The organism is Paenibacillus ferrarius, from assembly GCF_002027705.1.
GTDB classification, from domain to species: domain Bacteria; phylum Bacillota; class Bacilli; order Paenibacillales; family NBRC-103111; genus Paenibacillus_E; species Paenibacillus_E ferrarius.
In genome coordinates, this window is record NZ_MBTG01000011.1 from 1 (window position 1) to 206,558 (window position 206,558).

A 206,558-nucleotide genomic window follows, 5' to 3' on the forward strand; every position below is an offset into this window, starting at 1 on the left:
CACCTCCGGGCGGAGGCCAGGCGCCGTAGAAGCGGCGCAGCAACACAATTTCGCCCAGATGATATGAGTTGTGGGACGCGATATTGCGCAGCAGTCCTGCTCGGGTTTCAACTGGGAAATGTGGAAGTGGTTCGTCCAGTTGTGCCGTTTCTGCAATGGTGACAGCCCGGTCGACCCCATCCAGAAACATCTTGATATCAGTTTGCCAAGACATCTCATCTTGAGGGCTTGTCTCTTCCGGCCAACTTCCCATGACGTTAGCTGGGAGCTGCGGTTTACGTCCTTCCAAATGCTCCAGCATGAATTGCTGCCAGTAATGCATGTGTCTCAACAGTTGATAGATACTATACGGCATGGCTTCATGTACGCGCCCAGCCAGTTCGGCATCAATGTCCGGTAAAGCGCGGGCAATACGAATATGTCCGCGTTCCCCGACCAGCGATTTTACTAGGGCTTGTCCAAATAATTGATTTGCATCCGTCATGCGGAATCATCCTCTCCTATAGGCTTGTTTGAGTTATTCTGTCTCTCAATTACTAATAACGCTGCTGTCCAATCTACAACGTTACTAATACTTTAACAACTAAAGGGTAGGAGTCTCTAGAGGCTCCCCCTTGTACGACTTGATTATCAATGGAGCAGCAAGAAATTCCCGTGCTCGGCTCGCGAAAGTTTTGAGATGATCGGTCTTATTGTGTGAGGCAACTGCGTCGAGGTTTTCCCATATTTCCACCATTGTGTAAGTGCATTCCTTTTCAATGTCCAAATACAGGTTGTAAGCAATATTACCGTTCTCGACTCTGGAAGCGGCAATCAACGCTTTGACTTCCCGTATAAAATCGTCATTTCTGGCCGGATTTACTTGTAAATTGGCATGTAGAATAATCACAGTTGACACATCTCCTCTGAAATTGGCGTGAATTTAATGTTACTTCCAAGTTATAACCTGATCGATAGGCAAACGAACCGATGGGTAACCGTTGTCTACAGCTTTGCCGATCGATATTAGCATGACTGGAACGTAGCGCTCTGGGTCTAGTCCGAAGGCTTCAGCAATCTTGTCCTTTTCATATCCGCCGATTGCGTTGGTGTCATATCCATGGGCACGGGCAACTAACATTAGTTGCATGGATACTAGCCCGCTATCAATTAGCACGGTTTCCCTGTTTACTTCTGGGGTCATTTGTTCATAATACTTGGATATAGCCGCCAATTGCTTTTCTTTTACTTCCTTAGGCATAAACCCGAGTTCCACGGCCTTGCCATAAATCTCTTCTGCATAGTTGATGCTGTTCAAATCACCGAAGATGGCGATAACCGCGGAGGAGGTTTCGACTTGTCTTTGGTTGAAGCGTGAAAGGGGGGCAAGGATAGTTTTGGCTTTGGGGCTTTCAATTATCAGGAAACGCCAAGGTTGCATATTGACGGAAGAAGGAGCCAAGGTAGCCTTTCTAAGAATTTCCGTCATTTCGTCCCGGCTGATTTTAACAGTTGGATCGTATGTTTTAATGGAACGGCGCCCGGCAACAATTTGATTAAAATCGTTTGTGGTTAATGTTGTATTCATTCTTCATTTCTCCCCTTAGTAATATTATTTCGCATGCGTTCAATCATGTGTGAGAAAAGTTTCTGTTCTTCCTCACTAAAACCTTGCAGCAGCTGTGCCATAAAAAGGATCTTTTCTTCTTGGTAAGCAACGATTTCCTGTCGGCCAAGTTCGGTAAGTCTCACCAAGGTGAAGCGATTATCATCTGGATTATTGCGTCGTGTGACAATACCATCCCCCTCAAGCTGTTTCAAATGCCTGGTAATTGCGGCACTATCGATTTGCAATTCTTTTTGTAAAGAGGTCTGATTGATTTCATCAACATGGTAAAGTTTTTGCAATAGCCGAAATCTCGATGGGCTTACACCGGTACAGTGTCCGAATTGAGAGATAAGCTGGATATAGAAGTTTTGAAGTTTATCAATAATGGAATTATCCATTGAATCTTTCAAGCTATCCCTCCTACCTTTAATATTAATTGATATATCAACGATTGATGGGTCAATTATATAAATTGGTTGAACACTTGTCAAGAAGAGTGTTACTGAAACAGATGGAGGGAATGATATCGCATGAAGCAACAGAGAATGTAGGAGGATTTGTTACATTAACATAGGGAAATTTCTACAAGTGGGGAGCGATCAGTTATTAATTTAAAAGGAGAGATTATTCATGGAAGCACTCTATACAGCGATTGTAACAGCCGAGGGCGGTCGCAACGGAAAGGTCACTTCGGTCGACGGAATATTAGAGCTTAATGTGCGCATGCCTAAAGCGCTAGGCGGCACCGGGGAGGAGGGTACGAATCCCGAGCAGCTGTTCGCGGCCGGGTACGCCGCTTGTTTTGACAGCGCGCTGAATTTGGTAGCACGGATGAAAAAAGTCCAGCATTCCGGGACGGACGTGACCGCGCATGTCAGCATCAGCAAAGCTGTCGACGGCGGATTCGAATTAGCCGCCCAGCTGCACGTGAATGTGGACGGAGTCGAGCGGGACCAGGCGGAAGAGCTCGTGAGAGCCGCGCATGGCGTATGTCCGTATTCCAGGGCAACTCGCGGCAATATCGATGTGAAGTTGGTCGTAAACGGACAGCCTATCTAAAAAGCACGCTCTCTTGGGGGCTTGTGTTACGCCCCCGACAAATTCACATCCCAGTTCAATCAGCTTGTATTCGAGCAGGAACGGCATGCGCTTGTCCAGCCCCATTTTTTATTTCCCAACACCAAGGCACATTTTAAAGAAAAATTGAGTCGGATATCACGCTAACGAGGAACGAGAGCATATAGGGCAGGCCGATGATAATTCGACTGTCCTCACTGCTGTTGAATGGCTAAATAAGATATTTGATTTAGTGGCATGACAAACTATACTTTGTCGGGTAACTGCGAACTTTTTTAAATCCTTGAACCAGAACCATTTTTTGTATAATACACTTGAAACGATCATATCGCTTATCAAGTTGAATATGAAAGCAGAAGCCATTACAACAGCGAAATATATTGGCGACTTCAGCGTAGTATCATAAAATTGGATAATCCCCTTTTTATTGGGACATACTTAGGCTGTGAAATGAGCTGAGTTATGGAAAGTAGGAGCGAGTATGCGCTTATTCAACAAAGGGTGGAAGAGGTACTTAAAGACATCTGATGCTACCTCTGTATCTGAAGTTGGAATCCAAATACAACATTCCTCCCTACTGGACGATAATCTTCTTTACTTGACTTCGCTGTATGAAGAGTGCGGCGATATTGTATTCCATTCTTTCGTGCTAGCGAATGGAATCAAGGCGGCTGTTGTGTATGCTCAGGGATTAGCGGACGAAGACTTGTTCCAGCATCAGATCCTCGAGCCTTTGCAGCACATCGAGCTGGGGAAAACGGAATTTCTGTCCCAGCTTGTTGAACAACTCACTGCCAAGGCAGAGCAGTTGACGGAGTGGTCGACCGTTATTGAGAGAATCGGTAGCGGACACCCAATTCTGTGGATAGATGGATCTAGTGCTGCATTTGCCTTCGGGATGACCAAAATCACACAACGAACTGTAGAAGAACCGGTGGCCGAATCAACGATTCGAGGGCCGCGTGAAGGGTTTACTGAATCAATCGGGGTGAACATCCCGCTGATTCGCAGAAGAATTAAAAGCCCAGAGCTTAAAATGATCAACATGACGATAGGGACTTATACGAAAACACAAATAACATTGGCTTACATGAAGAACCTGGCGGATCCCCATCTGGTGGCAGAAATGAAATTGCGAATTGAACGAATTCGCATCCATGGGGTTCTTGAGAGCGAAATGATCGAGGAATGGATTTCCGATAATCCGTACTCACCGTTTCCTCAGGTGTTACCAACCGAGCGTCCGGATGTCGTTTGTGCCAATGTACTAGAAGGACGGCTTGCTGTCTTGATCGATGGGACTCCCTTTGTTTTGATAGCTCCAGTGGGGTTGTTCTCGCTGCTGCAATCAGCAGAGGATTACTACCAGAACGTAATTATGAGTACGTTTATCCGTTTGCTAAGATACGTCTTTTTCATCATATCGGTGCTACTTCCCTCCGCTTACGTTGCTATCACTACCTTCCACCAAGAGATGATACCGAGCGTTCTTTTGCTTAATATATCAAAATCAAGAGAAGAGATCCCGTTCCCTGCCCTTGTTGAGGCATTGATCATGGAAACTACATTTGAAGCACTGAGAGAAGCTGGGGTTCGCCTTCCGAAACAGGTGGGTGCTGCTGTCAGTATCGTTGGCGCCCTCGTAATTGGACAGGCGGCTACTTCTGCGGGTATCGTATCGGCCCCGATGGTTATTGTAGTGGCGATCACTGGGATTGCTTCTTTCATGATCCCTCGGTATACCTTGGGTATTCCTCTTCGATTAATCCGATTTCCTATTATGCTGATGGCAGGAACCCTTGGATTAGTAGGTGTGATCCTCGGTTTTATCGGTATTATTCTGCATCTTTGCAGACTTAGCTCCTTAGGTGTCCCTTATTTAACACCTATTTCACCGACCCGCTTCAAGGAATTTAAAGACTTGCTGTTCCGCGCACCTGTCTGGAAGCAGGAGCATCATCCTCAATTGAGCGGCTACCAAGAGCAGCAGAATGAAACTATAGGTCTGCATGATAAAGGAGAGGATACAACTTGATCCCTCAGAAGATTTCCTCGAAGCAGATGGCTGTGTTTATGTATCCGGCTATTCTGGCCACATCCATTCTCGGTGTACCCAGCATCACGATGAAATTTGCGGGTCATGATATGTGGTTATCCCCAATTTACGCTTCCATTTTTGGTTTTTTGGCAATCCTGATAGCTTTCCGCCTTAATGTGAAATTTCCAGGCCAGTCCCTCATACAATGCAGCACAATTGTATTGGGCAAGGTCGGCGGCAAGATCTTCGGGCTGATTTATATGTTCTATTTGCCCCATTTGTGCGGAATCGTATTAAGAGAATATGGTGAATTTATCTTAAGTACAATTCTTCATCACACGCCCTTATTTGTTGTTATGGGCTCGCTGATGTTGTTCTGTGCCATGAATGTAAAGAGCGGAATTCAGGTTATCGCGCGTAGTAGTCAAATTTTGATCGTTATGGCATGGCTTCTTCTATTTTTTATATTGGTTTTACTCATCCCGGAGATGGATCCGAGCGAGCTGCTGCCTTTTGCTGAGAAGGGCTTAAAACCTTCTATTATTGGAGCGATTGCACCGGCAGCCTGGTTTTCGGAATATATATTTGTTTCTTTTTTTCTTCCCAGCATATCTGATTGTTCGAAGGCGTTCAAAGTTACGCTGTTGTCATTAGTTGTTGTATCAATTACGATGGTTGCCATTAATCTGTCTTGTCTTATGCTCCTCGGGGACTTAACAGATACGTTTGTGTACCCGGTAATGATTGCCGCACGCTATATCAGCTATGCGGATTTTTTCCAGCACATTGAATCCCTAATTGTAGCCATCTGGATTTTCGGTATTTTTGTGAAAGTTTCGTTGTTTTTATATATTCATGCGGTCGCCACGGCACAATGGCTGAACATCAATGATTATCGTCCTCTAGTGTTCCCATTATCTTTTCTCACCGTTGCATACAGCTACTGGGTCGTGTCCAATCAGAGCGAGATGGGCACATTGTTAGGCGCAGGTGGGAACATTTACACACTTACCCTACTGATCGTTCTACCGGGATTGTTATGGGCTGTTGCTGTCATTCGAAAGCAGGGAATAAAGGGGAAGGAAAGTTCCCTATGAGTACAGGGAAAAGGCTCCTCAGTCTTCTGATGCTTCTAGTCTTTGCTGTAGCTGCGGCAGGGTGTTGGGATCGCAGAGAGATCAATGACTTGGCTATCGTTCTAGCTGTTGGTGTAGATCGCAACCCGAATAATAACATATTGCTTTCGGTACAACTCTTTTTCCCAAAGGTGGCCGGGGGTGGTCCTCAAGGCAATACAGGAGGCAGCGGCGGCAATGCTGCAGGACAGACGATCATGATGAGTGCCGAGGGAGTGACCATCGCTGACGCCTTGACCCAACTGCAGCTTAAGCTGTCGCGCTCCTTATTTTGGGGACAAAGCGAGGTGATTATTATCGGGAAAGAAGCTGCAGCGAAGGGAATTCATTCCTATATCGATCTCTTCCTGAGATATATTCAATTTCGTGAGCATGCTTATACCTACATAAGCAAAGATAAAGCTGTCGATCTGATCAAGCTGCAGCCCCCGTTGGAGAGAAGCTCTGCGGAAGTGCTTCGAGAGATGGGTAATTTGAAACTAGGTGCCCAGATTACCCTCAAAGAGCTTGCACAAAAAATAAATGGAGCCTCTCAAGCAGCTATGCTGACCCGTATTCAGATTACTCCATTTGCCACTGCAGTTGATGCTACTCACAATAATATTAAAGTCGCCGGCATTGACATATTTAATAAAGATAAATTTGTAGGAAGCCTGGATGAGCAGGAAAGCTTAGGCATCCTTACGATCTGCAATGAGCTGGAGACGAAAATTTTCTCGTTTCCCCTTACTAAATCTGCAGATTATGTTTCGGTGAATCTGGTTCACTCGAAAACAAAGATTGTTCCTCACATTGATAAAAAAGGAATTTGGAGTATCGAGATGTTTGTTGAGATGAACGGAGAATTAGTGTTAAATACAACCGATCAGCTGAACTTTGACCCCAAATTTGTTCAACAAATCAAACAAGCATGGTCCCACGCGATAAGCAGGGACATCGAAGCCAGTCTATTGCGTGTTCAGAAGCAACTCAAAACGGATGCCTTCGGATTTGCCAACGAATTTTATCGGCATTATCCCAAGCAATTTAACCAAGTCAAGGAACGATGGAATGATCAAGTATTTCCCGAAATACAAGTCAATGCTCACATCAGCACACAAATTAATCGAATTGGCAAATCGACTGTCCCCCAAGGGGGCCCCGAGAGCTATATTCGTAAAAAATAGGAGGCGAGTATGCTTGAATGCATTCCCTGCTCTTGGAATGATTGTATTAGCTTTGGTGATCTACATGATGGAGGCGAGACATGAAAAAAGTGCCAAAGTGAAAGCAGCTATCGGAGGTATCTCCGTTATAGCCATGACCATTGGGATTCTACTTCTGTATTTCCCGGAATTGCCTGGGCCGACCGATTGGGTTTTACCTTTATTCAATCCGTTGAATCGTATGATTGGAACAGAATAGATCAAATGAATAGAAATCGCAAGGACGGGAGCTAAGGTCAGTGGAAGTATTTATACAGAGCCGGTGATTCTAAGGGGAAAACCATTGATTTCATGTTATCTGAAAATCGGGATATGCCGGCAGCTAAGCGCTTCTTTACAAAGGCTTTGACCTCTCCACATACTCAAATCCCACGTGTAATCACCTTGGATAAAAATCCAGCATATCCACCAGCCATACAAGAATTAATAACTGAGAAAGCCTTACCAAAAGAAACCTTGATTAGACAGACAAAGTATCTAAACAACATTGTGGAGCAAGATCACCGGTTCGACTGTCCTCACTGCTGTTGAATGGCTAAATAAGATATTTAATTTAGTGGCATAGACAAACTATACTTTGTCGGGTAACTGCGAACTTTTTTTAAATCCTTGCACCAGAACCCTGAAACTTAATATTTTTGAATATGGGTTGTACGATGAGGAATATGGCTTTGAGCTATATGAGAATAGATCAATAATCAATGAGAATAGGTCATTGTTTTGAAAAAAATGATATCTTATAATTGCTTTAACGAAACGAAATGAAAACGCTATCAACGTAAGGTGCGTCCTCTAATTCATCGATGACCTTTTGCGCTGCAGTAGAGGAGACTGCCATTTCGGCATTCCATATATTTTTATAGATATCGTTATGTGTCAATAAATATGTTGAATATACCATAAAAAAGGGAGCGTTACATGGTGCAAATACAAAAAAACAGCATGACAAGCAGTTCAATTAGAAAATTTCTCTTTATACTTCCTTTTATGATTTTACTTGTTATCTTTGCATATTACCCGCTATATGGTTGGGTTTATGCATTCTTTGACTATACGCCGCCAATTCCGCTGTCCCAATCGCCGTTTGTTGGTCTGAAGTGGTTTCATACCTTGCTCGAAAACCAAGTAAAGATCGATCAAACCCTTCAAATACTTAAGAACACGTTTGGGATGAGTGGCTTGAATCTGCTGTTCTCCTGGCTTCCAATGATTTTTGCCATATTCCTAACTGAGATCAAATCCGTACGTTTCCGGAGGTTTATACAGACGGTAACAACCTTGCCGAACTTCATCAGTTGGGTATTGGTCTATTCACTGGCATTTTCAATGTTCTCTAGTGAAGGTATAGTCAACGGCCTTTTGAAACTACTTGGATTTATCGATTCCCCGATATTACTTCTTCAAAACTCCGACCATGTTTGGATTATGATGTGGATGTGGACGACTTGGAAAACATTGGGCTGGTCAGCCATATTGTATATAGCGGCGATTATGGGGATAGATGATTCTCTATATGAAGCGGCTTATGTAGATGGCGCGACAAGAATGCGCGTGATCTGGCATGTCGTATTGCCGAGTATGGTGCCGACCTATTTTGTTTTGTTGATGCTGCAAATTGCGAGTTTTCTGAATAATGGCTTGGAGCAATATTTCGTATTTCAAAATGCATTTAACAAGGATTCCATACAGGTTTTAGACTTATATGTTTACAACCTTGCAATGGGGGGCGGCAGCTATTCCGTGTCCGTCGCGATCAGTATGCTAAAAAGCTTGATTAGTGTTGTGCTTCTCTTTTCTGTGAACGGACTATCAAAAAGATTAAGGGGAGAGAGTATTGTATGAGTGATACAGCAGCAGGGCTGGCGCCGAATGATAAAGTGCCCGGCAGCCATCTCACCAGAAAAATTAAAGTCCAAGTTAGCCCAACAGACAAAATGATTACTGTTTTAATATATTTCCTGTTTTCCCTGTATGCGCTTATATGTGTCTATCCCTTTTATTCCATCGTTATTAATACGATAAGCGCAAACGATATCAGTGCCAAAGGTGATGTTATCTTTTACCCGATAAATATCCAATTTCATAACTACGTGGATGCGTTTAAAATACCGGGGTTGTGGGATGCAGCCGTTGTATCTGTAGGAAGGACCGTGATTGGAACCACTTTGACGGTAGGGGCTTCCGCCTTCCTGGGATTCATGTTTACCCAGGAGGATATGTGGAGGCGAAAATTATGGTATCGCTATACGGTTTTAACCATGTTTTTTAATGCCGGGGTTATTCCGTGGTATTTGACAATGAGGTCTTTGCATCTGACAAACAATTTTTTGGCCTATATTCTCCCGACAATCGTAGCTCCGTTCTTCATCATTCTTGTAAAGACTTTCGTGGAATCAACGCCGAAGGAATTGCAGCATGCGGCAAGTATCGACGGGGCCGGGACCATGACCCTTTTTTTCAAAATCATGTTGCCCATCTGTAAGCCCATATTGGCTACAGTTGCCATATTCGCTGCAGTGGATCAGTGGAACTCCTTCCAGGACACATTGTTGTTGGTCACGGAGAGCAAGCTTTATAGCTTACAGTTTATTCTATATAACTATATTAATCAGGCAAGTTCCATATCCAGCATGGTAAACCTGCAGAATGCCGGTTCGACAGCTATCGCAAGTCTGGCAACAAAGCAAACCACTACGTCAATTCGAATGACGGTGACCATTATTGTTGTAGCGCCCATTTTGCTGGTTTATCCGATTTTCCAAAGGTTTTTTGTAAAGGGGATTATGATCGGTGCAGTGAAAGGATAACTTGCACTGGTTTAATAAATTGAAAGAATAGGGGGCTTAAGTATGAGTAAATCAAGTAAAGCAGTAAAAAAACCGATGTTGTTATTGTTTGCTAGCCTCTTCATGGTTTCGGTAGCATTGACCGGGTGTGGAGACGAATCTAACAATAAGGCTGCATCAACGGAACCAAGTAAGTCACCAGACTCCGGTACTGAAGCTACATCCAAGGCTAGTACAGCACTAGATCACAGTAAACCGTTGACCATTACCGTTTTTGACAATGCAGCAAATTATCAAGGCGAGCAGAAAGGGTGGTATGGAAAGCTTATTAAGGATAAGTTCAATATCACATTGAACATTCTTGCTCCTCAGGTTGCCGGCGATCAGCTATACAAGACAAGATCGGCAGCAGGAAATTTGGGCGATCTCTTGATCGTCAATAATAATCAGTTGGAAGAATTAATTCCAGCCGGTCTAATTATGGACCTCACGGGTAAGCTCAAAAATACCCAGAACCTGTCCAAATATATGGACAATCATTTCAAACCTTTCAATGCAGCATTCCAAAAAGTAAATCCGGATGGCAAGATTTATGCTTTGCCGACTTTTGAGGCAGATACTTCACCAACGACATACTCGGAGCAGATCCCTTACTCAAGCCCTATAATGCCTTGGGATTATTACAAGGGAGTTGGGGCTCCCAAGCTGAACAATCTGGATGATCTTTTGAATGTGCTGAAACTTATGCATGAGAAATATCCGAAGACGCCGGACGGTAAACCGATAGCTCCGATCACCTTGTGGAAGGACTGGGACAGCAGAGGCACTATGGAAAATGCACGCTGGTTGAGCAATTGGTACGGTTATGAGCAGCCAGAAGGAACCACGACCATCCAGTTGAATGCAAAAGGCGAGATCGTTCCACTCATCGATGACAACAGTATGTACAAGAAAATTCTGCAATTTTATTATAAAGCAAATCAGATGGGTTTGGTTGACCCTGACTCGCCAACCCAGGATTGGAACAAAGTATCGGAAAAGCTGACCAACAAGCAGGTACTCCTTTTGTGGTACTCATGGGAAACAGGGTTCTACAATTCAATTGAAAGAGGTAAAAAGGGTGACGGGAATGTTGCGATCCCGATCGCTGACACGCACATCTTTCAGGCAAGCGATGCCTATTACGGCAATGGAAGAGTATTTGCTATCGGTTCCAAAGCCAATGATCCCGATCGGATCATGGAATTCATGGATTGGCTGGCTTCTCCTGAAGGCCTGCGCTACTATGTGAATGGATTTGAAGGCTTCAACTACGAAAAGACGGCAGACGGTAAATTTAAGCTGACCGAGGTGGGTCAAACCGCATTCCAGAAAAATACACCTGTTCCAGATGAGTACGGAGGCGGCGGATATCAGGACGGACAAAGCAAACTGAACACGATGATCATAAGCGATTTTGCCAAAGATCCAAAGACAGGGGAGTTCTATAACAGCAATTACTGGGCCGCAACAATTGAAGCGAACAAGACAGCGCTAACGACGGATTGGCAGAACACCTATAATGCAGAAAACGCAACAGATTACTACCTGAAACATAAGATGATCGATATCGTCCCCAATATCAATACAAGTTTAGGAAGCGATTCATCAGATATTAAAAACAAACGCAGCCAGATTTCTGACTATGTAAAGAACACATCCTGGAAAATGGTATTCGCAAAGAATCAAGCAGAGTTCGACAAGCTGTGGGAAATGATGAAGAAAGATGTGATAGGCCTCGGTTGGAATGATGTCTTTGCCTCGGATACGGAAAAAGCGCAAAAGATTGTTAAAATGCGTGCCGATGCATTAGCTAAAAAGTAAAATTATAATTTTAATGAATGAGGGATATGTATGATCTTATATATCCCTTATTCATTTTCTAATTCTAGACGAATACACCGTCCTTCGATGATTTTCCGCAGCTTCTGGCAAAGGCACTTTCGTGGAAATAGTTCACCTGATGAAAGGAGGAATCAAGCATGCTTAGAGTCGTTAACGTTGAAAACGGATTGGTACAAGGGCAATCAGCAGCCGATCCCCGCATCACGAGCTTCAAAGGGATTCCATTTGCAGCTCCACCGGTAGGAGAGAACCGCTGGCGTGCTCCCCAGCCGGTCAATGATTGGGAGGGCGTGCTCAAAGCATACGAATTCGCGCCGGTCTCGATGCAGGTCAGACAAGAAATCGACGACAACAATATTTATACCCGGGAATGGGCCGTGGAACCAGACATCGCCATGGACGAGGACTGTCTCTACCTTAACGTTTGGACCCCAGCTAACCGTACCGATGAAAATCTGCCGGTGTACGTATGGTATTTCGGAGGAGGCCTGCAGGTCGGTCATACGGCCGAGATGGAGTTCGACGGGGAACGCATCGCTCGAAGAGGCATCGTCGTGGTTACAATTAACTATCGTCTGAACGTGTTCGGATTTCTATGCCACCCTGAAATCACGGCGGAATCGCCAGAAGCTCCCGCGAACTTCGGCCATCTCGACCAACAAGCTGCTACAAGATGGGTCAAACGCAATATCGCTGCTTTCGGTGGCGATCCGGACAACATCACCATCGGGGGACAATCTGCCGGCGGCGGAAGCGTCATGTGCCAGCTTACTTCACCGCAGAACAACGGCCTCTTTCAGAGAGTGATCGTGCAGAGTGGGGTATTCACGGAGCTCTACCCGGGAGTCCACACGCCCAGGTTTCTGCGCGATATAGCTGAAGCCGAACAGGAAGGTGTTCAATTCTTCGAATTTCTCGGCGTTTCCTTGCTTGCGGAAGCCAGGAAGCTGGATGCGGTTTTTCTCCGGGACAAGATGCTGGAGTACAAGGCATCCTGGGGCACCGTCGTCGACAATAAGTTCAGTGTTGGCAACGCGTTCGAATTGTTCCTTCAAAACAAGCGTTTGCAGGTACCGGTTATGTTCGGCCATACGTCATCCGAGTTTTTCAACGCTCCGAAGGCTGATTCGCTGGATGAAGTCAAGGACTTGGCTGTAGACCTATTTGGCGACGATGCCAATGAATTTCTTGAAGTTTGCGGATTTTCATCAGGCAACTTCGATGAGGTCTTGAAAAAAGCTTCGGTAAGTGTCATCGAATACGCGATACGTATTGCCGGGCAGGCTAATGCGGATACCGGAGCCAATCTCCCGTTTTATTATTATAATTTCGATGCGGGAATCCCAGGTTGGGATAACCCTGGAACGTTTCACTCGGTGGATCTCTGGTTCTTCTTCGAGACCCTCGCCAAATGCTGGAGGCCGTTCGTTGGCAAACATTACGATCTTGCCCGCCAAATGTGCAATTACTGGGCGAACTTCATTCGTTGTGGCGATCCGAACGGCAAAGATTCTACAGGAGAGGACTTGCCACTGTGGGAGCCCTTTACGCCAAATGCACCGTACGGTATGCGATTCGTGGATCAAGCCAAGTTTTCGAGGGAACAACCCAGCGATATGATGCAACTCCTGGTGACGCATTATTTCAAGAGAAAATCCGTTGAATTCGTATGTGGAAGGTTAGATTGACAAAATGAATCAGAGTCATTCGAAACTTGAATGGCCGCGATTCATGACGCAATGACCAGTACAGTGACGAACGAGCCGTCGTTCCTTTGCTTGTTGACTGTTTTCAATCAGTAATATATGCTAATAAATAATTGATGAAATGTTATTTTTTGGATACTGGAGGATCATGATGACCAACATTTTTTATGTTGAGTATGATGCCGCGCACGCAAGCAATTTTGTGTTCGATATCCCAGAAGGCCATAACTGTTGGCTGCTCGTCGTGACCCATACACCCGCGCTGTTCTGGGTTAATGGAGAATTGAAGGAGTACCCAGCACACAATGGAGTTATATACCATCCCCATCAAAAAATTTATTACCGGGCATGCGCAGAACAATATAAGAACGACTGGATTCGTTTTGAATCCAATGAATCATATGTAATGGAAACTTCGCTTCCATTCGGAGTGCCATTTTCATTGAATGACCCTGAATACTGCCATAAAATATTCCAACTCCTCGTCAGCGAACACTCTTTTCAAAAAGATTATAAAGAATCATCCATCGACTGCTTACTGAGAACCTTGTTTAACAAGCTGCTGGAATCTTACTTTCAAGAAGTAATTACGCCCCAATACTACAATTTGTTGACGCTTCGGACCGCCATTTACAGTAATCCTAGCCAGGATTGGGCGGTTCCGAGAATGGCCGACTCTATCCGCATCAGTCCTGGGTATTTGCAGTCAATTTACAAGAAGACTTTCGGGATTTCTTGTATGGATGACGTGATTACAAGTCGCATCCGCCAAGCCAAGGAATATTTGTTGCACGGCTCACTATCCATCGCGGAGGTCTCTTTGCGCTGCGGATACAACAACGTGGAGCACTTTTGCCGTCAATTCAAGCAGATTACGGGCTTTACACCAAGAAAGTTTCACAAGCAGATGGAAGGCCGTCATCAACAGCTACCTTAACAATAGAGTCCTGCGTACTGCTCATGAAAGGAAATCTAGATCATCTGACATGGCTTCACACAATTATTTCAAATGCAAAAGCATTTATTGTAGTGATAAATAATAACTTAATCTTGATTGTATGGTTGTAAAAGAATATTATGGACTTGTAGATAGGAGTGATACCATGCCTATTATTCAAGCGCTGGACAGAGCATTGAAAATATTGGACTTATTCGACGAGCATACGACTGAGCTGAAAATTACAGAAATCAGCGCAAGAATGGAACTTCACAAGAGTACGATACACTCCTTATTGAAAACTCTTCAGTTACACGGTTACATCAATCAGGATATGGAAACGGGAAGGTACAAGTTAGGGTTAAAGCTCCTGGAAAAGGGACAGCTTATGCTGCAAAGCCTAGACATCCGTACAGTTGCCCGAAAGCACCTGGCTGCTTTGTCGGAGCAGACAGGTCAAACAACCCATCTTGTTATTCTTGATGGGAAGGAAGGCGTGTATTTGGATAAAGTGGAAGGGGAAAAGGCAGCGATCCGTTATTCCCGAATAGGCCGCAGAATTTCACTTCACAGTAGCGCGGTAGGAAAGGTGCTGGCTGCCTTTAGAACAAAGGAAGAGATCGATAAGCTCCTTCGGAATTACCATTTCTCCAAGATTACAGAAGCGACGATTACGGAGATAGAGGCATTCCTTAATGAGCTGAATCAGGTAAGGGAGCAAGGGTATTCCATTGACAATCAGGAGAACGAACCGGGCGTACGATGCGCTGCAGCACCTATTTTCGAGCATAATGGCTCGGTTGTAGCAGCGATCAGCATATCATCATTGATTTCAACGGTAGATGATTTATTGTTCAAACAGTATATTGCCTTACTTAAGAAAGAAGCAGAAACGATTTCACAGACCCTGGGGTTTCGGCAAGTTTTGTAAAGCATGTCGAGTCCAGGCATTTTTTACACCATTATTTGAGAACGCTGTTTTATAATATAAAACAAAATTAGGGGAGTGAGCAATTTATGAAAATTATCCGTTTTATAAATGAAGGGCTTTCACAGCTAGCTGCAGTTAATGACGAAGGGCAAATTTTCGTATTGCTGCAAAGCGATTTTTTAGCTTTGATTCAAGAAGCTGACGAAAAAGAGATTTCACCGCTCGAGTTGGTTTTGAAAATGATCGAAGGCCGTGAAGCGCTAACATGTCAAGTAGATCAGCTGGAGCTACTCGTTCCAATTGAAGCACCAGAAGTATGGGCTGCTGGGGTTACCTATGAGCGAAGCAGAGACGCACGGAATTATGAGGCGACCGAAGGCAGACTGGATGCCTTGACCTTTTATGATAAAGTTTATGACGCTGTGCGCCCGGAGATTTTTTTAAAATCGACGGCTGCTCGAACGGTAGGTCCAGGCGGCGAAGTACAACTCCGAAGCGATTCCGTGTGGCAGGTGCCAGAACCTGAGTTAGGTCTTGTTCTAAACGCTACGGGGAAAATCGTAGGATACACCATTGGCAATGATATGAGCTGCCGGGATATTGAAGGCGAGAATCCGCTCTACCTGCCTCAGGCCAAAGTATGGAAGCGTTCCTGCTCCCTGGGACCAGCGATCCGTTTAGCCGAAACGGTAGACGACCCTTACAACTTGCAGATTACAAGCCGAATATATCGCAATGGGGAAAAAGCTGTCGAGGGAACGGCTAATACCAATCAGCTAAAACGAAAGCTTGACGAATTGACCGAATTTTTAATTCGGGATAATGAATTGTTTGACGGGACCGTGCTTCTGACGGGAACGTGTATTGTGCCGCCTAACGAGTTTACACTCGCTCATGGAGACCGGATCGAAATTGAGATTAGCGGTATTGGGAAACTTGTTAATCATGTTGTAGGTGCAGGAAGCTAATCTATAATTATCCGATTGGTAGATAACATACATTTAAGGAGGAATATATATGACATCCGTATTTGTTGGAGGGCAAACTTATTTAAACTATATAAACGGTGAATGGTGTGCAGCCGGCGCTGGGCAAACTGTTCCCAGCATAAACCCAGCTAAAAGAACTGAAGTCGTGGGCTATGTCCAATTGTCGTCATTGGAGGAATTGAACCAAGCCGTTGCCTCCGCCAAAGCGGCGCAGCAAGGTTGGAGGAAGCTATCGGGATCGGCGAGAGGGGATTATCTGTTTAAAGCGGCCAATGCACTTGAGAGACGCATCGATGAAATTGCCGAGACGATGACACGGGAAATGGGCAAAACATTGCCGGAAGCAAAGGGCGAAACTGCACGAGGGATCGCAATCTTGCGCTACTATGCCGGGGAGGGGATGCGGAAAATCGGGGACGTGATTCCCTCCACGGATAGCGAAGCGCTGATGTTTACGACCCGTGTGCCCCTTGGGGTTGTCGGAGTTATTTCACCTTGGAATTTTCCAGTGGCGATTCCAATATGGAAAATGGCGCCTGCCTTAATCTATGGCAATACGGTTGTGCTGAAGCCTGCTCAGGAGACAGCCGTAACGGCTGCCAAAGTCGTGGAATGCATCGCTGAAGCGGGACTTCCTGCAGGTGTATTAAATATGGTGACAGGCAGCGGATCTGTGATCGGGCAAGGTCTTGCAGAGCATCCGGATGTAAACGGAATTACGTTTACCGGCTCCAATCAAGTTGGCAAACGGGTCGGTCAAGCGGCACTAGCCAGAGGGGCGAAATATCAGCTTGAGATGGGAGGGAAAAATCCGATCATTATCGCTGAGGATGCCGATTTGGATTTGGCTGTCGACGCGACGATCAGTGGCGGAATCCGTTCGACAGGACAGAAATGCACGGCAACAAGCCGTGTCATTGTATTGCGTGTTGTGTATGAAGCTTTCAAAGAAAAACTTCTGATCAAATTAAAAGGTATAACAGTTGGTCACGGTCTGGATGCCGGTACATGGCTGGGCCCTTGCACCAACGAAAATCAGCTGCGAACGGTGCAGTCCTACATTCAGAAAGGGATAGAGGAAGGAGCGGAGCTTATATTCGGCGGAGCATCACCGGATCACCCGGATCTCGCCGAAGGCTTCTACATTCAGCCCACCGTGTTCGATAAAGTAACTTCGGAAATGGCGATTGCTCGGGAAGAAATATTCGGCCCGGTACTCGCGCTAATTCAGGTCGAATCCATGGAAGAAGCCATTCAACTGGCTAACGATTCGGATTATGGTCTGAGCGCTTCTATTTACACGCAAAGCATAAGCAACATTCTTTTGTTTATTCAAGATATGGACGCCGGTTTAGTAAGAATTAATTCCGAGACAGCCGGGGTGGAGCTGCAGGCTCCGTTCGGCGGAATGAAGCAGTCTAGCTCTCATTCGCGCGAGCAAGGCCAGGCGGCCATTGAATTTTTCACATCGATAAAAACGGTATTTCTCAAAGCGTAAGCGTATCACTTTTGCTATGAAACCTAATTCGGAAGGGTGTGGGTTGATGACAGAGCAATTAAAATCGATTATGGCAAATGAAAATAACGATTTGTTTACAATCCGTACGCACACGCAGGGCCCAAAAGGCTCATTGCCACTAACAAAAGAAATGTTATTGCATGCTCCAAGCGGAGAATTGTTCGGACTTACCCAAAATGTTGGGATGGGGTGGAAACCGTCTCGCCTGAAGGGTAAACAGTATCTGTTGTTAAGCACGCAAGGAGGCATACGTAAGGAAGACGGGAGTCCAGTTGCTCTCGGCTATCATACCGGCCACTGGGAGGTTGGCCTGCTGACACAGGCTGCTGCAGAGGTGATCACAGAAAGCGGAGGGGTTCCTTTCGCCGGGTATGTGAGCGACCCTTGCGACGGCAGGTCCCAGGGCACGGAAGGCATGTTTGACTCTCTTCCTTACCGCAACGATGCAGCGATCGTTTTCCGGCGACTTATCCGCTCCTTGCCTACACGCAAAGGAGTGATCGGTGTGGCGACCTGCGACAAGGGACTGCCTGCCATGATGATTGCTCTCGCTGGGATGCACGAGCTCCCTTGCGTAATTGTGCCCGGCGGAGTGACATTACCTCCCACGGAGGGCGAAGATGCCGGGAAAATCCAAACCATAGGTGCAAGGTATGCTAATGGCGAAATCAGCCTAGAAGATGCTGCCGACCTCGGCTGTCGGGCTTGTGCCACACCGGGCGGAGGCTGCCAGTTTCTTGGAACGGCAGCTACTTCGCAGGTTATTGCAGAGGCTATGGGCATGACGGTGCCTCACGCTGCGCTTGCACCATCAGGACAGCCCGTATGGGAAGAGATGGCCAGGCAGTCGGCCCGCGCGATGATGACGCTAGAGGAAAAGGGAATCCGGATGAAGGATATATTGACCGAAGCGTCCATCCACAATGCGATGGTTGTTCATGCGGCCTTCGGCGGATCGACCAATTTACTGCTGCATATCCCTGCTTTCGCTCATTCGGCAGGGCTGCCCATTCCGTCTGTTCAAGATTGGATTCGTATCAATAAAGCCGTACCAAGGCTAGTCAGCGTATTGCCGAATGGTCCGGAATATCATCCGACTGTGCGCGTGTTTTTGGCCGGAGGGGTACCGGAAGTGATGCTGCATCTCCGACGTTTGGGGGTACTGAAAGAAAATGCGTTGACCGTAACCGGTGAAACGCTGGGTACTGTATTGGATTGGTGGGAAACGAGCGAGCGCCGAGGGCGGATGAGAAGTCTGCTTATGGAAATGGATGGCATCGATCCGGACTACGTAATTATGAGTCCAGAACATGCCAAAGAAAGGGGGTTGACCTCGACGGTTACGTTTCCTACTGGGAATCTGGCTCCGGAAGGTTCGGTGATTAAATCGACGGCGATTGACCCGTCAACTATTGGAGAGGATGGGGTATACCGCCATCGGGGCAATGCCAAGGTGTTTACCTCGGAGAAAGCGGCTATCTCGGCAATAAAGAAAGGCGGCATTCAAGCCGGAGATATTATGGTGTTGATTGGGCGCGGACCATTGGGTGCCGGGATGGAGGAGACCTATCAATTAACCTCAGCACTAAAGCATTTGCCGTTCGGCAAATACGTATCCTTAATTACCGACGCCCGGTTTTCGGGCGTATCCACAGGTGCCTGCATCGGTCATGTTGGACCTGAAGCGCTGGCTGGCGGTCCGATTGGTAAACTGCGGGATGGAGATACAATCGACATCGTAGTTGACCGAAATCATTTGGAAGGCAGCATCCATTTTCTAGGCGATGGTGGCAAATTGCTGTCCCCAGAAGAAGGAGCCCGTGTGCTTGCTGCCCGCGACCCTCACCCAGAGCTCGCCTCAGACGAAAAACTACCAGCAGATACTCGTTTATGGGCTGCCTTACAGTCTGTCAGCGGTGGAACCTGGGCAGGGAGTGTTTATGATGTGGATCGAATTCTCGCTGTATTGGAAGCAGGTACAAAAGCATTGGCTGTGCAGAACAATTAGGAGGGGAATGATGAGATGACCCATATTACGAACCCGATTTTGCCCGGATTCAATCCTTGTTCCTTCTATTTTTAGGGTAGATGATAATTACTATATTGCCACATCCATGTTTGAATGGTTTCCCAGTGTTCAAATTCATCATTCAAAGGATCTTATACATTGGCAGCTGCTTCGTCACCCACTATCAAGAAAGTCTCAAATAAATATGGAAGGCAGCTTGGATTCGGTGGAATCTGGGTGCAAGTGGCTCGTCAATATGCTTTGGGACGGGAATAAAGTAAGACCTGTTCAAAAATACGAGCATTTCACAAATCATATAATAAAAGGTTGATCTACCGATGCAATGTAGATCAACTTATTTTTGTATTTTTATTAATGATAATTAATTTGTTAGGGCTCTATAATGTCAGCGAGCGTATCAAATCTTTCTATCTCGGTGCTTCACGGCTAGAACTTACAAGCGAACAGGGAAAGGGCACATACGGATTGTCGATGACGAGCCACTGATTCTGAAGGGTCTTATGAAGAATGCTGGCATCTTCCACGTGATTGGACAGAGGGGAGGGTTCGAGAACAAGCATTACTTCACGAAGGTTTTCAAAAAATACATGGGCATCACTCCAGGAGCTTATCGTGAGGATGGAGTGACTGAATCTACCGATGGAGGGGATAGCTGTTGACAGATCTTAAGCTGTTATTTAAGAGTCCAGCAATGAAATGGGATGAGGCACTGCCAATCGGTAACGGCAGGCTGGGAGCGATGGTGTATGGACAGACGCAACAGGAACGACTGCAATTAAACGAGGACTCCGTTTGGTACGGCGGATCACGGGATCGTAATAATCCGGATGCAAAGTCAAATCTTCCGGAAATCCGACGTTTAATATTTGAAGGAAAGTTGAAGGAAGCTGAGAGACTCGCTGTCATGGCGTTGTCCGGTTTACCGGAATCGCAGCGGCATTATTTACCTCTCGGTCATCTTTTACTTGACTTCTCTCTTCCAGACGGCGAACCGGATAATTACGAGCGCACACTAGATTTGGAAAGCGGCACTGTTACGGTCACCTTCAGTCAGGGCGGCGTTTTATTTAAGCGCGAGCTCTTTGCTAGTTACGTTGATCAGGCAATCATCATGAGGATTACAGCAAACCGGTCTGGTGAAATCGGTTTCACCTCACGTCTGGAGCGCGGCCGTTGGCGCTACGCTGACCATGCCGGACGAGAGGGAAACAACGCGATCTGGATGAGCGGTAATTGTGGCGGTGAGGGAGGCAACCAGTATGGTGTAGTACTTAGAGCAGCAGCTGAAGGCGGCATAGTGAAAGCGGTAGGCGAGCACCTGATTGTGGAGAACGCAAATAGTGTGACACTTGTTCTGTCCGCAGCAACGACATTCCGTTTTTTTGATCCTTTGGCAGAAGCAAGGGAGAAAGCGGAGATTGCCGTCCGTCTGGGTTATCAAGCGCTATATCGGAGACACCTAGACGACTATTGCGAATTATTTGGACGAGTATCGTTGTCGATGGTTACGGAAGACGTGGGAAACGGACGCATGAGCCTATCACATCGTATGGGCAGACTTAGCGGTGGAGAGTCCGATCCGGACCTTTTTACGCTTTATTTTCAGTTTGGCCGTTACTTGCTCATCTCCTCCAGCCGGCCTGGCTCGCTGCCCGCCAATTTGCAAGGTATCTGGAACGAGCACTTCCTTCCGCCGTGGGACAGCAAATATACGATCAACATCAATGCGCAGATGAATTACTGGCCGGCGGAATCGTGCGCGCTTTCCGAATGCCACGAACCTCTCTTTGAGTTACTGGAACGGATGCGCGAACCTGGCCGGCATACGGCGTCCGTTATGTACGGCTGCAGGGGGTTTACTGCTCACCATAATACCGATATCTGGGCGGATACTGCTCCACAAGATACATGGCTGCCCTCCACGTATTGGCCGATGGGAGCTGCCTGGCTCTCGCTGCATCTATGGGAGCATTACCAATTTACAATGGACGTGGAGTTTCTCAGCAACGCTTACGACACCATGCGGGAAGCTGCGTTGTTCTTGATTGATTACGTAGTGGAAACTCCGGGAGGTGAGCTGGTTACCTGCCCATCTGTGTCACCAGAGAATACATATATCCTTCCAAATGGAGAATCTGGCGTACTATGTGCCGGACCATCGATGGACACGCAGATCATTCGTGAACTGTTCACAGCAGTACTAGAGACTGAACGGATACTCGGCATCCGGAAAAGTGAGGCGCTAGGACCGAAGTTACAACGAGTACTGATGAAGCTTCCCCAGTCCAAAATTGGACGGTACGGCCAACTTCAGGAATGGTATGAAGATTACGAAGAGGCGGAGCCGGGTCATCGCCATATCTCCCATTTATTTGCCTTGCATCCCGGTAGCCAGATTACGCCCGACGGAACGCCCGAACTGGCGGCAGCTGCACTGTGTACGCTGGAGCGGCGTTTGGTGAACGGCGGAGGCCATACTGGATGGAGTCGAGCATGGATCATTAATTTCTGGGCTAGACTTAGGAACGGCGAGGAAGCGATGAACAATCTTAACGCGCTTCTCACACATTCGACGCTGCCAAACTTTTTTGATAATCATCCGCCATTCCAGATCGATGGGAACTTTGGAGGTGCGGCTGCGATCGCTGAAATGCTTCTTCAGAGCCATGCAGGCGAAATCCATCTTTTGCCTGCTCTACCAAAGGCGTGGCATTCGGGGAAGGTGACGGGTCTTCGCGCCAGAGGCGGCTTCTCGGTCGGCATTGAGTGGGCGGAAGGAGAGCTGCAAGCCGCTCGAGTTGTTTCTGATAAAGGCGCTGGCCTATGCAAGGTGCGTAGCAGCATCCAAGTAACGGTAACGGCTAACGGAGCACCGATCGTTGTTTTGCAGGAGGATGGGGTCGTCGTCTTCGAGACCGTTGTTGGAGGAGTATATAATCTCGAGGCATCCATATCGTAAATTTTTTGGGCCGTCAGGGCGGTGAAATTTCGGAACTTGCTAACTCGAATATCAAAATCAGTGAAATTGCCGAGGGAGTCGGGAATATGTGGGCACTCCCTCTTCAAGGCGTTCAAGAAAGGCAAACACCGATTATGTTCCGTGAGGAGCAACAGCGAGTAACAAAATTAACAACACCTCTTTTGTTAGAGAATTTGTGGACAGTCCTTAATCCGTTTAAAGGAGAGAAGATGTTTGATATTTTGTAGGGCTTTGCACACAATGACGGCGCTTACATTACAACAAGATTTGGTAAGTAAAGTAAAGAGTTGTACATTGTCTGGATGTTTTGCCAACCCTATAATGAAAACATAACCACGTCACTGCAGTGATAGCTCTAAATACTCAATATAGGGGGATGTACATGAAGCTAAACCAACACAAAATGAAAGCGTTGTCTGTTTCCTTACTCGCCATAACAACGCTCATATCGGCATGCACCAGCCAAAACAATTCAACGAGTACTGGAAAGAATGAAGCAGTGAGCACTGCCGGGAATACCGATGTGAAAGGTGCAAATATAGAACCGCTTGGCAAGTATGATCCACCAATTGAGGTGTCGTTTGTCCGGAACCTCAACGATGTTGTTGAGAATAACGTACTCGGTGTGCTAAAAGGCGAAACGTTTGAAGACAACCGATGGACACGTCTATATAAGGAACAGCTCGGCATCAATATTAAAAATAATTGGGTCGTAAAGGGGAGCGATACTTCTGATCAGTATTTACAGAAACTGAATGTAACGCTGGCCTCTGGCGATCTGCCTGATGTTATTCCAGTGAACGCGACTCAGTTAAAGCAATTAGCAGATTCCGGCCAAATTGAAGATATGACAGCTTTGTATGAGAAATATGCGGCTCCCCTAACCAAAGAGATCTTATCGCAAGAAGGGAAAAGCCCATTCGATGCTGCTACGATCGATGGCAAACTGATGGCGATCCCGCAGGTCGACTCCTCGCTTGAACGCGCTATGTTTATCTGGATTCGTACGGATTGGCTTAACAAATTAGACTTACAGCCGCCAAAGACGATGGCAGATGTACAAACGATTTCAAAAGCATTTGCCGAGAAGGACCCGGATGGCAATGGGAAAAAAGATACATTTGGCCTCGGTTTAAACAAAGCTTTGTGGGGAGGAGCTATAGGGTTAGAGGGGTTCATGGCAGGGTATAAGGCTTATCCGAATATGTGGATTACCGATGCATCCGGAAAGCTGATGTTTGGCGGTATTCAGCCGGAAGTTAAGAAAGCGCTTCAAGCCCTTCAAGGCATGTTTAAGAATGGAGAAATTGATCAGGAATTCGGGATTAAAGACGGTGGCAAGGTATCTGAGCAAATAGCTGCTGGCAAGATCGGAATGGAGTATGGCGAACAGTGGAACTCGATCTGGCCGCTTCAATTGAACCGTAACAATGATCCGAATGCACAATGGCGGGCATTCCCGATCGTTTCGGAGTCCGGAGATACACCTAAAGTTCCTTTAAGGTTCAGTACAAGCAAGTTTTTTGCGGTAAAAAAAGGTTTCAAGCATCCTGAGGCGGTTATCAAGCTGTTCAATATGCATCTGGAGAAAAACTTTGGCAAAACAGCGGAGTTTGACAAATACTATGCACCGCCGGAAGCAGAAAGCGTATGGCAGCTGTCGCCGGTAACTCCAAGCCCGGTAAAGAAAAATGTAGAGGCATTCAGAGCGATCGATGCGGCACGTAAAGCGAACGACTTCTCGACCCTGAAGGGAGAAGCTAAAACGATTCAAGGCAAGATAGAGGCTTTCAATTCGGGTTCAAAAGAAGGGTTTGCCTTGTGGGGTTGGGAACGCATTTATGGTCCGGAAGGCTCTGAGGGTGTCGTTGACCAGTACGATAAAAATAGTCAATTCCTGATGGATAAATTCGTAGGCGCACCTACGCCAACGATGGTTGAGCGGAAATCGACTTTAGAGAAATTAATGAATGAGACATATACCAAAATTATTATGGGCGGCTCTGTAGATGAATTCGATAAGTTTGTGAAAGACTGGACTAAGCTAGGCGGCGAGCAAATTACGAAAGAAGTCAATGAATGGTATGCAGCAACGAAGAAGTAGATGCGGGCAGAGGACGGGTTAACCATCCTTCCTCTGCTTTTTATGCATTAAATAATGGAGGTTATTTTATGGGTATCGGGAAAATGTGGAGAGAGCTTCCGCTGCATCTAATGATGTTACCGGGATTAGTACTCATTGTGCTATTCTCATATGTCCCAATGGCGGGAATTATCATTGCATTTCAAAAATTCATCCCTGCAAAGGGATTATTTGGTGACCAGCGATGGGTGGGGTTGGATAATTTCAGATATGTCATGAACCTGCCTAGCTTTAATCAGGTCCTGTGGAATACCCTCTTTATTTCAAGTCTTAAGCTTATTCTAGGCTTAATCGTGCCGATTATTTTCGCCATTCTTCTTAACGAATTGAAGAATGAGGTCATTAAAAGAAGCGTACAAACGACCATTTATTTACCGTATTTCCTCTCTTGGGTTGTTCTAGGAGGGATACTAATCGATATTCTATCGCCTTCTACCGGTATTGTTAACCAATTATTAGGTGCTTTCGGTTTGAATAAGATATTTTTCCTTGGAGACAATCATTGGTTTCCGTTTACACTCATTTCATCGGATATATGGAAAAATTTTGGTTATGGGACTATCGTGTATTTGGCGGCTATCACGGGCATTGACCCTGGCTTATACGAATCTGCCACGATTGACGGCGCAAACCGCTGGCATAAGATATGGCATATCACGATTCCAGGCATGCGAATGGTCATTGTCTTGTTATCAGTTCTCAGTTTAGGACAGCTTTTGAACGCAGGCTTCGATCAAGTGTTCAATTTATATAGCCCTCAGGTGTATGAAAGCGGCGATATTCTGGATACTTTTGTATATCGGATCGGATTATTGGATGCTCAATACGGTGTAGCAACGGCCGTCGGACTATTCAAGTCGCTAGTTTCACTTATTTTAATTTCAAGTTCTTACTTTGTGGCCTATCGATTTGCAAAATATAGAATCTTCTAGGAGGAGGGAAAACCGTGGTACAACCAACACCCAGTTCTGTGTCTGATACTTATCTCCGGGTACCCAAAAGTCGAATCCGATTCGAGTGGTTTTCCGTTCTGAATGTATCTTTTCTTATCATCGTATCATTAATTTGTGTCCTCCCGTTAATTCATATCATTGCTATCTCGTTTAGTTCAAGTACGGCAGCCGCAGCAGGTCATGTAAAACTGTGGCCGGTTGACTTTACATTAGCCTCTTACAAGTTTACGGCTAGTCGGGGAGCATTTTGGCAGTCCATGCTTGTATCCTTAGAACGCATCGCGATCGGGACGCCGTTAAATTTGATTTTAACCATTCTCGTCGCATTTCCTTTATCCAAGGAAACGAAGGCGTTTCGCATGCGTATGGTTTATGCTTGGATTTTCTTCATCACGATGCTCTTTCATGGTGGTTTGATCCCTTGGTACTCGACACTTAAGCAATACAATATGCTGGATACGATTTGGGCGCTCGTGCTGCCCGGTGCGGTTCCCGTATTCAGCGTGGTCCTGCTGCTTAATTTCTTTCGAGAGGTGCCGAAGGAGCTGGAGGAGGCGGCGGTCATGGACGGTGCAAGCTATTGGACAACACTCTGGAAAATTTATGTGCCGATATCCATGCCTGCTCTTGCAACTCTTGCCTTATTTTCCATGGTCGAACATTGGAACAGTTGGTTTGACGGCCTCCTGCTTATGGGAGACCCTAGTCATTATCCGCTCCAGAGCTACATTCAAACGATCGTCATTCAACAAAATTTAACGAATATATCACGTGATGAAGCCTTGAATATGGCCCTTATTTCTGATCGGACGCTGAAAGCTTCACAGATCTTCTTGGGCTCCCTTCCCATTATCTTGGCGTATCCTTTCCTGCAGAAGTATTTTGTTAAAGGGATTGTCCTCGGTAGTGTTAAGGGGTAGTGCATGGATGGCTTCCTAACCAAAATGCTTAGGAAACTTACAAGCTTCAGGCTATAATGGAAGAAAAAAGTTGGGGGCTTGTACCTTGATCAACCGTCAGCCATTTACTTTACGAAACACGATTTTCCTTCGGCTGCTCAGCACTTTTTTGCTTATCATGCTGCCGATTTTATTATTTGGTGTCTACCTGTATAACTGGATCGTCCAGACGGCAAGCGAAGACATCTCCAAAACGGCGGTGTCCCAACTAACCTTCTATATCAACGATCTTGAGAAAGAGATAGAACGGATGAAGCTGCTGCAGTTTGGCGTTATCGAGGACGAAGATCTCAACGAACTGACGCTGACTTGGGACACGATGGATGTGTTTAAACGCACTGAAAAAATTAACTCACTGCGAAAACGGCTTTATGCCATTCAAAACAGCAGTCCTTATATTAAAAATGTAAGTGCTCATATTTATCCGATATTCAAAACGATTTCATCTGCCAATGGCCCAAGCGAATTTGATACCGAACGGTACAATGGCTTGCGCTCAGCTTTGAGCAGTAGAAATAACCAAATCATTGAGTGGAACGGCGGGTTGTTTTTAAGTGCTGCGAAGCAGGGAGTAACCAATGGGAATCAGCCGTTGTTCATTATTGAAATTGAACTGGATCAGGAGAGATTGCAGGAGGCGTTAGGCCAGTTTAACACCTATCCTGGAAGTGGAACGTTGATGACCAAGGAGAATACCAGTGTTATTCTCACGAGTGGATCTTTAGAGCACTTATGGCAGGATATACCGGCCACCATTGCACAAATCAAACAAAATCCAGTTCACAGTACGGGAACCTTTACCATTTCGGGCAGCCGATATTATACCGCAATTGCAAGCTCTGATTATTTAAACATGTCTATTTATCGGTTTATCCCAGAGCAAATTATTAAGAAGCCGCTAGACAAGTTTTATCTGTGGGCATGGTTATTTATTTTCGTTGCTATTGTTATCATTGCTATTTATGCATTCTCTACCTACAAATTTATTCACAAACCGTTGTTAACGCTAGTTAAGAGCTTCCGGCGTATGGAAAATGGGGATCTGGATGTGAACATCCAGCACGAGTCTAAGGACGAGCTCGGTTACTTGTATGGCCGATTTAACCAAATGGTCACCAATCTTGGCTCTTTGATCGATCAGGTGTATAAGCAGAAAATTATGACACAACGGGCGGAGCTGAAGCAGCTTCAATCGCAGATTAATCCACATTTTCTATACAACAGTTTCTTTATCCTGAGGACGATGGCGAAGATTGGAGACGTTGAACGGATCGGACAGTTCGTCACACAGCTTGGTGAATATTTCCAATTTGTTACCAGGAATGCTTCTGACGAGGTGCTGCTGAAACAAGAAATTCACCATGCCAGAATGTACACGGAGATTCAGGAATTACGCTTCTCTCGGCGTATCCGGGTACAATTCGACGCTCTCCCGCGGGAAATAGAACAGGTATCAGTACCAAGGCTAATTGTGCAGCCGATTATCGAGAATGCATTTGAACACAGTTTGGAACAAATGAAACGCAGTGGAAACATTATGATTCGCTTCGAGTTGGAAGAGAATGAGATACGAATCATTGTGGAGGATAATGGTGATAGTTTGACGGATGAGACACTGGAGCGTCTCTCGGACACGCTGGATAACGGTGATGAACATGAGGAGACGACGGGCTTGGTGAATATTCACCGCCGTGTCCAAATGACATTCGGTGAAGCATACGGTCTACGAATAAGCCGAAGCGAGCTGGGGGGATTGAAAGGTATTATTTCTATTCCTTATCAAGGTGGTGATGCTCATGATTAGAATGCTGATCGTTGATGATGAGGAAATCATTACAGACGGGCTGTTTGACGTATTTAGCCAACTGAATCTCAATCTTGATTTGTATAAAGCCTATTCCGGTGAAGAAGCGTTGGATTGGATGAATACGACAAGAGTGGACATCGTGATGTCCGATATTCGTATGCCCGGGATGGATGGTCTCGAGCTAATGAGAAACATACGCAGTAGTTGGCCACATTGCAAAATCATTTTTTTAACCGGGTACAATGACTTTGATTATGTCTACCAAGCGATTCAATCACCTGGAGTTAGTTATCTTTTGAAGAGTGAAGAATACGATAAGATCATTAAGGCCGTAACAGATGCGATTCATGAATTGGAAAACAGTTTAAAGTTCCACGATCTAGTCAAGCAATCGAGAGAAAAGCTTACTACACTCGAAACCCTTGCTCAAGGGAATTATTTCCGTTATTTGCTTCAAGGGACAAGAACAACGGAGGAGTTAGTCGTTGATTTCCGTAATCTTGGCATTGCTCTTGATCCAACTTTGCCCATCCTTGTGGCGTTAGCTGACCTGCAAAGAACGAACACACACCATACCTTTGCGGAAAGTCAGAATGCAGCACTTGCTGTCAAATTTTTGGCAGAGACATTTTTGGAAGAACGCACAAACAGTCTAGGAATCTTAGATCAATACGGCGACCTCGTCTGGCTTGTTCAACCCAAGCTTGCCCAAGTTAGGGATTCGGAAGAAGCCTATTCCCGCACGGTCAAATTTCTAGAGGGACAATTTGAGCTTATGCAGCAAGCTTGTCATGATTCTTTGGGAATTACTTTTGCTATAACGCTTTGCGCCGATACCTGCGAATGGAAGCAGCTTTCTGAGATATACGATCGAATGAGAAGTGAGCAGTACTGGCGAGCGGGAGACGGTGCCCAGATGGTTCAAACAGTCACCTTGGAAACCATTGGAACCGCGGCTAACTCAAGAACGTTGAGAGAAAAAGCGGAGTCCTTGGCGATTCATCTAGAAGGTGGAAATAGAGAGGGATTTCTCCATCTGTTCAACGAACTAATGAAAATAGCCTTTGATGAACGAGGAAATGGCGGACCTTTTGCCCTGGAATTGTATTACACAATTGCTCTCAACTTATTATCCTATATTAACCGTTGGGAGCTGCACGATAAGGTTGGAACAACCGGGCTTATGCAAAGAGATAGGCATTCGTCTTGGCAAGATAGCTATGAGTTTTTGAAACAGACCGCAGAGTCTTTGTTTAATCTTCGATTAAGTGTAGAACGCAATAGAGCAGCAGCGGTGATAGAGAAGATCCGGTTGTACATTGAGGAGCATCTGGGTGAAGACTTGTCTCTCGTACGTTTAGCTAGCGTGATACACTTCAATCCGTCCTATTTATCGCGGCTTTTTAAGCAGGAAAGTGGCGTCAATCTATCTGAATATATTGATGAAGTTAGAATGGAGAAAGCCAAAAATTTGCTCAAGAAAGATGAACTTAAAATTGCTGAAGTGGGTGTTCAGGTAGGGTATGAAACCCCACACTCTTTTACTCGATTTTTCAAAAAATCAACCAGTATGACTCCAGCGGAGTATCGTGAGATTGTAAGGAAATAAGCGTATTGGGATTAGCAATTCTTAAGTATTAGGAGAGTTAGCGATGGAGAATGTGACGATAACGAACCCAATTATCTGGGCGGATGTTCCGGACCCTTGCGTTATTAGAGTAGGAACGGCCTACTATATGGTAAGCACAAGCATGCATGCAATGCCTGGATGCCCGATTATGAAGTCTGAGAATTTGATGGATTGGAAGATCGTGAACTACGTTTACGATACCTTAGAGGATAATGACGCCAACAACTTGCTGGATGGGAAAGGCATTTACGGTAAAGGGTCATGGGCGGCAAGTTTACGGCATCATAATGGCACGTTCTATGTGTGTTTCTCAAGTAATGATATGAACCAGTTTTACATATATCGGACAGCGGATATCGAGAACGGGAAGTGGGAGCGATTTGTCATTGCAGGAATCCATCATGATCCAAGTCTGCTGTTTGACGATGGCAGGGTTTATGTCATTCATGGCAACGGTAGTATTCGCATTACGGAACTGACGGCTGATGTGATGACAGTAAAATCTGGAGGTATTGATCAGCGGCTCTTCGAGACGGAACGTGACGGCATCATGCTGCGATGCGAGGGGTGCCATGCGTATAGGCTGAACGGTTATTATTATTTGTTTTTCATAGAGTGGCCCAATACCGGAAATCGACGTCGTAGGCAGCTTTGTTACCGTTCCAGGGAGTTGCTCGGTGTTTATGAGCATAAAGTGATTCTTGACGACGACATGGGTTACCGCAATCATGGTATCGCTCAAGGAGGCATTGTGGATACACCGCAGGATGAGTGGTATGCCTTATTCTTTCAAGATCATGATGCTGTGGGGAGAATTCCCATTGTGCTTCAAGTTACTTGGATGGAGGACTGGCCGGTCATTGGGATGGAAGGTAAAGCGCAAGTTTCATTCCAGGCGCAATTCCCGAGCACGGCACCTACGGCGCCTACCCAATTGGTTATTAGCGATGAGTTCGACTATAACGAAAATAAATTGCACCTTAATTGGCAATGGAATCATAATCCGGATAACCGCCTGTGGTCTGTGATCGCGCGTCCTGGCTGGTTGCAATTAGAGACGGGGAATAGTACCGACAGTATCCTATTTGCACGCAATACATTGACGCAGCGGACAGAAGGTCCTGTATGCATCGGAATTACGGCAATGGATGTTTCCCATATGAAGCCGGGTGATCATGCTGGTATGGTTGCACTTCAAAATCATTTCGGAACAGTCGGTATTCAAGCCGCAGCGAACGGAAAGCGATATGTTGCGATGTGTGTCAATGGAGGCGACGGTAGTGAAGAAACGGTCGAGCGTTTTCCATACGAGGAAAGTATGATTTATTTGAAAATTCATTTCAATTTTGAAAACAGCATTGATCTTGCAAGCTTTTACTACTCAGCCGACTGTGAAGAATGGAAGCAAATCGGGGCTCCTTTGAAGATGAAGTATACCCTGGATCATTTTATGGGCTACCGGTTTGGGTTGTTTAATTATGCGACCAAGCATGTTGGCGGGCATGCTGATTTTGATTTTTTTCGATTTAATGTGGAGAGTAATGTATAGAGGAGAGGCAGCCCTTCAGTTAACGTGTAAGAGAAATACGTGAGTAAAATATGCCGGATCCTCGATGCCTACCTCTCTGGCAACTTCGTATTTGCTATCCATTTTATATTCTTGCACCATAACCGGAAATATTTTCGTTAAATGATAAAGCCATGCTTTCTGCATGGTTTTTTGTCATTCGAGGCAAGGAGTCTCAATCCTCTTCCAAAAAAAACGGACACTCACCCAAAAAATAAGCACATTATGTAATTAGGGGTGAACTAGCTATAATACCTTTATAGTCTTTAGGATATTTTATGAGACATACGACAAAAGATGAGGGAGGCACAATATGAATAAAAGGTTGCGGTTTCTCTTATCCAAATTTCGTTTACAACGGCTTAGAAGTCGGTTTCTAGTTGCTATGATCATCATCTCCTTACCGCCGCTCTTCATATTAGGATATTTTTCTTTCGATATTGCTAAGAACACATTGATGGAAACGAATGCCCAAACCTATGAGAATCATTTGGAAACATCCAGTGAAGTGGCGGATTTACTATTTCGCAGCATTATTAATATGAATCGTTCAATTGTGGTGAACAATGAGGTGAGGGAGGTCCTGTCCAACAGCAACGCGGCTCAGAGCAGCGGACCTAAATCTGCTGATTCAACTGAATCGACAAGTGAATGGACTTCAAATAAGCTGCAAAAAGCGATTAACAACAATCAATTTGACACCAAATTTGTAAACTCCATCTGTGTGTTTAATTTGGAATTCAAGACCTTCTGCACTGGACGCTCTGATGATGCGGGTGTATATGAGAAGCCGGATAAGATCAAGCTCATACAACAAACGGATTGGTATCAAAGTGCTTTACAGGATCAAGGCAAGGTTGTTTTCCTGGGCTATGATATACTCGATCACTCGAAGAATTCCTTTTCCACGGTAAAATTATTTCGGGATGCGTCAAGTCCGAGCGGACAGACGATTGGTCTGTTAGTCGTGAATATTTCAACGGATATTTTCACGAATATTTTCAACGAAAATAGCAATACCGGCGGTTTCATGGCGCTGGATAATTCCTCTGAAAGTAGTAAAATCGTGTTTAATAATGGTCTGACCGACAAATCCGTTCTCAAAGAGGGGGACAACCAATCCCTTATTCAGCAATTGCAGCAAAATGGTTATCTCATTAGCCAATACCAGAATCAAACGACGGATTGGACCTTTATACATTTGATTAAAGTGAATGAACTGCTCAAACAATCGAATCAAATTCGCACGCTCACAACACTCATTGCTGTATCAATGGGCATTATTGCGCTAATGTATGCCATTTTTATTTCCGGCAGTATTACCCGCCCGCTTCTACAAATCAAAAAAATGATGGTGGATTGGACGATGGGGGCTCGCGAATTCGATGAGACGTTCGAACAGGACGAGGTTGGGACGATCGGGGAAACCTTCAAACGTGTTGTCTCAGAAAATAAACAATTAAATGAACGATTGGTTCATTCTGAATTAAAGGAGCGGGAGGCTGAGCTTCGCGCGTTGCAGGCGCAAATTAAGCCGCATTTTTTATATAACACGTTAGATTCGATCTATTGGATGGCAACCTTGCAGAAGAATCACGATGTCGCTCAGATGGCGATTTCCTTATCAGAAAGCTTTAAATTGAGTTTGAATAAAGGAAAGGATACGATCTCCGTATTTAAAGAATTAAAGCATATCGAGCATTACATGACGATCCAGAATATTCGCTATCATAATCGGTTTCAATATGTGCAAGAGGTCGAGCCAGCCTTAATGGGCATGGAGATTATGAAGCTGCTGCTTCAACCTCTTGTTGAGAATGCGATCTACCATGGGTTAGAACCCAAGGTGGGAGAAGGTACAATTCGACTTACGGGCAAGAGGGACGAGGGATTTCTTGTTTTTACAGTGGAAGATGACGGTGTAGGTATAGCAGATTTAACTGTGACGGAACAAGGATATGGATTGAAAAACGTGCGTGAACGACTGACTCTGTACTATGGAACTACGAGTTCGTTAACGATTTCGAGTGTGGTCAATCAAGGCACTCAACTCCAAATTCGCTTTCAACTATTCGGTGAAAAGAGGGATGCAGATGCTTAAGGCCGCGGTTTTCGACGATGAATATATTGTGCTTCAGGGCCTTCGTGAAATGATAGACTGGTCAAGCTTTGGCATCGAGCTTGTTGGCACAGCTGACAATGGTTTGTCAGCACTAGACCTATTTCGGGCACATCGGCCCAAACTTATTTTCACTGATATTCGGATGCCTGGCATGGACGGACTTCAGCTGATTGAAGAAATTATGCGGGAAGCGCCAGAGACATTATGTATCGTGTTTAGTGGATTTAATGAGTTTGAATATGTGAAAAGAGCGATTAATCTCGGGGTTGCTGATTATTTAGAGAAGCCCATTACAATTCCAACGATCGAGCAAGCGATTCGCAAGGTGTTGGACAAAATCAGCCAGGAGCAAGAAGTGCTGGAGCTTAAGACAAAAGTAAGGAGTAGTCAAGGCGATCTTTTAGTGAAGGCAACATTCGATTTGCTATTTCTTGGAGAAGAAGCTGAAGAGAAGTGGCGAGAAATTTATGGGTCAGGTGCTGAATCCATCATTGGCGTGACCGTTCTGGCGACGGAATCAGATCAGTTGCGAATGCTTGAGCAGACGGACTTTACAGCGATTCCGCTACGTCATGGCCAAGAGAGATTATTTGTATGTGTGCATGCCCAGCAGCCAACCCCTGAGTTCTGGGAGCAACTGCAATTGGACTCCGAACAAGCTGACATCTCCGTTGGGAGCGGTCGGACTTATACGGAGCTGAAGGATGCCGCACACAGCTATAAAGAAGCGCTTCGCGCATTACGGTCCGCACATTTTTTGGGGGAGAAAGGGATCGTGCGGTTTGAGGATTTAGGTGATTTGATTACCCGGCCAGAAGGTTTAAGCGAACGTGAGGAAGCCATTATTCTGAGTTTGCGTTCCGGTAATAAGGCCGGCATGCTCGAGCAGATTGATCGCTATATTGCGTGGATCCAAATGGAAAAGCTTGATAGCGAAGTTGCTGAACATGAAATGCTTAAGCTGCTTTATTTGGCGTTCGAAGAAGCGAAAAGGTCATCTGGGGACAAAGCCAGTCGCATCGCTGAAACGTACCGACCGCATGTAGAGTTACGGGAAATGGCAGCAAGAGGGAAAGTGACGGCATGGTTTCGGAGTCAACTTGACATGCTCATAGACAGTACGATGGATGCTCGTGAGCACGCAAGGCATGCTTCCGTCACACGAGCGCGCAATTATATGGAGCTTAACTATACACGTGATGTCACACTGCAGGAGGTAGCAGAGCATGTTGGCATGAATCCCACGTATTTCAGTGTGTTATTTAAAGAGGAAGTGGGCGAATCGTATATTAAATATGTGACTCGTATTCGCATGGAGCTTGCCAAGACACTGCTTAGCCGCGGTTTGAAAGTAAATGATGTGAGTGAGAAAGTTGGGTACCATACCTATAGACACTTCTCTGAAGTATTTAAAAAATACACAGGCTGTACGCCTGGCCAATATAAAGATCAGTTAGCGAACCCTGCAGGAAACTAAAAAATACGGACATCAATCAGAAGAATGACGCACTGCCTGTGGTTAGGAAAAACGATTAAGATTAAAGCACGGGGATAACGAACTCGTGGTAAACATAGGAATCGATTCATCCTAACCAAGATGACTAAGGGGGATTTGAAGATGAATAAAAAGACATCAAAATGGGTTGCAGGGATTTCCACTTCGGTACTATTGGCAGGTGTGGTAGCAGGCTGTGGAACGACATCCACATCATCTGGCGATACGAAAGGGCAAGCGACAGACAGCGGCTCCAAGAAAGCGGATGAGAAAGTAACCATTTCACTATTAATCGATAATACACAGGATTCTGTCAATATTGCAAAAGGGATTGTTGCAGCATTCGAAAAGAAATATCCGAACATTCATGTTGAACAAGAAACACGCCCAGGCGGCGGAGAAGGCGATAACATTGTCAAAACTCGTCTAGCAACTGGAGATATGACAGATGTTTTCTTCTATAACAGCGGATCACTTATGCAAGCGCTTAATCCAGAACAAAACCTGCTTGATCTTACGAGTGAACCTTTTCAAGCGAATGTGATTGATTCCTTTAAACCGACGGTCTCTTCCAAAGGTAAAGTCTATGCAGGCCCGATTGGCTCAACGATGGCCGGCGGCTGGTTCTACAACAAGAAGATTTATGCTGATCTGGGTCTCTCCGTACCGAAGACATGGGCCGAATTGATGGCGAACAGTGAGAAAATTAAAGCAGCTGGCATCACACCTGTCATCGGTTCTTATAAAGATGATTGGACGTCACAACTCGTTGTATTAGCGGATTATTACAATGTGCAGGCCGCCAATCCGAAGTTTGCTGATGAATATACAGCGAATAAAGTGAAATATGCGACGGATGCAGGAGCACTTAAAAGCTTTGAAAAGCTGGAGGAAATTGCGAAAAAAGGATACATGAACAAAGATTTCTTAGCAACAACGTATGATGCGGGCTTGAAGATGCTTGCGGAGGGCAAAGGTGCTCAATATCCGATGCTGTCCTTTGCAACGCCAGCGCTTGGGCAGAATTTCCCAGACAAAATGAAGGATATCGGCTTCTTTGCACAGCCGGGGGACAGTGCGGCAACGAATGGGTTAACGGTGTGGATGCCAAGCGGTGCCTACATTTACAAAGCGACTAAGCATGCGGAGCAAGCGAAGAAATTTGTCGAATTCATCGCTTCCTTGGATGGTGTAGCCGCACAGTCGGCAGCGTCCATGCCATCAGGCCCTTATGCAATTAAAGGTGCCAAACTGCCGGATAATGTTGCACAAGCAGTGAAAGATATGACGCCATATTTTGACGGCAATAAGACAGCACCAGCTTTGGAATTCGTTTCCCCAATTAAAGGTTCCAGCTTACCGCAAATTACAACCGAAGTCGGAGCCGCTATCAAAACAGGTAAACAAGGCGCTGAAGTGTATGACAAAGATGTAGAGAAACAAGCCAAGCAACTTGGTCTTCAAGGATGGTAGTAATTAAAGATTAATAATAGAGGAGTCGACGATGCGAAATTCATGCAGGACCGGCTCTTTTCTTAAACTTAGGGGTGATCTCGGTGGCCAAGGTGTTCAAACGTACGTACTCATATGCTTTTCTTATTCCTGCAGCCATTATTTACTTATTGATTTTCATCTTTCCAACCATTATGTCTTTTTTCTTCAGTTTGACAAGATGGAATTTAACGAGTTGGACGTTTATCGGTTTGGATAACTTTAAAATGTTTTTCCAAGAAGCTTCACTCCTAATCGGATTTAAGAATACACTCATTTATGCTTTAGTCACTTGCGTTTTAAAAGTTGTTTTGGGCTTGTTGCTAGGCGTATTTCTAACTTCAAAAATAAGAGCCAAGGGTTATCTGCGGTCTGTCATATTTTTTCCAACCTTGCTTAGCACCATTGCAGTTGGCATTACCTTTAGCATGATGATGCATCCAACACAAGGATTAATCAATACGGCATTAGCGGCAATTGGTATTGCTGGACCTGACTGGTTAGGTGATACACGCATAGCACTGCTGTCCGTTGCCCTCGTTGATGTATGGAAAGGCGTTGGCTTCGCAACCGTCATCTATATCGCTGGAATTCTCTCTATTCCTCAAGAGTATTACGAAGCCCTAGAGATGGATGGCGGAGGAGCATTCCGTAAGTTCTGGAATATTATTCTCCCGTTAAGCCGTCCGGCAACGAATTCCGTTATCATTTTATCGTTTATCGGTGGATTGCGATCCTTCGACCTCGTTTGGGCAATGACCAAGGGGGGGCCTGGATTTACGACTGACCTTATCGCCTCCATCATCTATAAGCAGTACCAAGGTGGTTATTATGGTCTGGCTACAGCAGGAAACGTGATTTTATTTATTGTGGTAACGGCGCTTGCCCTTCCGCTGTATTCTTACCTGAACAGAAAAGAGGCGGAACTATGAGCAGAAAAATAAAAGGCTTAGGCATTGAAGTCATTGCCATTCTTCTGACCATTGTTATCTTCTGGATTCCATTCTACTTTGTTATTGTCAATGCACTCAAGGACAAGAAAGAATCTTCCTTGTTGAACTTAGCTTGGCCTTCAACGATTCATCTTTGGGACAATCTGAAGGAAGTAATTACTGCCCGGGATTACATGTTGTTGCGGGCATTTTACAACAGTACTTTGCTGACGGTCATATCAATTACTGTGTTGATTCTTGTTTGTGCGATGGCAGGCTTTGTGATGCAGCGCAGAAATGATCGTGCGACGCCATGGCTAAACTTCCTTGTCCTGTCTGGATTAATTATACCGCCAGCTATCGTACCCACGATCTGGGTCTTAAATGGTATTGGTTTGTTCAAAACGCTGCCAGGTCTCGTTCTCGTAGAGGTGGCACTCGGATTTCCTTTCGGGGTCTTGCTGTACAAAGGGTTTATGGCAGGCATTCCGCGTGAAGTAGATGAAGCTGCTGTGGTGGATGGTTCCAGCGGATTGGGATTGTTCTATAGAATCATTCTGCCACTACTACAACCTGTAACAGCAACCATTATTGTCACATCGTCCGTAGGGATCTTTAACGACTTTACTAACCCCTTGTATTTCTTCCCAGGAGCTAAGAATGCGACAGTGCAATTAACGCTTTATAATTTCCAAAGCCAGTTCGTGACGCAATGGAATTTGCTATTTATGAACATTTTATTGATCACCTTACCGCCTCTTGTATTATTCATTGTTTTTAACAAAAAAATTGTAGCAGGGATGACAGCGGGTTCGGTTAAAGGCTAATCATGGGATCGTTAATGAGGAGGATAACTATGGGGAATTTACAGGTTACAGCGTTGAAATGTGAATATAGAACGAATCCGCTTGGCATCGGAGCTCGGAATCCGCAGTTAAGCTGGCAAATTGAGTCCGATCGCCGCGGCACGCTGCAGCGAGGGTATCAGATCGTCGTAGCTAACGAAGTGGGTGATTTTACAAACCCAGTGTGGGATACAGGCTATATGGAATCCGATCAGTCTATTCAACTTGTTTACGTGGGACCTGAGCTGCTATCCAGAGCTCGTTACCACTATAAAGTGAAAGTCTGGGATAACTTTGGCCGTGAATCCGCATGGAGTGAAGTCGCTTGGTGGGAGATGGGCTTGATGGATCAAGGGGAATGGCAAGCCGAGTGGATCACACCTCATGAAAGTGAAATGGATCCGCAGTCCGAGCCTGCATTTCTGCTTCGCAAGCAGTTTGAGGTTGGAGGGGATGTCCTGTCTGCACGTATTTATGCGACGGCTGCAGGCGTCTATGAGCTGTATGTAAATGGAACTCGTGTTTCCGATGAGCTGCTGGCGCCAGGCTGGACGAGTTATCCAACTCGGTTGCAGGTTCAAACCTATGATGTAACGGATATGCTTCAACGTGATGGTAATGGGATAGGGATTCTGCTCGGGGATGGTTGGTACAGGAGCGGGATGGGATTTGAAAATAAAAACTTTAAATACGGTGAACGCCGGGCTGCCCTCGCACAGCTGCATATTCAATATAAAGATGGTACAGAAGAAGTTGTGGCCACAGATACTACCTGGAAGGCTTCTACGGGAGCGATTCAATATGCAACGATTTACCATGGTGAAACATATGATGCACGGTTAGAGCATTCAGGCTGGAGCTCGGCCAATTTCCGAGATGACAAGTGGTGTGCCACTCAGGTTTGTACAGATGTAAGCTTTGATGTTTTGGTGCCTCAAGAAAATGCATCGACTCGTGTAACTGAGATAATACGTCCGATTGCTTATTTCGTAACGCCTGCCGGCGATCATGTACTGGATATGGGACAAAATATGGTAGGCCGCATGCGCTTCACTGTATCTGCCCCTGCAGGTACGCGGATTGAGCTTAAACATGCTGAGGTCTTGGATAAGGATGGGAATATATATTTTGGTAACCTGCGTCCGGCGAAGCAGGTCGTGACCTATATCGTGAAAGGGAGTGGTCCCGAAACCTATGCACCTTATTTCAGCTTCATGGGCTTTCGCTATGTGAGGGTCGAGGGCTTTCCCGGCCAAGAGAATGGCCTGCCGCTGGATGCTTTCCTCGGTGAAGTCATGCATACCGATATGGAGCCGACAGGTAAGTTCGAATGTTCGGATACTAGAGTGAATCAATTGCAAAGCAACATTCGCTGGGGCCAACGTGGCAATTTCCTAGACGTACCGACAGATTGTCCGCAGCGTGACGAACGGTTAGGGTGGACGGGTGATGCTCAGGTTTTCATCTCCACGGCGTTATTTAATTACCAAGGCGGACCCTTCTTCACGAAGTGGCTGAATGATATGAAGGCTGAACAAAGACCGAATGGCGGCATTCCTTTTGTTGTTCCGGACGTTGTAGGCGGAGAGAACTCAGCTGCATGGGGAGATGCTGCGGTAATCTGTCCGTGGACAGTTTATCAATACTATGGGGATAAGCGTCTGCTTGCTGAACAATATGAAAGCATGAAAGGATGGATTTCCTACATCCGCTCCCAAGGCGATCAAGAATTCCTATGGAACACAGGCTTTCATTTCGGAGATTGGCTTGCGCTGGATGCGAAGGAAAACAGCTACATTGGTGCGACACCTGTCGCTTTGATTGCAACGGCGTATTATGCGTATTCGACGCGTATTGTTCGTGATGCTGCAAGAGTTCTTGGGCATGAAGAAGAAGCCCTTGCTTTCGATGAGCTTTATCAAGGCGTTATTCAAGCTTTCCGCGATGAATTTATGACGAAAAATGGGCGCGTCGCGGCCCCAACGCAAACTGCGCATATCCTTGCGCTTGTCTTCGATCTAGTCGATGACGAGGTACGTGCAAGAGTGGCGAAAGATCTCAATGAACTGATTCTGGATAATGATTATCATTTATCAACAGGCTTCGTGGGCACACCTTACTTGTGCTTCGCGCTTTCGAATAACGGCTATCACGAAACAGCGGTTAAGCTGCTGCTGCAAGAAAGCTATCCAGGATGGCTGTATTCCGTTTCCAAGGGAGCGACAACCATCTGGGAGCATTGGGACAGCATTAAATCGGACGGTTCCTTCTGGAGCGATGATATGAACTCTTTTAACCACTACGCTTATGGAGCCATCGGAGACTGGATGTACCGCAAAATAGCCGGCCTGGATATGGACGTTACAGTACCGGCCTTCAAGCGTATTCATATCGAGCCGATGTTTGGATTGAATCGTCTCTCTTATGCCAAAGCAGCGCATACCTCCCTATATGGACGAATCGAGTCCGGCTGGCAGGTGGATCAGGGACAAATTCAAGTGACGGTACGTATCCCAGCAAACACAACCGCAGATGTCATTCTTGCAGGAGCTGCAGTTGGCAGCGTGAAAGAAGGGGGAAATTCCCTCGACACCTTGATCCCTGGCATTCAAGCCATAAGTGAAGTTGCACAAGGTGTGCGCGTCCTTCTAGGATCTGGAGACTACACATTCACATATGGGAATAGTGATTTCTTCCGCGTTAAATTTAATGAGCATTCGAGAATCGATGATGTGCTGGATCATGAAGCGGCGATGGCGATTTTCAAAAAGCATATGTCAGCCTTATTCGAAGGCCCCTTTCTTAACTTCGTTCGCAAATCAACGATTAAGCAGCTGGGTGAGAATACGATGACAGGCGTTACGAAGCAACAAATCGAAGGGTTGCTTGAAGAATTGATTCTCATATAAGGCATGTGGCCATTTGAAAAAGGAGTGTGTAGTTGTAATGGGAATTCATCAATACTTCGTGGAATTAGCGGAGAAATTGACCCCTGATCTGTATGAGTCTATTGTTCTGCCAAGATCCGTCATTGAGGTCGTAGCGGATGAAGAAGCTTTCCAGGGATGGAGAACGCGACAAACGGGTAGTATCGCAGCATTACAAACGCAATCCTTCGGCAAGGATGACAGCTTTATTCTGGATTTTGGCGATCATCAGGTTGGTTATATCTCCCTATCGATCAAGTCTGTGGGTAGTCCTCAAGATGCCCCGCTGGGGCTGAAGCTAATCTTTGGGGAGATGCCTTGTGAGGTGGCTGAACCTTTCGACAGTTATGAGGGCTGGTTGAGCAAATCCTGGCTGCAGGAAGAAACGATCTTCGTAGATGTGCTTCCTACGGTTTTACGGCTGCCTCGACGATATTGCTTCCGCTATTTGAAGGTAGTAATTATCGATACATCCCGTAAGTATACGGTCTCGTTCACCGATATTCATTGTACGGCAGTTACCTCCGCTGATGTGAGGGATCTAAAACCGCTTCCCGCTAATGTTCAGGAAGATTTACAAGTGATGGATGCCATTAGCATCAAGACGCTTCAGGACTGCATGCAAACGGTGTTTGAAGACGGACCGAAGCGGGATCGTAGGCTGTGGATCGGGGATTTAAGGCTCCAAGCGCTGGCGAACTATCAGACCTTTCATCATCATGATTTGGTGAAGCGCTGCTTATATTTGTTTGGCGGCATGACGCTAGCTGATGGTGCAGTTGGAGCCTGTGTTTTTGAAAAACCCAATCCGGTCGTTGATGATACGAGGCTTTATGATTATTCACTCTTCTTCGTTGCGACGTTATTCGATTATTATGAGGCTTCCGAGGATCACGAAGCACTGGTAGACCTATGGCCTATTGCCCTTGAACAAATCCACATCGGCTTAGCGCGGTTGGATGAATACGGTGTAGTTCGTGATGATGAAACCTGGTGGTGCTTCACGGATTGGCATCCGGAGCTGAATAAACAAGCATCTGCGCACGCGATACTGTTGTATTGTCTCAAAAGGGGTCTTGGACTGGCTGAAGTGCTAGAGAGAAAACTAGAGGCAACTTTCATTTCTGATCAAATTGATCGTGTGACAAGAGCGGCACACCACCATTTATGGGATGATGAGCTAAGCTTCTTCGTGAGTGGCGCGAATAAGCAGGTTTCATGGGCGTCTCAGGTGTGGATGGCTTTGGCAGGTGTGTTGAACGAAGAGAAAAATGGTCAATTGATGGATCGGCTATTCGACTCCTCGCCGGAAATCGGGATGACAACGCCGTACATGTACCATCATTTAATTGAAGCTTTATTTGAAAGCGGCAGACCCGAGAAAGCCTTGGAGCAAATGAGAGCGTACTGGGGAGAAATGGTCAAAGACGGAGCGGATTGCTTCTGGGAAATCTACAACCCCAACGATAAGAAGCTATCTCCTTATGGCAGCAATTTAATTAATAGTTATTGTCATGCATGGAGCTGCACGCCTACATACTTTATTCGTAAGTATTTGCTGTAACGGGAGGCCATACACGAAATGAAAGAGGATCAACTTAGACAAAAACCATTTTATTTATCAGAGTCTGATGTTTCTTGGGTGAAGGAAACGCGAGATGGACTCAGCTTGGAAGAAAAAGTCGGACAGTTGTTCGTTGTGGTTCAAAAACCATTTTCACCGGAGCCGGAGGATTTATTGAGCATTAAGCCAGGAGGGATACATCTCTTTGCTTTTAGTCCTGATGCCACGAAGGTAAATCAACAGGCGAAAATTGTGGAAATGCAAAGTTGCAGCAAGCTGCCCTTATTGGTGAGTGGAGATTTAGAATCTGGCGGATTTGGCGGGGCAATTGACGGCACGAATCTCGGCATGAATATGCAAGTTGCAGCTACAGGCAGGCCAGAGCTAGCGCTAGCATTCGGTAAAGGCATTGAAGCAGAGGGCTCTGCTATTGGATTTAACTGGGTATTCGGCCCAGTGCTGGATATTAACTATAATTATCAAAATCCGATTGTAAATACACGTGCGTTTGGAGATACACCTGAGATCGTGGAATCGTACGCGATTCCCGTAATGGAGGGAGTACAGGACGGCAGGCGAATGGCAGCGTGCGTTAAGCATTGGCCAGGTGACGGGATGGATGACCGTGATCAGCATAAAGTGCTGACAGTGAACTCCATGCCGATGCAGCAATGGCGCGATACCTACGGCCGCGTTTATCGTTCAGCTTTCGATGCCGGGGTGAAAAGTGTAATGAGCGCGCATATCGCGCTTCCTGCTTACTATAAAGAGCTTGGGATTGACGATATTAGAAAACAGCATACGCCGGGATCGCTTTCCTATGAGCTGAACGTGAAGCTTCTAAGAGAAGAACTGGGCTTCAATGGGTTAATTATTTCCGATGCGTCAGCCATGATAGGCATGACCAGTTGGGGGCCGCGCAACGAAATCGTTCCTGGGTGTATCGCGTCCGGTGTAGATATGTTTCTTTTTACTGAAGATCTCAGATACGACTATGAAGCGATGCTTCAAGGTGTTAAGGCAGGCATTATTACGAAGGAGCGCCTGAATGATGCTGTTACGAGAGTGCTTGCTCTAAAAGCTTCTTTGGGGCTGCATTTGGAAAGACCAGCTCTGCAAGATTTAGCTAGTGTAGGATCAATTGAGCATGTGACATTAGCCCAAGAATTAGCACGAAATTCTGTGACGTTAGTGAAGGACACGCAAAACTTGTTACCTATTTCACCTGAGAAGCATAAAAGAGTTCTTCTCATTGCCTTAGGAAGTGAAGGCTCTTTATTCACAGAGAATGGTGCAGGAGGCAGCGGATTTGAGAAAATGCTGGTGGAGGAAGGGTTTGAAGTGGTTAGAAATTACCATCTCAAACAGGATGAGAATGACATTGATTTGGTCATTTATTTGACGCAGCGATCGCCGGGCTTTATGCAAAATCCCCTTCGTTTGTCTCCAGAAGAAGCAGGCGGGATTTTCACTTGGTATCCTACTTACGTGCCAACGATGTTCATTTCGTTAGGTAACCCTTATACCTTATATGAGATGCCAACAATGCCAACCATGATTAATGGCTATAATGCCTCGGCTATTGTTCAAAGGGAGATTCTAAACTGTTTGCTAGGTAATCAGCCCTTCTTAGGCACCTCGCCTGTGGATGCGTTTTGCGGGTCGGCGTGGGCTCAGCTTTAAAATAAAACTGCCTTAGGGTAACGCCAAATGAAAGCACCATCATTCAACCAGGCATAGTACACATGTGGAGTCGGTAATATTGATGGTTCGAGAATGAGATGTGGCAGTTTCGCTTAACTTATTTAATTCTTCAAAAGTCCAAGTTAAATACGCTACTTGGACTTTTTGTTGTTCGAATTTCTTGTATTTAGTAAGCTATTTCGGATTTCTCGTAATACTTATACCCTGCTCAACAACATCTGCATAAGAGATAATGATACTATAACTCGCTATGCGGAGAATAACGTTGGATTAAATAAGAACAGGTGAAAGAGGGAGACTTATGATTTTCAAAAAAGATCTAATGGATAAAAAGAATTTACTTAAAGAATTAGATTCACAAGGATATTCAGACAGAATAAATAAAATAGCAATACTAGGCCGTAATAATAATGGATCAACCCAGTATTCAAAATTGCTTTCTTCGTTACTGGAGGGTGGTGCCTATGAGGCACATCTTGCATTAACTGGTGCTAGTGTCACACATGATACAAATATTATTTTGTTGGCATTAAAGCATCCGATGGCCACTGTTAGAATTCAGGCAGCAGGTCTTTTGGCCAAAGTGGCTTCAGATATTGATATTGATATTGAACGTGAAATACTAAATTTATCACATGATTGTCGTCGCAAATTATTGCGCAGTATTTCGATTTTAAATCGACAAGAATGGGCGGAGCGTTTATTGCCTATTGTGTATACTAGATGGGGAGCACAGGAGGCATCCATTTTACTACCAGCATGTTATAAGGAAACTGTTAGTAAATGGATTTTGGACATTGGGTATGTCATAAAAGATTGGTACAAATTAGCTAGACGACATCTTGATGTGGTTGCGGAGTATTTTAAAACAACTTTAGAAAGCACACCACTTAGTGAAAAGGGATACGTGTGGTGGAGGTTTTCATCAGCTATCGAAATTTTTTGCAATTTAAAGGCAGATTTGGTTCTAGAATGTGCAATGAATCATGGCTCAATGGGTGTCATACATCCTGTGTTAAAAAAACAACTTGGTACTTTAGTTCGCATAAATCCTGGTGCAGTGTATATGCTGCTAACACGAAATGAGTCGCGGGGCGATCTGATTTCTCATGGTGTACCCGATGGCATTTTAAGTAGAAGAAATTGTTTATCAATAGATCAATGGATTGAAATAGCTAAATTACTTGCAGAAAATCCAATGCATATTGCGAAATTACTTCATTGTATTGCTCCTTCAAATCGTGAAGTGATTTTTGAGTCAGTATATGAAGAAGATAAACGTAAAGAGCGCATTTTTCCAGAAACATTACTGTATAAATTACCGCATAAATTACGCGATAAGGAAGCATCCCGAATGCTTGGTCTCCGTGAAATCTATGATAATCGGGAAAAAACGATTAGGATTACTGCTTGCCGTTCTATTGATAATTCAAGAGAGATGCTTGAAAAAGCAACACATGTATCCAATGCAGAAGAGCGCGCACTGGCACTTGCGCAATTGATTAAGTGTACTGCTCTATCGAGACATGGTGTTGATAAGACTTTGGCATTTTTAGGTCGTATCAAAAATGATCAGGATTCTGTGCGAGGCGCAGTGATTACAGAGCTTTCAAACAGTCCTTCGTCTATGTTTACTGATGAGAATATAAAAGAACTTACTTTACTTGTGGATAGTGTGATTGAAGCTAGAGATACTTCATATGTTACAAAGGCTGCTCTCCAAAAATTAGCATTTGTCATTATGCGTTATAATGCATTAAATCCAAAAAGCGAGATTTTTAAGTTCTCTTTAAGAACGATTATAAAACTAGCTAAGCAGAATGGTCAGCTTACACTACCATCTTTAGAGAAAAGTTTACCTTGGGGTACAGAAACGATAATTTTTGACGAGATTTATCCATTAGTTGTGGAGGCGAACAAAAGAGAAAACTACAATTTTGTAATTAGTTTGGCAAACTCATTCGGAAAAAGAGGCTTTAACATAAACAAACTTCAAAACTTATTAAAGGAAGCGACGAAGGCGAAAACAGATTCTATAGCAGTACAAGCGACCAGACATTGGCTTGCACCAAATAAAACACGTGATGAAAGAGTCAAAGAATTATTAACTTTGGATGCCTCTTTTATTACAATAAATGAAGTGTTCCTGCATCTGCATCTAAAACGTCAAGATTGGTTAGATCCGTTTATTTCTGGTGCTGCTATAAAAGGTAAGTTTTTAACGGGCAAAACCATTCATCTTGTGCCAGCTATGGATGGGTTTAATAGGTGGTTGCCACGTCAGCAAAAATCTTTTAGCTCCCTATTAGAAAAAGTTGCATTCGATACTAAGCGCAGTCTTTTTGAGCGTTCAAGAGCTATTAAGATAATGGCAAAAATGCCTGATCTTTGCCCAGATAAGATATTAGAACTTTTAAAGGATGAGGAAGTATCTGTAGTAGAAGCTGCACTTTATGCACTTTCATTATTAGAAGAGCCCGAAAAGGCACTTCCACTTCTAGTGAATAATTTAGATGGAGATAGAGCCCGTGTAGCCATGTACTCGATACCTAGATGCGTACGTCGCGTTAATCCGGTTTTGTTGACTTCAATGCTTAAAGAACTTTTAAATCGAGATATACTTAAAATCACGGTCAGAAAAGAGGCAATCAGGTTACTGGGTGCTTATAAAAGTAGCGAAAGCGTTTCGTTATTGATGAACGAGTTTGAAAAAGTAAATTCACATAAGGATGTAATCATTGCAATAGGGCATGCAGCGAGACAACTTTTAGATGATGAACGTGGATGGCATATTTTAAGTTTAATGGCTTCTTCATCACAAAGTGATATTGCAAAAAGTTTATTATTCCAACAGCCTAATGAACTTCCAGTAGACTATAGATCTCGATATTTAGAATTAATCATTAAAATTGCAAGTCATACAGATGCGACTGTCGGCAGAGATGCTTTCAATTGCATGAAACATTGGACAAATGGAAATGAAGTAATAATTGCGAATGCCACTGCAGAAGCTATTGTTAATTTAGAAGATAGCACTAGATGGAATGCTGCAATGAACACGTTGGTAGAAACATGCCGTGATGGTAAGGTCAATGAATTTGTAATTGGTGTTTTTAAGGATTTGGCTAATGTTAAAATAAGTGATGAGTGGAATGCAACAGCCAAAAGAGATTTGCCTCATCGACAACGGCTCTTGAAATTTACAGACAAACTGATATCTTTGCCAAAGAACACACGTCTAAACCTTAAGCTTTTGTATATGGGTATAAATGACTGTCTTGCGTTAAATGAGACATTAAAGCATGCTGTGATGAAATTGTATATAGCATCAATTGATTGGAATGATGTAGAGGAATCCGTTGCTTATCTAAACAGTTTTGTTAATTGCATTACACAACAGCCACATCTTTTGAAAGATGCATATAGACAGGTTGCGCAAAATTTAAAAGATAGCAAAGGGTATTGGAATCCAGATACAATATTAGAAATTGTAAACGTAATATGGTCTGAGGGCCGTAACGATTCTCAATTTATTGGACTTTCTTTACTTGAAGTTACTGGAAGTGTTTTATTGTGGAGTCCGGATTGTATCCGCCTTTTAAGATTATATAGAGATCACATAAACATTGAAATTTGCTCACTTGCGTTAGACATTTGGACAACAAAAGATTAATTATTCTTATAATACAAACTTGAATCTATGACGAACGATATATTCATATCCCACATACCATACATGTTGAGTGCTGCTCACTGTTAGTTTGGAAAGGAAACAACGAGTGAAGCAATCTGTAAGGGTTAAGAAAAGAATGATTTTATTTGAAGGGTGTAATCGTAATATGATTCTTAAAGAGTTTGATTTAGATTTACCTTACACAGGCAAGAATGGCAAACAAGATTATGATGATAATTGGAAGGCTAAGAGAATTAAATTCAGGGATGAAGTACGGTGTATAGCTTCATTTTATGAGAGAGTGTTTGAAAAAAAATCTATTGTGGATGATTACTGGAAGGTACTAATTGAATGTGTTGATACAATAACAGATAGTCGTGTGCGAAATTTACTAGGTGTATGTACTGTTCAAGTAGAACTTGATATAGAGGAATATTTCCATCTTTCTAATTGCGAAAAGAAAAGAATTGTTTTGGGATTACTTAAATCAGGTATAGAAAAGATTGTTGAAGCCAAAGGGTGGGATTATACGCCTTTTGATAAAGCTTACAACAACATTGTTATGAATAACTACACAAATACTTGGATTTGGAAAAAGCCTAAAAAGAGTCCAGATAAAAAATATAGTGCAGAGGTTTTTTGTGAGCATGAAGTAGGTTCTTTTGACATTAGTATAATTATTAAAAGTAAAAACGGTAACGAAATGAAACGGGTCAAAGTAAAGTCAGACAGACCGAATGAATGGGCGTATGCACAGAATCTTGGAGCATTAGATTGGGTTTCCTCTGACGAAGTTGTATTAGTGAATAAGGAACAAACAGAACATTGGAGTATATCCATAGCTGAAATTAAATGAAAGCACGATTTTATCTGAAAGGATTGCTAAATATGGCATTTACAAAAAAAATAGATAGTGAAATTTCACTTAATGCGATAGTGATTGACGATGCTCAAGAATTTTTCACCTTAATAGACACCAATAGAAATCACTTACGACAATGGCTTCCATGGGTTGATTTTACAACATGTGTGGAGGATACCAAGACTAACATTGGAAAGACATTGGCACTGTTAGATTCGAAGGTTCTGGTGCAAGGATTTAAAAAAGTTCGCAGTTACCCGACAAAGTATAGTTTGTCTATGCCACTAAATCAAATATCTTATTTAGCCATTCAACATCAAAGAGGACAGACGAATTATTTTCGGCCTGCCCTTTCCTTATCATATGTAAAGCCTCAATTCCCTTTAACGTCTGATCCGCTGTAAGAAACGATTTGAAACCGAGATTTGGTTTTGTGATTTTTTTTATGAACCGGTGATCTTGCTCCATCCCATTACTTCATTATCAATTACGTTATCACGAATTAGAGCTTTGCACCACAACCTGCAATATTTTGTGGAAAAGAATTCATATTTAAATGCATTTGAGGAAAGTAGATACCTCATTACTAAGAAAAAAGCAGCACTAAATTGTGCTTAATAGCGTGAACTGAGGTCACTTGTTTCAGGTTCTTCAGGCTCGACCGATTTGGATCATGAAAGGATGTCGGCAATAAGGACTCACGTGCATGCGCGAGTCCCTTTCTGTCATTTCTACTATAATTAATAATCGATTAACCATAATTGCTCTTGCGCTTAGTGATGAGAAAATAATGTTATCGAGGATTGTCTGCCACATCGACAAAAAGAGCAAGTCCAGAGAACGACTAGCCGGCGATTGTCGTCGCTCGCCCTCCAAAGCACTATCGTCGAGTAGATGGTTCCTCATAGCTTTGCAAGCCGGCGTCGCGCAAAGTTCTTCCGACATAGCCCAACTCTCGACGTGCAGCGGCATCGTTGACTGTGAACTCACGCCCGATCATGCGTATCATCGAGCGTGAGATCGGCGGATCGCCGTCTTTCCGCGTGACGGCCCAGATAGTGTCGAGCAGCCGGCCAATGGCAGAGGCAAGCCAGTAGGGCATCGAACGCAGCTTATCGATGGACAGGCCCTGCAAGTTCGCGAGCGAGGAGACGAACTCACGGAAAGTCTGCCCTTCCTGGTCTTTGATGAAGAAGGCATGACCGCCTTCTCCGCGTTCAAGAGCGCATTGTATGGCTTCGACCACATTGTCCACGTGGCAGGTTGCAAAAGCGTAGTCGCCGCGGTCGATGAAGGCGAACTGTCCAGATCTGACTGCTTCGGGAAGCGCTCGACTAAACGGATCACCAGGCCCCCAGATAGCCGGTGGGCGGAGCGCGATGGTGCGAAAGCCGGGTTTGTTGGCTGCCAGAACCAATGGCTCGGCCCGTGCCTTGCTCGCCAGGTAGGCGGAGAAGTGGTTCGGGAAAGCTGGCGCGCTTTCATCGGCGTCGCGGATGGGCGTACCGCCATTATCCATGAGGATCCCCGCCGCGCTGATGTAGACGAATGTCTTCGCACCGGCGGACTCAGCTGCCTTCAACAAGGCTACGGTGCCATCGACGTTGGTACGGAAGAAGGGTTCGCGAGGCCCTGAGAAGCGGAACAGGGCGGCCGCGTGCACAACCGCATCAATCACCGGCAATATGAGTGGCGTGTTGCTTTCGAGATCGGCATCGACTGGCGTCGCACCCATGGACTTGAGTTTGGCGTGAGATGATGTGGAGCGTGTGAGAGCGAAAATCTCGTGACCGTCCTCCACGAGCTTCGTGATCAGGCGGCCGCCGAGCAGACCGGAGCCTCCCGTGACGAGAATTTTCATTGTTTTCGTCCTTTCTATTCGGGATTTAGGATGGACCGTATGGCGCCCTCGCGGATTTGCTCCAGGACCTCAGAAGTGGGTGGCACCACCTTGCGTAGCCGAGCTGTGACGTAAAGTAGGGATGCAGCATTCGCAGACGCCCACATGAGATCGGCAGCCACCTCCACCGTTGGCCTGAGTCGGCCCTCAGCGGCGATGGCCGCGATGCGTTGGATCAGGAGCGCAAAGGCCTGCTCGGCGGCGGGAATATCAGCATCGTTGAGAACGCGGCTCATCATCACCGCGTAGAGCCGTGGGCGAGCCGCCGCGAAGCGCACGTAATCGTCCCAGCCCTCACGCAGCGCCATCACCGGATCGGATGATTGGGTGGCAGTTCTTTTGCTTTCGAGAAACTGTGCAAATGCTTCCGTAATGGCGGCGCTCAGAAGCCCGTCGGCGCTGCCGAAGTGATGGTACAGCGTCGGTGCGGTCACCTTCGCAATTGCGCAGACGGAGCGTGTCGAGAACTGTGCCTCGCCCTCTTCCTCGAGAACTTGTAAAGCCGCATTGAGCAGAGTGTCGTGTGTATTCATGTGACCAATATAGCACAGCTATATTGGTATGTCTATAGCGATGCTATATTGGTGCCGATACCCTCCTGACATCCGATAAAACCCCAGTTCCCGACGCGACTGTATCCGTTTCCCGCACGGACGCTGAAAATTCCTCTGGATTCAGATGGTTATGGCAAACATAGAGTGCTCATTTTTGCCGAGAGCTCCCGCCATCAAAGTCTTGCACAGTATGGCATGCCGAAGGTGGTTGGCCAGTAGAAGCGGCGTTCTCTATGCGGCATGCTGGTGGCTGACATCTTCCGGCAGCCGCCTATACCGGGAATGAATTCGATAATCTGATACTCTATTCTTCGTATTCCTTTAAGAAGTTCACTTCGGACCACTGCCTAAATTGATCCGGATCCCTCTTCAATAGATCGATACCATATTTGTTATCTAAATAATCTAATGCCTTTTGTGTGTTTCCTTGAAGGAAAAGGTCTTTAAGCAGCATTGCTGCAAATAGGACGAGAAGATTGAAATATTCATTAGCATGTGCTTGTTATCCCCATCCAATTTGCTGAGCAAAATGCCTCCTTCCAACAAGGAAAATGCAAATGAAGCAAGCGCATCCGAATCCAGATCTCCCTTAAACTCCCCAGCTTTAATCCCGTCACGAATAATACTTTTCATTATATCCAAGAAGGTATGCAGCCCCTGCCTTGCCCGGTCACGAAGCTCCGAATGAGTATCGTCACTTTCTACAGCTGTATTCTGCATGGGACATCCGCCAATAAACGGTGGATCGTTGACGACATCCTCATAGACACGAAAGAAAGCAATCAGCTTTCCTGACGCAGACTGCTCTTGATCGACCGCCTCAGCAAATTTTCTGCCGACCAAACTGGCAGCATAATTGTAGGCTTCAAGCGCTATCTCGTCTTTACTGGCAAAATGTCGATAGATGCCCCCTTTCTTAATTCCGCTGTCGGCAATAATATCATTTAGCGATGTACCGGCATATCCTCTCTGGTTAAAAATTTCAGCTGATTTCATAATGATATGTTCCCGTGTTCTGTCCCCTTTTTTCATGAGCTCCTCCGTATGAACCTTATTCTAATCATGTATTATAAACAAATTATACAATTTTCCGACCTTGCCATTCGCAAGAATTATGCTAATATAAAAGATACCATTCGGTACCTTTTATTATAAAACAAGACGGTCCAGAATGAAATAGCGCCGAGCTATTTTGATTTCATGAGAGGTATTCGCCTCTTTGGAATAAATAAAACTTATAGGAGGACTTGAGAATGACTGTAAAAGTAGGCATTAACGGCTTTGGACGGATCGGACGAGACTCGCTTTTCGCCGAATACAAGATGTGGAAGGCGTCGAGGTTGTAGCAATTAACGACCTTACGAATGCTAAAGTGTTGGCTCATCTGCTCAAATATGATACAACGCAAGGCACTTATCACGGTGACATTGAAGTCCATGACGGACGTACTCAACTATACGTATGTCGAGGAAAACGAAGTGCCCAATTGATCCTTTCTTGAACGAATAGGGGAGAAGATGTGACCGCGATTGAACTGCTGAAGGACAGAGATATAATCAACTCAAGTTACAAATCGCTTTGGAAGGGAGGCAGTAAGGAATGGGAATTGATACGGTACTATGGAGCAAGCTGGTGACAGGAATGACACTAGGGTTCCATATGATATTCGCGACAATTGGTGTCGGTATCCCTCTCATGATCGCGATTGCTGAGCTCATCGGCATCCGCAAGCAAGATTCTCACTACACACTGATGGCTAAGAGGTGGGCGCGGGGGTTTGTTATATCCGTCGCAGTCGGTGTCGTAACAGGCACGGCAATCTCACTGCAACTGGCATTGGTGTGGCCGAATTTTATGAAGTTGGCGGGGAACGTCATTGCGCTTCCGTTATTCATGGAGGTATTTGCATTCTTTTTTGAAGCTATCTTTCTAGGCATTTATCTGTATACGTGGGATCGGTTCAAGAACCCATATATTCATTGGCTGCTCACACTCCCCATTGTCGCAGGGGCAGGCATGTCTGCTGTTTTTATCACGACTGTGAATGGTTTTATGAACCAACCTGGGGGATTTACCATGCAAGGCGGACAATTTACAGCCGTTAACCCGGTGCAAGCGATGCTGAATACGGCGACGTTCTCCAAAGTGTTCCATGTATTAAGCTCGGCCTACTTAACAGGAGCGGCTCTGCTAGCAGGAATTGCGGCCTTTACGATGCTTAGAAAAGGGGTCACTGGATACCACAAAAAAGCGTTAAAGCTTATGATGGCCGTTGTCATGTTGTTCGGACTGCTAAACACCGTAGCTGGAGATGCGTCCGCCAAGTTCTTGGCCGAGCATCAACCGGAAAAGCTGGCTGCTGCGGAATGGCATTTTGAGACGGAGAGCGGCGCGGATTTGATTCTATTTGGATGGCTTAATGCCGAGCATAAAATTATAGGCGCACTTCACCTGCCGAAGATTCTCAGCTTCCTGGCTTTTGGAAATTTTAACGCGAAAGTAACAGGTCTGAATGAATTTCCTCCAGATGAACAACCTCCGCTCCTTGTGCATTATTTTTTTGACTTGATGGCTGGCATAGGGTTTGCGTTATTGGGCATGTCCGTTCTGTATTTCCTATTTACATTATGGAAAAAACGCAATGAGCACAACAAATGGCTACTTCGCATTATTGCTTTAGGCACGCCGCTCGCATTCCTGGGAGTCGAGCTGGGCTGGTTTTACGCCGAGTTGGGGCGGCAGCCGTGGATTTTACGAGGATATATGCGTGTAGAAGAAGCGGCGACGACATCGCCAAGCGTGAGAATTCTTTTTTTCCTCTTCCTTCTTCTCTACATCGTTTTAGGCATGGTTAGCGTTCTTGTACTTCGGCGCTTATTCAACAATAATCTGGCAGAAGCTGAGATGGAGAAGTGGGCGCAGCATGCGGGCGACAAGAGGACAGGGAAGGGAGCGCATGTCTGATGAGTTACGATTTGATTGGAATTTCGGTACTTTGGCTGTTTTTGTACGGGTATCTTATTATAGCCTCCATTGACTTTGGAGCCGGTTTCTTTGCCTTTTATGCCCACTTGACCAAGCAGGACCCCCTCATAAATCGTCTGATTTCTCGTTATTTGTCACCCGTATGGGAGATCACAAATGTATTTTTCGTCTTTTTCTACATCGGCATGATCGGATTTTTTCCGGATACAGCCTATTACTATGGCTCGGCGCTGCTTGTTCCGGGGAGTGTTGCGATCGTGCTGCTTGCTATTCGCGGTTCGTTCTATGCATTTGAAAACTATGGTTCCAAAAATAATATCGTCTATCTGTTTTTGTACGGCGCATCGGGTTTGCTGATCCCGGCTTCGTTGTCTGTGACGCTGGCCCTGTCTGAAGGCGGCTTTATCTTGAAGCAGGATCAGACGGTTTCTCTGGATTACTGGGCTTTATTTAGCAATCCATTGTCGTGGAGCATCGTTGGATTGGCGATTGTGTCTGTCTTGTTTATTAGCGCCTGTTTTCTGGCGTTTTACGCTTCACGGGCAGAGGATCACACTGCGCTAAAGCTAATGCGGACCTATGCGCTTTTCTGGAGCACGCCGGCGATTATTATCGCCCTGACAGCCTTTATCTATTTGGGCCAACACAATGAGCGACATTATCAAAATATGATGGATTTATGGTGGATGCTTGCACTTTCTGTTGCCTTTTTCATGATTGCGATGTGGCTGTTATACCGCGGTCGCCGCTATGGGCTAGCATTTGTTTGCATCATGCTGCAATTTTTCTGTGCCTTTTTCGCTTACGGGATTGGGCAGTATCCCTATATTCTTGATCCCTACATTACGATTCAGAGCAGTGTCACCTCATCCTCAATGGGCTTCGCGCTAGTTGTCGTATTTATCGGGGGCATGTGTCTATTGATTCCTTCCCTTATTTTGGTTTTCAAGCTGTTCCTGTTCGATGCGGATTACGTGAAAGGGGAAAAATAGGCCGATTACTCGCAGGTTATTACCATAAAGGAGCTGAGTTGGGTGAAGGGGAAAAGAAGCTTAATCGCTATACAGATGACTGCCCAACGCAAACGTCTCATTTACCTGGTATTCATCTCGCTCGCACTAGGCGCCGCCATTGTAAGTCAGGCTGCATTGCTGGCTGAAGCCGTCCAGCGGATCTTTGTGGAGGGAGTATCTTTTTCATCGGTTTCCCTACTGCTCGGCATCCTACTGATCGTGATGGCGATACGTACACTGTTGTCATATGGGAACGGGACAGTTGGTTTGCAAATGGCAGCAACCGCCAAAAAAAATATGCGAGCAGCCGTGCTTCAGAATTTTACGCATGCTTCCATGCCTTCCTCTCTTCGAGGGCAAACGGGGGGAAAGGTCAGTATGGCGCTGGATGCTGTGGATGAGGCGGATAGTTATTTCAGTCAATACATGCCACGTATGGTGGAAACGGTCATTATCCCCATTCTGATTTTAGTCGTTACGTTTACCCAACATGCCAATTCAGGGATCATCATGCTGGTTACGGCTCCGTTTATCCCGATTTTTATGATTTTGGTGGGGCTGAAAACGAAAAATAAATCAGAAGAAAAATATGCGCAGTTAGCCGAGTTTGCCGGTACATTTCTAGATTCCCTTCAAGGGCTCGTTACGTTAAAAATATTCGGACGGGCCCGCCGTCAGCAGCAAGAAATCGAACGCAGTAGCTTAAAATACTGTGATGCCACAATGGATATTTTGAAGATTGCGTTTACGAATACCCTCATGATGGAATCGATTGTGATGCTGAGCATCGGGATTGTTGCTCTCGAACTGGCCATTCAGCTGCTTGTCTTCAAATCGATGTCGTTTCGCACTGCCTTTTTTGTTTTGCTGCTCGTGCCCGAGTTTTACAGCTTACTAAAGAGTTCGGGCACAGCTTTTCACAATGGGCGAACCAGTATGGGGGCGATTAGCAAGGTTGAAACCATGCTCGCGGACACGAACGATAGAAACGATCTGAAGGATCAGCCGATAGGGCTCCGGACATTTCCGAAGAAGCTGTTTCCAATGCCGCCCACCATTGAATTGGACAATGTCCGGTTTCAGTATGCACCTGACTCATTTGAGCTGAATACAGGTTCGATCACAATTGGACCAGGAGATCATATTGCCCTTGTTGGTCATAGCGGATCCGGCAAAACAACCTTGCTCCATCTTATAGCGGGATTACTAAAACCGGCGTCGGGGACCATTTTAGTGAATGGAAACCCGCTTACTCAACAGAATGAGACGATATGGTTCGAACATATTAGCTACATTACGCAGCATCCTTACATTTTTGCAGGTACCTTCGCCGATAATATCGCGATCGGTGCCGGGCGGAAAGTCTCCAGGGCTGAAATTGAGGCGGCGGCTGCGGACGCGGGTCTTTCGAAGGTTGTATCCCAACTGGAGCAGGGATTTGATACCCCTGTCGGTGAAGGCGGTAGAGGACTATCCGGTGGGGAAAAGCAACGGCTTGCTGTAGCGCGGGCTTTTTTGAAGCGACCCTCCATTATTTTGTTCGATGAGCCGACCGTCGGACTCGATCTTCACACCGAGAGCATTCTGCAACATTCGATTGGAACCTTGGCAAAATCGGCGACGATGATTACGGTAGCTCACCGATTGTATACCATTCGAAATGCGGACAACATTTTGTTTATGGACCATGGCGTCCTAGTGGGCTCGGGACATCACGAAGAGCTTATGAAACGCCTGCCTGCGTATGCAGAGATGGTCGATGTCCAACGCAAAGGGGTGCCGGGATGAACGAGTTCGCTGTTTTGTTCCAAGCTATGATTCGGGAGCGCAAAGATATTATTCTTTCGATTTTAGGCGGATTTGTCGCCGGTATTGCCGGTGTGATCCTCTTTTCTGCGAGCGGATATCTGATTTCGCAAACGGTGTTTGCACCTCCGCTTTATACGCTGATCGTACTTACTTCGTTGGTCAAGCTGCTTGGTTTACTTCGAGCGGTGAGTCGTTATGGCGAGCGCTTATATTCACACCGAGCGACATTCTCTATGCTTAGCCGTTTGCGATCATCCTTTTTTGCCAAGCTCATTCCTTTAACGCCAGGCATTTTAAATAAAAACCGAAGCGGGGATCTGCTTGCACGAATCGTTGGGGATGTAGAGAGTTTGCAGCACTATTTTTTACGCGTCGCGTATCCGCCGATCATTGTTGTCATGGTGTTCTTGACGACAATGCTGGCTGCCGCCTCCTTTTCTTTCTGGATGGCTTGCTTGATGCTGCTCGGTATGCTGGGAACCGTATTGGTCGTGCCGGGAATCGTATTGCTAGGATATCGGAAAATCAATGGCCATGTTCGCAAGCAGCGAGCGCTGTTGTCTACGGAAGTAACAGAGGTGTTGTATGGTTTCCGGGACCTTAAAGTTTATGGGCAGCTTGCGCAGCGGGAACAGCAACTTCGCCAAGCTTCTGCTGCATTGGCAGCCGAGCAGCAGCGAGCGGCCGGACAACTGCTGCGTGGACAATCGATGCATGCTTTTGTCACATATCTGATTGCCTGGGGGGTGTTGGCACTTGGTGCTTATCTGATATCGGATGGGACGTTAGCTGGCGTATATCTGGCTATGCTTGTCATGGCCTCATTAACTGTATTTGAAGAAGCAGCGGCTATGGCCACGTTGCCAGCATATAAGCAAGATAGCGAACATGCAGCCAAGCGGCTGACGGAAGCAGTATTAACTCCTGCCATGCAGCCAGTGCAGCCAAGTCGTACGTTGAATACCGACCATGCCGTTTCTATTGAACTATCCAGCGTTTCCTTACAATATGAAGGGGAGTGGAGGCCAGCGTTAAAGAACTTTTCGTTGCAAATTCCACCAGGATCCAAAACGGCGATTGTCGGACCTAGCGGTTCGGGAAAGTCCACGCTGATTGAGTTGTTGCTCAAGCTGCGTACGCCAACGGCTGGGGATTTGCGACTGAGCGGCATATCGGTACAAGAGCTGGAGGAGTCGAGCATTTGGAAAACGGCTAATGTCGTGCTGCAGCAAAGCCATTTTTTCCGGGGAACGATCCGGGATAACTTGCTCATGGATGGTGAGAATCATTCTGACGGCGACCTATTGGATATTCTCGCTAAAGTGCAATTGCCGACCATTTCGTTAACGGACCCCGTGTACGAAAAGGGAGAAAATTTATCGGATGGCGAAAAACAGCGCTTGGCCCTGGCGCGGGCCATGCTTCGCAAGGGAAAGCTATGGCTGCTGGATGAGCCGACGTCTTCGCTGGACTATGTGACAGAGCAACGTGTTTTGACGCACCTATACGAGCAGGCGTCCGAAGATACGCTTCTGCTAATCTGTCACCGGCTTAACGGTTTGGAAGGAATGGACAGAATCGTCGTTATGGAGCAAGGAAGGGTGATCGAAACGGGTTCTTATTCCGAGTTGATGGAGCAAAACGGCTATTTTTATAAGATGAAACAAATTGAGTTGCAATTAATCGGCGAAACGGGGGACTAAGCATTCTCTTTTTATACGACCTTTACGGTACTGTTTTTACCCAGACCATCTACCTCGTACGGAAACGGAAGAATAACATTCCTAAGCAGTATGCTTCTTTATTGTGAAAAGGTGGAAAATCTAATGACAAAGACTAACCCTTTGCTAATTGTAATTTTGGCTTTAGGTGTATTCGGAATAATCACAACAGAAATGGGGATTATTGGTGTGCTACCTCAGGTAGCACAAAAATTTCACATAACTACCTCAGCGGCAGGAATACTTGTCAGTATTTTTGCCTTGGTCGTAGCACTGTCAGGGCCTTTTATAACCTTGCTATCTTCAGGTATAAATCGTAAATTCATTTTGTTAATATCGGTGCTAATGTTTGCGGTCTCCAACGTTGTTTATATTTTTACTATGAGCTTCAACGTAATGGTGGTATTTCGGATTATTCCCGCATTGGCGCATTCTGCTTTCTTTTCTGTAGCTCTTGTGGTGGCAGCATCATTGGTTTCTCCAGAGAAAAGCAGTCAAGCCGTGACCAAGGTGTTTACAGGTATTACAGCAGGATTTGCATTTGGGGTGCCATTGACCTCTTATCTTGCAGAGCGAATTTCAGTTGAGGTAGCATTCATGTTTGGTGCCATAATTAGTTTCATAGCCTTTTTCGGCATATTGATCTGGCTTCCTTCGATGCCTGTTAAAGAAAAAATGACTTATGGACAACAACTCAATGTTTTACGTAAACCTGATCTGTGGTTAAACATTGCGACCGTTATATTTTTATTTGCAGCTATGTTCTCTGTATATAGTTACTTTGCCGAATATCTTAGACAAGTAACACAAGTGAATGGCTCATGGATAAGCATTATGTTATTCGTATTTGGATTGGTCATGATTTTGGGGAATTTCATATTTGGAGCCTTCGTGCAGAAAAACATTGCTCTCACAACAACCTTATTTCCTTTAATCTTATTATGTATTTATATGATGCTTTATTTTTTAGGGATTCATTTTATTCCTATGTTTGTTCTAATCTTTCTATGGGGAATTGTCCATGCCGGCGGACTTATCATTGGACAAAGCTGGCTGGTCATCGAATCACAGTCAGCTCCTGAATTTGGGAACAGCTTGTTTATAACCTTTGCGAATTTAGGAATAACGATTGGAACAACTATCGGTGGCTGGTTTCTTTTGCAATGGGATGTACGTCAACTTGTATGGAGTGGAATTGGATTTACTGTACTAGCTTTTCTATTGATTATTATCAGAATAAAAGTTTATGGTAAGCCTGTAGCCCAAAAGTTGAATCTGCATCCCTAATGAGCTTTTACTTATCTGACACTGAATGGTCATATTTTTCGAGGAAAATAACTAATTCGGGCCATTCGACTAAACACATAAAACGCGATAATAGCAACAGGCATAGGGTTTAAGGTTCCATAAAGGAGTTGTGGAGGGGTGAGCCAAATCAACAGAGTGTTGCTTGCAGAACCATCGCAAGAGCATAGAGAGCGGATCAAGTACCTGCTGGAGCTGGATCCGCTCTTTGAGGTCGTAGCGGAAACTGACTGCGGAAGGGATGCGATATCACTCGCCGATTCATTAAAGCCGGAGGTTGCGCTTGTTGCGGTTGAATTACACGATATGAAGGGTACACAGACCATTCAAGAAATGAAAAAGATGAATCCCCAAATGTTAGTCGTATTGCAAGCGGAAAGCGCTGACGTTGAGTGTTTTTTTGAAGCTCTGAAAAGCGGGGCGCAAGGTTACTTGCTCAAGTCGCTGCATCCAGCTTCCTTTCACGAGTATCTGAGGTCGCTCGTGATCGAGGATGCGACTCTGCCGAGAGAGCTTGGATATCAAATTTTAAAGCAATTTGTTACCGAGAATAGCCCACATGGCGTACAGCCGAAATTAAAGAGTCGTACCTGAGCTAGTCACTTATGCGTCTGACAAAGGAATTTTTATGTCTAAGGTAAGCTCGGAAAAAAAGAAATAACTTTCGTCCGTATTGATTGATCGAAAATACTGTATTGGGTACTGTCTGCAGAAGGAGCGTTTGGATCAAATGAACTCAAATGATCAACCAGCCAATAATAAAAATTATACGATTCCTATAATTGTAACGTCCTTGATTGTAAATTTTGTTATACTTCTTTTGTTTTTTTCACCGATAGGATACAAAGGAAGTATCAAATTTGATTTAGTCATCTTCCCGAGAATAAATGGAGTTTTAAATAGCTTTACGTTTATATTTTTGATATCGAGCTTAATTGCAATATTGAGAAAAAACATTAAGGTGCACAAAGGTTTCATTCTTGCTTCCTTTACCTCGACATTATTATTTCTAGTTTCTTATTTAACATTTCACTACATGTCCTCAGAAACAGCGACATTTGGCGGCCAAGGTATTATCAGACCCTTTTATTTTATTATTTTAATTTCGCACAGCATCCTTGCCGCAATAATTGTACCGCTAGCCCTATTCACACTTGTTTGGGGATGGACGAATCAAATTCAAAAGCATCGGCGCATTGCTCGATGGACAATGCCTATTTGGCTATATGTCAGTTTTACTGGAGTAGTAGTGTTTTTAATGATGGAACCATATTACTGAACAAACTCGCTCATTGAGGGGAATACTAATTAGGAATCTTGGCAGTAGGCAAAAAAATGCGACACCTGATCTGGATTTTCCAGAGGGTGTCGCATTTTTCTGCCATTGCCCCTTGTATTTGCATGCCTAACAGACCCGATTCAACGGAACAATATCAGACAACCGGCTGTAGCTGATCGAGGAGATGGCGAACATAATCGAATAACTGGTGACCGTCAATGAAACGATGGATGAGGGCAAGTTAAAATAATGGCTTAAATCGTTTAACCCAAATTAAACATGGCTGTATTCATAGTGACCAATACAATGGTAATGCAAAGCAACGTATAATGACCCCTTCGAGGGGAAGAAGGAGCGCTTCGTTCTTCTCGACTATCGTATTGTTGAGTGCATACTTCATCGAAGTTTTCTTCTTTCCATCTATTGATTTTGGGAAGTTATTTACCTAGCTATTTTAGCGAAGTACTCCAGAGTGCGAACCAATTGGGCTGTATAAGACATTTCGTTATCGTACCAAGCTACGGTTTTCACCAGTTGCTGGTCACCGACTGTCAGAACTTTCGTCTGCGTGGCGTCGAAGAGCGAACCAAATGTGATACCTTTGATATCGGAAGATACGATCTCGTCTTCCGTGTATCCGTAAGTTTCTGGATCAGAGGCTTCTTTCATAGCGGTGTTAATTTCCTCAATCGTTACTTTGGTGTTCAATACGGCAACCAGCTCCGTTACGGAACCTGTTGCAACAGGCACACGTTGAGATGCGCCATCCAGCTTGCCCTTTAGTTCGGGAAGAACGAGGCCAATGGCTTTTGCAGCACCAGTAGAATAGGGAACAATGTTCTCTGAAGCGGCGCGTGCTGCTCTGAAGTCTCCTTTTGGATCCGGAGCGTCCAGTGTTTTCTGGTTGCCTGTAAAGGCGTGAATGGTCGTCATTAATCCGGATTGAATGCCAAACTTATCGTGCAAAGTTTTAGCCATCGGGGCTAGGCAGTTCGTTGTGCAGGAAGCACCGGAAATAACCGTTTCCGTTCCGTCCAGCGTGTCATGGTTCACGTTGTATACGATCGTTTTCATGTCGCCTGTAGCAGGGGCGGAAATGACGACTTTCTTCGCTCCCCCTTTCAGGTGAAGCTCGGCTTTTTCTTTCGTGGTGAAGAAGCCTGTACATTCGAGCACAATGTCTACGCCAAGCTCGCCCCACGGGATTTCTTCAGGGTTACGGTTAGCCAGCACCTTAACCTCTTTCCCGTTTACTTTGAAGGTTCCGTCAAGAACTTCGATGTCACCACGAAAAGTGCCTTGCGTAGTATCATATTTGAGTAGATGAGCCAACATTTTAGCATTGGTAAGGTCGTTAATTGCCACTACCTCGACGCCTTCCACATCTTGAATTCGGCGAAAAGCGAGTCGCCCGATCCGTCCAAAACCGTTAATGCCTACTTTTACAGTCATTCTCAAGTCCTCCTATAAGTTGTATTTATTCCAAACAGGCGAATGCCTGTCATGAAATCAAAAGAAATTAGCTTTTCTCAACGGGCTTGTTGCACAATATAAGATACCGATCGGTATCTTTATTATATCATGATTTGAGTGATTGGCAAGGTTTCAGTGTCGTGAAGTTTGATATAACATTAGATTAGAATAAAGTTCATTCTGCAACAAACCATCATTTTCACCTCGGAGTTCTTAAAATTCTAACGAATCTGAAACAATAAAAACGGAGCGCCGAGGTTTGCGGGCTCCGTTTTCTAATTAATTCTGGAATATCACATTTCTCATAAAATTTCAAATATTGGCCACTAATTATCGAAGGGAATTATCAATAAAAGTAATTAGTGTTACTGGTAGCAATGGTAAGACAACCACAAAAGATATGATAAATTCTGTATTACAGACAAAATAGCGAGTTCATAAAACAGTCGGGAATTTAAACAGCCCAATTGGAGTTCCCTTGACCATCCTAGAAAGATGAAAAGTTTGCGAAGGGGTTGGAAGTTTAGTTCGTGAAGAAAAGTTAATGAAAAAAGTTAACCCCCATACATTCTGAAAAAAAGCATGAGGGTTAACCTAGTTTTATGACTTATAAATTAAACGCTGCTTGGGTAAATGCAGAATAACGTTAAATTGGTCGCCATGAATCTCGACTCGGATTTCCCCGCCGTGCAGCTCAATGATGCTTTTCACAATTGCCAGTCCTAGTCCGGAACCCTCTGTCTGGCGGGATTCATCTGCTCTTTTGAAGCGTTCGAACAGCTCTTCCGCAGCAAAATCAATCTCATAAGCAGAGGTGTTTTGAATTTTGAATAATACCATATCATCAGATTCGTCCAAATAAATATAGATTCTAGTTCCTGGAAGCGAATATTTCTGCGCGTTGCCAATTAAATTTTCGAATACACGCCAAATTTTATTGCCGTCCAAATGCGCTTGGATCGGGAATTTTGCGATTCTCTCCCGAATCACGTGCGACGCTTGTCCCATATTGGTGTTGGACTCGGCAATCGCCTGTGTCAACAAGGTTGCGACATCGACGTACTCAATATCCAGCTCTACTGTGCCGCTGGTCATCTTTGAAATTTCGAACAGGTCTTCAATCAACAGCTTCAGCCGGAGTGCCTTGCGGTCCAGGGTTTCAATATAGGTTCGGGCTGTCTCCGTAGAAAGATCTTCTTTTTTTAATAAATCGACATAGTTGATAATGGAAGTAAGTGGGGTCTTCAAATCATGCGATACGTTGGTAATCAGCTCTGTTTTTAATCGTTCGCTCTTCATTTGATTCTCCAGCGCGCTTTGATACCCGGCTTTCATATTGTTAATATAGCCAGCAAGTTGGGATAGAGCGTCCTTGCCGGTATCCTGAATCGCATTCTGAATATTGCCTTCGGAAATTTCTTTACTTCCGTTGAGGATGGCGATGAAGCGTCTGAGCTTGGCAAGTATATAGGGAACAAAGAACAGCAAATACAGCAATTCATAAAGTATGAACCAGCCCAGTTCGTACCTGTATATGGCTACTTGCCAAGCAAAAATGCCAGCTATCGCAGTTAGCAGGAACATGATGATGAGGACAAACGTTATTCTCCAGTTTTGCAGACTGGTTCTAATACCGGTACTCCAAAAACGAAAGCAATCCATCAGCACACTGCCGTGCCATAAGGAACGCTCATTAAGGGGCCGATGAAAATAAAGAAACAGTCTGCCTGCCAGCAAGCCAAGGATAATAGCGGCAAGCAGTTTCTGGATGAAGCTTGAAGTTGAAAAACCTAGATTCAGCCCAGGCACGTATGAATACTCGTCAATCAGTAGAACGCCCCCTAAGATAACGGCGACAATTAAGACAAGAGGGTCGATTAGGACAATCCGATCTGCTTTACCTTTTCTCAACTTTATATCCAATTCCCCATACCACCTTTAAATATTTTGGGTCTTTGGGATTGATTTCAATTTTTTCGCGAATATTTCTCACATGTACGGCAACTGTATTCTCGGAAGCGGCGAAGATCGGTTCATTCCACACGAGCTCATAAATCTCTTCAATTGAGAAAACTCTGCCCTTGTTCTCCAGCAGTAGCTCCAAAATTTTGTATTCCTTCGGGGTCAGTCTAACGTCCTCTCCATCTACCTCAACAGTCTTCATGCTTTTGTTCAGCATGAGTCCTCTCACTTGAATGATCTCTTCCCCGTTTGACTGGAAGGAACCTAAATTCGTAAACCGACGCAACTGAGATCGGACCCTAGCGACCAACTCCAGAGGATTGAACGGCTTCGTTATATAATCATCGGCTCCAACGTTGAGACCCAAAATCTTGTCGCCATCTTCCGATTTGGCGGAAAGCATAATGATCGGTATATTTTTGCTTTCACGAATTTTAAATGTCGTCTTGATTCCATCAAGTTGCGGCATCATGATGTCCATGAGAATGAGATGTATTGTTTCCTTTTCAAGGATTTCCAGTGCCTCGAGGCCGTTAGAGGCTGTAAATACATCCACATCATCGCTTTTCAAGTAAATAACGAGCGCTTCTCGAATTTCTGGTTCATCGTCTACAACAAGAATATTATTTTTAGCCATTATTTCTCACTTTCATCACGATATTACTTATACTTGCCAATCCGGAACTGATGTATCCCGGAAAGTCAAAATGGCCGGGGGGAGCGCCTGCAAGCATCAACTCCTCCGGTGATTCTTCCTGATCCGTGTAAAATCCATGCACCCCGAAGCTGTGCAGCAACTGCATAACTGGTTTGTTGTTGACGGTGTGAACATAGCTTTTTACCCCGAGCTTATTTAGTGCAGGAACTAGATTGGGGTTGACAAACACGCGATACTCAGGCATGGCGACGGCTGTCAAATGTTTATCCCTTACAAATTCTACAATACTTTCGGCAGAGGCACCAGTTTTGTAAAGTGAATATATATTATTAGGAAAGGGGTAGATTCCCATTACTGTGTCATACATTTCTGGGCTGAAAATTTCAGGTATAACCCGATTGAGTAGTGCAGGACCATTACGGCGCGCCTCTTTGACTAGATGCGTAAACTGCTGCTGAATTTGCTCATTGCTGCCGGCCTTCGTATCCACGATTAAGTCAAAATCACGATATTGCTGCATCAGCTGCAGTATATCGGGCAGTGTAAGAGGGTGGAATTTGCCCATTATAAGCGAGTTTGCAAACTGAAGATTTGTTACGTTTGGTCCGCTATGAGCGGCCAAATCCGGCTGTAGCCTGTGCGACCAATCATGTCTGGCTACAAGCTCCCCATCCATCGTTTGCACAAGATCAACCTCGAACAAACGGTACCCTCTATTGTAATTGGTTATGAATGCCTCATAAGAATTTGTGTAGCTAGCGCCTTGGACTCCACCAAGTGCATGTGCAATAAGCCTATTTTCCTCCCAGGCGCTGGTGCCAGCTGTATAGACCGGCTGATTCTGGCCTGACCAAACAAGCCCCCAGCTACACAAGATCATTCCAGCCGTAATGACGATTAATAAGCTTAACAGAATCGTTTTCTTCATTCGTTTTGCTCCTTTCTTATCCTGATGTAAGTCATAATACAGGACTCAAATGAAGAAGGGCTGGTAAAAAAACGAATGAATTTATGAAGTTTGTATACCTTGCTGAAAGAGAGTATCCAACCTGTAAATTCCCATAAGCCTTGGTTCCGCTCCCCTTAGATGAGATGGGCTTTATGGTTGGGCGTGAAATATCGCTTGTTTACGGGCCCGCCATTTCAGTCACCTTGAAAAGCCGAGAACCCTTTCATGATTGCCAAACTCGATTGGAGTTCCAAGACCGATGTCCCAGAAACTGACTGCTCGAGCGACGTGAATTTCCTGAGCAAAGACCCAATTTTTCGTTTTACATACGGGAAACGATAGCGAAATAATAGACAGTCAAAGACTTTAATTACTAAGGTCTTTTACTGTCTTTTTCGCGCGAATTTTGGTATATCATCTTCAGATAGATATGAGAAAGTATATCTGCACTTTATAAATACAACTTTTCCATATGTGTAGTATACATTTCACAATTAATGGACAAAGTAATTAATAACATTGAATGAGGTAAACTACAGTAACGATTCAGATAAAACGTATAGCGTTAAAATTGGTGGTACAAATGTTATGAAGTTAATTTATTCATTGAATTTCTGACATGAAGCAATGAAGTATTATTGTCTACGAAACATTTCCGAGCACGCATTAAGGCCCTAGAACCCATTTTCTTTCTTTCATTAAGCGTCCTATTGTATAGGACGTTTTTGTTTTGCATTTTTTCTTTAGAAATTCCTTAGTTTTATCCCAGCAGGTTCTTTAAAATTTTAACTTAATATAAACTTATCGACATCAACTGAGGATTTGAAGGGTGGGAGATTCATGGCTTCTGATCAATATTTAATGTTTTTACAAAAATTTATTCAAAATCCTAAGCAAATCGGTAGTGTATTGCCAAGTTCTCGATTTTTGGCTAATAAAATGGTTCAGTCTGTTCCGTGGAGCGAAGTTGGTTCTGTTGCTGAACTTGGATCCGGCACTGGTGCTGTCACTCGGTTTATCAAATCGAGTGTATCTGACTCAACCAAAGTGTTCTTATTCGAGAACGATGAGGGCATGAAAGCTATTTTGCAGAAGCAATACCCTAATTTTGCTTGTCACACAAACGCATGTAATTTAACAAATGTAATAAATCACTACGGCATCCATCAGTTAGACTGCATAATTAGCGGATTACCATTTTTCAACTTTCCAAAAGAACTTCGAGAAAGGTTAATTGATCAAATTATTAAAGCCTTAAAACCGGGCGGCTACTTTGTTGCCTTTCAGTATTCTCTCCAGATGAAAAAGAACTTAGCACATGTATTCGATATCGTAAGGATAAATTATGTGCCACTTAATTTCCCGCCAGCATTTGTCTATGTATGCCGTAAAAAAGGGGGGATTGCATGAACTACGACACACTCATACATTCTATTTCACAATTTGGATATGCCGCATTGTTTTTTGCGCTTTGGCTTGGCATCGTTGGTATGCCGATACCAGACGAGGTCATCGTGATGACCGGAGGAGCTGTAAGCAAAACGGGTATTCTCCTTACGTTTCCAGCTTTTATTATCACTTATTTAGGTGTGATTTCTGGGCTATCACTTGGTTATGTTCTCGGCAGATTTCTTGGATCACCGGTGCTTGATAAACTTCGGCGTAAAAAGAATATCGATAAGCATTTAAAAACAGCAGAAAATATGTTAAACAAATACGGAAATTTTGCTTTAAGCTTTAGTTACTTCATTCCGGTCGTCAGACATATTATTCCCTATTTAGTTGGGATGAATAAAATGCCATATCGTCATTATGTGCTTTATTCTTACACGGCAGGACTTGTATGGACATTTATTTTTTTTGTATTAGGTCAATTAGTAGGATCCCATGTGCAAAGTGTTGGGACAATGGTATATCATTACGGTATATATGTAGGACTTTCATTTACAATAATTATTTTTATAGTTTTATTATTCAGACTGCGGCAAAGAATACGAAAATTACGCTGACTGCAACGCCAGTGGCTGTAAAAGCTATTTTTAAGAAAAACCTCTGGCAAAGGACACTCTTTCAGTAAATGTCAGCTACGCTTATGAGTCAGGTGAGGGCAGTCACGCCGAAGGCGCTACTGTCGCTATTCATGCAGGCAGCCGCAGCAATTATACTTTCAGCAGCAGGAGTCCAACCGAAGGTGTGATCTTTGCTAACGCAAACAGCACCTCCACCAACTTTACTATGTCTGCAAAGAATGTCACTGTCACTGCTACTTGGAGATACAGCAATAGTGGTGGAACCACTATATTTCGCTTCGTCAGACAGTACACCGCTAATCATGCGTAATATACTATTTCACTCTACAAATGTTAATTAGTAGTACCAACATACTTGCATAATAGAAAATGGACCATCACTTCATAAGTGATAGGTCCATTTTTTTGTGCAATACTAAACGGAACGAGAAAAAGAGACGGTATGGATTCAGCCCCCAATTATTGTTAAGGTCATCTGAAGGATTGTACCTTTGCTCAGAATTAGTTAGTGCCACTCAATTATTCGAAATAAAATTTCAATATGAAATATTGATTTAAAATAAAATAACAAAATTTGAAGGAATCTGTCGAATCGCGGCGAATCATTAAACCAACTAATTACGTATGTCTTTTTTTTCCACAGAGTTGGGAGGCATACCAATAGAAACTAATGGTGGGTGAGCGACTTGAAAGAATTCCTAAAGAAGTCTATTTCTTCATTCAAACAGCTTGAAAATCCGACGAAATCGGTAGGGATGAAGCTGTTCCTGATGTTTTTCGCAAGCATCTTGTTTTTCGTCATGGTTGTTGGTGCCATTTCTTACTTCGTTTCGAAAAACGTGATTAAGGACAACATGGCTGATTCCAGTCTCCAGACGGTAACGCAAGCGGGGCAAAAGCTTGATTTGCTCTATCAAAATTTTGAAGATTTGACCCTGCAAGTGATGTACAATGATGATTTGCAGAAGCTATTGGAAAAAATGGCAAAACTCGACCCCCTATCGTACAACGCTGCGGATACCAGTCGTCAACTGACGGAGAAATTGAATTTTGTCGCATTTTCCAACAAAGTCATCAAAACACTTCGCATTTACAGTTCGGATGGCAAACTCCTTGTCGGGACAGGTGGTGGAGGCTATGAATCCGATACGAGTGTTAGTGATACCGCGTGGTTCAAGCAGATTAACGAAGCAGGCGGTCAAGCGGCTTGGCTCGATAGTAAATCAACAGGATATTCGAGTGATTCCACCAGCACATTCGGGATTGGACGCATCATTAGCAACGCAACATCCGCCGTACTGGTCGTAGAGTTTAGCACGGATATTTTGAAAACCGAATTAGGTACAATGACGCTGGGTGAGAACAGTTCCGTTGTCATTACGAACAGCAGCAACACAAACATCGCGACACCTGATATGACTGAAATAGAAAAAACAGCTGACATCCAACTGACGAAAGAGCAGCTTGAAGAGGAGCGAAATTCGTTTACGACGAAAGATGATCATCTAGTTGCTTATTATAGGTCGCAGGTTTCCGGCTGGAATCTGATTGGAGACGTTCCAGTAAGCTCTATGGTCAAAAAGGCTAAAAAGATTTTCAACTATACGCTGATTGTTGCGTTTTTTGCAGCTATTGCAGCTCTTATGATTGGTCTGTTCGTTGTGCGCATGATCGGAAAACCACTGATTAATTTGCGTAATCTCATGCACCAAGGGGCTATGGGTAAGCTAACGGTACGCTCGAATTACACAATGAAGGATGAAATCGGCCAATTAGGCACTAGCTTCGATATCATGATGGAGAAAATTACGTTATTAGTTCAACAAACGAGCATTTCTGCCCAGAAAGTACTCGAAACGGCGGCCGAACTGACGAATTCCTCCAAAACAACAGCAAATGCTGCCCGAGAAATTGCACTCGCTACCGAAGAAATATCAGGTGGCGCCGCCGGCTTGGCCACAGAGTCAGAGCGCGGTAATGAGCTGACGCATCATATTAGCCTGCAAATGAAAAACGTGTCTGAGGCGAACTTTGAAATGGGCACAGCGGCAACGGATGTTCAAAGTTCTAGTGAACTAGGCACGAAGTACATGGCTGAACTTATTGATAAAACGAGTCTGACGGAAGAAATGATCCACTCCATGGTGAATAAAGTCGATAACTTAAAAGACAGCACAAGATCGATCCGCCAAATTCTTGATGTACTGAGCAATATGACGAAGCAGACGAATATCTTATCACTAAATGCTACAATTGAAGCCGCACGTGCGGGTACAGCCGGTAAAGGATTCATGGTTGTTGCTGATGAAATTCGTAAACTTGCGGATCAATCGAAACAGTCTATCTATGTCGTTGGCCAAATTACAGAAAAAATTCAAGTTGAAATCAACGAGACGGTGAATGTGCTGTCAACGGCAACACCGATCTTCAAGCAACAAATTCAAGCGGTGAAAGAAGCGGATACCATTTTCAAACAAGTCACGGCACACATGGGTGGCTTTATCGTACAACTCAGCACGGTCAGCGATTCCATTAGTACGCTGGAGCAGTCGCAAGAAGTATTATCCGATGCGATGATGAACGTCAGCGCAGTTGCCGAGGAGTCACTTGCAACCTCCCAAGAGGTAGCTTCCTTAAGTGTAGAACAGCTCAGCATTAGCAATGGCTTGGTTAAGCTGTCGGAACAGCTGGACCAACTATCCAATTCGCTTAACGAGACGTTATCTAAATTCGAAGTTTAAGTATTTCATTATGGCGAGCGGATTTATCGCGGTTACCACGTCCCTTCCTTTTGTCATCTGCAACCTGGTCAATATGGTTGCAGATGTGAAGAGGGGGGGATTTACAAATTTGGCATGGTTAATGATGCTTTTTATACCTCGACGATTGGAACCGGAGAGCCAAATTCACTCCTTATATATTTTTTTTGCGGGCATATTGAACCGAGTCAAGTTATGTTGTAAGATTGGGTTAAGCGCTTAACTTGGTTGTATTTGATAGGATCAATATCATCCAATCAGGGACAACAATATCATCCAAAAACATGGCAAATGAATTTTACTACGAAAGGTAAAGCGCTTAACTTTTTTTGGATGTCTACATTCCCTTTTCATGTGTAGGGAGATTCCTAAAGATGAGCACATTTCGTTTAACTATGGCACGGGCCACAAAGCCCAGAGTCCGCGGATCAGCAGGATGATTCGGCTTTTTTTCATTTTCTGCAACCGCTGCATCATCACAAAACTATTAGATGAGATAAGCATCATTGGAGGAGTAGTTTATGAAGCCTTTAGATACGATATATGTAGTCTTTAAAACGCACGTTGACCTCGGCTTTACCGACTTGCCGAGCAACATTGTCAAGCAGTACACGCAGGATATGGCAAAGGACGTTTTGACCATCTGTGAAGGAACGAAGCATTTTGAACCCGGACACCGCTTTGTATGGACGGTCCCTTCATGGGTACTGGACGAGACGTTGATCCATGCCGAGGAAGGCATTCGGGAGCGGATCGAGCAATTGGTCGTGGACGGGCAGTTAAGCTGGCACGGTCTTCCTTTCACGACGCATACGGAGTTTTGCGGACTGGAAGAATGGATTCGTGGTCTCTACATGTCGGCGCGCCTCGGCAAGAAGTTCGGCAAGAAGGTTATTTCCGCCAAAATGACTGACGTGCCCGGCCACACCTGGATGCTGCCGTCGCTGCTCAAAGGCGCGGGCATCGAGTTCCTGCACATCGGAGTCAACGCTTGCTCGCAGCCTGTCGAGGTGCCGCGGCTGTTCAATTGGGAAGGACCGGACGGCAAACAGGTGCTGACGTTCTACTCCAAAGGCGAGTACGGCACAAGTCTGCTGCCGCCGGACGACTGGGAGTATCCGGTCTGGATGGCGCTGCTGCAGACGCATGACAACATCGGGCCGCAAGACAGCAAGGTCGTGACCGAACTGCTTGAAACCGTGAAGGCGTCGTATCCAAATACGCGGGTGGTTATCGGCACGATGGACGACTTTGCTGCGGATTTCCTAAGCAGAGGCTACACGGATATCCCGGTCGTACGCAAGGATTTAGCGGACACGTGGATTCACGGGATCGGCTCGTATCCGCAGGAAGTGTCCGAGGTTCGAAGCTTGCGCAGCGAGACGACGACGCTGGAGGCCATGGCAGCGCTGCAACAGTGGGAGCAGGGCGAAGCGATAGGCGCATTCGGCGCGGATATCGACAAGGCGTACCGCGAATCGCTGCTGTTCGGCGAGCATACGTGGGGCCATGACGTGAAGCTCCTGCTGATTCCGGGACGGAACAGCATGCGGGCGTTTACGAAGGAAGATATTGCACGGGACCGGGAAGCGTTCCCCGAAACCTATGACAAGATAGAGCTTTCTTGGGATGAGAAGCGCGCTTACGTAAAAATGGCTCGGGCGGCTGCCGAGCGGATCACACCGTTCCAAAGCGGTGCCCAGCAGGGTGAATCCCCGATGATCGGGATTTTCAACCCGTCGTCTTGGGCAAGAACGAACGAGCTCGTTCGCCTCGACAATGTGTCCGGTGGTTGGCTGGTCGATCTGAACACCGGCGACAGCTTGCCGGTGCAAGCGTCCGGCGAAGTGCGGATTCCGCTGCTGGAGCCTTGCGGCTACCGCACGTATACCTATGAACCGCAGGCCGTGTTTGGCGCAGGTGAAGCCGCAGTGGCAATCGCCCGTACCGAGGACGGCAAGGCGGTGCTGGAAAATGCGCATTTGCGGATCGAAGTCGATGCCGCAACGGGCGAGATTCGCCGCCTGTTTGACAAGACTCGCGGCAAGGATTGGGTAGCGTCCGGCCAAGCGTTTGGCGCTTATGAATACGATGTTTACGCCAAAGACGAAATTCTTCAATTCGTGAAGGATTACGCTTATGATTTGATGGACTGGTATGTAAACGATTTTGGCAAGCCGGGCTATCCGCGCATCGGGCACCAGCAATTCGGACTGAAGCTGGACAGTCTGGAAACGGCCAATGACGCTGCCACCGGCACGATCCGCTTGACATTCAGCACGCCTGCGGCAAGCCGTACCGAGTTCGGCAATGCACAAAGCGTCGCGATCTTGCTCAAGCTGGAGCCGGATCAGGCGTTCTTCGACTACACGCTGGAGCTGAACGACAAAGCGGCCACGGCTTTCGCCGAAGCAGGTTTCGTCGGCTTCCATCTGCAAGCCAGGGAGTCGGGCTACCGATTCCAGAAGCTGGGTGCTGTCGTAGACCCGACACAAGATATCGTCCGGGGCGCCAACCATCGCCTGCATTGTGGGGACGGCTGGGTTGATGTGACGGATGGCGGGGCAGGTCTAGCCATTCTGGCGAAAGATACGCCGCTATTCTCCATCGGGGAGAAAGGTGTGTTCACCTACAGCAAGTCGTATCAGCCGGAGCGACCTTCTCTGTATTTCAACCTGTTCAACAACCAATGGGGCACGAACTTTCCGCAGTGGATGGCAGGCAGCTATACTTATAACTTCCGGATTGTCTTGCACCAAGGCGACTGGCAGCAAGGCGAAATATGGAAGCAGCTCGAGCAGTGGAGCCACCCTGTGAAAACGGTACGCGGCTTCCTAGGAAGCGCTGCGCGCTCCTCGCTGCTGACAGAGGGCACCGAAGGCATCGTGCTGCTGGCCTTCAAAGTGGCGGAAGACGGCAACGGCTATGTGCTGCGGCTGCAAAACGCCTGGAACGAGCCGCATCACGCCGAACTGGCGTTCGCTAGCGAATTGGCTTCGGCGCATGCCTGCAATTTGCTGGAAGAGCCGGAGGTGCAGTTGGATGTCCGCGCCGAGGCGGCGAGCCGTCTTGCGGTGAAACTCGGACCAAAGGAAATCGTAACGATCAAGCTGCAATTTATTGAACATATTAATAGAGGCTAGGGGGATTGACTTGAAGCAGATCGAGAAGTATTGGGAAGATTTAAATGTGCTGGAAGTGAACAGGCAGGCGCCTAGGGCTTACTATATCCCTTACCGCGATGCCGAAGCCGCTCTGGCGAAAACGAGAGGGAAATCGCCTTTCTACCAGACGCTGAACGGAAACTGGAAATTCCGATACCATACGAGCGTTAGAGAGGTAGAGGAAGGCTTTTATCTGGAGGGTGCGGATGTCAGAGCATGGGATGACTTGCTCGTCCCTTCCTGCTGGCAAGTGAACGGCTACGACCAGCCTCAGTATACGAATATCAATTATCCGTTTCCATGCGATCCGCCATTTGTGCCGAATGTCAATCCGGCAGGAGCTTATGTCAGGGAATTCAACTTGGCGCCGCAATGGGACGGCAAAGCGAAGCGGGTCGTGTTCGAAGGCGTGAACTCCTGCTTCTACGTCTGGGTGAACGGCCAATTTGTCGGCTACAGCCAAGGCAGCCGGATGTCTGCCGAGTTCGATATTACATCGTTTGTCCAGCCTGGTAAAAACCGCATGGCCGTGCTGGTGCTCAAATGGTGCGACGGCAGCTACATCGAGGATCAGGACGCTTGGAGATACTCCGGCATTTTCCGCGACGTGTACCTGCTGGCGCGGGATGAAGCGCATATCCAGGACGTATTCAACAAGCAGGAGCTGTCCGCCGATTTCAGCCGCGCCGTGCTGCGCAGCGAAATTGAGACGGTGGGCGCATGTCAGGTGCAGGCTGAGCTTCGGGATGCGGCCGGCAACCCGGTGGCGAGCGGAAGCGCGACGGTAGACGGCCAAGGCTCCATCGAGCTGGCAGTCAACGATCCGGTGTTGTGGAACGCGGAAGCTCCGTACTTGTACCGTTTGTTTTTGACTAGTGGCGAAGAAGTGATTCACTTCTCCGTCGGCTTCCGCCAAATCGACATCACGGACGGCGTATTCCGTATTAACGGCAAGGCGATTAAACTCAAGGGCGTCAACCGCCACGATTCGCATCCGGAGCTGGGGCAGACGATTCCGTACGCCCATATGATTCAGGACTTGATGCTGATGAAAAAGCATAACATCAACACGATTCGGGAGGCGCATTATCCGAACGATCCGCGCTTCCTGGACTTGTGTGATACTTTCGGATTTTATGTGGTGGACGAAGCCGATCTGGAGTGCCACGGGCTCAGCACGGGCGGGGACGGCGGCAACGGAGCGGACATTCACCAGCTCACCCAGAACCCGGCGTGGGAGCGGGCTTTTGTAGACCGTGCGCAGCGGCTCGTCGAACGGGATAAAAACCATCCGTCCGTCGTGATCTGGTCCATGGGCAACGAAGCCGGATACGATGTGAACCATATCGCGATGGCCCGGTGGACGAAAGGCCGGGACGCTTCCCGCCCCGTTCATTACGAAAGCGCAGCGCCTGTGTACAAAGGCCATCCGGACACTTCCTGTCTGGATATGGAAAGCCGCATGTACGCGTCGCCGCAGGAGATCGAAGCTTATGCCAGCGACGAAAACGCTGCGAAGCCGATGTTCCTATGCGAATATAGCCATGCGATGGGCAACAGCCCCGGAGATTTGCAGGAATATTGGGATGTCATTTACAAATATCCGAAGCTCATGGGCGGCTGTGTATGGGAATGGTGCGATCATTCCGTGATTACGCAAACGCCGGACGGAGTGCCGTTCTACGCGTACGGCGGCGACTTCGGAGACAAGCCGAACGACGGCAACTTCTGTATGGATGGCCTGGTCTACCCGGACCGCACGCCGCATACGGGCTTGCTCGAATTGAAGAAGGTCATTGCGCCGGTGCGGATCGAAGCCGACGATTTGAAGCAGGGCCGTATTCGTTTGACGAACCTGTACGATTTTATCGGCCTCTCACATCTTTCCCTGTTCTGGAAAGTTGAAAAGGACGGCGAGACGGTACAGCAGGGCGAAGTCACCGAACTTGCGGCAGGTCCTCATCAGACGCAGACGCTTACGCTGGGCTACAGCTTCCCGGAAGCGGCATGCGAACGCTACTTCTTGACGCTGCTGCTGGAGCAGAAGCAAGAAACGTTCTGGTCGGCCAAAGGGCATGAGGTGACGTTCGAGCAGTTCGAACTGCCGGTTGCGAGGCTGGAAGCGGAGATGCTGTTCCCAATCTATCCGATCCGCGTTGTTCAGGAAGATGACAGCGTGACGTTGGAAGGTTTCGACTTCGAGTATGTGTTCGATCTCATTGGCGGCGCGTTCGTCCGCATCTCCAAGCACGGCGTGCAGATGATCAGCGAGCCGACCAAGTTCGCGATCTGGAGAGCGCCGATGGACAACGACCGCAACGTGAAATCCCAGTGGCGGGAATATGGATACGAACGCGCTCAAATCCATGTCTACGAAGCAAAGGTCGTGGAGACGGCCAACACCTTTGTGAAAATTGAAGTCCGTTATTCGTTGGGCGGCTACCACAAATACCCGATTTTGCACGGAACGGCGGTTTGGACCGTCGACGGCACTGGGGAAATTGCCCTGCATAACCAAGTGAAGGTGCGGGAGGATTATCCGTTCCTGCCGCGCTACGGCTTACAGCTTACGATGCCGCAAGGCTACGAAGCGGTCGAGTATTTCGGCAACGGCCCGCACGAATCGTATATCGACAAACGCCGAAGCGTCCGCAAGGGCAAGTATGCGGCGTCGGTCGATCAATTGTTTGAAAATTATTTGATGCCGCAAGAGAACGGCTCCCGCTACGGTACGGAGTGGCTGTTGGTCACGAATGCGCTCGGCATGGGTCTGCAAATCGACTGTGATCACGAATTTTCCTTTAATGCGGCGCACTATACGCCGGAGCAACTGGAAGAAGCCGGCCACCCCCACGAATTGACTAAGCGCCAAGAGACGATCCTCCATTTGGATTACAAAATGAGCGGTTCCGGCTCCAATTCCTGCGGCCCGGATCTAATGCCGGCTTATCGTTTGGAAGAAAAAGAATTTGCATTTGCCATCCGGCTGCGGCCCGTTTTGACGGACAAGTAGCTTTTAGAACAGAGCGTTTCCCTGAAAAAGTGATCTGACCGGGATTTGTAGCCCGGCAGGCGCTGTCGCCGGGGCGCTCTCTTTTTTGTAAAAAGGGGGACCTGCCTATGACGATGAACACAATGAAGCGGTGGTTTATGGCCCCGTTTCAGATGAGCATGCGGTACAAACTGATGATATTAATGGTGATTGTCGCTATTTTACCTTTGACGACCGTGACTTTTTTTGCGGCGCAGACGACCAAGCAGTCTTTAAGCTCGGAAATCATCCGTTCCAACGAATCGAGAATGAACTGGGCTGCTCAGTATTTTGATGAGAAGTTCAGCCAACTTCATTCGGTTGCCTATTCGCTCCTGCTGGACAACAATATTTTTCCAACATCCGGCCGCGAAAACGAAGGCGACATAAAGGGTCCTAATATGGGGAATTTTGATATTGAGGAGAAATTAAGGTCGCTGTATGTGGCTAACAATAACAACATTGTGCGGATTTCTTTGTATTTGAATGAAAAACAGCGCCTGTATGTGGTAGACAAAGACGCGGTACGTTTCACGGACAATCTGGACACGTCCATCGGCAACTGGGGGGAGATCGCCAAAACCAATCAGAGCGTCAATAAGGTTGTGAATGTGCCGCCGAACACGTTTATTTTAGCCCGCAGCATGAACCGTTTTGAGAATTTGCAAGTGTTGGGCGGTGTTTTGCTGGAAGTCCGATGGAAAATGATGAACAACGTCATGGACATGATTCACTCGGAAGCGAACAGCGAGGTGCTGATCGTGGATGCCCAAGGCAACACGATGTACAATCCGTATGGCGCCAAAGCCTCGATGGACCCGGAGACGTTGAAAAAGGCGATAGGGGATTCTGCGGAACCCGGGCACGTTCAGCTCAAGCAAGGCATTTTATTTTTCCAACCTGCCGTCTCGGGTCAGATCTGGATCGTCAAGTTCGTCCCGATGAGCTACGTGACCGAGAGCGCCGCGACTACACTGAGCTTCAGCTTTTACACGGCGGTTGCTTCGATCCTGGCGGCTATACTGCTCTCTGTGCTGATCGCTTACTTCACAACGAAGCCGATTATCCGGTTGACCAAGTCGATGAAAGCGGTCGAGCATCAAAATTTCAACGTCGGGCTCGATAATATTCGAAGCGATGAGATCGGGACGTTGGAGCGGCGGTTCAACTCGATGCTGCAGCGGATCAAGGAGCTGATCCAGATTGAGTACAAAAGCAAAATCGAGACGCGCACGGCGCAAATCAAGGCGATGCAAGCGCAAATCAATCCGCATTTTCTGTACAATTCGCTGCAAGCGATCGGCGGCGTTGCCATTGACCGGAAAGTACCGGAGATTTACGATTACCTTCGAGCTATCAGCGACTTGTTCCGGTATACGATCAAAATGCAGTCCGAGCTGGTGACAATATTCGATGAAATGGAGCATGTCAGCAACTATCTGCATATCCAGAAGCTCCGTTTTCAGGACATGCTCGAATTTGAGCTCGATGTGGAAGAGGGCTGCGAAGACTATTGCATTACCAAATTCACGCTCCAGCCAATTGTGGAGAATTGCTTCGTTCATGGGCTGGAAGGGATGATGAAGAGAGGTCGTGTCCTGATCAAAATCGAGCGCGTGGTGGATGAAATTGAGATCAGCATTGAGGACAACGGTGTTGGGATCGAACCCGAGCGTCTCGAAGATATTCAGCGGCAACTTGAAACGAATGATGAGCTGCTGCTGGGCGAAAGCATGGGAATTAACAACGTGAATTCGCGAATCCGGCTTATTTTTGGGGAAGAGTTCGGATTGTTCGTCGCAAGCGTAGAAGGGGACGGGACGACGGTCAAAGTGATTATCCCGGCTATACGCAGGGGAGAGGAGCTACTTCAATGAAGGTTATTATTATCGACGACGAGTTTTGGATTCGGAACAGCATCCGGCATTTGGCGGACTGGGAGCGGTTTGGCATCGATCAGGTGATGGAAGCCGAGGACGGGCTGAGCGGGCTGGAGATGGTGGAGCGGCTGCACCCGGAAATCGTCATCACGGATATGAAAATGAGAGGCATGGACGGAACGCGTCTGCTGCAAAAATTGACAGAGGAGTTCCCGTATATCCGCAAAATAGTGATCAGCGGGTTCGATGAATTCTCCTATATGAAGCAAGCGATTTTGTCCAAAGTCGACGAATACTTGCTCAAGCCGATCAAGCCGGAAGAGCTGAATCGCGCTTTGGAGAAGGCAGTCCGCGAGCTGCGGGCGGCACAGGGCATCCACGCGGCCCAACCGCTGGACAAGCAACTGCTCAAGGTTGTTACGGAGACGAGAAGTGTGATCGTCAGGTACATTCATGAAATGAACCCGGAGGCGATCAAGAGCAGCTTCAAGCACCTGGAAGCGGCGCTGAAGGAGCACGAGCCATTGAAACCGGGTGTCAGCAACTCGCTGTACAAGCAATTCATGCAATTGCTGGAGGAACAAGCGGACCTGCTTGGCAGCGAGTTGACGCCGAACGCCCAGTCGTGGGCCGCAACCTTTTTCGTATCGGACAATACGCCGCTCTCCGCCTGGATTACCGGCTTGTCCGATGCGTTCTCCGACAGTCTGGAGGCGCTAATCTATCAGCGGAAAAATAAAGTCGGAGTCAAAATTGACGAAATCCGGCAGTTTATCGATCATTCCTACGCGGAGCCTATCGGTCTTGGCACGATCGCCAGCCAGTTCTTCATAAGCCGGGAGCATCTGTCCCGTACGTTCAAGCAGGAAGTGGGCCAGACAGTGATGGATTACCTCGTCACCAAACGGATCGAGAAAGCGTGCGAGCTGCTGCAGGACTCGTCGGTCTCGATCAAGAACGCTGCGAAAGCTGTCGGTTATTCGGATATTACGTATTTTTATCGGATTTTTAAAAAAATAACAGGTGTGACGCCCATCCAGTTTCGACAAGGCAGCTAATTATCACAATGGTGAAAGCGATATCACAAAAGTCCAATTCAAAACGCTACTTCTGTTGAATGAATGGGGCCGCTTTCTTCTATATAATCAAGGATAGTAAGCGCTATCAAAACAAGGGGAGGCTAAACACATTGAAAAAAACACTTACCATGATTATGGCCATGTTAATGGTGGGATCTACCGTCGCTTGCTCTTCCGGCGGAGGCACAAAAGACAATAACTCTGGCAGCACTTCGAATCAAAACGGTTCGAACGCGCCTGCGAAGAAAGTCGAATTGAAAGTATTCCTGGGTGGTCTAGACCGTTTCCGCGACCAATTCGATAAATACTTCGCGCAGTTCGCCGAAAAGGAAAAGAAAGAGAAGAACATCATAGTTACGATCAATACCGAGTATCCGGGTTCTGAAAATGCAACACAAATCTTGAAAACGCGCTTGGCTACAGGCGACGTGCCGGACATATTCGCGCTTCACGCGGTGAACGACGTGCCGGATTACTACAAAGCCGGCTTCCTGGAAGATATGACGAACCAACCGTTCTCCGGCAAGCTGATTGACGGCATCCGCAAGCTCGTGACGATCGACAACAAAGTCGTTGCGGTTCCGCTGGAAAGCTTGGCGTGGGGCTACCTCTACAACAAAAAAATGTTTAATGATCTGGGCCTGAAACCGCCTACGACATTAACAGAAATGAAGGCTGTCGTGCAGAAGCTGAACGACAACAAAATTACGCCATTCATGCTGGGCTACAAAGAGAGCTGGATTCCGCAATTGTTCCTGCCTCTGGCTGTCGGCGGTCTAGGCAATTCCACTCAAAAAGGGTTTGTTGACCGCATGAACAAAGATCAAGGCAGCTTCGCCGAGCTGAAAGATATGTTCGGCATCATCGACCTCGTGAACAGCAACGGAACCGGCCGCGTATTCGAAGTTGGCAACGACGACGGCGCCGCGGATTTCGCAGCTGGCAAAGCGGCCATGTGGGTACAAGGTCCTTGGGATGCTGACAGCTTGCTGAAAGCGAACAGCAGCTTCGATTTCGGGGTTGCTCCGCTTCCGCTGAACGACAATCCGGCTTCCACGCTGATCAACGTGTCCGTATCAACCTCCCTGGCGATGGCTTCGAGCGGTAAAAACAAAGAAGTTTCCGCCGACCTTCTGAACTTCATCCTGGACGACCAAGCTTCCAATGCGCTGTACCAAGGCTTGAAATTCAATCCGGTGTCCAAAGCGCACACGTTCAAACCGTATCCTTGGGTTGAAGATGCGTCCGCTTATGTCAATAAAGGACAATCCTATCAAGATCCGCAAATCCCAGCTGCTGTTAAAGATGAGTCGGGAAAAGCGCTTCAAGCCTACTTTAGCAAAAAAATGACGGCTGACGATGTGATTAAGGATCTGGATAAAACATGGAAAAATGCTAACGCTGTAGCTAACAAAAAATAAAGAATGGATAACAGCTGCCGTGCCTTGCTTGGAATGTACAAGATCAGGGCACGGCACGGATTTTCCTAAGGAGTGAGCCCCGTGCTAAGACGCCTTGTTAAGACTCATAGATCTTTGATCCTGTTCGTGCTTCCCGCTTTTGTCCTGTACGTCACGTTTCTCGTCATTCCTATGCTGCAGGGCTCGTACTATAGTTTCACAAATTGGGACGGACTGAATAAAAACTACAGTTTTGTCGGCCTGCAGAACTTTATCGAAGCGATCAGCGACGATAAAAACTTCCAGTCTTCAATTCTGTTTACAGCGAAGTACGTGGTCTTTGCCGTTATTTTCCAAAATGCCGTCGCGCTCTTGCTGGCGCTTATGATTGAATCGCGCAGCCGTGGCAAAGGCTTGCTCCGGACGATCTTTTTCATGCCTAGCATGCTCAGTATCATTATCAGTACTTTTATGTGGGCGTTTGTCTTTACTAAAGTTATGCCGGCGTTGTCCCGGTTTGCGGCTCTGAAGTTTCTCGATATTTCCTGGCTTGGCGATCCGAACATTTCCTTCTGGACGATCCTTATGGTTTCCGTCTGGGGTGGGATCGGAACGCTGATGATTATTTATATGTCCGCGATTCAAGGCATTCCGCAGCATTTGAAAGAAGCCGCCATCATCGACGGCGCCACACCTTTTCATATGCTTCGCTACATTACACTGCCGCTGATCGCGCACGCGCTGACAATCTGTATTTTCCTGACCCTGAACAACTCGTTTAAAGTGTACGACTTGATCTACGCTTTGACCGGAGGTGGTCCTGCACGGGCCACACAGGTGATTTCTATGAACATTTTGGAAGAGGCTTATCAGCAAAACTTCCGCTACGGCTATGCCAGCGCGAAAGCCATTATCCTGTTCCTCATCATACTTGTCATTACATTGATTCAAGTTACCGTCATGAAGAAAAGGGAGGTGGAAGCGTGAACAGACGGCTGTATTCCGTATCGACCCTTGTGGTGCTGATCGTTGTGGCCTGCTTCTTCCTATTCCCGATTTATATGGCGATCTTGAACTCCTTCAAGACGCAGGGAGAAATGTACGCTTCCGTACTTGGCCTGCCGACGAAATTCCATTTTGAGAACTACGTGCAAGCGTTCAAGAAAGCGAACATGCTGGAGAGCGGCTGGAACACGGTTGTTGTAACCGTGACCGGGATTTGCGGCATCGTGCTGTGCAGCTCGCTGGCCGGTTACAAGCTTTCGCGTACGCGGGGCGCATTAAGCAACGCCATCTTCATGCTGTTCGTTTCGTCAATGCTCATTCCGTTCCAAACGATTATGGTGACTTTAACGAAAATGGCTAAAAACCTCGGCTTGCAAGGTACGCCGTTCGGGCTCGGCATCGTGTGCGCCGGTCTTGGCGTCAGCATGGCGGTGTTCCTGTATCACGGCTTCGTAAAGGGGATTCCGCGCGAGCTCGACGAGTCCGCAAAAATAGATGGCTGCGGTGAAGTCAAAACGTTTTTCAGCATCATATTGCCGCTGCTGCTGCCGATTACCTTTACTATTGTCATCTTGAACCTGTTGTGGCTGTGGAACGACTTCCTGCTGCCTGTCCTGATGCTGACGGATTTCCACAAATATACACTGGTGCTGACAATCAACATGTTCTTCGGCAAATATAGCCGCGAATGGTCGCTCATTCTCGCGTCGCTGATCTTGTCTTCGATTCCGATCGTGATTATTTTCGCGATCTTCCAGCGCTGGATCATTCAAGGAATTACGGAAGGCGCGGTGAAGGGCTAATTGTTTCAAGATGTATATTTATGCATTTTTTCTAACAAATTCTGAAACAACAATAACGGAGCGCCGCGGGTTTGCGGGCTCCGTTTTCATATTTAATTGTAATTGTTTCAAAATTCGTTGTAGTTTTTTTAAACACAACAATATACAAGAAAATGAATGAATATATAAGGAAAAAGAAAGGGAGAATTCTGAAAACAAATTAAATTGCTACCCCGCGAATGATGGCTGGAAATTTATTGGGCGATTAGATTATTTTGTGTTGTAGATGAGTACTTCGTGTATAATTATATCGTAAAGATTGGTGGAAATTCTATTTGAAGGTTTTCAAGGATGGTAGAGCTGAAACGCAAGAAATCAAATGTCTATCAATATATATCTTGTACAAATAAAGGGGATATAAATGAACAAAGAGGATGTTAAGCAACGTATTAAAGATTACCAGCAGGCAGAAGGAGTGCATCCTCTAACTTGCGGAAACAACAATAAACACGAGAAATTATACCCAAAGGTGCTTGAACAAGGGTTGGTACTTCTTTGCCCTAATTGCAACTATACTCAGACATACATCCCTGATCTCTTTTTCGATGATGGTTACTATGAGTGGCTGCGGGGCATGAAAAGCTTAATTTAATTCGAAAGCGGTAAATAATTTATTTTCTGTATTCAAAAAGGAAGGATGAGATTAGAAACTAGAACGGAACGAGCTATGAGGAAATGACCCAGTTAAATAAACGAAATGAAATTACTAAAAAAGTAGATGAGATAACTCCTCATCTGCTTTTTTTTATTTTCGGAATTGTTTTCGCCTTTCTAATTTCAATGGATTGGAAGGGGAAGTCGATTTATTCTTGTTAAAGTGAACAAATAAATTTACAATGTGACAGAGATTGATACATCATTCAAACTAAAAGTGGGAACCTATGTATAATCCGCAAAGGAGTTAGTCATGGAGACGTATTGCAAGTTATTAATTGTTGATGATGAGATGCTGGTCCGTCAAGGAATCAGACATCTTCTCGATTGGGAAAGCGAAGGCTTCCAAATTGTTGGCGAGGCTTCTAACGGCAAGGATGCGCTTGAGATGGTTAAATCATTCCAACCTAACATGATTCTGACGGATATTGTTATGCCGGTTATGAGTGGGGAAGAATTGGTAAGAGTTGTGAAGGGACTATATCCGGAAATTGAAATTGTGGTTCTCAGCAGCTACGGTGAATTTGAGTATGTGCGCTCTACGTTTCAGCACGGTGTAGCCGATTATTTATTAAAGCCTAAATTGGATGCGAATTCGCTGCTTGCCGTTTTAAAAAAGACCGTACAGGGAATGCCAGCCTTCCGACATATGGACTTTACGAATGAAAAAGGACAGTCGGTCGACTATGTGTTGGACAGGCTGATTTCGGGTTATGCCATGGAGCTTGAGGGTGCGGAGATCAACACTCATTTGCCATATCCTTATTTCGTTTTATTAGTTGTAGATATGCAAGATAGCACATCCTCGATGAAAAGAAATGAGGAATGGATCGAGGCATTTCTAAAAGGTATGGTTCAGGATGTTAAGCAGCCTGTTGTCGTTCACCGTCTTTCACATCAAGATAGCCACATCCGTTTTTTGCTGAATACAGCGGATGCTGGCAGAATGGATGCCATCCATTTGGCTGAGCAATTGGTGGAATCTGGTGTGAGAGCGGGCTTATCCTTCTATGCAGCACTCAGCAAAAATTTCACGCAAATCCAAGAACTTCATGAAATTTATACGCATGATATTCTCAAAGTGTTGGATCACCGGTTCTTTTTATCGGATCAACAACTGTTCTTTGCTGATGAATTGGTGGAAGTGGTCGGCAATGGCGAAACGTTTGATTCGGAGGCGTTTACCGCGGAGCTGAATCATCAAGAATTTCATTTAGCTTTTCAACGTCTCAGCCGATATGTCGACTCCATGCCTGATAGGCTTGATACGGATATGTTTGAGTTTAAATCTTTTTTAGGACACAGCCTATTCAATATTATTGTCACGCTGCTGCATTTTCATTTTGAGGCTCGCACGCTTGATGAAGCGAAGTATGAGTATTTTCGTGCCATTCATGAGGCCAAACATATTGGGGAAGTGCGCGCTCTTTTAGCCAAGTTTCTGAATGAGGCAACTGACTGTGTAACAGGAAATAAAACAAATGCTCCGGGCATACAAAAGATTTTGATGTATTTGGATGAGCATTTTGCTGAGCCGCTTACGCTGACTGAAGTAGCCAAACAGTTTCATTTCAACCCTTCGTATCTGTCCAATTATTTTACCATTCATAATAAAGAAGGTTTCAATGAGTATTTGAATCGTATTCGGATTGAACATGCTTGTGAATTATTAAGGGATAGCGCGCATTTTACGATTTCAGAAATTAGCTCTCTTGTTGGATATTCCGATCATAGTTACTTCACGAAAGTGTTTCGTAAACTGATGGGAACTTCACCTAGCCATTATCGAAAAAAATAAAGACGAAAGGAATCAAGCATATGAGGGTATGGCTAAGAAGGATCTCTGATCAAAGTTTGTTTAGTAAATTGTTTCTAGTTATGGTTCTTAGCATAATTACGGTTACGGTGGCCACTTCCTGGGTTACCGTGCAAATGTCGGAGGATCTTTTTGTTAAGACTTTCAGTATCACGAATTCCAAAATCATTGAGCAAATTAAAAGCGGTCTTGAATCCATTCATTATTCTAATGTAAATATTATCATTAACACCTCGCAAAGTGGTGCGATTAAGCGTTTTTTGACCGAAGGAGATGTCGATTCGGAAACCAACTCCGTAGTGACATTTGACATGAGCGAGCAGATGAAGCGAATCCAGTCGGGTATTGGGGCTAAGAGCATTGGGATGATAATTTCGGGTGTAAATGGAAAAAACTACACGAGATACAATACCTACTGGTCTGGTACTTCGGCGGATCTACAGCGAAATCCGATTACACAGGAGTCGCGGAATCAGCCGGGACGCTTGTTGTATAGCTATTTGGGTGAAGGAACACCAGGTTCTGGGGATCAAGGAGTAGTTGCCGCCAAAACGATGACTGATCCCGTTAGCAAAGAGTGGTATGGGACTCTTTATATCATCATGAAAGAAAGCGTTTTAAGATCGTTTTACGCAAGTTTTACAAGTGATGGGAATGACGTGATGATCTTGGATCGTCAGGGTCTAATCGTTTCCAGCAATCGAGCCGAGTTGATCGGGACAACATCGAAAGAGCTTTTGGATAGTGCTCAGAAGATTCGGCAGCATGGTCTGGTCAAGGATGAAATGAAGATGGCCGATAAGGATGTCATTGTATTGGCTGATGATTTGGCTTTGTACGATTTTTACATTATGAATGTCATTGATAAGAAGGTGACACTCGGTCAAATGCTCAACAGGAAATCGATTTTCTTCATTGTTGCGGGAATCGTGGCTATTGCTGTGCTCGTTGTGTATGTGATCACGCGGAGGTTAATGCTCTCGTTAAGAAGGCTTGTTAAGCAAATGTCTACGGTCACGAAAACGAATTTTAACAATTATATGGCGGTTACAGGCACTTATGAGACTAGGGAGCTTAGTCGCTCCTTCAATTTTATGCTCGACGAGTTGAACGACTATATCTCCCAGCTTGTTGATACGCAGAAGGAGCAGCGCAAGGCAGAATTAGCCGCACTGCAGCAGCAGATTAACCCGCATTTTCTATATAATACGCTGGCTTCCGTTAACATCCTCGTTCAGCGAGGGAGCCAAGAGTCCGCCACGCAAACGATTCATGCACTCATTTCTCTCCTGCAGAATACCATCAGCAATGTCAATGAAACGATTCCCATTGTGCAAGAGTTGGTGAATTTAAAGCATTATGTGTTCATTAATCAGATTCGTTATGGCCAAGGGATTAAAGTGGATTACTTTGTTTCACCGGACTGTATGCCTGCGCAAGTACCTAAGTTGATGCTGCAACCTTTCATCGAGAATGCTTTTTTTCATGCTTTTAATAAGAAAGGCACTGGATATATTTACGTCATCATCACGAAAGAGAAAGATACGCTGCTTTGTGAAGTGGTTGACAATGGGGATGGCATGGAACTTACAAACGAAGCGGATGAGATACCGAATCCCACAAGTGCGAGGCAATTGTTCACAGGGATTGGGATTCGCAATGTGAATGATCGCTTGGTTCTTTTGTACGGAGAACAGTATGGGGTAACCATAACTAGCACCTTAGGACAAGGGACGAAAATATCTATATGCCTTCCATGGCGCACAGAACAGTAAACGTAGAAGAATAAAAATCTAAAAATAATGCAAAATATAAAAATATTACAAATGACAGGTAGAGGAAGGGATATCAGATACAATAAAAACGCTAATTTCAGTAAATTTCGTTCTAACAAGACGATTTGCCCAAATGATATTATCTATAAGTAAGCACTTACAAATTCAAATCATCAAGGGGGACCACATGAAGAAGACAATTTCAACGGTTTTACTTGCAAGTTTTTTGCTTTTGACGGCATGTTCAAGTAATTCGTCTGACACATCATCAACGACCACTCCTAGCGGCGGTGCGAAGAGCACGAGCAAGGAAATTACAGTTTGGGCTTGGGATAAGAACTTTAATATTGCAGCAATGAACCTAGCGAAAGATGCCTATGCCAAGGATCATCCTGATGTGAAAATCAATGTTGTTGAATATGCGCAAGATGACATTATTCAAAAGATGAATACGGGTTTGAACTCCGGTTCAAAGTCAGGTCTGCCGAATGTTGTATTGATTGAAGATTACCGTGCACAAGGTTTTTTGAAAACATATCCAGATGCATTTGCAGATATGTCCGCATCCATTAAGGCTTCGGATTTCGCTGAATACAAGTTGGGTCCAACAAGTTTGAACGGCAAACAATACGGTGTGCCATTTGATTCCGGTGTAACAGGACTATATGTGCGCAGAGATTATTTGGAACAAGCAGGATATAAGGTCGATGATCTGAAAAATATAGACTGGCAGAAATTCATTGAAGTCGGTAAAGCTGTTAAAGCAAAAACAGGTAAAGATTTGCTGACGCAGGATCCCAATGATCTTGGTTTAATTCGTATGATGATTCAATCCGCTGGCGCTTGGTATCTGAAAAGTGATGGCACCACGCCGGACCTCAAAGATAACGCAGTATTGAAAGAAGCTTTCGAGACATACAAAGAAATCATGAACGCAAATATTGTGAAAATTAACTCGGATTGGAACTCCTTCCTTGCTGGTTTCAACAGCGGTGCTGTCGCTTCTGTTCCAACAGGTAACTGGATTACGCCATCCATTAAATCACAAGCGGATCAATCCGGTAAATGGGCAGTTGTTCCTTTTCCTAAGTTGAAAAACACAGCTAGTTCTGTGAACGCATCGAACCTTGGGGGAAGCTCCTGGTATGTATTGAACAGTGATGGTAAAGATACGGCAGCTGATTTCCTTGCAAAAACGCTTGGTTCTGATGTGAATTTGTATCAAAAATTAGTTACAGACGTAGGGGTTGTTGGTACTTATAAACCTGCTGCGCAAGGTGAAGCATATACGAAAGCCGACGATTTCTTCGGAGGTCAAAAGGTGATTTCTGATTTCGCAACATGGACGGCTCAAATTCCAAAAGTCAACTATGGTCTGCATACGTATGCGATTGAAGATATTCTCAAAGTTGAGATGCAAAACTATCTGAAGGGCAAAGACATCGCCAAAGTATTCAGTGATGCACAATCCCAAGCAGAATCCCAACTTAAATAAGTTTCTCTTCCCATTAACCTTATGAACGCTGACCTCTGAATTGCGAAATATGCAAAGAAGAGGACAGCGTTTCAATTTTTAATCGCTATGAATAGGAAGGATTTGGAGCTAATGAACTACTCGATACGTAGCCGAGCAAAGCTTACGGGATGGCTGTTTATCGCTATTGCCGTATTAATGATATGTTTGTTTTACTTTTATCCTATGATTCAGGCATTGCTGCTTTCCTTTAAAACAGGTGCGGGTGCTAATCTGCATTTTAACGGGATCAGCAACTATAAGCGGCTCTTCAGCGATAAGACATTCATCACTGCTGTTAAGAATACGTTTATCTATTTGATTATTCAGGTGCCGGTCATGATCATTCTGTCCATGATGATTTCCGTCTTGTTGAATGACAGCAAGCTTCGGTTCAAAGGTTTTTTCCGTACAGCTATTTTCTTGCCTTGCGTGACTTCACTTGTTGCCTACTCCGTTGTTTTCAAATACTTGTTTGGCAACGATGGTTTGATTAATATGGCTTTAATTAAGATTCACTTGATTGGACAGCCTATTGCATGGATTTCCGATCCTTTCTGGGCGAAAATTACGATTATCCTTGCCATTACATGGCGCTGGACAGGATATAATATGATTTTTTTCCTTTCCGCATTGCAAAACATTGATAGCTCTATTTATGAAGCAGCTCGTATTGATGGAGCCTCTCCGATCAAACAGTTTTTCTTTATTACGTTTCCAATGCTTAAGCCAATTGTTCTCTTCACGTCCATTACCTCGACGATTGGTACGTTGCAATTGTTCGATGAGATTATGAATATTACGAAGGGTGGCCCAGGTAATGCTACCCTCTCCATATCGCAGTACATCTACAATCTTTCCTTTAAATACACACCTGATTTTGGCTATGCGGCAACGGTTTCCTATTCGGTTGTAGTCATGATCATTGTGTTATCTGTCCTTCAAATCAAATTGGCAGGTGATAAAAAATGATAGCTTTAAGACGTACAATCATCTATCTCTTCCTTGCTGCTGTGGCTGTAATATCCATTTTCCCATTCCTGTGGATGGTCATTAGTTCCACGAATCTGTCTGTGGACGTTACGCAGGGCCGAATGTTACCAGGATCGCATTTCATGGACAACTTTCATAAATTAACAGATTCGATTAATCTCGTTCCCGCACTTTGGAATTCATTGAAGATCTCGTTAACTACAACCATTTTGGCTTTATTGGTTGCTTCGCTGGCTGGCTATGCTTTTGAAATCTATCAGAGCAAAGCCAAAGATATCGTGTTTAATTTACTGCTTGTCTCCATGATGATTCCGTTCGCGGCGTTGATGGTTCCGCTTTACCAGATGTTTTCCAGCATTTCGCGTACGGTTCCACTAATCGGGATCAACACGATGAACGCGGTCGTCCTTCCGACATTCACGACAGCGTTTCTCATTTTCTTCTTCCGTCAAAGCACGAAAATGTTTGCGAAGGAGCTTCTGGAAGCTGGGCGTATTGATGGACTGACGGAATTAGGCTTGTTTTTCCGTGTATATATGCCAACTATGAAAACAACGTATTCAGCTGCCGCTATCATTACGTTTATGTCTAGCTGGAACAATTACTTGTGGCCGCTTATTGTCTTGCAAACACCGGAGAAACGAACGATTCCTTTGTTGATTTCCAATTTGGGTTCGAGTTACTCCCCGGATTTTGGGGTGATCATGACGGCGATTGTCATCTCAACACTGCCGACAGCACTCGTATTTTTCTTGATGCAAAAACAATTCGTTGCGGGCATGGTAGGATCAGTAAAATAGTGTATAATTCGAAGGCCCTTCTTGGGTCTTATTTTTCGGGAGGCATAGATCAATGAAACATTCGGTACCAAGCCTTGATTGGCTTCAAGATGTAAATGTATTCAAAGTGAACCGGCTGGAAGCCCATTCTGATCATCGTTATTATCATTCGATGGCGTCCGCGGAGACGAGTGCGCCGATGGACATGCGGCATAGCTTGAACGGACGCTGGCAGTTCAGCTATGCGGTTAACCCCGCAAGTCGTGTGCAGTCTTTTTATCAGATGGATTATAACTGCAGCGCTTGGGAGCATATCCAGGTGCCTGGTCATATCCAGCTTCAAGGCTGGGGAGTCCCGCAATATGTCAACACGATGTATCCGTGGGATGGCGTAGAGGCGCTTCGTCCTCCGCACATTTCGCAAGAGCATAATCCCGTTGGCAGCTATGTAAAAAACTTTGAATTACCAGATACGATGATTGGTAAGCCCGTCTACATATCGTTTCAAGGCGTGGAATCGGCCTTCTACGTATGGCTTAACGGCGAATTTATCGGTTACAGCGAAGATAGCTTTACGCCTGCCGAGTTTGACTTAACCCCTCATATTCGTGAAGGTGAGAATAAACTGGCAGTTGAGGTTTATCAGCGCAGCACAGGAAGCTGGCTGGAAGATCAGGATTTCTGGCGGATGTCGGGGATTTTCCGCGATGTCTATTTGTACACAGTACCTAAGGTGCATGTATGGGATATGCGTGTGAAGGCAGATTTGGATGATGCCTATGAGCAAGGGCTGCTTGAGATTGAGCTCAAGCTCCGCAATGAACATATGGAAACCGTCCGTGCTAAACTTGAACTGAAGGATGCTGAGGGGAATGTTTGCCTCTCCGAAGAAGGTCAGTTCCGCGAAGGCAACCTGCTCTTTAACCTTTCAGCAGGTCCTGTTCAGCCGTGGAGTGCAGAAAGCCCCTATTTATATGCCGCGTGTATCTCGATTTACGATGAGAACGGAAGTTTAATTGAAGCTATCGTCCAGAGGACAGGATTCCGACGTTTTGAGATGAAAGACAAGCTAATGTGCATCAATGGGAAACGCATTGTGTTCAAAGGCGTTAATCGACATGAATTTAACTGCCGCAGCGGACGAGCGATCACGAAGCAGGATATGCTGTGGGATATTCAAACGCTTAAGCGCAGCAACATTAATGCGGTGCGTACGTCACACTATCCCAACCAGACACTCTGGTACGAGCTTTGTGACGAGTACGGGGTCTATGTCATTGATGAAATGAATTTAGAGACGCACGGCTCATGGCAAAAGATGGGCGCTGTTGAACCTTCTTGGAATATTCCAGGCAACGATATGGGGTGGCAAGATATTGTCATGGATCGTGCGATTTCGATGGTGGAGCGGGATAAGAATCATCCTTCGATTCTCATTTGGTCTTGCGGCAATGAATCGTATGCCGGCCAAGTTATTCTCAATGTGTCCAACTATTTCCGCGAAACGGATCCTACGAGACTAGTTCATTATGAAGGTGTTTTCTACGACCGCAATTATGGGGCGACCAGCGACATGGAAAGCCGCATGTATGCGAAGCCAGCGGATATTGAGGCGTACCTCAATAGTCAGCCGGATAAACCGTACATTAGCTGTGAATATATGCACGCTATGGGGAATTCCGTGGGAGGTCTTCATAAATATACGGAGCTTGAGAACAAATATCCAATGTATCAAGGCGGCTTTATTTGGGATTATATCGATCAGGCGATTGTGAAAAAAGACCGAAATGGCCGCGAATTTTTGGCGTACGGCGGGGATTTCAAAGATCGTCCAACCGATTACAGCTTCTGCGGCAATGGTCTCGTCTTTGCAGATCGTCAAATCACGCCTAAAATGCAGGAAGTGAAATTCCTTTATCAAAATATCAAGCTGGAACCAACTCGAACTCATATTAACATCGTGAATGAGAACTTATTTGCGAATACAGATGATTTGGTGCTTGTGTACCGTCTGTTCCATGAGGGAAAAGAAATTACCGCGGGGCAAGCCAATATCGAGGTCGAAGCTCAGAGCGAATTCAGCCTGCCAATAGAGCTGCCGAATGTAGAAGGAATGCCAGGTGAGTACTGCATTCAAGCTTCGTTAGTTCTAAGAGAAGCTACGTTATGGGCTGATGCTGGATTTGAGACTACCTTTGGTGAAACGACGTTTGTGGTTGGGGCAAGCCGTCAGGTTGAGCAGCCTTCAGGCGAAGTCGTCGTCGTTGAAGGTGATGTCAACATGAGCGTGTCAGGCAAAGGTTTCATCGCCATTTTTTCGAAACAAGTAGGATCACTCGTTTCGTTGAAATACGAAGGTCGCGAAATGATCGCGACGCCGCCTGCTCCTTTATTTTGGAGAGCAACTACGGATAATGACAAAGGAACCGCAATGAGCTTTACGGCCGGAGCTTGGTATGCAGCTAGTCTGGCGCGCAAATGTGTCAAATGGGAGCTGCAGCAAGAAAAGGGTTCAGCAACTGTCATTTTTGATTACAACTTCAGCATCAGCGCTGAAGTTAGTGTTCGGATTGCATACACGGTACTAACGAACGGAACGATCCGCGTAAACACGCTCTACAAGGGTGCCGCGGGTCTGCCGAATTTACCGATACTCGCTGTATCGTTCAAGATGTCAGCGGATTATAATCAATCCGAATGGTATGCGATGGGACCAGAAGAAAATTATATCGACCGCAAATTCGGTGCTCGTTTGGGCGTATTTAGCCGTCAGGTGGACCAGTTGCCTACGCCTTATCTGGTTCCACAGGAATCTGGCAATCGTACTGGCGTACGCCGTGTGAATGTAACGGATGCGTCTGGGATTGGTTTATCGATTCAGTCAGACCCATTAGCACCTGTAGAGTGCAACTTGTCTCCGTATACGGCATTTGAACTTGAACATGCGGATCATGCTTTTGAGCTGCCGGAGGTTCATTATACCGTAGTGACCGTTGCTGGCAAACAGATGGGTGTTGGCGGGGATGATAGTTGGGGCGCACCTGTCCATGAGGAATATCAGATTCCATCCCATCAGAATCTTCAGTTTGAGTTCTTCTTGAGCAGTCGTAACGTATCATTGTAAGCAGATGAATATGTGAGAAAACTAAATCATACCGAGGCAGTTGAAAGAAAAAGCCGACCAAGACTGTATTGTTCCAGTTTTTGTCGGCTTTTATTTTTCAAGAGGCTTTCACATGCTCAAGAAGTTTCGGGATCAACATGAATGTGTTCGCCACAGAGAACCTACTTAAAAATACGATCAATTTCGTTGATTTCTTCTTCTGTCAGGTGGACGTCCAATGTTTTTAAATTATCCAGCACTTGCCCTGCTGCTTTTGCTCCGGGAATGACAACATCCATTGAATCATGTGCTAAATACCAAGCGAGGACTACATGAGCAGCTTCGGCATTTTTTTCATTTGCAATTTTACGGAGCTGCTCTACCTTTTCTAGATTTTTTGTAAATTTATCGACCTGGAAGTGAGGCATATCTTTGCGTAGATCATTGAATGTCATGTCCTTATTGTATTTACCGGCCAGCAAGCCTGATGCTAGTGGAAAGTATGGAATAAACGAGATATTATTCTCTGTCGTATATGGAAAGAAATCTTGTTCCGCTTCACGCTGCAGCAAATTGTAGTTTCCCTGTAAGACATCGATATAACCATCCTTATTTGCTTCTTTCAATTGTTCAAGTGAGAAGTTGGAAACGCCAATTGCTCTAATTTTGCCTTCGTCCTTTAGCTGTTTTAAGACTCCAACCGCTTCATCTTTTGGTGTATCCTGATCTGGAACATGAATATAAAATAAATCTATGTAATCTGTTTGAAGTCTTTTCAAACTATCTTCAACAGCTTGTTTTAAAAAAGCAGGCGAATTGTCCATGGCAATATCATTGCCGACAAGTGTAAGGCCGCCTTTTGTTGCAAGGATGAATTCATGACGCTTTCCTGTTTCTTTTATCACTTCACCTACTAGCTCCTCTGAACGTCCTGTTCCATAAAAAAATGCTGTATCTAAAAAATTCACTCCATGGTTGAGCGCAGCCCGGACTAAATCTTTTCCTACTTCTTCATTTAAATTAGGAAAAATATTGTGCCCACCTACAGCGCTTGTTCCAAGTCCGATTGGATTGACAACTAAGTCTGTTTTGCCAATTCGTATTTGTTTCGTCATTCTCTTCAACTTCCTCTCATTTTTAAGCTTATCGTACGTTTTCTGCGTTTTGTGTGCGCTACCCTAGGCGGAAATAGCGGATTTGACCTAGGTTTTTACCAGTATCCACATCATAATGCATTACGTTACGTAAGGTTCAAGAGTATAATGAAAATTTTTGAAGTATGTTCTGTTTTTCAATGGAGATTTATTAATTTATTGCCCTTACATGCAACTTCTGCTAAGATGACCTAAAGACTTATTAAATCATTTTAATAAGTGATATCGTTTTATTGAAAGGCAGTGATCTGCATGACGAATCCATTTAATACGCTGAAAAAGATAAGGGAACCATTAATCTATCGCATCCGTGCAGGACTAATCATGATGGGAAGCGCAACGAAAGCAGAACTCAGTCAACGATTGGGGATAAGCTTTCCGACGATCAGCAAGTTTATGGCCCAAATGGAGATGGAGGGAGAAATCAGATATACAGGCAATGATGATTCTAGTGGAGGAAGGAGGGCAAAGCGGTATACCTATGATCCGGAATACATGTTGGGACTAGCCATTTTTCTTGAGAAGAACGAGACAAATTATTCGATATTTAACTGTATCGGGGAGGTCAAAGAGCAGGAGACGAAGCCGAGCGTATTACAAGATGTGCGTCTGCTGGAAGATCTTATTGAAACACTGATCGAGAAATATCCGAGACTACGTTCCATCGCTATCGGAGTGCCTGGTGCTGTTAGTAATGGGAAAGTCATTTTTATTCCGCCATATCAACAATTCTATAACTATGATGTAAAAATGGAATTCGAATCCCGATTCCAAATACCGGTCGTGGTCGAAAATGATATGAATGCATCCGTGCTTGGATATGCGTCGAACTTCGAGATTGAGAATGAATCGTTGGTTTATCTGTATTTTGGTCAGAACGGGCCGGGCTCCGGTATTATGATCAATGGCGATGTCTTACGAGGTAATACGTTTTTCTCCGGTGAGATTGCTTTCGTACCTCAGTACGATAATCAATCTTTCATGCAAGCGCTGCAGATGGAAGAGAGCAATCGCCGGATAATATTAGCTGAAGACAATCAGATTGATGCCGTCGCCCGTTTAATCGCCACATTCGCCGCCATCCTTAACCCTCGGGCAGTCGTTTTTTGTGATGATGAGGTAGACGAAGCGCTTCTGGCTAAAATCGCAGATAGAAGCTCGGCCTATATCCCACAAGAACATTTGCCAATCCTTCTGATGAGCAATTGGAGACAGGATTACTTAATCGGATTGCAGCATTTAGCACTTAATCTGATGATTACGGATTGTAGCTAGTGACTGGGAGTAGCATTATTTTTACGGACTTCATCAGTTGACGGTAAGGTGTATGTTGGCAGCAGATTGAAAATTAATTAGTTTAGGGGAAAAACATGGATCATTCATTAAACACTCGTCAAATTCATATATGGCGTATTGCCGTTTATTTTATTTTTGCACTTCCCGGTTTTACTATAGCATCGTGGGTATCACGTACGCCAACGATTAGGGATGCTCTGGGGGCTACAACGGCACAGATGGGGTGGATTATTTTCGGGCTGGCTGCAGGCTCCATAATCGGTCTGTTGTGTGCCAGCCATCTTATTGCGCATAAGGGCGGGCGCTATGTCATAGTAACAGGTCTTCTCGTCAGTTCGATTGGACTTGTAATTGTTGGCGTTGGCGGCTCTTGGCTGACAAGCGGCATTGCGGTGTTTTTGGGATTGGCTGTCTTCGGCTTCGGAAACGGAATATGCGATGTGGCGATGAATGTGGAAGGAACAGCAGTTGAGAGAGCTGCACAAAAGTCGCTCCTAACTGGTTTTCATGCCGCGTTCAGCGTGGGCACACTGCTTGGCTCAATGGCTGGATCGGCCGCGATTAAGGTCGGTATATCGGTCCCTGTCCACATGGCGTTAGCCGTTGCGATTACCGTGCTGTCTGTGATTTATTTATACAAGCTCGTACCTGAGGGGACTGGGAAGGAAAACAGCAGAGATTCAATTGATCCGCCAATGAGTGCTAGGGAACGCGTTGCCGTATGGAAAGAGCGTAGAACGGTTCTGATCGGCATCGTTGTGCTTGGAATGGCTTTTGCGGAAGGCTCCGCTAATGACTGGCTACCGCTTATTATGGTGGACGGCTATAAGGTTACCCCAGCAATAGGTTCATTCACTTTTGGCTTATTTGTGGCTGCAATGACTATAGGCCGTGCAGCAGGCGGCATGCTGCTCGATCGCTTCGGCAGAGTTATCGTTCTGCGGGCATCCGCGCTTTCTGCAATTGCAGGACTGCTTATCGTAATACTAGGGCAGAGTTACACATTCGCAGCTGTCGGGATTGTGTTGTGGGGACTTGGTGCGGCATTTGGCTTTCCGGTGGGGTTGTCTGCTGCGGGAGACGATCCACGCGGAGTAGCGGCAAGGGTAGGCGCAGTATCAACGGCCGGTTACCTCGCATTTCTCGTCGGTCCGCCTTTTTTGGGGATTCTCGGCGAATCGTTTGGTCTGCTTCGCGCCCTGATTGTCGTGCTTATTGCGGTAAGCGTTGCCGGCTTGCTGTCTCAAGCGGCGAAACCCATCGGAAAGCATACAGCCAAGTCTAGAGAACAGGAAAAGAGATCTGAATCGTTTTGACAGCTTACGATGAACGGTAGTGCAAACATGAGCGTGGCGAGGCTGCCGTCAGAACGAATTGGTAATATGCAACGTTCTTTATTAGAATAGATTCTCAAAATTGTTGAGAAATCTGTAATAATGCATTAACATACAAGAAGTAGTTTACGAGACACGTGGAGTGCTATTCACTCTATGTTTGGAATGGAAGTAAAGGGAAGTAACGGTGGAAGCCCTTCTCATGAAGGGCTTTTGTTTTGATGTGAACATTTTACTGCATAGGAGCGTCTGAAGGACCATGATGAAGAAAGAACTCGCACATATTCGCAAGCAGTTTAAGTTGGATCATCACATGCTTGAAGTTTTCAATATTCTTAACGTGTATATCATGAAGGAAAGCAACGAGATCTATCATTGCGAGCGTCAGTCGTTCTCTCTAGTGGACAGGGAGAAGCAGGAACTCTATATGGCCAATTTCAAAAAACTGCTGACCGGTGAATTGGATCAGAAGATGTTCGAGTTAAAGTTCCAAGAGGATGCGGAGACGCCTTCACAGGTGCTTCTCCATCAAGGTCTAGTAACCGGCAATCCTGAAGAATGGCAAGATCTGATGCTCCTGTTGGTGGATAAAATGTTGGCGGATACCAAATATGAACGGGATACGGTCATTACTTTCGTCCACGGGCAATATTTTAAGCCAACCAAGCTCAGGAATGAAGAAGCTGAGGTGAGCGAAAAGGACGAGATGTTCGCGAATCCGTTCATTCTGTGCAGTGTGAATTCCACGGAGCAACAGCGGAAAACCCTCATGTTTGATTACGTCGAGCGGGAATTCAAGTATAATGTCTTCGTAGATCCGATCATTAAATTGAACTCGCCGGAGCAAGGTTTTTTCTACCCAAGTGTGACGGACAACTATTCCGACATGAATCGCGTTCTGTATTGCACGGGTAAAGCGAATGAACCGAATTGGCATTTCATCGAGCAAGTTTTGAATGCCGAGAAGACCGTGACGGCGCAAGAAGAGAGAGTCATTTTTGAGGAAATCGTGAAAGAAGTGGCAGGAGATCAGCTTGACGCTTCAACGATCGCTCACGTGTACGAGGAAATTCATCGTGTCATTGAGACTAACGAGGAAGAGGAACCTCCGAAGTTGGACTATAAAGATGTGGAACGCATGCTAAGCGTGAGCGGCGTGGAGAACGTGACGCTGGAAAAGGTAGAACGCGCGTTTCAAACGGTCGTCGACAACAAAAATTATGAACTCAAAGCAAGCAGCGTCCTTCCGAAGTTCACTTCCAAATCGATTAAGATTGATACGAAGGTCGCCACGATTTCAGTCAGTCCGCAAGATTTAAAGTACGTGAAACAGGTGAATTATCAAGGAAAACGATGTATCTTGATCGAGGTCGACGAAGACGCCGTGATCGAAGGATTTACCCTCAGTACGGAGACGTTGTAGTGTAGGGAAAGGTTAAAATATTTGATCTAACGAATTCTGAAACAACAAAAACGGAGCGCCGCGGGTTTGCGAGCTCCGTTTTCTAATTAATCAAAAAAGCTAAGATTTTTTTAATTTATTGTATGAGATGCGCTAATATCAGCGGACGATCCTTTTTTCCTAAGGATGAAGCGCCGATCGATGTAAAAAGCGATGAGCAAGGATAGGACACCGAGCAAAACTGGTACGCCAAACGCTTCAAAAGAAAAAGAGCTCCCCTCCAGCTTCAGGTGGTCAGTGGCGCGATATTCGAGCCGCTTCGCGGCAAATTTCGCCGTCTGGATGTCCTCCTGCCCTGCCAAATCCTCGAATGCGGGATCCATTGCAAAGCGATCAGCTGCGTCGCGGTGCAGGAACAGCAGTTTCGCGCTGTTGCCGCTGCTTTTCCATTGGTTGATGTCTTTGGCTGCTGCAGACTCGGCATCGGCACCCACGACAATCATCTTCGCCAGCTTCGGCACGTTTGTTATCTGATAACGCGCGACTAGGTTCAGGCCGTGCTTCGTTAAGATCGGTTCGTTCGCGCTGGAGACGGTCAACGTCGTCGTCGTACCGGAAGCGGCGTAAGTATCGAATGCTGCGGACAAAGCCAGTTCATCGGCGCCGTTATATAGCAGCACGCCCGCCTTTACTTTGTTCCATTGATAAGCGTTGTTCAGTATGTACGTTATATCGCTTAACCCAGCAACGAACGGTTTCATCTGGGGGGTTGTCACGTAATCGTATGAGGGATAGTTCATCTCTTTCGCCACTTTCTTCGCCGCGGCCTCGCCTAACTGCTGGGAGATGACGTATAGCGCAGCGTCGATCCCGGATGTGAGACCGGCAGAAGATACGATCTTGCCTTGCGGAACGTAGCGCTGATCTTTCACCCACTGGATTTCTGGATATTTTTTAATGAGCCGGTTGATGTCTCCCCAGTGCGTCGCGGCCGATTTCCCATCCAACAAGCCGCTATCCGCCAAGTTTTCAGCCCCGTTGCAAATGGAGATCAATGTCGTCTCGGTGCCAGAGTGCTTCTGAATCCATTCACGGACTGGCGCATATTTTTTCTCGTCCAAAATCGGCATAAATGGAATGACGATAATGTCTGGGCTTTTGCCGAGCATTGCATCCATTTCGCCAAATGAGTAATGCGGGACAACATCAAGTCCGCCGGTTAGTGATTTAATTTGGCGATCAGGGGCAACACCGTATACATTGTAAGCTTCAGTCATCGCAAACATCTCGTAAGGGACGAGAAAATCGAATACTTCCGTCACTTCGTTCGCTAGCAGCACAGCCACTGTCGGTTTGTTTACGTCATAGTTCGGTACCTGCACATCTGTCAATACAGGGGGTGCTTTATCGTAAATGGACATTCCGGCATTCATTGTACTGACGAAACCCACCGCGCCTGTCCCCCCTACGACGACGACAAAAACGATGAGATAGATCATGATGCGTAATACAGTTTTCACTTGCTTTGCTCCTTCCAACTAGATTGCCTACCCCTAAAATTTAACACAACAAAATGGACATATCCTCTGTCTGTGGTTCGGTAGAGGGGCTCGCCTAACGTAGGAGCGGTCACTGGACCTTAGTCTATATTCTTTTTTTAGCATGACTCGATAGGGCTATTAATTTTAACAAAACGGTGAAAAACGAGCTGCTTGGTTGCAGCTGAAAATCATACTGGTATCAGTGGCAGTTTGCTATCATTCGCATTTATCGGTAGAAAAAAATAATGAAGTACATTTAGTGTGTTCTTCCCCTGGTAAAAAACCAACCGCCTGCCATGAAAATAAAGAGAAGTACAAGATTAAATCCGACGCCGGCGAGCAGCGAGCCATTGAATAATAAGGCTTCGAAAAAAGAAACAACATGAACACACAGCGAAGGAATCGCCGTTCCGGTCGGGATCGCCACAACGAACAGCGCCCACAATAACCAACCGATAAGGTGGTTGTAGCCGGAGATCAGCATGCTTAGGAGCGCCATCGCCATCAAATAAAAAACAGTTTGGTAGAGAAAAGAACCTGCCATGCCAAATTCATGCCAATGAAACGCTTCAATAAGATTAACGGTGTTCTTGTGGAGCACATTCACTTCAAGCATAGGCCATAATGTATTGAATATAGCGAGGGATGCTGCCCATACGACATGAACGAATTGAAGCCCCCAATAATATTGTGCTCGGCTTGCGCCTAAATGTACGATGCGTTTGTAATAGCTAAGAGGAAGTATGATTGCGATAAGGAGCAAAATGAGCAGCAGCAGGTTGCCATCCGAAAGTACTGTGTTTTGGCTGCCGTCTGCAAAGAGACCAACAATGAATTCCGCCAACCTGCCAAGGAGGATGAAAATAATGACCATCCAGATGTAAATCCTCAATTGCAAATAGGTCGCCTTTAAGTGAACGGCCAATGTACCCAATTTAGTGACCTCCTTCGATCAAATAGGAGAAAAACTTTTGAAGCGTCAAATTTTCAATCGTAATGTCTAGTTGGCGTGCTTGCATCCTGTCTCCATCGTTCAACTTTTGGAAAATGGCGGCAAGCTTCCCGTGGCCGTAGGATTCCGTATGTAATACTCGCTTCCCCTCCGTAAACGCAGCTACGGCATCCGAATGTCCACGAATCAAATGAGCTGCCATGCGTATCTGATTCATCTCGTCATGAAGCAGGAGGGAGCCCTCATCAATAATATAAACTTGCTCCACGACCGGGGCGATTTCGTCAATCAAATGCGTAGAAAGTAAAATTGTACGGGGGTGATTGGCGTAATCCTCCAACAGCTCCTTGTAAAATCTTTCCCGCATCAAGACATCTAGTCCAAGCACCGGCTCATCGAATAATGTCAACGCCGCCCGGCTGGCCAGACCGATCAAGTTTCCTACGAGCGATTCCGTGCCTCTTGAGAGCTGTTTGATTTTTTGGTTTGGATCGAGCCGAAACGTCTGAAGCAGCTTATGAGCAAACGTCCAGTCCCAATTGGGATGAAAATTCGCTGCGAACTGCAAAACCTCAATCAATCGTGCTCCTCCGAATAGTTTGTTTTTCTCCCCTACGAAACAGAAATCTTCCGGAAGTGCTCCTTTGCCCAGTTTTTTTCCTCTCACCTCAACGGTACCATCGTCCGCAAAGATGCCGCCTGCGATGATGTTGAGCAAGGTTGTTTTGCCAGCGCCGTTTCGCCCAAGCAAGCCATAAATAACGTTTTCCTCCAGCTGTATATCCAGATCCCGTAATGCGTAGGTTCGTCCGTATTTTTTGTTTAATTTGTCGCAACTCAGTACGATGCTCATAATAAATTCATTCCCTCCTTAATTGTTTAATCATGTTAATGATATCTTCGGTTGTCAGATCGAGTTTGTCGGCTTCATCAAGTAGATGGGACAGCAGTTCCTTGTAGAAACGATCTCTTCGCTGATTCTTAATCTTCTGCTTGGCATCCGTCGAGACATACATGCCAAGCCCTCTTTTTTTATACAAAATACCTTCGTTTACGAGCAGACTAATCCCCTTCACTACGGTCGCAGGATTGATTTGGAACAGTTGAGAAAACTGAGCCACGGATAGAATCTGTTCGTCTTCCCGGTAAGTTCCATTCAGGATATCGTCTTCAATGATATTAGCTACTTGTTGAAAAATTGGCTGCTTTTCGTCGAACGTGACGTTCATTGCCTCACCACTCAGCATCATAGTTTGTTATGTTTTTGACATACATTCCGGTTATTGACAATCATTTGTGTATGAATTACAGTGTACTACATGACTAACATACTAACACACGATAACATTTTTGTCCAAAGGAAGCATTGTGAAAAATAGATAACAGGGAGATAGAATCTATGAAATCGTTAATCGAATTCGTCAACGTAACGAAAGAATACAAAATAGGCGAAATGCCGATCAAGGCGCTGAACGGCGTTGACTTTTCTATCAACAAGGGCGAATTCGTCGTAATTCTGGGAGCAAGCGGAGCTGGCAAAAGCACGATTCTGAATATACTTGGCGGCATGGACACGGCTACGTCGGGTAAAGTGACCGTTGACAATCAGGATATTACTAGCTTGGGCGAGAAGAAACTAACGGGATATCGCGCCGAGAAGGTAGGCTTTGTTTTTCAATTCTATAACTTAATCCCTAACTTGAACGCTTTGGAAAACGTTGAATTCGCGACTGAAGTATGTAAAAACCATCTGGATGCCAAAGAAATATTGAATAAAGTCGGGTTAAATAACCGGATGAAAAACTTTCCGTCCCAGCTCTCCGGAGGAGAACAGCAGCGAGTAGCGATAGCTCGTGCCGTTGCCAAGAACCCTTCACTATTGCTCTGCGATGAGCCCACCGGCGCGTTGGATTATGTGACCGGCAAGTCCGTCTTGAAGCTCCTTCAAGATTTGAACAGGGAAACGAGAAAGTGCATTGTGCTGGTCACACATAACTCCGCGATTGCGCCGATGGCGGATAAAATCATTCGGGTGAAAAGCGGACAAATCGAAAGCGTAACGGTCAATGAGCATAAGCAAAGCGTTGAAGGGATTGAGTGGTGATGAAATTATTCAAGAAATTGTTAAGGGATATCAAGCAAACGACCGGCCAATTTCTTGCCTTTGTGTTGGTTATCACTGTAGGCGCTTTTTTCTACACGGGGCTGGTTACGTTAAGCGATAATCTTAGCGCTTATACGAAGGACTACTTTCAAACGCATAATTTAAGCGATTTGAACGTCTACTACGACCAAATTTCCAAGCAGGACGTGACGGAGCTCGGCAAAATCGAAGGGATACAAAACGTCGAAGGACGGTACTCCTTCGATGCGACGCAATCTTTTGAAGATACGAAAGCGACCTTAAAGGTCCATTCGATCCCTGTCAACAATACCATTAATAAGCCTACGATGATCGAGGGCAGCATTCCGTCTCGCAAGGATCAAATCTTGCTGGACTCCCATTACGCTAACGTACATCAGTACAAAGTCGGGGAGCAAATAAAGTTAAGCATCAATGAGAAGGATGTGGCGTTCACCATAAGCGGTTTGGGCGAGAATGTGGAATATGCCAAAAAGAACGAAACCCAAGACCATAAAACGTCCGGATTCGCCTATGTGGCTGAAGCGGGAGTACCTCGAATCGCCGGCAGCTTTTACAATAATGAAATGATGATTGATGTAGTTGAAGGGTACGATGTAGACAGGTTAGGTCAAAACGTTGAAGCGCAATCCAAAAATCTTTCCTATGTAAGCCAAATAAGCAAAGAACGGACATTCAATTATTCGCAGCTCCAACAAACGATCCATAACAATAAATTGATGAGCAAGGTTATTCCATTGGTTCTCTTTATCATCGAAGCAATCATTCTCTTCCTTACCATGTCTCGGATCATCGATTCGCAAAGGAACCAAGTAGGCATTATGAAGGCATTAGGAGTTAAGAACAGCAGCATCATGCTCCATTATATGGGATTCCCGGTGCTTGTGAGTATCATAGGCTCCATTCTTGGTTGCGTCGTTGCGGCGAGCCTATTCATTCCAATGATCGAGGCGTCGAATGCTAGATCCTACTCGCTGCCGAACATTACCTTCTCTCTATCTTCCTTCTCGGTTATTCCGCCCATCCTGTTATCGAGCGCATTCGGCATGATGGCTTGTTACTTGAGCGGCATAGGCATGCTGCGAGAACGTGCAGCGCAGGCGATGCGGCCTAAACCGCCGAAGAAGATGAAGAAGCTGCTCATCGAACAGTTTCCGGGGATCTGGAGACGCATTTCTTATAGCAACAAGCTCATTTTGAGAAACATCTTCCTTAATAAGCAAAAAGCATTAGCGAGCTCCGTTGGGGTGGTGGTGAGCACTGTGTTGTTGATCACTGCCTTTGGGACGCAAATGTCTTTGCAAAGGGTGGCTGATCAGATTGAAGAGGTGAATACCTATGATCTGAAGGTCGAATATACGAGGGAAGATGAGCTTGAGAAGCTGCAGCTGCCCACCGGGATTGAAAGTAGTTATCATCTATCCTCCTTCCCTGTGGAATTCGTCAAAGGGGATGATAAAGAGAACGCCACGTTGATTGTTACGGAGAAGGACAACGATCTCATTCATTTTTTTGGTGAGAACGATAACCCGATCGTATTGGAGGACAGCGGTGTGCTGGTGCCCAAATCGTATGCAGACCACTATCAGATTGCGGTAGGGGATACGATCCGAATCAAATTCGCCAATCCGTCGTTTGCGAACAACACGGTCGATATGAAAGTTGCGCAAATTTCCAATCAGTATTCGAATCCGTCGTTCTATTGCACGATAGCGTATCTCAAGAGTTTTGGCATCGACTACAAACCAACTTCGCTTCTAGTAAAAGCCAGCAGCGCCGCAGACCTTGCTAACGTACGTCAGTTCTTCGAACAAGACAAACAGATAGAATTCATCAAGGACAAGAATGATTTGAAAGAATCCGCACAATATATTTTGAAGCAAAATAGTTTTCTTTTCATCATGTTTATTATTTGTGCTGTCATTCTTTCGTTTGGCGCCATCTACACGATATCTTCCATCAATATTTATGAAAGGAATCGCGAGTTGGCCACGCTTAAGGTATTGGGTTATCAAAAAAGCAAAATAAACCGACTAATCTTTTTAGAGAACATGATACTCACCACCTTTGCGGTCATTGTAGCGCTGCCGATCAGCGGCTACATGTATGCTATTATTGTAGAGGCGCTCTCGAGTACCCATCAGCAAATACCAGATCAATTAAGTCTGTTTGTTATACTAGTATCAGTCCTGCTTGCATTCTTGCTCACCACTCTCTCTAGCTTGATGCTTCGAAGAAAGGTGTCCCGAATCAATATGATTGAATCGTTAAAAAGCATAGAATAAATGAGGAAGGACGGGGCGGCAGCCCCGTCCTTTGTGCTGTACAGGATGTTTTTGTTTGGAGTTGTTTCCTTCAGAAATTCTTTAGTTTTATCCACATAAATTCTTTATTATTTTCCTTTAATATAACTTTACTGACGTTAGGAGGTTGATTATACAGTGGAGAATAATTGGTTTCCTTCGCTGGTAGAATGGAGGTGGTAGTTATGAAAAGTAGTTATTGGCAGAGAATGCAGAACCATGAAATGCGTATGTTTTTCTGGTGCAATCATGTAATAAGCCATACCTTTCTTGAGCGTACTTTTGGTCTTCTTACTCATATGGGTGGCGCGATGTTCACAATCATTGGTTCGTTATCTCTTGCGCTTCTTACGTCTGGCTTATGGAGATCTGCAGGCTGGCAGAGTTTCGCGTCTTATAGAAACGGATGCGGATGTGGATTGAGCTGCCGGGCCGTCAGCGGCTTTTTCGCATATCCAAGCTCCGCCGGCACCCGAAGCACTCTCTTCAGCCCCGTCAAACGCTGCAAATGATGCCCGAACGTCATCGGCAGCATTCCCGGAATCAGAACTTTTACGCAATGCAGCCCGTTCCGCAATGTTTCCTGCGATGACTGATCCACCGCAATCACATCGAGGTTCAAGCGGCGAAACACTTCGATCATGTCCTTCAGATCATCGGTCAGATCCGCATGACTTGCCTTAATCTTGAACTCCTCGTCAAACGTTCTGAGCGGACGCTGTCCGCCCAGCAGAAATTGCAGCCGTTCCTCTGCTTGCGGCAAACCGTACAGCATGGCATGATCCTCCATTTGCGATACGAGAAAAGGGTCGTCGAGCATTGGCATAACCTGTTCCCGATCCGTCTCCAACTTCTCTTGCAGGAAGATCATCCTGCCGGCCAATTCATGAATGGCGCTTTTCGCCGCCCGTACCGGATCCAAATGAGCTCCCGCTGCACAGATAAGATTCATCTTCCCAGGGCTGACGCTTTTCGCGAGCGCCCAAATGCTCGGAATCCCATTCTCCATCGTCATGTTAAACAAATGTATATCGTATCCGGCAACTGCACGCAGCCTTTCGACCATGAGCCGAAGTTCCTGATCGTTAGCGGAATAGGGGTCTAGGCGCGGGATAGGCAGCTGCGCGTACCAAGTCATCAGGAAAGAGTCGCGCTCCGCCACTTCCAAAATTCCGTACAAAATGGCTTCCTCCAAGCTCCCGCCTATCGCACATCCGTTGGAGCCTTCCTGGACAAAACCGCTGCCGAATCCCGAGCTGTAATAAGCGAAACTCTCCGGAACAAGGATCGGACACTTCCGCACTAGCGAGTAACCCCATATCCAATCGATCGGGAGATCGTGATCAAACGGTTCAAATGCGAAATTAGGCTGTGCGTACTGTTTCTTTGAATATAGTCCAACCTTGATGGGGTCGAGCGCATGATCTGCAACACGGTTGTAGCTGTCGTAGATTACAGTCCGTTTGCCGCGAGGGGCTATACCGCAGTGTCGCTCCAATCCTTCCAAGATTGCGGTCAATTCGCTTTCCGCATAAGAAAAGCTGCGGCCTCCCGTTATCTCATCTCCCATCAGAAACGACGGCAGATTAGCCCCGACCCCGGCAAACGGCGACACGAGGTCAAGCATTTTGTCATTAAAAACGCCGGTCCGGGAATCCATATAGTCTTTGGCCAAATGCTGTTTCAGATCGTCTATCGGACGGCAGCGGTAACTGTCGGCGCTTAACTTCGGTCTTGGCTTGAGCGAAATGTTAGCCGCCGCCGATGAATCGTCGGGCAAACGGCCGCACACCGGACAAAGCGGGTCAGGCAGAATGAAGTGGAGCGAGCTATTCAGAGTTTGCAGGTTAACGATATACATATGCTCTTCCGTATGGGCTCGGCTGCCCCGCAGAACTCGATGCGTCTCGGCAATCAGCAAGTGAGCTGCATGCCAAAGCCCTGCAGGCGAGGATCTTACGGCACGTTGTGTGTCCCCAGGCGACGCCGTGAAACGCCGGTTATCCGCACACTCGCTGCATCCCGGCACACCAGGCCGAACCAAAGGTCCGATTATGCCTTCATCCATTGAAATAAAGCCCCGCATCCACGGGATGCCAACCTGCTGCAGCGTTTCTTCAGCCTCGGAGTATCCGGAGGAAGGCCATTCATCGTGCAGCACAACAACCAATTCCGCCGCTTTCGGGATGTCTGAAGTGAAATCTGTCTGTCGAACGATTTGATAACAGTCCAATAGCTTTCCACATACGAAGTCGGCCAATAAACCTTCTCCGACAACGGATATGATCGTATTCACGCAGATCACCTCATCTCACAGCCATGTGCCCCGCTCACGGCGGATTTCGGCACTTTAAGTTGATTTCATTATATCTTAGTGATGACAAATATATGTACGCATGGGACAAGGTGCTTATAATTTATCAAAGTGTAGTCATACAGCGACCCGGAAACCGCGTTTTGCAAGGGGGTTTCTTAAAGTATAAGACATGAGGGACAAATAGCTGTACATAAGATTGCTTGTGAAGTTGGGGCAGATCGGGAGTAACGGGGAGGTACTAAAATGACAAATTTGAACCATTCGATAAGCTTAAGGGCACTCCATAAGGAGTGCCCCTTTTCTCATCGTGTTGGATTAAGAAATTACCATACGAAAGCGGATGTGATGATAACCAAAAGAATAAAAAGAACCAAAATAGCTGCTGCGCTGCTACCATAACCTGCACAACTTCCACCATAACCTACTGCTCCCATGTTTTCTCATTCCCTTCTGGTGTTTTGTCACTACGGTATAATTGTGTGTTTTAAGCTATTACCATACGAAAGCGGATGTGATGATAACCAAAAGAATAAAAAGAACCAAAATAGCTGCTGCACTGTTACCATAACCTGCACAACTTCCACCATAACCTACTGCTCCCATGTTTACTCATTCCCTTCTGGTGTTTTGTCACTACGGTATAAAGTATGTTGGTTAATTAGGAATTGATTGGACGTATGACTAATTTAAGTGTTGGACTAGCTTTCAAATTATGAATTATCACATTCGATTGACAATTAGTTACATTTCATCTAAAATCAAAATGTAAGTAAGTACTTGCATTTGGAGGGGGAGATCCATGAGCGCTAATCCAACTACTGGCGAAAAAATATTGCTGGCAACCATCAACCTCATGGCCGAAAAAGGATACGACAGTACAACTACCAAAGAAATCGCATTAGCTGCCGGAGTGAACGAAGTCACCATATTTCGGCATTTTGGAACGAAAGAGAAACTGCTTGAGGCCGCTTTCAGCCGGTTTCACTATGGCAATGAGATGACAAAGCTTTTTAAAGAGGGTCTTAAAGGAAATTTGCACGAGGATCTTCTTACACTCAGCAGAACGTACCATAACCTCATGAATAGGAATAGAAAACTAATTTCAATCTCACTAAAAGGAAGCAGTACTCTTCCGGATTCTGTTCTTCAAGAGGCTTCCAACAACCCTAAGCAATTGAAAAATCTGCTCGCAGAATATCTAACTGCCATGTCATCACAAGGTAAAGTTGTCACTTCAAATCCTGAAATTCAAGCCTTATCGTTCATGTGGATGAATTTTGGAGCTTTTATCAGCAGCCTAAATGCGAAAGAAGCGGTTTCGGAAGAGACGCTGAACGAATTTATTGACGAAAGCGTACGTTTATTTACTAAGGCGTTAAGTCCCTAATAATAGCAATGGTTCTCTTTAAACAGCTCCGTTCGGGGCTTTTCTTAAACAACTTATGTAAGTATGTACTTGCATTCAAATCAAAAATGAAAGGTAAGATGTTGAATGATTAGTTCGTCTTTTCCCTACGAAAAGAAGCGTCAACAGGTGTTTGGTTTAGATATGGCCTATGTGGAGGTAGGAAGCGGCGATCCAATTGTTTTCCTGCATGGCAACCCTACTTCTTCTTATCTCTGGCGGAACATTCTTCCTTATGCTCAAAATCTTGGTCGCTGCATTGTTCCTGATCTTATTGGCATGGGAGATTCCGAGAAACTTCCCAATAGTGGACCTGATTCTTACACCTTTATCGAGAATCGTCGCTATCTTGATGCCCTTTTGGATCTACTTAGCGTTCACGAGCGAGTTACCTTTGTTGTGCACGATTGGGGGTCCGCACTGGGATTCGATTGGGCGTATCGTCATCCGGAGGCTGTGAAAGCAATCGCCTACATGGAGGGAATTATACAACCTCGCAGCTGGAGCGAAATTCCTGAATCGGGACGGAAAATTTTCCAGGCATTGCGATCTCAGGAAGGTGAACAGATGGTTCTAGAACAAAACTCTTTCATTGAGACTAACCTTCCAATTGGTATTCTGCGTAAGTTGACGGAGGAAGAGATGGCAGAATATCGTCGGCCATTCTCGCAGCCTGGCGAAGGACGCCGTCCTACACTAACTTGGCCGCGGCAACTTCCTTTTGATGGCGATCCGGCTGATGTGACTGACATTGTCACCACTTACGGCGAGTGGCTGGCACAGTGCTCGATTCCAAAACTATTCGTCAAATGCGATCCAGGCACGATGCCGTCATCACAGGTGGATTTCTGCCGTACCTGGCCAGCGCAAACCGAAATCACCGTTCGTGGGCGTCATTATCCCCAAGAAGACTCGCCTGATGAGATTGGCGCAGCCCTTGCAGCTTGGTTGAAGGAAATGACAGTATAGGGTTAAAGTTTGTGCATTCACCTTCTTGGGTGAGTGCTTTTTTGGTTCTGGTGCTTGGGTTTTGAAAAAGCTGCTTTGTCAAAGTTTCAGCAAATTGATTTTTCCCTCTAGATTAATTGAAAAATATCTGCTAAGATAAAAACGAAATAACTTGTATGACATGTCATAACTAAACGGTGTTTGAATTGCGTATCAAAACAATTGAAAAGCAAAATATCGTAGACGAGGTCTATGATCAGATGAAAACGAATATTGTTTCCGGTTCATGGAAACCTGGAGACAAGATTCCTTCAGAGAATCAGCTGTGCCAAATGTTTAATGTGAGTCGAGTGAGTGTAAGAAGTGCGATTCAAAAGTTAAGAGCTATTGGCATTATTCAAACGCGCCAAGGCCAAGGGTCTTTTGTTTCCCAATCGATCAACGATAATATGGTCGACAATTTCATTCCCAAAATGAATTTGAGCGAGAAAGAGATTCTCGATATGTCGGAATTTCGTGAGACGATTGAATTCAAATGCATTGAGCTCGCTGTTCAAAGAGCCGATGAAGAAGATATGCTTCAGATTGAGAACGCTCTCAACAAAATGATTGCAAACAAAGATGATTACAAGAAGTACTCCGAAGCTGACTTTGAGTTCCACCTTGCCATTGCGAAGGCTTCCAAGAATGATATTCTTTTTATGGTGATGAAAAACACCAAGGATGTATTTTATCATTACTTGGAGGAATTGAACCGAGTCTTGGGAGTTAATGAAGAAAGTCTGCAAGGTCATATTGAGCAATTTCAAGCGCTGCGGAATAAAGATAGTGCAAGAGTCAAAGCCAACATTAAACAGGGTATGGACGAGAATATGCTTAAAATCCGGGAAAGAATGGGCCGTTAAAAGCACTTCTTTTTCTCGATATAACATGTATGACATGTTACAAGATGCCCGCCCATTGTTTAATTTGGCCTACATAACTATGAAGAGAATGCCGCATTTCTATTGTGTTTGTTGGATGTAGAACTAAATCTAAGGTGGAATTGTTCTGCATTAGCAATATATGTAATTTTTATTCCAAAACGGAGGGTTGAAAAAATGAAAAGTAAACGTATGATTTGGACTAGCTCTATCTTGGCGCTAACGCTTGGTATTACCGCGTGTAGTGGACAAAAATCAGAAGCACCACCATCAGCTGGAGCCAGCACCACAGACAAAGGGAAAGGTGTAATTACGCTCAAAATCATGTCAGCTACACAAACGGAAACGCCAGGGGGACCAGCAGAGAAGTCGATTGCAGATAAATATATGGAACAGCACCCCAATGTCAAAATTGAGTTTGTTGGTGTTCCAATGAATGAAATGTACAAAAAAATATCGGTGCTTGCTGCGGCTGCAGATCTTCCCGATGCTTTTACGAGCACACCTGAGTTTATGCGGACTGCTTATGGAATGAACATTACGGAAGACCTCACGAAGCTGTTTGGGGCGGATTATTTAAAAGAGTTCTATCCCAATATGATTCAAGAATCAAGCATTGATGGCAAATTGCAGCTGCTTCCTTGGACAGCGACTCCTCAAGCTTTGATTTACCGCGGGGATTGGTTTGAGAAAGAAGGACTTAAAGCGCCGGAAACGTGGGATGATTTCCTTGAGGCAGCTAAAAAGCTCACGAAGGATACGAAGGGGAACGGAAAGACGGATCAATGGGGATTCGCGCTCATCGGTACGCGCAATACCTCAGGAGGGACTCGTTTCTTGCCTGTACTGCGTTCCTTTGGAGCGGAAGAAATCCGTAAAGATGCAAGCGGCAAATGGATTACCGATCTAGATACGCCTAAAGCCAAAGAAGCACTGCAATTCTACGTAGATCTAAACAATAAGTACCATGTTGTTCCACCAGGAGTAACGGAAACAGGCTTTCCCGAAGCGGCGAGTTTGATGGCGACAGGTAAAGCAGCGATGATCATTAGCGGCCCGAACGCGATCGGTACGATTTTGTCTCAAAACCCAGATCTGAAAGGGAAGCTCTATAGTGCTCCTATTCCGAAAAAGGAAGAGCATAAAGCAACATTTGGTTTGCTGGGCTATTCCGTATCGGCTCAAAGCAAAAATAAGGAAGCGGTTGCGGATTATTTGAAATTTCTAGTCAGTCAAGAAAATGCCTTGAAAATGAATGATGTAACCGGAACCTTGCCTACGAAAATCGAAGCGGGTAAGAGTCAGCAAATGTCTACACCGGAAAAGGCAGGCTTTGTGAAGGCATTAGAGTTCGCCTATTCAACTCCTACATTCTCTGCGTATTCACAATTTTATGATATTGTAGCCGAGGAATATCAAACCCTGTTAGCTACCGATTCTAAAATGAATGTGGATTCAGTAGCTAAAAAGGCGGCAGACCGTGCAAATGAGCTGATCGGCAAGGAAGGTAAGTAAGCAGTATCAGAATCAGCTGGAGGGGGGCTCCCCCCTTCTATTTTTGGGGAGGACAACGTGAAGCATACCGTATCGAAAGAGCAGTGGGCTGCTTATGGATTTGTATCTCCAGCGGCTATCATTTTGCTGTTGCTGGTAACTTATCCATTGATCTATGGCGCATATATCAGTTTTTTTAACACTAACCTCGTGAACAAATGGGATTTTGTCGGCATTCATCAATATATCGATATTTTCTCTAATTGGGAATTTGTCGGAAAAATCTTTTTAACACTCAAGTATACGTTTTTTACCGTTGTTGGACACTTTGTCCTCGGTATCATTCTTGCTTTGGTCTTAAATATGGACCTGCGGGGACGCACTTTTTTCAGAGCGATTCTGATTCTCCCTTGGCTTCTTCCAGAAGTCGTTGTAGGTTTGCTTTGGAAATGGCTGTTCAACCCGATGTACGGTTTGTTCAATTATATTTTGATGGATCTTCATCTCATTTCGGATCCGGTTTCTTGGCTTGGAGACACTTACTTTGCTTTTATCGCGGTTACGATTGTTTGCATCTGGAAGGGCTACCCAATGGTCAAGCTTCTGGTGCTGGCAGGTCTTCAATCCATTTCGCAGGATACCTATGAAGCGGCCAAAATCGATGGATGCAATCGAATGCAATCTTTCCGCTATGTGACTGTCCCAGGGCTAATGCCAGTGCTGTTAGTAACATTGATTCTGGATACAGTGTGGTGGTTCAAGCATTTCACGATGATATGGATTTTGACAGAAGGTGGTCCAGGAGACGCTACGAACGTAGTCAGTATCGATATCTTTAAGCAAGCGTTCCAATATTTTGATTTCGGTAAAGCAGCAGCGATGGCTGTCATCGTGTTCTTCGTATGCTTCTTGATTGGATATGTTTATAGGAGGGTGTTCAGCAGTGCCAACGAGTAGAGGGAAAAAATTGTTGTTCAACTCTTCCATGTACGTCATTTTGATCATTGCTTCACTGCTTGTTTTGATTCCTGTTTTATGGATGCTGTCTACTGCGTTAAAACCAGCACAGGAAGTTATGGTGACTCCACCTCAGTGGATTCCGGAGCATATTTCCTTCGAAGCATTCTCGAGAATCTGGAAGGATTATCCTTTCGGTACGTACTTTATGAACAGTACGTATATCGTGCTTGTATCAACCGGTGTTTCTTTAGTATTCTCCGCCTTGGCGGGATATGGGGCATCACGGTTCAACTTTCGGGGGAAAGGGTCATTTCTTACGTTTTTGCTCATTACTCAGATGTTCCCATCGATTATGTTGTTGATTCCTTTCTATAAAGTACTGCAGAAGCTAGGTTTGATTGACTCGCACTTGGGCTTAATTGTCGTGTACATTTCTTTTTCTATCCCATTTTGTACGTGGATGATGTTAGGATTTTTCCAAGGGATACCCAAAGAACTGGATGAAGCAGCGAAAATTGACGGCTGCGGCAAAATTCGTACGTTTGTGCAAATTATTTTGCCATTGTCTTTACCGGGATTGGCTGCAACGGCTATTTATTCGCTTATCGTCGGATGGAATGAGTACATGTTTGCCTTCATTCTCACGACCTCTGATAACATGAAGACTTTGCCAGTTGGAATCGGGCAGTTGAACGGATTTTATAAAATCGTCTGGAATGATCTCATGGCAGCATCGATTGTTTCCAGTTTGCCTTTGATCATTTTGTTCCTATTCTTGCAAAAGTATTTTATTAGCAGTCTGACAGCAGGAGCTGTAAAACAATAGAGATAGATATACGGATAAGGGAGAGACTTATATGATTATGATCCGCGATGTTAAAGCAATACTGACCGCTCCAGAGGGGATTAATTTGGTTGTGGTGAAAATTGAAACCTCGGAGCCCGGCTTGTATGGCCTCGGCTGCGCAACGTTCACACAGCGTTATTTGACCGTAGCTTCAGCTATAGAAGACCACTTGAAGCCGTTCTTGATTGGCAAGGATGTGCAGCGGATTGAAGATATATGGCAGACGGCCATGGTCAGCGGCTATTGGAGAAATGGACCGGAATTCAATAATGCATTGTCCGGGGTAGATATGGCCTTGTGGGATATAAAAGGGAAAATCGCAGGACTGCCGGTGTATCAACTGCTTGGCGGGAAATGCCGAGAAGGAGCTGCCATATATAAACATGCCGATGGCGGCAGCAAAGAGGAAGTAGAGACAAACGTGCGCGCCTGCTTAGAAGAAGGCTATCGTTATGTCCGCTGCCAAATGGGCTTGTACGGTGGACGTGATCACAAAATTGTGAAGCCGGATAACGCGTTGGACGGTGTTTACTATGATCCAAAGGTATATATGAGAGGCATCGTCGAGATGTTCGAACATCTGCGCAGCACAATAGGCTGGGAAGCAGAGCTGATTCATGATATTCATGAACGATTGACACCGATCGATGCGGTAGGTTTTGCCAAACAGCTTGAGAAATTCCAGTTGTTCTATCTGGAGGATGCACTGCCTCCGGAGCAAATTGAATGGTTTAAACTCATTCGCCAACACACGACAACGCCTATCGCGATGGGGGAATTGTTTAATAATCCGAACGAATGGATGCCATTGATCTCAGGACGCTTGATTGATTATATTCGTATCCATGTAAGTCAAATTGGCGGGATCACCCCAGCCAAAAAGATGATTTCACTTTGCGAGGCTTATGGCATTCGCACAGCATGGCACGGTCCTGGCGATGTTTCTCCAGTCGGGCATGCGGCTAATGTTCATTTGGATGTCAGCAGCATCAATTTCGGCATTCAGGAATGGAACGGTTTTAAAGACGAAATTTACGAGGTTTTCTCGGGTGTACCTGTTGCCACAAACGGGTATGTGTACCCGAATGAGAAACCAGGCCTAGGTATTGACATCGATGAGAAAATGGCTGCCAAGTTTCCTTGTGAGAACGTTGTTCCGGCTTGGACGCTGGCTCGTCTGCCAGATGGCACTTCCGCACGCCCTTAATCGCTACCGATTATTTATCAGAAGCAACCCATCTTAAATATAAACTGCTAGTGCCTTCTCGATGAAGCCTAGCAGTTTTTTGTTGTAAGTTCTAACTGGACTATAAGCGCGTCAGCGCTTTTTTGTATTTGCCGGGACTGCTGCCGTACATCGATTTGAAAAATCGGATGAACGGATACGTATGATCGTAGCCGATCCGATTCGCAATTTCCCCCATCGTCAGATCCGTCGTAGCCAACAAATATTGCGCCTTCTTCAATCTCTGCGCTTGGATATATTGCATCGGAGAAACTTGGAAAGCTTGTTTGAATTCTTTATGGAAATGGGAGATAGACAAGTACATCAGCTCGGCCAGCTGTGTCACCTTTATTTTCTCGGCAAGATGTTTCTCCATGTAGTCGAATACGGGCTGGAACCGTTGAAGATTCCTCATATCCTCGAAGCTGCCGATTTTGTATCGGGAAACAGAAAGAATAATTTCCAGCAGAGCGAACAGTCGCTGCTTGACTTGGGCCGCCTTGTACAAGGATGTACTGGCGTCGAGCGGATCTGTGTTCATCAAGGCGGTTATTTCAGTTTGGAGCCGACCGATGTTATTTCCAATAGCTTCGGAGGTGACATAAGGCGTTTCTATAAAGTCGAACAGTTTAAAATGGTCAAAAAGAGTGATGTCCACATTCAGCCAATGCGTGACGAATTGAGGTTCCAGCATGTTGACTTCATATTTGGTATGCGGGGGGATAATCAACCCTTGGCCAGGCTCGACCTTATAGCTCTCATTGCCAATATGAAGAAGCAGCGGGCCGTCCGTAATTTGGGAGATGAGTGTGAATGGCTGATCGAAACTATGAGATTTCTTCACGTCAAATCGCGTCGTATTGCCCTTGAAATAAGTAAAATCAAGCGAATTCAGGACTGTGAGCAAAAACGGGGAATCATTCATACTTCTTCCGCCTTCTTCGTGTAATTACACTTATTATAGTGGATCGCGCAGCTGAATCAAACGGAATGAAGCAGGCTTCGAACAAAAGGTGTATAAAATCAGACAATTTGTCATTTCAACGTTATGTCCCCCAGTGAGATAATCTTCCCGTGACAGAAATTATGAGGGAGTTGAAACAAGAATGAGCGCTAAACTGAAGATCGGCATTCTGGGCGGAGGAGGCATTTTGACTGCACATGCCCCAGGGTATACACGTCTTGCGCATCTTTGCGAAGTCGTTGTGGCCGAGACTGACGCAAGCCGCCATAGTGAGATCCGAAGACTGTTGGGCGAGGATGTTGCCATTGTAGAAGATTATACTGAAATTTTGGCTGACAAAGACGTGGATGCCGTTGATATCCTTCTTCCACATTATTTGCACGCGCCTGCGGCAATTGCGGCTGCGGAAGCAGGCAAGCACGTGCTGATCGAGAAAGTGATGGCCCGCAATGTGGAAGAGTGCGATCTAATGATCCGAGCTTGCGAGAACGCCGGCGTATCGCTTACCGTCTGCCATGACCGGCGCTATGATGCCGATTGGCAGGCGCTTAAGCAGGTGGTCGATTCCGGCGAACTGGGGGACATTTTGTTCTGGAAGTTGGAGCATAATCAGAACGTCGTTTTCCCCGAGCGAAGCTGGGTGCGATCGAAGGAAATGCTTGGTGGCGGTGCCATTATGAGCTGTCTCACCCATCAGATCGATTCGCTCAGATGGTATGAAGGCGAAGTGGATCAGGTGACTTGCATGACGAAGACGGAACCGGATCGCATGGAAGGGGAAAGCATCGGAGCTGTATTGGCCAAAATGCGATCGGGCGCACTGGCCTTGCTCTCCATCAACTGGTATACGCAATCGCATCAAGCTCCGGATGGATTATGGTACGAATTCAATCATGTCACTGGTACGAAGGGTGAAGCGTATTTTATGAGCGGCAAAGGCACATACGTCAAAATTCATGACGGATCATCCAAGCAGTTTCGGTATGACTTGAAAGGCGAAGGAAGCTTCGTCAAGGTAGACGTCAAGAAAGAATTAACGGGTCATCAGCGTTGTATCGAGCAATGGGTGAAAAGCTTAAGAGGCGAACAGGCGGAAATCTTAACCGATGGAACAGACAGCCGTCAAACGGTTGAAGTGGCGGAAGCCGCTTATCGGGCTGAGGAAACGAAGGCGGTAGTCAGCCTTCCCCTGCAACCGGCACGTTGAATGCGGCAGTCAGACGATTAAAGGAGGATTGGCTTTGAAGATAGGAATCGACAGCTTTACGCTCCGGGAATTGAACCTGGATCCTTATCAATGTCTGGACTATGCCAACAAACGAGGGTTGGAAGGCGTGCAGTTTGGCGGCATGGACGGATTGAGCAGCAAACGCGATGTGGGTGAACTATTGAACATAAAGGATTACGCCGATTCACTCGGGATGTATATCAACGTTTCCGTAGGTGTCTGCAATCCGCTTCTGCAGCAATCGGAAGACGAAGCGAGAACGGCGATGATCCTTGATATTCAAGCCTTCGCCAAAGCTGGCTGGCATGAGTTGGCGGGCATCATTAGCAAGAGTGACGAACGATACAAGCATCCCGTTCCATGGAATACGCACTTATCGAAGAGTGCCGATTTCGTGCGAAGCCTGAGACCGGTGCTGGAGGCGTGCGGCAGTCGGATCAATCTCGAGAATCACGGCGACTCCACCTTCGATATTCTACATGTCGTCGAAGCCGCCGGTTCGGATATATGCGGCGTAAACCTCGATACCGGGAATACGCTGGTGAATGCGGAAGATCCTGTATTGGCGGCCAGACGAGTCGCTCCCTATACGCACTTGACCCACATCAAGGATGGCATCGTCTTCTTCTCGGCGAACGGGGTCAGCAGGCAAGGAAAGGCGCCCGGCCAAGGGATTGTCGATCTCGCGAGCATCATTGCCATTTTGGGTGAATATAACCCGAATTTGCCTTTGTCGATCGAAGATCACAAGTGGATTTTTGAATTCCCGGTGTTCGAGCAGGAGTGGTTCACTCCAAACCAGAACTTGACGCCTTATGAATTCGGACAATTCATCAAACTTGTTAAAGCGGTAGAGCAGAAGCTAGCCTCCGGAGAGCTGCCAGCCGTCGATGCCTATGAAGCGATACCTTATTTGGCGCAAATGGAGGAAAGGATTGCAAGCGGTGCCGAGCATTTGCGGGGGATTCTGGAAAAGTTGAATTTACAAAGCGGTAAATAAAAGAGGGCCCGCATACATCAAGTATGACGGGCCTGAAGTCGCGCCTATGATCTGCTTGCTCTAATTTGCTTACAAGGAGTTATCCGAATGAAATCTACGATTGCCCTTACCCGTTCGAGCGTAGCCAAAACGGCTGCGAGACGAGGAGCGCGCTCGTCGACCGCACGAATGAATCAGCCGACTGGTTGTGGCACGCTTTGGGCGCTGTCGCGCCGCTTTTCACGGCGGAGGATGATCGGAACCGTGATCACTGCAGCGATCACCAACAACGGAGCTAGTAAACCAGCGATGGGTAACGCCGATGCGCCATTCGCTGAGAAGACGCTAAAGTCCCAGAGCCCGTGCAGGAACATGGAGGCCACGAGCGATCCGGTAGACCGTCGGGCGAGATAGAAGATCGAACCGAGGCCGAAAGCGATCATTACCTGGAACAGGGCCCCGGCCCCGATGCCCCAGAACATGTTCGGCAGGTGGAAGACTGCGAACATCGCTGATGAGAGCAGCCAGACTCCGGTTTCGCCGAATCGGCTGCGCAGAGCAACTATCAACTGACCTCGGTTGATCATCTCCTCATTGAAGCCGACCATGATACTGCCGAAGATGAGATACAGCCACATGAGGGGTGTGACACGGGTGAAATCGCCGGTCAGCATGTTCACGATCGCGATGATCATCATGATGATCGGGAGAGTCATTGTCCATCGAGAAAGACGCCGCTTTTCAACCAGGCTGGGGCGCCACCATCCGTAGATTGTGACCATTGTGATGGTCAGCACAGCACCGCCGGACAGCGGTGCTATGTACCAGATAAGAAGAGTCCGCTCACTTTCACCCACTCGCGTGTAGTCGATGCCGTTGAGGACGAAGATCGCGTAGAAGACTGCGCTGTAGAGGAAATATGTGAGAACAGCCCATCCTACGCGGGGACGAACCCGAAGAGCAGGTTCCAAAGATTTTTGCAGCCTATTGATTGACATCATAAACACTCCCACTATAAATTTGTAGCGCTTCTTCATTTACAATTATAGAAGCCCAAATTAAACAGAAGCTAAACAAATGGATGAAGACCAGCTGAATTTTTGCTGCTGCCGTTTAGGTTCTGTTTAATTGCAATCTGACTTAGTCGAACGTACAACCCCCGATATCATTTTGCATATTGACCAGTCGCATGGTCGCTGAATAAGGCAGGCTTTCAACAAAATGTGTATAAAATCAGACGATTTGTCATGGTCACTGCTGAGGAGAGCTACACGGATCAAGTGACTCCGGTCGTAAAGGCCGAAGATGAAGACGGCGATCTGATCGATATACGAGTGCTTGCCGATCATACGCCGAACGCGCAGACGGCGGTTACGACAATCGCCAACAGAACGACAGGGACGTACGAGTATCAAGGCGAATTGATCAACGATGCCGGTAAGGCGATCAACGGGAGGATCGTCGTGAAAGTGAATCCTTGAAAAGAACTTTATTGTTAAAGCCATATGAAAGTATGTGTCTTATTACCTACAACTTTCCTTTATGTCATGATATTGGCTTTGATAATTACATATATCGACAAAAAATTACTTTATTTATCTTATTATTTCAGCTATAGTTAGTGTAAATAGTAAATTTTTACAAGCATCCTTTAGAGAGATTATTTACTAGGTTACACTCTGATTCCAGATGTAAATAATAGATAAAGTAAGGGAGAGTGCATTTTTTGAAAATGTTCAAAAGTAAGAAAATGGTAGTTGGTTTAACTTCTCTAATTGTAGCGAGCTCTTTTAGTTTGGGCGCTTTTGCAGACACAGCTCTAAAGCAAATTACGGCGTACCAAAACAGCAACCTTCAAGTAAAGGTGAACGGCAAAGCAATTGATCTATCAAGTGAAGACGGGACTATGTATCCTTTGGTATATGACGGACATAGTTATGTTTCTGCAAAAGCTCTGGCAGAAGCAATGGGTGGAAAAGTTTCTTATGATGAAAGCAGCAAGACCGTAAATGTGACAACGAACGGTTACACCCAAACATCAGCCGAACCTACAAAAGATAATTCCAGCAATACGGTCCCACCAATAAAACAAGACCCGCCAACCACCTCAACAAGTAAAGGTTCTGCATCTCCAGTAAAGACTTATAACTCAGATGTGGCTGCATCTCAGATTTTCGAAGATAACAAAGCTGCTGCATCTGCTGTAATCCAAATTTATGCGAGAGCATTAAAAACAGGAGATACTTCCGAAATCAATCAATGGTTGAAAAGCAACCTCGTAGAAAGTGAATTTGGTTCAACTTCCTATGAATTAACAAGCAAATCGATTGAGAAAACTCTCAAAGCTACTAGGGCTGTTGAAGACCTTAATGTTTTGGGAGATTTAGCAAACTCCGCCATAGCTGCTGCTAAGGACCAAACGTTTAACAAAGACAGCAGATCTGAAGGTCTAACTAAGTCTAGAGAGGCAGATTATTTCGTAGACGCGGTAACTACTGGATATAAGATGAAATTTGGAGTTTACTTAATATACAGTTTGAACAACGAAACAAATAAATTTTATTTCTCTCAAGCAGTATTCTATTAAATTTTAGCTGTGGGTGCTATTATACCCACAGTTTTTTCAACACGCCAGAATTTATATGTTTTTGGGTTTGGGGTGAGCGAAGCTTAAGAAGAAACCCCAAGTATCCCTAAGCAACTATGTGCTGTCGAAACAGACAGCGAAATATATATGTTTGACCTGGTCGAAAGTGGAAGGCAGCACAAAGTAGAATAGAAGAGGGATGAGTGTGAGGGTGGAAAGTTTACGTGCCGCCTTTGAAATCGTGTTTATACCGCGTAATAAATTCAAAAAACACGATTTCAACAGCGGTTGGAACCCCACATGCATCCCTCCCCATGGACAAAAGTATGGGTTTACACGCAAAAGGACCGTCAGGATGTTTACCCTGACGGTTTTTCTTATTGTTTAGATTTAGGGAGTATAGTCAGAATCAGACTTTGGCTAACCTGCGAACATGTGTGTCAACCGTCCGTTCCTCTCCAACCAACCTTTATTTTGTTTTGCCACATTGGCGTAACATAGCGCTTGTATGATTGTTCGTAAAGCTTTATTGATGCAATGATAACAATTAATGAGTTCATGGGAGGAACGAACATTGAAAAACAAAACGATATTAGTTACCGGAGGAACAGGGTCTTGGGGAAGAGAACTCGTGAAAAGGCTATTGGAGAAAGAGCCCAAGGAAATTCGTATTTTTTCCCGAAACGAGGCCCTTCAAGTAGAAATGAAACAGGAATTTCATCATCATCCTAAATTAACATTTATCATTGGAGATATTCGCGATCAAGATGAGATTATGCAGGCTTGTCAGCATGTGGATTATATTTATCACTTAGCTGCCTTAAAGCATGTGCCAATCTGTGAAGAGCAACCGGACAGTGCGATGAAAACGAATGTAATGGGGACTCAGCATGTCATTCAAGCGGCTATTAAAAATGAGGTTGAAAAAGTGATTTATGTGTCAACGGATAAAGCCTCCCATCCATCAAGTACATATGGAATGACCAAAGCGCTCGGAGAAAAGCTGATTGTTCATGCCAATTTAAGAGACAGCAAAACTCAATTTATATGCGTGCGAAGTGGAAATGTCCTAGGGTCGGCGGGCAGTGTAGTTCCAATCTTTAAACAACGAATTGAAAAAGGAGTTGAAATTAATTTAACCGATTCGAGAATGACTCGATTTTTTATAACCTTGGAAGAAGCTATTGCACTACTATTTAAAGCGACAATAGAAAGTAGAGGAGGGGAAGTTTATGTCTTGAAAATGCCAGCTTGCAGCATTAAGGATCTTGCACAAGTATTAATTGAAGATTTATCAACGGCAGAAATCCCAATCCATGTAACAGGGGCTCGTCCTGGTGAGAGTCTGAAAGAAACGCTTATTTCTGAATTCGAAAGCAGCAATTCCATCAGCCTCGATGATCACTACTATGTGATTTTCCCCCCTTTTCATATAGAAGGATTACAAGAATCCTATGCAACGAGCATTCCCGTAGAATTTCATAGTTACCATTCTGATCATTCATTGATGAGTAAGCAAGAAATAAGAGGAATGTTGCAAAAAGGTGGTTTCTTGGCATGAAACAAACGATCGTATTCACCGGAGGCGGCTCGGCAGGCCATGTATCAGGGAATCTTGTACTCATTCCCAAGTGTGCAGAAGAGAAGTGGGACATCCATTATATAGGGTCCAAACAGGGGATTGAGAGAATGCTTGTGTCCGACTGCCAAGAAGTGAAGTACCATGCTATTTCTACAGGCAAGCTGAGACGGTATTTCTCTTGGAAAAATGGGATAGACATATTTAAAGTCATGAGAGGCATTTGTCAATCTTTCCGACTTATCAAAAAATTGAAGCCGAATGTCATTTTCTCAAAAGGCGGTTTTGTTGCTGTACCCGTTGTGCTTGGGGCGAGACTCAATAAAGTGCCTATTATTATTTATGAACCAGATCTTAATTTGGGACTTGCGAATAAAATTTCCCTGCCATTTGCCACACATATGTGTACCGCATTTCACGAAACGGCAAAGAAACCCCATTACCAGAAAGCGATTTATGTGGGACCTATCATCAAAGAAGCTTATAAATCTGGCAACACTGTACGTGGATTATCCGCCTGTGGGTTTACTTCTGAGAAGCCAGTTCTTCTTATTATGGGAGGCAGCCAGGGGGCGCATAGCCTTAACCAAATGGTGAAAAGTGTACTCTATCAACTTGTAGAGAAGTTCCAAGTTATTCATATCTGCGGGAAAGGTAAAGTAGAGGATTCCCTCTCTATTCCCGGTTATAAGTCGTATGAATTTGTCAGAAAAGAGCTGCCTGATTTATTGGCTGCCGCAGCCATCATTGTTTCCCGTGCAGGTTCCAACTCCATTATGGAGCTGCTTGCTTTACAGAAACCTATGTTGTTAATTCCACATACGAAGGGTGGAAGTCGATCAGGACAACGTGTCAATGCGCAATATTTTCAACAGGCAGGTTATGCTGATATGCTGCTTGAAGAACAAATGACAGATCAAAGCTTTATGAAGGCAATTCAGCAATTGTATGAGAATCGGTTTGCGTACATTGCCAAAATGAAAAAACATGATCATGGCGGTGGAGCCGCTGTGGTAATGGATTTGATCAGGGGAGAACGAAGCGGGTTGGGCGATTGAGTGAGGTTAGATAGGTAGGAAAAGGAGCCGGACTCTAGTAGAGGGGCCGGTTTCTTATAAGGATATGTTCCTTTTGCCTTACCCAACAAAAAAAATGCTACACAGCACGAATATACTTTATTATAATGTAACTATATGAATTAATTTTTTCTAAATAAAGTCAAAGGAGGATTTTTGAAAGCGCATTCTAACACGGGTAAATTGAACGGCGTTCAAATCCTATTTACAACATGTGAATTCGATGTTAGAATATATTACATCATTAGTGGTCTGGCTTCTGGCGGTCGTAGGGAGACCGAAACTCTTCCCACATCCCGCTCAGAAATCGAACAGAGGACTAATAGGAGAGTGGCCGTTTGTTATACGACAAAGACACGATTTATATTATCGGCGATGCGCAAGCTTCCGTGAACAATCCTATTACCCAGCAGTACAACGCATTTTTCATTGGTCTTGTTGTAGATACGACAAGCCATAAAATTGTTGATGCAGGATGTTCATCCACCATTCCGCTCACATCGGATTTTGTCCGTTCCATCTTCATCGGGCATAATATGCTTCTCCTTGATGTGGTGTCGGAGGAAATTCGCCGAAGATACCATGGATCATCCCAGAAGGCTCTGGTCGTAGCCTATAAAGACGCACAAAAAAAATACAAATTAGCACTTAACGGCCGGGAAGAGCTGGGCTTCCAATCTTCCGGTACAGTGTAAGCTGCTTTATTTATCCGTATGGCAACATACCCGTAAATAAAACCCAGCAAATGGTTTCTTGGGATGAATGCTCCCGAGGCTGTTTGCTGGGTTTTTGCTACCTTACAAGATTGAAGGAGGACAACCCATGAAACTTTATATTTCCATTGATATGGAAGGGATAACCGGACTTGTTGATAACACGTTCATCGATTCTAGACAATACAACTACACACGCGGGCAGCATATCATGACGGATGAAGCCAATCATGTCATAGGAACTGCTTTTGAAGAAGGCTGTAAGGAAGTTATCGTGAATGATAGTCACTCCAAAATGAACAATCTGCTAATCGAGAAACTGCATCCCGAAACCCAGCTGATCTCAGGTGACGTGAAGCCTTTTTCGATGGTACAGGGACTGGACAGCTCCTTCGCAGGAGCGGCTTTTCTAGGCTACCATACTAGAGCAGCCACCAAAGGTGTACTTAGCCATACGATGATTTTTGGCGTTCGTAATATGTACATAAATGACAGAGTTATTGGCGAGCTTGGTTTTAATGCTTATGTTGCCGGCCATTATGGCGTTCCTGTGCTATTAGTGGCAGGGGACGATGAAACCGCGATTGAAGCGGAAGAGCTTATTCCGGGTATTACGACAGCGGTTGTGAAAAAGCGGATATCGCGAACATCGGCTGTGTGCTTAACCCCCGAAAAAAGCGGGCAGCTGCTCCGCGCAAAAACGAAGGAGGCGCTGGCTAACCGCAGCCGAGTAAAGCCGCTCGTACCGCCGGATCATCCGGTGTTGAAGATTGAATTTGCCAACTATGGCCAAGCGGAGTGGGCCCACCTGATGCCGGGTACGTCTATAGACGATAACAGTCCTACGGTTACTTTTCAGGCTAAAAATATGTTGGAAGCCTACCAAGCTATGTTGGTTATGACGGAATTGGCGATGAGAACGGCATTTTGTTAAAAAGCGGGAGCGGGTGATAGCGTGACACAATATATTGTTCGCAGGTTTATCTCCATGATTGTCACACTGTGGCTAATTATTACGGTTACTTTTGCATTGATGCATACGGTTCCGGGGTCGCCTTTTGAGAAAGAGGGCAAGAATTCGAATCCGACGGCGGTTCAGAACATGATGGAATTTTACCATTTGGACCAACCCGTTACGACGCAGTACCTGCTTTATTTGAAATCACTGCTTTCCTTGGACCTTGGACCTTCCATCGGCCACTTTCCCGATACCGTGAATGCCATGATCAGCCGTGGATTTCCAGTTTCGTTGAAGCTCGGTGCTGTGTCCATCCTTATTTCTATCTTTACCGGTATCGCGCTCGGAACAGTCGCCGCACTCCGGCAGAATCGCATGATCGATTACCTCGCCATGATTTTTGCGGTTATCGGCATTGCGGTACCTAACTTCATAGTAGCTACCTTGCTGATCAAATATGTCGCTGTCGAATGGAAGCTCCTTCCTGTAGCTACTTGGGGAACCTGGAAGCATGTCATCCTTCCTGCACTTGCCTTGTCAACAGGTCCCCTTGCGATTATTGCCAGATTGACAAGAGCGAGCATGCTGGAGGTGTTGACCGCCGATTACATTGAAACGGCAAGGGCCAAAGGGCTGTCGCCTGCTACGATCGTCATCAAGCATGCGCTTCGCAATGCGGTGCTTCCGGTCGTTACCTTGCTCGGCGCGTTGGTAGCCAACGTTCTAACGGGGAGTTTTGTGATTGAAAAGATTTTCGCCATCCCGGGAATGGGGAAATATTTCGTCGATGGCATTAATAATCGCGATTACTCGCTCATTATGGGCACGACCGTATTCTATAGCGCGCTATTAGTCATGATGATGTTCCTGGTAGATATCGCCTATGGACTCATTGACCCCCGCATCAAGCTGCACAGGAAGGAGGGGTAAACGATGAACGTTCCGGATTCTTTATTCGTCCCTATGTCCAAGAGCGCAGGGACAGCGGAAGCCATTGTTCGCGTGAGGCTGTCATTCTGGCAGGAAGCATGGATCAGACTGCGTGCAAACAAACTGGCTATGGCAGGGCTGGTCATTGTGCTCGCGATGTCGCTGCTCGCCATAGTTGGGCCATTCCTTACGGACCAAAGCTATTCGAAGCAGGTGCTGCTGGATGCCAATCAGAACCCTTCGGCAGCCCACTGGTTCGGCACGGACGAACTTGGGCGAGACGTATATGCGCGTATCCTCTACGGAGCACGCATCTCACTATTTATCGGCCTCATGGCAGCTTTGATCGATCTGGTCATCGGTATTATTTATGGCGGCATCGCCGGTTACTTCGGAGGACGAATCGATAATATCATGATGAGGTTCGTTGATCTGCTGTATGGGATTCCGTATCTGCTTGTCGTCATCCTGTTGATGGTTGTGATGGGCCCAGGCTTGTTAACGATCATCGTGGCCTTAAGCGCTACAGGCTGGATCGGGATGGCGCGGATTGTACGCGGACAAGTGCTCAGTTTGAAATCGTCGGAGTACGTGCTCGCGGCAAGAACGTTAGGCGGAGGCGCGGGTTACATTATCCGCAAACATTTGCTGCCTAATGCGATAGGCGTCATTATCGTGCAAGTGACGTTCTCAGTACCTTCGGCTATTTTCGCAGAAGCGTTCTTAAGTTTTCTTGGCTTAGGCATCCAGCCTCCTTTGGCAAGCTGGGGCGTTATGGCCAACGACGGGCTGTCGACCATATTGTCAGGTCAGTGGTGGCGGTTATTTTATCCGGCATTTTTCATATCGATCACGATGCTTGCCTTTAACCTGGTTGGGGATGGCTTGCAGGACGCTTTTAATCCGAAAAGGAGGAGGTAGCCGAGGTGAAAGCAACGAACTCGACCGATGTTATTTTGGAAGTGGACAATCTTCATGTCTCGTTCACCACGCATGGTGGAGAAGTGAAGGCGGTTCGCGGAGTCAGCTTTACGTTAAGGAAGGGAGAGACTTTGGCTATCGTAGGCGAATCCGGCTGCGGCAAAAGTGTCACAGCACGCAGCATGACGCGTCTTCTTCCCGAGCATAGCTCGAAGATCAGCCAAGGCAGCATCCGCTATAAGGGCAGGGAACTGACCAAGCTTAGCGAAAAGCAGCTGCGAGAGCTGCGAGGCTCGGAAATTTCAATGATTTTCCAAGATGCCATGACCGCCCTGAATCCCACCATCTCCATCGGTGAGCAAATTATGGAAGGGATCATTCGCCATCAGAAGTTATCGCGTGCGGAGGCACGCAAGCAAGCAGCGGAAATGCTAGGGCTGGTGGGTATTTCCAATCCTGAGATGCGCTTGAAGCAATATTTGCACGAATTTAGCGGAGGCATGAGACAACGGATTATGATTGCCATCGCAGCGGTGTGCAAGCCTTCGGTCCTTATTGCAGACGAGCCGACGACGGCGCTGGATGTCACTATACAAGCGCAAATCATTGAATTGTTCAAAATGCTGCAGAAGAAAACGGGTGTATCCATCATCATTATTACGCATGACCTTGGTGTTGTGGCGAATATGGCCGATCGAGTCAATGTGATGTATGCCGGTAAAGTCGTTGAAGCAGGGACGGTCGATGAGCTGTTCCACAATCCGCAGCATCCTTACACCAAGGGACTGCTAGCTTCCATGCCGCGTTTGGACACAGACAAGTCGCTGCCGCTTACACCGATTGCGGGAACACCTCCGGATTTTGCTCCGCCAGAAGGCTGCGCTTTTGCAGCGCGCTGCAGGTATGCCATGGAAGTATGCGGTGCCTACCAGCCGGAGCAGACAGCAGTATCGAGCAGCCATTCGGCGGCTTGCTGGCTTCAGGATCCGCGCGCTCAACTTGTATTCCAGCCGCCGATCAAGAGAAATATCTTGACGGCTCTAGGATAAATAAGACATTGAACAAAGGGGAGAAGTGCTCATGAAAAAAGTTTCAGCATTGCTAATCAGCTCCGTATTGGTCATCGGTACGTTGCTAGCCGGATGCAGCAAAGATCCAGGCGCCGGAACTCCAGAGTCCGGAGCCAAGCAGACAGAAGCAGCCAAAGAAGCGAAATCCAAAATCCTCCTTTATAACAATTTAAAAGAACCAACTTCCCTCGATCCTCCGAAAGGATTTGACCAAGTTTCTTATGACGTTGTCAACAATGCGTTTGAGGGATTGACGCGTCTTGGCAAGAATCAGGTTCCAGAGCCGGCGATGGCCAAAGAGTGGAAAGTCGCACCTGATGGGAAAAAGTACACGTTTACGCTTCGCGACGGCATTAAATGGTCCAATGGAGACCCGGTAAAAGCGGCTGATTTCGAGTATTCATGGAAGCGTCTGTTGGATCCAAAAACAGCTTCTGATGCGGCTTTCCTCGCATATCCTATTGAAGGAGCGGAAGCTTTCAACTCCGGCAAGGAGACAGTGGACGCTGTGAAAATTAAGGCTCTGGACGACAAGACACTAGAGGTTACTTTGACACAACCTGCTTCTTGGCTGGTCGGCATGGTTTCCAGCCCAGCGTTCTTCCCGGTGCATAAGGCTACTGTCGAAGGCAATGCCAAATGGGCAGGCGAAGCGTCCACGATTGTAAGCAACGGGCCGTTCAAAATTACGGAGTGGAAGCATGACAGCGAGCTGAAAATGGTGAAAAACGATCAATACTGGGATGCCGCCAACGTAAAGCTGACGGGCGTTACATTCAAAATGATCAATGATACCAATACCGCGTATCAGCTCTTCACTACGGGCGAGCTTCATACCACGGGCTCCATTCCGGCTGACATGAGCGATAAATTGTTCGCAGAAAATAAAGTGAAAGTGGAAGATGCCGCAGGAACTGCGTTCTACCGCTTTAATGTGAAAATGGCACCATTCAATAATGTTAACATCCGTAAAGCTTTCGTTGCGGCGGTAGACAGACAGAAACTTGTCGATTTGGTCTTAAAGCAAAAGCAGAAACCGGCAGACGGTTATGTATCGCCTGGGCTTAAGGACCCTGCGGGTGGAGACTTCCGCCAGGTAGGCGGCAGCCTGATCAAGTTTGATGCCGCCGAAGCGAAGAAGCTATTGCAAAAAGGGATGCAGGAAGCCGGATACACAACACTGCCTGAAGTTACTATGACTTATAACACGAACGATGTCTCTCAACGCATTGCTCAAACGCTTCAAGCTATGCTCAAAGACAATTTAGGCATCGATGTGAAACTGGCAAATAAAGAAGGCAAAGTGCTGACTACCGAGCAAAAGGCGCTGCAATTGCAATTGTCCCGTTCTTCGTTCCTTCCGGACTTTGCCGATCCGATCAACTTCCTGGACGGCTTCCAATCGACGAATCCGTTCAGCCGTACAGGGTGGGTTAATGCTTCTTACGATAAATTGATCAAAGACGCCTATGTAGAATCGGATGAGTCTAAACGCTACAAAATGATGCATGATGCGGAGAAGATTCTGATGGACGAAGCGCCGGTTCTGCCGCTTTACTTCTATAACTCCACGTACCTGCAAAGCGATAAATTAGAGGGCGTCGTTAGACACGCTTTTGGTTTCCTAGACTTCAAGTGGGCAGATTTGAAATAAAAGGATGATGAAGGGATGCACCTGTCAGGGGTGCCTCTCCCTTTTTTACATGCGGGAGAGGAGAAATTCAATTATGGCAGAGCTTATTAAACCTCGGCGGTTAAGCCCTGGCGATACGGTGGCTATTACGGCTCCGGCAAGTTGGGTAGACAAGGAGCAGGTGAAAGCGGCTTCACTCTACTTGGAGAAGATAGGCCTGCACGTTCGGCTGGGAGAGACTTTATCCATGCAGTACGGCTATCTTGCGGGAACGGATGAGGCGCGGGCTGGGGAGTTGAACGCCATGTTCGCCGATCCTGCCATTAAAGCTATCATATGTGCGCGCGGCGGTTACGGTACAGGGAGAATAGCAGATCTTCTGGACTACGAGCTTATTCGCGCGAATCCGAAAATTTTCTGGGGTTATAGCGATATTACCTTTCTGCATGCAGCGATCTCACGATTTGCGGGTTTAGTTACTTTTCATGGTCCTATGTTGATTGATCTGGGAAAAGATGAGGTGCACCCGCTAACGGTTCAAAATTATGAAACGCTCCTTCATCCTTCCGTACTGCGTTACACAGAAGCGATTTCCCCACTGCAAACGTTAGTGGAAGGGGAAGCTTTTGGACCTATTGTTGGAGGGAACCTCTCTTTGATCGTAAGTACGCTTGGAACGCCTTATGAGCTGGATACGAGGGGGAAACTGCTTTTTATTGAAGATATCGACGAAGAGCCATATAGATTGGATCGAATGTTAAATCAACTTAAGCTCGCTGGGAAATTGGCCGACGCGGCTGGAATCCTGATCGGTGATTTTAATAATTGCGTGCCGAATAAACGTAAAGTGTCGCTGACTTTGGAAGAGATTTTTAACGATCACATCGTTTCCGCAGGGAAGCCGACACTCTCTGGATTTAAAATCGGTCATTGTTCTCCGAATATTGCGATTCCAATGGGGTTAAGAGCACGAATGAGCACTTACGAGAAGGTGCTGGCATGTATGGAACCCGGTGTAGAGGCATAAGCTTACAGCTCAGGAGGCAGTAAATATGAATATTATTCAAAGTGTTGAAGTCATGCGGCAGTCGACTCCACTCATAAAACCTTTTAAAACAGCGCTGCGTACTGTCTACAAAACGGAATCTATTATTGTGCGGATTCAGACGAACGACGGCAGAGTTGGTTGGGGAGAAGCTCCGGCGACCATCGTCATCACAGGTGACAGTCTGGATAGTATCCATTCAGCTATCGTAAATACGTTCACACCCATTTTAATTGGTAAAAGCTTGCTGGCTTACGAACGCATTCTGCACGAGATTCATCAATCGATGATCGGGAGCAGCAGTGCGAAAGCGGCAGTGGATATGGCTGTCTACGATCTTGTCGCACAGAACTGTGGTCTCCCGTTGTACCAGTTCCTAGGAGGATATAAGGATCAGATTGAAACGGATTTCACGGTCAGCGTGAATTCGCCGAAGGAAATGGGAGAAGACGCGATTCGTTATGTACAAGAAGGCTTTAATGTACTGAAAATTAAAGTGGGTAAGGATAATCTCCAAGAGGATATCGAAAGAATTCAGGAAATCCGCAGATGCGTAGGCAGCGGCGTGAAAATTCGCATCGATGCGAATCAAGGATGGCAGGTGAAGGATGCCATTCGCACGATCCGCCGTATGGAGGATTTAGGGCTTGACATTGAACTGGTTGAGCAGCCTGTGAAAGCCGGGGATATCGAAGGATTGAAAATGGTTACAGATCACGTGGAAACTCCCATTATGGCGGATGAGAGTGTGTTTTCTCCCATTCAAGCCTTTGAGGTTCTGAAAAACCGCGCAGCTGATCTGATTAATATCAAATTGATGAAATCTGGCGGTATATACAAAGCACAGATCATTAATCACATCGCGGAAGAATTCGGTGTCGAGTGCATGGTGGGCAGTATGATTGAATCCCGCGTGGCTGTAACAGCTGCAGCTCATCTTGCTGCCAGCAAGAAAAATATTACGCGCTGCGATTTCGATGCGCCACTCATGATGCTTCAAGATATCGTGGTTGGAGGCGTGCAGTATGACGGAAGGATCATGACCTTCCCCAAAGCGGCGGGACTTGGTATTGTGGACGTGATCCACAGCCACCAAAGTGTAGTGGGATCATGAGCATACCCAAACGAAAGATGGTCGCTGTTTCTGTCGCAACGGTATGGACGAAGCCGGAATCTCCAAGGCCTATGGATGAGCTTGCACTCAAATATCCAGCCGAAATAAGAGAATGGCTGGGGCATATGACGCTTGAAGATAAGCTGGATCTATGTCTGGAGAACCGGGTGCAAACTCAGATTCTTTATGGTACTTGCGTTCTTGAAGTTGAAGAAGTGGCGAAAGAAGGCAAAAGTTGGAGCAAGGTGCTTATCCCGCAGCAGGGAACACGCAAAGATGCTTTAGGTTATCCAGGCTGGGTACCTAGCTGCCAATTAGTTGGCGAGGTGAAAGCCCTTGTCGACACGAAGAGAGCAGAAGTGATCTCCGATAAAGCTTGGTTGTATAAGAATTCGACCGAACGGTTGATCGAGCTGAGCTATTTGACCTCGCTTCCTGTGCTAGGGGAAACGGAAGCATGGGTGAAAGTGCAAACTCCGGAGGGGGAGGGGTATCTCAAGGCGAATGACATTCGCTTGATTGATGGTCCGATAGCTCCCCAAGATGGAGAAGTCCACATTGGACGGGGGATCGTGGAGCAAGGGAGGAGGTTCCTCGACCTGCCCTATCTATGGGGAGGAATGTCCTCTTTTGGCTATGACTGCTCCGGTTTTGCTTATGCCATGCACAGATATGTCGGCATTTTGATTCCAAGAGATGCCTCTGACCAAGCGAAGGAGGGAACTTTCGTTGACAAGGAACAGCTGGAACCGGGGGATTTGCTTTTCTTCGCTCATGAAGAAGGGAAGGGAGCTATTCACCATGTTGGGATTTACGCCGGAGACAATCAAATGATACATTCCCCTGAAACTATAAAAAGCATTGAAATTGTTGACTTGAGCACATTTAACCTGGCCAAAGAGCATTGCGTATCTAGAAGGTATTGGAAGTAATTGAAAAGCAAAAAGTTAAGCCGCAAGCAGCGGCTTAACTCCAATATTTATTTGCGCAAAGAAAGTATTAACTCGCGGACGCCGACGCATCTTCCGCTTTAAGAGGCTGGCGAACAATTTTCACATCATAGAAAGATATTTTGTTCGAGATGATATACGAAGGTGTCCCTCGATGGGCATGAGATTCACGGAAAGCCTCGCTTTTGGTCCACGCGTTGAAATCTTCTTTGGACTGCCAACGGGTTACAACACTCACTTCATCATATTCTTTGATGTTTTCCGTCAAGTGAACCTCCAGACCGAGAAAACCTTCCATATATTCGACTTTACCGATTTTATCAAAGCGCTCAATCAGTTTATGCGCCTCGCCTTTGGTGATGTGCGAAGTGTTCGTTACAATAATCATAGATAAATCCTCCTTGGGTTTGTATGTAGCCTTCATTGGGATAATGACAGGATAGTCTTCTTCGAATCTGACCTTGGCCTCAATGTGATATACGTCCTGTAAAAACTGGTCTGTCAATAATGTCTTTGGTTGACCAGACGCAACGACTTGGCCGCGCTTCATGGCAATCATATGATGACAGTATGCGGCTGCTTGCTGTAGATCGTGAAGCACCATGACAATCGTGAGTCGATACTCCTGGTTGATGGCCTGCAGCATATCCATCACTTCCAGCTGATGGGCAATATCGAGGTAAGTCGTCGGCTCATCCAGCAGGAGAATCGACGTTTTTTGGGCTAAGGCCATGGCAATGCGTACTTTTTGCTGCTCACCTCCTGATAAAGTATGAAACATCCGGTCACTGTGTCTGGCAGTACCCGTCATTTGCAGCGCCCAGTTTACAGTTTCATGATCATCTGCACTCAGACGGTCAAATATCCGTTTGTAGGGCGAGCGTCCATAAGCAACGAGTTCTCGGACAGTTAGTTCGGGAAGCTGATCTTTGGACTGGATCAGCATAGCTAAGGTTTGGGCGAACTGAGAGGCACTATAGGATTCGACCGGTCGTCCAGACACGCTGACGCTGCCTCCGTCGGGCTGCTGCAATCGGGCGATGATGCTCAGCAGCGTTGACTTGCCCGAACCGTTCGGGCCGACGATGGCAGTCATGACGCCAGGCGGGAACGAAACAGACAGGTCGTGCAGACCAAAGGATCCCAGGCTCAGCTCGATGTGGTTCGTTTCGATAGCGCTCATCCTGTCATCCTCCTTTTCTTGAGCAAGTATAAAAAGAATGGCGCACCTAACGCTGCCAGCAAAATACCGACAGGAAGCTCGATCGGATCGAAAGCGGAGCGCGCTATGGTGTCGGCAAAGACGACGAGTACGGCTCCGCCGGCAATGGATAACGGCAATAGAAAGCGGTAATCATCTCCGACCAGCAGCCGTACGGCGTGCGGGACCACCAGTCCGACAAAGCCGACCAAACCGGCGACGCTGACGGCGGCTCCCGCCAATAAGGAGGCGAGCAGAATCAGGAGGAAGCGCTGCAGCTCGACTTTCTGCCCGAGAAGTTTGGACGTATGCTCTCCCAGCATGAGCAGATTGGCGGGTTTGATTGCAAAAAGGGTCAGAACCAGCCCTGCCAGAGCATAAGGCGCCATGAACGATAAGTGATACCAGCTTCTGCCGCTGAGTCCTCCGGAGAGCCACGGGAGGACAGCTTGCACTCTTTCGCTGTAAATGACCATGAATCCATTGGTCGCAGCACCGATCAAGGCATTGATGGCGACGCCGGCCAGCACAATTTTGAGCGGTGAAGAACCTTTGCTCCAAGCCAGGAAATAGATGCAAACCGAAGTAACGAAAGAACCGGCAAAAGCTAATACCGGCAGAAGGAAACTGAGCTGTGGAAACACGATCATCGATAGAATGGCCGCCAGTCCGCCGCCGGCGGATACGCCGATGATGCCGGGATCAGCCAACGGATTTCTCATAACGCCTTGCAGAAGAGCGCCCGAGGCTGCCAAGCAGGCACCGACCAACAGCCCGATCAGAACCCTGGGAAGCCGTAGGTTCATCACGATTTTATGATGAAGCGGCTCGCCGGCAGAGGTGAATACCTGCCAGATGTCATGGAGTGTAAGAGGGACAGAACCGCTGGTCAAGCCATAGAACGTAACGGCAAGCAGGAGAAAGGGAGCAAGAATATATCCCCATTTGCGGCGAAAGCTGCGCTGCTGCAAGTTCATAGGCTACTTCACCGCAAGCAGGAGCTTATGCAGGATGTCCAGCGACTCGGTTACGCGCGTGCCCGGATTGGAACCGAAAAGGTCGGCGGGAAGCACTTCCACCCGGTTTTGCTTCACGGCATCCAAGGAGCTCCAGGCGCTGTTTTGCGACATTTCTTTCATAAAGCCTTCCTTCACTTGATCCGGGCTTGTGTGGCTCATCAGCAAAATAAGCTGGGGATTGGATTTCACAATTTTCTCCGTGTTTAACTGAGCGTATTGCGGGTAGCTTTCCAACTTCGGATAATCGGCGGCAATATTTTCTCCGCCCGCTTTGGTCAGAATGTCCCCGCTTAATGAATTGTTGAGCGCAGCCATATAGGTCCCGGGGGCGCCGTAAACGAGCAGTACTCTCGGTTTGGAAGTGCCGCTATCGGGTGTATAGGATCGCAGCTTCTCGTTAAGCAAGCTGACTAGTTCAGCAGCTTTCGCTTGTTTCTGTATAACCTGGCCGACAAGCTGGATTTGTTTCTTAATGTCTTCAATGGAATTGGCGGAAGACAAGACAACTTTGCTGCCAAGAGCTTCGAGGGAAGGGATATCCTTGCTGTTCAGCGGCTGGTTGCCGAAGATAACATCCGGGCTGAGGAGAGCGATCTTCTCCAAATCAATGCCGTGGGCGGACCCGACCTGCAAGGCTTTTTCGGCTTCTTTCACCCATACGGGCGAGGTGGATGTTGGTCTGCCGACAACTTCGCTGCCCAAGGCATAGACGATATCCAATTCACCGTTGCTGAGCGCTGCGATGCGTTGAGGGACCTTGGAAAAGGAGATGTTTCTTCCAGCAAAGTCTTGCACACTCACAGTCTGCGAGGCCGTCGTCGCAATGGATTCACCTGCGGGTTGGCTGCATCCAGCCAGCAGTAGAAGTGCTGCCATGGGCCATAAAAACGCCTTTTTCATCATGATGCTCCTTCTCCTGTGATTCATACAAAGTACAATGGGCTAATACGAGAGCCAATCTTGATTAAATCAAGATAATGATTCTCATTCTCATCATCAACTTTAATTGAGAATCAATCTCATTGTCAATACTTATTTTGGGAGAAATAACCAGATGGCGGAGACATTCATTTGTATTGAGATTTAATCGCTTTGTAAGACATCTTCGCAAAATAAGGTTGACATCCTTCGAAAAAGTGAGCTATTATCAACGCATTGGTAAAATTCAACAGTAAAACATACATATTTTCCAATCGAAGGAGGGATCGAAAGGGGAAATAACGAAAAGTGGATTGTTACAGGATGAGAAATCATCATTTTTTTTCAATGTTAATTGAGAATGATAATCATTGTCTTTTTTTGTTGAAACATTCAGAGGAGGAAATGTCCAACCATGAAGATAAAGTTCGTATTGCCCGTTGTTGCGATAGCCTTGTTCGGGCTGCTGCAACTAATTAGTCCAGCGAAGATCCTTGCTGCATCCGATTTGTCAGATGGCACCTACAAGATAGATTATCTGATCACCAAAGCGGAGAACGATTCAGCTTCAATGGCGAATGACTATTTTGAAAAGCCTGCTGTCTTGCAAGTTAAGAACGGGGCGGTGACGGCTGAAATTCAAATGAATCACAGCAAGTGGATCACGATTTTCAAAACCGCTATCGGTAGTGATTTTACTAGTGCGGAAGTCGCTAAAAGCGACAAAACGGAGGATACTCGCGTAGCTCGTTTCCAGATTGAGGATCTGAATAAACCGCTGCTTGCCAAAATTCATGTCACTGTACCAGATATCGACTATGATCACGATTACACGATCCGGTTTCTGTTTGATCTTAAGTCGCTTAAATCAACGGGAGGCGTCCAGGGGGCCGGGAAAGCGCAAGAAGCTGGGGGCAGCACAGCAGCAGCAGGTTCAACAAGTACGAGCCCGTTAGCCAAGCCTTCTTCCGGGATAACCCAAACGACTGTAAATACCGGACAGCAGAAGCCGGTCGTAAATCCGCAAACCGGTGATGATGCCCCAATCGCTATGTTTGCCGGCTTATTCCTTTTATCCGGTGTAACGATCATATACTTGATAAGAGGCAAACGGCGTCTGAAAAAACCAATCAAAACCATGGTAAGCGCGTCGGTGCTGATGGTATCTTTGCTTGCCTCCGGTCAAAACCCGGCGGTTTATGCGCTAGAACCTGACACAGGGGGCAGCAAGGCACCCCATGTCTCAGCGGTATCCACGAACCCTCAGGGGATTGCCGACGGGACCTACAGCGTGGCTTACGAATTTCATAAGTTCAATACGGAACAAGTTTCCGTCATGCAGGATTATGTGATAAACCCGGGCAAGCTGCTGGTGAAGAACGGCAAAATGCTTATGCAGATTACGCTGAAACAGAGCAAGGAGATTACGTCAATCAAGCTGGGAACAACCGGCAATCTGTCGTCACCGGAAATCATCGCAATGGATGAGCTCAAGAATACGCGTACCGTGCAGTTTGAAGTCCCAGATCTGAAGGCCAAAGTACAGGGATGGGTGAAAATTTATTGGCAGGTCAGTGCTACATTCCTTTATGACCACGAGTATGATGTGGATCTGATTATGGATCCGTCAACGCTCAAAGCCATTCCGGGGGAACCCCAGCCTGCGCCTGTCCAGGATGAGAAGGTTGTTTCCGGCTTGAAAGATATGACGAATCATTGGGCCAAAGCGGCTGTGGAGCAAGCTGTCAATCTTAAAATCGTGAACGGTTACGAAGACGGCACGTTTCATCCTGATGGTGAAATCAACCGTGCGGAGTTTGCTGTGCTCCTGAATCGGGCCTTGAAGCTTAAAGCGGCGTCCAAGCCGCTAAGTTTTACCGATAGCCAGAACATACCGGAATGGGCAAAGTCCGACCTGAGCTCCGCCACGGAATCCGGTTTGCTTGGCGGTTACGAAGATGGGACTTTTCGTGCCGATCGCACGATTACACGTGCGGAATTAGCCGTTATCGTTGTGCGTGCGCTGCAATTAAAAACAGATGTTAACGCGAAGCCGTTATTTACGGATGCAGCGAACATACCGCAATGGGCACAGGCTGAAGTCGCAGCCGCCTCAGAGTCGGGCATAATTAGCGGACGTGATCAGAACAAGTTCGCTCCCGAGGCGAGCGCGACAAGAGCTGAAGCCGTTAGCCTCGTAATGAAATTGATTCAAAAGAAGAGTAAGGAGTGATCCCTTTCGCATGCGCACGAGTAGATGGTTGAATGTTTCCGTAATAGCGATAGCCGTTCTGGCGTCAGGCTGTTCCGGCAACGATGCGACGAGGAATCTTACGGCGGATACCGGTTCCGGCGGTGCGGCGACTCAGACGTCAGTACCGCCGGAGAGCAAGTCTCCACGAATCATCTCGACAACGGTGGCGGTTACGCAGTTCATGGACGCCCTCGATCTCGATCTAGTCGGGATTCCGACGAGTGTTAAGACTTTGCCCAAGCGTTATGACAGTGTAACGAAAGTCGGAAATCCGATGACGCCGAATATGGAGATCGTCAAGTCGCTCGAGCCGACAGATGTGTTGTCGGTGACAACGCTGGAATACGATCTTGCTCCGGTTTTTAAGAACGCCAATCTCGCAGCCCGCTTTCTCGATTTTACGAGTCTGGAGCAGATGAATAAGGCCATTCTGGATATGGGCAGCAGGTTTGGGAAAGAGAAGCAAGCTGCCGCACTGGTGGATGGCTACAACGCCAAGGTTGAACAAATCCAGAAGCAAATTGCAGGAAAGCAGCAGCCGAAAGTGCTTATATTGCTGGGTGTCCCGGGGAGTTATCTGGTGGCGACAGAAAATTCCTATATCGGCGATCTGGTCAGGCTGGCAGGCGGCAAAAATATCGTAGCAGGCGAAAAGGTGGAGTACTTGGCTTCCAACACCGAATATTTGCAGAAGTCCAATCCCGATGTCATTCTGCGCGCAGCCCACGGCATGCCGGAAGAAGTCGTGAAGATGTTCGAAAAAGAATTCAAGAAGAATGACATTTGGAAGCATTTTTCTGCGGTGCAGAACGATAGGGTGTATGATTTGCCGGAAGAGTTATTTCCGACGACGGGGAACCTGGCTGTAGGAGAAGCTCTCGATGCTGCGGTTAAGATGCTGTTCCCTTAAACAGACCATGAAAGAGTACGAACAACTTGTGAAGGAAGCTGCTTGTGATGAATAAAAAAATATGGAGTATCTGGGGCGTTATTGTTCTTCTCATTGCCGTTTTTATTTACTCGGCCTGTACGGGGAGCATTAAGGTTAGCTGGATCGAACTTATTCAGGGATTATTTACAGGAACAAACAAGCAGGTAGAAGTCATCAGAGATTTGAGGCTGCCCCGGATCATAGTATCTTCGCTTGTTGGGGCGGCATTAGCCGTCTCCGGTGTTCTGCTGCAAGCCGTTATGCGCAGTTCGTTGGCGGACGCCGGAGTGATCGGCATTTCTTCGGGAGCAGGATTTGTTTCCATTCTCGTCATCTCGATCTTTCCCAATCTGTTTTTCTGGATGCCGCTATTGGCCTGCGTGGGGGGAGCTTTGGCTTGTTTTCTCGTTTATACTTTTGCGTGGAAATCGGGCTTGAATCCCATCCGTATTCTACTCGTTGGCATTGCTATCAATGCCACTTTCAGCGGCTTGGGGCAGTCGTTCAACTACCGGGGCAGCTACGCCGTAACCAGCATAAATCAGGCTGTAACCTCGATCTTTACGATGAAAAATTGGGGGGATGTCCGGATCATGCTGATTTACGGTTTGATCGGTCTCTTGCTGGCTTGGCTCACGAGTCCATGGTGCAATGTGCTGGGTTTGCAGGATAAATCCGCCCAAAGCGTGGGACTCCATGTATCCAGAGCACGTCTGTTGATTTCAATGATTGCCGTCCTCTTGGCAGCGGTTGCTACGGCCATCGGAGGCTTGATTGTGTTCGTCGGGTTGCTGGTGCCTCATATTGCCCGTTTGCTGGTCGGTTCCAATCATAAAATATTGATTCCGTTCTCAGCGCTTGCCGGAGCTCTGCTTATTTTGTCTGCGGACACGCTGGGCCGGACGGTTCTTGCACCTGCAGAAATTCCTGCGTCTATTATTATGACCGTTATCGGAGGTCCATTTCTCATATTTTTGCTTAGGAAAAGCGAGCGCGTTTATGGACGTTGAGCAGCCAAACTTCGCTTATGAACCTATGCGGAGGCGTTTGCAGTGGGAATGAATTGCAGGCTGCATTTGACGAAAAGAAATTTTTAGAAAAAATGATAAAAAAAGGGTTGACAAATTTTGCGGCTCATAGCTAAGATAGGGTTGTCGATAGATGGTGCACACATCTTCGGCAAGCTCACCGTGAAGAGACACAGATTATTGGCCTGATCAACGTGTCGAAGCCCAGAAGCTTTTTTTTTACAGCGTGATTGATAATGATTATCATTATCTGCACATATCGGATATTTTCGTGGCGTTCACGAGTCTTTGGTAGAAAGGAGGCTTGCGTAACAGCGCTGCTTCAAAGGTTTGAAAGTCCGCTTTGCACCAAATCAATCCGTTAGAAATAAAAAATTAAAAATAATGAAGGAGTGTTTCTAAATGAATTTGTCTATCAAAAAATCTTTCTCGATGATGATGTTGGTATTTGTCCTCGTTCTTGCTTTTGCAGTTCCAGCTTTCGCCGCAAGCAAATCCTATGAATTCTACTACAACGGGAGTGCCACTTCCCCTTACAACTCTCATGTTAGCGGATTTATTGTCGGTTCCGCGGACGTAACAGGAACAACGGTTACTGTCACTCTGACAGGCAATACCTATGGCGATTTGAAAGCGGACAACGGTTCCGGTACATTCGTTACTGCGTCCAAATCCATTAATAGCAGCGGCAACTCGGTATTCACTTTCACTAATTCCGACCCAACGGAAGATATTGATACTCAGCTTTACGTAAATGCCGGACCTCATTCGCAAACATATAATCTTACTATTCACTGGAAATAATACAGTGTCCAAGAGACGCTGATAAGTCAATGCGCCGAGGTGAAACGTGATCCATCCTGATCGCTTTCGCTTTGGCGCTTGCCTTTGCTCCAAGACCGAATAAGAAGGAGTGTACATAAAGTTGAAGAGCCATTTGAAACAAATCATGGCCGTATGGGTTTCGCTAGCCTTGTTCCTGTCCTCGCTTCTATCTGCCTTGTCTATCGATACCGGTACGGCAAAGGCGGCTGGTGCGATCCCGGACAACGATTACGCAGTTACCTACAGATATTTAAAAGACGGGGCGACCGATTCATCCGCTGCCAATATTTATTTGTCCGTACCAGGCTCAGGCAAGCTCATTGTGAAGGACGGGAGCTTGAAGTTCGAGCATCAAATTACGCAAAAATACTACAGCTATTTCAAATACATCGGTTTTCGCAAAGCAGGTTCCGCCAAGGCGGTAATTAATCCTGATACACAGCAAATTACAGGTTTGGACGGTTATCAGAATTACCCGGTCCGGGCTTCTGCCGACGGTTCGGGCAACTGGACTACGACAATTCCAATGGAGGATATTGTTAAGAAGCCGGATGTGCTTATGCATGTCGTTATCAAAGATGATCCTGAGTACCCCCCCGGATTTGTATACGATAACTGGTACAACGTTCAGCTGGAAATCGATACAAGCGGTTTGCCGGGCAATAACAACGCTGGGAATTGCGTCTATGCAGAGCAGCCCATTACCTTACCCCAACTGCAAGATTTGATTACTGTTTCCAAGTCCGTCTATGCAAGCACGTACGAAGGAACCGATTATGGAAATTATCCGGCAGGCTCCAAGCAGCCGTTGTATACGAACATTGTGCTCGCGGATAACTTTGTCGCTATGGGGAGCACGGCGCCTGAACTGGTGAAAGCCGTTTTTACTTCACTTACGGCGGCATTGAACACATTCCAGTACGAGGTTGTTTCGAAAGTAGATAAAAGCGATCTCCGCTCGCTCGTTCATACGGCTCTGAAAGATCAGGCGAGTATGCATGAAGCAGGATACGTGGAGTGTAAAGAGGGCTATAACTATCCTCCTGTCACACCAGGCGAATATACCAAAGGCTCTAAAGAGAGTACACAGCTTTATTTGGGTAAAGCGCAAACTGTGCTGTTGAACGTTTACGCGACAGCAGCTAATGTGACCAAAGCGATCAATCAGCTTAAAGGTTATACAAGCAATGAGTACGTTGTCTCCGAACCGGTTAAGCTGATCATCCTCGATTCGCTGAATCCGACATCGGCACCGTCGCAGAAAGCTCCGGAGATTGCCGGTACGGCTGATCTCATTCAACCAAGAGATAATAACAGCGAATATGTAAGAGCCAATCTCACATTCAATGGAACAGCGCCTTCCGAGGTGGTTCAGTCTACCCCTGAGGGATGGAGCCAGAACAATGGCGCGGGCTTCATGAAAGATGGATTGGATTATGCGAATGAAGCCAACCGGGCGCTGCTGCTTGCCAAAAGCTCCAATGCGCAAAAGAACGTATATCAAGTGCTCGTTCGCGGAGCAGCCGTTGACAATACGAAATGGGAAGGCCGCTCTTATCTTCGTTATAAGCTGAATGGTATAACGAAAGAAGTTTATATCAGCTACAACGGCAATCAGCTCGACGCCTTGAACAAAGTGGTTGGCGACACCCAAAAGTATGTCGATTCAGCGGTGGCGCTGCCTAACGCCGAGCAGACTTATGCGGCTGCCAAGTCGGCACTGCAAGCGAAGCTGGCTGCAGCCAAAGCAACGACGGCTAATTTGGCGGCACCCCGGACGCAAATAGAAGCAGCCAGTTCAGGATTGGCACAGGCGCTGGATGATTTTAAAGCAACGTCCGTCATATCTGTTCCAGGACCAGGCGATGGACCGTTAGCTGACGGTGTCTATCCGATCGGCTTCCATATTTACAAAAAAGGAACCAGCGAACCGTCGGTCATGTACGACTACGTCGTGGCGAGCAGCGGGAAACTGAATGTGGAAGGCGGTAACCAATACGTCTCATTTACCTTAAAGCAGAATGCAGAAATTCTCTCATTCAAGACGGAGAGAAAAGGCGCTTTGGTGGAAACTGACAAAATTAGCGAAGATACGGCTGCGAATACGCGCGTGATTCGTTTTCCAGTCAGCGATCTTGGCGCTCGCTTGAACGGCTGGGTCAAAATTTATTGGATACTCCCGCCGCCTATTAATGTGTATGATCACGAATATGAAGTGGAGCTGGCATTCGATAAGCCGGTTATTCCCGAAGATCAGCATGAGCTGAACTTCAGTGTCCTTCATGCGACGAAAGATGAATTCTCTTCGATGGATAAATATTTCGCAAAGCCGGGCAAGTACAGCGTGGGGAGCGGCAAGGTTAAAGTCACGCTGACGCTGAAAGACAGTACGATCGTCCCGAGCTTCAAAGTCGAGCAGAACGGCGTTTTGACAGAGACCAAAGTGATCAGCACGGATACGGCAGCGAATACGCGTGTGGTTCAATTCGAGACGGCCGACCTGACAACGCTGTTAAACGCACAAGTGCACGTTTCGACGAGCTTTAACGGTCAGCCTTACGAAATGGACCATAAAATCCGTTTGAAACTGTCCCCAACGGACAAAACTGCCTTGAACGCACTTATTGCTTCGGCACAAAGCAAGTTTGATGCGGCTGTTGAAGGAACGGAGGCAGGTAAATATCCTGCAACGGCCAAAGCAGCTTTGCAGGCAGCCATCGAGGCAGCCAAAGCTTCGGCCTTAAGTGCGACTGCTTCCCAGCAGGCGGTGGATGCAGCCGTCTCATCCTTGCAAAAAGGGATTCAAGTATTCCATGCTTCGATTGTTCTTGAAGAAGCCGACTATTTGATTACACTCCCGACTGCGATTAAAGACAGCACCGGTGCGCCTATCAGCAACTATGTGTCATCCGAGACCAAGTTAAAGGTGAGCGATGGCAAGCAGGTAGCGACATTTAATTTAAAAGACGGAGTAATCTTGAAAAAGATTCAAAAGAAAAAAGCTGACGGCGCCCTGGAAGATGTGCTTCCACAAGTTGCGGCTGCGGCTAAACAGAAGAACGAGGTTGCGATTCTGAGCGTATCTTCATTCAGCTTCGATGTGGATCGCACAACTAATTATTTGCTGACATTGGTTGGTGCCGATCAGACGGATCGGGTGTTCGAAATCGCTTTTGCAGAACTGGAGCCGACGAAAGTCAATCCCGGAACGGGAGGACCTGGGCCGGTTACACCGGTGAATGTGCACGGGATTTCGGACGGAACGTATAGTATTTCGTATAAGTTTCTGAAATACAATGCTTCGTCCACTTCTGTCATGCAGGATTACGTAGTTATACCAGGAAAACTGACGGTAAGCCGCAGCTTGATGTTTTTCGAGTTTACGCTTAAAAACAGTAAAGAAATTCCTGATTTCCAAATCGACAACGGCGGTGGCTTGTCTACACCGGAAGTATCTTCAACGGATGAGAAGAACAACACCAGAACGTATAAATTCAACGTCACCAATTTGGATGAGAAACTTCATGGATGGATCGATGTTAATTGGCCGGCTATGAATTATGTGCATAAATACGATGTGCATCTGGCTTTTGACAGATCGAGTTTAAAAGCTATTGCAGGCGGTGCCGCCCCAGGAGCTGGTGAGAAACCGCTGGCCACTCGGTATACCGCTGGTGAATATGTGCTGGAGTACGCGTTCAATGTTCGTGGTTCTGCCAAAAAGGCAGAAGTGGATGTTTATATGAAACATCCCGCGAAGTTCGTCGTCAAAGATGGCAAGAGCTATTTGCAAGTGACGGTGGCCAACAAAGAAGTGAAGTCGCTGAAGATCGATAATAATGGAACTTTGACGGAAGCGGAGATCGTATCGACGAACGCGAAAGACAATGAAAAAACGTTGCAGTTCCCGATAACGGATACCGACTCCAAAGTCATGGCGCAAATCACGACCCAAGGCCAATATTCAGGCGATTACAAAGTGGAATTCGTCTGGGACAGTTTCAGCATTAAGCCATATAAAGAGCAGCCAAAGGAAGTAGACGTGGTTAAGCCGCCGGTTGTTGCTGTCAACGTGTTCAGCGATGTTGAGAAACATTGGGCCAAAGCGCTCATTGAGCGCGCCATTAAGCTGGGATTGGTAAGTGGATATGAAGACCAAACTTTCCGTCCTGACAACCGGATTACACGCGCAGAGTTTGCTGTGCTGCTAAGCAGAGTATTGAAGCTGGAAGCGGGCAAAGAGCCGTTAAGCTTCACGGATGCATCCGATATACCGACGTGGGTGAAGCCGCAGCTTACTTCCATTATTAAGGCCGATATAATGAACGGTTATGAAGACGGCACCTTCCGGGCGGACCGGGATATCAGCCGTGCGGAACTGGCTGTGATCGTAACACGGGCGCTCAAGTTGAAAGTGGATGCGAACGCGAAGCCGAGCTTCGCAGATGTGGAGAGCATTCCATCATGGGCGCAAGCTGAAGTGGCGGCAGCTCATGAGCAGGGCATACTCAGCGGGAGAGACAACAATGTGTTCGCACCGAATGAAAGTGCCACACGTGCCGAAGCCGTCTCGTTAATTCTAGCTTTATATCATGAATAATAAGGTTTCTTGAACAGAAGCGGGGATACTGAAAAGGTATCCTCGTTTTCTCACCACAATAGAAAGTATACACAATAGAAAGTATAAGTTTTCGGTTCCCGAAAACGTCTTTCTATTTGGCGATAAAACCTACCTCTAGACGCGGTCGCTCATCCTCGAATGGCCTCGATAGAGGTTTTCTCATGAAACCGGACAGCAAAGGAAGTCATTGTTGAATGCATGTGCTGCGCAAAGCTTGGATAGCTGCAGCTGCAGCTGCTTGTCTGTATGCTGCTTTTCGATTGACCGCGATCGGTTGGGGATACTACGAAAACCGTAAAGTTTTAGCAGATATAAGCGATATATATAAGCAGGCTCAATCTCAGGAAGCGGGTCGTGCCCAGTCTGCAAGTGAAAGCGTCTACGGCAAAGATCATGAGACCGTCCAGCAAGTTCGGGTCGGTTTCGAAGCATTGTTGAAGCTGAACCCCGATTTCACAGGCTGGATTAAGTTGAAAGACAGCCATATCGATTATCCCGTTATGCAGGGGGACGATAACGAGACGTATCTAACCCGCAATGCGAAGGGCGAATCTTCTAGCGCCGGCAGCATTTTTATGGATTACCGCAATGACCCGAATACGGAGCAGAGGCATCTTATTCTCTATGGCCATCGGATGAAAGATGGCACGATGTTTGGCGATTTAAAGCATTTTGTGGATGAGCCCTATTATCTGACGCATCGTCAATTTCGCTTCGACACCTTGACGGCTTCCTATGTGGCCGAGGTGTTTTCGGCTTATTATACGACGACTGATTTTAATTATATCGAGACGGATTTTGCCGATGATGAGGCATTCCTTCGTTTTTCGGAGAGTATTCAGGGGAAATCTCTATTTGCCAGCGATATGACATTGACTTCCAAAGATCGCATCCTGACATTGTCAACTTGTGACTATCTTCTGGATCCAGTGAACGGCCGCTTTGTCGTCCATGCCCGTTTGAAGCGATTGGACTGAATGGCATGTGGGAGACGAATAGTGTGTTTATGACGAAGGAATTGTGAATCCCAGTCATAGGGAAAAGGGTGACGAGGTTTTCCGTAAGCCAAATTTAGGATATAAGCGTCGATAGATGATAGGGTTTATAATTCCATGTGGAATGAAGAGGTTTCCAGATCAGATCAGATCAGATCTGATCTGATCAATTCAGTTCAATTCAGTTCAGTTCGCCCGAGCGTAAAAACCTGCGAAAATACAGGAATTTCCGGGCGAATTCGGTTAAAAAGTGGAAATGCCTGCGATTGTGCAGGCATTTTTATCTTTTTCAGCCGATCATCCAGAAAAAGCCTCGAAAGCCTGCACAAACGCAGGAATTTAACAGTTGAGGCTCATCCAAGAGTAAAAAAGATGCATAATTGCAGGTTTAGAGCAAGCAACTGGAGCTAGAGGTCAGAGAAAGTAGAAGACTCGTCAAGAGATGATCAGAACCTGTAACAGCTATAATGAAATATTTCCTGCACACTCCGCAAAGATCTCCTGCCTCGCCTAAAAGTATGAAACGCATGAAGAAATTTTAGGGAGTCGAGCACGTTTGGAAAAGAGAAAGAGATCAGGAACATTGGTGATTAAGCAAGCAAACTTGGGTGAACAGCTCTTTCCACATTTCCAGCGAGACAATCGGTAGTATTAAAATGTGACAAACTGTATATATGAAGGTTTATGTTTCTGCTAACAACGAAATCGCGATCAATGTTCAAGGTTGCGAAAAATTCTATCAGGCGAAGGCTCATCTGAAAATCTAACAACAGGAAGCTCCTTCAACAACGCAGCATGGAGCGATGTGAAAGTAGGTGCGACTTCCGGAACGGAAACAACTGCAAAACGCCGATTCAACAGGTGTAACTGTGGTTAATGACATATGACACTTTGGAAAGGCGAATGATGACGAAATGCAACTTGTTGGTATGACAAGTTCCTTGCCATACTTGGATTTAGCCAGACGTTATGTGGGCTAAATACGATTCAAGGAGAAATCATTCATGAAGAAAACGATTTGCACCACCAGTCTTGCGGCCGTTCTACTATTATCTACTACGGTAGTTACCGCATGTACCGCACCCAGTGGCGTATCCCCGACACCTGCTGCAACTGAGAAGGTCAGCTTGGAAGGACCTCGAGATGCCAAGGAAATAGAGACATTTGCAGATGGCGTTTTTGCGGAGAAGATGAAGAAATTTAATACCGTTGGTTCTAATTTCGTGGTCGTCACGGATGGGAAAGTGGTGCTTAGCAAAGGTTACGGTTATGCGGACAGGGAAAAGAAAATTCCAGTAGATAAAGATACGGTTTTCCAAATTGGTTCCGTGACAAAGTCATTCACGGCATTGGCTGCCATGCAGTTGGTCGATAAGGGGAAAATGGATTTAAAACACGATATTCAAGAATACTTGGGAGGAATGAAGGTTCCGAATACAACGGGCAAAAAGCTGACGATGTTTGATCTGCTTACTTATTCAAGTGGCGTTGATTTGCCGGATATCGTCACGGATATGTCTACAGAATATGTGAATAAGGATATTTCAATGAAGGAGTACCTCGCTTCGCATATGCCAACTGTTGTCAGACCTCCGGGAGAAGCGTACACGTATGACAATTTTGGATTTTTGCTAGCGGGATATGCCGTAGAGAACGTAATGGGCATGCCATATTCTCAGTATATGGAGAAAAATATTTTCAAACCGTTGGGCATGACTTCGACGAATGTACGTTTTACCCCTGAACTATTAGGCAGAATGTCTGCTCATTATGGACCCAAAGGCGAGCTGCTTCCCCTGAATGGGTTTGCTCCAACAGAATGGCCTCAAGGCAGCATGGTCTCGACAGCAGATGACATGGCGAAGTACCTCATTATGCATTTGAGCAAAGGAAAGTATGATGGTAAAGAAATCGTGAGCCAAAAGGGCATGGAACAAATGCAAACCTATCAATTGTTTGCTGATAAGACGATTCCGATCACAACGATTGGATTTGAAGGCTATTTCCAAGAAAAGATGAATGATCAGCATGTCATTCTCAAAGGAGGGAATGTTCCAGGGCATTCTTCTTTGGTTGCTATTCTGCCAGAGAAGAATACAGCATTGTACATGTCCTACAGCAACGACTCCATGATGAGTCTTGACGTGTATGAGGAATTTATGAATCATTATTATCCGAGAAAAGCAGAAACTCCAAAGCCAACCTACGCGACAATCAATGAGCAGCAAGCCCAAGATTACGTGGGATTATACCAAAACACGCGTCTTGCTGCCATAAGGACTCAAGTTTCATATTCGGATGGGAAATTAGTTTTGGAGACAGGAACTACTGGCAAGCATACGCTGAAAATGATCCATCCTTTATTATTTGAAGATGAATCAGGGATTAAATTGACGTTTAATAAAGATGAAGCGGGCCATATTGCCTATTTGTATTACATGCATCCCGCAATAGACATCGTAGCTTATGCGCAAAAAGTTAACATTAGTTCACCATTTTCTGATGTACCTGCGGATAGCAAATATAAGTCATATATTAATAATCTTCATGCTTTGAAAGTCATGAGCGGAAAATCAGCCAACCTCTTCGATCCCGAAGGAACGATGACACAGAAAGAATTCTCAGAAGTGCTGCTGCGTGCTCAAGGGTGGCAGAACATGCCCTACGCGGTTGAGCCGAATAAGAAGCAGATGATGACAGGACTGCCTGATTATCAGCCGAATTCGCCTATCACTAGACAAATGGCGGCGGTCATGATCCAAAACCTGAAACATGCTGCGCCTGGAACTAATGTCAAATTGAGTGGCGAAACGGATTCTTGGGCAGTTGAAGCCATCACGGCTCTTGTTTCCCAAGGTATCATAGATCCGGATACGAAGATAAAAACAGACGCTTCCATAGACTTCCGTTCCAAGCAGCTTCTGAAGCGTCAAGAAGCCAGTGCGTTGTTGGATCAAGCTTTTGATTACTATTCCTTGCCGATCATCCATCGTTGAGAACGATTATCGGTATACTTGGGGCTTCGCAATCTTTTTTCGCGAGGCTCTTTCTTTTTATAGCAATCGGATTTATAGTAATTGTGTTCTCTGTGCAGAAAATGGATACTTGCAATAAGCTTTAAGGAGACATGAGCCGATGATTCGTGTAATGCTTGTTGATGATGAAGAAGATTCGCTGGATTTGTTGGAAATTTTGCTCGGACAAATTGGAAACATTCAGGTAGTTGGAAGGTATATCAATCCGATTCAAGCGATTAAAGCTTTGGGCAAATCACATGTAGATGCCGTGTTCCTGGATATTCATATGCCGGGAATGAAGGGCACGGAAGCTGCCAGAAAAATCAGAAGCATGATCCCTCAAATGCCGATCATATTCACAACAGCATATGCGGAATACGCGATTGAAGCGTTTGAAATTCAATCGACTGACTACCTGCTGAAGCCATTTACGAGAGATAGATTGCAAAACACGGTTGCGCGTATTAAATCGTTATCCGATTCCATCATTCAGGCACGTCAGCACGAAAGCATGACCCCAACCGTCTATTGTTTGGGAGGCTTCCATATTGGATTGCCAGGTGACGCGAACAAGGTGCTGACGTGGAAAACGAAGAAGGAAAAGGAGCTTTGCGCATTTCTCATTCATTATGCAGGAAAATCGGTGAATACGGCATCAATTATTGAGGCGTTATGGCCGGGGTACGATCTGAACAAGGCAAAAACGTATTTGTATACGTGCCTGTCCTATTTAAGGAGAAGCTTGGCGGAACATCATATTCCGATCTATATAAGCAAAGCGGATCAAGGATTCGTCGCTGTATTGGACGGGGCCACGGTCGATGTAACCGAATTTGAGCAGCTGCTGAGCAGAATCTTGGCTGAAGATGTACTGGATGAAAGGACTTACGGCAAAATGAACCAGAAGTACACTGGCGAATATATGGAAGCTTGCGATTTCAGTTGGGCCACCGCCAGACAGTTGGAGATCAAAGCCTCGTATGTTCGCGCGCTCCGTAAATGGTACGCGTATTTCCAAAGTCAGAGCAATCCTATACTTGCGGTGGACAGCATGCAAAAGCTGTTATCGCTTGCCCCTGATTCCGAGATCGACGGACGCGAGTTGATCAAGCTGCATCTGAAGATGAGCAATCGAAATGAGGCGCATCGAGTCTGCTTGCAATTGGAACAAGCGGTGCGCGTTCAATTGGGAGCAGAGCTTGAGGAAGAGACATTGCGGCTATTCCAACAAACGAAAGAGCAAGTCCAATGAGAAAAAAAGTTGCGGCAGCGCTTATCACGTTATCTCTGTTGATTGCAACCTATGGGCTTTTGTTAAGCTATTTCTCTTTCCATAAAATGCCAATGCCTGTAGCGGCGAATGGGGCTATGGACTTAACCGCTTGGCAATTCGAGGAGGATGGAGTCGTTCGGTTGGATGGACAGTGGGAGCTGTATCCGGATCAACTGCTTACTCGCCAGCCTTCGCTCTCTTCTGCTGCAACAGGGGGATTAACGCCTGAGATGATTCAGGTCCCCGGATCATGGTTAAAACAGATGGATGCGATTGACATGGCGACCTACCGATTACAGATCCAGATCAGTGATGCAAGCGCGGTGTATGGATTGAAAACAGCGTCTGTCCTGATTTCCAATCGACTCATCGTCAATGGTCAAATCGTCGGATCCAGCGGGAATCCTGCAGATAAGCAGCATTACTACGCGCTTAACAAACCGTATGTCAGCTATTTCACGTTGCAGCCGGGCTGGAATGAAATTCTGGTTCAGGTGGCCAACTATGAATTTCGTGTAGGCAGCGGGATTGGCGAATCGCTTCTCTTGGGCAAGGCTGAGCAAATTGCCGTGCTTCGCGATCGAGCGACAGCTCATGATTGGATCGCGTTAACCGCCTTCCTGATCATGGGATTATATTTTATCGGATTGTTTTCTCAACGAAGAAACGATTATTCTCTTGCGGTATTTGGCATCGTTTGTGTATGTATTGCTGCATTTACAAGCGTCAGTGGTGAGAGAGTACTATTTGATGCGGTCGGTCCGTTTCCGTTCTGGCTTTATTTCCGAATCCAGATGGTTTCGACAGTTGGCGTAGGCGTTGGATTTTTCCTATATATATATACCGCTTTCAGGCCCTACTGCTTTAAATGGCTCACTCGAGGCGGGCTGGCCACAGGAGTGATACTTGCCCTGCTGCATATCGGCTTCGCCTCCCAGCTTACAACAGGACCGCTTCGTCAATTGACGTCGTTTTACGTTACTTTCGCGTTGCTGTATGCAACATATGTATTCGTATATACGGCCTTGCACAATGTAGCGGGCAGCGGGTATTTGGCAGTGGCGGCAATGGCGTTGAACGCGCTGGTGCTGAACCAGAATATGAACGTTTACTTCGGCGTGCCGATCTATTCGCTTGCGCCGGTTGAACCTTTTCTTGTTCTGCTGATGCTTGCGCTCTTGATGTCGCTCCGGTTCTCGAATGCTTTCCAAAAAATTGAGGAGCTGTCCGGACAATTGATTCAAGCAGACAAGTTGAAAGACGATTTTCTGGCCAGAACCTCGCATGAATTCAAGACGCCGCTTCACGGCGTGATGAATATTTCCCGGTCCATGCTGGACGATGCCATGCATCCGCCAACTGCCGAACAGCGGGAAAAGCTTCAGTTGATTACCGACATTACGAGGAAGCTTTCGCAGCTTGTGTATGACATCTTGGACTTATCCAAGCTGAAGCTGGGTGAACTAAGAATCATTCCAGCGCCGATCGATGTTCGTTCAGTCGCTGAGGTGCAAGTGCGCTTCTATTCCTATCTGTGCACGGAAAGCCATATTCAACTGGTCAACCATGTGCCTGCACAGCTGCCATCGGCTTATGCCGATGAAATCCGTCTGAGCCAGGTTATTGGTAATTTGCTGGACAATGCGATCAAACATACGGAGAGCGGAATGATAGTCATTACTGGGAGGGAGCATGAAGGCAGGCTGGAAATTGCGGTGCACGATACAGGCAAAGGCATCGACCCCCAAGACATTCCATTCATTTTTGAACCATTCAAATCGTTCGAGGGAGATCAGCAGCGCGGCTTCGGATTAGGACTACCGATCGCGAAGCAACTGGTCGAACTGCAAAAGGGTGCGCTTTGGGTTGCTTCCACACCTGGAGTCGGTTCGACCTTTACATTCACTCTTCCGATCGCCGATCAGCGAAGAGATTCAACATTGCCGTTGTCCTATTCAAGTCCACAGGTCATGCCAAGGGAAACTGAATATTCCTTCGTTACGCCTTATCACACCAATCAGAGCGGCAAGCATACGGTTCTTATTGTCGACGATCAGTACGTGAACTTGAAAGTTTTATTGGACACGCTTCGAGTCCTCGACTATCGCGTGATTGCCGTCAAAAATGGGTACGAGGCGCTGGAGCAGATTGATCAATCGGGCAGAATTGATCTCGTCATTCTCGATCTGATGATGCCGGGCATGTCTGGCTATGAAGTGTGTCAGGAGATTCGCAAACGATACTCGCTGCTGGAACTGCCTGTTCTGATGGTGACGGCAGCCATTCAACCCCAAGATAAGGTGGCCGCATTCCAAGCGGGGGCAAACGATTACTTGCCGAAACCGTTTGATCTGGAGGAGCTTAGAGCAAGAATCGGCAGCTTGCTCGCGATGAAGGAATCGCTCAGTCGGGCGGTCCACATGGAAGTGGCATTTTTGCAATCGCAGATCAAACCTCACTTTTTGTATAACGTGCTGAACAGTATTGTGGCATCAAGCTATAAGGATTTGGAGCGATCACGGAAGATGATCACCGATCTTGCTGATTACTTGCGAGGAAGCTTTCGGTTCAGCAACGCGGAGAGAAGCATCGGGTTTGCAGAAGAATTCAGCCTCATTCGAACGTATGTTGAGATTGAACGAGCCCGATTCAAAGATCGTATTCGCTTCGAATATGATATCGCAGAAGCTGCCTATGGATTGCGCATGCCGCCGCTTCTGTTGCAGCCGCTTGTAGAAAATGCGATCCGTCACGGCATCGGTGATCGCATTGAAGGCGGTACGGTAACGTTGACGGCGGAAGAGTCCGATGGAAAATGGCGGTTCGTCGTAGCCGACGACGGCGTCGGGATCGCACCTGAACGAGTGAAGACGCTGCTTGAACGATCCGGAACAGAGGAGCCGCAAGGGGTCGGCTTACGGAATATTAACAAGCGGTTGAAATACGAATATGGCATTTCACTGGAGCTGGAAAGCGTACCAGGACGTGGTACGAGAGTCACTATATGCATCCCTGCTTCGTCGGTTTAACAGCACTATGCCGATTTACCTAACAGGTTCTCATCGATTTCAGATGGGGCCTGTTTGATTTTGGTGAAAATTGTCGATTTTTAAGGTTTCTTTAAGGTGCACTCGGATATGCTTAGCTAGAAAATGCGATATTTGAGAAAGAACGATGTTCAGGAGAGGAAGATGCGTTTTGATCCCGAAGAAAAGCCAAGGAAAGAGAAAGAATAAAGATAGAATTCGTAGAACGGCTTATCTATTGCTCGCCGTTATCCTTTGGATATCGCTTCTTTCTAGCGGTGGCGGCAACGCCTGGGCAGCGTCCGGCTGGTCGATGATCGACGGCGGTGGATCTAACGGCCTTAACGTAAATTCAGCCAATCGGGCGGAATACCCTGCCATGGCCGTATGGAAGGGCGAAGTTTATGTCGCCTGGCAAGAAAAAGTCGTTCCGGGCGTAACCGCCAATCAAATCAGAGTCAAGAAATATAACGGCACGAATTGGGTTAGCGTCGACGGCAACGGTACGAACGGATTAAATATGAACTCGGCTAAAGTGGGAACGAGGCCGACTCTGGCCGTATTTAACGGTTCTTTATATCTCTCATGGGTCGAAGCGGTTACATCGTCCAATGGTCAAATTCGGGTCAAGAAATATAACGGCGGAATCTGGACAAACGCCGAAGGGGAAAGCACGACCGGAATTAACGTCGATCCGACGAAGGATGCTATCTTTCCTGCTTTGGTTGAATACAATAATGCTTTGTATGCGTCGTGGTCTGAAGCGGGTAAAATTTACGTTAAGAAGTATAACGGCGAGGAGTGGACGAGCGTCGACGGAGGCCCGAACGGATTAAATATAAATCAATCCGGACTCGCGGCATATCCTGCTTTGGCCGTATTGGGGAATGATTTAATCGCGGTCTGGTCCGAAGTATCCGGGACTACTTATCAGCTCCGAGCGAAAAAGTATAGCGGGACAAGCTGGACGATAATAGACGGAGGAACGACCGGGTTAAATATGGTTAGCGGGAAAAGCGCGCTCTACCCGTCAGTAGCCGCGATCGACGGCGCCTTGTACTTAGCTTGGAATGAACCGGTCGATTCGGCGACGGATGACCAAATACGGGTGAAGAAATACGACGGCAACGCTTGGTCAAGTATTGACGGCGGAGGGAAGTATGGAATCAACGTGAATTCCGCATTCCGAGCCAATTATGTGAAATTAACGACGTTTAATCATGATGTATATGCGGTGTGGCAAGAAAATTCCGGAATGGTAGGATCAACTGCCGTTTTTAAAATTCGCGCAAAGAAGTATGACGGTACGTCCTGGATGAGCGCCGAAGCCGGCAGCAACGGTTTGATTGTGGATTCTTCGAAAGTTGCCAATTATCCTGCCGTGACCGCGCTAAACAACGTTTTATACGTTGCGTGGCAGGAGAAAAACAGTACGATTGAACAACTTCGGGCGGCTAACTATGCGGTACCCGTACCTCCAGCCGTTAACGGCGTAACCGTCACTCCCGGCACGGCGAGCGTCGCGCAAGGCGGAAGCAGGCAGCTGACGGTTGCGGTCGACGCGGTGGGAGGAGCGGCGACGACGGTCACATGGACGAGTAGCGACGCTAGTAACAAGGTGGCAGTCAGCGGCGCGGGGAACGTAACCGTTGCGGCTGATGCCACGCTAGGAGATTATACAATCACAGCGATCTCGACGGTGGATAATAGCAAAAAAGGAACAGCGACGATAACCGTCACGGCTATGCCGCCGGCTGTCAACAGCGTAACCGTTAGCCCAAGCACCGCAAGCGTGGTGCAAGGAGGAAGCAAGCAGCTTACAGCTTCGGTAGATGCGGTAGGCGGAGCGGCGACGACGGTCATGTGGACAAGCAGCGACTCCAGCAATAAGCTGGCGGTGGATAGCGCAGGGAATGTAGACGTCGCAGCGGACGCCACGCTTGGAAATTATACGATCACGGCGACCTCGACAGTTAATAATAGCAAAAAAGGAACAGCGACGATAACCGTCACGGCAGCGCCAGCTATCAACAGCGTAACCGTCAGCCCAACCACGGCAAGCGTGGTGCAGGGAGGAAGCAAGCAGCTCACAGCTTCGGTAGATGCAGTGGGCGGAGCGGCAACGACGGTCGCGTGGACGAGCAGCGACTCCAGCGACAAGGTGGCTGTGGATAGCGCAGGGAATGTAACTGTAGCGACGGATGCTGAGCCTGCTGATTATACGATCACGGCGACCTCGACAGTGAATAATAGCAAAAAAGGAACAGCGACGATAACCGTCACGGCAGCGCCTGCTATTAATAGTGTAACCGTCAGCCCAACCACGGCAAGCGTGGTGCAGGGAGGAAGTAAGCAGCTCACAGCTTCGGTAGATGCAGTGGGCGGAGCGGCGACAACGGTCGCATGGGCGAGCAGCGACTCCAGCGACAAGGTGGCGGTGGACAGTGCAGGGAACGTGACCGTGGCGGCGGGCACTGCGCTGGGCGATTATACGATCACAGCCACTTCGACGGTGGATAACAGCAAAAAAGGAACGGCGACGATCACGGTCACCGCTGCGCCTGTTATCAGCAGCGTAACCGTGAGCCCAAGCACCGCAAGCGTGGTGCAGGGAGGAAGCAAGCAGCTCACAGCTTCGGTAGATGCAGTGGGCGGAGCGGTAACGACGGTCACGTGGACGAGCAACGACGCCAAAGTGGCGGTAGACAACGCGGGGAACGTGACCGTGGCGGCGAACACTGCGCTGGGCGATTATACGGTCACAGCATCCTCGACAGTCGATAACAGCAAAAAAGGAACAGCGACGATAACCGTCACGGCAGCTCCCGCTATCAACAGTGTCACCGTCAGCCCAAGCACCGCAAGCGTGGTGCAGGGAGGAAGCAAGCAGCTCACAGCTTCGGTAGATGCAGTGGGCGGAGCGGTGACGACAGTAACATGGAAGAGCAACGACGCCAAAGTGGCGGTAGACAGCGCGGGGAACGTGACCGTGGCGGAGGACACTGCGCTGGGCGATTATACGGTCACAGCATCCTCGACAGTGGATAACAGCAAAAAAGGAACAACGACGATAACCGTCACGGCAGCATCTTCCTATAAGATCGCTGCAATCACTAATCAAACGTTAACGGCGCTTACTCAGGGATATGATTCAGGTAACCAAGAGACCAGAAGCATTGCCGTCACGAATATCGGCACAGGTAATTTGACGCATCTGTCGGTAACGCTTAGCGGCGCAAACGCTAACGATTTTGTAATGACACAGCTGGATTCTACCTTAGCTGGCAGTGCTTCAACAAGCTTTGAGATTCATGCCAAAAACAATTTGCCAGCAAATACCTACACGGCAACGGTCACTGTATCTGCGGATCACATGACGCCTGTAACGTTTATCGTTACGCAAGTGGTGAACTTGCCGAATGCTCCCGCCAATCCGCAAAATCTTGCGGCTGATGTCGGCGACCGTCAAATTAATCTGAGCTGGAGCACAGGATCGGATGCGACGCAGTACCATATTTATATGGCAACGGATGCAGATCTAACTAACATCGTTGAAATTGCGACAGTCACTTCTTCGACCTACAGCATACAAAATCTAGTCAACGGAACCCGCTATTACTTTGTGGTAAAAGCAGAAAACTCGGGGGGCTTGAGCGCAGCATCAAATCAAGTAAGCGCGACTCCGGCAACGATACCGGGAGCGCCAGCCAATGTGACGGCGGTCGCAGGCAACGGACAAGCCGTCGTTACGTTTACGGCTCCGGCAGATAACGGTGGAAGTGCGATAACTGGATATGAAGTGACTGCTTCACCGGGAAATGTGGTTGTGATTGGAGACACAAGTCCGATTACGCTCACGGGATTGACGAATGGAACGAGTTATACATTTACGGTAAAAGCGATCAATGGCGCGGGGAGAAGCGCAGTCTCTGCAGAATCGAATACAGTGATTCCGAGAGGTTCCGATAGGGATACGGATACGCCATCTCAGCCTTCCACTCCAACGACAACGGATTCTACGAATACTACGAACACTCCAAACACAGGTGTGGATATCCTTGTTAACGGTAAAGTTGAGAATGCGGGCACTGCCACAGTTACCAAACGAAACAATCAAACCGAAATGACTGTAGTTGTGGATCAGAAAAAACTGGATGAACGGCTCGCAGCGGAAGGGCAACATGCCGTGGTCACGATTCCCATCAACCAAACATTCGATATCGTCATTGGCGAACTGAACGGTCAAATGGTGAAGAACATGGAGGACAAGCAAGCAGTTCTGGAGTTCAAAACCGATCATGCGACGTACACGCTTCCAGCGCGCCAAATCAATATCGGCGCTATATCTCAGCAAGTCGGTGAATTAATAAACTTGCAGGACATTAAAGTGCGGATTGAAATCGCCGTCCCAACAACGGATACGTTGAAGGTTGTGGAAAGCGCAGCAGCCAAAGGTCAACTCACGCTTGCTGCCCAGCCGCTGAACTTTACGGTGAGAGCTGCTTATGGAGAAAGAAACGTCGAAGTAACGAAGTTCGACGCCTATGTGGAAAGAACAATTGCGATTCCGGTTGAGGTTGATCCAGGCAAGATTACTACAGGAGTTGTAGTTGAGCAGGACGGATCAGTACGTCATGTACCGACTAAGGTCCGAAATATCAACGGAAAGTATGAGGCCCAAATCAACAGCTTGACCAACAGCACGTATGCGGTCGTCTGGCATCCGCTCGAATTCAGCGATGCGGCGAATCATTGGGCGAAAAGTGCCGTTAACGACATGGGATCCCGGATGGTCGTCAACGGAACGGGGAATGGCATGTTCAGTCCTGACCAAGAAATCACACGTGCCGAATTTGCAGCTATCATCGTTCGCGGATTAGGCCTCAAGCTGGAGAATGGAGCAACGCCATTCTCGGATGTGAAGTCGGAAGACTGGTACAGCGGCGCGGTTAGTACGGCTTATTCACATCGGCTTATCAGCGGTATGGAAGACGGTACGTTCCGACCGAATGACAAGATTACGAGAGAACAGGCAATGGTTATTCTATCCAAAGCGATGGCGATAACCGGTCTGAAAGACAAGCTCCTAGAACAATCAGCAGACTCTGCTCTCCGTCCATTTGAAGATGCGGCCGTAGTGTCCTCATGGGCGCAAAGCAGCGCTGCGGACAATGTGAAGGCTGGCATTGTAGATGGAAGAAACGGGGCTTTACTTGCGCCGAAGGGTTACATGACCCGTGCCGAGGTTGCAACTATCATACAGAGATTATTGCAAAAATCAGGTCTGATTTAATTGAAAAAGCGGAATGCAGGCTGACCAAGCCGGGCGTTCCGCTTTTTTGTCCATTCCTATATTATTTTCCTTTAACCTTCAGGAGTCAGTTCATAAATAGTCGTTGCAACTTCATTTAAATAACGGCGATCATGTTTTTCCTCGGTTGATGTTTCTATTCCTCATGGTACCCAAATTACAGCTCCCGATAGCTGGGATGGTACGATCAAACTGCCGGAAGTACTGAGCAACAGCAGCGTATCCATTAGCGATGCCAACGTGAGCGCCGTCATTGAAGTAGGCTTGCCGGATGTAACGCTAACTTTCGACAAAGCGGTGCGTTTGCTCATGCCGAACCAGGAGATAAGTCTGTTGGCTACGTGAAAAATGGCGCTTTCACACCAAGTAAGCGATATTTCCATGCTGCCCGTTGATTTGTCTCTTAAATTAATAAGCGGTGTCTACGAAATCAAAAAAGATAAAGAAGGCGATTTTAACAAGTCTGTTGTTCTCACATTGCCTTTCGACAAGACGGCCGTAGACTTTACGAAGTCGCTGGTAGGTGTATATTGGCTCAATGAACAAACCCATTCATGGGTGCAATTGGACGATCTGCAAATAGACCAAGCCAATGGAACGGCTTCTGGATCTGTCAAGCATTTCACCAAATTCGCTGTTCTTGTTTCCGACAAAAAAGCTGTGAATTCGGATGGAACTAGTCTTATCGATATCAAGGGACATTGGGCCGAAGCTAACATTCGTGAGTTAGTTAAACAAGGTGCAATCAACGGCTATTCGGACAACTCCTTTAATCCAGACAACAAAATCACGCGAGCTGAATTCGTTACTGTTATCGTCAAGGCCTTGAATCTTAAAGCTCAGGGTGGAAAAAGTTTCGAAGACACGTCAACTCATTGGGCAAAAGGTGCGATTTCAATTGCCGCAGTACTTGGTGTTGTTAACGGGTACACGGAACAGTCTTTTGGCCCTGACGATTTCATAACAAGGGAGCAAATGGCAGCAATCATCATTCGTGCCGCTCAGATGGAACCGCTTGGCAAGAACATCGATTTTGTGGATAGTTCATCCGTATCCGACTGGGCTCGATCAGCTCTTGCGACGGCCATTGCCAAAGGGTTGGTTAATGGATCTGAAGACCACACCGTGAAGCCGCAGGCGAACACGACCCGCGCGGAAGCTGTAGCCGTCATTCTAAGAGCATTGGCATTAAAAAAATAAACGCATGCTGAAAAAAAACTGCTTTTTAGTAGATGATCATGATCTACTGAGAAGCAGTTTTTTTGTTTATGGATGGGGTAGGTATCACATTGTATGACTGAAACAAGGCTATTTGCTATTCCACGCACTTTGAAAAGCAGGCCCTGCTGGACCAGTGGAGATATCGGTTTCGCCAATTTCACCCCACAAGCCTGCATAGTTAATGAACGCTTGCCCATTCAACGGATGGGACAATTCACCTACATTGACTACGTTGTAGTAGGTATTGAAACTGTCGCCAGCGCCAGTATAATCGCTTGGCAGTACGCCCCGGGATTGCTGCCCGGCGGTTGGATAGCTGGCATGTGTTCCGACTGCGGAGTAGACAACGGGATGTTTGTAATCGTTGGTCAGCTTCTGGCTGTCAGTGGCAATCGCACCATCCTTCGTTGCGAATTGCAGTTGGGCGGAAGTGTAGTCTTTGCCTTCGCCATTATGGGCGGAATAATAGGCGGAAACAAACTGTTGACTGCTGTTCACGGTTACTGTGACATGCTCCCAGTCGCCTTCATGATTAAAGTCCAGACCTGCAACGGACGGGGAATCGTTATAAGGGTAAAAGAACCAATATTGCAGGTCGTAGCCGCCTGCTTGTACGCTGCTTGGTTTGACATGGGCGTAAGTTTTCCAATCACTGCTCGCTGATCCCAGATATACAGTTTTGTCATAGCCGTTATCATTAGGAGGCTGCAGGAAAAACCCTTCGTCAGCCCGTGTATTGCGGGCTTGGCTGGAGAGGATGTTGCTTCCGGAGTGCGAACATATCAAATTCTTGGTTTGGTGAGCTTGCTGGGACAAGTTCGTCTGTGTGACAGCATTAAATGCAAGGATTTGATCGTCGCTGCACCCGCCATCATGATGGAAACGCATCGTTACACGCTGCAGATACCAATCTACGCTGGAAAGTTTATTGTCTTCACTAGGATGCAGATACAGCTTGGGGGCGTATTGTGCAAGCAGCGTTTGCTCCACAGCATCATCAATTCCGTCTTGATCCGCGTCTGTTGCCGCTAAGGTAACACTTGAAGTAAGCAACGAACTGAACATGATTGAAGCAAAAGCAGCAGTGACCATCACATTGTGTCGCCATCTTGTAAGCATTACAGGTTTCATTGGAATAGTAGCCTCCTTGGTTTGGGCGCATCCTGTTTCGTTATTAGACAGGTGCTGCCGTAATAGATGTCTAGACACCATCTAACGTAATCATAGGCCTTATTTGTTTGTTGGATGTTATTTCCATGTAAATAAATTGTAATTATATGTATGATGATCAGTTGTCTTTTCTCAAGGATGGAACTGTACGATCTTTTTGCGTTTCTCACTTATGGAAATTGTTTACAAGATGTATGATTTTTCGAAACTATTTCCGAGCCTTTACGTCTAAAACTATGGATAAAAGTGGGTTTAAATGATGAAATGCCCAATTGAAGGAGAGATGGAGAATTTGAAGTTTAATTATTGGCCAAAACGAATGGCTCAATCAGCTGCATTGCTATCTGTACTGTCGCTTTCCAGTGTTGCTCCGCTAACAGCAATAGCAGCAGATACTTCACCAAAAGATCAGTCCAAGATCGTCCAATTGACAGATACCCGTTTGGCGATTGACGATCAAGGTGATGTTTGGTGTTTGGCACAGCATGCTATTTCGGTAAAGGAGGGCTTTTTTCCTGATCTGATGGTTAGAGCAACAAGCATTACAAATGTAAAAAGTATTGCTACAGGTGGCGGTAGCACGCTTGCTTTGAAAAATGATGGTACCGTATGGACGGTGGAACGCAACTCCGGAACTGCGACAATCGATCTAAAAGACACCCTATCTGCAACTTTGGGAGAGCGTATCCCTCACTTAGAAAATATCGTGAAAATTGATGTGTTTGGTAGCATTGGACTAGCCCTTGATAAAGAAGGCAAGGCATGGATATTTGAAACCGCACCTAGCTGGGTAAGAAACGATCCGTCTATTTCATTGAAATCAGAGCCTGTTTTACTTGAAGGTTTGGATCATATTAAGGACATGTCATTTTCTTATGACGTGACATTTTTAAAAGAGGATGGTACTGTTTGGAACATTGATGAGTACAGCCCAAGGCCAAGTTCGAGCTGGTCCCTATACGACTCGATCCGAAATACGAAACCTGTGCAGCTTAAAAATCTAAAAGACATTGTTCAGCTAGAAAGCAACCACTATGCTATTAAGAAAGATGGTACGGTATGGACTTGGGGACGAACAATTATATCCAAAGAGAACCTCGGGCCTGCTCTGACGCCAGTTGCACCTTATCAAATTGAAGGACTCTCTGATGTCGTGGACATTGCCAGCAGCAATGATCATTCGCTTTTTGTGAAGAAAGACGGTACGGTTTGGGGCTGGGGCTATTTTGTCGAGAAGTGGGAAGCTCTTGGAGCTACCCCTCAAAACGCCTGGAAGGACTTATCTAAATTAGATGGGTTTGAAGATGCTGCTTCTGTTCATATAACTATATATGGGAATACTTTGTCGACGGAGTCCGTTATCAAAAAAGATGGCACGGTTTGGATGTGGGGATTGGATCAATTCCAAAATTTAAACAGTAAACCTCGACAAGTGGAATTCAGGAATTAATGAGAACATAGACCAATTCGAGCCTTTCAGAAAAGCGAGAAACATTAGGGAATGCTAATAGGCATGGAAATCATAGAATAAAGCAAAATGCAAAAGCGCCGCGATCCTCTGGAGGATCATGGCGCTTTTGCATTCGACACCGTTTCTTTGAAATTTGAGAACGTCATCCGGATGGAAGAGTCTTTTCTTGAAATGAAAATGTTGCCAAATTGAAGACACGCTGCTGCGTTGAATAATCTAGCTTTCAGCCAGGAAGAGCTGCTGAGCATTGAAGAGATATTGAAATGAGATCCTGTGGCCACTAGTAAAGCATTTTTTGCATCCCACTGGATAAACTCCAGTCAAAGCAGCATTGCCTTCTCCCAAACCCGATAACACTGGATTTATTCCAGTGAAATTTGGGTTTGAGACCTCTAGGAAGGCGTTTTTTTGCATCCTACTGGATAAATTCCAGTCAAAGCAGCATTGCCTCCTCCCAAACCCGATAACACTGGAGTTATTCCAGTGGAAATTGGCTACAGGGTTTGGGTTGCAGTCCTTATTTTTTGACAGAGCTTGTCCTGTCCTCGTTCGGGCTGCTGCTTGGGGTAGGCTTAGCAGTTGATTTCCCTTTTGTAGGCGTTGGACTCGGCGACGAAGTTCTTGGTGTCGTTGCTGAGGGCTGATCAGTGCCTTTGCCCGCTTGTGGTTTGTGGGTTGCATTTGGTTTTGGCGGTGAAGAACTATGCTCCACTTTCCCATGAAGCTTAGCTTGCTCCTGCTGGAATCCTGGATTGTCATAGGCACCTCCAGCATCGATCTTCGTTAGACCTTCCCACATGTTATCTGGTTTATAGCTGCTTGGATCTGCTAATACCAGGAAACCGTCAGGTAAGCGGCGTTCCCCATAACGACTCGCAGGCTTTGTCTGCAGTTTGCCGTCAGCGACTAATTCGGATGAGGCCCCTCCATCTAGGAAGCCCGCATTCATACATCCCTCGGATAGAAAGATATCTTGCACTTCTTTTAGTGTAGCCCCCATGCTGTGTCCCGGCTGGCGTCCATCAATAACGAGAAAGATGATCGTTCCGTTCCCTGTCTGGCAAAGGGCTGTCCTTGGATCGCGGCCCGCCCCGCCGTCTCCGCTGGTGATGAGTCCCTTGCCGTCTTCAATAATGCGTGGTTTCCAGAAGGCAGCGTCTGTGACTCCATCCTTAATCAGCTCATCAATGGAATACAAGCCAATTTTCAGAATTCCGTTCTTGGTAAACCCAACAACATGCTGCTTGACACTACCATCATATTCCGTAAGTATGACTTTGCCACCTGACATTAGAAAACCAATCGGTGCAAAGCCATTGCCTAAACCTTGCGGATCATCGAACGCACCGCCATTCACACCTGCCAGCGCACCTGTCCGTTTGACCATGTCCGTAATTTTCTCGCCCTCTTGTTTATGGCTGGTTGTTACAAGACGGATTGTTCTTGGATCGTAGACATACATTTTTTTGCCGCGCCAAGTAGGAATCTTGTGAATTTCATCTTGGATGTCAACGACCTTTATTAATTCGCTTGCTGTTCGTTTGCGTTTGTCCAGCTTGATTAAGCCATCATGCTGCTTGTCGACTCCCCAAACATCGATTTGCTTCTGCATCTTATTGACCATGTCATCGCGCTTCTCGGCGCCAACCAACAGCCATGCCCATTCACGGTGCTGGGTGTTGATCACCATTTCGGCAAGATTCGTCCGAAGATCATTTCCCCACGGTGTCATGAAAAGGAGCATCGAGCATACAATGACAGAAGCGCCTATAGCCATTAGTGTCTTTTTCAGCCAACCCCAGCGGACTCTGGTCCTATTATTTGGCAAAACGATGTTCTTTAACTCCATGTTTCTTCGTGTCTCCCTAAAATTATTAAAGCATACATACTCATACTTATTTTATTGCATAAAAATTTTGACGCAAGGGAAATGAACAAAGTTTATTCATTGCCTGATTTTAATTGTCAGATTGATTTAAACGATCGAGTACCAATTGCACGGCAATGGCATCATCCAAATAGCCTAGAGGAAAAACGTAATCGGGAATAAGATCAGCGGACATAACAAAATAAAGAAGTGCGCTTCCAAGTAATGCACGTCTTTCTGAGGTGTTGTCATCTTCGCAAAATTGAAGATACATTTGCTTAAGCCCATCAATGAAAGGCCCGGCTCCATTGACACTTGCAACTTTGGAAGGGAAGTCGTCGATAATGATTTGCCGTCCTTCTTCGGTTAAGGCATATTGCTCATACTTGATCAGTTCTTTCTGGACGAGTTCGGCTGTGAACAAATGATCAATAAAATTTGAAGACTGCAGAATTTTTTGCACACTACTTATGGACGTGTAGATATCTGAGTGCGTTTCAGCTTGAGGCATGGTGATATCGAATCCTGCGGCTTGAAATAACTGGGCGGTTGGAACCCCGAGATGGAAGGCGAAAGTTTCCAAGTGGTTGAGCTTAGCCTTTTGTTTACCACTGATGATTCGAGAAATGGTAGCTGTATCAATCCCCGTGAGTGAACTTAGTTTCCGCATGGAAAAGGAACGTGCCTTTAATAAAGCTGTTAACGTAAGTCCCAGCGTTTCTTCCCTGTTTTTTTCGGACATCCTATGGTTTCACCCCTTATGGCTTAGTGTTGAATTAATCTCAACATTTTTTAGGTGGAAAAGCACTTTATTGCAACATCATCAATACTCTGACTGTAAACAGTTGGAGGAGTGAAACACAATGACAGCATGGCTTTTGATCCTAGGATTTGCGGTGTCATCAAGTTTGGATAATTTAGGTGTTGGAATTTCTTATGGTATTCGCGGTACGCGTATTGGTTTTTCTTCAAATGTCGTAATCGCCATTATTTGTTTTCTTTTTAGCATGGCTGGAATTCTTTCTGGACAATGGCTTTCGAAGGTTCTGCCAGGCATTTATCCTGTCTTGGTAGGTGCATTTCTATTGTTCATTGTGGGGATCCGCATTATTTTATTAGCACTTCCGCGAAAAAAACAACATGTATCCAGAGAGGTTGAACATATTGAAACAGATCCGGCATCTATGAAGTCAATTCTGAAAAATCCTGATATGGCAGATGTTGATAAATCGGGAGATATTGGTTTGGGTGAGGCCATCATTCTGGGGGTTGCGTTATCCGTTAATGCAATTACGAATGGCTTAGGTGCAGGTTTGCTTGGATTATCGCCTCTTGCTATATCCATAACCGCCGCTCTCGGTAGTTTCATTACGGTATGGTTCGGTGTCGTTCTCGGTCGAAAAGTAGCGGGGATTCGTATTGGCTCGTTCACAGTTGGCCAATTCGGGACAATTTTGAGTGGAATTATGCTTTTGTTAATTGCCGGCAATTCTTTGTTTGGTTGAAGCCTATCGTCATTCTCGTATCCTATATTTTACGCATGAGGTAGTATTTTATGACATTAATGAGGATGTGATATGATAAATAGACAGAGTTGGATATCTGACTTCCCAAAGCTCTCGTTGTGTATAGAGAGCTTTTTTGTCATAAAATTGAATTTTTGGGTTTGAGGGAGGTACTTATGGACAATTTATATCGAAACGAAGTACTCATTGTTGAGGACGATGACAATATTAGACGGTTTGTAGCCATTAATTTAGACAGAGCTGGATTTAAAGTCACCGAGGCTGCTGTAGGGGAAATGGCTTTGAAAAGTCTCACCATAAGTCGGCCGGATGTTGTTGTACTGGACATCATGCTGCCCGATATGGATGGATTCGAATTTTGCAGGAAGCTAAGGGAAGTTGACCCTGATATCGTCATTGTGTTCCTGACAGCGCGTGCACAAGATTTGGACAAGATCAGAGGGCTTGAGCTTGGTGCTGACGATTACATTGTGAAGCCTTTTAATCCGCTAGAGCTGGTTGCAAGAATCAAAACGGTTTTGCGTCGTACCCAGAAGTTGGCGGAACCTCAAAGAAAAACACTTCAGTCTGGTTCTATCCGCCTTGATCTGGATGCAAATAAGTTGTTTAAACATGACTGTATCATTGAAGTGACACCGAAGGAATATCAAATGGTGAAGACATTTTTGGAAAACCCGAATAAAGCTTTATCTAGAAATGAACTTTTGAACCTTATTTGGGGAGAAGATTTCGTTGGTGACACCAAAACCGTGGATGTCCATGTTCGGAAACTAAGGGAAAAGATTGAAGATGATTGCTCCAAGCCGCAGTTGATCGAAACCGTTTGGGGACTTGGGTACCGCTGGAGCAAGGAGGCTTGACAGGTTGAGTATTCAAAAAAGATTAGTGGGAAGTTATTTCGTTGTCATACTCATTACGGTTTCCATTTTGGAATTTTTGCTGATTGTTTTGGTGAACTATTATTATTTTCACAATGTTGAACGCATTCTGATGAATCAAGCGGAACTATCCGCTTCTTTTTTTCATCAATATGCCGCTGACGAAGATGTAGAGAAGCAATCTGAACGACTTCTGAATGGATTTTCCCACAATTCCGCAGCACAAGTTCAGATCATAAGTTTGAATGGTCAACTTCTCCAGGACTCCACCGGTCTTCCTGCAAGTGATAGGATGAACGAATATCCGGATGTACAAGAGGCGTGTAATGGAAAAATCGGCATTTGGAAAGGAACTGAGCCAACGACCAAAGAGGCTGTTCTGGCGGTATCCTATCCGTTACAAACCAACCATACCACGGTGGGCGTTGTGAGGTTTGTTACGTCTTTAACGGAAACGGCGAAGACGGTTAACCAAGTTTCTGCTATCTTTATTGCCGTTGGACTTTTCGTTATTGCGATAGTAGCCGTTCTTGGTATTGTCCTCTCTCGGACCATCACGAGCTCCATCACTGAGCTTAAGTCAGCAGCAGAAAAAATGGCTGAGGGGGACTTTTCCGTAAGAGCTAATAAACGCTATGAGGATGAGTTAGGGGCATTGGCTGATACGTTAAATACGATGGCTGCCAAGATACTGCAAAACGAACAGCTCAAAAACGATTTCATTTCATCGGTCTCTCATGAGCTTCGTACGCCGCTAACGTCTATAAAAGGCTGGGTTGTAACCTTATCTGCGACGGAAGAGAATGACCGGCACATGTTAAAAGACGGCCTTGAAATTATTGAGACAGAAACCGATAGGCTAACTCGTCTAGTAGATGAACTGCTTGACTTTGCTAAATTGGATAACGGTCGTATCGCGCTGTGGCTTACGCCAGTACATCTTCAAGGGCTGCTTCAGCATATTGGAAAACAGCTTGCTCCGAGGGCTGCTCGGCAAAGGATTTCATTGGAGGTGCATGCTGACGATTCGCTCCCTGTCATTCAAGCCGACGAAAATAGGTTGAAACAAGTGTTGATTAATCTGATAGACAACTCACTGAAATTCACCGGACCCCAAGGAAGTATTAAAGTGTATGCTCACTCCGAGCTGCATCAGGTCATCATTACTGTGGAGGATACGGGTTCGGGAATCGATGAGCAGGACTTGGCGAATGTCTTTCAAAAGTTCTACAAAGGAAATATTCATGCCGCCGGGAGTGGTTTGGGACTATCCATCTCCGAACAAATCATCAAACTGCATCACGGACAGGTGAAAATTAGCAGTAAGGTGGGAAGGGGAACGAAAGTAGAGATTTATCTTCCCCGATAAGGAAGTAATAAATTTTAACTTTTTCATAACCTTTTATTCTCCTTAAAAATATAAAATAGAACAGTACAATGACATGCAAGGAGCAGAGCAAAAAATGTTTAGTAAATGGATTTGTACAGGGCTCATTGTAACTTCTTTCGGATGGATCAGCGGATGTGAAATGCCTTCAACGCCAATGGATTTAATTAAATCGCCGTCCTCTGAAATGAATGCCCAAGGAGAGGATTTCAATTCGATCCTTCGAAATTTACTTCCTGACGGTGCACGGCTGCTGGCTTCAGACCATGGGCAGGGGAAGAAGGAAAATGGCATTACATTCGGAGATGTGGATGGCGACGGCGTCGATGAGGCGATGGTTGTTTATGAAGAGAACGCCGCTACGGACAAAATACTTAAAGCAGCATTGCTGAAGCAGCATAATGAAGAGTGGCAAGTCATTTGGGATACAAAAGGTTTCGGTAAAGGCTTGGATTTCGCAGGGCTTACCGATGTTACGAAAGACGGTCATCCCGACATCATTCTGGGGTGGTCATTGGGAGCGGGAGAAAACGGACTGGACATTTATGAATGGAGAAACAATTCTTTAAAACTATGGACCAAGGAATGGTATCAAGGACATCTTGATTTGGATAAAATCATCCATAATAAGTGAGTGGATGCGGGATGAAGGGGCTTCCAGAACAGATCAGTTCACCCGAGTGTAAAAGCCTGCGAACATACAGGAATTTCCGGGCGAATTCGGTTAAAAAGTGGAAATGCCTGCAATTGTGCAGGCATTTTTATCTTTTTCAGCCGCTCATGCAGAAAAAGCCTCAAAAACCTGCACAAACGCAGGAATTTAATCGTTGAGGCTCTTTCAAGAGCAAAAAGATGCATAATTGCAGGTTTAGAGCAAGCAATACAAATCCAAGCACGATTGAGCCTCTTTGTGTACTGGGAACGCAAATGAAGTTTAACTAGATACGTTTGATGAAGGGGTATCATGATTTGGCTCATAAAATGAAAGGTCGTCCAGATTTTCTGCTGCTGTTTTCAACTATTTTACTGGTCGGCTTTGGACTGGTCATGATTTTTAGTGCTAGCACAGCTAAAGCTGTCTTTACCCATCAAAGCAGCTGGTATTACGTAATGAAACAAGGCTCATTTGCGGGAATCGGACTATTGTTAATGCTCATTTTTATGGGCTTGCCCTTTTCAATTTGGAAAAAAGCTGGACCAGGCTTGATGATTTTCTCGTTGATCCTGCTTGTTTCCGTATTAATTGTAGGTACGAACATAAACGGAGCGAAAAGATGGTTTGTTGTGAGCGGCTTTAATATACAACCGTCCGAATTCACGAAATTATCCATCATAGTGTATTTATCGGCGCTGATCAGCAAGAAAGGAGAAGGAATTCAATCTTTCAAAAAAGGATTGCTTCCCTTATTGATCATGGTTGGTTTGATTCTTGCGCTTGTCATGAAGCAGCCTGATTTCGGTACCGTGCTCATCCTGGCTTTTATAGCAGGGACGATCATTATGATCGGCGGGATTAATTTGCGCCATCTGTTGATGCTTGGTCTTGGACTTGTACCGATTTTTATTTATCTTGCGATGAGTCAAAGCTACCGGCTTAAACGGATCCAAACTTTTTTAAATCCATTGGATAACCAGTCCGATTCAGGGTATCAGCTCATGCAGTCTCTTTATGCTTTGGGACACGGAGGGCTCCTTGGAACGGGATTAGGACGAAGTGTTCAGAAACTTTTTTATTTGCCCGAAGCACATACGGACTTTATTTTTGCCGTTATCGGAGAGGAATTAGGGCTTCTGGGCACAACTTTGTTTCTTCTTGTTTTCTTTCTTTTTTTCTGGCGAGGATTTGCTGCGGCAATTCAAAGTCATGATCCATTCGGAATGATACTTGGAATGGGGCTAGTCTCGATGATCGGTATTCAATTCCTGTTGAACCTAGGGGCTGTTACTGGAAGCATTCCTGTCACTGGGGTACCACTTCCATTTATCAGTTACGGCGGATCGTCATTGATTCTTTGCATGGCAAGCACTGGAATTTTATTAAGCATTTCTCGGGATAATAATCGAAGGCGAAAGGAACAGCTTGTCCATTCACAATGATCCCCCAAGGTAGACAGCAGCGGGAGGGAATGAAATGAATTTCAAGATAACTAGACATGACGATGAAACAACCAATCTCCTTACATTGTCTTTAGCCAAAGAACATAGTCAACAATTCCGTTCTATGTTTATAAGTCTGCATGCAGCAGACCAAGCAGCCTTCTTTATGAGACTTGATGAAAGGAATCGCCAGAAGGTTGTGGAGTACTTGCAACCCCATGAGTTCGCCGGATTGTTTCAAGAATTGGGTCTGGAAGATCAAAGGCTCATTGTGACTGGTCTTGACGCTGCGTATGTTTCGGAACTGCTCAATTCCATGTTATCAAAAGAAGCAGCGGCTTTCCTAAAAAGCATATCGGTGCGAAAATCTGTTTCACTTCTCGCGTCTATGGAATCTGAAGCAAGAAAAAAGGTAGAACAGTTCATGAAGTATCCGGCAAATGCGGTGGGTGCGATTACAAATGTGAATTTTTGTACGGTGCATTTAACAGAAACTGTAGATGAGGTATTGAACCGACTACGTCAATCCGAAGAAGAAAAATACTGTTATGACCTTTTTATTACCGACTACGACCTCCATTTAATTGGCCGTGTATCGATGCCTGAACTATTACGAGCCCCTTTGGACAAGGAAATGCACATGCTGATGAATAGAAATATCTTCTTCATTGATGATCACGCGGAACAGACAGCAGCCGCGGAAATGATGAAAAAATATAATCTCCATGTGCTGCCTGTTACGGATGAACAAGGGGGCATGATTGGCATCATAACGGTAGATGAAGTTCACGACTTATTGGAAGAGAGGCTGGGGCTGCATATTCATCATATCGCCGGGCTCAAAAGAGGGGTCCTAACATCCTCTGACACGTTAAGATCAGTTAGCCAAAGATTGCCTTGGCTCATCGGACTAACGGCAACGGGCTTTGTTATGGCGAGGATCATGGCCCCGTTTATTGCGTCGCTGGAACAGTTTGCCCTGCTGGCCCTTTTCATTCCTGTTATTCTCGGCATGTCCGGGAACAGCGGGATTCAGTCTTTATCTGTCGTAATTAGAAAAATGACAGTGAGTAAATTGAAGGGCAAGGATAAGTGGAATTTGCTTGCTAAGGAGGCAAGGGTTGGTGTTGTGACGGGGATCGTGTGCGGACTTGTCGCATCGCTATTCGCCGTCCTCTTGTTTGACTCGATACCGTTGTTTGGCGTGATCGTCGGTATAGCTTTGACTATTTCTATTCTGTTCGGAACGATAACTGGAGCAGTTCTGCCGCTAATCGTTGAACGGTTCAAAGTTGACCCTGCCGTTGCATCAGGGCCCGTTGTAACAACCATTAACGATATTTTGGCCCTTTTTGTTTATTACGGAGTTGCTGCACGGCTTATTCCGTTTGCATCATTTTAACCGAAGGAGTTCACCTGCATGATTCAGCTCGATGAATTAAAAAGTAAAATCATGGAATCGGATGGAAATTCCCTAACCGCTTATGTTGAATTGTTCCGACCTTTTGATTTGGCAAACTGTGTTGAAAAACTTGATCAAACAGAACAATTGAAATTGATGGGGATCGTGCCTCCTCCAATATCTGCCGAAATCTTGGAGTACTTAGAGCCTGTGTTGCAGTATCGAATTCTGTACCATTTAGATGAGACGCTGGCTTCGCAGGTGCTAAACGAGATGTCAAGCGACGTAGTAGCTGATATGATGCTGGCTATACATCGCTATCAAGCGGAAAAACTCTTAAATCATCTCCCAGAGGATTATCGAAAAAAAGTACAGACATTAATGACCTTTCCCGAACATACCGCGGGCAGCTTGGCAACGGTTGACTATATTGCTGCTCGCAGCTCTTGGACAATTGAACAAACACTCCAGCATTTCCGTAAGATTGGACATGAAGCAGAGATCACTTCCTATGTTTATGTGACTGGTCATAAGGGAGAGCTTCTGGGTGTAGTCTCCTTGAAGGAACTGATTCTATCAGAACCCAAAACCCAAATATCAAAAATAGTAACGCAAGATGTCATTTATGTACCGGCATCCATGGAACAAGAAGAAGCCGCCGAACTTTTATCGCGTTACGATTTGGTTGCTCTTCCTGTCATCGATGCGCAGAACCGTTTAATTGGCGTAATCACCGTTGATGATTTGATCGATGTCATTCGTGAAGAAGCGACGGAGGATATTCAAAAGTTAGGCGGAAGCCAGCCATTAACAGATACTTATTTCAAATCATCTGTTTTTCAACTTTATAGAAAAAGAATCGTATGGTTATTAGTTTTATTCGTGGCCGAAGCCTACACCGGCTCTGTTCTGAGACACTATGAGGAAACACTATCTGAGGTTATTGCACTGGCATTCTTTATTCCGCTGCTGATCGGAACGGGAGGGAACACAGGGACACAAACGGTGTCTACGCTGGTGCGGGCACTGGCTGTAGGAGAAGTGCATTTCCGAGACATTCTTAAAGTAATAAGAAAGGAAGTAACCACAGGACTCATGACAGGCGCTTCGATTTCATTGATTGCTTGTATGCGAGCCTGGTTTCTTGGGGTTGAATGGAACATTGGTCTTGTAGTAGGCATTACTTGTATGACCATCGTTATTTGGGCATCTTTCGTCGCTGCGATTCTACCGTTGATTTTACATAAATTGAAAGCAGATCCTGCTGTCATCTCCGGTCCATTTATCACCACATTGGTGGATGGTACGGGCCTTATCATATACTTCACGATTGCCAAGATAATACTTCATTTGTAAAAGGAGAACGAGCATGGATTTTATTCAAACTATCATTTTTGCCATTATCCAAGGAATTACAGAATTGTTTCCGGTTAGCAGTGTGGCGCATGGCGTATTAACTCCTTATGTGTTTCATTGGAACCTGGATCCACAATTTCTCAAGGAACACTTTCTACCCTATGTTGTCATGCTGCACTTGGGAACAGCTGTTGCCCTGCTTCTTTTTTTCAGTCGGGATTGGGTGAATATGCTGCGTTCCCTATTCTCAGGCGGAGCGTCCCAGTCTAAGAAAATCCTTGTACTTGTTATTGCGGGAACCGTACCTGCAGCATTGATTGGTGTGCTTTTTGAAAAATCACTGAGGCATCTGTTCAGTAGTGTGACCAGTGCTGCTATCTTTCTTATTATCAATGGTATCCTGTTGTACTTTGGAGAAAAAGCTTCCGGAAAGGGAGACAAAGAGATTGAAGACTTGAAAGTAGGACAAGCTTTGGTGATAGGCCTGTTTCAATCATTAGCCTTAGTACCTGGATTTTCAAGATCCGGGGCTAGTATGGTCGCCGGTTTTTGGATGGGACTGAGGCATGAGGCCGCCGCACGGTTCTCCATGCTTTTGGCTACACCGATTATCGTAGGTGCTAGTATTTTGGAAGTTCCCAAACTGAGAAATGGTATGGATGGACTATTGAGTATGTCCCTAATTGGCGGTGTGTTATCGGGAGTATTTGCCTTGATTGCCGTTTGGGCCCTTATGAAATGGTTCAAAAAACATGAATTTCAGGCGATGAAACCTTTTGCCTATTATTGTTGGATCGTTGGTGCCATCATTCTCCTTACCTTATATGCGTTTTAAGTCCATGACTCAAGGAAGAAGAGGCTGTGATCAGATGATCCAGCTTCTTTTTTTAAATTTCCTCTTTATTCCACGATATAAATCGTGTATGATATATGATATACAAAAGAGGAGTAGTGGGAAGTCCGTACATTCAGAAAATTAAGGAGATGGATCTAATGAAAATCACAAAAGTTGAGAGCTTTGTTTTGCATGTACCGATTACCCCGCCGATTACGGACGCAATTAATGTGGCTACACATTGGGGATTAGCCGGCGTTCGAATTTATACAGACGAAGGCTTTGTTGGATATGGTTACACAGGTACGTGTGCCCACGGCGATGAGATGATCGTCGATACGATTGATAAATATTATGCACCTCTCTTAATTGGAAAAGATCCGTTTATGGTAAGGGAATTGTGGGATCAGATGCGTTTTGGCAAAATGCATTGGATTGGCCGATCGGGAGTTACCCATATGGCGCTTGCAGCTGTGGATATCGCGATTTGGGACATTATGGCAAAGGCTTCGAATAAACCGCTTTGGCAATACCTTGGGGGAGCTAAATCGAAACCGATTAAAGCTTATAATACCAACGGTGGCTGGTTGAATTGGTCGAAGGACCGTTTGCTTCAGGATGTAACGGAGATTGTGGAGTCAGGTTTTACGGGCGTTAAAATAAAAGTGGGCAAGCCCGATCCGCGGGAGGATTATGATCGTTGCAAGGCGGTTCGGAAAGCGATCGGCGATGATGTGATTTTCATGATCGACGTCAATCAGCAATGGAATATCAATACGGCTATGACTTGGGGGAAGAAGCTGGAAGAGTTTGATCTATTTTGGCTAGAGGAGCCGCTCAATCCGGATGACATTATGGGTCATAAAAAGCTAGCTGATGAGCTGAATGTTCCAATCGCATTAGGAGAGCATGTCTATAACAAATATGCCTTCCGAGATTACATTCACCAAGGTGCAATCGAATATTGCCAAGTTGACGTTACGCGTGTTGGCGGCATTACAGAATGGCTGCAAGTGGCAGGCTTAGCGGCTGCTTATGATGTGCCGATTTGTCCGCACGTTGGGGATATGGGGCAAATTCATCAGCATCTTGTAGCATCTACGCAAAATGCCATTATGCTTGAATACATACCTTGGATCAGGCATATTTTTGAAGAGCCTGCTACGGTGAAGGAAGGACATTATGTGCTGCCGCAAATGCCGGGCGCTTCAACAACGATTCTTCCCAAATATTTTGAAGAATATCGGATTCGATAGAATTCGTCAGTAAAGGCGATCACTCCTCCTTGGGGTGAACGCCCTTTTTTCTAGTCAGACGTGTGCTTTACGAACAAGCTCCCTAAATTCAGAGGGGCTTTTTCCTGTTGAATTTTTAAAAATTCTACTAAAATAATGTTGGTCTGTATAGCCGACGATTTCTCCAATTTTTCCGATATCATAGTTAGGGTTTTCTTGAATCAATCGCTTGGCTTCTTCTATACGTAGTTTGATTAAGAATTTAAGGGGAGTTTCCCCATAGTATTTTTTAAATGATTTAGAAAGATAGGCAGGTGTGAAATGGTATCTTTGAGAAATGTCCTCAATATTTATAAATTCGGTAAAGTTCAACTTCATATACTCAGCGATTTGATGCATGAGTTTCTGAGTGCCCATATCTTCATCTTGCTTAACGGTGAGCATTCTTTCAATAATTCCCCAAACATCCTCGAAGATACTTGGAAAGTCGGTGCAAATAGCAAGTTTCTCATATAACCCATATTCGAGTTGATAGAGTTCTTCCTCAGATATCCTGCCTGTTTGTAGGTGTATGTTTCGGATTAATTGCATAGTTGCTATCTCCAATAATCGTTGTGGGTATTTCAAGCGATCCCAGTTAGTAAGTAAATGAAAAATCTCCTGTTTTAATAGCGCTTTCTCCCCAGATTGCAGAAAAGAAGTCAACTTATTACGAAGTAACGGATCAATGGAAATGGGCGGTTTTTTGAGGTTACTCCCATTAGTCTGTGTAATAACACGGGAAGTTCCTATAGATAATTCATAATCGAGCGTAAATCGAAGAGCTTGAGCTTTCTCCCAAATGCCGCTACGTTGAGTAATTGTGCCACCGTGACATAAGTTCACTGAATGCAAAGGTGAATTGTCTACTAGTTTCTGTTGAATCTCTTCAGCAAGATGAACGATGTATCTAGGCTGTCGATTGCTTGCTGAAATGAGGAGAAATTTCTGGTTCGGTGATTTCTCATCAATGACCCACCACTGTTCATTCTCTTGCAAAGAGCTTCTGAGAATATCATTCAGTGGTATTCTTGACCAATTATCATGAAAAATAGTCGTTAGTGATATGGCTGTGACAGAAGGGCACAGGTTCCCGATACAGATTAGAAATAGGATAAATTCCTCATTCCGAATAGCGTTTGTTTCTGAAAGGGACCCCGAAATATCAGAGGTCAATATATTTCTGACTGTGATGGAGTCATTCATTTCCAAGCTAGTTCTAATATTACTTAAGCAATCAATTAATGCTTCCAATTTCAAGGGTTTAAGTAAGTAATCCCGAACTCCGAGTTTCATAGCAGATTTCGCATATTCAAACTCACTATATCCACTTAAAATGACGATATGGATTTCCGGGTTATCGTTTCTTAGTTGTTTTATCAATGCTAAGCCGTCCATTTTGGGCATTATAATATCAGTAAATACAACATCAGGTTGAAGTGAATGAATGATAGTCAGGGCATCTAGTCCGTTAGAGGCGGTGCCAACAACTTCAAAGGAAAGCCCAGAATCTTCAATCTTTTGTACGGTGTTTCTCCGAATTTTGTGTTCATCCTCTACGACAACAACGCGACGCTTCGTTAATTTCGACATTTCCTAATCCCTCCTAGTGTTTGATGCAAATGGTCACTACTGCACCACCCTCTGGGTGATTGCTCAAAGTAAATCGTAATGCGTCTCCAAATAATAGGGTTAATCGGCTGTATATATTGAGAAGTCCCATGCCGTTAATTTTTAAGTTAGGAATTCTGACTAAAGGATCCGTCTTAACAAGTTGCTCCTGTAAGTGCACAATTTCATTCGCATCAAAGCCTTTTCCGTTGTCCCGAATCGTTAATTCCCATCCGCCTGGTAACGTACGGCCAACTATTGTGATGATCCATGGCGGATCGATATGAATGCCATATTTCATACAATTTTCTACGATGGGTTGAAGCATTAATTTAGGTACATCCAGGTCAAGAAGTGAGTCCGATACATCGATATGAACAACGATATCATCTTCGTATCTTAGCCTCATTAGGTTTAGATAGCTGCGTGTATGCTCCATCTCTTCTCTTAATTTTACAGGAGCTGCATGTTCAGAAGAAATATATCGCAACATGGCAGAAAGGTTTTCACATACTTCAACAATCGATTGTTGACCATTCTCTTCGGCCATAATACTAACATTCGTGATGGTGTTGTAGAGGAAATGAGGATTCATTTGGGCTTGTAAGGCGAACATGCGTGCTTCAAGCTCGTGAGCACGTGAAGCAAAAGCTTCTTGTAACGACTCTTGCAACCGTAATCGCATGTCTAGAAATGAGTAGTTTAGCTGCTCTAATTCATTTAAGTGGCTTTGGCTTTCAATGGGTTGGGAAAGTGCGGGAGATAAAGAAGTCAGACTTAAACTCCGAATGGATCTATGAATTTTTTTAATCGGCGTTGTTAAGGTTTGGGACACAATATAGGAAATAAGCAAGGTAATCAAGATGGCTATCAGGCCTAAAAAAAGGATCGCATTTCGAAAGGTTGTTACAGGTTTCAACAATAGGTTTTTTGACTCTGCCGCTATAACGGTCCATTCCGAAAAATTGGAATATTTGTATGATATCATATCATCGCTGTGGGTGTTTGCATTTTTAATAATAAAATTAGAGGTGTTTGTATGTGTGAGAACGCTTTCCCAATATAACTGTGCGGATTGCGTAGTTTCCATAGGGTAAATTAATTCACCATTTTTATTAAAGACATATACGGTGATCTCTTGGCCTGTTTGCAAATCTGGTTTTACTAATGCGTATTTAATTATATTTGAAAAAACATGATAATCTTGTTGAATCTCAAGAATGCTTGTTTCATTCTCGCCCCAACTTGGTGAAAAGGCTCTGCTTAATGAGATTACTATTGGTGTTTTCAAATTCCAAGCATCTTGTTTGTGAAGTGAAATCAGCTTTGTCCCATTATTCGTAAAGGCATCTTGTACCCATTGAAACCTTGCTATTTGCTCTGGTGAAATGATCGAAAAAACAGAGTTATCGCCAATACTGGCAAATTCTCCACTCGATCGGAACATATTTATTTGAGAAAATTCTTTGTTTAAGCCAATGATCGAGTACAGAATATCATTGAATTGGCGTTGTTGATCGATCGTAGATTTGTTTAATTGAAACATATCGGAGAAGAACAGTCGGTTAAGCGGTTTTGAAAATAGGAGCTTTTCGGAAGTGGAGTTCATAAGTTGCAGCTGTGAATCAAATTCAGCCGTGATATGGCTTGAGACTTGATACAACGATTCGGAAGCTTTATTTTCTAAAATTTTGGATATATAAACATAGAACGAACTAACAAAAACTAGTATAACAACAATAATCAGCAGGGAATAACTTAAGAATAATTTGGATTGAATGGTTTTAAACTTAAACATGTAAAAATCCTCTCATCTTCCCGTATTTGATAAATAGCTAGGAAATGAAATTATTATATACCTTGGTTTGGTTTAATTCAAACATGAAAATTAAATACGATAGAACAAAAATGTCCACAAGGTGCAGCTTAATTCATCCATGTAACAATGTCGAAAATTGTTTTATGATAGTAACAAGGTAGGCCACCCCAATAAAGAAACACTAAAAGGAGGCGTCGATTTAACATGAAACAAAAGAATAAATTTAAAACGATAAGCGGAATGTTTACAATATTGGCTTTAGTAGGTGTATTAGCAGGATGCGGAACTTCATCCTCAACAACAACTGAGACTGCAAAACCCGTTGAAACAACGAAATCGGCAGATCCGACGAAAGCACCAGCAAAAGGTGTGACGATCAAAGTGGCATCATCTGCTGGCTGGACCAAAGATATTGACAAAAAACTAGCCGAACAATTCAAAACTGAAACAGGCAATACGATTGAATTCGTTATTTCACCGGACGATCAGTATACGAATGTCTTGAAAGCCAAATTCGCAACAGGCGAAGGTCCTGATGTATACCTTACATCAAGCGGTGTAGCGATGAATGAATATTTACCAGACCAGCATGCGCTGGATCTTTCCAATGAGCCATGGGTTACCAGATACAAGGATTGGGCCAAAGCTGGAACTACCCGTAATGGTAAAGTTATCGCGTTGAATACCTGGTCTGTCGATGGATGGGGCTTACTCTATAACACAGCATTATTCGAACAAGCTGGGGTTCAAGTTCCAACGAACTATCAAGAATTCTTAAAGGTTTGTGAAATGCTGACTGCTAAAGGGATCACGCCAATCTATGAGCCAGGAAAGGCAGAGTGGCATCAAGAGATATGGTTAAATACATTCGGACCGATGATTGCCAAGAAAACGCCAGGCATATATGAACAATTCAATACAAACAAAGCAAAATTTGCAGACCAAAAGGATTTAGAATTGGCACTTACGCAAATGAAGGAAGTAGCGGATAAGGGCTATTTCGGTAAAGACTTCTTGTCGCAAACGTGGGAGAATTCGGTAGATGCAATGGGATCAGGAAAATATGCCATGATGCTAACGTATTCCACCTATCAGAATGAAGTCATTGCGAAATTCCCTAATAGTAAAGCGGATACATGGAAAATGTTCCCTGTTCCTTTGAATGACAATAAATCATGGGCTACTTCATCAGGCGGGATTGTTCGCTCGATCAATAAAGATTCCAAAGTCATTGATGCAGCGAAAGCATACTTCAACTTCTTGGTAAAAGCAGACAATCTTAAGGTCTATTATGCTGGAAGACCTGATCTAGGACCTACTTCTTTCAAAGATGTCGAAGGTAAGTCGACATTAGCGTATTCGACTGTCATGGCTAATGCGAAAGATGGAGCAGGATTGGATTTTGAAGGCGGTGTTCAATTCTTTAATCAATCGACGATTGGTAAGGCTGTTCAAGACTTGTATTTAGGTGGAAAAACGCCAAAACAAGTATTAGAATCCATCGATGCTGATCGCGCAAAAATGTTTAAATAAGTAAACAAAGGGAGCTTGACGACTAGTTTATCTGACAATTCATCAAGCTTCCTTTGTTCTTTATTCAATTTGAAAGTCCGGGTGATAAGATCATGCACATGAATAAATTGTATAGTCGCTTATTTGTAATTCCTGCCATTGTATTATATACCCTTTTCTTTATTATTCCTGTCGCAGGAGGATTGTACTATTCGCTCACCGATTGGAATATGATGAGACCCGATATTCAATTCGTTGGACTGGATAATTACAAAGAAATATTTTCGTCCACAGGACCATATATGAAGAGCATTCTTCATACCTTCTCGTTTACTTTTTTTACCGTTATTTTTAAAGTGCTTATTGGACTCTTTCTGGCCATCTTATTAAATGAAGGCTTGAAGACGAGGAACCTTCTGCGCATGGTTTTCTTTGTGCCATATACGCTATCCCCACTCATTATTGGCATTATATTCGTGTCTATTCTCGGACCTCACGGTCCCATTAATGTGATATTAGAGTTTGTCGGTCTAGGTGATTTCACACGCAGCTGGCTTACGGATAAGAGTGTTGTGCTTTCCTCAACGATGGGCGTGGAAGTTTGGCGAATGGTTGGATGGAATATGGTCATTCTGCTTGCTGGGCTACAGACGATCTCCAAATCCTATTATGAAGCGGCTTCTCTGGATGGAGCGAATAAATGGCAGCAATTTATCTCAATTACGCTTCCATTTCTCACACCAGCTTTAACCATTGCGATTATTCTAAATACGATTCATGGACTTCGGGTATTTGAGATTATCTATGCGTTAACCAATGGCGGGCCTGGCAATTTGACGGAAGTTATCAATACGCAAATATTCAAAGAATTTTCATTTGGCAGATATGGGATGTCAAACGCACTAGGGATCATTGCATTTCTGATTACACTTATTATTGCGTTCATCATGAAGAGGGTTGTTGCGGATGAGGAGGCAGATGCTTAATGACTAGAAACGCTGTTTTTCTAAATGTAAAAGAGATTCTTACTTGGTTGTTAAGTTTATCTGTCCTTATCCCTGTGTACCTGCTTATCATTAATTCACTCAAAACATCAAGTGAAGCGAATACGATGAATTTCAAATTCCCGCATATCTTTCAATGGTCCAATTATGCGGAAGCCATCGAAAAAGGGAACCTCGTTCACTCCTTTTTCAATAGCTTGCTCATGTCCACTGTTTCGGCAGCAATCAGTATTCTTGTTACCTCCATGGCGGCGTTCATACTAGTCAGGAACAAAGATAAATGGAATAAATTTATTTATAATTATTTCTTCCTGGGCCTGGTTGCTCCACTCAACTATGTATCGACGATTAAAGTGCTTCAAACGGTTCATCTTCAAAACACGTTTACAGGAATAATCTTGATATTCGCCACGTTAGGTATCCCCTTTGCGGTGTTTCTCTATTATGGATTTATCGGTAGTGTGCCGAGAGAGCTAGATGAGGCTGCCATTATAGACGGCTGTGGGCTAGGAAGACTGTTCTTTAACGTCGTATTTCCTCTCTTGAAACCGGTTACGATTACTGGCTTTATCCTAAATTTCCTGGGTGCTTGGAATGATTTTGTAACCCCATTGTACCTATTAAATCGACAAGAAAAATTGGGAATGATCAATTCGATATATAATTTTTTCGGAGTTCATTTTAATGACTGGAATATGATTTTTACCATTATTATTTTGACCGTATTACCTGTTCTTATTTTATACATTGTTGGACAGAGATATATTATATCCGGTATGACTTCCGGTTCAGTAAAAGGATAGGATGGTGAATGATAGATGATAAGGCATGATGCTTTAAGGAATATTTGGGTGCTTGAAGGAGATCATATTTCCTACGCTTTGGGATTAAGTGAGCAAGGTACCCTCAATCATATTTATTTCGGAGAGAAGCTCCCACGCCTCTCGGATTATCCGGCAGCAGCGAAGATATCGGAGTACCCTTATACCCTTGGAAGTGAACTAAATGAAGAGGAGTATATGGGATGGGGGAAGGCTAAATTTACGGAGCCAAGCTTAAAAGTTACGTTTCATGATTATGTAAGGGATCTCCATTTAACATTTGTAGATTTCGAAATTTCGGAGAACAGACTTCTCTTCATACTGAAAGATAGTCATTACCCCTTAGAGGTAAGGCTCTATTATAAGGTTATCGCAGATTGCGACCTCATTGAACGGTATGCTGAAATTATTAACCTTGGTGAGACAAATATATGCTTGGAACAAGCATTGACAGGGTCCATGTACTTGCCAAGAGAGCGAGATTATAGACTTACTTATCTTTCTGGCAAATGGCCGGCTGAAACGCAATTAGATCGCGTCATGCTGCCAGATACGAAGGTCGTACTTGAAAGCAGAAGAGGCACAACCAGTCATTATGCCAATCCCTTCTTCATGTTGGATCAAGGTGGGAAAGCGGATGAAATTCAAGGGGAAGTCTTCTTTGGGGCATTGGCTTTTAGCGGAAACTGGAAAATGGTTTTCGAAAAAGATAAGTTTAATATGTTGAAAGTAAGCGCAGGGGTTAATGATTTTGATTTTTCTTGGAATTTAAAGCCTAAAGAGAGTTTCCATGCGCCGAAGTATATCGTTGGTTATGTAAATAGCGGGTTTGGTGAAGCTAGCCGAAACCTCCACAAATATCAACGGAACTATGTGCTGCCTGAAGAGAACAGAGGCAAGCTGCGGAAAGTGCTTTATAATTCGTGGGAAGCTACAAGCTTTGACGTGAACGAAGAACAACAGATTAAGCTGGCAGAGATCGCGTCCAAGATGGGTGTGGAGCTGTTTGTGATGGATGATGGGTGGTTTGGTGCTCGAAATTCGGATCAGGCAGGACTTGGGGACTGGGTCGTTAATTCAGATAAGTTTCCGAATGGACTGCATGGTTTAATTCGTAAAGTAAACGATTTAGGCATGGCGTTTGGATTATGGATAGAGCCGGAAATGGTTAATCCGGACAGTGACTTATATCGTTCGCATCCGGACTGGGTTTACCATTTTCCAACAAGAGAACGAACGCCAATCCGAAATCAGCTCGTATTAAATTTAGCTAGAGCGGATGTAAGGGAGTTTATCTATAACGCTATAGATCGCCTCCTATCCGAGCATCCGATTGCTTTCATTAAGTGGGATATGAATCGAAACTTTAGTGAGCCAGGGTACCCGAGTGCACCAACAGAGGAGCAGAGGGAAATTTGGGTTCGGCATGCTCAGGGCGTTTACGAAATAGCAGAAAAGCTCAAGCGCAAGCACCCCAATGTCATCCTTCAGTCCTGTTCCGGAGGAGGAGGACGTGTTGATATGGGGATCTTGCAATACTTTGACCAAGTATGGACAAGTGATAATACCGATGCGTTTGATCGGTTACGAATTCAAGAAGGGTTCTCTTATGCCTATTGCTCCAAAATTATGGAATCCTGGGTTACGGATGAATTTAATTGGCTAAATAGAAGAAAACTCACCTTGGCTTATCGTTTTCACTGTGCCATGATGGGGAATTTGGGAATTGGGGATAACTTATTGAAATGGAGTGACGATGAAAATCAGGAGGCCAAAGAACTTATTCATTTATATAAGGAAATAAGATCAATCATCCAGCACGGACACCAATATAGACTTCTCTCCGTGAGAGAAAGTAAATTGGCATCGGTGATGTATGTAAGTGAAAGCCGAGACGAAGCAGTCGTTTTTGCGTTCTTACACTCGAACAACTTTGCGGATGAACTGCCTCGAATTCGCCTGCAGGGACTGGATGCGCAATCTGTGTATCACGTTGAAGGGATCGAGCGTCCACTTAGTGGCAAGGCTTTAATGAAGATAGGAATTAAGGTTGATCTTAAAGGGGACTTTCAAAGTACGATCTTACGAATTCGTAAAGTTGTTTGATAGAGACGGCATTACGAAGTGAATTTACTGAGAGTTAAGGAGGTGATTGTTTTCAAATAATGGTCTGGAGGTATATGATTCCGCTATTGACTGACAGAGCTAAATTTGTAGAAAAGTTCCATTTTACCGCGTTAAAATGGAAGCGCTTTATACTAGTGTGAAAGGAGGCTTTTGTTATTTTGTTGGCTTAACATTCGTTTTAAATGAATTTACCCTACAGCTGTTTTCATGTATAGGATATCTTGAATTATATGACAAAAAGGAGTTGGTATTATGCAAATGGCAAATATGTGTTGGAGATCAAAACGGTTTGTTATTTTTTTTCTCAGTTTTATTCTCAGTTTTGAATTGCTGCTATCCTCAACATTGCTTACGCCTGTTACTCACGCATCTGTGTCTGTAGTGGATACGGAACTGCCTAAGTACAATGTAGTATGGAACTCGCCGAGTAACGACATTACAGGTTCAATGCCCATTGGCAACGGAAATTTGGGAGCGCTTGCATGGGCTGAACCGAATGGAGATCTCAGAATCAGTTTAGCGCTGAACGACTCGTGGGATGAGAACATTCGGTCCATACGATTAGGCGATTTGCGGGTGAAAGTCAGCCCGAACCCGTTTGCTTCCGGCCAGCCGTTTGAGCAAAAATTGCAGTACAAAGAAGGGAAAATTGTCATCACGGCAGGAACGGCGCCTTCTGCGATTACGTTTACCTTATGGGCCGATGCGAATCAGCCAGTCGTGCATCTGGAAGCGGACTCCGGCAGTAATTTCACGATGGAGGTCATTTCTGAAAGATGGCGCACGGTCGATAAAACGTTGACGACTACGCCATGGTCAGATTATATTCATGTAGCTAATTCGACTGCCAGTAGTAATTTACCGGGTAAGGGGTTGGTCGTTACCGAGTCTGCCGATAAGGTTGTCCCTGGACAAGCCGGCAAAATCATCTGGTATCATCGCAATGAAACATCGCAGTGGAATGCGACAGCCAGCAATCAGGGCGTAAATCCAAACGTGATTGCAGATCCGTTCACTTACCGAACTTCCGGAGCGGTTGTGCAGGGGACGAATCTGCAGAGCTCTTCGGATGAGAAATTGATATCAACAGCCCCTAGCAGCAATTACCGGCTCGATATCACCGCTCAAACAGAGATCGTTCCTCAGGTTTCGACATGGCTGACGAACATTACGAATAAAGCAAATACCCTCTTTGGCACCGATATCGCTACGCTGCGCGGCGCTCACGAATCCTGGTGGCAAACCTTCTGGAACAAAAGCTATATGTTCGTTGCAGGCGATGCCAAAGCGGATATTGTGACAAAGGGCTGGATCGCAGCGCGATACTTGATGGCTGCGCAAGGCCGGTCCGAAGGTCCGATCGAATTTAATGGCGGTTTGTTTACTTTTGAGAACGACAAGAAGCTGTGGCATGATTACACGCAGTTTAATCAACGATTTGCTTATTGGAGTATGCTGGCTTCTGGAGATTTCGATCTGATGCAGCCATACTTCAATATGAATGTCGCTTCCATTCCTGTGGCCAAGGCAAAGACGCAAGCGATGTGGGGACATCAAGGATTCATTCTTTCCGAGCACATGATACCGTATGGTTTTCAATCCGGTTCTCACTATGGGTGGGATCGGACTGGCAAGCTTCCATCCTATATTTATGACGCGTGGACAAGGCTTTTGTACACAGGCACGCCGGAAATTGCCGATATGATGCTCGATTATTACGAGTATACGCAAGATGCTGCTTTTGTGACGAACAAGCTGCTGCCGTTTGCGAAAGAAGTCGTCATCTGGTATGACCAGCATTGGCCGAAGGAAAACGGGAAAATGAAAATGTATCCTATCTATTCTGGAGAAGCAGACCGTAATTTAACAAACACTACGGCCGATATAGCAAGTGTGACGAAACTTGTTAACGGGTTGCTCGCCTTGCCGAGCAACTTGACTATACAGGCCGATCGGGACTATTGGACAACGATCAAGTCCCAGCTTCCGCCGCTGCCGATTAGCGATGGAAAGTTAAGGACGTCGGAGGATCTCGCTTTAGGGACAGACACCAATAACCAGAACTTGTGGCCGATATTCCCGCTGCGTATGTATGGCAAAGGGCTGCCGGATCTGCAGGTGGGGATCGATTCTTATTTGAACAGGAGGGGGAAAGCTCCTTCAGGGAACTTTGGCTGGAGACATGACGCCACACATGCGGCTTATCTCGGAATGACAGAGGAAGCGAAATTCCAAACCGTGTTGGCCTTCAACAGAATCAAATATCGATATATCGGGTTTATCGATGGCAATCCGGACGGGCTACACAGCATTGAACCGCTAGCGATCGGCAAAATTGCGCTGCAGGCGATGTTGATGCAGCCAGCGGGAGACAAGATCAATTTGTTTAACGCATGGCCTTCGAATTGGAACGTCAAATTCAAGTTGTGGGCGCCTAAGAACACAGCGCTTGAAGGGGACTATCAGGGAGGTGTGCTGCAAAGCCTAAGTGTATCGCCTTCCAACAGATGGGTTGACGTTGTCCAACTCCTGCCGGCGAATACGATTGCAACTGGACAAACCTACACGCTAACGGTCAAGCACTCCGGAATGAACGTGGACGTTCAGGGGGCTGGCACTCTAGATGATGCAAAAATTGTTCAAAATCCGGCAAGCACGGCATTGAATCAGCAATGGGTTTTATCAAAAATTGATGATACGTATTACAAAATTGTCAATAATAACAGCGGAAGAGCGCTCGTTGTGCAATATGCATCAAAAGCAGACGGCGGCAAGATTGTTCAATACCCATATGACACGGGAAGTATCCAAAATGACGAATGGAAGATAGACAGTGTAGGGAATGGCTACTTCAAATTCATCAACCGGCGAAGCGGCAAGGCGTTGGAATTGCCAGGAGCCAATACAACGGAGGGCACGCAACTCGATCAATTAACATATACCGGAGGCGATCATCAATTATTTAAATTGACATTAGTTACTCCGTAATCAACTTTGGATATTACCCCTTCGGAACATTCCTATAAGCACTAGGTGAAGAACCGGTTATTTTCTTGAATAATCTAGAGAAATAGTAGGGGTCAGGGATACCTAATTTTGCGGCAACTTCCTTGATCGACAGACCCGTTAGACTGAGCATTTGGGATGCCTTCTGAATTTTCATTCGCAAAAAATAGTCAATTGGCGGGAACCCTGTTTCTTCCTTAAATAACAAAATTAAATGCTGTTTAGACAAGCCGGTGTGCTTGGCCAATTCAGGGAGCTTCATAGAATCCTCCAAACGATCATTCATGTATCGGATGGCGAGTTCTAGATATTGCTCTCTTTTTTTATCTCTAGCTGTGCCACCTGCACTGATGCCGATACTGCTAATCAGCTGGCGAATCGACTGTGATACATGCGTATGGATAGGCAACGAATAGGTTTTATCGGATAGGAGGACATAACATTTATCAAAAACATCTTTGAACTCAGATATCGCGCCGATGGGGAGATGAACGGGGCCTGCATCCATTCCATACATCTGTATAAAGGCCTCTGCATGATCGCCCTGAAGATGAAACCAGTAAATACTCCATGGTGCATGGGTAGATGCGCCGTAGCGATGCGGCGTTTTGGCAGGAATGACAGCAAGATGATTTTGGGTTAAAACGATGGATTTGTTCGGATTGATCTCGATCCAGCCTTCCCCATCCGAACAAAAGATGAAGATATGGGAGCTGCTTCCTTCGCTGCGTTCACGGTAATGGTGGCGAGCATGTGGGAAATAGCCAATATCACTTATAAATAAATCTCGCGTCAGTTCCGAGCGGGAGAGTTCCGTCTGCATATAGTCAGGAAGAATAAACAATTTCTCTGCTTCAAAGCCTTCCGGCTTTCTCGTTATGTCCAACTTGCACACCTCCAGTATAAATAAGAATATAATCCATTAGATTAAGCATTTTGTCAATTGGATATTAGCTTCTGCAGAGGTAAAGTAGAGACAATAAGATAAGGGAGTGGTGAGGATGAGTCAGAAGGTTCGCATATGGGAAGAGAAGACGTCGATTCCGACTTATGGCATTGGAGAGCCGGATCGCAATCCGATGTTCTTAGAGAAGCGTGTTTATCAAGGAAGCTCAGGCAAGGTGTATCCACATCCGGTCATCGATAAAATTGAAGATGAGAAGAAACCTCAGTCCTATCAAATGGTTATTTTGGAAAACGACTATGTTCGCATCGAGATTATGCCTGAGCTTGGCGGACGGATTTACCGAGCGCTGGACAAAACGAATGACTATGACTTCGTTTATTACAATCGAGTTATTAAACCAGCACTTGTTGGCTTAGCGGGTCCATGGATTTCTGGCGGCATCGAATTCAACTGGCCGCAGCATCACCGTCCCAATACGTATGGTCAAGTGGAATACAAACTAACCGCAAATGAAGATGGAAGCGCGACGGTATGGGTGAGTGAGATCGATCGCATGTACGGGACGAAAGTAACGGCAGGTTTCACTTTATATCCAGGCAAAGCCTATCTGGAAATTTCTGCACAGTTATATAACCGGACACCGGAACCGCAAACCTTCCTGTGGTGGGCGAATCCCGCTGTTGCGGTTAACGAGCATACGCAATCCGTATTTCCGCCAGATGTAACGGCGGTCTTCGACCATGGCAAACGCGACGTCTCCAGGTTTCCAATCGCGACAGGAACGTATTACAAGATGGATTATTCTGCTGGCGTTGATATCTCACGGTATAAGAATATTCCCGTTCCTACTTCGTATATGGCCTATAAATCCGATTATAACTTCGTGGGGGGTTATGATCACGGCGTTGGGGCAGGTTTGCTGCATGTGGCGAATCATCATGTATCGCCAGGCAAGAAACAATGGACTTGGGGGAATGGCGAATTCGGGCAGGCATGGGATCGCAATTTGACAGATGAAGATGGACCTTACATCGAGCTCATGACCGGTGTGTACACGGACAATCAACCGGATTTCACGTGGCTGCAGCCGTATGAGGAGAAATCGTTCAAACAATATTTCATGCCATACAAAAATATCGGTGTTGTGAAAAATGCTTCCATTGATGCTGCCGTCAACTTAGAAGTGGATGAGAAGGCGCGCGAAGCGGTTGTGTTAGCGTATGCAACTTCTGTGTTCGAGAACGCTGTTGTGGAGCTAACAGGCCGAAGCCGCACGTATGTGAAGGAAGTCGCTCTATTGTCGCCGACCCAAACGTTCAAGTCTGTCATCACGCTGGATGATAACGATCAGCCCCATGATCTGAAGCTGACTGTTCGGGATGAGAGTGGCACCTTACTCATTGCCTATCAACCTGCGAAGCCGTCCATCGAGCAAGTACCGGATGCAGCTAAACCGCTGCTTGCCCCGGCTGAGCTCAAAACAAATGAGCAGCTGTATTTGGCCGGTCTGCATTTGGAGCAGTATCGTCATGCTACGTTCGAACCGGAAGATTACTACTTAGAAGGCTTGCAACGTGATCCAAGCGACAGCCGAATTAACGTGGCATACGGTACGCTTCTGCTGCGTCGAGGGTTGTATGCCAAGGCGGAAAGTCACTTCCGGACTGCTGTGAAATCATTAACTTGGCGTAATCCGAACCCTTATGACAGTGAAGCGTTCTATCAATTAGGGATTGCGCTTAAAGCTCAAGGACGTTTGGAAGAAGCGTTTGCAGCGCTTTACAAATCTACATGGTCCGCGGCGTGGCAAGATGCCGGCTTCTTCACACTGGCACAAATCGCTTGCGAGAAGGGGGCTTTCGGAGAAGCATTTGAACTAGTTGAGCGTTCGCTCATTCGCAATTCTCGCAACTACAAAGCACGTCACCTGAAAGCTGCGCTGCTTCGCAAGTTAGGACGTTTAGAAGAAGCGTTCGTCTACTCGCAGGAGACATTGGCACTCGATATCGCTGATTTTGGTTCAGCCAACGAACGGTACCTTACATTAGTAAGCCAAGGTGAGCAAGCAATGGCTAACGAAGTGAAAGCTGAACTGCTGCGGCTTATGCGTGGAGATGCTCATAATTATCTCAATCTAGCTTCTGATTATGCGAATTGCGGCTTGTACGAGGAAGCGATTGATGTGCTTGATCGCATTGTACAAGGTTACGATTCTACTAAAGTGTACCCGATGATTCATTACACGCTCAGTTACCTGCATGAGAGATTAGGTCAGCTGGAACTGGCTCGACTTCATAGCAAGTCAGGCAACGTGGCAGCACCCGATTATTGTTTCCCGAATAGCCTATTCGATTTACACGTCTTGTCGAGTGTTATTGCGGCCAACGCGAAAGATGATAAAGCACATTATTATGTGGGCAATTGGTATTACGATAAAAGAAGACATGAAGATGCTATCACGCATTGGGAAACTTCACGCTCCATTCGGGAAGATTTCCCGACTGTACATCGGAATCTGTCGCTTGCTTATTATAATAAACGCGGGGATGCAGCATCGGCGCTGCTTGCCATGGAAAAGGCTTTCGCCTATGGGACGGAAGATGCACGCATTTTCTATGAATTGGACCAATTGTATAAAAAACTTGGTTATTCGGCAGCAACTCGCTGCGGCAAGCTGGGCGAACATCTAGCTTTGGTAAACAAACGCGATGATCTCTACGTGGAGTACATCACCCTATTGAATGCGCAGGGTTATCATGAGAAAGCTGTTCAAGCTCTGCAAGCACGCAACTTCCACCCATGGGAGGGTGGCGAAGGCAAAGTAACGGGCCAGCATGTTTTTGCCCATGTCGAATTGGCCAAACGAGCTTTGGCTGAAGAACAATTTGTAGAAGCCGTCAGCTTATTGCGACAAGCACTTATTTATCCGGATAATCTAGGTGAAGGCAAGCTATCTGGCGCGCAAGAAAACAATGTCTATTACTATCTCGGACTTGCTCATGCAGGTTTACAGGAATCTGAGCTTGCACAGGAATGTTTCACGATTGCCTCTCAGGGATTGGAGGAGCCGGCTAGCGCCATGTATTATAATGACCAACCGCCAGATATGATATTTTATCAAGGGATGGCTTGGCTTGCCTTAGGCAATGAGAAGGAAGCGAAGCGTCGCTTTAATAAACTGATTGATTACGCGGAGAAGCACCTCTTCGATGTCGTGAAATTTGACTATTTCGCTGTATCCTTGCCGGATTTCCTAGTGTTCGAGGATGATTTGAACGTACGCAATGAAGTTCATTGCCGCTACATGATGGGACTTGGGCATCTCGGACTAAGGAATATGGAGCTGGCGAGAGAGCAGTTTGATTCAGCGCTCCGTCAGGAAGCCAATCATACTGGTGCGCGCATTCATCGAGGCATGAGCTTGTGAAGAACGAGCAAATGGTCAGCATAATCACGGGAACCTACAAAGGGTTCGCATCCATAACCATGGAAAGCGAACAAATCAGCCTAACAACGGTACCTGATATCGGCGGAAAATTGGTTTCTATCGTTTACAAACCTACTGGGAGGGAGTGGATGCTGGACTCCGGTCGTCGCGCTTTGCGACAGCCGGAATACGGCTCCATCTTCTCCGATTGGGATATGAGCGGATGGGATGAATGTTTCCCCACAGTAAATAAGGAGATGAATCTGCCAGATCATGGAGAGCTTTGGGCGCTTCCCTGGGCGTATAGGATCGAAGAAAATACAATCGTTTGCTCTGTGCGGAGTCCGAGGCTCCCCTATCAGTTCACGAGACGCATCTCATTTCCTTCATCAGATCGGATAAGAATGGATTATCGTGCTGACAATTTGAGCGACCAGCCTATGCCCTTTTTGTGGGTGCCGCATCCCCAATTCGCAATCACGGAGCCAACACGCATACTGCTTCCGGAATACATGGAGAAAATGATGTGTGTGTACGAAGGTCTTACCCTTAAGAGGGAAGAATCATATACTTGGAATGATGTATCATTGCTTTCTCCTGTGGTTACTGGAGACGGTAGAAAGTTCTATTACGAAGGCCAAGTACCTGCGGGCTGGTCTGGTTTATACGGGGAAGAGAGCGGCAACTACTTGATCGTGACTGTTCCAGTGGATAAGGTTCCGTACCTAGGGGTTTGGATGGACGAAGGCAAGTTCAATGATCGGGTTACTTGTGCGCTGGAGCCTAGTATCGGCTATTATGACTCGCTTGACATGGCAGTGGGGAATGGGACTGCGCGGCTGATACCGGCCAATACATCCTTTGAATGGTATTTAGAGCTTTCCATCGGTGCAGAAGATTGGTGTAATAGAATTAACAAGTTCTCGGAGTGAGTTGTATTCCTTGTGGGAGGCTGTGCATTGGCACAGCCTTTCTTCTCGTTGTGTACTGAAAAGAGGGAGTGCAACGATCATGTCGAATTATCTTTTACTAAGAAATTCACAATTTGCTTTAACGTACCGCTCTCCATGGGTGCTGAATACGAATTCGTCGTCATGAGACTGAATGATGACATGTTCGCCTATCAGTTCACCTTGCAAAAAGACAGAGATGGGTTGTTGAAATACTCTCATTCGTTCGAAGTCTGAAGGCTCTATGAGTTGACGTTGTTTGGGCATGGGTTATCTCCTTTGTTAGGCTGCAAATAAGCAGAAAATTTCCTTGAATTGAAATGGGGTAGTATGAATTGATCTTTGTGAAATTTCAAGTTATTACGGATACGCACGTTCAAGGTTCTCCAACCGAAACATATTCCAGAAACTTCAATTCTGCCTTACAAGATATTAGCACAACTGTATCGGATAGCGACGGCATTATGCACATTGGTGATATCACAGACAGCGGCGCACTTGCCGAGTATAACACATTTTCGTCCATATGGAATTTACACAAAGACAGTTTACCGCCAATGCATGTTACCGTAGGCAATCATGATGTCAGATGGGCAGATTTTAATCAGCGACTAAGTCGTTTCACGGCAATTACAGGTGTGAGTAAGCCGTATTATGATTTATGGATTAAGGGGTATCATTTTATTTTCCTAGGAACAGAAAAGGGCTTGAAGGATTCTTCTTATTTATCAGAAACACAACTAAAATGGCTGGATGAAAAGCTTTCAGAAAATGAAGCTAGAGATAAGCCAATATTTATTTTCCATCACCAGCCTTTGAAAAATACAGTAGCCGGTGCTAATGTTGCCAATAATAAAGATTTTAATTGGTATGGGGTGAGGCAGGACAGGGAATTGAAAACCATACTCTCTAAACACCCGCAGTCCATCTTGTTTAGCGGGCATACACATTGGGAGCTAGGGTCCAAAGATACCATGTACAATGCCAAGTATGCGACGATGTTCAACTGTGCTTCTGCAGGATACTTATGGACGGATAACGATATCGGCAAAGCCGGTTCGCAGGGCTTCTTTGTTGAAGTATACAATGATAAGGTGCTTGTAAAAGGAAGAGATTTTCTGGCTAAATCTTGGATTCCTGATGCCCAGTATGTCGTAGCGCTCCCTGCGCAAATTCCAGTTGTCGATAAGGCCGTTGACCCGGATCTGGACCTAGGCAATCCGACCATGCAGCTCGATAAGAAGGTCTATCAAGTAGAGGAACCCATTCAGGTTACCTATACAGGTTCAGTGGGCGCTGATGCTTTTGGGATATTTGCAAGAGGAACGGTACCTAGTGAGACAAGTCTCATAACGCCAATAGCGAGTATAAATACCAATACAGTCTGCCAGCCAGATGGTGTAATTAGGTTCAATTTACGATTAGCTCCTGGATGTTATGAAATGATTTATTTGGGAGAAACGATGAATACGGAGCTTACGCGCGAGGCTTTTGAGGTTGTTAGCACCCAGCAGGATGTGGATCAGGGTGCGGCATTTAAATCTGAAATGGTAGAAATCGTACAAACGGGAAGTCAACAACGGAGTAGTGATTCTGCAACCCAGTCACTATAATAAATATATTATTCTTGTTAATAGGCGAAGCCAGCAGATTGCTGGCTTTTTTTATTCGTATATTCCGTTAATAATGATAGAGAACAATATGAACAGGGGGAGCATGCATGACAGGCCGTTTTTTTCGAATTCCTTTCAATTCCATTCGTTTCAAGCTGATCGTAGGTGTGGTGCTAATTACAGTACCGTTAAGCTTGCTGCTCATTTATACCAACTATTATGCGATTGGCGTTGTTCGGAGCCAAGTCGCTGATTCCAACAAAAAAATGATGTCGTTGTATATGGGACAAATCGATGAGCAATTACGGTTCGCAGAATCGTATCTAATGGGCTTGACGATCGCCGAAGCCGACTTTACCGGCATTGAGAACAAAGTTTCAGAGAGTGATCGCTACTTCGCATTAAGAAGACTATCTAACCGGATTACCGAAAATATGTTGAATTTCAAATCGGTGGACGGCTTTTTTATTTATTCGGCTCCTAATCAATATTACATGAATGCCTTCCGGGAAGTTACGAGTTATGCGGAACGCGAATCGGTCAGAAACTTTATAGAGGATGAAACTGGGAAGGCAACGCCGAATTTACCGATTAATCGTTGGTACGTGCAGGAAATTGGAGAAAAATATTATTTGTTGCGTACGATCAAGGTTAGCAATACGTATGTGGGTACCTGGATTTTATTCGACAATTTAATGATGCCGCTAAATCTTATCGGACTAGGAGATAAAGGAGCAGCCTTATTTACGACAAATGATGGCGTGCCTTTGGTGAATGCGGAAATTGTTAAGAATAACCGGCTAGATGTCAATAAAAATCTGCAACATTATTATTTAACCGGAGACGATCATCGTTATTTGGTAGTCGGTGATAAATCGGCTGTGGGGAATTTCAATCTGATTGCCCTCATACCGGATGAGCAAATACTGAAAAATCTTCCGATCCTCCGAAACATTGTTAATTTCATTCTCGTCGGAGTTCTCATCCTGTTGCCCGTCTGTTTACTGCTTCTCCGAAAAACGGTACTCCTTCCGATCAATCGTCTGCTTTCAGCGATGAAACGAATTAAGGACGGCAATTTGGATATGCGGATTCAATCCTTTCGGACATCGGATGAATTTCAACTTGTGTATGAAACCTTTAATAATATGATGTCACAAATTCAAGAATTGCGGATTCATGTCTATGAAGAGCAGATGAACAAGCAAAAGGCGGAGCTCCAGCATCTGCAACTGCAAATCAATCCGCACTTTTATTTGAATTCGCTTAATATTATGCACACGCTCGCGCGCGCCAAAAATTATGCGCTGATTGAAGAGATGGCGCTATGTTTGGTTGGTTATTTCCGCTATATGTTCCGAAGTAATTTGACCTTTGTCTCTGTACAAGAAGAATTACAGCACGTTCGCAATTATTTGCGTATTCAGGAGCTGCGTTTCCCGAATCATTTAAGGTGTACGATTCAGGTTCCTGACTATTTGCTACGTACCCCGATCCCGCCGCTTGTCGTACAAACTTTTGTGGAAAATGCGATCAAGCATGCGGTAACGATGGACGAACTGGTTCTGTTGACGATTGATATGGAACTTGACGATGCGGCTGCAGCCCCCACTCTCCAAATAACGATACAAGATACGGGGCCTGGTTTTCCCGAGGACGTGCTGGAGGAAATTCGCAGTGGAACCCAGATGACGAGTGCACAAGGTGAACATATCGGCATTTGGAATGTTCAACAAAGGTTGCTGCTGTTGTACCAGAGCCGATCTGACATTTCATTTGCCAACGTGGCTTCTGGAGGTGCTGTCATTATCATTACACTGCCACTTATGCCGGATATGGCGAAAGGAGAACGATTATGATGCAAATGCTCATTGTAGATGATGAAATTTTATTCGTGGAAGGACTCAAATCAGATTTGCGCTGGGAGATGTTTGGGGTCTCAACCGTCCACACGGCTTATAATATTAGGCAAGCGAAGGAGATTTTTGAGACTCATCCCATCGATATGATGCTTTGTGACATTGAAATGCCGCAAGGCAGCGGCCTAGAACTCTTGATATGGGTACGGGAGCATTATCCAAAAACGGAATCGATATTTTTAACTTGTCATGCTGATTTTAAATTTGCGCAGCAAGCCATTCAGCTTGGCTGTTTTGATTATTTATTGAAACCAGTAGCGCTTGTTCAGCTGGAAGAGGTGATTGTGAAAGCAGGGGCCAAGATCAATAAAGAGAGCGAACTTCAGCAATACAGCCGTTACGGCCAATTCTGGGTCCAGCACCAGCCGATCCTAATTGAACGATTTTGGCTTGATATTTTGCATGAAACCATACCGTCAAACCTTGAAGCTATTCGAGCGTCTGCTGAGGATCGCAATATCCCTTTTTCCGAGGAAATGAGGTTTTTGCCTATTCTGATCAGCATACAACGTTATCATAAAGAGTTGAGTTTGCGAGATGAGAAGATTCTGGAATATGCCATTCAAAACAGCGCCGAAGAAATGATCGTTGAACAAAAAGAGAAGGGACAAGTACTGTTGCTGGGCAGCCAAAATCTGCTTGCAATCGTGTCCTGGGATCAAGAAGCTGAACCTGAGATGGAGCGATTGAAACAAAAGTGTGAAGCCTTCATCTCGTCCTGCAGACAGTTTTTCTATTGTGATATCTCCTGCTACATCGGGAATAAGGCGTACGTTCATGAACTGCCATCGATGGTTCACGAGCTGTCTCATCGCGAGAAAAGCAATGTTGCCTATAACAATACGGTTTTCATGCTATCTGAAAAAAAGCAATCCTCCAAACACGTTTCAATGCCGGATCTGCCTGTATGGTCGGTCATGTTGAAGGAGGGTTCAATGACGAAGGTTCTTTCGGAGGCTGAGCGATATTTGGAGAGCATGATGCAGACAGGAGAACTGGATGCGAGGGTGCTGCATCAATTTCACCACGATTTCCTGCAAATGCTGTATCACGTCATTATGCTGAAAGGCATTCAGGCACGAGAGCTGTTAAGCGATGCCGTTTCGATTGAGCTTGCACCACGTGCTACACGTTCTGTAACAGATACGATGGCATGGATCAAGCACATCATGGAAAGATCACTTCAATACGTGAATACGGTTGAACAAACGCAGTCGGTAGCGGAGCGTGTTAAAAGTCACATTGCTCTTCACTTGAATGAACAGGAACTCTCACGCGAGGAAATTGCTAATTATGTCTATTTGAATCCGGATTATTTGGATCGCATCTTTAAGAAAGAAACCGGTATATCCGTCACTGAATATTTGGTTCAGGAGCGTATGGGAATGGCCAAGGAGCTGTTGTCAAAAAGCGGCATGTCGATCAGCAGCATCGCCGCGCATGTTGGGTACTCGAATCTTGCGCATTTCTCCAAACGATTCAAAAGTGTGACAGGGATGAACCCGAATGATTATCGACAGCAGCATGGTCGGAATGGTACAAACGGAAAGTCGAAAACGGAGTAGTGACCGTTGTGCTGGGTACTTATAATGAAAATTGTATCGGAGAACAACAAATAAAAGGAGATAACCATGAAGAAAAGATTGAGTTTCTTAAGTTCAATTGTTGCATTGACGGTTATTGTTTCGGGTTGCGGTTCCGAGAATGGTGGAGCAAGCTCCAAGAAGCAGGACGAAAAGAAGTCCGAAGCGCCATATGAGCTTACAGTGGCATTCCCAGTTAAAGGTGCAATTCCGAAAGACATGCAGTTGGTGAATGACGAAATTAACAAAATTGCCAAAGAGAAAATCAACGCCACCGTGAAACTGCTGCCCATCAGCTACAGTGCATATGTAAATCAAATGAACTTGATGATGACCGGCGGTGAAAAGCTCGATTTAATGGTGGAGTGGGGAGCGTTTTACTCCAGCTATATTGCCAAAGGACAATTGCTTGCGCTTGATGATTTGCTAAATAAGTATGGCAAAGATGTTTCAGAATCGTTAGGGCCCGTTTTTCTGAATGCTCCGAAAGTGAAGGGTAAAATTTACGGCGTGCCGACTATTCGTGATTTAGCGCAAGATTACGGCTTTATCATGAGAAAAGATTTGGTGACCAAATACAACATAGATTTGAGTCAAGTGAAGAAATTGGACGATCTTGAAAGTGTATTAAAGACACTCAAAGACAAAGAGCCGAGCATTGCTCCTATGACGAATAAGGGGACTACCTCCATATATGGTACGTTTAGCACTAGAGATTCTTTGGGCGATGATTTAGGCGTGCTTCTGGATAATGGTCAAGGCGAGTTGAAAGTCGTCAACTGGTACGAGACTCCCGAATACGCCAACATGGTGAAACTCATGCGAAAATGGAACCAAGCGGGATACATGCTTAAAGATGTTGTGACTAATAAAGAAAGTGAAAACATCATTATTAAAGCAGGTAAAGCAGTTGGGAATCTTACGCATATGAAACCGGGTTTTGCTGAACAGCAGTCGAAAATAATTGGAACTGAAATGACCGCGGTCAAACTTGCGCCATCAGCAGCCAACACAAGTACAGTTAATAGTGTGATGTGGGGAATTTCCCAAGGTTCCAAAAACCCCGAGAAAGCTATGCAATTCCTTAATCTGATGTACGCTAGCAAAGATATTGTTAACTTATTCTCTTGGGGTATCGAAGGCAAGCATTATGTCAAAAAGCAGGATGGTTTGATCAGCTACCCTGCAGGAGTGGATGAGAATAATACAGGTTTTGCTTTGAACCAAGGGTTTATGTTCGGCAATTCGTTCCTTGCGGATGTTTGGGAAGGTAATGACAAAAATATATGGCAGGAAACGAAGAAATTTAACGAGAGTGCAACCAGATCGAAAGCGCTTGGGTTTACGTATGACAATACGCCGGTGAAGACAGAGGTTGCTGCGGTTACTAATGTCGTGAGCCAGTATCGTTTGGGACTAGAGGACGGTGCCTTCGATCCAGATAAAGAACTGCCTAAGTTCATTTCGGAGTTGAAAGCTGCCGGAATCGATAAAATTATTGCCGAAAAGCAAAAACAGTTGGATGTGTGGGCCAAAGAAAATAACGTGAAATAAGCGTAATATTGGAGAAATTTAGGAGGATAAGATGGAAACTGCCTACAAGCAAAGAATAGAGGAAATAGAGCGCAGAACAAACTTGCGTAATTTAGGTGGATATCGCACAAAAGATGGAAGGATAATCAAGCACAATCTACTGTTTCGTTCCGCAGAACTGGCGGAAATGAACGAAGAGGATATTGCTTACTTGCAAGAAAACGGTTTGCGTTATGTTTGCGATTTCCGTTCGGAAGGTGAACAAGAGGCAAAGCCGAACCCAGTCGTCGCTGGTGCGCAGAACATTCATATTTCCGTTCTGGGTGGCGTTGTCAATCCACAGGAAATGATTGCCGTGATTAAAAACATGGACATAGCCGAGTTCAAGGGAGATTGGCTGGAAAACGTTTATGTACAGTTTGTCTCTGATCCAGTCGCTCAGGCTGCTTATCGTCGATTTTTTGATCTGGTGCTGCAGGCAGAAGGCAGTCCGCTGCTCTGGCACTGTGCAGCAGGTAAAGACCGAACGGGATTTGCTGGAGCCATTTTGCTTCTTGCATTAGAAGTGCCGATGGAAACCGTCATGGAAGATTTCTTGAGAAGCAATAATAACCGGAAAGAAGCGATTGAGCACATGCTTAGCTCGATTCAAGAGAAGCTGGGAGATGACAAGAAGCTTGCAAAGGTTAGGGAAATGATGGCTGTAAAGCAGGAATACTTGACTACGGCGCTAAATGAAATCCAAAAGAACTATGGGACCATGGAAAGTTATATGGAAGAAGTGCTTGGCTTGACGACTGAGGCGCGCGCGAAATTGAAAAGCTTTTATTTAGAGTAAAGGTGATATTGCCAAATAAGTCATAAGAGATGAGGAACGATACATGGTTGATTTGCAGGCAAAACCTTTTCATTTGGACGATGAGGGGATGGAGTGGGTCAAGGATACTTTGGCCGCCATGGATCTTACTGCCAAGGTAGGACAGCTGTTTTGCCCGATCGGATTCACCGATGACAAGGAGCAGCTAGCGAAGCTGACGCAAAAGATGAGGATTGGCGGCATCCTGTATCGACCTGGTCCCGGGGAGAAAGTTCAGGAGATGCATCGCTTTTTGCAGGATACATCGGAAATTCCGCTGCTTATTGCGGCCAATCTGGAAGCAGGGGGCAACGGCTCCGCTGTGGACGGTACTTTTTTCGGCAAGCAATTACAAGTTGCAGCTACGGACAATGCGGAAATGGCCCGCAGGCTTGGTGTCATTGCAGCGCGGGAAGGCAGCGCAGTAGGCGCAAACTGGGCGTTCGCGCCAGTTGTGGATATCGACTTCAACTTCCGCAATCCAATCACCAATGTAAGAACGTTTGGTTCTGATCCAGAGCGTGTTGCTCGCATGAGCAAAGCTTATACAACTGCGGTTCAGGAGCTTGGCATGGCTGTATCGATTAAGCATTTCCCAGGTGACGGCGTGGATGAACGCGATCAGCATTTGGTAACGTCGATCAACTCGTTATCGGTTGAGGAGTGGGACGCTACGTTCGGCAGCGTGTATCAAGATTGTATTGACGCCGGAGCCTTGAGTGTAATGGTCGGACATATCGCTCAGCCTGCGTATAGCAGGCAGCTTCGTCCAGAGCTCAAAGATTCGGACATTATGCCTGCGACTTTGGCGCCGGAGCTGCTGAACGATCTGCTGCGAGGAAAACTCGGATTCAATGGACTTATTACGACGGATGCTACGCCTATGGCCGGATTTATGATGGCGATGAAACGTGAGACAGCCGTTCCGGCTTCGATCGCAGCCGGCTGCGACATGTTCTTGTTTAATAAAAGCGTAGAGGAAGATTTTTCCTTTATGTTGAAAGGGATCGAGCAAGGCATCCTGTCCTTAGAACGCGTGGATGAAGCGGTGACACGCATTCTTGGTGTTAAAGCGTCGCTTGGCCTGCATAAGAAGAAGCGGGATGGGACACTTGTGCCGGGCAAAGAAGCTTTGCCCGTACTGAAATGCGACGAACATCTGAGATGGGCTAAGGAATGTGCGGATCAATCCGTTACGCTTGTGAAGGACACGCAGCGATTGCTGCCCATCAGTCCAGAGCGTCACAAGCGTATTCTTCTGTTCTCTCTTGGTGGCGAGGATGGCTTGTTCAAATCAACGAACATTGCGCCTTACATTATCTCCAAACTGGAAGCGGAGGGCTTCGAGATCACCATTTTTGACCCGAAAAACGTCGATTTCAGAACGATGTTTGCAGGGGTGAAGGCGATGCGTGATCAGCATGATGCTGCTATCTACTTCTCCAATATAGAGACACATAGCAACCAAACCGTTGTCCGGATTAACTGGGCACCTCCTTTTGGTCTTGATATGCCTTGGTTCATTCAGGAGCTGCCAACGATGTTTATCTCCGTGGCTAATCCGTACCATCTGCTGGATGTACCGCGCATACCGACATTTATTAATGCGTATTCAGCCACCGAGCATGTCGTTGATGCGATTATCGAGAAGCTGTTGGGACGTTCTTCTTTTAAGGGGACTAACCCAGTAGACCCATTCTGCGGCTATTGGGATACACGTCTGTGAGCATACGGGGAAATTCTAACATGCCGATACTTGCTGTCATTTTTGATTTGGACGGTGTGCTTGTACATACAGATCAGTATCACTACAAAGCGTGGAAGCGAATGGCAGACGAAGAAGGCCTAGGATTCGATGAGTCTGCGGGCGACAGACTACGTGGTGTTAGCCGGATGGAGAGCTTGGATATTATCCTTGAGAAGAGCGGCAGAACGTATACAAGCGTGGAAAAAGAGGCTCTCGCCGAGCGAAAGAACGGCTACTACCGCGAACTGCTTGACCGTTTGACTCCTGCCGATGCGGCACCTGGTTCTCGTGATATCCTTGCTGTCTGCAAGCAGCAGGGAATTAAAGTGGCGATCGGATCATCCAGCCGGAATACACCGGTCATACTGGAACGTCTTGGCCTTAAGCACCTGTTTGAAGCGGTTGCGGATGGTAATGAGATCGTCAACAGTAAGCCGGATCCTGAAGTATTTCTACTCGCAGCGCAGAAGCTTGCGATTGATCCTGAATATTGTATTGTCGTTGAAGACGCTGAGGCTGGCCTTATCGCTGCAAAGCGTGCCGGCATGAAGACAGCTGCCATTGGAATTGTAATAAACAGCTCAGCAGCTGCTGACTATCGGCTTCATCGTTTAGAAGAACTGACAGCTGTACTTAAGGGTTAAATAAAGATGAAAAGAAGGAGCAGACGGCCAATGTCATTAAGTTAAGGCGCAGGGTTAAAATCAAAAAAAGAGCAGGTTATCTGAAAAGATAGCCCGCTCTTTTTTTGCATGAAAAAGAAAAAAAGAACTTGACAAGCAGTTGAAAGTGTGTGGCGAAGCCCCTTGAAAAACGAGGAGGTTACGCCAATGAATGAGTACGCGAATTCGCTAAAAGAAACGCTGACATCTCTCATACGAGAAATGTCAGCGCTACCCGCACCATATGTCAAAAACCCCGAAAGAGATTTTACCCGAAAGAAAAAGCTGCCCTTTGAAACGGTTATGCAACTCCTGATCTCGATGGGCGGTAACAGCATCTATAAGGAACTCTTGGAGTCGCAGGGCTATGATGTAAACACCGCAACCACTTCTGCTTTTGTTCAGCAGAGGAATAAAATCCTGCCGTCTGCTGTGGAATTCCTGTTTCACGAATTTACTCAATCGCATACGGATATCAAAGACTACCACGGGTATCGATTACTTGCGATTGACGGTTCGGATTTACATATCGCAACGGACCCTGCCAACACGGACACCTATTTTCAAAGTCAACCGAACACGAAAGGCTACAACCTTTTGCATTTGAACGCAGCCTATGACCTCTGCAACAGACTTTACGTGGATGCCATTGTTCAGCCGCGAAGATTGAGTAGCGAGGGAAGAGCACTTGCAGCTATGGTTGATCGTTCCCCCATCAAAGGTAAAATCATTGTTATTTCCGATCGAGGCTATGAAAGTTACAACAATTTCGCGCATATTGAGCGCAAAGGATGGAACTACGTCATACGGGTAAAGGATTTGGATTCCAATGGTATTCTTTCGGGCTTGCGTTTGCCCTCTAGCGGTTCGTTTGATATTGAAGTTCATCTGACACTCACAAAAAAACAAACCAAAGAGGTCAAGGCTCATCCCGAGATTTACAAGTTCATCCCTTCCAAGTCAACATTTGATTTTTTGGATTTGCATGAAAACTTGTATTACCCGATTTCCTTTCGGGTTGTTCGTTTCGTCCTGCCAAGTGGCGCCTATGAAACTGTCATCACGAATCTTTCTGCCGCAGATTTCCCACCCGATGAACTGGAGTCCATTTATAACATGCGATGGGGCATTGAAACCTCTTTCAGAGCGTTGAAATACACCGTCGGATTGACGAGTTTTCACGCAAAGAAACAAGAGTCCATCATCCAAGAGATTTTCGCAAGAATGATCATGTACAATTTCGCTGAAATGATGACCTCACACGTCGTCATTTCCCAAATGGATAAACGGCACCACTACCAAGTCAACTTCACGGTTGCCGTTCACGTTTGTAGATATTTCCTGCGTTCAAAAGATGATGAACCCCCGCCCGATGTTGAAGCGTTGATTCACAAAAACATTTTGCCGATTCGACCCATCCGCCCAGGACAGCAGAATACGCGCAAAATCCGCTATAAATCAGCTGTTAGCTTCGTCTACAGAGTAGCATAAATCGTTTAACAAGACCATTTTTTTAGCGGATATTCCATCCGTTTGTTTGCTGTGCGCTTTTTTCCTTGTTTGCATAAAAAACAAACGGCACAGGGATTTTTCCCATGCCGTTTTCGGATTCATCTTTATTCCGTATTTTGTCTTTGAACTTATCTTAATGACATTG

The 206,558-nt window shown here is 45.7% G+C and carries 153 protein-coding genes and 6 pseudogenes; 126 read left to right on the forward strand and 33 right to left on the reverse strand.

The features are described 5' to 3' along the window. The 4 genes from BC351_RS12470 to BC351_RS12485 form a co-directional block, all read right to left on the reverse strand. Nucleotides 1-484, reverse strand: a 484-nt coding sequence (locus BC351_RS12470; protein ID WP_079412425.1) for a DinB family protein, incomplete at its 3' end; no start/stop codon positions are given. Nucleotides 485-583: 99 nt separating this feature from the next. After that, the gene (locus BC351_RS12475) at nt 584-889 is read right to left on the reverse strand and encodes a putative quinol monooxygenase (protein ID WP_079412427.1); all 306 of its coding nucleotides are present in this window, start codon (nt 887-889) and stop codon (nt 584-586) included. 39 nt (nt 890-928) lie between these two features. Then, nucleotides 929-1,567 carry a nitroreductase family protein gene (locus BC351_RS12480; RefSeq protein WP_079412429.1) on the reverse strand — a complete coding sequence of 213 codons (639 nt, stop codon included), beginning with the start codon at nt 1,565-1,567 and terminating at the stop codon, nt 929-931. Continuing rightward, nucleotides 1,564-1,998, reverse strand: a complete 435-nt coding sequence (locus BC351_RS12485; RefSeq protein ID WP_425270919.1) for a MarR family winged helix-turn-helix transcriptional regulator — start codon at nt 1,996-1,998, stop codon at nt 1,564-1,566. Before BC351_RS12485 ends, BC351_RS12480 begins: the two co-directional genes overlap by 4 nt. A gap of 220 nt (nt 1,999-2,218) precedes the next feature. On the opposite strand from BC351_RS12485, the gene BC351_RS12490 reads away from it, so the two are divergent. From BC351_RS12490 to BC351_RS12655, 34 genes and pseudogenes are all read left to right on the forward strand, one after another. After that, entirely contained in the window at nt 2,219-2,647 is a 429-nt protein-coding gene (locus tag BC351_RS12490) for an organic hydroperoxide resistance protein (protein ID WP_079412431.1), read from the forward strand. A 499-nt stretch (nt 2,648-3,146) separates the two neighbouring features. After that, a complete protein-coding gene (locus tag BC351_RS12495; protein ID WP_079412433.1) occupies nt 3,147-4,700 on the forward strand; it encodes a spore germination protein in 1,554 nt (517 codons plus the stop codon). Beyond that, nucleotides 4,697-5,800, forward strand: coding sequence for a GerAB/ArcD/ProY family transporter (locus BC351_RS12500; protein ID WP_079412435.1), 1,104 nt, complete (start codon nt 4,697-4,699; stop codon nt 5,798-5,800). The genes BC351_RS12495 and BC351_RS12500 overlap by 4 nt, the downstream gene beginning before the upstream one ends. Beyond that, the gene (locus BC351_RS12505) at nt 5,797-7,005 is read left to right on the forward strand and encodes a Ger(x)C family spore germination protein (protein WP_158082068.1); all 1,209 of its coding nucleotides are present in this window, start codon (nt 5,797-5,799) and stop codon (nt 7,003-7,005) included. The genes BC351_RS12500 and BC351_RS12505 overlap by 4 nt, the downstream gene beginning before the upstream one ends. Nucleotides 7,006-7,018: 13 nt before the next feature. Next, complete coding sequence (locus BC351_RS12510) at nt 7,019-7,243, forward strand: hypothetical protein (RefSeq protein ID WP_079412439.1); 225 nt, start codon at nt 7,019-7,021, stop codon at nt 7,241-7,243. 35 nt (nt 7,244-7,278) lie between these two features. After that, nucleotides 7,279-7,554 (forward strand): annotated as a pseudogene (locus BC351_RS12515) (DDE-type integrase/transposase/recombinase); the annotation flags it as partial. 408 nt (nt 7,555-7,962) lie between these two features. Next, nucleotides 7,963-8,886, forward strand: a complete 924-nt coding sequence (locus tag BC351_RS12520; protein WP_244208975.1) for an ABC transporter permease subunit — start codon at nt 7,963-7,965, stop codon at nt 8,884-8,886. Next, complete coding sequence (locus BC351_RS12525; RefSeq protein ID WP_144028371.1) at nt 8,883-9,851, forward strand: carbohydrate ABC transporter permease; 969 nt, start codon at nt 8,883-8,885, stop codon at nt 9,849-9,851. Before BC351_RS12520 ends, BC351_RS12525 begins: the two co-directional genes overlap by 4 nt. Before the next feature lie 42 nt (nt 9,852-9,893). Then, a complete protein-coding gene (locus tag BC351_RS12530) occupies nt 9,894-11,693 on the forward strand; it encodes a type 2 periplasmic-binding domain-containing protein (protein WP_079412441.1) in 1,800 nt (599 codons plus the stop codon). 158 nt (nt 11,694-11,851) lie between these two features. Further along, nucleotides 11,852-13,402, forward strand: coding sequence for a carboxylesterase/lipase family protein (locus BC351_RS12535; protein ID WP_079412443.1), 1,551 nt, complete (start codon nt 11,852-11,854; stop codon nt 13,400-13,402). Nucleotides 13,403-13,568: 166 nt separating this feature from the next. Then, nucleotides 13,569-14,357 carry a helix-turn-helix transcriptional regulator gene (locus BC351_RS12540; protein WP_244208976.1) on the forward strand — a complete coding sequence of 263 codons (789 nt, stop codon included), beginning with the start codon at nt 13,569-13,571 and terminating at the stop codon, nt 14,355-14,357. Between the two features lie 166 nt (nt 14,358-14,523). Then, nucleotides 14,524-15,288 carry an IclR family transcriptional regulator gene (locus tag BC351_RS12545; protein ID WP_079412447.1) on the forward strand — a complete coding sequence of 255 codons (765 nt, stop codon included), beginning with the start codon at nt 14,524-14,526 and terminating at the stop codon, nt 15,286-15,288. Nucleotides 15,289-15,374: 86 nt separating this feature from the next. Then, entirely contained in the window at nt 15,375-16,256 is an 882-nt protein-coding gene (locus tag BC351_RS12550; RefSeq protein ID WP_079412449.1) for a fumarylacetoacetate hydrolase family protein, read from the forward strand. 49 nt (nt 16,257-16,305) lie between these two features. Next, entirely contained in the window at nt 16,306-17,775 is a 1,470-nt protein-coding gene (gene gucD, locus BC351_RS12555) for an alpha-ketoglutaric semialdehyde dehydrogenase GucD (protein WP_079412451.1), read from the forward strand. Between the two features lie 46 nt (nt 17,776-17,821). Next, complete coding sequence (locus tag BC351_RS12560; protein WP_079412453.1) at nt 17,822-19,804, forward strand: YjhG/YagF family D-xylonate dehydratase; 1,983 nt, start codon at nt 17,822-17,824, stop codon at nt 19,802-19,804. A gap of 15 nt (nt 19,805-19,819) precedes the next feature. After that, nucleotides 19,820-20,030, forward strand: a pseudogene (locus BC351_RS43360) (family 43 glycosylhydrolase); the annotation flags it as partial. A gap of 295 nt (nt 20,031-20,325) precedes the next feature. Beyond that, on the forward strand, nt 20,326-20,484 hold the full coding sequence (locus BC351_RS41555) for an AraC family transcriptional regulator (protein ID WP_244208977.1): 159 nt from the start codon (nt 20,326-20,328) through the stop codon (nt 20,482-20,484). Next, nucleotides 20,481-22,784, forward strand: a complete 2,304-nt coding sequence (locus tag BC351_RS12570; protein ID WP_079412455.1) for a glycoside hydrolase family 95 protein — start codon at nt 20,481-20,483, stop codon at nt 22,782-22,784. The genes BC351_RS41555 and BC351_RS12570 overlap by 4 nt, the downstream gene beginning before the upstream one ends. Before the next feature lie 403 nt (nt 22,785-23,187). After that, a complete protein-coding gene (locus BC351_RS12580) occupies nt 23,188-24,909 on the forward strand; it encodes an extracellular solute-binding protein (protein WP_079412459.1) in 1,722 nt (573 codons plus the stop codon). 68 nt (nt 24,910-24,977) lie between these two features. Next, nucleotides 24,978-25,880 (forward strand): ABC transporter permease, encoded by a 903-nt coding sequence (locus tag BC351_RS12585; RefSeq protein WP_079412691.1) that lies wholly within the window; start codon nt 24,978-24,980, stop codon nt 25,878-25,880. A 38-nt stretch (nt 25,881-25,918) separates the two neighbouring features. After that, nucleotides 25,919-26,821, forward strand: coding sequence for a carbohydrate ABC transporter permease (locus BC351_RS12590; protein WP_079412693.1), 903 nt, complete (start codon nt 25,919-25,921; stop codon nt 26,819-26,821). Nucleotides 26,822-26,906: 85 nt separating this feature from the next. Further along, nucleotides 26,907-28,664: a sensor histidine kinase gene (locus BC351_RS12595; protein ID WP_244208978.1), complete on the forward strand. Its 1,758-nt coding sequence runs from the start codon at nt 26,907-26,909 to the stop codon at nt 28,662-28,664. Continuing rightward, the gene (locus BC351_RS12600; RefSeq protein ID WP_079412461.1) at nt 28,657-30,276 is read left to right on the forward strand and encodes a response regulator transcription factor; all 1,620 of its coding nucleotides are present in this window, start codon (nt 28,657-28,659) and stop codon (nt 30,274-30,276) included. Before BC351_RS12595 ends, BC351_RS12600 begins: the two co-directional genes overlap by 8 nt. Before the next feature lie 43 nt (nt 30,277-30,319). Then, the gene (locus BC351_RS12605; RefSeq protein WP_079412463.1) at nt 30,320-31,846 is read left to right on the forward strand and encodes a glycoside hydrolase family 43 protein; all 1,527 of its coding nucleotides are present in this window, start codon (nt 30,320-30,322) and stop codon (nt 31,844-31,846) included. A gap of 331 nt (nt 31,847-32,177) precedes the next feature. Beyond that, on the forward strand, nt 32,178-33,965 hold the full coding sequence (locus tag BC351_RS12610; protein WP_079412465.1) for a sensor histidine kinase: 1,788 nt from the start codon (nt 32,178-32,180) through the stop codon (nt 33,963-33,965). Continuing rightward, nucleotides 33,958-35,463 carry a response regulator gene (locus BC351_RS12615; RefSeq protein WP_079412467.1) on the forward strand — a complete coding sequence of 502 codons (1,506 nt, stop codon included), beginning with the start codon at nt 33,958-33,960 and terminating at the stop codon, nt 35,461-35,463. The genes BC351_RS12610 and BC351_RS12615 overlap by 8 nt, the downstream gene beginning before the upstream one ends. Nucleotides 35,464-35,604: 141 nt before the next feature. Then, nucleotides 35,605-36,954: an ABC transporter substrate-binding protein gene (locus tag BC351_RS12620; RefSeq protein WP_079412469.1), complete on the forward strand. Its 1,350-nt coding sequence runs from the start codon at nt 35,605-35,607 to the stop codon at nt 36,952-36,954. 83 nt (nt 36,955-37,037) lie between these two features. After that, nucleotides 37,038-37,904: a carbohydrate ABC transporter permease gene (locus BC351_RS12625; protein ID WP_079412471.1), complete on the forward strand. Its 867-nt coding sequence runs from the start codon at nt 37,038-37,040 to the stop codon at nt 37,902-37,904. Further along, nucleotides 37,901-38,731, forward strand: a complete 831-nt coding sequence (locus tag BC351_RS12630) for a carbohydrate ABC transporter permease (protein WP_079412473.1) — start codon at nt 37,901-37,903, stop codon at nt 38,729-38,731. The genes BC351_RS12625 and BC351_RS12630 overlap by 4 nt, the downstream gene beginning before the upstream one ends. 29 nt (nt 38,732-38,760) lie before the next feature. After that, a complete protein-coding gene (locus BC351_RS12635; protein ID WP_079412475.1) occupies nt 38,761-41,658 on the forward strand; it encodes an alpha-L-rhamnosidase in 2,898 nt (965 codons plus the stop codon). 37 nt (nt 41,659-41,695) lie between these two features. Next, the gene (locus BC351_RS12640; RefSeq protein ID WP_079412477.1) at nt 41,696-43,240 is read left to right on the forward strand and encodes an alpha-L-rhamnosidase-related protein; all 1,545 of its coding nucleotides are present in this window, start codon (nt 41,696-41,698) and stop codon (nt 43,238-43,240) included. A gap of 18 nt (nt 43,241-43,258) precedes the next feature. After that, nucleotides 43,259-44,923: a glycoside hydrolase family 3 protein gene (locus tag BC351_RS12645; protein WP_079412479.1), complete on the forward strand. Its 1,665-nt coding sequence runs from the start codon at nt 43,259-43,261 to the stop codon at nt 44,921-44,923. A 322-nt stretch (nt 44,924-45,245) separates the two neighbouring features. Continuing rightward, on the forward strand, nt 45,246-48,617 hold the full coding sequence (locus tag BC351_RS12650; protein WP_079412481.1) for a HEAT repeat domain-containing protein: 3,372 nt from the start codon (nt 45,246-45,248) through the stop codon (nt 48,615-48,617). Between the two features lie 106 nt (nt 48,618-48,723). Continuing rightward, nucleotides 48,724-49,473, forward strand: coding sequence for a hypothetical protein (locus BC351_RS12655; protein WP_079412483.1), 750 nt, complete (start codon nt 48,724-48,726; stop codon nt 49,471-49,473). Nucleotides 49,474-49,755: 282 nt separating this feature from the next. On the opposite strand, the pseudogene BC351_RS12660 reads toward BC351_RS12655, so the two are convergent. The 4 genes and pseudogenes from BC351_RS12660 to BC351_RS12675 form a co-directional block, all read right to left on the reverse strand. Next, nucleotides 49,756-49,956: pseudogene (locus tag BC351_RS12660) on the reverse strand (DDE-type integrase/transposase/recombinase); the annotation flags it as partial. A 403-nt stretch (nt 49,957-50,359) separates the two neighbouring features. Beyond that, on the reverse strand, nt 50,360-51,340 hold the full coding sequence (locus BC351_RS12665) for an NAD-dependent epimerase/dehydratase family protein (RefSeq protein ID WP_079412487.1): 981 nt from the start codon (nt 51,338-51,340) through the stop codon (nt 50,360-50,362). A 14-nt stretch (nt 51,341-51,354) separates the two neighbouring features. Next, nucleotides 51,355-51,912 carry a TetR/AcrR family transcriptional regulator gene (locus tag BC351_RS12670; RefSeq protein ID WP_079412489.1) on the reverse strand — a complete coding sequence of 186 codons (558 nt, stop codon included), beginning with the start codon at nt 51,910-51,912 and terminating at the stop codon, nt 51,355-51,357. A 426-nt stretch (nt 51,913-52,338) separates the two neighbouring features. Beyond that, the gene (locus BC351_RS12675; protein ID WP_079412491.1) at nt 52,339-52,965 is read right to left on the reverse strand and encodes a TetR/AcrR family transcriptional regulator; all 627 of its coding nucleotides are present in this window, start codon (nt 52,963-52,965) and stop codon (nt 52,339-52,341) included. Between the two features lie 221 nt (nt 52,966-53,186). Between BC351_RS12675 and BC351_RS12680 the strand changes: the two are divergent. The 8 genes and pseudogenes from BC351_RS12680 to BC351_RS12715 form a co-directional block, all read left to right on the forward strand. Then, nucleotides 53,187-53,377 (forward strand): annotated as a pseudogene (locus BC351_RS12680) (glyceraldehyde 3-phosphate dehydrogenase NAD-binding domain-containing protein); the annotation flags it as partial. 155 nt (nt 53,378-53,532) lie between these two features. Next, complete coding sequence (locus BC351_RS12685) at nt 53,533-54,897, forward strand: cytochrome ubiquinol oxidase subunit I (protein WP_079412493.1); 1,365 nt, start codon at nt 53,533-53,535, stop codon at nt 54,895-54,897. Next, nucleotides 54,897-55,910, forward strand: a complete 1,014-nt coding sequence (locus tag BC351_RS12690; RefSeq protein WP_079412495.1) for a cytochrome d ubiquinol oxidase subunit II — start codon at nt 54,897-54,899, stop codon at nt 55,908-55,910. The genes BC351_RS12685 and BC351_RS12690 overlap by 1 nt, the downstream gene beginning before the upstream one ends. A 42-nt stretch (nt 55,911-55,952) precedes the next feature. Then, a complete protein-coding gene (cydD, locus tag BC351_RS12695) occupies nt 55,953-57,719 on the forward strand; it encodes a thiol reductant ABC exporter subunit CydD (RefSeq protein WP_079412497.1) in 1,767 nt (588 codons plus the stop codon). After that, nucleotides 57,716-59,443: a thiol reductant ABC exporter subunit CydC gene (gene cydC, locus BC351_RS12700; protein WP_079412499.1), complete on the forward strand. Its 1,728-nt coding sequence runs from the start codon at nt 57,716-57,718 to the stop codon at nt 59,441-59,443. Before cydD ends, cydC begins: the two co-directional genes overlap by 4 nt. A 123-nt stretch (nt 59,444-59,566) precedes the next feature. After that, on the forward strand, nt 59,567-60,748 hold the full coding sequence (locus BC351_RS12705) for an MFS transporter (RefSeq protein ID WP_079412501.1): 1,182 nt from the start codon (nt 59,567-59,569) through the stop codon (nt 60,746-60,748). 138 nt (nt 60,749-60,886) lie between these two features. Further along, the gene (locus BC351_RS12710; RefSeq protein WP_079412503.1) at nt 60,887-61,360 is read left to right on the forward strand and encodes a response regulator; all 474 of its coding nucleotides are present in this window, start codon (nt 60,887-60,889) and stop codon (nt 61,358-61,360) included. A 136-nt stretch (nt 61,361-61,496) separates the two neighbouring features. Further along, nucleotides 61,497-62,045: a DUF420 domain-containing protein gene (locus BC351_RS12715; RefSeq protein WP_079412505.1), complete on the forward strand. Its 549-nt coding sequence runs from the start codon at nt 61,497-61,499 to the stop codon at nt 62,043-62,045. Between the two features lie 441 nt (nt 62,046-62,486). On the opposite strand, the gene gap is transcribed toward BC351_RS12715, so the two are convergent. Continuing rightward, complete coding sequence (gap, locus tag BC351_RS12720; protein ID WP_079412507.1) at nt 62,487-63,497, reverse strand: type I glyceraldehyde-3-phosphate dehydrogenase; 1,011 nt, start codon at nt 63,495-63,497, stop codon at nt 62,487-62,489. Between the two features lie 322 nt (nt 63,498-63,819). Here gap and BC351_RS12725 point away from each other — a divergent pair. Then, a pseudogene (locus tag BC351_RS12725) lies at nt 63,820-64,008 on the forward strand (Mur ligase family protein); the annotation flags it as partial. Nucleotides 64,009-64,118: 110 nt separating this feature from the next. Here the strand turns inward: BC351_RS12725 and BC351_RS12730 are convergent. Genes BC351_RS12730 through BC351_RS12740 form a run of 3 tightly spaced genes read right to left on the reverse strand, consistent with a single transcriptional unit; the run spans nt 64,119 to nt 67,066 of the window. Next, nucleotides 64,119-65,441 carry a sensor histidine kinase gene (locus BC351_RS12730; RefSeq protein ID WP_208629710.1) on the reverse strand — a complete coding sequence of 441 codons (1,323 nt, stop codon included), beginning with the start codon at nt 65,439-65,441 and terminating at the stop codon, nt 64,119-64,121. After that, the gene (locus BC351_RS12735) at nt 65,416-66,117 is read right to left on the reverse strand and encodes a response regulator transcription factor (protein WP_079412509.1); all 702 of its coding nucleotides are present in this window, start codon (nt 66,115-66,117) and stop codon (nt 65,416-65,418) included. Before BC351_RS12735 ends, BC351_RS12730 begins: the two co-directional genes overlap by 26 nt. Continuing rightward, nucleotides 66,110-67,066, reverse strand: coding sequence for a phosphatidylinositol-specific phospholipase C/glycerophosphodiester phosphodiesterase family protein (locus BC351_RS12740; protein WP_079412510.1), 957 nt, complete (start codon nt 67,064-67,066; stop codon nt 66,110-66,112). The genes BC351_RS12735 and BC351_RS12740 overlap by 8 nt, the downstream gene beginning before the upstream one ends. Before the next feature lie 861 nt (nt 67,067-67,927). Between BC351_RS12740 and BC351_RS12745 the strand changes: the two genes are divergently transcribed. The 19 genes and pseudogenes from BC351_RS12745 to lacZ all read left to right on the forward strand — a co-directional run bounded on the left by BC351_RS12745 (nt 67,928) and on the right by lacZ (nt 94,931). Then, nucleotides 67,928-68,497 carry a class I SAM-dependent methyltransferase gene (locus tag BC351_RS12745; protein WP_079412512.1) on the forward strand — a complete coding sequence of 190 codons (570 nt, stop codon included), beginning with the start codon at nt 67,928-67,930 and terminating at the stop codon, nt 68,495-68,497. Continuing rightward, nucleotides 68,494-69,096 carry a DedA family protein gene (locus BC351_RS12750; protein WP_079412514.1) on the forward strand — a complete coding sequence of 201 codons (603 nt, stop codon included), beginning with the start codon at nt 68,494-68,496 and terminating at the stop codon, nt 69,094-69,096. The genes BC351_RS12745 and BC351_RS12750 overlap by 4 nt, the downstream gene beginning before the upstream one ends. Before the next feature lie 43 nt (nt 69,097-69,139). Continuing rightward, nucleotides 69,140-69,427, forward strand: a complete 288-nt coding sequence (locus BC351_RS44315) for an InlB B-repeat-containing protein (RefSeq protein WP_425270920.1) — start codon at nt 69,140-69,142, stop codon at nt 69,425-69,427. A 445-nt stretch (nt 69,428-69,872) separates the two neighbouring features. Beyond that, complete coding sequence (locus BC351_RS12755; protein WP_079412699.1) at nt 69,873-71,858, forward strand: methyl-accepting chemotaxis protein; 1,986 nt, start codon at nt 69,873-69,875, stop codon at nt 71,856-71,858. A gap of 4 nt (nt 71,859-71,862) precedes the next feature. Then, nucleotides 71,863-72,099 (forward strand): annotated as a pseudogene (locus BC351_RS44320) (ArsB/NhaD family transporter); the annotation flags it as partial. Nucleotides 72,100-72,397: 298 nt separating this feature from the next. Next, nucleotides 72,398-75,019, forward strand: coding sequence for a DUF5054 domain-containing protein (locus BC351_RS12760; RefSeq protein ID WP_079412516.1), 2,622 nt, complete (start codon nt 72,398-72,400; stop codon nt 75,017-75,019). A 10-nt stretch (nt 75,020-75,029) separates the two neighbouring features. Then, on the forward strand, nt 75,030-78,053 hold the full coding sequence (locus BC351_RS12765) for a glycoside hydrolase family 2 TIM barrel-domain containing protein (RefSeq protein ID WP_079412518.1): 3,024 nt from the start codon (nt 75,030-75,032) through the stop codon (nt 78,051-78,053). Nucleotides 78,054-78,160: 107 nt separating this feature from the next. After that, nucleotides 78,161-79,948: a cache domain-containing sensor histidine kinase gene (locus tag BC351_RS12770; protein WP_079412519.1), complete on the forward strand. Its 1,788-nt coding sequence runs from the start codon at nt 78,161-78,163 to the stop codon at nt 79,946-79,948. Next, nucleotides 79,945-81,009, forward strand: a complete 1,065-nt coding sequence (locus BC351_RS12775; RefSeq protein ID WP_079412521.1) for a response regulator transcription factor — start codon at nt 79,945-79,947, stop codon at nt 81,007-81,009. The genes BC351_RS12770 and BC351_RS12775 overlap by 4 nt, the downstream gene beginning before the upstream one ends. Nucleotides 81,010-81,158: 149 nt before the next feature. Further along, nucleotides 81,159-82,451 (forward strand): ABC transporter substrate-binding protein, encoded by a 1,293-nt coding sequence (locus BC351_RS12780; protein WP_079412701.1) that lies wholly within the window; start codon nt 81,159-81,161, stop codon nt 82,449-82,451. A gap of 81 nt (nt 82,452-82,532) precedes the next feature. Beyond that, complete coding sequence (locus BC351_RS12785) at nt 82,533-83,417, forward strand: carbohydrate ABC transporter permease (RefSeq protein WP_079412523.1); 885 nt, start codon at nt 82,533-82,535, stop codon at nt 83,415-83,417. After that, a complete protein-coding gene (locus BC351_RS12790) occupies nt 83,414-84,238 on the forward strand; it encodes a carbohydrate ABC transporter permease (protein ID WP_079412525.1) in 825 nt (274 codons plus the stop codon). Before BC351_RS12785 ends, BC351_RS12790 begins: the two co-directional genes overlap by 4 nt. 400 nt (nt 84,239-84,638) lie before the next feature. Continuing rightward, a complete protein-coding gene (locus BC351_RS12795; RefSeq protein WP_079412527.1) occupies nt 84,639-84,869 on the forward strand; it encodes a hypothetical protein in 231 nt (76 codons plus the stop codon). Nucleotides 84,870-85,184: 315 nt separating this feature from the next. Continuing rightward, on the forward strand, nt 85,185-86,729 hold the full coding sequence (locus tag BC351_RS12800; protein WP_079412529.1) for a response regulator transcription factor: 1,545 nt from the start codon (nt 85,185-85,187) through the stop codon (nt 86,727-86,729). Between the two features lie 20 nt (nt 86,730-86,749). Next, on the forward strand, nt 86,750-88,522 hold the full coding sequence (locus BC351_RS12805; RefSeq protein ID WP_079412531.1) for a sensor histidine kinase: 1,773 nt from the start codon (nt 86,750-86,752) through the stop codon (nt 88,520-88,522). A 187-nt stretch (nt 88,523-88,709) separates the two neighbouring features. Next, nucleotides 88,710-90,017, forward strand: a complete 1,308-nt coding sequence (locus BC351_RS12810) for an ABC transporter substrate-binding protein (RefSeq protein WP_079412533.1) — start codon at nt 88,710-88,712, stop codon at nt 90,015-90,017. 111 nt (nt 90,018-90,128) lie between these two features. Continuing rightward, entirely contained in the window at nt 90,129-91,007 is an 879-nt protein-coding gene (locus tag BC351_RS12815) for a carbohydrate ABC transporter permease (RefSeq protein WP_079412535.1), read from the forward strand. Further along, a complete protein-coding gene (locus BC351_RS12820) occupies nt 91,004-91,828 on the forward strand; it encodes a carbohydrate ABC transporter permease (RefSeq protein ID WP_079412537.1) in 825 nt (274 codons plus the stop codon). Before BC351_RS12815 ends, BC351_RS12820 begins: the two co-directional genes overlap by 4 nt. A 52-nt stretch (nt 91,829-91,880) precedes the next feature. Continuing rightward, nucleotides 91,881-94,931 (forward strand): beta-galactosidase, LacZ type, encoded by a 3,051-nt coding sequence (lacZ, locus tag BC351_RS12825; protein WP_079412539.1) that lies wholly within the window; start codon nt 91,881-91,883, stop codon nt 94,929-94,931. Nucleotides 94,932-95,092: 161 nt separating this feature from the next. Here the strand turns inward: lacZ and BC351_RS12830 are convergent, their stop codons facing one another. Further along, on the reverse strand, nt 95,093-96,025 hold the full coding sequence (locus BC351_RS12830; RefSeq protein WP_079412541.1) for an aldo/keto reductase: 933 nt from the start codon (nt 96,023-96,025) through the stop codon (nt 95,093-95,095). 291 nt (nt 96,026-96,316) lie between these two features. Between BC351_RS12830 and BC351_RS12835 the strand changes: the two genes are divergently transcribed. The 3 genes from BC351_RS12835 (at nt 96,317) to BC351_RS12845 (ending at nt 100,117) form a co-directional block, all read left to right on the forward strand. Continuing rightward, nucleotides 96,317-97,339 carry an ROK family protein gene (locus BC351_RS12835; RefSeq protein ID WP_079412543.1) on the forward strand — a complete coding sequence of 341 codons (1,023 nt, stop codon included), beginning with the start codon at nt 96,317-96,319 and terminating at the stop codon, nt 97,337-97,339. A 95-nt stretch (nt 97,340-97,434) separates the two neighbouring features. Then, complete coding sequence (locus BC351_RS12840; protein WP_079412545.1) at nt 97,435-98,676, forward strand: MFS transporter; 1,242 nt, start codon at nt 97,435-97,437, stop codon at nt 98,674-98,676. 277 nt (nt 98,677-98,953) lie between these two features. Next, nucleotides 98,954-100,117 (forward strand): DUF4317 domain-containing protein, encoded by a 1,164-nt coding sequence (locus BC351_RS12845; protein WP_079412547.1) that lies wholly within the window; start codon nt 98,954-98,956, stop codon nt 100,115-100,117. A 110-nt stretch (nt 100,118-100,227) separates the two neighbouring features. Here the strand turns inward: BC351_RS12845 and BC351_RS12850 are convergent, their stop codons facing one another. The 4 genes from BC351_RS12850 to BC351_RS12865 form a co-directional block, all read right to left on the reverse strand. Next, entirely contained in the window at nt 100,228-101,616 is a 1,389-nt protein-coding gene (locus BC351_RS12850) for a DJ-1/PfpI family protein (protein ID WP_079412703.1), read from the reverse strand. A 277-nt stretch (nt 101,617-101,893) separates the two neighbouring features. After that, entirely contained in the window at nt 101,894-102,571 is a 678-nt protein-coding gene (locus BC351_RS12855; RefSeq protein ID WP_079412549.1) for a hypothetical protein, read from the reverse strand. Between the two features lies 1 nt (nt 102,572). Continuing rightward, entirely contained in the window at nt 102,573-103,442 is an 870-nt protein-coding gene (locus BC351_RS12860) for an ATP-binding cassette domain-containing protein (protein WP_079412551.1), read from the reverse strand. A 7-nt stretch (nt 103,443-103,449) separates the two neighbouring features. After that, nucleotides 103,450-103,818, reverse strand: a complete 369-nt coding sequence (locus tag BC351_RS12865) for a GntR family transcriptional regulator (protein ID WP_244208980.1) — start codon at nt 103,816-103,818, stop codon at nt 103,450-103,452. A 170-nt stretch (nt 103,819-103,988) separates the two neighbouring features. Here BC351_RS12865 and BC351_RS12870 point away from each other — a divergent pair, with 170 nt between their 5' ends. After that, complete coding sequence (locus BC351_RS12870) at nt 103,989-104,693, forward strand: ABC transporter ATP-binding protein (RefSeq protein WP_079412553.1); 705 nt, start codon at nt 103,989-103,991, stop codon at nt 104,691-104,693. Then, the gene (locus BC351_RS12875; RefSeq protein WP_079412555.1) at nt 104,693-107,017 is read left to right on the forward strand and encodes an ABC transporter permease; all 2,325 of its coding nucleotides are present in this window, start codon (nt 104,693-104,695) and stop codon (nt 107,015-107,017) included. The genes BC351_RS12870 and BC351_RS12875 overlap by 1 nt, the downstream gene beginning before the upstream one ends. A gap of 412 nt (nt 107,018-107,429) precedes the next feature. On the opposite strand, the gene BC351_RS12880 is transcribed toward BC351_RS12875, so the two are convergent. The 3 genes from BC351_RS12880 to BC351_RS12890 form a co-directional block, all read right to left on the reverse strand. After that, complete coding sequence (locus tag BC351_RS12880; protein ID WP_079412557.1) at nt 107,430-109,331, reverse strand: TOMM precursor leader peptide-binding protein; 1,902 nt, start codon at nt 109,329-109,331, stop codon at nt 107,430-107,432. Nucleotides 109,332-109,675: 344 nt separating this feature from the next. Next, entirely contained in the window at nt 109,676-109,786 is a 111-nt protein-coding gene (locus tag BC351_RS12885; protein WP_079412559.1) for a YjcZ family sporulation protein, read from the reverse strand. A gap of 58 nt (nt 109,787-109,844) precedes the next feature. Then, a complete protein-coding gene (locus tag BC351_RS12890; RefSeq protein WP_079412561.1) occupies nt 109,845-109,955 on the reverse strand; it encodes a YjcZ family sporulation protein in 111 nt (36 codons plus the stop codon). Nucleotides 109,956-110,151: 196 nt separating this feature from the next. Here BC351_RS12890 and BC351_RS12895 point away from each other — a divergent pair, with 196 nt between their 5' ends. From BC351_RS12895 to BC351_RS12925, 7 genes are all read left to right on the forward strand, one after another. Beyond that, nucleotides 110,152-110,739 carry a TetR/AcrR family transcriptional regulator gene (locus BC351_RS12895; RefSeq protein WP_079412563.1) on the forward strand — a complete coding sequence of 196 codons (588 nt, stop codon included), beginning with the start codon at nt 110,152-110,154 and terminating at the stop codon, nt 110,737-110,739. Between the two features lie 105 nt (nt 110,740-110,844). Then, complete coding sequence (locus tag BC351_RS12900; protein WP_079412565.1) at nt 110,845-111,726, forward strand: haloalkane dehalogenase; 882 nt, start codon at nt 110,845-110,847, stop codon at nt 111,724-111,726. Between the two features lie 185 nt (nt 111,727-111,911). Next, nucleotides 111,912-112,610: a FadR/GntR family transcriptional regulator gene (locus BC351_RS12905; RefSeq protein WP_079412567.1), complete on the forward strand. Its 699-nt coding sequence runs from the start codon at nt 111,912-111,914 to the stop codon at nt 112,608-112,610. A gap of 195 nt (nt 112,611-112,805) precedes the next feature. Continuing rightward, on the forward strand, nt 112,806-114,143 hold the full coding sequence (locus BC351_RS12910; protein WP_079412569.1) for an ABC transporter substrate-binding protein: 1,338 nt from the start codon (nt 112,806-112,808) through the stop codon (nt 114,141-114,143). Nucleotides 114,144-114,200: 57 nt separating this feature from the next. Continuing rightward, nucleotides 114,201-115,079: a carbohydrate ABC transporter permease gene (locus BC351_RS12915; RefSeq protein ID WP_079412571.1), complete on the forward strand. Its 879-nt coding sequence runs from the start codon at nt 114,201-114,203 to the stop codon at nt 115,077-115,079. Continuing rightward, on the forward strand, nt 115,066-115,908 hold the full coding sequence (locus BC351_RS12920; RefSeq protein WP_208629712.1) for a carbohydrate ABC transporter permease: 843 nt from the start codon (nt 115,066-115,068) through the stop codon (nt 115,906-115,908). Before BC351_RS12915 ends, BC351_RS12920 begins: the two co-directional genes overlap by 14 nt. Before the next feature lie 31 nt (nt 115,909-115,939). Next, complete coding sequence (locus tag BC351_RS12925; RefSeq protein ID WP_079412575.1) at nt 115,940-117,136, forward strand: enolase C-terminal domain-like protein; 1,197 nt, start codon at nt 115,940-115,942, stop codon at nt 117,134-117,136. 100 nt (nt 117,137-117,236) lie between these two features. Here BC351_RS12925 and BC351_RS12930 read toward each other — a convergent pair whose 3' ends face one another. Then, on the reverse strand, nt 117,237-118,079 hold the full coding sequence (locus BC351_RS12930) for an AraC family transcriptional regulator (protein WP_079412576.1): 843 nt from the start codon (nt 118,077-118,079) through the stop codon (nt 117,237-117,239). A 181-nt stretch (nt 118,080-118,260) separates the two neighbouring features. On the opposite strand from BC351_RS12930, the gene BC351_RS12935 reads away from it, so the two are divergent. Then, on the forward strand, nt 118,261-119,325 hold the full coding sequence (locus tag BC351_RS12935) for a Gfo/Idh/MocA family protein (protein ID WP_079412577.1): 1,065 nt from the start codon (nt 118,261-118,263) through the stop codon (nt 119,323-119,325). Nucleotides 119,326-119,359: 34 nt separating this feature from the next. Continuing rightward, nucleotides 119,360-120,346 (forward strand): sugar phosphate isomerase/epimerase family protein, encoded by a 987-nt coding sequence (locus BC351_RS12940; protein WP_079412578.1) that lies wholly within the window; start codon nt 119,360-119,362, stop codon nt 120,344-120,346. A 173-nt stretch (nt 120,347-120,519) separates the two neighbouring features. Here BC351_RS12940 and BC351_RS12945 read toward each other — a convergent pair whose 3' ends face one another. Continuing rightward, a complete protein-coding gene (locus BC351_RS12945; protein WP_158082070.1) occupies nt 120,520-121,326 on the reverse strand; it encodes a CPBP family intramembrane glutamic endopeptidase in 807 nt (268 codons plus the stop codon). 222 nt (nt 121,327-121,548) lie between these two features. Between BC351_RS12945 and BC351_RS12950 the strand changes: the two genes are divergently transcribed. The 13 genes from BC351_RS12950 to BC351_RS13015 all read left to right on the forward strand — a co-directional run bounded on the left by BC351_RS12950 (nt 121,549) and on the right by BC351_RS13015 (nt 134,883). Further along, nucleotides 121,549-121,806: a hypothetical protein gene (locus BC351_RS12950; RefSeq protein ID WP_144028372.1), complete on the forward strand. Its 258-nt coding sequence runs from the start codon at nt 121,549-121,551 to the stop codon at nt 121,804-121,806. 251 nt (nt 121,807-122,057) lie between these two features. Then, complete coding sequence (locus tag BC351_RS12955; RefSeq protein ID WP_244208985.1) at nt 122,058-122,912, forward strand: stalk domain-containing protein; 855 nt, start codon at nt 122,058-122,060, stop codon at nt 122,910-122,912. 574 nt (nt 122,913-123,486) lie between these two features. Continuing rightward, entirely contained in the window at nt 123,487-124,473 is a 987-nt protein-coding gene (locus BC351_RS12965; RefSeq protein WP_079412583.1) for an SDR family NAD(P)-dependent oxidoreductase, read from the forward strand. Beyond that, nucleotides 124,470-125,549, forward strand: coding sequence for an undecaprenyldiphospho-muramoylpentapeptide beta-N-acetylglucosaminyltransferase (locus BC351_RS12970; RefSeq protein WP_079412584.1), 1,080 nt, complete (start codon nt 124,470-124,472; stop codon nt 125,547-125,549). The genes BC351_RS12965 and BC351_RS12970 overlap by 4 nt, the downstream gene beginning before the upstream one ends. A gap of 356 nt (nt 125,550-125,905) precedes the next feature. Beyond that, the gene (locus BC351_RS12975) at nt 125,906-126,262 is read left to right on the forward strand and encodes a DUF3870 domain-containing protein (protein ID WP_079412585.1); all 357 of its coding nucleotides are present in this window, start codon (nt 125,906-125,908) and stop codon (nt 126,260-126,262) included. 127 nt (nt 126,263-126,389) lie between these two features. Continuing rightward, nucleotides 126,390-127,214 carry a M55 family metallopeptidase gene (locus BC351_RS12980; protein ID WP_079412586.1) on the forward strand — a complete coding sequence of 275 codons (825 nt, stop codon included), beginning with the start codon at nt 126,390-126,392 and terminating at the stop codon, nt 127,212-127,214. Nucleotides 127,215-127,235: 21 nt separating this feature from the next. After that, entirely contained in the window at nt 127,236-128,168 is a 933-nt protein-coding gene (locus BC351_RS12985; RefSeq protein WP_144028373.1) for an ABC transporter permease, read from the forward strand. 3 nt (nt 128,169-128,171) lie between these two features. After that, nucleotides 128,172-129,089, forward strand: a complete 918-nt coding sequence (locus BC351_RS12990) for an ABC transporter permease (protein WP_079412588.1) — start codon at nt 128,172-128,174, stop codon at nt 129,087-129,089. Nucleotides 129,090-129,094: 5 nt separating this feature from the next. Then, entirely contained in the window at nt 129,095-130,138 is a 1,044-nt protein-coding gene (locus tag BC351_RS12995) for an ABC transporter ATP-binding protein (protein ID WP_079412590.1), read from the forward strand. Nucleotides 130,139-130,169: 31 nt separating this feature from the next. Further along, nucleotides 130,170-131,813 (forward strand): peptide ABC transporter substrate-binding protein, encoded by a 1,644-nt coding sequence (locus BC351_RS13000; protein WP_079412591.1) that lies wholly within the window; start codon nt 130,170-130,172, stop codon nt 131,811-131,813. A 73-nt stretch (nt 131,814-131,886) separates the two neighbouring features. Beyond that, nucleotides 131,887-132,819 carry a S66 peptidase family protein gene (locus tag BC351_RS13005; RefSeq protein WP_079412593.1) on the forward strand — a complete coding sequence of 311 codons (933 nt, stop codon included), beginning with the start codon at nt 131,887-131,889 and terminating at the stop codon, nt 132,817-132,819. Between the two features lie 25 nt (nt 132,820-132,844). Continuing rightward, nucleotides 132,845-133,951, forward strand: coding sequence for a dipeptide epimerase (locus tag BC351_RS13010; RefSeq protein ID WP_079412595.1), 1,107 nt, complete (start codon nt 132,845-132,847; stop codon nt 133,949-133,951). Continuing rightward, nucleotides 133,948-134,883 carry a C40 family peptidase gene (locus BC351_RS13015; RefSeq protein WP_079412597.1) on the forward strand — a complete coding sequence of 312 codons (936 nt, stop codon included), beginning with the start codon at nt 133,948-133,950 and terminating at the stop codon, nt 134,881-134,883. Before BC351_RS13010 ends, BC351_RS13015 begins: the two co-directional genes overlap by 4 nt. A 67-nt stretch (nt 134,884-134,950) precedes the next feature. Here the strand turns inward: BC351_RS13015 and isdG are convergent, their stop codons facing one another. Genes isdG through BC351_RS13030 form a run of 3 tightly spaced genes read right to left on the reverse strand, consistent with a single transcriptional unit; the run spans nt 134,951 to nt 138,021 of the window. Continuing rightward, complete coding sequence (gene isdG / locus BC351_RS43890; protein ID WP_079412599.1) at nt 134,951-136,084, reverse strand: heme oxygenase; 1,134 nt, start codon at nt 136,082-136,084, stop codon at nt 134,951-134,953. Continuing rightward, entirely contained in the window at nt 136,081-137,079 is a 999-nt protein-coding gene (locus tag BC351_RS13025) for a FecCD family ABC transporter permease (RefSeq protein ID WP_079412601.1), read from the reverse strand. Before BC351_RS13025 ends, isdG begins: the two co-directional genes overlap by 4 nt. A gap of 3 nt (nt 137,080-137,082) precedes the next feature. Beyond that, the gene (locus BC351_RS13030; protein ID WP_079412709.1) at nt 137,083-138,021 is read right to left on the reverse strand and encodes an ABC transporter substrate-binding protein; all 939 of its coding nucleotides are present in this window, start codon (nt 138,019-138,021) and stop codon (nt 137,083-137,085) included. A 433-nt stretch (nt 138,022-138,454) separates the two neighbouring features. Between BC351_RS13030 and isdC the strand changes: the two genes are divergently transcribed. From isdC to BC351_RS13080, 10 genes are all read left to right on the forward strand, one after another. Continuing rightward, a complete protein-coding gene (isdC, locus tag BC351_RS13035; RefSeq protein ID WP_079412603.1) occupies nt 138,455-140,272 on the forward strand; it encodes a heme uptake protein IsdC in 1,818 nt (605 codons plus the stop codon). 10 nt (nt 140,273-140,282) lie between these two features. Further along, a complete protein-coding gene (isdE, locus tag BC351_RS13040) occupies nt 140,283-141,203 on the forward strand; it encodes a heme ABC transporter substrate-binding protein IsdE (protein ID WP_079412605.1) in 921 nt (306 codons plus the stop codon). A 47-nt stretch (nt 141,204-141,250) separates the two neighbouring features. Continuing rightward, entirely contained in the window at nt 141,251-142,234 is a 984-nt protein-coding gene (locus BC351_RS13045; RefSeq protein WP_079412607.1) for a FecCD family ABC transporter permease, read from the forward strand. Between the two features lie 420 nt (nt 142,235-142,654). Beyond that, nucleotides 142,655-143,056, forward strand: a complete 402-nt coding sequence (locus BC351_RS13050; RefSeq protein WP_079412609.1) for a hypothetical protein — start codon at nt 142,655-142,657, stop codon at nt 143,054-143,056. A 121-nt stretch (nt 143,057-143,177) separates the two neighbouring features. Next, nucleotides 143,178-147,677 (forward strand): NEAT domain-containing protein, encoded by a 4,500-nt coding sequence (locus tag BC351_RS13055; protein WP_079412611.1) that lies wholly within the window; start codon nt 143,178-143,180, stop codon nt 147,675-147,677. A 215-nt stretch (nt 147,678-147,892) separates the two neighbouring features. Continuing rightward, nucleotides 147,893-148,675, forward strand: a complete 783-nt coding sequence (srtB, locus tag BC351_RS13060) for a class B sortase (protein WP_079412613.1) — start codon at nt 147,893-147,895, stop codon at nt 148,673-148,675. Between the two features lie 1,022 nt (nt 148,676-149,697). Then, complete coding sequence (locus BC351_RS13065) at nt 149,698-151,689, forward strand: serine hydrolase domain-containing protein (RefSeq protein WP_079412615.1); 1,992 nt, start codon at nt 149,698-149,700, stop codon at nt 151,687-151,689. Nucleotides 151,690-151,828: 139 nt separating this feature from the next. Next, complete coding sequence (locus BC351_RS13070; protein WP_079412617.1) at nt 151,829-152,962, forward strand: response regulator; 1,134 nt, start codon at nt 151,829-151,831, stop codon at nt 152,960-152,962. Then, entirely contained in the window at nt 152,959-156,012 is a 3,054-nt protein-coding gene (locus BC351_RS13075) for an ATP-binding protein (RefSeq protein WP_079412619.1), read from the forward strand. The genes BC351_RS13070 and BC351_RS13075 overlap by 4 nt, the downstream gene beginning before the upstream one ends. Before the next feature lie 169 nt (nt 156,013-156,181). Further along, the gene (locus BC351_RS13080) at nt 156,182-161,302 is read left to right on the forward strand and encodes an S-layer homology domain-containing protein (RefSeq protein WP_158082071.1); all 5,121 of its coding nucleotides are present in this window, start codon (nt 156,182-156,184) and stop codon (nt 161,300-161,302) included. A 161-nt stretch (nt 161,303-161,463) separates the two neighbouring features. Here BC351_RS13080 and BC351_RS42220 read toward each other — a convergent pair whose 3' ends face one another. Continuing rightward, nucleotides 161,464-161,613 carry a hypothetical protein gene (locus BC351_RS42220; RefSeq protein ID WP_158082072.1) on the reverse strand — a complete coding sequence of 50 codons (150 nt, stop codon included), beginning with the start codon at nt 161,611-161,613 and terminating at the stop codon, nt 161,464-161,466. Between the two features lie 55 nt (nt 161,614-161,668). Between BC351_RS42220 and BC351_RS13090 the strand changes: the two genes are divergently transcribed. Then, nucleotides 161,669-162,520: an S-layer homology domain-containing protein gene (locus BC351_RS13090; protein ID WP_079412625.1), complete on the forward strand. Its 852-nt coding sequence runs from the start codon at nt 161,669-161,671 to the stop codon at nt 162,518-162,520. Nucleotides 162,521-162,628: 108 nt separating this feature from the next. Here the strand turns inward: BC351_RS13090 and BC351_RS13095 are convergent, their stop codons facing one another. Further along, nucleotides 162,629-163,672 (reverse strand): Vps62-related protein, encoded by a 1,044-nt coding sequence (locus BC351_RS13095; RefSeq protein WP_158082073.1) that lies wholly within the window; start codon nt 163,670-163,672, stop codon nt 162,629-162,631. A gap of 331 nt (nt 163,673-164,003) precedes the next feature. On the opposite strand from BC351_RS13095, the gene BC351_RS13100 reads away from it, so the two are divergent. After that, nucleotides 164,004-165,161: an RCC1 domain-containing protein gene (locus BC351_RS13100; protein ID WP_158082074.1), complete on the forward strand. Its 1,158-nt coding sequence runs from the start codon at nt 164,004-164,006 to the stop codon at nt 165,159-165,161. Nucleotides 165,162-165,699: 538 nt separating this feature from the next. On the opposite strand, the gene BC351_RS13110 is transcribed toward BC351_RS13100, so the two are convergent. Beyond that, nucleotides 165,700-167,031: a phosphodiester glycosidase family protein gene (locus BC351_RS13110; protein WP_244208982.1), complete on the reverse strand. Its 1,332-nt coding sequence runs from the start codon at nt 167,029-167,031 to the stop codon at nt 165,700-165,702. Between the two features lie 109 nt (nt 167,032-167,140). Further along, complete coding sequence (locus BC351_RS13115) at nt 167,141-167,791, reverse strand: DUF1232 domain-containing protein (RefSeq protein ID WP_079412633.1); 651 nt, start codon at nt 167,789-167,791, stop codon at nt 167,141-167,143. 121 nt (nt 167,792-167,912) lie between these two features. Here BC351_RS13115 and ytaF point away from each other — a divergent pair, with 121 nt between their 5' ends. From ytaF to BC351_RS13160, 9 genes are all read left to right on the forward strand, one after another. Further along, nucleotides 167,913-168,554, forward strand: a complete 642-nt coding sequence (ytaF, locus tag BC351_RS13120) for a sporulation membrane protein YtaF (RefSeq protein ID WP_079412635.1) — start codon at nt 167,913-167,915, stop codon at nt 168,552-168,554. Nucleotides 168,555-168,730: 176 nt separating this feature from the next. After that, the gene (locus tag BC351_RS13125) at nt 168,731-169,435 is read left to right on the forward strand and encodes a response regulator transcription factor (RefSeq protein ID WP_079412637.1); all 705 of its coding nucleotides are present in this window, start codon (nt 168,731-168,733) and stop codon (nt 169,433-169,435) included. A 4-nt stretch (nt 169,436-169,439) separates the two neighbouring features. Next, a complete protein-coding gene (locus BC351_RS13130) occupies nt 169,440-170,822 on the forward strand; it encodes a sensor histidine kinase (protein ID WP_079412639.1) in 1,383 nt (460 codons plus the stop codon). A gap of 94 nt (nt 170,823-170,916) precedes the next feature. Continuing rightward, the gene (locus BC351_RS13135; RefSeq protein ID WP_079412641.1) at nt 170,917-171,474 is read left to right on the forward strand and encodes a hypothetical protein; all 558 of its coding nucleotides are present in this window, start codon (nt 170,917-170,919) and stop codon (nt 171,472-171,474) included. A 335-nt stretch (nt 171,475-171,809) separates the two neighbouring features. After that, nucleotides 171,810-172,937 carry a putative lipid II flippase FtsW gene (ftsW, locus tag BC351_RS13140; RefSeq protein ID WP_144028374.1) on the forward strand — a complete coding sequence of 376 codons (1,128 nt, stop codon included), beginning with the start codon at nt 171,810-171,812 and terminating at the stop codon, nt 172,935-172,937. A gap of 34 nt (nt 172,938-172,971) precedes the next feature. Further along, on the forward strand, nt 172,972-174,339 hold the full coding sequence (mgtE, locus tag BC351_RS13145) for a magnesium transporter (protein ID WP_079412645.1): 1,368 nt from the start codon (nt 172,972-172,974) through the stop codon (nt 174,337-174,339). An 18-nt stretch (nt 174,340-174,357) separates the two neighbouring features. Then, entirely contained in the window at nt 174,358-175,695 is a 1,338-nt protein-coding gene (mgtE, locus tag BC351_RS13150) for a magnesium transporter (protein ID WP_079412647.1), read from the forward strand. Nucleotides 175,696-175,708: 13 nt separating this feature from the next. Continuing rightward, nucleotides 175,709-176,530 (forward strand): undecaprenyl-diphosphate phosphatase, encoded by an 822-nt coding sequence (locus tag BC351_RS13155; protein WP_079412649.1) that lies wholly within the window; start codon nt 175,709-175,711, stop codon nt 176,528-176,530. A 158-nt stretch (nt 176,531-176,688) separates the two neighbouring features. Next, nucleotides 176,689-177,786: a mandelate racemase/muconate lactonizing enzyme family protein gene (locus tag BC351_RS13160; RefSeq protein ID WP_079412651.1), complete on the forward strand. Its 1,098-nt coding sequence runs from the start codon at nt 176,689-176,691 to the stop codon at nt 177,784-177,786. Between the two features lie 54 nt (nt 177,787-177,840). Here the strand turns inward: BC351_RS13160 and BC351_RS13165 are convergent, their stop codons facing one another. Then, a complete protein-coding gene (locus BC351_RS13165) occupies nt 177,841-179,397 on the reverse strand; it encodes a response regulator (protein ID WP_079412653.1) in 1,557 nt (518 codons plus the stop codon). Between the two features lie 13 nt (nt 179,398-179,410). Continuing rightward, nucleotides 179,411-181,213, reverse strand: coding sequence for a cache domain-containing sensor histidine kinase (locus BC351_RS13170; protein WP_079412655.1), 1,803 nt, complete (start codon nt 181,211-181,213; stop codon nt 179,411-179,413). Nucleotides 181,214-181,438: 225 nt separating this feature from the next. Here BC351_RS13170 and BC351_RS13175 point away from each other — a divergent pair, with 225 nt between their 5' ends. The 5 genes from BC351_RS13175 (at nt 181,439) to BC351_RS13195 (ending at nt 189,686) form a co-directional block, all read left to right on the forward strand. Then, the gene (locus BC351_RS13175; RefSeq protein WP_079412657.1) at nt 181,439-182,767 is read left to right on the forward strand and encodes an ABC transporter substrate-binding protein; all 1,329 of its coding nucleotides are present in this window, start codon (nt 181,439-181,441) and stop codon (nt 182,765-182,767) included. A gap of 92 nt (nt 182,768-182,859) precedes the next feature. After that, nucleotides 182,860-183,732: a carbohydrate ABC transporter permease gene (locus BC351_RS13180; protein WP_079412659.1), complete on the forward strand. Its 873-nt coding sequence runs from the start codon at nt 182,860-182,862 to the stop codon at nt 183,730-183,732. After that, complete coding sequence (locus tag BC351_RS13185; protein WP_079412661.1) at nt 183,732-184,553, forward strand: carbohydrate ABC transporter permease; 822 nt, start codon at nt 183,732-183,734, stop codon at nt 184,551-184,553. The genes BC351_RS13180 and BC351_RS13185 overlap by 1 nt, the downstream gene beginning before the upstream one ends. A 15-nt stretch (nt 184,554-184,568) precedes the next feature. After that, nucleotides 184,569-186,677 (forward strand): alpha-galactosidase, encoded by a 2,109-nt coding sequence (locus tag BC351_RS13190; RefSeq protein WP_079412663.1) that lies wholly within the window; start codon nt 184,569-184,571, stop codon nt 186,675-186,677. Nucleotides 186,678-186,950: 273 nt separating this feature from the next. After that, nucleotides 186,951-189,686: a DUF5703 domain-containing protein gene (locus BC351_RS13195; RefSeq protein ID WP_079412665.1), complete on the forward strand. Its 2,736-nt coding sequence runs from the start codon at nt 186,951-186,953 to the stop codon at nt 189,684-189,686. 13 nt (nt 189,687-189,699) lie between these two features. Here BC351_RS13195 and BC351_RS13200 read toward each other — a convergent pair whose 3' ends face one another. Further along, complete coding sequence (locus BC351_RS13200) at nt 189,700-190,590, reverse strand: AraC family transcriptional regulator (protein WP_244208983.1); 891 nt, start codon at nt 190,588-190,590, stop codon at nt 189,700-189,702. 115 nt (nt 190,591-190,705) lie between these two features. Between BC351_RS13200 and BC351_RS13205 the strand changes: the two genes are divergently transcribed. The 11 genes from BC351_RS13205 to BC351_RS13255 all read left to right on the forward strand — a co-directional run bounded on the left by BC351_RS13205 (nt 190,706) and on the right by BC351_RS13255 (nt 206,392). After that, nucleotides 190,706-194,038 carry a DUF5107 domain-containing protein gene (locus BC351_RS13205; protein WP_079412667.1) on the forward strand — a complete coding sequence of 1,111 codons (3,333 nt, stop codon included), beginning with the start codon at nt 190,706-190,708 and terminating at the stop codon, nt 194,036-194,038. After that, nucleotides 194,035-194,970, forward strand: a complete 936-nt coding sequence (locus BC351_RS13210; RefSeq protein WP_079412668.1) for a hypothetical protein — start codon at nt 194,035-194,037, stop codon at nt 194,968-194,970. The genes BC351_RS13205 and BC351_RS13210 overlap by 4 nt, the downstream gene beginning before the upstream one ends. Before the next feature lie 27 nt (nt 194,971-194,997). Beyond that, nucleotides 194,998-195,225 (forward strand): hypothetical protein, encoded by a 228-nt coding sequence (locus BC351_RS41565; RefSeq protein ID WP_144028375.1) that lies wholly within the window; start codon nt 194,998-195,000, stop codon nt 195,223-195,225. Between the two features lie 107 nt (nt 195,226-195,332). After that, a complete protein-coding gene (locus BC351_RS44105; RefSeq protein ID WP_341865988.1) occupies nt 195,333-196,601 on the forward strand; it encodes a metallophosphoesterase family protein in 1,269 nt (422 codons plus the stop codon). 107 nt (nt 196,602-196,708) lie between these two features. After that, nucleotides 196,709-198,460, forward strand: coding sequence for a sensor histidine kinase (locus BC351_RS13225; protein WP_079412674.1), 1,752 nt, complete (start codon nt 196,709-196,711; stop codon nt 198,458-198,460). Next, nucleotides 198,457-200,085: a response regulator gene (locus tag BC351_RS13230; RefSeq protein ID WP_079412676.1), complete on the forward strand. Its 1,629-nt coding sequence runs from the start codon at nt 198,457-198,459 to the stop codon at nt 200,083-200,085. Before BC351_RS13225 ends, BC351_RS13230 begins: the two co-directional genes overlap by 4 nt. 66 nt (nt 200,086-200,151) lie before the next feature. Beyond that, nucleotides 200,152-201,657 (forward strand): ABC transporter substrate-binding protein, encoded by a 1,506-nt coding sequence (locus BC351_RS13235; protein ID WP_079412678.1) that lies wholly within the window; start codon nt 200,152-200,154, stop codon nt 201,655-201,657. 31 nt (nt 201,658-201,688) lie between these two features. After that, nucleotides 201,689-202,474: a tyrosine-protein phosphatase gene (locus BC351_RS13240; protein WP_079412680.1), complete on the forward strand. Its 786-nt coding sequence runs from the start codon at nt 201,689-201,691 to the stop codon at nt 202,472-202,474. A gap of 43 nt (nt 202,475-202,517) precedes the next feature. Then, entirely contained in the window at nt 202,518-204,218 is a 1,701-nt protein-coding gene (locus tag BC351_RS13245; protein ID WP_079412682.1) for a glycoside hydrolase family 3 protein, read from the forward strand. 20 nt (nt 204,219-204,238) lie between these two features. Further along, nucleotides 204,239-204,883, forward strand: coding sequence for a beta-phosphoglucomutase (gene pgmB, locus BC351_RS13250; RefSeq protein ID WP_079412684.1), 645 nt, complete (start codon nt 204,239-204,241; stop codon nt 204,881-204,883). 186 nt (nt 204,884-205,069) lie between these two features. Next, the gene (locus tag BC351_RS13255) at nt 205,070-206,392 is read left to right on the forward strand and encodes an IS4 family transposase (protein WP_079412048.1); all 1,323 of its coding nucleotides are present in this window, start codon (nt 205,070-205,072) and stop codon (nt 206,390-206,392) included. On the opposite strand, the gene BC351_RS42885 is transcribed toward BC351_RS13255, so the two are convergent. Next, on the reverse strand, nt 206,360-206,558 hold a 199-nt coding region (locus tag BC351_RS42885), incomplete at its 5' end, for a hypothetical protein (RefSeq protein WP_208629714.1). The two genes, BC351_RS13255 and BC351_RS42885, sit on opposite strands and share 33 nt — an antisense overlap.

What these genes read in the sequence shown, in the direction of transcription:
- BC351_RS13170 (WP_079412655.1), bottom strand. Translation starts at nt 181,213, where the DNA reads ATGTTTAAGTTTAAAACCATTCAATCCAAATTATTCTTAAGTTATTCC.
- BC351_RS13245 (WP_079412682.1), top strand. Translation starts at nt 202,518, where the DNA reads ATGGTTGATTTGCAGGCAAAACCTTTTCATTTGGACGATGAGGGGATG.
- BC351_RS12800 (WP_079412529.1), top strand. Translation starts at nt 85,185, where the DNA reads ATGGAGACGTATTGCAAGTTATTAATTGTTGATGATGAGATGCTGGTC.
- mgtE (WP_079412645.1), top strand. Translation starts at nt 172,972, where the DNA reads ATGAATTTCAAGATAACTAGACATGACGATGAAACAACCAATCTCCTT.
- BC351_RS12505 (WP_158082068.1), top strand. Translation starts at nt 5,797, where the DNA reads ATGAGTACAGGGAAAAGGCTCCTCAGTCTTCTGATGCTTCTAGTCTTT.
- ytaF (WP_079412635.1), top strand. Translation starts at nt 167,913, where the DNA reads ATGACAGCATGGCTTTTGATCCTAGGATTTGCGGTGTCATCAAGTTTG.
- BC351_RS12715 (WP_079412505.1), top strand. Translation starts at nt 61,497, where the DNA reads ATGAACTCAAATGATCAACCAGCCAATAATAAAAATTATACGATTCCT.
- BC351_RS13180 (WP_079412659.1), top strand. Translation starts at nt 182,860, where the DNA reads ATGCACATGAATAAATTGTATAGTCGCTTATTTGTAATTCCTGCCATT.
- BC351_RS12745 (WP_079412512.1), top strand. Translation starts at nt 67,928, where the DNA reads ATGGCTTCTGATCAATATTTAATGTTTTTACAAAAATTTATTCAAAAT.
- BC351_RS12605 (WP_079412463.1), top strand. Translation starts at nt 30,320, where the DNA reads ATGGAGAATGTGACGATAACGAACCCAATTATCTGGGCGGATGTTCCG.
- BC351_RS12480 (WP_079412429.1), bottom strand. Translation starts at nt 1,567, where the DNA reads ATGAATACAACATTAACCACAAACGATTTTAATCAAATTGTTGCCGGG.
- BC351_RS12690 (WP_079412495.1), top strand. Translation starts at nt 54,897, where the DNA reads ATGAGTTACGATTTGATTGGAATTTCGGTACTTTGGCTGTTTTTGTAC.
- BC351_RS12955 (WP_244208985.1), top strand. Translation starts at nt 122,058, where the DNA reads ATGTTCAAAAGTAAGAAAATGGTAGTTGGTTTAACTTCTCTAATTGTA.
- BC351_RS12885 (WP_079412559.1), bottom strand. Translation starts at nt 109,786, where the DNA reads ATGGGAGCAGTAGGTTATGGTGGAAGTTGTGCAGGTTATGGTAGCAGC.
- isdC (WP_079412603.1), top strand. Translation starts at nt 138,455, where the DNA reads ATGAAGATAAAGTTCGTATTGCCCGTTGTTGCGATAGCCTTGTTCGGG.
- BC351_RS12600 (WP_079412461.1), top strand. Translation starts at nt 28,657, where the DNA reads ATGATTAGAATGCTGATCGTTGATGATGAGGAAATCATTACAGACGGG.
- lacZ (WP_079412539.1), top strand. Translation starts at nt 91,881, where the DNA reads ATGAAACATTCGGTACCAAGCCTTGATTGGCTTCAAGATGTAAATGTA.
- BC351_RS12580 (WP_079412459.1), top strand. Translation starts at nt 23,188, where the DNA reads ATGAAGCTAAACCAACACAAAATGAAAGCGTTGTCTGTTTCCTTACTC.
- BC351_RS12525 (WP_144028371.1), top strand. Translation starts at nt 8,883, where the DNA reads ATGAGTGATACAGCAGCAGGGCTGGCGCCGAATGATAAAGTGCCCGGC.
- BC351_RS12780 (WP_079412701.1), top strand. Translation starts at nt 81,159, where the DNA reads ATGATTATGGCCATGTTAATGGTGGGATCTACCGTCGCTTGCTCTTCC.
- BC351_RS13205 (WP_079412667.1), top strand. Translation starts at nt 190,706, where the DNA reads ATGAGTCAGAAGGTTCGCATATGGGAAGAGAAGACGTCGATTCCGACT.
- BC351_RS12875 (WP_079412555.1), top strand. Translation starts at nt 104,693, where the DNA reads ATGAAATTATTCAAGAAATTGTTAAGGGATATCAAGCAAACGACCGGC.
- BC351_RS13050 (WP_079412609.1), top strand. Translation starts at nt 142,655, where the DNA reads ATGAATTTGTCTATCAAAAAATCTTTCTCGATGATGATGTTGGTATTT.
- BC351_RS12490 (WP_079412431.1), top strand. Translation starts at nt 2,219, where the DNA reads ATGGAAGCACTCTATACAGCGATTGTAACAGCCGAGGGCGGTCGCAAC.
- BC351_RS13230 (WP_079412676.1), top strand. Translation starts at nt 198,457, where the DNA reads ATGATGCAAATGCTCATTGTAGATGATGAAATTTTATTCGTGGAAGGA.
- BC351_RS12900 (WP_079412565.1), top strand. Translation starts at nt 110,845, where the DNA reads ATGATTAGTTCGTCTTTTCCCTACGAAAAGAAGCGTCAACAGGTGTTT.
- BC351_RS13045 (WP_079412607.1), top strand. Translation starts at nt 141,251, where the DNA reads ATGAATAAAAAAATATGGAGTATCTGGGGCGTTATTGTTCTTCTCATT.
- BC351_RS12560 (WP_079412453.1), top strand. Translation starts at nt 17,822, where the DNA reads ATGACAGAGCAATTAAAATCGATTATGGCAAATGAAAATAACGATTTG.
- BC351_RS12895 (WP_079412563.1), top strand. Translation starts at nt 110,152, where the DNA reads ATGAGCGCTAATCCAACTACTGGCGAAAAAATATTGCTGGCAACCATC.
- BC351_RS12805 (WP_079412531.1), top strand. Translation starts at nt 86,750, where the DNA reads ATGAGGGTATGGCTAAGAAGGATCTCTGATCAAAGTTTGTTTAGTAAA.
- BC351_RS12630 (WP_079412473.1), top strand. Translation starts at nt 37,901, where the DNA reads ATGAGCAGAAAAATAAAAGGCTTAGGCATTGAAGTCATTGCCATTCTT.
- BC351_RS41555 (WP_244208977.1), top strand. Translation starts at nt 20,326, where the DNA reads ATGAAGAATGCTGGCATCTTCCACGTGATTGGACAGAGGGGAGGGTTC.
- BC351_RS12795 (WP_079412527.1), top strand. Translation starts at nt 84,639, where the DNA reads ATGAACAAAGAGGATGTTAAGCAACGTATTAAAGATTACCAGCAGGCA.
- BC351_RS12840 (WP_079412545.1), top strand. Translation starts at nt 97,435, where the DNA reads ATGGATCATTCATTAAACACTCGTCAAATTCATATATGGCGTATTGCC.
- BC351_RS12740 (WP_079412510.1), bottom strand. Translation starts at nt 67,066, where the DNA reads ATGAAGAAAACGATTCTGTTAAGCTTATTAATCGTCATTACGGCTGGA.
- BC351_RS12615 (WP_079412467.1), top strand. Translation starts at nt 33,958, where the DNA reads ATGCTTAAGGCCGCGGTTTTCGACGATGAATATATTGTGCTTCAGGGC.
- BC351_RS13125 (WP_079412637.1), top strand. Translation starts at nt 168,731, where the DNA reads ATGGACAATTTATATCGAAACGAAGTACTCATTGTTGAGGACGATGAC.
- BC351_RS12645 (WP_079412479.1), top strand. Translation starts at nt 43,259, where the DNA reads ATGAAAGAGGATCAACTTAGACAAAAACCATTTTATTTATCAGAGTCT.
- BC351_RS12550 (WP_079412449.1), top strand. Translation starts at nt 15,375, where the DNA reads ATGAAAATTATCCGTTTTATAAATGAAGGGCTTTCACAGCTAGCTGCA.
- BC351_RS13110 (WP_244208982.1), bottom strand. Translation starts at nt 167,031, where the DNA reads ATGGAGTTAAAGAACATCGTTTTGCCAAATAATAGGACCAGAGTCCGC.
- BC351_RS12545 (WP_079412447.1), top strand. Translation starts at nt 14,524, where the DNA reads ATGCCTATTATTCAAGCGCTGGACAGAGCATTGAAAATATTGGACTTA.
- BC351_RS13190 (WP_079412663.1), top strand. Translation starts at nt 184,569, where the DNA reads ATGATAAGGCATGATGCTTTAAGGAATATTTGGGTGCTTGAAGGAGAT.
- BC351_RS13135 (WP_079412641.1), top strand. Translation starts at nt 170,917, where the DNA reads ATGTTTAGTAAATGGATTTGTACAGGGCTCATTGTAACTTCTTTCGGA.
- BC351_RS13160 (WP_079412651.1), top strand. Translation starts at nt 176,689, where the DNA reads ATGAAAATCACAAAAGTTGAGAGCTTTGTTTTGCATGTACCGATTACC.
- BC351_RS12735 (WP_079412509.1), bottom strand. Translation starts at nt 66,117, where the DNA reads ATGGCTAAAAATAATATTCTTGTTGTAGACGATGAACCAGAAATTCGA.
- BC351_RS12750 (WP_079412514.1), top strand. Translation starts at nt 68,494, where the DNA reads ATGAACTACGACACACTCATACATTCTATTTCACAATTTGGATATGCC.
- BC351_RS12810 (WP_079412533.1), top strand. Translation starts at nt 88,710, where the DNA reads ATGAAGAAGACAATTTCAACGGTTTTACTTGCAAGTTTTTTGCTTTTG.
- BC351_RS13015 (WP_079412597.1), top strand. Translation starts at nt 133,948, where the DNA reads ATGAGCATACCCAAACGAAAGATGGTCGCTGTTTCTGTCGCAACGGTA.
- BC351_RS13010 (WP_079412595.1), top strand. Translation starts at nt 132,845, where the DNA reads ATGAATATTATTCAAAGTGTTGAAGTCATGCGGCAGTCGACTCCACTC.
- BC351_RS12640 (WP_079412477.1), top strand. Translation starts at nt 41,696, where the DNA reads ATGGGAATTCATCAATACTTCGTGGAATTAGCGGAGAAATTGACCCCT.
- BC351_RS12635 (WP_079412475.1), top strand. Translation starts at nt 38,761, where the DNA reads ATGGGGAATTTACAGGTTACAGCGTTGAAATGTGAATATAGAACGAAT.
- BC351_RS12495 (WP_079412433.1), top strand. Translation starts at nt 3,147, where the DNA reads ATGCGCTTATTCAACAAAGGGTGGAAGAGGTACTTAAAGACATCTGAT.
- BC351_RS13005 (WP_079412593.1), top strand. Translation starts at nt 131,887, where the DNA reads ATGGCAGAGCTTATTAAACCTCGGCGGTTAAGCCCTGGCGATACGGTG.
- BC351_RS12990 (WP_079412588.1), top strand. Translation starts at nt 128,172, where the DNA reads ATGAACGTTCCGGATTCTTTATTCGTCCCTATGTCCAAGAGCGCAGGG.
- BC351_RS13090 (WP_079412625.1), top strand. Translation starts at nt 161,669, where the DNA reads ATGGCGCTTTCACACCAAGTAAGCGATATTTCCATGCTGCCCGTTGAT.
- BC351_RS13185 (WP_079412661.1), top strand. Translation starts at nt 183,732, where the DNA reads ATGACTAGAAACGCTGTTTTTCTAAATGTAAAAGAGATTCTTACTTGG.
- BC351_RS13155 (WP_079412649.1), top strand. Translation starts at nt 175,709, where the DNA reads ATGGATTTTATTCAAACTATCATTTTTGCCATTATCCAAGGAATTACA.
- BC351_RS13240 (WP_079412680.1), top strand. Translation starts at nt 201,689, where the DNA reads ATGGAAACTGCCTACAAGCAAAGAATAGAGGAAATAGAGCGCAGAACA.
- BC351_RS12860 (WP_079412551.1), bottom strand. Translation starts at nt 103,442, where the DNA reads ATGAGCATCGTACTGAGTTGCGACAAATTAAACAAAAAATACGGACGA.
- BC351_RS12685 (WP_079412493.1), top strand. Translation starts at nt 53,533, where the DNA reads ATGGGAATTGATACGGTACTATGGAGCAAGCTGGTGACAGGAATGACA.
- BC351_RS12520 (WP_244208975.1), top strand. Translation starts at nt 7,963, where the DNA reads ATGGTGCAAATACAAAAAAACAGCATGACAAGCAGTTCAATTAGAAAA.
- BC351_RS12830 (WP_079412541.1), bottom strand. Translation starts at nt 96,025, where the DNA reads ATGACGAAACAAATACGAATTGGCAAAACAGACTTAGTTGTCAATCCA.
- BC351_RS13175 (WP_079412657.1), top strand. Translation starts at nt 181,439, where the DNA reads ATGAAACAAAAGAATAAATTTAAAACGATAAGCGGAATGTTTACAATA.
- isdG (WP_079412599.1), bottom strand. Translation starts at nt 136,084, where the DNA reads ATGAGCGCTATCGAAACGAACCACATCGAGCTGAGCCTGGGATCCTTT.
- BC351_RS12970 (WP_079412584.1), top strand. Translation starts at nt 124,470, where the DNA reads ATGAAACAAACGATCGTATTCACCGGAGGCGGCTCGGCAGGCCATGTA.
- gucD (WP_079412451.1), top strand. Translation starts at nt 16,306, where the DNA reads ATGACATCCGTATTTGTTGGAGGGCAAACTTATTTAAACTATATAAAC.
- mgtE (WP_079412647.1), top strand. Translation starts at nt 174,358, where the DNA reads ATGATTCAGCTCGATGAATTAAAAAGTAAAATCATGGAATCGGATGGA.
- BC351_RS12925 (WP_079412575.1), top strand. Translation starts at nt 115,940, where the DNA reads ATGATTATGATCCGCGATGTTAAAGCAATACTGACCGCTCCAGAGGGG.
- BC351_RS13235 (WP_079412678.1), top strand. Translation starts at nt 200,152, where the DNA reads ATGAAGAAAAGATTGAGTTTCTTAAGTTCAATTGTTGCATTGACGGTT.
- BC351_RS13165 (WP_079412653.1), bottom strand. Translation starts at nt 179,397, where the DNA reads ATGTCGAAATTAACGAAGCGTCGCGTTGTTGTCGTAGAGGATGAACAC.
- BC351_RS12935 (WP_079412577.1), top strand. Translation starts at nt 118,261, where the DNA reads ATGAGCGCTAAACTGAAGATCGGCATTCTGGGCGGAGGAGGCATTTTG.
- BC351_RS12945 (WP_158082070.1), bottom strand. Translation starts at nt 121,326, where the DNA reads ATGATGTCAATCAATAGGCTGCAAAAATCTTTGGAACCTGCTCTTCGG.
- pgmB (WP_079412684.1), top strand. Translation starts at nt 204,239, where the DNA reads ATGCCGATACTTGCTGTCATTTTTGATTTGGACGGTGTGCTTGTACAT.
- isdE (WP_079412605.1), top strand. Translation starts at nt 140,283, where the DNA reads ATGCGCACGAGTAGATGGTTGAATGTTTCCGTAATAGCGATAGCCGTT.
- BC351_RS12670 (WP_079412489.1), bottom strand. Translation starts at nt 51,912, where the DNA reads ATGAATACACACGACACTCTGCTCAATGCGGCTTTACAAGTTCTCGAG.
- BC351_RS12775 (WP_079412521.1), top strand. Translation starts at nt 79,945, where the DNA reads ATGAAGGTTATTATTATCGACGACGAGTTTTGGATTCGGAACAGCATC.
- BC351_RS13095 (WP_158082073.1), bottom strand. Translation starts at nt 163,672, where the DNA reads ATGAAACCTGTAATGCTTACAAGATGGCGACACAATGTGATGGTCACT.
- BC351_RS12980 (WP_079412586.1), top strand. Translation starts at nt 126,390, where the DNA reads ATGAAACTTTATATTTCCATTGATATGGAAGGGATAACCGGACTTGTT.
- BC351_RS12540 (WP_244208976.1), top strand. Translation starts at nt 13,569, where the DNA reads ATGATGACCAACATTTTTTATGTTGAGTATGATGCCGCGCACGCAAGC.
- BC351_RS12815 (WP_079412535.1), top strand. Translation starts at nt 90,129, where the DNA reads ATGAACTACTCGATACGTAGCCGAGCAAAGCTTACGGGATGGCTGTTT.
- BC351_RS13030 (WP_079412709.1), bottom strand. Translation starts at nt 138,021, where the DNA reads ATGAAAAAGGCGTTTTTATGGCCCATGGCAGCACTTCTACTGCTGGCT.
- BC351_RS12820 (WP_079412537.1), top strand. Translation starts at nt 91,004, where the DNA reads ATGATAGCTTTAAGACGTACAATCATCTATCTCTTCCTTGCTGCTGTG.
- BC351_RS13255 (WP_079412048.1), top strand. Translation starts at nt 205,070, where the DNA reads ATGAATGAGTACGCGAATTCGCTAAAAGAAACGCTGACATCTCTCATA.
- BC351_RS12650 (WP_079412481.1), top strand. Translation starts at nt 45,246, where the DNA reads ATGATTTTCAAAAAAGATCTAATGGATAAAAAGAATTTACTTAAAGAA.
- BC351_RS12620 (WP_079412469.1), top strand. Translation starts at nt 35,605, where the DNA reads ATGAATAAAAAGACATCAAAATGGGTTGCAGGGATTTCCACTTCGGTA.
- BC351_RS12705 (WP_079412501.1), top strand. Translation starts at nt 59,567, where the DNA reads ATGACAAAGACTAACCCTTTGCTAATTGTAATTTTGGCTTTAGGTGTA.
- BC351_RS13115 (WP_079412633.1), bottom strand. Translation starts at nt 167,791, where the DNA reads ATGTCCGAAAAAAACAGGGAAGAAACGCTGGGACTTACGTTAACAGCT.
- BC351_RS13075 (WP_079412619.1), top strand. Translation starts at nt 152,959, where the DNA reads ATGAGAAAAAAAGTTGCGGCAGCGCTTATCACGTTATCTCTGTTGATT.
- BC351_RS12930 (WP_079412576.1), bottom strand. Translation starts at nt 118,079, where the DNA reads ATGAATGATTCCCCGTTTTTGCTCACAGTCCTGAATTCGCTTGATTTT.
- BC351_RS12675 (WP_079412491.1), bottom strand. Translation starts at nt 52,965, where the DNA reads ATGAAAAAAGGGGACAGAACACGGGAACATATCATTATGAAATCAGCT.
- BC351_RS13000 (WP_079412591.1), top strand. Translation starts at nt 130,170, where the DNA reads ATGAAAAAAGTTTCAGCATTGCTAATCAGCTCCGTATTGGTCATCGGT.
- BC351_RS13070 (WP_079412617.1), top strand. Translation starts at nt 151,829, where the DNA reads ATGATTCGTGTAATGCTTGTTGATGATGAAGAAGATTCGCTGGATTTG.
- BC351_RS12890 (WP_079412561.1), bottom strand. Translation starts at nt 109,955, where the DNA reads ATGGGAGCAGTAGGTTATGGTGGAAGTTGTGCAGGTTATGGTAACAGT.
- BC351_RS12760 (WP_079412516.1), top strand. Translation starts at nt 72,398, where the DNA reads ATGAAGCCTTTAGATACGATATATGTAGTCTTTAAAACGCACGTTGAC.
- BC351_RS13195 (WP_079412665.1), top strand. Translation starts at nt 186,951, where the DNA reads ATGCAAATGGCAAATATGTGTTGGAGATCAAAACGGTTTGTTATTTTT.
- BC351_RS13065 (WP_079412615.1), top strand. Translation starts at nt 149,698, where the DNA reads ATGAAGAAAACGATTTGCACCACCAGTCTTGCGGCCGTTCTACTATTA.
- cydC (WP_079412499.1), top strand. Translation starts at nt 57,716, where the DNA reads ATGAACGAGTTCGCTGTTTTGTTCCAAGCTATGATTCGGGAGCGCAAA.
- BC351_RS12610 (WP_079412465.1), top strand. Translation starts at nt 32,178, where the DNA reads ATGAATAAAAGGTTGCGGTTTCTCTTATCCAAATTTCGTTTACAACGG.
- BC351_RS12665 (WP_079412487.1), bottom strand. Translation starts at nt 51,340, where the DNA reads ATGAAAATTCTCGTCACGGGAGGCTCCGGTCTGCTCGGCGGCCGCCTG.
- BC351_RS12835 (WP_079412543.1), top strand. Translation starts at nt 96,317, where the DNA reads ATGACGAATCCATTTAATACGCTGAAAAAGATAAGGGAACCATTAATC.
- srtB (WP_079412613.1), top strand. Translation starts at nt 147,893, where the DNA reads ATGCATGTGCTGCGCAAAGCTTGGATAGCTGCAGCTGCAGCTGCTTGT.
- BC351_RS13025 (WP_079412601.1), bottom strand. Translation starts at nt 137,079, where the DNA reads ATGAACTTGCAGCAGCGCAGCTTTCGCCGCAAATGGGGATATATTCTT.
- BC351_RS12755 (WP_079412699.1), top strand. Translation starts at nt 69,873, where the DNA reads ATGAAGCTGTTCCTGATGTTTTTCGCAAGCATCTTGTTTTTCGTCATG.
- BC351_RS12770 (WP_079412519.1), top strand. Translation starts at nt 78,161, where the DNA reads ATGACGATGAACACAATGAAGCGGTGGTTTATGGCCCCGTTTCAGATG.
- BC351_RS12845 (WP_079412547.1), top strand. Translation starts at nt 98,954, where the DNA reads ATGATGAAGAAAGAACTCGCACATATTCGCAAGCAGTTTAAGTTGGAT.
- BC351_RS12870 (WP_079412553.1), top strand. Translation starts at nt 103,989, where the DNA reads ATGAAATCGTTAATCGAATTCGTCAACGTAACGAAAGAATACAAAATA.
- BC351_RS12865 (WP_244208980.1), bottom strand. Translation starts at nt 103,818, where the DNA reads ATGAACGTCACGTTCGACGAAAAGCAGCCAATTTTTCAACAAGTAGCT.
- BC351_RS12585 (WP_079412691.1), top strand. Translation starts at nt 24,978, where the DNA reads ATGGGTATCGGGAAAATGTGGAGAGAGCTTCCGCTGCATCTAATGATG.
- gap (WP_079412507.1), bottom strand. Translation starts at nt 63,497, where the DNA reads ATGACTGTAAAAGTAGGCATTAACGGTTTTGGACGGATCGGGCGACTC.
- BC351_RS12910 (WP_079412569.1), top strand. Translation starts at nt 112,806, where the DNA reads ATGAAAAGTAAACGTATGATTTGGACTAGCTCTATCTTGGCGCTAACG.
- BC351_RS13225 (WP_079412674.1), top strand. Translation starts at nt 196,709, where the DNA reads ATGACAGGCCGTTTTTTTCGAATTCCTTTCAATTCCATTCGTTTCAAG.
- BC351_RS12530 (WP_079412441.1), top strand. Translation starts at nt 9,894, where the DNA reads ATGAGTAAATCAAGTAAAGCAGTAAAAAAACCGATGTTGTTATTGTTT.
- BC351_RS12535 (WP_079412443.1), top strand. Translation starts at nt 11,852, where the DNA reads ATGCTTAGAGTCGTTAACGTTGAAAACGGATTGGTACAAGGGCAATCA.